General features: G+C 57.3%; 191 protein-coding genes, 8 tRNA genes, 3 pseudogenes and 3 riboswitches (1 of these 205 cut by a window edge). Of the genes and pseudogenes, 58 read left to right on the top strand and 144 right to left on the bottom strand.

The window, feature by feature from the left end; all coding sequences use genetic code 11:
- The first annotated feature begins 92 nt into the window (after nucleotides 1–92).
- From tpiA to HMPREF1494_RS08070, 4 genes are all read left to right on the top strand, one after another.
- Nucleotides 93–887, top strand: a complete 795-nt coding sequence (tpiA, locus tag HMPREF1494_RS08085) for a triose-phosphate isomerase (RefSeq protein ID WP_003841753.1) — start codon at nucleotides 93–95, stop codon at nucleotides 885–887.
- A 114-nt stretch (nucleotides 888–1,001) separates the two neighbouring features.
- On the top strand, nucleotides 1,002–1,250 hold the full coding sequence (secG, locus tag HMPREF1494_RS08080; RefSeq protein ID WP_003840168.1) for a preprotein translocase subunit SecG: 249 nt from the start codon (nucleotides 1,002–1,004) through the stop codon (nucleotides 1,248–1,250).
- Between the two features lie 90 nt (nucleotides 1,251–1,340).
- Nucleotides 1,341–2,192 carry an HAD family hydrolase gene (locus HMPREF1494_RS08075; RefSeq protein ID WP_012902143.1) on the top strand — a complete coding sequence of 284 codons (852 nt, stop codon included), beginning with the start codon at nucleotides 1,341–1,343 and terminating at the stop codon, nucleotides 2,190–2,192.
- 160 nt (nucleotides 2,193–2,352) lie between these two features.
- A complete protein-coding gene (locus HMPREF1494_RS08070) occupies nucleotides 2,353–3,894 on the top strand; it encodes an aminotransferase class I/II-fold pyridoxal phosphate-dependent enzyme (RefSeq protein ID WP_080822305.1) in 1,542 nt (513 codons plus the stop codon).
- Nucleotides 3,895–3,986: 92 nt separating this feature from the next.
- Here the strand turns inward: HMPREF1494_RS08070 and tal are convergent, their stop codons facing one another.
- Complete coding sequence (gene tal, locus HMPREF1494_RS08065) at nucleotides 3,987–5,090, bottom strand: transaldolase (protein ID WP_003840161.1); 1,104 nt, start codon at nucleotides 5,088–5,090, stop codon at nucleotides 3,987–3,989.
- A gap of 90 nt (nucleotides 5,091–5,180) precedes the next feature.
- Complete coding sequence (gene tkt / locus HMPREF1494_RS08060; RefSeq protein ID WP_034521838.1) at nucleotides 5,181–7,289, bottom strand: transketolase; 2,109 nt, start codon at nucleotides 7,287–7,289, stop codon at nucleotides 5,181–5,183.
- A 378-nt stretch (nucleotides 7,290–7,667) separates the two neighbouring features.
- Between tkt and hrcA the strand changes: the two genes are divergently transcribed.
- Together hrcA and dnaJ are read left to right on the top strand one after the other, a co-directional pair.
- The gene (gene hrcA, locus HMPREF1494_RS08055) at nucleotides 7,668–8,795 is read left to right on the top strand and encodes a heat-inducible transcriptional repressor HrcA (protein WP_171843643.1); all 1,128 of its coding nucleotides are present in this window, start codon (nucleotides 7,668–7,670) and stop codon (nucleotides 8,793–8,795) included.
- A gap of 52 nt (nucleotides 8,796–8,847) precedes the next feature.
- The gene (gene dnaJ / locus HMPREF1494_RS08050; RefSeq protein ID WP_034521831.1) at nucleotides 8,848–9,996 is read left to right on the top strand and encodes a molecular chaperone DnaJ; all 1,149 of its coding nucleotides are present in this window, start codon (nucleotides 8,848–8,850) and stop codon (nucleotides 9,994–9,996) included.
- A 91-nt stretch (nucleotides 9,997–10,087) separates the two neighbouring features.
- Here dnaJ and HMPREF1494_RS08045 read toward each other — a convergent pair whose 3' ends face one another.
- Nucleotides 10,088–10,924, bottom strand: coding sequence for a fructosamine kinase family protein (locus tag HMPREF1494_RS08045; protein ID WP_081724130.1), 837 nt, complete (start codon nucleotides 10,922–10,924; stop codon nucleotides 10,088–10,090).
- Nucleotides 10,925–11,025: 101 nt separating this feature from the next.
- On the opposite strand from HMPREF1494_RS08045, the gene HMPREF1494_RS08040 reads away from it, so the two are divergent.
- Nucleotides 11,026–11,907 (top strand): undecaprenyl-diphosphate phosphatase, encoded by an 882-nt coding sequence (locus HMPREF1494_RS08040; RefSeq protein ID WP_034521823.1) that lies wholly within the window; start codon nucleotides 11,026–11,028, stop codon nucleotides 11,905–11,907.
- A 101-nt stretch (nucleotides 11,908–12,008) separates the two neighbouring features.
- Here HMPREF1494_RS08040 and HMPREF1494_RS08035 read toward each other — a convergent pair whose 3' ends face one another.
- Nucleotides 12,009–12,830: a PAC2 family protein gene (locus tag HMPREF1494_RS08035; protein ID WP_003841745.1), complete on the bottom strand. Its 822-nt coding sequence runs from the start codon at nucleotides 12,828–12,830 to the stop codon at nucleotides 12,009–12,011.
- Between the two features lie 228 nt (nucleotides 12,831–13,058).
- Between HMPREF1494_RS08035 and HMPREF1494_RS08030 the strand changes: the two genes are divergently transcribed.
- The 9 genes from HMPREF1494_RS08030 (at nucleotide 13,059) to HMPREF1494_RS07995 (ending at nucleotide 16,090) form a co-directional block, all read left to right on the top strand.
- A tRNA-Gly gene (locus HMPREF1494_RS08030) sits at nucleotides 13,059–13,131 on the top strand.
- 30 nt (nucleotides 13,132–13,161) lie between these two features.
- Nucleotides 13,162–13,232, top strand: a tRNA-Cys gene (locus HMPREF1494_RS08025).
- 42 nt (nucleotides 13,233–13,274) lie between these two features.
- Nucleotides 13,275–13,346: transfer RNA gene (locus HMPREF1494_RS08020), tRNA-Val, on the top strand.
- A 29-nt stretch (nucleotides 13,347–13,375) separates the two neighbouring features.
- Nucleotides 13,376–13,451, top strand: a tRNA-Val gene (locus tag HMPREF1494_RS08015).
- 512 nt (nucleotides 13,452–13,963) lie between these two features.
- On the top strand, nucleotides 13,964–14,092 hold the full coding sequence (locus tag HMPREF1494_RS11895) for a hypothetical protein (protein ID WP_003840145.1): 129 nt from the start codon (nucleotides 13,964–13,966) through the stop codon (nucleotides 14,090–14,092).
- 104 nt (nucleotides 14,093–14,196) lie between these two features.
- A complete protein-coding gene (locus tag HMPREF1494_RS08010; protein WP_003840143.1) occupies nucleotides 14,197–14,385 on the top strand; it encodes a hypothetical protein in 189 nt (62 codons plus the stop codon).
- 74 nt (nucleotides 14,386–14,459) lie between these two features.
- Nucleotides 14,460–14,897: an FHA domain-containing protein gene (locus tag HMPREF1494_RS08005; protein WP_033488966.1), complete on the top strand. Its 438-nt coding sequence runs from the start codon at nucleotides 14,460–14,462 to the stop codon at nucleotides 14,895–14,897.
- Between the two features lie 96 nt (nucleotides 14,898–14,993).
- Entirely contained in the window at nucleotides 14,994–15,617 is a 624-nt protein-coding gene (locus HMPREF1494_RS08000) for a MerR family transcriptional regulator (RefSeq protein WP_012902150.1), read from the top strand.
- A gap of 89 nt (nucleotides 15,618–15,706) precedes the next feature.
- Nucleotides 15,707–16,090 carry a hypothetical protein gene (locus tag HMPREF1494_RS07995; protein WP_034521818.1) on the top strand — a complete coding sequence of 128 codons (384 nt, stop codon included), beginning with the start codon at nucleotides 15,707–15,709 and terminating at the stop codon, nucleotides 16,088–16,090.
- A 133-nt stretch (nucleotides 16,091–16,223) separates the two neighbouring features.
- Here the strand turns inward: HMPREF1494_RS07995 and HMPREF1494_RS07990 are convergent, their stop codons facing one another.
- The 6 genes from HMPREF1494_RS07990 to HMPREF1494_RS07965 form a co-directional block, all read right to left on the bottom strand.
- Nucleotides 16,224–16,949 (bottom strand): HAD hydrolase-like protein, encoded by a 726-nt coding sequence (locus HMPREF1494_RS07990; RefSeq protein ID WP_034521815.1) that lies wholly within the window; start codon nucleotides 16,947–16,949, stop codon nucleotides 16,224–16,226.
- A gap of 103 nt (nucleotides 16,950–17,052) precedes the next feature.
- On the bottom strand, nucleotides 17,053–17,400 hold the full coding sequence (locus tag HMPREF1494_RS07985) for an RNA polymerase-binding protein RbpA (RefSeq protein ID WP_003841738.1): 348 nt from the start codon (nucleotides 17,398–17,400) through the stop codon (nucleotides 17,053–17,055).
- Between the two features lie 91 nt (nucleotides 17,401–17,491).
- Entirely contained in the window at nucleotides 17,492–20,065 is a 2,574-nt protein-coding gene (locus tag HMPREF1494_RS07980; protein ID WP_396334918.1) for a DEAD/DEAH box helicase, read from the bottom strand.
- A gap of 52 nt (nucleotides 20,066–20,117) precedes the next feature.
- On the bottom strand, nucleotides 20,118–20,435 hold the full coding sequence (locus tag HMPREF1494_RS07975) for a hypothetical protein (RefSeq protein ID WP_003841735.1): 318 nt from the start codon (nucleotides 20,433–20,435) through the stop codon (nucleotides 20,118–20,120).
- Nucleotides 20,436–20,444: 9 nt separating this feature from the next.
- The gene (locus tag HMPREF1494_RS07970) at nucleotides 20,445–22,361 is read right to left on the bottom strand and encodes a helix-turn-helix transcriptional regulator (protein WP_034521807.1); all 1,917 of its coding nucleotides are present in this window, start codon (nucleotides 22,359–22,361) and stop codon (nucleotides 20,445–20,447) included.
- 138 nt (nucleotides 22,362–22,499) lie between these two features.
- Entirely contained in the window at nucleotides 22,500–23,948 is a 1,449-nt protein-coding gene (locus HMPREF1494_RS07965) for a UTP--glucose-1-phosphate uridylyltransferase (protein ID WP_034521804.1), read from the bottom strand.
- Between the two features lie 183 nt (nucleotides 23,949–24,131).
- Here HMPREF1494_RS07965 and HMPREF1494_RS07960 point away from each other — a divergent pair.
- Both HMPREF1494_RS07960 and HMPREF1494_RS07955 read left to right on the top strand, forming a co-directional pair.
- A tRNA-Pro gene (locus HMPREF1494_RS07960) sits at nucleotides 24,132–24,208 on the top strand.
- A gap of 211 nt (nucleotides 24,209–24,419) precedes the next feature.
- The gene (locus tag HMPREF1494_RS07955) at nucleotides 24,420–24,845 is read left to right on the top strand and encodes a hypothetical protein (RefSeq protein ID WP_003840123.1); all 426 of its coding nucleotides are present in this window, start codon (nucleotides 24,420–24,422) and stop codon (nucleotides 24,843–24,845) included.
- 79 nt (nucleotides 24,846–24,924) lie between these two features.
- On the opposite strand, the gene der is transcribed toward HMPREF1494_RS07955, so the two are convergent.
- Complete coding sequence (der, locus tag HMPREF1494_RS07950; RefSeq protein ID WP_034521800.1) at nucleotides 24,925–27,054, bottom strand: bifunctional cytidylate kinase/GTPase Der; 2,130 nt, start codon at nucleotides 27,052–27,054, stop codon at nucleotides 24,925–24,927.
- Nucleotides 27,051–27,824, bottom strand: a complete 774-nt coding sequence (locus tag HMPREF1494_RS07945) for a pseudouridine synthase (protein WP_003841727.1) — start codon at nucleotides 27,822–27,824, stop codon at nucleotides 27,051–27,053. The genes der and HMPREF1494_RS07945 overlap by 4 nt, the downstream gene beginning before the upstream one ends.
- A gap of 139 nt (nucleotides 27,825–27,963) precedes the next feature.
- Here HMPREF1494_RS07945 and HMPREF1494_RS07940 point away from each other — a divergent pair, with 139 nt between their 5' ends.
- Nucleotides 27,964–28,908 carry an MIP/aquaporin family protein gene (locus HMPREF1494_RS07940; protein ID WP_034521798.1) on the top strand — a complete coding sequence of 315 codons (945 nt, stop codon included), beginning with the start codon at nucleotides 27,964–27,966 and terminating at the stop codon, nucleotides 28,906–28,908.
- Here the strand turns inward: HMPREF1494_RS07940 and HMPREF1494_RS11790 are convergent.
- The 39 genes from HMPREF1494_RS11790 to HMPREF1494_RS07755 form a co-directional block, all read right to left on the bottom strand.
- Nucleotides 28,825–29,106: a hypothetical protein gene (locus HMPREF1494_RS11790; RefSeq protein WP_003841723.1), complete on the bottom strand. Its 282-nt coding sequence runs from the start codon at nucleotides 29,104–29,106 to the stop codon at nucleotides 28,825–28,827. The genes HMPREF1494_RS07940 and HMPREF1494_RS11790 overlap by 84 nt on opposite strands.
- A gap of 127 nt (nucleotides 29,107–29,233) precedes the next feature.
- Nucleotides 29,234–30,862, bottom strand: a complete 1,629-nt coding sequence (gene purH, locus HMPREF1494_RS07935) for a bifunctional phosphoribosylaminoimidazolecarboxamide formyltransferase/IMP cyclohydrolase (RefSeq protein ID WP_003840116.1) — start codon at nucleotides 30,860–30,862, stop codon at nucleotides 29,234–29,236.
- Nucleotides 30,810–32,192: a cell division protein PerM gene (locus tag HMPREF1494_RS07930; RefSeq protein ID WP_003840114.1), complete on the bottom strand. Its 1,383-nt coding sequence runs from the start codon at nucleotides 32,190–32,192 to the stop codon at nucleotides 30,810–30,812. Before HMPREF1494_RS07930 ends, purH begins: the two co-directional genes overlap by 53 nt.
- Nucleotides 32,189–33,112, bottom strand: coding sequence for a succinate--CoA ligase subunit alpha (gene sucD / locus HMPREF1494_RS07925; RefSeq protein ID WP_034521793.1), 924 nt, complete (start codon nucleotides 33,110–33,112; stop codon nucleotides 32,189–32,191). The genes HMPREF1494_RS07930 and sucD overlap by 4 nt, the downstream gene beginning before the upstream one ends.
- A gap of 2 nt (nucleotides 33,113–33,114) precedes the next feature.
- The gene (gene sucC / locus HMPREF1494_RS07920) at nucleotides 33,115–34,308 is read right to left on the bottom strand and encodes an ADP-forming succinate--CoA ligase subunit beta (protein ID WP_003840111.1); all 1,194 of its coding nucleotides are present in this window, start codon (nucleotides 34,306–34,308) and stop codon (nucleotides 33,115–33,117) included.
- A 47-nt stretch (nucleotides 34,309–34,355) separates the two neighbouring features.
- Nucleotides 34,356–34,937 carry an adenine phosphoribosyltransferase gene (locus HMPREF1494_RS07915; protein WP_003841714.1) on the bottom strand — a complete coding sequence of 194 codons (582 nt, stop codon included), beginning with the start codon at nucleotides 34,935–34,937 and terminating at the stop codon, nucleotides 34,356–34,358.
- Nucleotides 34,938–35,044: 107 nt separating this feature from the next.
- Nucleotides 35,045–35,452: a preprotein translocase subunit YajC gene (gene yajC, locus HMPREF1494_RS07910; RefSeq protein ID WP_003840108.1), complete on the bottom strand. Its 408-nt coding sequence runs from the start codon at nucleotides 35,450–35,452 to the stop codon at nucleotides 35,045–35,047.
- Nucleotides 35,453–35,509: 57 nt separating this feature from the next.
- A complete protein-coding gene (gene ruvB / locus HMPREF1494_RS07905; RefSeq protein WP_034255842.1) occupies nucleotides 35,510–36,583 on the bottom strand; it encodes a Holliday junction branch migration DNA helicase RuvB in 1,074 nt (357 codons plus the stop codon).
- An 11-nt stretch (nucleotides 36,584–36,594) separates the two neighbouring features.
- Nucleotides 36,595–37,212: a Holliday junction branch migration protein RuvA gene (gene ruvA, locus HMPREF1494_RS07900; RefSeq protein ID WP_034521788.1), complete on the bottom strand. Its 618-nt coding sequence runs from the start codon at nucleotides 37,210–37,212 to the stop codon at nucleotides 36,595–36,597.
- 44 nt (nucleotides 37,213–37,256) lie between these two features.
- Complete coding sequence (ruvC, locus tag HMPREF1494_RS07895) at nucleotides 37,257–37,838, bottom strand: crossover junction endodeoxyribonuclease RuvC (RefSeq protein WP_034521784.1); 582 nt, start codon at nucleotides 37,836–37,838, stop codon at nucleotides 37,257–37,259.
- A 6-nt stretch (nucleotides 37,839–37,844) separates the two neighbouring features.
- The gene (locus HMPREF1494_RS07890) at nucleotides 37,845–38,600 is read right to left on the bottom strand and encodes a YebC/PmpR family DNA-binding transcriptional regulator (protein WP_003840100.1); all 756 of its coding nucleotides are present in this window, start codon (nucleotides 38,598–38,600) and stop codon (nucleotides 37,845–37,847) included.
- A gap of 53 nt (nucleotides 38,601–38,653) precedes the next feature.
- Nucleotides 38,654–39,847, bottom strand: a complete 1,194-nt coding sequence (locus HMPREF1494_RS07885; protein WP_034521780.1) for a glycosyltransferase family 4 protein — start codon at nucleotides 39,845–39,847, stop codon at nucleotides 38,654–38,656.
- Between the two features lie 4 nt (nucleotides 39,848–39,851).
- The gene (locus HMPREF1494_RS07880; protein ID WP_034521778.1) at nucleotides 39,852–40,868 is read right to left on the bottom strand and encodes a phosphatidylinositol mannoside acyltransferase; all 1,017 of its coding nucleotides are present in this window, start codon (nucleotides 40,866–40,868) and stop codon (nucleotides 39,852–39,854) included.
- Nucleotides 40,861–41,526, bottom strand: a complete 666-nt coding sequence (gene pgsA, locus HMPREF1494_RS07875) for a phosphatidylinositol phosphate synthase (RefSeq protein ID WP_034521774.1) — start codon at nucleotides 41,524–41,526, stop codon at nucleotides 40,861–40,863. The genes HMPREF1494_RS07880 and pgsA overlap by 8 nt, the downstream gene beginning before the upstream one ends.
- Before the next feature lie 103 nt (nucleotides 41,527–41,629).
- Nucleotides 41,630–43,663 (bottom strand): threonine--tRNA ligase, encoded by a 2,034-nt coding sequence (gene thrS, locus HMPREF1494_RS07870; RefSeq protein ID WP_003843574.1) that lies wholly within the window; start codon nucleotides 43,661–43,663, stop codon nucleotides 41,630–41,632.
- Between the two features lie 143 nt (nucleotides 43,664–43,806).
- Nucleotides 43,807–44,637 carry a DUF881 domain-containing protein gene (locus HMPREF1494_RS07865; RefSeq protein WP_003840085.1) on the bottom strand — a complete coding sequence of 277 codons (831 nt, stop codon included), beginning with the start codon at nucleotides 44,635–44,637 and terminating at the stop codon, nucleotides 43,807–43,809.
- 6 nt (nucleotides 44,638–44,643) lie between these two features.
- The gene (locus tag HMPREF1494_RS07860) at nucleotides 44,644–44,976 is read right to left on the bottom strand and encodes a small basic family protein (protein ID WP_003840083.1); all 333 of its coding nucleotides are present in this window, start codon (nucleotides 44,974–44,976) and stop codon (nucleotides 44,644–44,646) included.
- On the bottom strand, nucleotides 44,977–45,951 hold the full coding sequence (locus HMPREF1494_RS07855; protein ID WP_033488940.1) for a DUF881 domain-containing protein: 975 nt from the start codon (nucleotides 45,949–45,951) through the stop codon (nucleotides 44,977–44,979).
- On the bottom strand, nucleotides 45,941–46,558 hold the full coding sequence (locus tag HMPREF1494_RS07850) for a CDP-alcohol phosphatidyltransferase family protein (RefSeq protein ID WP_003840080.1): 618 nt from the start codon (nucleotides 46,556–46,558) through the stop codon (nucleotides 45,941–45,943). Before HMPREF1494_RS07850 ends, HMPREF1494_RS07855 begins: the two co-directional genes overlap by 11 nt.
- Nucleotides 46,559–46,571: 13 nt before the next feature.
- The gene (gene hisG, locus HMPREF1494_RS07845) at nucleotides 46,572–47,423 is read right to left on the bottom strand and encodes an ATP phosphoribosyltransferase (protein WP_003841694.1); all 852 of its coding nucleotides are present in this window, start codon (nucleotides 47,421–47,423) and stop codon (nucleotides 46,572–46,574) included.
- A 48-nt stretch (nucleotides 47,424–47,471) separates the two neighbouring features.
- Nucleotides 47,472–47,735 (bottom strand): phosphoribosyl-ATP diphosphatase, encoded by a 264-nt coding sequence (locus HMPREF1494_RS07840; protein WP_003840073.1) that lies wholly within the window; start codon nucleotides 47,733–47,735, stop codon nucleotides 47,472–47,474.
- 35 nt (nucleotides 47,736–47,770) lie between these two features.
- The gene (gene rpe / locus HMPREF1494_RS07835; RefSeq protein WP_012902166.1) at nucleotides 47,771–48,436 is read right to left on the bottom strand and encodes a ribulose-phosphate 3-epimerase; all 666 of its coding nucleotides are present in this window, start codon (nucleotides 48,434–48,436) and stop codon (nucleotides 47,771–47,773) included.
- A 106-nt stretch (nucleotides 48,437–48,542) separates the two neighbouring features.
- Complete coding sequence (lgt, locus tag HMPREF1494_RS07830; RefSeq protein WP_034521754.1) at nucleotides 48,543–49,490, bottom strand: prolipoprotein diacylglyceryl transferase; 948 nt, start codon at nucleotides 49,488–49,490, stop codon at nucleotides 48,543–48,545.
- A 66-nt stretch (nucleotides 49,491–49,556) separates the two neighbouring features.
- Nucleotides 49,557–50,435, bottom strand: a complete 879-nt coding sequence (gene trpA, locus HMPREF1494_RS07825) for a tryptophan synthase subunit alpha (RefSeq protein ID WP_003843614.1) — start codon at nucleotides 50,433–50,435, stop codon at nucleotides 49,557–49,559.
- Between the two features lie 19 nt (nucleotides 50,436–50,454).
- On the bottom strand, nucleotides 50,455–52,548 hold the full coding sequence (locus HMPREF1494_RS07820) for a bifunctional indole-3-glycerol phosphate synthase/tryptophan synthase subunit beta (RefSeq protein ID WP_034521751.1): 2,094 nt from the start codon (nucleotides 52,546–52,548) through the stop codon (nucleotides 50,455–50,457).
- Nucleotides 52,549–52,593: 45 nt separating this feature from the next.
- Nucleotides 52,594–54,150 (bottom strand): anthranilate synthase component I, encoded by a 1,557-nt coding sequence (gene trpE, locus HMPREF1494_RS07815; protein WP_003840062.1) that lies wholly within the window; start codon nucleotides 54,148–54,150, stop codon nucleotides 52,594–52,596.
- Nucleotides 54,147–54,554, bottom strand: coding sequence for a phosphoribosyl-AMP cyclohydrolase (gene hisI / locus HMPREF1494_RS07810; RefSeq protein WP_003840060.1), 408 nt, complete (start codon nucleotides 54,552–54,554; stop codon nucleotides 54,147–54,149). The genes trpE and hisI overlap by 4 nt, the downstream gene beginning before the upstream one ends.
- 57 nt (nucleotides 54,555–54,611) lie before the next feature.
- On the bottom strand, nucleotides 54,612–55,382 hold the full coding sequence (hisF, locus tag HMPREF1494_RS07805; RefSeq protein WP_034521749.1) for an imidazole glycerol phosphate synthase subunit HisF: 771 nt from the start codon (nucleotides 55,380–55,382) through the stop codon (nucleotides 54,612–54,614).
- A gap of 93 nt (nucleotides 55,383–55,475) precedes the next feature.
- Nucleotides 55,476–56,657, bottom strand: coding sequence for a 23S rRNA (adenine(2503)-C(2))-methyltransferase RlmN (gene rlmN / locus HMPREF1494_RS07800; protein WP_129879345.1), 1,182 nt, complete (start codon nucleotides 56,655–56,657; stop codon nucleotides 55,476–55,478).
- Between the two features lie 25 nt (nucleotides 56,658–56,682).
- Nucleotides 56,683–57,669, bottom strand: a complete 987-nt coding sequence (locus tag HMPREF1494_RS07795; RefSeq protein ID WP_012902172.1) for a phosphatidate cytidylyltransferase — start codon at nucleotides 57,667–57,669, stop codon at nucleotides 56,683–56,685.
- Between the two features lie 56 nt (nucleotides 57,670–57,725).
- Entirely contained in the window at nucleotides 57,726–58,280 is a 555-nt protein-coding gene (frr, locus tag HMPREF1494_RS07790) for a ribosome recycling factor (RefSeq protein ID WP_003843546.1), read from the bottom strand.
- Between the two features lie 48 nt (nucleotides 58,281–58,328).
- Complete coding sequence (gene pyrH, locus HMPREF1494_RS07785; RefSeq protein ID WP_003840051.1) at nucleotides 58,329–59,078, bottom strand: UMP kinase; 750 nt, start codon at nucleotides 59,076–59,078, stop codon at nucleotides 58,329–58,331.
- Complete coding sequence (locus HMPREF1494_RS11500; RefSeq protein ID WP_003843583.1) at nucleotides 59,075–59,224, bottom strand: hypothetical protein; 150 nt, start codon at nucleotides 59,222–59,224, stop codon at nucleotides 59,075–59,077. The genes pyrH and HMPREF1494_RS11500 overlap by 4 nt, the downstream gene beginning before the upstream one ends.
- 31 nt (nucleotides 59,225–59,255) lie before the next feature.
- Complete coding sequence (gene tsf / locus HMPREF1494_RS07780; protein WP_003840049.1) at nucleotides 59,256–60,107, bottom strand: translation elongation factor Ts; 852 nt, start codon at nucleotides 60,105–60,107, stop codon at nucleotides 59,256–59,258.
- A gap of 73 nt (nucleotides 60,108–60,180) precedes the next feature.
- On the bottom strand, nucleotides 60,181–60,999 hold the full coding sequence (gene rpsB, locus HMPREF1494_RS07775; protein ID WP_003840047.1) for a 30S ribosomal protein S2: 819 nt from the start codon (nucleotides 60,997–60,999) through the stop codon (nucleotides 60,181–60,183).
- 281 nt (nucleotides 61,000–61,280) lie between these two features.
- A complete protein-coding gene (locus tag HMPREF1494_RS07770; RefSeq protein ID WP_033488936.1) occupies nucleotides 61,281–61,766 on the bottom strand; it encodes a peptide deformylase in 486 nt (161 codons plus the stop codon).
- 2 nt (nucleotides 61,767–61,768) lie between these two features.
- The gene (locus HMPREF1494_RS07765; protein ID WP_003840044.1) at nucleotides 61,769–63,817 is read right to left on the bottom strand and encodes an AMP-dependent synthetase/ligase; all 2,049 of its coding nucleotides are present in this window, start codon (nucleotides 63,815–63,817) and stop codon (nucleotides 61,769–61,771) included.
- A gap of 115 nt (nucleotides 63,818–63,932) precedes the next feature.
- The gene (locus HMPREF1494_RS07760; RefSeq protein WP_034521737.1) at nucleotides 63,933–64,562 is read right to left on the bottom strand and encodes a hypothetical protein; all 630 of its coding nucleotides are present in this window, start codon (nucleotides 64,560–64,562) and stop codon (nucleotides 63,933–63,935) included.
- 135 nt (nucleotides 64,563–64,697) lie between these two features.
- A complete protein-coding gene (locus HMPREF1494_RS07755; protein ID WP_034521734.1) occupies nucleotides 64,698–65,822 on the bottom strand; it encodes a GuaB3 family IMP dehydrogenase-related protein in 1,125 nt (374 codons plus the stop codon).
- A 136-nt stretch (nucleotides 65,823–65,958) separates the two neighbouring features.
- Here HMPREF1494_RS07755 and HMPREF1494_RS07750 point away from each other — a divergent pair, with 136 nt between their 5' ends.
- Both HMPREF1494_RS07750 and HMPREF1494_RS07745 read left to right on the top strand, forming a co-directional pair.
- The gene (locus HMPREF1494_RS07750; protein ID WP_034521727.1) at nucleotides 65,959–67,179 is read left to right on the top strand and encodes an NADP-dependent isocitrate dehydrogenase; all 1,221 of its coding nucleotides are present in this window, start codon (nucleotides 65,959–65,961) and stop codon (nucleotides 67,177–67,179) included.
- Between the two features lie 140 nt (nucleotides 67,180–67,319).
- Nucleotides 67,320–68,849, top strand: coding sequence for a substrate-binding domain-containing protein (locus HMPREF1494_RS07745; RefSeq protein ID WP_003841676.1), 1,530 nt, complete (start codon nucleotides 67,320–67,322; stop codon nucleotides 68,847–68,849).
- An 87-nt stretch (nucleotides 68,850–68,936) separates the two neighbouring features.
- Here the strand turns inward: HMPREF1494_RS07745 and HMPREF1494_RS07740 are convergent, their stop codons facing one another.
- Both HMPREF1494_RS07740 and HMPREF1494_RS07735 read right to left on the bottom strand, forming a co-directional pair.
- On the bottom strand, nucleotides 68,937–70,748 hold the full coding sequence (locus HMPREF1494_RS07740) for an AMP-dependent synthetase/ligase (protein WP_034521725.1): 1,812 nt from the start codon (nucleotides 70,746–70,748) through the stop codon (nucleotides 68,937–68,939).
- Nucleotides 70,749–70,849: 101 nt separating this feature from the next.
- Nucleotides 70,850–71,503, bottom strand: coding sequence for a M23 family metallopeptidase (locus HMPREF1494_RS07735; RefSeq protein WP_034521722.1), 654 nt, complete (start codon nucleotides 71,501–71,503; stop codon nucleotides 70,850–70,852).
- A 101-nt stretch (nucleotides 71,504–71,604) separates the two neighbouring features.
- Between HMPREF1494_RS07735 and HMPREF1494_RS07730 the strand changes: the two genes are divergently transcribed.
- On the top strand, nucleotides 71,605–71,982 hold the full coding sequence (locus HMPREF1494_RS07730) for a transcriptional regulator (protein WP_171843645.1): 378 nt from the start codon (nucleotides 71,605–71,607) through the stop codon (nucleotides 71,980–71,982).
- Between the two features lie 32 nt (nucleotides 71,983–72,014).
- On the opposite strand, the gene HMPREF1494_RS07725 is transcribed toward HMPREF1494_RS07730, so the two are convergent.
- From HMPREF1494_RS07725 to HMPREF1494_RS07655, 14 genes and pseudogenes are all read right to left on the bottom strand, one after another.
- Nucleotides 72,015–72,090 (bottom strand) — tRNA-Asn (locus HMPREF1494_RS07725).
- 62 nt (nucleotides 72,091–72,152) lie between these two features.
- Nucleotides 72,153–73,196 (bottom strand): tRNA (adenosine(37)-N6)-threonylcarbamoyltransferase complex transferase subunit TsaD, encoded by a 1,044-nt coding sequence (gene tsaD, locus HMPREF1494_RS07720; protein ID WP_034521719.1) that lies wholly within the window; start codon nucleotides 73,194–73,196, stop codon nucleotides 72,153–72,155.
- Nucleotides 73,197–73,211: 15 nt separating this feature from the next.
- Nucleotides 73,212–73,709, bottom strand: a complete 498-nt coding sequence (gene rimI / locus HMPREF1494_RS07715; RefSeq protein WP_003840032.1) for a ribosomal protein S18-alanine N-acetyltransferase — start codon at nucleotides 73,707–73,709, stop codon at nucleotides 73,212–73,214.
- A gap of 10 nt (nucleotides 73,710–73,719) precedes the next feature.
- Nucleotides 73,720–74,487, bottom strand: coding sequence for a tRNA (adenosine(37)-N6)-threonylcarbamoyltransferase complex dimerization subunit type 1 TsaB (gene tsaB, locus HMPREF1494_RS07710; RefSeq protein ID WP_012902180.1), 768 nt, complete (start codon nucleotides 74,485–74,487; stop codon nucleotides 73,720–73,722).
- A 69-nt stretch (nucleotides 74,488–74,556) separates the two neighbouring features.
- Nucleotides 74,557–75,132 (bottom strand): tRNA (adenosine(37)-N6)-threonylcarbamoyltransferase complex ATPase subunit type 1 TsaE, encoded by a 576-nt coding sequence (gene tsaE / locus HMPREF1494_RS07705; RefSeq protein WP_003840030.1) that lies wholly within the window; start codon nucleotides 75,130–75,132, stop codon nucleotides 74,557–74,559.
- Entirely contained in the window at nucleotides 75,129–76,115 is a 987-nt protein-coding gene (gene holA, locus HMPREF1494_RS07700) for a DNA polymerase III subunit delta (protein WP_167762421.1), read from the bottom strand. The genes tsaE and holA overlap by 4 nt, the downstream gene beginning before the upstream one ends.
- Before the next feature lie 41 nt (nucleotides 76,116–76,156).
- Nucleotides 76,157–77,764 carry a ComEC/Rec2 family competence protein gene (locus tag HMPREF1494_RS07695; protein ID WP_231495379.1) on the bottom strand — a complete coding sequence of 536 codons (1,608 nt, stop codon included), beginning with the start codon at nucleotides 77,762–77,764 and terminating at the stop codon, nucleotides 76,157–76,159.
- A gap of 110 nt (nucleotides 77,765–77,874) precedes the next feature.
- Entirely contained in the window at nucleotides 77,875–78,567 is a 693-nt protein-coding gene (locus HMPREF1494_RS12005; protein ID WP_428891033.1) for a ComEA family DNA-binding protein, read from the bottom strand.
- A 134-nt stretch (nucleotides 78,568–78,701) separates the two neighbouring features.
- Nucleotides 78,702–81,674: a leucine--tRNA ligase gene (gene leuS / locus HMPREF1494_RS07685; protein ID WP_034521714.1), complete on the bottom strand. Its 2,973-nt coding sequence runs from the start codon at nucleotides 81,672–81,674 to the stop codon at nucleotides 78,702–78,704.
- Nucleotides 81,675–81,746: 72 nt separating this feature from the next.
- The gene (locus tag HMPREF1494_RS07680) at nucleotides 81,747–82,592 is read right to left on the bottom strand and encodes a transporter substrate-binding domain-containing protein (RefSeq protein ID WP_034521710.1); all 846 of its coding nucleotides are present in this window, start codon (nucleotides 82,590–82,592) and stop codon (nucleotides 81,747–81,749) included.
- A gap of 63 nt (nucleotides 82,593–82,655) precedes the next feature.
- Complete coding sequence (locus HMPREF1494_RS07675) at nucleotides 82,656–83,606, bottom strand: magnesium transporter CorA family protein (protein WP_003840021.1); 951 nt, start codon at nucleotides 83,604–83,606, stop codon at nucleotides 82,656–82,658.
- 207 nt (nucleotides 83,607–83,813) lie between these two features.
- Entirely contained in the window at nucleotides 83,814–84,641 is an 828-nt protein-coding gene (locus HMPREF1494_RS11785) for a histidine phosphatase family protein (protein ID WP_034521705.1), read from the bottom strand.
- A gap of 211 nt (nucleotides 84,642–84,852) precedes the next feature.
- Nucleotides 84,853–85,449, bottom strand: a pseudogene (locus HMPREF1494_RS11780) (class C sortase); the annotation flags it as partial.
- A 96-nt stretch (nucleotides 85,450–85,545) separates the two neighbouring features.
- Complete coding sequence (locus tag HMPREF1494_RS07655; RefSeq protein ID WP_051404744.1) at nucleotides 85,546–87,216, bottom strand: isopeptide-forming domain-containing fimbrial protein; 1,671 nt, start codon at nucleotides 87,214–87,216, stop codon at nucleotides 85,546–85,548.
- A 235-nt stretch (nucleotides 87,217–87,451) separates the two neighbouring features.
- On the opposite strand from HMPREF1494_RS07655, the gene HMPREF1494_RS07650 reads away from it, so the two are divergent.
- Nucleotides 87,452–88,723: a sensor histidine kinase gene (locus HMPREF1494_RS07650; protein ID WP_034521689.1), complete on the top strand. Its 1,272-nt coding sequence runs from the start codon at nucleotides 87,452–87,454 to the stop codon at nucleotides 88,721–88,723.
- Entirely contained in the window at nucleotides 88,720–89,499 is a 780-nt protein-coding gene (locus tag HMPREF1494_RS07645; protein ID WP_003840011.1) for a response regulator, read from the top strand. The genes HMPREF1494_RS07650 and HMPREF1494_RS07645 overlap by 4 nt, the downstream gene beginning before the upstream one ends.
- 76 nt (nucleotides 89,500–89,575) lie before the next feature.
- Here HMPREF1494_RS07645 and HMPREF1494_RS07640 read toward each other — a convergent pair whose 3' ends face one another.
- The 6 genes from HMPREF1494_RS07640 to glmU all read right to left on the bottom strand — a co-directional run bounded on the left by HMPREF1494_RS07640 (nucleotide 89,576) and on the right by glmU (nucleotide 94,034).
- Nucleotides 89,576–89,980 carry a pyridoxamine 5'-phosphate oxidase family protein gene (locus tag HMPREF1494_RS07640; RefSeq protein WP_003840010.1) on the bottom strand — a complete coding sequence of 135 codons (405 nt, stop codon included), beginning with the start codon at nucleotides 89,978–89,980 and terminating at the stop codon, nucleotides 89,576–89,578.
- A gap of 227 nt (nucleotides 89,981–90,207) precedes the next feature.
- Nucleotides 90,208–90,280, bottom strand: a tRNA-Ala gene (locus tag HMPREF1494_RS07635).
- An 88-nt stretch (nucleotides 90,281–90,368) separates the two neighbouring features.
- On the bottom strand, nucleotides 90,369–91,412 hold the full coding sequence (locus HMPREF1494_RS07630; RefSeq protein ID WP_034521685.1) for a hypothetical protein: 1,044 nt from the start codon (nucleotides 91,410–91,412) through the stop codon (nucleotides 90,369–90,371).
- Nucleotides 91,413–91,477: 65 nt separating this feature from the next.
- Nucleotides 91,478–92,224, bottom strand: a complete 747-nt coding sequence (locus HMPREF1494_RS07625; RefSeq protein WP_003841648.1) for a histidine phosphatase family protein — start codon at nucleotides 92,222–92,224, stop codon at nucleotides 91,478–91,480.
- A gap of 20 nt (nucleotides 92,225–92,244) precedes the next feature.
- Nucleotides 92,245–92,649 carry a ribosome silencing factor gene (gene rsfS / locus HMPREF1494_RS07620; protein WP_012902188.1) on the bottom strand — a complete coding sequence of 135 codons (405 nt, stop codon included), beginning with the start codon at nucleotides 92,647–92,649 and terminating at the stop codon, nucleotides 92,245–92,247.
- A 2-nt stretch (nucleotides 92,650–92,651) separates the two neighbouring features.
- A complete protein-coding gene (gene glmU, locus HMPREF1494_RS07615; protein ID WP_034521681.1) occupies nucleotides 92,652–94,034 on the bottom strand; it encodes a bifunctional UDP-N-acetylglucosamine diphosphorylase/glucosamine-1-phosphate N-acetyltransferase GlmU in 1,383 nt (460 codons plus the stop codon).
- 598 nt (nucleotides 94,035–94,632) lie between these two features.
- Here glmU and HMPREF1494_RS07610 point away from each other — a divergent pair.
- From HMPREF1494_RS07610 to HMPREF1494_RS12000, 5 genes and pseudogenes are all read left to right on the top strand, one after another.
- A tRNA-Gln gene (locus tag HMPREF1494_RS07610) sits at nucleotides 94,633–94,703 on the top strand.
- A gap of 973 nt (nucleotides 94,704–95,676) precedes the next feature.
- Entirely contained in the window at nucleotides 95,677–97,218 is a 1,542-nt protein-coding gene (locus HMPREF1494_RS07605) for a hypothetical protein (protein ID WP_034521678.1), read from the top strand.
- Nucleotides 97,219–97,220: 2 nt separating this feature from the next.
- Complete coding sequence (locus HMPREF1494_RS07600; protein ID WP_034521675.1) at nucleotides 97,221–99,362, top strand: hypothetical protein; 2,142 nt, start codon at nucleotides 97,221–97,223, stop codon at nucleotides 99,360–99,362.
- Nucleotides 99,352–100,344: a hypothetical protein gene (locus HMPREF1494_RS07595; RefSeq protein WP_034521672.1), complete on the top strand. Its 993-nt coding sequence runs from the start codon at nucleotides 99,352–99,354 to the stop codon at nucleotides 100,342–100,344. The genes HMPREF1494_RS07600 and HMPREF1494_RS07595 overlap by 11 nt, the downstream gene beginning before the upstream one ends.
- Nucleotides 100,329–100,799 (top strand): annotated as a pseudogene (locus tag HMPREF1494_RS12000) (DEAD/DEAH box helicase); the annotation flags it as partial. The gene HMPREF1494_RS07595 and the pseudogene HMPREF1494_RS12000, both read left to right, overlap by 16 nt.
- Here HMPREF1494_RS12000 and HMPREF1494_RS11775 read toward each other — a convergent pair.
- Nucleotides 100,761–101,171, bottom strand: a complete 411-nt coding sequence (locus tag HMPREF1494_RS11775; protein WP_231495377.1) for a hypothetical protein — start codon at nucleotides 101,169–101,171, stop codon at nucleotides 100,761–100,763. The pseudogene HMPREF1494_RS12000 and the gene HMPREF1494_RS11775 overlap by 39 nt on opposite strands.
- 30 nt (nucleotides 101,172–101,201) lie before the next feature.
- Here HMPREF1494_RS11775 and HMPREF1494_RS07590 point away from each other — a divergent pair, with 30 nt between their 5' ends.
- Nucleotides 101,202–105,572, top strand: coding sequence for a Zn-binding domain-containing protein (locus tag HMPREF1494_RS07590; RefSeq protein ID WP_231495376.1), 4,371 nt, complete (start codon nucleotides 101,202–101,204; stop codon nucleotides 105,570–105,572).
- A 9-nt stretch (nucleotides 105,573–105,581) separates the two neighbouring features.
- Here the strand turns inward: HMPREF1494_RS07590 and HMPREF1494_RS07585 are convergent, their stop codons facing one another.
- The 8 genes and pseudogenes from HMPREF1494_RS07585 to glyA form a co-directional block, all read right to left on the bottom strand.
- Nucleotides 105,582–105,839 carry a hypothetical protein gene (locus HMPREF1494_RS07585; protein WP_155807178.1) on the bottom strand — a complete coding sequence of 86 codons (258 nt, stop codon included), beginning with the start codon at nucleotides 105,837–105,839 and terminating at the stop codon, nucleotides 105,582–105,584.
- A gap of 301 nt (nucleotides 105,840–106,140) precedes the next feature.
- Nucleotides 106,141–107,673 (bottom strand): DUF4839 domain-containing protein, encoded by a 1,533-nt coding sequence (locus tag HMPREF1494_RS11005; RefSeq protein ID WP_231495375.1) that lies wholly within the window; start codon nucleotides 107,671–107,673, stop codon nucleotides 106,141–106,143.
- 273 nt (nucleotides 107,674–107,946) lie between these two features.
- A pseudogene (locus tag HMPREF1494_RS11995) lies at nucleotides 107,947–108,147 on the bottom strand (DivIVA domain-containing protein); the annotation flags it as partial.
- Nucleotides 108,148–109,063: 916 nt separating this feature from the next.
- Nucleotides 109,064–110,086 (bottom strand): ribose-phosphate diphosphokinase, encoded by a 1,023-nt coding sequence (locus HMPREF1494_RS07575; protein ID WP_003839946.1) that lies wholly within the window; start codon nucleotides 110,084–110,086, stop codon nucleotides 109,064–109,066.
- A gap of 91 nt (nucleotides 110,087–110,177) precedes the next feature.
- A complete protein-coding gene (gene nadD, locus HMPREF1494_RS07570; protein WP_163191110.1) occupies nucleotides 110,178–110,906 on the bottom strand; it encodes a nicotinate-nucleotide adenylyltransferase in 729 nt (242 codons plus the stop codon).
- A 14-nt stretch (nucleotides 110,907–110,920) separates the two neighbouring features.
- On the bottom strand, nucleotides 110,921–111,472 hold the full coding sequence (locus HMPREF1494_RS07565) for a hypothetical protein (protein ID WP_034521656.1): 552 nt from the start codon (nucleotides 111,470–111,472) through the stop codon (nucleotides 110,921–110,923).
- Nucleotides 111,469–112,782 (bottom strand): glutamate-5-semialdehyde dehydrogenase, encoded by a 1,314-nt coding sequence (locus tag HMPREF1494_RS07560; RefSeq protein ID WP_034521653.1) that lies wholly within the window; start codon nucleotides 112,780–112,782, stop codon nucleotides 111,469–111,471. The genes HMPREF1494_RS07565 and HMPREF1494_RS07560 overlap by 4 nt, the downstream gene beginning before the upstream one ends.
- 115 nt (nucleotides 112,783–112,897) lie before the next feature.
- Nucleotides 112,898–114,205, bottom strand: coding sequence for a serine hydroxymethyltransferase (gene glyA / locus HMPREF1494_RS07555; protein ID WP_003841639.1), 1,308 nt, complete (start codon nucleotides 114,203–114,205; stop codon nucleotides 112,898–112,900).
- Nucleotides 114,206–114,413: 208 nt separating this feature from the next.
- Here glyA and thrC point away from each other — a divergent pair, with 208 nt between their 5' ends.
- Nucleotides 114,414–115,901 carry a threonine synthase gene (gene thrC, locus HMPREF1494_RS07550; protein WP_034521650.1) on the top strand — a complete coding sequence of 496 codons (1,488 nt, stop codon included), beginning with the start codon at nucleotides 114,414–114,416 and terminating at the stop codon, nucleotides 115,899–115,901.
- Between the two features lie 97 nt (nucleotides 115,902–115,998).
- A complete protein-coding gene (locus tag HMPREF1494_RS07545) occupies nucleotides 115,999–117,303 on the top strand; it encodes an MFS transporter (protein ID WP_034521645.1) in 1,305 nt (434 codons plus the stop codon).
- A gap of 89 nt (nucleotides 117,304–117,392) precedes the next feature.
- Here the strand turns inward: HMPREF1494_RS07545 and HMPREF1494_RS07540 are convergent, their stop codons facing one another.
- Nucleotides 117,393–117,953 carry a pyridoxamine 5'-phosphate oxidase family protein gene (locus HMPREF1494_RS07540; protein WP_033488920.1) on the bottom strand — a complete coding sequence of 187 codons (561 nt, stop codon included), beginning with the start codon at nucleotides 117,951–117,953 and terminating at the stop codon, nucleotides 117,393–117,395.
- A complete protein-coding gene (locus HMPREF1494_RS11000) occupies nucleotides 117,950–118,504 on the bottom strand; it encodes a hypothetical protein (protein ID WP_012902207.1) in 555 nt (184 codons plus the stop codon). Before HMPREF1494_RS11000 ends, HMPREF1494_RS07540 begins: the two co-directional genes overlap by 4 nt.
- 448 nt (nucleotides 118,505–118,952) lie before the next feature.
- Between HMPREF1494_RS11000 and HMPREF1494_RS07530 the strand changes: the two genes are divergently transcribed.
- Nucleotides 118,953–119,330 carry a GntR family transcriptional regulator gene (locus HMPREF1494_RS07530; RefSeq protein WP_034521640.1) on the top strand — a complete coding sequence of 126 codons (378 nt, stop codon included), beginning with the start codon at nucleotides 118,953–118,955 and terminating at the stop codon, nucleotides 119,328–119,330.
- Between the two features lie 73 nt (nucleotides 119,331–119,403).
- On the opposite strand, the gene HMPREF1494_RS07525 is transcribed toward HMPREF1494_RS07530, so the two are convergent.
- From HMPREF1494_RS07525 to HMPREF1494_RS07515, 3 genes are all read right to left on the bottom strand, one after another.
- Nucleotides 119,404–120,081: an HAD family hydrolase gene (locus HMPREF1494_RS07525; protein WP_034521636.1), complete on the bottom strand. Its 678-nt coding sequence runs from the start codon at nucleotides 120,079–120,081 to the stop codon at nucleotides 119,404–119,406.
- A 73-nt stretch (nucleotides 120,082–120,154) separates the two neighbouring features.
- On the bottom strand, nucleotides 120,155–121,885 hold the full coding sequence (gene recN / locus HMPREF1494_RS07520; RefSeq protein ID WP_034521621.1) for a DNA repair protein RecN: 1,731 nt from the start codon (nucleotides 121,883–121,885) through the stop codon (nucleotides 120,155–120,157).
- 9 nt (nucleotides 121,886–121,894) lie between these two features.
- A complete protein-coding gene (locus HMPREF1494_RS07515) occupies nucleotides 121,895–122,869 on the bottom strand; it encodes an NAD kinase (RefSeq protein ID WP_129879848.1) in 975 nt (324 codons plus the stop codon).
- Nucleotides 122,870–123,054: 185 nt separating this feature from the next.
- Here HMPREF1494_RS07515 and HMPREF1494_RS07510 point away from each other — a divergent pair, with 185 nt between their 5' ends.
- On the top strand, nucleotides 123,055–124,518 hold the full coding sequence (locus tag HMPREF1494_RS07510; protein ID WP_034521612.1) for a potassium transporter TrkG: 1,464 nt from the start codon (nucleotides 123,055–123,057) through the stop codon (nucleotides 124,516–124,518).
- A 63-nt stretch (nucleotides 124,519–124,581) separates the two neighbouring features.
- Complete coding sequence (locus tag HMPREF1494_RS07505) at nucleotides 124,582–125,235, top strand: potassium channel family protein (RefSeq protein ID WP_003839906.1); 654 nt, start codon at nucleotides 124,582–124,584, stop codon at nucleotides 125,233–125,235.
- 12 nt (nucleotides 125,236–125,247) lie between these two features.
- Here the strand turns inward: HMPREF1494_RS07505 and HMPREF1494_RS07500 are convergent, their stop codons facing one another.
- From HMPREF1494_RS07500 to tyrS, 4 genes are read right to left on the bottom strand one after another with little or no spacing between them, the layout of a single operon-like run.
- The gene (locus HMPREF1494_RS07500; protein WP_034521608.1) at nucleotides 125,248–126,006 is read right to left on the bottom strand and encodes a TlyA family RNA methyltransferase; all 759 of its coding nucleotides are present in this window, start codon (nucleotides 126,004–126,006) and stop codon (nucleotides 125,248–125,250) included.
- Between the two features lie 13 nt (nucleotides 126,007–126,019).
- A complete protein-coding gene (locus HMPREF1494_RS07495) occupies nucleotides 126,020–127,048 on the bottom strand; it encodes an HAD-IIA family hydrolase (protein ID WP_034521606.1) in 1,029 nt (342 codons plus the stop codon).
- Nucleotides 127,049–127,063: 15 nt separating this feature from the next.
- Nucleotides 127,064–128,845, bottom strand: a complete 1,782-nt coding sequence (locus HMPREF1494_RS07490; RefSeq protein ID WP_034521601.1) for a tetratricopeptide repeat protein — start codon at nucleotides 128,843–128,845, stop codon at nucleotides 127,064–127,066.
- Between the two features lie 55 nt (nucleotides 128,846–128,900).
- Nucleotides 128,901–130,223 carry a tyrosine--tRNA ligase gene (gene tyrS, locus HMPREF1494_RS07485; RefSeq protein WP_003839897.1) on the bottom strand — a complete coding sequence of 441 codons (1,323 nt, stop codon included), beginning with the start codon at nucleotides 130,221–130,223 and terminating at the stop codon, nucleotides 128,901–128,903.
- A 175-nt stretch (nucleotides 130,224–130,398) separates the two neighbouring features.
- On the opposite strand from tyrS, the gene HMPREF1494_RS07480 reads away from it, so the two are divergent.
- On the top strand, nucleotides 130,399–132,204 hold the full coding sequence (locus HMPREF1494_RS07480) for a DUF975 family protein (protein WP_231495373.1): 1,806 nt from the start codon (nucleotides 130,399–130,401) through the stop codon (nucleotides 132,202–132,204).
- A gap of 22 nt (nucleotides 132,205–132,226) precedes the next feature.
- On the opposite strand, the gene HMPREF1494_RS07475 is transcribed toward HMPREF1494_RS07480, so the two are convergent.
- The 14 genes from HMPREF1494_RS07475 to HMPREF1494_RS07410 form a co-directional block, all read right to left on the bottom strand.
- A complete protein-coding gene (locus tag HMPREF1494_RS07475) occupies nucleotides 132,227–133,009 on the bottom strand; it encodes a putative ABC transporter permease (RefSeq protein ID WP_003839895.1) in 783 nt (260 codons plus the stop codon).
- 7 nt (nucleotides 133,010–133,016) lie between these two features.
- Complete coding sequence (locus HMPREF1494_RS07470) at nucleotides 133,017–133,523, bottom strand: HD domain-containing protein (protein ID WP_003839894.1); 507 nt, start codon at nucleotides 133,521–133,523, stop codon at nucleotides 133,017–133,019.
- Nucleotides 133,523–135,004 (bottom strand): argininosuccinate lyase, encoded by a 1,482-nt coding sequence (gene argH / locus HMPREF1494_RS07465; RefSeq protein WP_034521596.1) that lies wholly within the window; start codon nucleotides 135,002–135,004, stop codon nucleotides 133,523–133,525. The genes HMPREF1494_RS07470 and argH overlap by 1 nt, the downstream gene beginning before the upstream one ends.
- A gap of 140 nt (nucleotides 135,005–135,144) precedes the next feature.
- The gene (locus tag HMPREF1494_RS07460) at nucleotides 135,145–136,401 is read right to left on the bottom strand and encodes an argininosuccinate synthase (RefSeq protein WP_003839890.1); all 1,257 of its coding nucleotides are present in this window, start codon (nucleotides 136,399–136,401) and stop codon (nucleotides 135,145–135,147) included.
- A 77-nt stretch (nucleotides 136,402–136,478) separates the two neighbouring features.
- Nucleotides 136,479–136,997: an arginine repressor gene (gene argR / locus HMPREF1494_RS07455; protein ID WP_003841604.1), complete on the bottom strand. Its 519-nt coding sequence runs from the start codon at nucleotides 136,995–136,997 to the stop codon at nucleotides 136,479–136,481.
- On the bottom strand, nucleotides 136,997–137,965 hold the full coding sequence (argF, locus tag HMPREF1494_RS07450; RefSeq protein ID WP_034521593.1) for an ornithine carbamoyltransferase: 969 nt from the start codon (nucleotides 137,963–137,965) through the stop codon (nucleotides 136,997–136,999). Before argF ends, argR begins: the two co-directional genes overlap by 1 nt.
- Nucleotides 137,966–137,983: 18 nt before the next feature.
- Nucleotides 137,984–139,279 (bottom strand): acetylornithine transaminase, encoded by a 1,296-nt coding sequence (locus HMPREF1494_RS07445; protein WP_003839885.1) that lies wholly within the window; start codon nucleotides 139,277–139,279, stop codon nucleotides 137,984–137,986.
- Entirely contained in the window at nucleotides 139,269–140,225 is a 957-nt protein-coding gene (argB, locus tag HMPREF1494_RS07440) for an acetylglutamate kinase (protein WP_003839883.1), read from the bottom strand. The genes HMPREF1494_RS07445 and argB overlap by 11 nt, the downstream gene beginning before the upstream one ends.
- A 9-nt stretch (nucleotides 140,226–140,234) precedes the next feature.
- Nucleotides 140,235–141,407, bottom strand: coding sequence for a bifunctional glutamate N-acetyltransferase/amino-acid acetyltransferase ArgJ (argJ, locus tag HMPREF1494_RS07435; protein WP_003839881.1), 1,173 nt, complete (start codon nucleotides 141,405–141,407; stop codon nucleotides 140,235–140,237).
- A complete protein-coding gene (gene argC / locus HMPREF1494_RS07430; protein ID WP_034521590.1) occupies nucleotides 141,404–142,498 on the bottom strand; it encodes an N-acetyl-gamma-glutamyl-phosphate reductase in 1,095 nt (364 codons plus the stop codon). Before argC ends, argJ begins: the two co-directional genes overlap by 4 nt.
- A gap of 133 nt (nucleotides 142,499–142,631) precedes the next feature.
- Complete coding sequence (locus HMPREF1494_RS07425) at nucleotides 142,632–143,369, bottom strand: hypothetical protein (protein WP_034521587.1); 738 nt, start codon at nucleotides 143,367–143,369, stop codon at nucleotides 142,632–142,634.
- Nucleotides 143,370–143,401: 32 nt separating this feature from the next.
- Nucleotides 143,402–146,011, bottom strand: a complete 2,610-nt coding sequence (pheT, locus tag HMPREF1494_RS07420) for a phenylalanine--tRNA ligase subunit beta (protein ID WP_129879844.1) — start codon at nucleotides 146,009–146,011, stop codon at nucleotides 143,402–143,404.
- Nucleotides 146,012–146,018: 7 nt separating this feature from the next.
- On the bottom strand, nucleotides 146,019–147,086 hold the full coding sequence (gene pheS, locus HMPREF1494_RS07415) for a phenylalanine--tRNA ligase subunit alpha (protein ID WP_034521581.1): 1,068 nt from the start codon (nucleotides 147,084–147,086) through the stop codon (nucleotides 146,019–146,021).
- A gap of 65 nt (nucleotides 147,087–147,151) precedes the next feature.
- A complete protein-coding gene (locus HMPREF1494_RS07410; protein WP_003839872.1) occupies nucleotides 147,152–148,024 on the bottom strand; it encodes a TrmH family RNA methyltransferase in 873 nt (290 codons plus the stop codon).
- Nucleotides 148,025–148,215: 191 nt separating this feature from the next.
- Here HMPREF1494_RS07410 and HMPREF1494_RS07405 point away from each other — a divergent pair, with 191 nt between their 5' ends.
- Both HMPREF1494_RS07405 and HMPREF1494_RS07400 read left to right on the top strand, forming a co-directional pair.
- A complete protein-coding gene (locus tag HMPREF1494_RS07405; protein WP_034521578.1) occupies nucleotides 148,216–149,937 on the top strand; it encodes an FtsX-like permease family protein in 1,722 nt (573 codons plus the stop codon).
- Nucleotides 149,938–149,948: 11 nt separating this feature from the next.
- Nucleotides 149,949–150,632, top strand: a complete 684-nt coding sequence (locus HMPREF1494_RS07400) for an ABC transporter ATP-binding protein (protein ID WP_003839868.1) — start codon at nucleotides 149,949–149,951, stop codon at nucleotides 150,630–150,632.
- A 6-nt stretch (nucleotides 150,633–150,638) separates the two neighbouring features.
- On the opposite strand, the gene HMPREF1494_RS07395 is transcribed toward HMPREF1494_RS07400, so the two are convergent.
- The gene (locus HMPREF1494_RS07395) at nucleotides 150,639–152,006 is read right to left on the bottom strand and encodes a dipeptidase (protein ID WP_034521575.1); all 1,368 of its coding nucleotides are present in this window, start codon (nucleotides 152,004–152,006) and stop codon (nucleotides 150,639–150,641) included.
- A 123-nt stretch (nucleotides 152,007–152,129) separates the two neighbouring features.
- On the opposite strand from HMPREF1494_RS07395, the gene HMPREF1494_RS07390 reads away from it, so the two are divergent.
- From HMPREF1494_RS07390 to glnA, 4 genes are all read left to right on the top strand, one after another.
- Nucleotides 152,130–152,729: a DUF3043 domain-containing protein gene (locus HMPREF1494_RS07390; protein WP_003839865.1), complete on the top strand. Its 600-nt coding sequence runs from the start codon at nucleotides 152,130–152,132 to the stop codon at nucleotides 152,727–152,729.
- A 105-nt stretch (nucleotides 152,730–152,834) separates the two neighbouring features.
- Complete coding sequence (locus tag HMPREF1494_RS07385; RefSeq protein WP_003839863.1) at nucleotides 152,835–154,316, top strand: dihydrolipoyl dehydrogenase family protein; 1,482 nt, start codon at nucleotides 152,835–152,837, stop codon at nucleotides 154,314–154,316.
- Nucleotides 154,317–154,424: 108 nt separating this feature from the next.
- Nucleotides 154,425–155,207 carry a DUF4191 domain-containing protein gene (locus HMPREF1494_RS07380; protein ID WP_034521572.1) on the top strand — a complete coding sequence of 261 codons (783 nt, stop codon included), beginning with the start codon at nucleotides 154,425–154,427 and terminating at the stop codon, nucleotides 155,205–155,207.
- Between the two features lie 286 nt (nucleotides 155,208–155,493).
- Nucleotides 155,494–156,930 (top strand): type I glutamate--ammonia ligase, encoded by a 1,437-nt coding sequence (gene glnA, locus HMPREF1494_RS07375; protein ID WP_003839859.1) that lies wholly within the window; start codon nucleotides 155,494–155,496, stop codon nucleotides 156,928–156,930.
- A gap of 166 nt (nucleotides 156,931–157,096) precedes the next feature.
- Here glnA and HMPREF1494_RS11765 read toward each other — a convergent pair whose 3' ends face one another.
- The 5 genes from HMPREF1494_RS11765 to HMPREF1494_RS07345 all read right to left on the bottom strand — a co-directional run bounded on the left by HMPREF1494_RS11765 (nucleotide 157,097) and on the right by HMPREF1494_RS07345 (nucleotide 161,087).
- Entirely contained in the window at nucleotides 157,097–157,333 is a 237-nt protein-coding gene (locus tag HMPREF1494_RS11765; protein WP_231495372.1) for a DNA-binding protein, read from the bottom strand.
- Nucleotides 157,334–157,460: 127 nt separating this feature from the next.
- A complete protein-coding gene (locus HMPREF1494_RS07365; protein ID WP_231495371.1) occupies nucleotides 157,461–158,606 on the bottom strand; it encodes an ATP-grasp domain-containing protein in 1,146 nt (381 codons plus the stop codon).
- A gap of 409 nt (nucleotides 158,607–159,015) precedes the next feature.
- Nucleotides 159,016–159,294, bottom strand: a complete 279-nt coding sequence (locus HMPREF1494_RS07355) for a hypothetical protein (protein ID WP_034521563.1) — start codon at nucleotides 159,292–159,294, stop codon at nucleotides 159,016–159,018.
- 12 nt (nucleotides 159,295–159,306) lie between these two features.
- Nucleotides 159,307–160,545, bottom strand: coding sequence for an MFS transporter (locus tag HMPREF1494_RS07350; protein WP_034521561.1), 1,239 nt, complete (start codon nucleotides 160,543–160,545; stop codon nucleotides 159,307–159,309).
- A 23-nt stretch (nucleotides 160,546–160,568) separates the two neighbouring features.
- Nucleotides 160,569–161,087 carry a hypothetical protein gene (locus tag HMPREF1494_RS07345; RefSeq protein ID WP_231495370.1) on the bottom strand — a complete coding sequence of 173 codons (519 nt, stop codon included), beginning with the start codon at nucleotides 161,085–161,087 and terminating at the stop codon, nucleotides 160,569–160,571.
- A gap of 141 nt (nucleotides 161,088–161,228) precedes the next feature.
- Between HMPREF1494_RS07345 and HMPREF1494_RS11890 the strand changes: the two genes are divergently transcribed.
- Nucleotides 161,229–161,630 carry a Fic family protein gene (locus HMPREF1494_RS11890; RefSeq protein ID WP_003839853.1) on the top strand — a complete coding sequence of 134 codons (402 nt, stop codon included), beginning with the start codon at nucleotides 161,229–161,231 and terminating at the stop codon, nucleotides 161,628–161,630.
- Nucleotides 161,631–162,158: 528 nt separating this feature from the next.
- Complete coding sequence (locus HMPREF1494_RS07335) at nucleotides 162,159–162,449, top strand: type II toxin-antitoxin system HicB family antitoxin (RefSeq protein WP_034521558.1); 291 nt, start codon at nucleotides 162,159–162,161, stop codon at nucleotides 162,447–162,449.
- A gap of 612 nt (nucleotides 162,450–163,061) precedes the next feature.
- On the opposite strand, the gene HMPREF1494_RS07330 is transcribed toward HMPREF1494_RS07335, so the two are convergent.
- The 4 genes from HMPREF1494_RS07330 to HMPREF1494_RS07320 all read right to left on the bottom strand — a co-directional run bounded on the left by HMPREF1494_RS07330 (nucleotide 163,062) and on the right by HMPREF1494_RS07320 (nucleotide 165,958).
- Nucleotides 163,062–163,277 carry a hypothetical protein gene (locus HMPREF1494_RS07330; protein WP_034521555.1) on the bottom strand — a complete coding sequence of 72 codons (216 nt, stop codon included), beginning with the start codon at nucleotides 163,275–163,277 and terminating at the stop codon, nucleotides 163,062–163,064.
- 197 nt (nucleotides 163,278–163,474) lie between these two features.
- Complete coding sequence (locus HMPREF1494_RS11760; protein WP_231495369.1) at nucleotides 163,475–163,717, bottom strand: alpha/beta hydrolase; 243 nt, start codon at nucleotides 163,715–163,717, stop codon at nucleotides 163,475–163,477.
- 14 nt (nucleotides 163,718–163,731) lie between these two features.
- Complete coding sequence (locus HMPREF1494_RS07325; RefSeq protein ID WP_231495368.1) at nucleotides 163,732–164,508, bottom strand: alpha/beta hydrolase; 777 nt, start codon at nucleotides 164,506–164,508, stop codon at nucleotides 163,732–163,734.
- Between the two features lies 1 nt (nucleotide 164,509).
- Nucleotides 164,510–165,958: a sugar porter family MFS transporter gene (locus HMPREF1494_RS07320; RefSeq protein WP_034521552.1), complete on the bottom strand. Its 1,449-nt coding sequence runs from the start codon at nucleotides 165,956–165,958 to the stop codon at nucleotides 164,510–164,512.
- Between the two features lie 200 nt (nucleotides 165,959–166,158).
- On the opposite strand from HMPREF1494_RS07320, the gene HMPREF1494_RS07315 reads away from it, so the two are divergent.
- Nucleotides 166,159–167,043: an AraC family transcriptional regulator gene (locus tag HMPREF1494_RS07315; protein WP_003839839.1), complete on the top strand. Its 885-nt coding sequence runs from the start codon at nucleotides 166,159–166,161 to the stop codon at nucleotides 167,041–167,043.
- Between the two features lie 76 nt (nucleotides 167,044–167,119).
- On the opposite strand, the gene HMPREF1494_RS07310 is transcribed toward HMPREF1494_RS07315, so the two are convergent.
- From HMPREF1494_RS07310 to HMPREF1494_RS07255, 11 genes are all read right to left on the bottom strand, one after another.
- The gene (locus HMPREF1494_RS07310; protein ID WP_231495367.1) at nucleotides 167,120–167,890 is read right to left on the bottom strand and encodes a type I restriction-modification enzyme R subunit C-terminal domain-containing protein; all 771 of its coding nucleotides are present in this window, start codon (nucleotides 167,888–167,890) and stop codon (nucleotides 167,120–167,122) included.
- A gap of 273 nt (nucleotides 167,891–168,163) precedes the next feature.
- Complete coding sequence (locus tag HMPREF1494_RS11885) at nucleotides 168,164–168,649, bottom strand: sortase (RefSeq protein WP_003839834.1); 486 nt, start codon at nucleotides 168,647–168,649, stop codon at nucleotides 168,164–168,166.
- Nucleotides 168,650–169,313: 664 nt separating this feature from the next.
- A complete protein-coding gene (locus HMPREF1494_RS11595; RefSeq protein WP_003841580.1) occupies nucleotides 169,314–169,475 on the bottom strand; it encodes a hypothetical protein in 162 nt (53 codons plus the stop codon).
- Nucleotides 169,476–169,662: 187 nt separating this feature from the next.
- Nucleotides 169,663–170,268, bottom strand: coding sequence for a hypothetical protein (locus HMPREF1494_RS07290; protein ID WP_003839827.1), 606 nt, complete (start codon nucleotides 170,266–170,268; stop codon nucleotides 169,663–169,665).
- A gap of 360 nt (nucleotides 170,269–170,628) precedes the next feature.
- Nucleotides 170,629–171,168: a TIGR00730 family Rossman fold protein gene (locus HMPREF1494_RS07285; protein WP_034521549.1), complete on the bottom strand. Its 540-nt coding sequence runs from the start codon at nucleotides 171,166–171,168 to the stop codon at nucleotides 170,629–170,631.
- Nucleotides 171,169–171,246: 78 nt separating this feature from the next.
- Nucleotides 171,247–172,071, bottom strand: a complete 825-nt coding sequence (locus HMPREF1494_RS07280) for an energy-coupling factor transporter transmembrane component T family protein (RefSeq protein ID WP_034521546.1) — start codon at nucleotides 172,069–172,071, stop codon at nucleotides 171,247–171,249.
- Nucleotides 172,068–173,561, bottom strand: a complete 1,494-nt coding sequence (locus HMPREF1494_RS07275) for an ABC transporter ATP-binding protein (RefSeq protein ID WP_034521544.1) — start codon at nucleotides 173,559–173,561, stop codon at nucleotides 172,068–172,070. Before HMPREF1494_RS07275 ends, HMPREF1494_RS07280 begins: the two co-directional genes overlap by 4 nt.
- A gap of 104 nt (nucleotides 173,562–173,665) precedes the next feature.
- Nucleotides 173,666–174,277: an ECF transporter S component gene (locus HMPREF1494_RS07270; RefSeq protein ID WP_003839821.1), complete on the bottom strand. Its 612-nt coding sequence runs from the start codon at nucleotides 174,275–174,277 to the stop codon at nucleotides 173,666–173,668.
- A 27-nt stretch (nucleotides 174,278–174,304) separates the two neighbouring features.
- A riboswitch (TPP riboswitch) is annotated at nucleotides 174,305–174,410 on the bottom strand.
- 35 nt (nucleotides 174,411–174,445) lie between these two features.
- Entirely contained in the window at nucleotides 174,446–175,570 is a 1,125-nt protein-coding gene (locus HMPREF1494_RS07265; protein ID WP_003839820.1) for an Mrp/NBP35 family ATP-binding protein, read from the bottom strand.
- An 85-nt stretch (nucleotides 175,571–175,655) separates the two neighbouring features.
- The gene (gene ligA, locus HMPREF1494_RS07260) at nucleotides 175,656–178,349 is read right to left on the bottom strand and encodes an NAD-dependent DNA ligase LigA (protein WP_034521541.1); all 2,694 of its coding nucleotides are present in this window, start codon (nucleotides 178,347–178,349) and stop codon (nucleotides 175,656–175,658) included.
- 15 nt (nucleotides 178,350–178,364) lie between these two features.
- A complete protein-coding gene (locus tag HMPREF1494_RS07255; RefSeq protein ID WP_034521855.1) occupies nucleotides 178,365–181,697 on the bottom strand; it encodes a tetratricopeptide repeat protein in 3,333 nt (1,110 codons plus the stop codon).
- 146 nt (nucleotides 181,698–181,843) lie between these two features.
- On the opposite strand from HMPREF1494_RS07255, the gene HMPREF1494_RS07250 reads away from it, so the two are divergent.
- The 3 genes from HMPREF1494_RS07250 (at nucleotide 181,844) to HMPREF1494_RS07240 (ending at nucleotide 186,718) form a co-directional block, all read left to right on the top strand.
- Entirely contained in the window at nucleotides 181,844–184,009 is a 2,166-nt protein-coding gene (locus tag HMPREF1494_RS07250) for a hypothetical protein (protein WP_034521851.1), read from the top strand.
- A 143-nt stretch (nucleotides 184,010–184,152) separates the two neighbouring features.
- Nucleotides 184,153–185,820, top strand: coding sequence for an aryl-sulfate sulfotransferase (locus HMPREF1494_RS07245; protein ID WP_003839813.1), 1,668 nt, complete (start codon nucleotides 184,153–184,155; stop codon nucleotides 185,818–185,820).
- Nucleotides 185,821–185,875: 55 nt separating this feature from the next.
- Entirely contained in the window at nucleotides 185,876–186,718 is an 843-nt protein-coding gene (locus HMPREF1494_RS07240; protein ID WP_051404745.1) for an ATP-binding cassette domain-containing protein, read from the top strand.
- A 6-nt stretch (nucleotides 186,719–186,724) separates the two neighbouring features.
- Here HMPREF1494_RS07240 and HMPREF1494_RS07235 read toward each other — a convergent pair whose 3' ends face one another.
- Both HMPREF1494_RS07235 and ppgK read right to left on the bottom strand, forming a co-directional pair.
- A complete protein-coding gene (locus HMPREF1494_RS07235; protein WP_003839809.1) occupies nucleotides 186,725–187,891 on the bottom strand; it encodes a pyridoxal phosphate-dependent aminotransferase in 1,167 nt (388 codons plus the stop codon).
- A 78-nt stretch (nucleotides 187,892–187,969) separates the two neighbouring features.
- Nucleotides 187,970–188,737, bottom strand: a complete 768-nt coding sequence (gene ppgK / locus HMPREF1494_RS07230; protein ID WP_003843557.1) for a polyphosphate--glucose phosphotransferase — start codon at nucleotides 188,735–188,737, stop codon at nucleotides 187,970–187,972.
- A 241-nt stretch (nucleotides 188,738–188,978) separates the two neighbouring features.
- Nucleotides 188,979–189,131: riboswitch (FMN riboswitch) on the top strand.
- A gap of 5 nt (nucleotides 189,132–189,136) precedes the next feature.
- Between ppgK and HMPREF1494_RS07225 the strand changes: the two genes are divergently transcribed.
- The 4 genes from HMPREF1494_RS07225 to HMPREF1494_RS07210 all read left to right on the top strand — a co-directional run bounded on the left by HMPREF1494_RS07225 (nucleotide 189,137) and on the right by HMPREF1494_RS07210 (nucleotide 193,855).
- Nucleotides 189,137–189,739: an ECF transporter S component gene (locus tag HMPREF1494_RS07225; RefSeq protein ID WP_012902234.1), complete on the top strand. Its 603-nt coding sequence runs from the start codon at nucleotides 189,137–189,139 to the stop codon at nucleotides 189,737–189,739.
- Nucleotides 189,739–192,042, top strand: a complete 2,304-nt coding sequence (locus HMPREF1494_RS07220) for an energy-coupling factor transporter ATPase (protein WP_034521536.1) — start codon at nucleotides 189,739–189,741, stop codon at nucleotides 192,040–192,042. The genes HMPREF1494_RS07225 and HMPREF1494_RS07220 overlap by 1 nt, the downstream gene beginning before the upstream one ends.
- A gap of 42 nt (nucleotides 192,043–192,084) precedes the next feature.
- A complete protein-coding gene (locus HMPREF1494_RS07215) occupies nucleotides 192,085–193,443 on the top strand; it encodes a metal-dependent hydrolase family protein (protein WP_034521533.1) in 1,359 nt (452 codons plus the stop codon).
- Nucleotides 193,444–193,549: 106 nt separating this feature from the next.
- Complete coding sequence (locus HMPREF1494_RS07210; RefSeq protein ID WP_003839799.1) at nucleotides 193,550–193,855, top strand: YhbY family RNA-binding protein; 306 nt, start codon at nucleotides 193,550–193,552, stop codon at nucleotides 193,853–193,855.
- A gap of 140 nt (nucleotides 193,856–193,995) precedes the next feature.
- Here HMPREF1494_RS07210 and tenA read toward each other — a convergent pair whose 3' ends face one another.
- From tenA to HMPREF1494_RS07190, 4 genes are all read right to left on the bottom strand, one after another.
- Nucleotides 193,996–194,748: a thiaminase II gene (tenA, locus tag HMPREF1494_RS07205; protein WP_003839798.1), complete on the bottom strand. Its 753-nt coding sequence runs from the start codon at nucleotides 194,746–194,748 to the stop codon at nucleotides 193,996–193,998.
- A riboswitch (TPP riboswitch) is annotated at nucleotides 194,749–194,854 on the bottom strand.
- Nucleotides 194,855–194,932: 78 nt separating this feature from the next.
- A complete protein-coding gene (locus HMPREF1494_RS07200; RefSeq protein ID WP_034521530.1) occupies nucleotides 194,933–198,793 on the bottom strand; it encodes a DEAD/DEAH box helicase in 3,861 nt (1,286 codons plus the stop codon).
- A gap of 22 nt (nucleotides 198,794–198,815) precedes the next feature.
- Nucleotides 198,816–200,252, bottom strand: a complete 1,437-nt coding sequence (locus tag HMPREF1494_RS07195) for an aminopeptidase C (RefSeq protein WP_034521847.1) — start codon at nucleotides 200,250–200,252, stop codon at nucleotides 198,816–198,818.
- Between the two features lie 162 nt (nucleotides 200,253–200,414).
- Nucleotides 200,415–201,251: a MazG nucleotide pyrophosphohydrolase domain-containing protein gene (locus HMPREF1494_RS07190; protein ID WP_034521527.1), complete on the bottom strand. Its 837-nt coding sequence runs from the start codon at nucleotides 201,249–201,251 to the stop codon at nucleotides 200,415–200,417.
- A 152-nt stretch (nucleotides 201,252–201,403) separates the two neighbouring features.
- Between HMPREF1494_RS07190 and HMPREF1494_RS07185 the strand changes: the two genes are divergently transcribed.
- On the top strand, nucleotides 201,404–202,303 hold the full coding sequence (locus HMPREF1494_RS07185; RefSeq protein WP_396334926.1) for a GmrSD restriction endonuclease domain-containing protein: 900 nt from the start codon (nucleotides 201,404–201,406) through the stop codon (nucleotides 202,301–202,303).
- A gap of 63 nt (nucleotides 202,304–202,366) precedes the next feature.
- Here the strand turns inward: HMPREF1494_RS07185 and HMPREF1494_RS07180 are convergent, their stop codons facing one another.
- The 3 genes from HMPREF1494_RS07180 to HMPREF1494_RS07170 form a co-directional block, all read right to left on the bottom strand.
- Complete coding sequence (locus tag HMPREF1494_RS07180) at nucleotides 202,367–203,089, bottom strand: potassium channel family protein (RefSeq protein ID WP_129879870.1); 723 nt, start codon at nucleotides 203,087–203,089, stop codon at nucleotides 202,367–202,369.
- 107 nt (nucleotides 203,090–203,196) lie between these two features.
- On the bottom strand, nucleotides 203,197–204,561 hold the full coding sequence (locus HMPREF1494_RS07175; protein WP_034521485.1) for an MATE family efflux transporter: 1,365 nt from the start codon (nucleotides 204,559–204,561) through the stop codon (nucleotides 203,197–203,199).
- A 181-nt stretch (nucleotides 204,562–204,742) separates the two neighbouring features.
- Nucleotides 204,743–205,735 carry a D-2-hydroxyacid dehydrogenase gene (locus tag HMPREF1494_RS07170; protein WP_034521483.1) on the bottom strand — a complete coding sequence of 331 codons (993 nt, stop codon included), beginning with the start codon at nucleotides 205,733–205,735 and terminating at the stop codon, nucleotides 204,743–204,745.
- Nucleotides 205,736–205,877: 142 nt separating this feature from the next.
- Between HMPREF1494_RS07170 and HMPREF1494_RS07165 the strand changes: the two genes are divergently transcribed.
- On the top strand, nucleotides 205,878–206,252 hold the full coding sequence (locus HMPREF1494_RS07165; protein WP_003839785.1) for a DUF488 domain-containing protein: 375 nt from the start codon (nucleotides 205,878–205,880) through the stop codon (nucleotides 206,250–206,252).
- A 23-nt stretch (nucleotides 206,253–206,275) separates the two neighbouring features.
- On the opposite strand, the gene dtd is transcribed toward HMPREF1494_RS07165, so the two are convergent.
- The 5 genes from dtd to HMPREF1494_RS07135 form a co-directional block, all read right to left on the bottom strand.
- Complete coding sequence (dtd, locus tag HMPREF1494_RS07160) at nucleotides 206,276–206,755, bottom strand: D-aminoacyl-tRNA deacylase (protein ID WP_003843589.1); 480 nt, start codon at nucleotides 206,753–206,755, stop codon at nucleotides 206,276–206,278.
- A 117-nt stretch (nucleotides 206,756–206,872) separates the two neighbouring features.
- Nucleotides 206,873–207,679 (bottom strand): SDR family oxidoreductase UcpA, encoded by an 807-nt coding sequence (gene ucpA, locus HMPREF1494_RS07155; protein ID WP_003839772.1) that lies wholly within the window; start codon nucleotides 207,677–207,679, stop codon nucleotides 206,873–206,875.
- Nucleotides 207,680–207,769: 90 nt separating this feature from the next.
- On the bottom strand, nucleotides 207,770–209,212 hold the full coding sequence (locus tag HMPREF1494_RS07150) for an APC family permease (RefSeq protein ID WP_231495366.1): 1,443 nt from the start codon (nucleotides 209,210–209,212) through the stop codon (nucleotides 207,770–207,772).
- 225 nt (nucleotides 209,213–209,437) lie between these two features.
- Complete coding sequence (locus HMPREF1494_RS07145; protein WP_034521475.1) at nucleotides 209,438–210,385, bottom strand: zinc-binding dehydrogenase; 948 nt, start codon at nucleotides 210,383–210,385, stop codon at nucleotides 209,438–209,440.
- 384 nt (nucleotides 210,386–210,769) lie between these two features.
- Nucleotides 210,770–211,138 (bottom strand): metallopeptidase family protein, encoded by a 369-nt coding sequence (locus HMPREF1494_RS07135; RefSeq protein ID WP_034521457.1) that lies wholly within the window; start codon nucleotides 211,136–211,138, stop codon nucleotides 210,770–210,772.
- A gap of 215 nt (nucleotides 211,139–211,353) precedes the next feature.
- Here HMPREF1494_RS07135 and HMPREF1494_RS07130 point away from each other — a divergent pair, with 215 nt between their 5' ends.
- The 3 genes from HMPREF1494_RS07130 to HMPREF1494_RS07120 all read left to right on the top strand — a co-directional run bounded on the left by HMPREF1494_RS07130 (nucleotide 211,354) and on the right by HMPREF1494_RS07120 (nucleotide 213,500).
- Complete coding sequence (locus HMPREF1494_RS07130; RefSeq protein ID WP_034521453.1) at nucleotides 211,354–211,821, top strand: D-aminoacyl-tRNA deacylase; 468 nt, start codon at nucleotides 211,354–211,356, stop codon at nucleotides 211,819–211,821.
- Between the two features lie 37 nt (nucleotides 211,822–211,858).
- Entirely contained in the window at nucleotides 211,859–212,884 is a 1,026-nt protein-coding gene (locus HMPREF1494_RS07125; RefSeq protein WP_034521450.1) for an adenosine deaminase, read from the top strand.
- A gap of 148 nt (nucleotides 212,885–213,032) precedes the next feature.
- Nucleotides 213,033–213,500, top strand: coding sequence for a macro domain-containing protein (locus HMPREF1494_RS07120; protein ID WP_034521447.1), 468 nt, complete (start codon nucleotides 213,033–213,035; stop codon nucleotides 213,498–213,500).
- Nucleotides 213,501–213,610: 110 nt separating this feature from the next.
- On the opposite strand, the gene HMPREF1494_RS07115 is transcribed toward HMPREF1494_RS07120, so the two are convergent.
- The 3 genes from HMPREF1494_RS07115 to HMPREF1494_RS07105 all read right to left on the bottom strand — a co-directional run bounded on the left by HMPREF1494_RS07115 (nucleotide 213,611) and on the right by HMPREF1494_RS07105 (nucleotide 215,764).
- Nucleotides 213,611–214,372, bottom strand: a complete 762-nt coding sequence (locus HMPREF1494_RS07115) for an alpha/beta fold hydrolase (protein ID WP_163190960.1) — start codon at nucleotides 214,370–214,372, stop codon at nucleotides 213,611–213,613.
- A gap of 237 nt (nucleotides 214,373–214,609) precedes the next feature.
- A complete protein-coding gene (locus HMPREF1494_RS07110; RefSeq protein ID WP_033488912.1) occupies nucleotides 214,610–215,221 on the bottom strand; it encodes a sugar O-acetyltransferase in 612 nt (203 codons plus the stop codon).
- A 162-nt stretch (nucleotides 215,222–215,383) separates the two neighbouring features.
- A complete protein-coding gene (locus tag HMPREF1494_RS07105; RefSeq protein ID WP_003841530.1) occupies nucleotides 215,384–215,764 on the bottom strand; it encodes a VOC family protein in 381 nt (126 codons plus the stop codon).
- Between the two features lie 117 nt (nucleotides 215,765–215,881).
- On the opposite strand from HMPREF1494_RS07105, the gene HMPREF1494_RS11275 reads away from it, so the two are divergent.
- On the top strand, nucleotides 215,882–216,775 hold the full coding sequence (locus tag HMPREF1494_RS11275) for an AraC family transcriptional regulator (protein ID WP_081724128.1): 894 nt from the start codon (nucleotides 215,882–215,884) through the stop codon (nucleotides 216,773–216,775).
- Between the two features lie 324 nt (nucleotides 216,776–217,099).
- Here the strand turns inward: HMPREF1494_RS11275 and HMPREF1494_RS07100 are convergent, their stop codons facing one another.
- Nucleotides 217,100–217,521, bottom strand: partial view of a DUF2075 domain-containing protein gene (locus tag HMPREF1494_RS07100; protein ID WP_192917620.1) — the final stretch only. Its footprint extends 1,702 nt past the window's final position; the window shows 422 of its 2,124 coding nt (coding positions 1,703–2,124); its start codon lies off the right edge, out of view; the stop codon is at nucleotides 217,100–217,102.

The following is a 217,521-nucleotide window of genomic DNA, read 5'->3' as shown; positions in this document are numbered from 1 at the left end:
CTTCCGGTGGGAGGGCACCTCTTATTTTGTTCATCGTTGCGCATATCTTGAACAATCGCTTCCACAATACAGGCAGGGAATAGGATAGTCATATGACATCACGGCGCATTCCGCTGGTCGCGGGCAATTGGAAAATGAACTTCGATCATCTCGAAGCCACCTATTTCGTACAGCAGTTGGCCTGGAAACTGCGCGACGTGCATTTCGACCATAAACGCTGTGAAATCGCCTTGATGCCATCCTTCACTTCATTGCGGAGCGTGCAGGTGCTGGTGGAATCCGACAACCTGAAGATTCGTTATGGGGCGCAGGCGGTGTCCGTTACGTCGCAGGGGGCATTCACCGGCGACGTCTCCGCGGATATGATTGCGCATCTTGGATGTTCGTATGTCATCGTCGGCCATTCCGAACGCCGCAAATACCATCCGGAGGATGATGCGAATATCGTCGATCAGGTGCGTGCGGTGCTGGCGGCCGGCATGCAGCCCATCCTGTGCGTGGGCGAAAGCTATGAGGAGCGGCGTAAGGGCATTGAACTCGATTTCGCCGTCGGGCAGGTACATGACGTTACGCGTGATCTTTCCGATGAGGAAGCCTCCCGACTGATTGTGGCCTATGAGCCGGTCTGGGCCATCGGTACCGGCATGGTTGCCACGCCGCAATCCGCGCAGGATGCGGCGAAGGCCATCCGGGATGATCTTACGGCGACGTTCAGTGCCGCGGTTGGCGATACGGTGCGCATTCTCTACGGCGGATCGGTGTCTTCCAAGAATGCGGTCGAGCTCATCGGAGAACCGGATGTCGACGGATTCCTCATCGGCGGCGCCGCATTGAAGGTGGATGAGCTTACCAAAATCTGCCGTTTGACTCTCGAAGCGACCGCCTAGAGAGGTGTATTCGCCTTCATGATCCAATAGGTGTGGTCAGTATTCGATTTTCTCAACACCATGCGGTATTGTTGGCAACAGTGTTTACGAACTGGAGGTTCACTCGTGTCCGCTATGGCCATCGTCAAGCTTGTGCTACAGATTGTTCTTGTTATTTTCAGCTTGTTGCTCACCCTGCTGATTCTCATGCACAAGGGTAAGGGTGGCGGCCTGTCCGATATGTTCGGCGGAGGCCTTACCCAGAATGCAGGTTCCTCCGGTGTGGCCGAAAAGAACCTGAATCGTTGGACCGTCATCATCGCGTTGCTGTGGGTGGCCATCATCATCGCCCTCGGTTTGATGACGAAGTTCAACCTCATCTGAAACGTTTGCATGGTTTCGGCCCATGATCGGCATACGGTCATGGGCCGAAATTCGTTCTGCCTCCCCACGATGGATAAAGGACTGACTGACATGGCCTCTTCGAAAACCGGACGCGCTCATGCGACTACCATGGTCGTGGCCGATCTTGACGGTACATTGCTGCATGATGGCGAGACCTTCGAGGAACGTTTTCTGACGCAACGTTCCATCGACAGCATCAACCGGCTGCATGACGCCGGCATGACGTTCGTGGTCGAAACGGCACGGCCCGTCAGTACCGGATTGCAATTCGTGGATAAGCTGCCGGTCGATGCCGTCGCCTATCTGAACGGCGCCCTGATCGACTTCAACCCCGCCGCTTCGGATTATGAGATGCTTACTTCCGGCATACCTCCGAAAGACGGCCATCTGATGAAAATCGGCTTCTCTTCGCGGCGCGCTTGCGAAGTGTGCAGGTATCTGCTTGAGGAGCTGCCCGGCATGGAAGTCGGCATCGTCATGGATGATGTTCGGTACACGAATTTCGATGTCACCAAATATTGGAAGACGCAGACCTGGAGGTATACCGACTTCAATGATGTGCCTGAAGGCATCGCCGACAAGCTGATACTGTTTCCGAATCCGGAACAATGGAATCGTGTGCGTGAACTCATTCCCGCGGATTTTGACGTGCATATTTCGGAGGGATCGCTGTGGATGCTCATGAGCCCGGACGCCAATAAGGAACATGCCTTGAACATTCTGGCCGATCATTTCTCCACGCCGTTGTCACAGACGGCTTCATTCGGTGACGATTTGGTCGACATTTCCATGTTGCAGCAGTCGGGCAGGGGAGTGGCCGTGGCTAACGCCAATCCCGATGTGCTGAGGATCGCCGATGAGATTTGCCCGTCAAATAACGATGACGGTGTGGCGCAGTGGATCGAGCGTCATCTTCTGTGAACCCTAGCGGATTGCACCGTCGGACGAGCTATAGATTGAACTTCCAGATGATCCGGTTATCAAGGAGACACATCGCAGATTGAACTTTGGAGGTTTTTCTTCTGACGTGGTGCTAGACTTTGAACCAGTGCTTGATTGAAATTGAACTGGAAGGATCGGCATGACGAATACATCATTTTCCGTCCGGCTGAGCAGCGCCATGGCGCTTCGCAGGGTGAAGCAAATTGATTTCGTACACGCAGCTGAAAAGTTCAATATCAAGCTCGGAAAAAGCCACATGAGCCAGTATGTGAGCGGAAAAACCGTGCCCCGTGCTGACATCGCCCACTTTCTTGCGGCGTTCCTGCAAGTGAACGAGCAATGGTTGATGGGAGAAGACGTGCCGATGGATCAAGATGTCACCGCTTTGCCTGAGCCGGTTCCTACCGGTACCCATCATGATGATGCCGTGCCAGCGCCAACGCAATCAGCAGAAGGAAGAACCATGCGTACCTTTACTAAATCCCACAAGCTTGACAATGTGCTCTACGATGTTCGTGGTCCGGTTGCTGACGAGGCCGCACGCATGGAAGCCGCTGGAACGCATATTCTGAAACTGAACATCGGCAATCCCGCTCCGTTCGGATTCCGCACGCCGGATGAGGTCGTCTACGATATGTCGCAGCAGCTGCCGGACACGGAAGGCTATTCGCCGTCGAAGGGTCTGTTCTCGGCGCGTAAGGCCATCATGCAGTATGCGCAGCTGAAAAGCATTCCAAACGTGTCCATCGATGACATCTATACCGGCAATGGCGTCAGCGAGCTGATCAATCTGTCATTGTCGGCCCTGCTTGACAATGGCGATGAAGTGCTGGTCCCTTCTCCAGACTATCCGTTGTGGACGGCCTGCGTAAATCTGGCCGGCGGCACAGCGGTACATTATACCTGTGATGAGGAATCCGAATGGTATCCGGATATTGAGGACATACGTTCCAAGATCACCGATCGAACGAAGGCCATCGTCATCATCAATCCCAATAATCCGACCGGCGCACTGTATCCGAAGGAAATTCTCGAACAGATCGTTGAAATAGCGCGTGAACATCAGTTGATGCTCTTCTCCGATGAGATTTACGATCGTTTGGTCATGGATGGTCTGGAGCATATCTCCATCGCATCGCTCGCGCCGGATTTGTTCTGCGTGACGTTTTCCGGCCTGTCGAAGTCTCATATGATCGCAGGTTGGCGTGTTGGCTGGATGATTCTCAGCGGCAACAAGCGCATCGCCAAGGACTATATCGAAGGTCTGAACATGCTGGCCAACATGCGTATGTGCTCAAACGTACCGGCACAGTCAATCGTGCAGACCGCCCTGGGCGGACATCAAAGCGTCAAGGACTATCTGGTTCCCGGAGGACGGGTCCATGATCAACGCGATCTCGTCTACAACATGCTCAATGAGATTCCGGGCATTACGGCAGTCAAGCCCAAGGCCGCGTTCTATATCTTCCCAAAGATCGATGTGAAGAAGTTCAACATTCATTCGGATGAGCAGTTCGCCCTTGATCTGTTGCATGACAAGCATATCCTGATCAGCCATGGTGGTGCGTTCAATTGGCAACAGCCGGACCACTTCCGCGTAGTCTATCTGCCTCGCATGGGCATGCTGAGGGAAACCATCGGTGAGCTTGCCGATTTCTTCGGTACATACTATCAGGACTGATATTGCAACGGTCCGAATAGCAATTGGCCCCCACCACAATGGATGGGGGCCAATTGCTATCTACCGGATGAACGGAGCGTCAGCGAATGAGTTCAGCCGTTGACGCGGTCGATGCCGGCCTGGACATCGGTGAGGACGGAATCCCAGGACTTGATGAAGGCGGCAACGCCATCGGCTTCCAGCTTGTCGGTGACGGCCTTGAAGTCGATACCCAGCTCGGCGAGCTTGGCCATGATGGCGTGGGACTCTTCGTAGGTGCCCTTGATGGTCGGAGCGCCGTTGCCGTGGTCGGCGAGAGCGTTCAGGGTCTTCTCCGGCATGGTGTTCACGATGAACGGAGCGACGAGCTCGTCAACGTAGACGCAATCGGAGTAAGCCGGGTTCTTGGTGCCGGTGGAAGCCCACAGCGGACGCTGCTTCTTGGCGCCCTTGGCCTCGAGGGCGGCCCAACGCGGATCGTTGGCGAACTTGTTCTCGAACAGTTCGTAAGCGAGACGAGCGTTGGCGATGGCGGCCTTGCCTTCGAGAGCCTTGGCCTCGTCGGAGCCGATCTCCTCGAGCTGCTTGTCGACGGCGGTATCCACACGGGAAACGAAGAAGGAGGCGACGGAACCGATGTGGTTCAGATCGTGGCCGTTGGCGTCAGCCTGGGCGATGCCCTCGATGAAGGCGTCGATGACCTGCTCGTAGCGCTCGAGCGAGAAGATCAGGGTGACGTTGACGGAGATGCCCTTGGCCAGGGTGGCGGTGATTGCCGGCAGGCCTTCGAGGGTTGCCGGAATCTTAATCATGGCGTTCGGACGGTTGACCTTCTCCCAGAGCTCGACAGCCTGCTTCTCGGTGGCTTCGGTCTCGTGAGCCAGACGCGGATCCACCTCGATGGAGACGCGGCCGTCAACGAAATCGGTGGCTTCGGCGACCTCACGGAAGATGTCGGTGGCGTTGCGCACGTCGGTGGTGGTGAGCTCGCGGATAGCGGTCTCAACGTCAACCTTGCCGAGTTCCTTAAGCTGGGCGTCGTACGGGCCGACCTGGCTCAGAGCCTTCTGGAAGATGGACGGGTTGGTGGTGACGCCAACGACGTTCTTGTCCTTGATGAGCTCCTGCAGGTTGCCGGACTCGATACGGGTGCGGGACAGGTCGTCCAGCCAGATCGAGACACCGGAGTCAGAGGTGCGCTGAGTTGCTTCAGTCATTGTTGTTTCTCCTTGATACCTATTTGGATCAAATCTTGTGTTGTTCGGTGAAAGGGGAGGGATACGGGCTTCGTATCCCTCCCCGATGCGTCACTTGGCGGCTTCGACTTCGGCGATGGAGGCCTTGGCGGCTTCCACCACATGCTCGGCGGTGATGCCCAGATCGATCATGTTCTGAGCGCCATCGCCCTGCAGGCCGAACTGCTCGATGGAAACGGGCTTGCCGTAGGAGCCAAGGTACTTGTACCACGGCATGGCAACGCCGGCTTCGACGGAGACGCGGGCCTTGACGGAGGCCGGCAGCACGGCTTCCTTGTACTCGGCGTCCTGCTCTTCGAACCACTCGAGGGACGGCACGGACACGACGCGGGCCTTGACGCCTTCACCGGCCAGAGTCTTGGCGGCGGCAACGGCCCACTGAACCTCGGAACCGGTGGCCATGATGATGACATCCGGAGTGCCTTCGGTGTCGATGAGCACGTAAGCGCCCTTCTTCACACCTTCCTTGGCCTTTGCCGCGGTCTCGGCGAGGACCGGGACACCCTGGCGGGTCAGGACCATGGCGGCCGGGAGGGTGTTCTTCTTCTCGAAGAATGCACGGTAGGCTTCGGCGGTCTCATAGGCATCGGCCGGACGAACGACCTCGAGCTGCGGGATGGCACGGAAGGATGCCAGATGCTCGATCGGCTGGTGGGTCGGGCCATCCTCGCCGACGGCGACGGAGTCGTGGGACCACACGTACAGGTTCGGGATCTCCATAAGGGCGGCCAGACGCACGGCCGGGCGCTCATAGTCGGAGAACATGAAGAAGGTGCCGCCGAACGGACGGGTGTGGGAGCCCAGCAGGATACCGTTGGTGATGGTGCCCATGGTGAACTCGCGCACGCCGAAGTGCAGCTGACGACCGTACTTGTTGCAGTTCGGCCACTGCTTGGTGGCGCACTCCTCCGGAGCGAAGGTGGCGGCACCCTTGAGGTCGGTCTTGTTGGAGCCACCGAGGTCGGCGGAGCCGCCCCAGAGTTCCGGCATGACGGCGGCGATGGCGTTCAGCACGGAGCCGGAAGCTCCACGGGTCGCGACACCCTTGCCAACTTCGAAGGTAGCCTCGAGGTCGTCGATGGCCTTATCGAAGCCTTCCGGAAGCTCGCCGGCCTTGATGCGGTCGTACAGGGCGGCCTTGTCCGGGTTGGCCTTGCGCCATGCGTCGTACTTTTCGTCCCATTCCTTATGGGCCTCGAGACCGCGCTCGGCGACCTTGCGGGCGTGAGCCAGGGCTTCTTCGTCGACGTGGAAGGATTCTTCCGGATCATAGCCGAGCAGCTTCTTGAGACCGGCGACGGCCTCGGCGCCCAGCTTGGAGCCGTGGGAGGACGGATCGTTGGTCTTGCCCGGGGTCGGCCATGCGATCAGGGTGTCGACCTTGATGAGCTTCGGCTGGTTCGGGGCGGCGGCCTGGGCCTTGGCGATGGTCTCGGCCAGACCGTCGACGTCCTCCTTGTAGGAGCCGTCGGGCTGGATGAAGCTGAACTCATCGGTGTACCAGCCGTAGGCCTGGAAGCGCTTGAGCACGTCTTCGGCCAGCACCAGGTTGGTGTCGCCTTCGATCTGGATGCGGTTGGCATCGAAGATCACGGTCAGGTTGCCCAGCTGCTGGTTGGCGGCGAGGGATGCGGCTTCGCCGGAGATGCCCTCTTCGATATCGCCTTCACCGCAGATGACCCAGATGTTGTGATCGAACGGGGATTCACCTTCCGGAGCCTGCGGATCAAGCAGACCGCGCTCGAAGCGCTGACCGTAGGCAAAGCCGATGGCGGAGGCGAAGCCCTGGCCCAGCGGACCGGTGGTCATTTCGATGCCGGGGGTCAGGCCGTATTCCGGGTGACCCGGGGTGCGGGTATCGGCGCCGCCGCGGAAGTTCTTCAGGTCGTCCAGGGTCAGGCCGTAGCCGGAGAAGTACAGCTGAACGTATTGGGTGAGGGAGGCATGGCCGCCGGAAAGGATGAAGCGGTCGCGACCTTCCCACTTGGGATCATTCGGATCGTGCTTGATGAAGTGCTGGTACAGGGTGTAGGCGATGGGCGCCAGGGAGACGGGGGAACCCGGGTGGCCGTGTCCCGCACGCTCAACCGCGTCGGCCGACAGGACCTTGGCCATCTTGATGGCGCGCTCGTCCAGCTCGGTCTCCTTGAATTCGGTCATAGGATTACTTTCCTTCCAATTGGTCGGGCCGCGTATCCGGCTTGTGCCGAGCGCTTGACGCCCTCACATTGCGTATCCCATAGTAGCGATGCGCGATGACGTAGCAGTGATATTTTGGCGTGTTTTGGTAAGTTGTGTTCTGTTAGCGTTCACAATGAACATTTCCGTGCATTTGCACTGTTCGCATTGGGAATGCGCCGGTTATTTGAGAAGAACGGCTGCGGAGACGCAGCGGGGCTGTACTCTCGAAGCGAACGATTAGCACTCCCGGCCGAGGAGTGCTAAAACAATAGGAGTGTCGTAATGATGAGGCGGTGCGTTTCGATCCCGTTCGGCCGTGCCGCGCACACTCATGTCTTATATACCAAGGGGGCGCGCATGACGCAGTCGAGACGCATGCTGGTGTTGCGTGCCGTAGTCGAGGACTATATTCGCTCGCAGGAACCCGTTGGATCGACCACGCTGACCAGAGATCATGATCTGGGCGTGAGTTCGGCGACGGTGCGAAACGATATGGCCGCACTGGAGGATGAGGGCTATCTGATTCAGCCACACACTTCGGCGGGCAGGATTCCGACGGAAAAGGGGTACCGTTATTTCGTGGATCGGCTGGCGACCGTCATGCCGCTATCCGAGGCGCAGCGTCGAGGCATCAACAGCTTTCTGTCGGGATCGGTCAACCTTCAGGACACGTTGCAGCGTGCCGCACGTCTGCTGGCACAGATCACCGGGCAGGTGGCCGTGGTCGCCGCGCCGTCGTTGTCCAAATCGATGCTACGGCATGTTGAAATCGTGCCGGTCTCCGTCAATACGTTGCTGGCGGTGGTCATCACCGACACCGGGCGCGTCGCCCAGCATATTCTAAACGTCGCCGAACTGCCGGATATGACCGTGCTCGCTCATCTGGTCAATGAGATCAATACGCAATGCGCAGGGGTCTCCCTGGCCCAGACCGCCGACTACGTACGCCGTATGGGGCCGCGTGATGCCTATCGTTCCATCAGCGCCTTGACGGAGACGCTGGCGCAGGCCTTCGACGGCATGGCGGATGATGAGCGTGCGGGTGAACTGTACATGGCTGGCACGTCGCGGCTGGCGCATCAGCATACCGTCGCCGATCTGGCGCCGCTGTTCGACGCACTGGAGGAACAGGTCGTGCTGATGAAATTGATGAGCTCGTTGAGCGAGACCGCGCAATCCGCCGGGGTGGGCGTGGCCATCGGTTCGGAGACTCATACGCCGGGACTGCTGCACGCTTCGGTGGTCACCAGTGGCTATGGCCGTACCTCCGCCGGCAATGCAGGTGGTATGGGCACTGACAATCGCAGTGAAATCAACGATTTCGGCGACGAAATTCAGACGGAACCCGTCACCGAACCGGTGGCATTCGTCGGATCCATCGGGCCGACGCACATGGATTACGTGACTACCATGGCGGCCGTCAGAGCGGTCGCCCGTTACCTGACGGCGTTTCTTGCGCACGATGAGCGCCATACCAACGACTGACCCCGCCTTATGGCACAATGGCACGCGGAACCAATAGGGAGAAAGAGCGACTGTGACGGATTACTACGAAGTACTGGGCGTTGACCGATCTGCCAGTGATGATGAGATCAAAAAGGCCTATCGCAAGATGAGCCGCAAATATCATCCCGATATCGCAGGTCCGGAATTTGAGGACAAATTCAAGGAAGTCAACAACGCGTACGAGGTGTTGTCCGACCCGCAGAAACGACAGATGTACGATGCCGGCGTGGACCCGAACGATCCGAACGGCGGCGCAGGAGGCTTCGGAGGCGCCGGTTTCGGGGATATGGGTGACTTCCTGAACATCTTCACCGGCGGTGCCTTCGGCGGTGGTGCCGGAGCCGGCCCGCGTCCGCGTACCCAACCTGGTCGAGATGCCTTGGCCAGTGTGACCATCGATTTGAAGACGGCCGTGTTCGGCGACACCGCGCATGTGAGAATCAACACCTTCGGCCTGTGTCAGGAATGCGCCGGTACGGGTTGCCAGAAAGGTACCCAGCCGACGCAATGCCCCGAATGCCATGGCAAGGGCTTTGCGCAGCGTGTAGTCAGGACCATGCTCGGCCAGATGATGACCACCGCCCCCTGCGAGCGTTGCGAGGGACACGGCACCGTCATCGAAAATCCCTGCCCCTCCTGCCTGGGCCATGGTCGTGTGCGCACCACGCGCAATGTCGGCGTCTCCATTCCCGCAGGCATCGGCAACAATACGCGTCTTCGACTCGCCAATCAGGGCGAGGTTGGCGAGAACGGCGGTGTCGCCGGCGACTTGTATGTCGATGTGCGCATCTCGTCGGATGATACGTTCACCCGTGACGGTGACGACCTGCATTGCTGGATTCAGGTGCCCATGAGCTGGGCCGTATTGGGGCATGACCTTGAAATCGACACGTTCGACGGACCGCAATCCGTCAGCGTTCCGGCCGGATGCCAGCCGGAGGATACCGTGACCCTGAAGAATCTCGGCATCACGCATATGAACGGCAACGGTGACCGTGGCGACCTTGTGGCGCATGTCGTGGTGCAGATTCCGACCAAGCTCAGCGACGACGAACGTTCCCTGATGGAACAGTTCGCAGCCAGCCACGATGCTGGCGCATCCCATGTGCCGCAGAGCTCTCGTCCGACCGTGGGCGCGAAGAAGGGCTTCTTCTCCAAGCTCAAGGATGCGTTGCGCTAGACGATCGCTCCGCTTGAGACCCACACATCGTCAGGGTGTTTCGAATCATATGCTTCGAAACACCCTTTTTCGTTAGTTCGTCATCGCACGGCTACCGCAGCAGGGCACGGCACATGGCGCGATATTGGCTGACATATCCGCCGCCGAAAAAGACGCAATGCCCGGCGATCGGATACAGCTGCCATAATGTGGTACGTTCCTGCCAACCCGCCTTGAGCGGGTGTACCGACTGGTAGCCGTCCAGAATTTCGGTGAGATAGGACATGCCGAAAAGATTGAGCATGGCGAGATCCTCTTCGCGATGGCCGCCATGCGCGGCGGGATCGATCAGCACGGCTTCGACGGAACCGGAATCGGCGGTCCACATCACGTTGCCACTCCACAGGTCACCATGTACGCGTGCGGGCTTATCCGCGGCCGCACGACCGAGAATCTCCGGGAGCGCCTGAATCACCTCCTCGGTCAGGTCCATATCGGCATCGGTGAGCTCTCGTCGACGAATGCCAAGTTCGACCATCGGGCGAAGACGGCCTTCCGCCAGATAAGTGGCCGGATCGGTCCACGTACCGCAATCCATAGGCACCGGATCCTGCAGCGGTCCGAAATAGCAGGTACCCATGTAACCGGCGGGAGCCGAACCGAAGAACTCCGCACCGGAATCATGCATGCGGGCCAGTGCGGCGCCGAAATCGTAAGCGGCCTTGGGAGTGGGGGAACAGGAGTTCACGCGTTCGATGTCAAGAAAGTCCCTGCCCCACTCATAGACCTCGACCACGCGGGGGCCACCCTGGGCGTGCGCTGCGCCAAGCCATTGAAGGCCACGACCTTCGCATTCGAAGAAGCCGTCCGGGCTGAATGCCCTGCTCTTGCGATATTTCTCCATGTCGTGCTCCTTGGTACCACATTGCTTGTGATTGACGGTTCCCATTGTGTGCGCGGATTGAGACAACCCTGTGAAATCGATGAGAAATTTAGGCACCATTCGCTACGCTGGTGCTCGGAAAACAGACGAACACATAAAGAGGGTTCATGAATTTCTTCCAAGCGATTTTCCTAGGACTGGTGCAGGCATTGACCGAATACCTGCCGGTTTCCTCCAGCGCGCATATCCGCATCGTCGGTGATCTGATGTTGGGGTCCGACCCCGGCGCGGCCTTCACCGCCATTATCCAGATCGGTACTGAACTGGCCGTAATCCTGTACTTCCGCCGCGACATCATTCGTATTCTTGGCGCCTGGTTTGGCTCCCTGTTCGGCAAAGAGGGCAAGGACTTCAAGAGCCGTATGGGCGCGCATAACCGTGACACCCAGATGGGCTGGTTCATCATCCTTGGCACCATGCCGATCCTCATCGCCGGCGTGTTGTTCAAACATGTCATTGAAACTTCACTGCGCAACCTGTGGATCACCGTGACCGTGCTGGCACTGTTCGGCGTGCTGCTGTGGGTGGTCGATGCCCGCGCCAAGCAGATCAAAACCATGGAGGAGATGACCTGGAAGGACGCACTGGTCTTCGGCATCGGTCAGATGCTCGCCCTGATTCCCGGCGTTTCCCGTTCCGGAGGCACCATCACCTTCGGCCGCGCCATGGGCTATACCCGTGAGGCCGCCGTGCGCGTGAGCTTCCTGATGGCCATTCCGGCCGTATTCGGTGCGGGTATTCTCGAAGCCGTCTCCGCAGTCAAGGATGTGGCTGCGGGTGATGCGGGCATGTTCCCCGGCTGGGGTGCCACCATTGCCGCCACCATCGTGGCCTTTGTCGTCGGCTATGTGGTGATCATCGGCTTCCTGAAGTTCGTGTCCACCTTCTCATACAAGGCCTTCGCCATCTACCGCATTGCGCTTGCCGTGGTTGTGGCGTTGCTGCTGATCTGCGGCGTCATCTCCCCGTTGGAGATGGCCGCAGCCTGATCGTACCGCGCTACGATTCTCGGATACGGGTGGGTCCCTGCCGTCCTAACGATGGCAGGGACCCACCCGTATCCGTATCCTTCGCCATTACGAATGGCGAATCAGTGTTCGGCGAAAGGCTGATTCCTGAGAAAAGCCTCGGCCTCCTGAATCAGCTGCTCGCATGCGGGAGTGCCGTTCGATGCGATTTCCCGGGCTTTGACGTTGAGATCGTATTCGCGTTCAAGTTGTCTGATGTAATCACCGGTATGCATGTTTTCGACCATGTCATCGGCTTCTTTGCGCCATTGCATGGCCTTATTGGCGAGTTCTCCCTCATTGAGGGGTTGTTTCAGCAGAATGGACAGCGCGTGAACCAGCTCCAACGTGCCCTGCATGCATTCGACGTTATTGAAATATTGCGGCACTGATACCCACATTGACGTGGTGGAGAAACCGTTGTCGGCGGCGATCGCGTCGAGGATGTTGGGAATGCCGATCGGGCCATTGTACTTCTTGTCGAGCTCGCATTCGCAGTCACCCTTGGAGATGTCCAACGGAAGAGGTCTGGTATGCGGACAGTCGGCGAACATGGAACCTAGGGTGACGATTTCGTTCACGTCATAATCCTCGGCTATGCGCAGCGTCTTCCGGCAATATTCCTCCCACCGGTAGTTCGGTTCCGGAGCTATTTGCGCGAGAAAGTGCGTCTCAGGGGAAATGGTGATGTCGTAAAAGGTGGTTTGCGGCCAGATGATACGCCTGCGACCTTGTACCGAACAGATCATCGGACGGGCGACCTGATAGTCGTAGAAACCTTCGTCGTTGATATGCCGGATTTCCTGCGAATCATATCGTGAGACCAGGTGTCGAATGACGTTCGTAGCCGCTTGGCATGCATCGTTCCATCCTTCGAATGCGGCAAGCATTACTGTCTTAGGCATTGTTGGCTCCTTCACACATAGCATTAATGTAGCGCGAAATCGTGGGGTGACGAAATGCTTATGCCATCGGTGAATAGCCTGAAATGCAAGGATTTGCGATTCTTGATCATGCCGTGAAGGGTGGTATTAGGGATAGCGGGTTTCGGCATACGACACGCTGACTTGCAAATCACACGGATGTGGTTATAGTAGATACTCGTGCTCAGGCAGTGATACTGCCGGTATCATGCGGACATAGCTTAGTTGGTAAAGCGCAACCTTGCCAAGGTTGAGACCGCGGGTTCGAGTCCCGTTGTCCGCTCGAAGGTTCCGAATTGATGTCAACCTTTATGGTGGGTTAGCCAAGCGGTTAGGCAGCGGCCTGCAAAGCCGTATAGACGAGTTCGACTCTCGTACCCACCTCTCATGAAACAGAATCGTATGTTCTGCGGAATGGTATGACCCGGGCGGTTGGCGCAGAGGTAGCGCACTTCCCTGACACGGAAGGGGTCACAAGTTCGAATCTTGTATCGCCCACTGGAGTTTGACTCCATATAAACCAACATGGGTGATTGGCGCAGCGGCTAGCGCACTTCCTTCACACGGAAGGGGTCATAGGTTCGATTCCTATATCACCCACCATGAAGCCGTCCGTATGGACGGCTTTTTTGTTATTGGATTGCCCGAGGCCCGTGACGGGGCGTGACCATACGGCAGCGGCGATGCCGACGCAGGCCTCCACGTCGCCGCGAGTCTGTGGAACATGGCGGTCAACTGATATCTGGATAACGAGCCAGTTTTGCGCAATCTCAAGAATAACCGATGAAAATACAAGAAATCGAACGAGGAGACCATGACTTTCACTGAGCGGGCCTCTATAGTGGACAACGTACACAACAGAAGATAGCAGGACGCAGGGTGCGTCACAGAATAACAGCAAGTAAGGAAACAACATGAACGACAACAAGATTTTCTCCGCCATCAAGCGCGGCTTCGAAATCAACGGTCTGATGGCGGTCAACACTCCGTCCGCAGGCAAGGCTCTGCACGAGCTGCTCAACAACCGCTGATCAGGCCCCGCGAGCAAAGCTTTGCGACGCAATCGCTATCGTTAATCGCAAACAACAGTCTTTATAGGAATTGAGGAATACAACATGAATAAGAACAAGATTTTCTCCGCCATCAAGCGCGGCTTCGAAATCAACGGCATCAACACCCTGTCCATGGCCGCGGGCTCTCCGTCGGTCAACAAGGCTCTGCAGGAGATGCTGGATCAGCGCTGAAACTAAGCGCACCACCTGTTAACAAACGCCTGGCGGCATATTTTCCATGTCGTCAGGCGTTTTTTCATGGTTTGCCATGGTTGGTGACATTAGAATGGACGATTATGAACGAATCGTTGAATCTCAACCAGCCTGTCAACGCCATGGGGCCGAATGAATTGGAGGCCTATGCCGCATTGGGAGACAGACAGCATGATGAGGCGAACAAGGAGCTGGAACGCCGTTGGCGTAGCTATGACGATATGCTGCCACATGACGAATTCGTGTCGATCATAGACAAAGCCCACGCATGAAAGCAGTGTATGATTCGTGACCATGGCCAAGACAATACCGGCTATATGCAAAGGGAATGTATAGAATGGCGAATATGACTGATCCGATTCCAAGCGCAGGCGAAACGACCATCATCGGTCTTCCTGCAATTACTGTACCGGTAACCTCCACCGGAGACCGTCCTTTGACGAAGGAGGACCTCGATACGATCATGCGTCTGTCCGATGGCACGGCGCTGTTGATCTCGACTAGGGGAGCGGTTTCCGGTTCGCGTTATCTGCTCGACGAAGATGAGATTACCGTGGGACGTGATCCGCGTGCGGACATTCTGTTGGATGACTCCACGGTTTCGCGTTCCCATGCCGTGTTCCGCAGGGTCAATGGTGCATATTCCGTCATTGACGCCGGTAGTCTGAATGGCACATACGTAAATCGTCAACGTGTCGATCAGAAGCAGCTGAACAATGGCGACGAGATTATGATCGGCAAGTTCCGTCTGGTCTATTTCACCAACTCCGCCGTCATTGCCTGATATTCCGCATGATGCGGGATAGACTGTGAACAGCGGCATCGCGCCCATGGGCTTCGTATGAATCTCATGGGCGTAGCAGTTCATAGGGAGAATACGATGAGTGATGCGGAGTCAACAATGCAGTTGCATCTGCGCGCGCCCCAAGCGGTGCAGGGGGAGTTGTTTCCTGCAACCGACACGCAGAACGTTACACGAGGCTATCGCGGTACCGTGGCGTCGAAAGTTGCCGGCATCACCTATAGACAGCTTGATTATTGGGCTCGTAAGCAGATCGTAGAACCATCGATCACGCCTTCGCATGGATCCGGTTCACGGCGTCTGTATTCATTCAAGGATGTGGTGATTCTGGCGGTCTCCAAAAAACTGTTGGATGCCGGCATCAATCTGCAGAACGTGACCACGGCCATTGGATTCCTGACACAGCGTACGATCGAGCAGCTGGAAGGCATCACCATCATGTGTGACGGTCAGGAAGTGCATGAATGCACCACCAGCGAACAGATGATCGAACTGTTGCAAAGCGGCAAGGCGATATTCGGTGTGTCCGTAGGCTCGTTATGGCGTCAAATCAAGAATGCGCTGGATCATGAGGAATATGTCGACCTGACGAAACTGCAGACCAGTACGGATGGCAAGCGACCGATTGATGACATCGCGGCCATGCGGATGCGGAAAAAACTTGAAGCGCAGCGTAAGGCCAGGGCCGCCAGTGGCAGATAGGAATTGCCGGGAGTCGTGTAAGACCGCGTGTGTAGGATGGCATCCTAGGCGATCGAAAGTTAATGGAATAATCATCAGGGGAGTGACGCATGCTCGATATTCTGCCGGTCTTGCTTTGGGTCATCGCCGCCGTCATTGCAGTGAACATATGTTCGATCTGTTCGATTCGTGGAGGCTTTTTTTCGCATAAGGAACGTCCGGTATATCCGGTGCGATGGTCGATCATCGGATTGCACTTCGCGTCATTGGTGCTCGGAGCATTGCCGTATCCGCTGTATTCCTTGTTCGAGGAAAGTATGTCGATGCGATTCCGGCGTTTCTACGAGCATATGGGATGGCCGTCGGCGGTGGTCATGATCGTGCTGATAGCCGCCGAGCTGGTGTTCATGTACCTACAGGCCAGAAAAGGCATGGCGAGCGAAATGGAACGCAAACTCAACCGGATCGGCGAGTCTGACAACGAGTCCGAATGATGATGACTACGACCGTGAGGCCGAAATCGAAAAACGCCCGGTTATGCCAGGCGAAGCCCAAAAGGGGCGGGCCGATATAACCGGGCGGCGTTATGTCAGGGCAGACGGAAATTATTTTCTGACATAACGTACATTATCGGGAGTATGAGTTGAAGTATTCCTCAACGGCCTGCGCCAACTCGTCCACGGTATCGATGATGCGATACACGCCATGCTCCTGCAGTTCTCCGGATTCAGCGTAACCCCAACCGCATCCCAAGCAATCCAAACCGCATGCCTTGGCGCCGTCGGCATCGGTCCAGCGATCGCCGACCATCAAGGCTTTGTCTCCGGCGGATTCGTCGTACCCGATATGCTCGAACGCCCAACGGATTACCTGATCCTTGTCGAGACGCGAATTGTCCTTGCTGGCTCCATAAATGCCATCGACCATGGTGTCGAGATGGAAATGCTCGCAAATCGGAATGCACTGGTACTGCGGCTTGCAGCTGGCGATAATCAGACGATATCCGTCCGCACGTAGCCTGGCAAGCTGTTCGGGAATGCCTTTGTAGATGGTGTTGTTGAGACGTCCCGGCACTTTCTGCCCTGGGTTGTTGGGATCATCGAATACGGCTTCGTCAGCGTAGTATTTGCGATAGACGGTAACGGCCTTATCGAGTTCGTCGTCCGGAACGCCGTTACGTTGCATGGATTCGCTGATGGCCGGGCCGATGAAACGTTGCAGCTCGTCGGCATCGGGAACTGGATATCCCATTTCTTGGAAGGCCTTGACCACGCATCCGATAATGCCCGGATCGGATTTGGTCAACGTGCCGTCGAGATCGAGCAGTACGACTTTTTTCGGATGTTCAGACATGAGGTTTGTTCTCCTCTGATTCCTTGATTTCATGTGATACCGGAAATAATTATGCCCGGTCGTTATGACCGGGCAAGGTGTTCATGTGTTGTTCAGCTTCAGGTCACTCGTAATCCGGGAACCAGCCGTCACGATGCATCTGCAGCCGCTTCTCCAACAGGGTCTTGAGCTCGTCCTCGCTACGACGTTCCAACAGCATATCCCAGTGGGTACGGGTCGGTTTGCTGATTTCATCGGCCTGACGATCCTCATCGCCTTCACGGTGCGCCACAGCACCGCAACGGCACTCCCATTCGTCAGGCACTTCGGCGCCTTCGGCGAATGGCAGAATGGTTCGGTGACCTTTCGGACATACGTATGCGATGTCGTTGCGTGCCGCGAAATCCACGTTGTCATCGGATTCCAGCGATTTTGCGCCGATGCTCATGCCTCGCAGACTGCGTTCTGCCATTTGCCTTTGCCTCCTTGGATTGTTGCTCTGTCTACGCTACAGAACAGTTCGGACGTGTCGATTATTCCAACAACCGGTATGCAAACGGGCGTCAGTCGACCCCTGAATACGCGACGACGCCACGATTTACGGCTTCCATCGCCTGTTTGGCCACCAGCGCCAACGTTCCGGCACGTTTCGTCAGATATGGTTCGGCGACGGCGATTTGCTGAAGTACATCGGCCAAGCGCTTGCAATTACGCACGAAATCGCCTCCGGTCAGATCGGTGCCGTACAACACGCGCGACAGACTTTCACCCTGAGCCCATTCGTAAACGATGTCAGCGATGCCGAAATCAAGCTGCCGGGGCTCTTCAAGGGCATGGTCCTCGCACATCATGGCGATCTTCGCGTGTACGCCGCGCAACTGTGCCGCGCAGACGGCAACGTTGCCTTGGATGCCACCGGGGTAACGGCGGGGCTCTCCCCCGCTTCCCCCACGCGCTTCATAGATGAGCGACGACAGGACGCTGGCCAGTTCCGGCGCGTCAAGCCCGTCGAAGGCTCCTTCGTCGATCGCTTGCGCCAACACCAGATCAAGTTCGCTGTACAGATGACGCAACAGTTGGCCGCGCTCGGTCAGTAGGTAATCCGCATGCCGTGATTTGTCCGAATCACGTTCCAAATAACCGAGTTCCTCCAATACGGTGCAAATATGGTCGAACTGCCGTGCCACCGATCCGGTGCGCGATTCATAACGATGCCGCACCCGTTCCAGTTCGCGCATTTCACGCGACCAACGATGCCCCCATTTGAGATGCTGCTGCAGATCAGGGCATTTACGGCATGGATGATTGCGATCCAATTCACGCATTGCCGCGATTTTTTCGTCAAGATCCATGAACGCCTGGCTGCGTTCGCTCTGCGTGCGGAAAACCTCATGCTTGAGTCGGCGCCGTTCATTCTTTTCCAGCTCGCTTAGCCGCATACGCAGACGCATGAAATCAGCAAAATCGCCGAATTCACAGGTAAAGGCATGTTCGTACCCCTCAAGAGCCTTCTTCAACGTATCCATCTGGGCTTCGAGTTGCCATGCCGATTCATTGGCCTCCCATTGCGCGAATGAATGGTCAAGGGTGATGCGGGCCGTTTCATAGTCACTGGAATTCAGCAGGTTGACGGCCATGTTGAAAGTCGGACGGAAGCTGGAATGCAACGGGTACACACGTTTGCTGGACAATGCGGCGGCGGTGGCCGGCACGAAACCGCGATGGTCGACAACCACGGCATGGCCGATGGTGTCGATGCCACGACGTCCCGCACGTCCGGTCAGCTGGGTGAACTCCCCCGGCGTAAGCCCGACGTGCCCGGTGCCGTCGTATTTCTCAAGTTTCTCGACCACTACGCAACGCGCCGGCATATTGATTCCCAAAGCCAGTGTCTCCGTGGCGAACACCACTTTGACAAGACCTTCCTCGAACAAACGTTCGACAATCTGACGGAACAAGGCGATCATGCCGGCATGATGCGGTGCAAATCCTTCCTCCAAGGCAAAGCGGAACTGCGAAAAATGCAGAGCCTTCAAATCCTCTTGGCTGAGCTGTCCATCGATCATCTCATCGACAATGCGCCGAATGCGGCGCACCTCACCGTTGCTGGTCAGCTCCAGACCGGCGTTGATGCACTGTTCGACGGCCTGGTCACAGCCATTACGGGAGAAGATGAAATAGATGCCGGGCAGCATATCGAGAAAGTTCAGCTCGTCCACTACGGCCCAGCGTTTGGGAGTATGCCGCTCCACCTTATGTGAGGATTCCCGGTCATGCCACGGGCCCTTCCCCTTGCCCTTACGTCTCTCCGGACGTTGCGCCCCTTGCCTGCGTGCTGCCTGACGATCGAGCTGATCAAGGCGGTTCAGCAGTTGCGCATTGAGCTTGACTGTCTGATCACCATGCGCATCACGACGGTACAGATCAATGAGCTCCGGTTCGGTCCGGTCATCCGCCTGCACAAGTACATGTTGCTCCAACGGAACAGGACGCTTTTCCGAAACGATCAGTTTGGTGTCCCCTCGCACCGAGACGATCCAATTGGAGAAGTCCTCCACATTCGACACCGTGGCGGAAAGACCGATGATTTTCACGCTTTGCGGCAGATGGATGATCACTTCTTCCCATACCGGTCCACGGAATCGGTCCGCAAGATAGTGCACCTCATCGAGAATCACGTAACGCAACGCTTCAAGCGTCATGGAGTGTTCGTACAACATGTTGCGCAGCACTTCGGTGGTCATGACCACGATATCGGCCTCGGAATTGATGGACGTATCGCCGGTAAGCAGGCCCACCCGATCCTGCCCATACTGATTCACCAAATCATGATATTTCTGGTTGCTCAGTGCTTTGATCGGCGTGGTGTAGAACGCCTTGACATTACGTTCCTGCGCCAGATAGATGGCGAAATCGGCAACGACGGTCTTGCCCGCACCCGTCGGGGCGGCAACCAGCACATTGCTGTCGGCTTCCAGCGCCTCATTGGCTTCCATCTGGAAATCGTCAAGCTCGAATGGCATGGATTGCGCAAATCGCGTAGCGGCCATACCCTGCTTGCGCTGGGTCTGCTTGAACATGGCGTAGCGCTGTGACGGTGACGGTTCCACGGTCGCATTGGTGCTGGTGACATCCATGGAACCGTTACGCCGGTGACGATGATGAGTCATGATTCCTTAAGAGTATTGTTCAGTCGTTGAAATGCTTCCAGCGTCTCCACTGAGCGGCATGACGCTCGCGTTTCGCCTCACGACGTTCGATGACCTGGGCATGGGCGTCTACATAGCGATCGGCGGCGTCTCGCAACGGTCTGGTGAAGAACGGTGCCGAATTCGCCTGTTCAACGGGCAACGTGTCCCCCATGGCTGCGAAACGTTCTCCGGCGCGGCTTCCCACTTGCGCAATGTCCTTGAACGCATGATAGCCGTGCAACACCACGTAGATGCAGCCGGCGACAATCATCGACAACATGAACAGGGCGAGCAGAAGCCAAATCCACCAAGGCATGTCGCTCTCCTATCGGTCTTCGCTCTCATGATCGCTGACGCTAAGCTCATGCTGGGCTCGCGCGATGATCATCGTACGCAGGGTTTCCGGCGCGACCGCGGTGATATGGCGAGCGTGTGAAATGCAGAAAGCGACATACCAGGAGTCGGAAGAGACAATCAGATGCACCTTCTTGCCATCGCCACATTGCTCGACGGTGGCACCGGGAAGCCGATCGATGAACGGCAGATCGGCTTGGTTGGTGATGAACACGGCCGCGGTGCCATTATCAAAGCTCCACTTGCGCAACTCGGACACCGGCACGTCGGGAATGTCGATCTTTTCGACCGGCTCCACCAGTTCGGCCTTCTCGATACGGGAGATGCGCAACACCTGCCAGATACGAGGTTTGCCGTTGGCCTTGTTGATCGTAGTGTCTTTCTTGACGAATCGCTGCCTGTCCTTCGGTGCGGCATTGGCCACGTCGGTCCATACCGCAACGAAGTACACTCCTTCATCGACGAAGATCTTATCGGGTGCGACAAGCTTACGACGAGTGTTCCCCGCGCCATCGGTGTACTCCATGTCAAGAAGGGCTCCCTTTGAGATGGCGCTCTTGACGATGGAGAAGTTACGCGGTTCCATCTCATAGCCGGTCAGACTGAGCCAAGGCATCTGACCGGGTTCAACATGCTGACGCAGGCGATGATACAGGGATTCAGCTTGGCCGCGCTGCTTATCCGGCAACAGCGGCGAATGGGCCAGATAGCTTACCGAAGCGGTCAGCATGCTCAGATATTGCTGGGAGATGCCGGCGAGACGCTCCAGACCGAGCGAGTTCGTGGCGGACACGATGCCTTCAGCGTCCAGCAGCGACCAGTCGATGTCGAAGAATTGGCTACCCGCCATCTCGCCATCGTCCGAAACCGTGGTAAGAGTATTGATGTCCTTATGGATGACGTTGACGTACTTCTTCATCTCATCGTCGGACTTCGGCTTGCCGATGAAACGTTCGGCCAGCTCCTCCAACGAATACTCCTCGCCAAGATGCGCCGAAAGGAACAGCATCAGACGCAGTCTGCGATCGACCTCGCTACCGGTCTGGAACGAGGAATTCTTCTTTGGGCGCCCCTTGCCCTCTTCGGAATCGTCATCATCCGTGTTGTTACGATTGATTTCCGGTGAGATGACGGCGGAACGGTTGTTGCCAGCGGATTCATCGGCCGGTTGGAACTGTGTCGCGGCGTTCAGACGCCGATTGAACGCGTCAACGGCCTCTTGAGGGCTGATGATGCATGCGCCCGGATGGCTGAGCACGAACATGGCCAAATCGTCCGAATCGGTGTAGGCGACATTGAGATGTTCACCGTCGACATCCACGGTTGCGGCGAAGCGACGCTGATCGACCACCTTGACGAGTTCGTCGGGAATGGACTGAGTGCCAAGGCCCGGCGCGATGGAATCCAGTCCAAGACCAGGAATCGGGGTCTGAGGCACACGCGGCGCCGTACGGGAGGTATGTTGCACCTGTTGCACGGGGGCCGAGGAGATCGACATGGAACGAGCCAGATAATTCGCTGCGGCGAGAACGGGAAGATCCTCCTGCGCAAAGCGCAGTCGAACACGGGGCTCATCGCCCAGTTGCAGACGATATGAGGCGAAATCCTGGCCCTCAGACTTCGAAGAATACTCCGGTTGGCGGGATTCGATGGCGATGCCCATGGCTGCCAGCTTGGCGCGATCGCGCTGGAATTGCTTGGCAAACGCCGCCTTCGCCGCCTGATCGGCCAGTTCGCCATAGGAATCGGCGTACGCCTTCACGCGCTGGGCGATCTGGCGGGAGGTAAGCCATTGCGGGAAAGCTGAAGACAGCACAGCCAATACATCGAGCTCGTGCTTGCCCCACTTGTCGGAAAAACGCCGCCTTCCGTTACTGCCCTCTGCCATTAGTCCTCACGTCTCGTTAACGTTTCGTTGTAAGTGTGCGGCTTAATGCCACACCTCATTCCATGATAGAGGGTTTTCGCGAGTAGCGCGTTCAATTTACGAAAAAACGGTGTTTTTCGTGTTGGGCATAGCTTCGTTTCAGACCCAATCATCCGGCTCGACGCCTTGCGGCCCAACGTATTCACCGTTTGGCACATAACTTGGCTCATCCTGATCGGGAAGCCGCGCGTCGCCGAACATCATGACATCCCTGCCGAACGTCCAGTCCCCCTCGATGGTTACCGAATTGGCGGCGGCAAGCGACGGCACGGAATACGGGAACCGCGTGTCGAAATCATGGATGTTCTTGTAATAGCGTGCGTCGAGATGCACCGTGGGGAAAATGTAGTTGCCATCCTCCATCTCATACTGATCGGTCAGATGGAAACGATCGGAACGCATGATGAACAGATCATCCGTGGTCTTGACCGGCAGGAAGCGCATACGGTCCACGCATACGCAGGTTGCACCGTCGAATAGCGTGACGGCCGCACCCATGGCCGTTTCCAGCTGAATGACCGGCTCGCTGGTCGAATCGGTGGGATCAACGGTCTTCTTGTTGCGAATCACCGGCAGAGGCAATACGCCATCGTACGCGGCAAGCTTGGCTTTCAACGCATCGATGCGCACCCAGATGCTGTTGGTGTTGAAGTACGGATGCTTGTCGATGTTCTGGGCGTCATCCTTGTCTTCAGGATGCACTTGGCTCATCTCGCGCAACATGAGACGTCCGGTCACCTTATCGCGTACGATATGGCCGCCCTTGCGGTCAGCCGGCGTGCGTTTGGCGACCTCGATCATGAATGGTGCGCCCGTGTTCTCGAAGTGCTGGGCGAGCGTACGGGACGGTCGCGCACCCAGATTGTCGGAGTTGGAAATGAACAGATACTTGAAGCCCCGCTCCTCAAGCCTGTCAAGCAGGCCGGACTCCCAAATGGTGGAGAACAGGTCTCCATGCCCCGGCGGGCACCACTCGAGTTCGGGATTCGAGGGGAAGGAAACCGGAAGTCCGGTTTTGGCACTGATCTTCGGCTCCTGATGTTGGATGATTTCCATCGGAATCTCGTCCTGATGGAATTTTTTGTTGGAACGCAGCACCTTCATGGTGTCGTCGGACGTACGGAAGGAATTCATCAGGGTGAGCGGAAGTTCTACGCCCAGACGAGTGCGGGCGGTAAGCACCTGACCGATGATGATGTCGATGAAACGCATCTGGCGCGCCTTATGGCGGCGTACGGGCAACAACGACTTGGCGCAATCCAGGCCCATGGAGGTGCCAAGACCGCCGTTCAGCTTCAGGAAAGCGGTCTGTGCGAAGGCGTCGACCGCCTTGTCATGGTTGATGGTCTCGTACACATCATGGAAACTTGGCACGCCGGTAAGTGGCTCGACCTCTTCCTCACGAATCCAACTGCTGGCCTCCTCGTTCCGCCAGACCTCGTATAGGCGTTTGAACTGGGCAACGGCCATATCTGTCATTCCGTGCTCACGCATCTTTGCGGCGGACTGTTCGAATATGTCCTCAGTCAATGTGGCTCCCTTTCGCATCGGGCATCGGTCTAGTAACAACAGTGTAGTCATCTTACGACATTCTCGGTTCATGATGCCGGTTGAACATGCAACGGGGGGCGAATTCATCACAAATGCCACACGACGACATCAGCGCGACACGTTGCGTTTGAAAATCATCATGAGATATGCTAGATTTCTCATTCGGTGCCTCGCACCGTTCGGACCATAGCGCAGTTTGGTAGCGCACTTGACTGGGGGTCAAGGGGTCGCGGGTTCAAATCCCGCTGGTCCGACCAAAAAACCCGGAATCTCAACGGTTTCGGGGTTCTTTCATGCGCAAACTTCCGTACACATACGTAACCGTTTACGGGTGTTTTTCAGAGTCCTTTCGTGTTCGTAGACAACGGCATCGGCAACATAATCCATGTCCATGAATCGTTCCTGATAGAATAAAATCCGAAAACTTCGGGTTTTTCCGTGCCCGGAAGAGAATATCTGCAATGAGAGGTGATTGATTTGGGGCCGAAGGAGAGGCAGCCGCAATTCGATGACATCGACGATCTGGCACATGTTTTCGACGAACACGTCCAACAGGAAGACGAATGGAAGATTCGATTGCCCAAGGAGCTTGGCATCGAGGCTCGCGAACGGGCGAGGCATGACGGCATCACGCTCACCGAACTGACCCGCAGAGCCTTGGAACGGGATGATCTCAATGCGGGTGACGACAAAGTACGTTTGGGACGTATGCCGAAGAACGGCGATGATCGCGAGCAACTGGGCGATGAGTGGAAGATCCGACTCCCCTATGATCTGGGGCTGCGTGCGCGACGTCGCGCCGAACGGGATGCCATCTCATTGAGTTCGTTGGCGCGTCGTGCCGTGAGCGGATACTTGGAATCTCGCGATGAGGAGGAAACGCCGTTGTTCTGACCGGAGAACAGCATGACGGTATGAGGAAGTTCGCATACAACATGGTTGCCCGCCTCACATGAGACGGGCAACCATTCGTTTACTTGCGCTTTTTCTTTTCGCGAATGTTCACCGAAATCTGGACGGGTGAGCCATCGAAACCGAACTCCTCACGCAGACAGCGTTCGATATATCGACGATAGCCATGCTCCAAGAAGCCGGTGGCAAAAATCACGAAGCGAGGCGGGCGCGTCGAAGCCTGCGTGGCGAACAGGATGCGCGGCTGCTTGCCACCACGCAACGGATGTGGATGCGCGGCTTGAATCTTGCCCAAAAACGCGTTGAGCTTACCGGTCGGAATACGCTTGTCCCAAGATTCCAACGCACCGCGCATGGCATTGGCAAGACGGTTGGTATGCCAACCGGTCTTGGCCGACAGGTTTACGCGTTGCGCCCAAGTCACACGGTCGAATTCGGTCTTCCACAGGCGTTCCATGCGCTGACGGTCGAATTCATCCATAAGATCCCACTTGTTGAACACGAGCACGATGGCGCGGCCCGCATCCACAGCCTGACTCATGACCTTCAGATCCTGATCGGAAATCGGTTGCGAAGCATCGAACAATACCAACGCGAGTTCGGATCGTTCGATGGCGGCCTGCGTGCGCAGTGACGAGAAATACTCGGCACCGGACAGCTTGTGCAGACGGCGCTTGATGCCGGCGGTATCGATGAACAGCCAATCCTCGCCATCCACGGTCACGACTTCATCAACCGGGTCACGGGTGGTTCCGGCCAAATCATTGACCACGGAACGTTCCTCATGTGCCAACTGGTTGAGCAGCGAAGATTTGCCGACGTTCGGGCGACCGACCAAAGCCACCCGACGCAAATGCGACGGCGTAAGGAATCCGGAGGTCTTTTTCGCCTTCTTCAACGACTCCAATGCGACATCGAGCAATTCGCCGATACCGCGCCCATGCATGGCGGAGATGCCATACGGCTCGCCCAGACCCATCTTCCAGAATTCGGCGGTCAGATATTCGCTTTCGCGATCGTCCACCTTATTCACCGCCAATGTCACCGGTTTGCCGGAGGCACGTAGCATCTTCACGATACGTTCGTCAGTGGAGGTGAGTCCCACCTGCCCGTCGACAACGAGCACTACGGCGTCGGCCAACTGCACGGCCATCTGCGCCTGCGAGGCGATGGCGGATTCGATGCCTTCAACGTCAGCTTCCCAGCCGCCGGTATCGACCAATTTGAAATCGGTGCCAGACCATTCCGCATCGTAGCTTACGCGATCGCGGGTCACGCCCGGCGTGTCCTCCACCACTGCCGCACGACGACCGAGAATACGGTTCACCAGTGTGGATTTGCCCACGTTCGGACGGCCGACCACTGCCAGCACACCTACAGGCTTCGGACCGGCCTGAAGATCGCCTCCAACGAACGAAGAGCCGTCAATCAGACCTTCGTCGCCCTCATCCAGCTCATAATCGTCCAGGTTGGCAACATATTGGCGGTATTCCTGCTCCTCGATGGCATCGTCAACAATGCGCACGAGCACGTCCAACGTCTCGCTGAACTCCAAGTCGGAATTGTCTACGGTGAGCACGCCTTCAGCCGCGGAAGTGAAATTAGTGACCTTGGAATCGGCCTTGTCCCGTGCCGCGACGTTTTCGTTGCCAACTCCGGAAGCGGACTGTCCTGCGCGACGGGCTTGACGCACCTCTTCACGAGCGGTGAGCAGGATTCTCACTTCTGCGTCGGGGGCCACCACGGTGGTGATGTCACGGCCTTCGGCGACCACGCCGAGTCCTCTCGAGAAGGAGTCCGCCGAAGCTTCACGTGCGATATAGGCACGTTGCGCCGCAATCAGCACATGGCGCACCGGAATAACATTGGACACCTTGGAAACATGGGATGATACCTCAGAGGAACGAATTTCGGCACTGATATCAACGCCATCCGCCGTGACCTTCGGATTATCCGGGTCGACACTGATGTCGAAATGCCCTTCAGTAAAGAACTCCCCTACGGTTTCGGTGATGACCTGTTCGTCCACGATGTCGGCATCCAGATCAATGCCCTTATGCAGACACCACCAAGTGCAGGCACGGTACATGGCGCCGGTGTCGAGATATGCGAAGCCGTAATATTTGGCCAAGGCTTTGGAAGTAGAGGATTTGCCCACTCCCGCAGGACCATCGATAGCTACACGGATCACAGTCCCACCGCCTTCGACAGGGAACGCACCTCGACCTGCGAAAGCACCCGGTACGTACCGGACTTCAAATCGCCAAGCTTGATCGGACCGATCTGCGTACGGACCAAACGCCTGACCGGGAAGCCGATTGAGCCGAAGATACGACGTACGATGCGGTTCTTGCCGGAATGCAGCACCACTTTCACCAATGTGCTGTCACGGCTGGAATCGAGAATGGCGCAACGATCGAGTTTGATCCACCCGTCGTCGAGCTGCACGCCGGTAGTGACCAGACGGCGGCAGACCGTGCCGCTGATACGACCGTCGAGGGTAGCGATGTAGGTCTTCTCGACCTCATACTTGGGGTGCATGACATGCTGACTGAGTTCGCCGTCGTTCGTCATGAGAATCAGACCCTCGGAGTCGTAATCCAGACGCCCCATGTGGAAGATGCGCTCGTACTTGTCGCCGACGATATCGCGCAGGGTGTAACGTCCCTTCGGGTCATCCATGGCGCTCAGCACACGCTTCGGCTTGTTCAGGGCGAGTGTGACATGATTGGGATTCACGCGAACGCGGGAACCATCCACTCGAACCTCTTGGTGCTTCGGATCGACTCGGGTGCCGAGCTCGGTGATGAGTTCACCGTCGATCTCGACGCGTCCGTCGGTGATGATTTCCTCGCATTTGCGGCGGGATCCGAAACCTGCCTGTGCGAGCAGCTTCTGCAGGCGGATACCTTCATTGTTGTTATCGTGCGCCTTGGCGGCGCGGGAATATGCGTTTGGCATCGTTCTCCCAACGTGGCCGGATAATAATCGGATTTCGGTGCCATGCACCGCTCTTGCAGGAGCTGCTGGTACTATGGCAGTCGTTTGGTAGGACCTTTGCGTGCCTACAACCAATTAACTATATGACAGAGGAAAGACTATGACAGCTGCTGAGGCAATGCCAGTACCCGAGGAATCCAAAAAACAACCGTTGGCCGTACGCGTGGGCGCCGAGCTGGTGGGAAGCTTCTTCATCTGCTTCGCCATCTATACGATCTGCACGCTCGATGCCATTGTTTCCAACCTGAACATGGCGTTCATCGCATTGATGACCGGTGCGGCATACGCCGTGATGACCTTGGTTTTCGGCAAGATTTCCGGTGGACAATTCAATCCCGCCGTTTCCATTGCCGCGATGCTGACTGGCAAAACGCACGTGCTTGACGGCATCCTCTATATCATTGCCCAGTTGCTGGGCGGTATCGGTGCCGGCGCGGCCCTCCGTTTTCTGCTGCCGACATCCGAACAGGTTCCTTTTAAAAGCTGGCTGTCGTTGGCCGTCAACGGTTTCGACAAAGCCTCCATATCCTACTCCACCCTGTCCAGTCTCGGTCTGAGTTTCGGCATCACCCTGGCCGTCGTCGTCGAGCTGATCGCCGGCTTGATCATTGTCGCCACCGCCATGCGTAGCATGGGTGAGCGTGGTGAATCCAACACCAAGCATGCCATTGCCATGGGCTTGGCCTATGCGGTGGGAACCACCATCACCTATCCGGTGACGGGAGCCGCTTTGAATCCGGCACGAGCCACCGGCATTGCGATCTTCGCTCAAAATCAAGGTCTTAACGAGGAACCGCTGCAGCAGCTGTGGGTGTTCTGGATCTGTCCGGTTCTCGCTGCAGCCGTCGTGGCTCTGGTAATCATCGTCTTTACCATGATGCTCTCCCCGAACAAGAAGAACGCCAAGGCCGATGAAGGCGATGACGCTCAGGGAGAGGAATCATCCGAAACCGAGGAAGACCTACATGCCGACGGGGAACAGGATGAGCAGGACAAGCAGTCCGATTCCCAGAGCGATGCCGATGAAGGCATCGAAAACAACTGACCGCACTTTCCACGGACTGCGTTCGCGTAATACCAGCCGAACCAGTCCCGTGATCAGAGCCGTCACCGCGATAACCACGGTGGCGGCTTTTGTGTACCCGAGAAACGCAGACAATGCGGCAACCGCCACACTGGCCGCCACCAGCCACTCGAACCAAGGCTTGCCCTCGTGATCTTCGGAAACGTAAGGATGCTTCATCGACCGGTGCACCTTCCTCGATGTTCATAAACGTAGCGCAGCAATCATAACAAAGTGTGGCGTCCGTCGTCTTCATGACCACGGACGCCACACTTTGTCTTCATCAGAGAGTCCTGAGAGGTTCCTATCAGTGGAAGAAATGGCGGGTGCCGGTCACATACATGGTGACATTGGCCTTACGAGCCGCTTCGAACACCTCTTCGTCACGGATGGATCCTCCTGGCTGCACGATGGCCTTGACCCCTGCATTGATCAGGATCTCGGCACCATCGGCGAACGGGAAGAACGCATCGGATGCGGCTACTGCGCCCTTGGTGCGATTGGCCCCATCAGCCAGCGTGTTGGCGCGTTCGACCGACAGGTTGGCGGAATCCACACGATTGACCTGTCCCATGCCGATGCCGACGGTCGCCTGGTCGTGGGCAATCAGAATGGCGTTCGACTTGACGCAACGAATGGCTCGCCATGCGAAGACCAGATCCTTGACGGTTTCGGCGTCGGCCGGTTCGCCCGACACCAGCTTCCAAGCATCCGGATCGTCGCCAGAGGCGTCGATGAGATCCGTGGACTGCACCAGCAGACCTCCGTCGATCTGGCGGAACTGGGTCTTGGACTTCGGCGGCTCGGCGACCTTGAGGATACGCAGGTTCTTCTTCTTGGTCTGCAGCAGTTCAAGCGCCTGCGGATCGTAATCCGGAGCGACGATGACTTCGGTGAAGATCGGACGGACGCTTTCGGCCATTTCGAGGGTGACCTTGCTATTTGCCGCGATGACACCGCCATAGGCACTCATCGGATCGCATGCATGGGCCTTCTTATGGGCCTGTGCAACGGTGGCGCCGACGGCCAGACCGCACGGGTTGTTGTGCTTGACCACGGCGACGGCAATCTGTGGGGCGAAATCCCAAACGGCACGCCAGGCGGCGTCGGCATCGACGTAGTTGTTGTAGCTCATCGGCTTGCCACCGAGCTGTTCGGCATGTGCGAAGCCATTCTGGTTCAACGGATCAAGATACAGAGCTGCTTGCTGATGAGGATTCTCACCATAACGCAGCACATGGGCCCGATCCCAGGTACGAGTGAAGGCTGCCGGGAACTTGAGCTCATCCACCGGAGTCTCATCCTCTGCGACCGGCTGTTCGACGGAAGTCGGCTTCGGCCAATGCTTGGAGGTCCATTCGTTGATGGTCGCATCATAAGCGGCGGTATGTGCAAACGCCTTGCCGGCAAGCCAACGACGCTCTTCAAGCGAGAAGCCCTCGCCGTTTGCGATGCGAGCGGCTACCAGAGCGTAATCCTTCGGATCGGTGACAATGGCGACGGTGGCGCTGTTTTTGGCGGCGCCGCGCACCATGGAGGGGCCGCCGATATCGATTTTCTCGATGGTGGCGGCTTCATCGGCTCCGGAGCGCACGGTGTCGGCGAACGGATACAGGTTCACCACCACCAGATCGAAGGGCTTGATGCCGAACCGTTCCAGCTGGGCCGCATGGTCGGCATTGGTCATGTCCGCGAGGATGCCGGCATGAATATGCGGATCGAGGGTCTTGACACGACCGTCGAGGCATTCCGGAAAACCGGTGATCTCGGATACCTCGGTCACCTTGACACCCAGCTCGGCAAGACGCTTGGCGGTGGAACCGGTGGAGACCACCTCGGTACCTGCCTTGATGAACGCCTCGGCGAGTACCTCGATGCCTTCCTTATGGAAGACGGATACCAGAGCCCGTCGTATCGGTCGATTCGTTGTTGTCACCCTGCTCCTCCTTGTTGTTGATGGTCGAATTCACCGTGCGGGGAACGACGGTGGATTCACGCTTGATGGTATTCGGCTCAGAGGACGCGCCTCTTGCCTCACGGACACGCCTTATGAGCCAGCGTATCCCGAAAACAGCAGCCATACCAACCAATATGATGAGCCATGCCGAGAACAGACCCAATGCGGTTGGCTGACCGACCTTGCGAGTGGATGCAATCACCTGCACGCCGATGTGCGCGAGATGCTTCGTTCCCAAGGCTCCGTTTGAAAGTGCGAATAGCATGCTGGACAATACGGCGACCAAGGCGCTGGCAATACAGAATGCGCCTGCAGGGTAGGCGAATCCGGCAATCAGGCGGCTGACGTCAATTGGCTGATCCGGTTTGTTGATCCGTACGGCAAAGCCGCGATCGAACAGCATGACTGCCAATCCTGCAAGCAGTCCCGTCACGAATGGAATGCATAGCAGGGCGATACGGATCCACGGCGTGGATACGGCCTGTGGAAGTATGCCGAATGCCGGCAAACCGGGCAACGCACTCCCCTGGCCACTCCACATGGTGAAGGATGCGAGGTCGCCTATGGCGAAACCGGAACCGAATAGCCATGATACGGCCCAAATCATGACATTGGGCAGCCAGGCGATGACCGCGACGGTCGTGAGTATGCGTGAACCGGTTTGCATGCCGGAAAGCTCATAGAGTTTCACCACCGCGGATTGGTTCGCGAAGCACCAGTACAGCACGGCGACCAATCCCGCAATAAGATAGATGCCCGTCAACAGCATGCCCAGGCCCGTGCCAATTGACAGGGTCCTGCGTACCGGTGCGGAGACATGCGTCCGCACCTTCTCCAATAACGTACTCGTCAGTTTGCTTCGTGGGATTGCGGCGACGGCATATCCCACGATGAACACCAGCGCCGATTTCCACATCACACCGGGCAACTGGTCCAGTAACGTCACTTCCACGCTATGGGCGAAGAAGACGTTCATCAGCTCCCAGAACACCAATCCGGAAACAAACCCTCTGATATCGGTACCGAATCGTGTAGCGAAAGAGGCGATCAGCGCAATCAACAGCACTGTCAGCAGCAGAGGAAGTATTGTCAGCGTAATCGCACCGGCTTGGAAGCCGATGCCCTGGCTGAGCAGGACAACCGCCTCAGTCAGAGGTACAGAGAGGGCGGAAAGGTTATCTCCGCCCTCCTCCATGGAGATGACCAGAAGCATCAGCGCAATGTAGCAACCGAGGGCAACGGCATAGACAATCATGGACGTTGCGGCGACGGCAAGCCCTTTCAACCAATACTTCAGGTGAGTCATCATAACGAGTTGGCCGCAAGCACCTCTCGCATGATTTCCGCAGTTTGTCCTGGAGTACGACCGACACGGATACCGACGGCTTCCAGCGCATTCTTCTTATCCTGCGCGGTGCCTTTGCCCCCGGAGACGATGGCGCCCGCATGGCCCATCTGCTTGCCTTCCGGTGCGGTGAAACCCGCGATGTAAGCGACAACCGGCTTGGTCATGTGTTCGGATGCCCACTTGGCGGCATCCTGTTCGGCGCTGCCTCCGATTTCGCCGATCATGACGACTGCCTTGGTGGCCTCGTCATTCTCGAAGGCTTCCAAAGCCTCCTGCAAGGTGGTGCCGACAATCGGATCGCCACCTGCACCAAGGCAGGCGGTAAACCCGATATCGGACAGTTCACCCATCAGTTGGTAGGTCAGTGTGCCGGACTTGGAGACCAGACCGAGTGGCCCACGAGAGACGATGCCGTCCGGAATGATGCCGAGATTGCAACCGTTGGCATCTTCGTTCGACGGCAGCGTGAGCAGACCCGGGCAGTTCGGGCCTACGATGCGTACGCCCTTGCGCAAGGCAAGCTCGACGAAGTAGGCGCTGTCAGCGACCGGAATGCCTTCGGTAATGACCACGATCAGCTCGATGCCGGCTTCGATGGCCTCGACCACGGCATCCTTGGCGAAACGAGGCGGAACAAAGACCACGCTGGCCTTGGCGCCGGTGGCTTCCTTGGCTTCGGCGCAGTTGGTATACACGTGAATGGTCGCGTCCTCGCCGCTACGGGCATCGGGGAATACGACATCAATCCCGGCTTTGCGTGCATTGACGCCACCGACGATATTGGTGCCCGCTTTGAGCATACGGGCCGTGTGGGTCATGCCCTGATGTCCCGTCATGCCTTGTACGATGACCGGCGCACCATCTTCAATGAACAGCGTCATATTCAGCGAACCTCCCTGCCGTTGGCCGCAAGATGTGCGGCCTGCTGCGCGGCTTCTTCCATGGTCTGGGCGACATGCAGATTGGCGCGATCGGCCCGTGCCAGGATGCTCAGGCCTTCAGCTGCGGCATTGCCATCAAACCGAACGACGAGCGGCTTGGAACTGCCCAGTTTGTCAAGTGCTTCGAGAATGCCCTCGGCCACCTGTTCGCAGGAGGTGATACCGCCATATACGTTGACGAGCACGGATTCAACCTGTGGGTCGGACAATACGATCTCCAGACTGTCACACATGACCTGCGCAGATGCGCCGCCGCCGATATCGAGGAAGTTGGCGGGCTTGACATTCGTGCCCTGATCCTCGCCGGCGCCGGACACTGCGTCCAAGGAACTCATGACCAGGCCTGCGCCGTTGCCGATTACACCGACGGATCCATTGAGATGCACATAGTGCAGACCATGCTCACGAGCCTTCTGCTCAAATGGATCGACATGCACCGGATCGGCAAAACGCTTCCAACCATCATGGCGGAAGGCCGCATTGTCGTCGAGTGAGATCTTGGCATCGAGCGCGCACAACGTCTTTGAGGATTCATCGTCGGGATCGCCGATCTTGGCGAGCGGATTGATTTCCACAAGGGTGGCGTCGTTCTCCTTGAAGCAACGCCACATCTTCAGCAGAATCTGTGCCGCCTGATCGACGTCGGCATGGTAGAAACCGATGCTTTCGGCCATTTTGGTGGCGGCTTCGATATCGAAGTCCTCCAAGGCGTCGATATGCAGACGCTTGACGGATTCGGGATGCTCCCGAGCGATTTCCTCGACCTCGGTGCCACCGTTTGCCGTGGCAAGGACGTCGAAATCACGTGAACTACGGTCCACGGAAATGGACACATAATACTCGTGCAGAATGTTTTTGGCTTCCGCCACGAGCACGCCGCTGACCTTGTGCTTGTGAATGGTCATCGGCAGAATGTCTTCGGATGCCAGAATGGCTTCGTCGCGCGTCTTGGCCAGTCTCACGCCACCAGCCTGACCGCGATGTCCGATCTTCACCTGGGCCTTGACCACGCAAGGATAGCCGATTCCCTCGGCAGCTTGGGCCACCTCATGAGAATTCTGAGCGAATACGGCCTTCGGGGTCGCAATGCCCTGCTCTTCGAGCAGTTCCCTTGCCTGATATTCATAGAGATCCATGAACTTCTTCCCTTTGTGACTGTTGATTGTTGGTAATGATGGTAATGTCAGGCGGGCATGGTGACCAGCGAACTGGTCGGATAGTTTCCTAAGGCTTCGATGCCGTGAATGCCCAATAGTTCCATGACAAAGCTGAAGCCGACCACTTTGCCGCCGCATTTTTCGACAAGCTTTCGTGCCGCGTTGGCGGTGCCACCGGTCGCGATCAGATCGTCCACGATCAGGACCCGGGCTCCATCCGGAATGGAACCGGTTTCGATTTCCACGGTGGCCTGACCGTATTCCAGGTCATAGTTCTGTTTTACGGTTTCCGGAGGGAGCTTGCCGGCCTTGCGTACGGCGACGAATCCCTTGCCCAAGCGTGCTGCAAGAGCGGGCCCGAACAGGAAACCGCGCGCTTCAAGTCCTGCTACAAGGTCAAAGGATCCTGCATCGACGGGAAGCGCGGCCTCAAGTGCGTTCATGAGAATGCCGAACGCGCGTGCATCAGCGAGAACAGGCATGAAATCACGAAAAATGATGCCCTCTTTGGGAAAGCCTGGAATCGAACGAATCAGCGAGACGAGGTACTTGGCATCGGTTTCACCCACTTTGGCCAAGCCTGCGATTTCGATATCCGATTGTGCCATAACGGTGGTTTTCCTTCTCCCTAGGTTTGTGGCAATTATATGATTGCCCCTGAACGCAAACGGCGAAAATCCCAAAATCGAGATTTTCGCCGTTCATGATACTGCTATCAGGCGTTCTTCGACTCCGCTTCAACCTCTTCGACGACCTGTGCAGGTTCGCCATCCTCGGCCTCGATCGGCTCCTGAGCGACCTGATCGGTCTCCTGCGGCAGCGGGTTGCCATCCTCGTCAACCTCATCGTCGTGCACATACGCCGGGCGGACGTACTCACGGCTGATGGCATTGAAAGCGAAACGCAGCTGGGAACCGTCGGAATCGATGACGATCTCTTCATACTCGGTATCGACGGAGACGACCTTGCCGATAACGCCGCCGATGGTGATGATTTCGGTGCCCGGTTGCAGATTCGCGCGGAAATCCTGGCGTTCGGCCTGCTGCTGCTTGGCCTTGCGAGACTGCAGGAACATCATGCCGAACATCATGACGACGATAACGATTAGAATTGCGTATTCCAAAGCAAAACTCCTTGAAGGTGGGGCACTCTATGGGACCGTTCGTCCAGAACACAGAGTCTATGCCAGCTTACTGACATCAAGCTGAGAATCATCAGGTCTGAGACCGAGATGTTCCCAAGCTTTGCGCGTCGCCACCCGGCCCTTGGGAGTTCTGATGAGGAATCCTTCACGTACCAGATACGGTTCGCAGACGGTTTCCACGGTCTCCGATTCCTCGCCGACCATGGCGGATAGGTTGTTCAGACCCACCGGACCGCCACTGAAGTTGGTGACGATGGCCTTCAGCACGGCAATGTCGAGCCGATCAAGTCCTTCGGTGTCGATCTGGTACAGTGCGAGGGCCTGCTTAACATCTTCGGGATGCACCGACTCAAGATCATGCACGATGGCCCAATCCCTGACACGACGTAGCAGTCTGTTAGCGATACGCGGCGTGCCGCGGGAGCGCATGGCCAACTGGTGGGCCGATCCCTCCTCAAGCAGGACACCCAGTACGGCCGATGACCGCTCGATCAGTTTTTCAAGCTCGTCATGCGGGTAAAAATCAAGATGGGCGGTGAAACCGAAGCGCGCGCGCAACGGTGAAGGTAGCATGCCCTCACGCGTGGTCGCCCCGATGACCGTGAATCGAGGCAAGGTCAGCGGAATGGATGAGGCTCCCGGTCCCTTACCCACCATCACGTCGACGCGGAAATCCTCCATGGCGATATACAGCAGCTCTTCGGCCGCACGAGGTAGACGGTGGATTTCGTCGATGAACAACACCTCTCCGGCATCCAGAGAACTGAGAATCGAGGCGAGATCGCCGGCATGCTGGATGGCTGGTCCGGAGGTGACGCGAATCGGTACGCCAAGTTCGTTGGCCACGATCATCGCCAATGTGGTTTTGCCCAGGCCAGGAGGACCCGCAAGCAGAATATGGTCCGGCGGGACTTCACGCTTGCGTGCTGCGTCCAGGAACAGTTGAAGCTGGGCCTTGAGGCGTGGCTGTCCGATGAAGCCATCGAGTATGTGTGGACGCAGCTCCTCGTCACTGACCGGCTCATTGCCGACAGGTGAGGCCGACACCATACGCAAGGATTCCTCATTGGCACCGGTATTCGACTGCTCGAATGCGGAGTCGTTCGTCATGATGATTTCGTTCACCTACCTCGATCCAGCGACGTCAATGCGAGCTTCAACACACGTGGTACATCTTCATTGCTCAGGGGTGTTGCGATGTCGTTGCTCCTGCATACCTCCTGCACGGCATGCAGGGCGTCTTGCTGACGCCAGCCCAATGAAATCAGCCCCTCGACCACCTGTTCGGAACCAGTGTCCTCCGGCCGACTGATAACGGACGCCGCCGTCTCGATCTGGCTGAGATCGATGGAACCCTTAAGCTCGAGAATGATCTTCTGTGCGCCTTTCTTGCCGAGTCCCGGCGCCTTGGCAAGCGCGGTGGCATCGCCGTCGGCGACGGCATGGGCCAAACGATCCGGAGGCAGCGTGGACAGCAGGGAAAGCGCCACTTTGGGGCCGATGCCGCTGACCTTCTGCAGCTGTAGAAACATGCGTTTCGAAGCGGGAGTCAGAAAGCCGAACAGGGTGATGGCATCCTGCGAAACGTTTAACGAAGTATAGACCTTGACTTCCTGCCCCGCGTGCATGGACGCCAAATCCGCGGAAGGCATCCTGGTCTCGTATCCGACTCCACCGACTTCAATCAACGCCGAGGATATATCGACGGATTCGACCCGGCCGTGTAACATGCCTATCACTGTGGTGTCTCCTTCGTCAGCGTATAGAACATCTGTTCGATAGTCTACATGCCTCTACGGACGCCTTGCCTATGGGCGGCCTTCTGGGCGGCCTTGGCCCACTGTCGTTGCGCGTCAGTCAGGTGTTGCTCGCGTTCACCGCCTTGCAAGGCGCCTGCCGGGCGTAGTGCGTGGCAAATGGCAATGGCCAACGCATCCGCGGCGTCAGCCGGCTTGGGCAGGGTATTCAGTCCCAACATGCGTGCGACCATGCGTTCCATCTGAATTTTCTCGGCTTTGCCGTTGCCGGTGATGGCCATCTTCGATTCGGTTGGCGTATGCAATGCCACGGGAATGCCCCGCTGTGCGGCTGCCAACATTGCGAGGCCTGCCACCTGTGCCGTGCCGAGCACGGTATTGCGGTTCTCCTGCGCGAACACACGTTCGATGGATACCGTATCCGGGGCGAAGCGTTCGATCTTCTCGACCAGACCATTGTAAATGGCCAACAGACGCAGATCCTGTGACATCTTCGGGTCGGAACGTACGACATCCACGTGAATAAACGAAAGCCGGCGGTACGCGCCGGCTTCGATCACGCCGACCCCGCACCGTGTCAGTCCGGGGTCGACGCCAAGAATAATCACGTTCGACTACTCCGCATCAAGCTGGGCCATCACTTCATCGGAAGCGGTCCAGTTCGAATAGATATTCTGAACGTCATCCAGATCGTCGAGGTTGTCGATGAGCTTGGAGACCTTCTGGGCATCCTCGAGGCTCAGCTCGACCTCGTTCTTCGGCATCATGACCAGATCGGCGGAATCATAGTCGAAGCCGGCATCCTGCAGGGCCTTGCGTACGTCGATCATCTCAGAAGGACCGGTGACGACGGTGTAGACTTCTCCGTCTTCGGTCACGTCTTCCGCTCCCGCTTCGGCGGCCTTTTCAAACAGATCATCGAAATCGACGCCTTCGGCGGGAACGATAATCTGGCCCTTGCGCTCGAAATTGAAGCTCACGGAACCGGTGGTGGCCAGGGATCCGTTGCCCTTGGTCAGGGTGGAACGGACTTCGGCGGCCGCACGGTTACGGTTGTCAGTAAGACACTCGATGATCAGGCCAACGCCCGCGGGAGCATAGCCCTCATACACGATGTCTTCGTAGTTGGCGCCACCGGCCTCTTCACCGGAGCCACGCTTGACGGCGCGCTTGATGTTGTCAGCCGGCATGGAGGCCTTCTTGGCCTTGTAGATGGCGTCATACAGCGACGGATTACCGTCGGGATCGCCGCCGCCCATACGTGCTGCGATTTCGATGTTCTTAATCAGCTTGGCGAAGAGCTTGCCGCGCTTCGCGTCGATGGCGGCCTTCTTGTGCTTGGTGGTCGCCCACTTGGAATGACCTGACATAATGCTCCTAGGCAGGTTGCGGATGTTTCAAACGAAATGATTCTAAAGCGGTTCTACGACAATGCGCGGGCATAGACATGCAGAACACGGTTCACCACGGCATTCCAGTCGAAATCCTTCGACCTTCGCTCCCCTGCGATGGCAAGATCGGAGCGTTCCCCGTCATCGGACAACAGACGGCAGATGACATCGGCGCAGGATGTCGCATCCCCGTTGGTGAACAGCGCCGCGCTTCGTCCGTCCTGGCTCACGGCGCGAAACGCGGCCAGATCCGAAGACACCACAGGGCATGAGGCGCTCATGGCCTCAGCCAAGACCATGCCGAAGCTTTCGCCACCGGTCTGGGGCGCGACATACAGGCTGAGGGAACGATAGAAGCGAGCCTTGTCGTTGTCCGAAATACGGCCCAGAAATTCGAAATGCGTCAGCAGATCCTCCGAAGGGTCCAGTCGCTTGACCATGGCTTCGCCGTCATTGTCGCCATCTCCGGCGCACAGGAAACGTGCATGGGGATATCGCCTCAGCACCTGCCTCGCCGCGGCAGCGAACACGGCGAAACCTTTGCGCTCCTCCCCCATACGTCCCAGAAATCCGATGGTCGGGGCTTGCGTGGTGCCGGTCCACCGTGGGTCGGGCACGGCATGGGCGAATCGATCATGATGGATGCCGTTAGGTATCACCGTGCGCCTGACGGATTCCGGCAGATAATGTTCGGCCGTTTGCCGAGCCGCGTCACTGACGAAAATGGCTTCGTCAAGGGGCTTGAGATATCGATGCAGGTAGCGTTCGAACACTTTCAGGCCGAAAGGATATGGATCGATCGCAGTGTGGAAGGTTCCGACCAACGGCGGATGACGGTGCATGGTGAACGGCTTATGGCTCAGCGATGGCGCCTCAGGCTCATGCAGATGCAGCAGATCGAAATGACCTTGGCGAATCCAACGTCGCGTCTGCAGTCCTGCGATGAGGAAATAACTCAGGTGCGCTACGGAACCGTTGTATGGAACGGCGAATGACGAACCGTTGGTATGCACCCACAGCGGCATGTCCTTGGTTCGTCTTCCCGGGGCGAACACTTGCACGTCATGTCCCTGGCAGATCAGTTCGTTCGCGAAATCCCTGATATGGGATTGCACACCCCCCGGCGTTTCAAACGCATATGGCGAGATGATGCCGATGCGGAGCCTGCGTCCGTGCAGGAAATCGTCAACATGTTCATCTTCATCAGATTCAGCCATACCCTGCATTCTCTCATTGTCCAGGGGAATTGTCAGCCATCCGCGAACACGGCTCATCGGCATCCTGCAGACGTGAATGGTCGAGATCCTCCCAGAACAGCGGCTGGAGCATGTGCCAATCCTGCGGATGGGCTGCGATCCCCTGTGCCCACAGATCGACCCATGCCTGCGAAATCGCATGCAGTGCCTCTTGACGAGGCATGTCATGAAACGCATGGACATCGATGGGGCCGCTGATCTCACATACATATCCGTATGGCACGCCCGCCTGCTCTTCACGCCGTCCGCTGAGTTTTTCGCGATACAGATTCACCACGTACAGAGGGTTTCCGGTATCGTATGCCAACGCTGCCGGCCCACGGGCTACACGAATCACGGAATCGAAGGCATGCACGAAGACGCCGTGTCTGCTCAGGTCCCGGTCGGCCAGCAGAGGAACGACAACCGTGGAATCAAGCAGGACGTTGCGTAATCGGCCGGTAAGATCATGCTGACCGGTGAGCAGGATACGCATGCCAAGACGTTCGCGAATATCAACGAAGGTGTGGAGCAATTCGTCGTTGGCGAGTCTTTCGGCGACCGTCACCACCGGGGCGACCTCGAGTCGCGCCCAATACCCCGCGTAATCCCAATTGCCTTGATGCCCCATCGCGATGAGCGACGATACGCCTTGCCTTGCATCGCGAACGATGGAATCGAATCCGCTGCCCGTCCCCCGGATGCGTGCCCGAAGCTGTTGTTCGCTCCTTGCACCAACGGTCATCGCCTCGCAAAAATACGCGAAGTACGAGCGCATGCCCTGACGTGAACAGTGACGGACACGACGTCGTAGTTCACGATTATCGACCGATCCATGCGATCGGCGCATTTCACTGGCGAACACATGCGTAAGATTACGTTCCAGTTGTCGGACCCCTCCCACGCGGAACACCCATGCAATGTCGGCCGCGCACGTGAAAAACCCTCTCAAAACGGCCTCCGGGATTCGGTCGGACCTTTTGGCCGCGGCGAGAAGAAACCGGTCAGACACGATATGTCTTCTTGCCTACGCGCATTTGTCTTTTCGCCTCGAAAATACGCTGGAAAACGGTGATGATACCGAGCGCCGCGAGTAATGCCATCGCAATGGCCAGCCATAGTCCTTGGTGGGTCAGACCGGTAATGGCCATACCCACCAGAATGATGACCAGCCGATCGGCCCGCGTAGCGACGCCGTTCTTCACTTCGAAGCCGACGGATTCCGCTCGTGCGCGGGCATAGGAGGTGACGAAAGAGGTCATGACGGAGACCATTGCGGCGATTACGCCGACTCGGCTCGTGTAATCGGGGAAACTGGTGTTTGTGCTGTCATACCACCAGTCGCTATGCGTCAGGAAGAAGATGATCACACCGGTGAGCACCGCCCAATCGGCGATGCGATCCAGTGTGGAATCAAGGAAAGCGCCGAATTCGGTGCCGCCGGTGGTGAGCTTGGCAATGGAACCGTCCAATGAGTCGGCCAACACCAGAATCGTCAGGACCACCGAGCCGGCGAACAGGTGGCCGGTGACGCCGGTGGCGATGGCAGCCACGATGGTGCCGATAGCGCCGATTATCGTCACCGCATTGGCGGTGAGCCCCATGGCAATCAACGCCTTGGCGATAGGTTCGATCAGTTTTTTGAATGGGTCGCGAAGATGCTCAAGCATTACGATTCCTGTTCGATCTATGGGAAAGCGGCATACGGAACGGCGGAATCGCTCCGCTGCTTCGTATGCCGCTCCCAGTCATGACTATGGCGTCCGTCTACCTTCAATCGGCGATGGCGGACTTGAAATCATCGGCGCTGTTGACCTGAACGCGCTTCCTGAGCACCGTCATGATCTGGTTCTTGGCCTCGTCGACTGGTACGCCGTTGAGCTGGCTGCCGTCACGGAAACGGAAGCTCACGGCATTGTTGTTCATGTCTTCCTCGCCGACGATGAGGATGAACGGCACCTTGGATTTGGATGCGTTACGGATTTTCTTGCCGAAACGATCGTCGGACATGTCAATCTCGCAACGGACGGTCTCCTCTTCCAGACTTGCGATGAACCGCTGCAGATGCGGGGCGAATTCGTCCGCGACCGGCACACCGAGTACCTGTACCGGGGCAAGCCATGCCGGGAAGGCGCCGGCATAATGCTCAAGCAACACGGCGAAGAAACGTTCGATGGAGCCGAACAGTGCGCGGTGAATCATCACCGGACGCTGATGGGTACCATCGGCGGCGATGTATTCAAGCTTGAAACGTTCCGGCAGATTGAAGTCGAGCTGAATGGTGGACACCTGCCAGGTACGGCCGATGGCATCACGGGCCTGCACGGAGATCTTCGGACCATAGAAGGCGGCTCCGCACGGGTCGTCGACCAGTTCCAGACCGGATTCCTTGGCGACTTCGGCCAGCGTGTTGGTAGCCTCTTCCCAGATTTCGTCGGAGCCGACGTACTTGTGAGGATCCTTGGTGGACAGCTCCAGGTAGAAGTCGTCCAGACCGAAGTCCTTCAGTAGTCCAAGCACGAAGGTCAGCAGGTTCTTGAGCTCATCCTTCATCTGCTCACGGGTGCAGTAGATGTGAGAATCATCCTGGGTCAGGCCGCGCACGCGGGTCAGACCATGCACTTCGCCGGACTTCTCGTAGCGGTACACGGTACCGAACTCGAACAGTCGCAACGGCAACTCACGGTAGGAGCGCTGACGGGACTTGAAGATCAGATTGTGCATCGGGCAGTTCATCGGCTTGAGGTAGTAATCGAAGCCCTGCTTGATGATGTTGCCGTTCTCGTCCTTCTCCTCATCCAGGCGCATTGCCGGATACATGCCATCCTTGTACCAATGCAGATGACCGGAAGTCTCATACAGGCCACCCTTGGTGATGTGCGGGGTCTGCACGAAGCTGTAGTGATGCTTGCGGTGCATTTCACGGGAATAGTCCTCCATGGCGTTGATGACCGCGGCACCCTTGGGATGGAACACGGCCAGACCCGGGCCGATCTCATCCGGGAAAGAGAACAGATCCATCTCGGCGCCAAGTTTGCGATGATCACGCTTGGCGGCTTCCTCCAGACGGGTCTGATACGCCTTCAGATCCTCCTTGGTGGCGAAGGCCGCGCCATAGATACGCTGCAGCATGGGGTTCGCTTCGTTGCCACGCCAGTAGGCGGCGGCGGAACGTTCGATCTTGAACGCCTTGATGTAACGGGTGTTCGGCAGATGCGGTCCACGGCACAGATCCTTCCAGACCACATTGCCATCACGGTCGACGTTGTCGTAGAAGCTCAGCTCCTTCTCACTGATCTCAGTGGCGGCTTCCGGGTCGAGATGCGCTTCCTTGTCTTTGATGAGTTCGAGCTTGTACGGCTGGTCGGCCTCTTCCGCCAAGGCCTCCTGCTCGCTCACCACACGGCGACGGAAGGATTGGGAGGATTTGATGATGCGCTGCATGCGCTTTTCGATGTCCTTGAGATCCTCCGGGGTGAACGGCTCGACAACATCGAAATCGTAGTAGAAGCCGTCTTTGATGACCGGGCCGACGCCAAGCTTGGCATCCGGACGGATTTCCTGCACGGCCTGGGCCATGACATGGGTCGCGGAATGGCGCATGATGGCCACGCCGTCCTCGCTGTCGAGTGCAATCGGCTCCACGACGTCACCGTCATGCAGTTCGGTATAAAGATCACGGGGTTCGCCGTTCAGGCGCACCGCAATGATGTTCTTGTCGTCCGCGAAGAGCTGGACACCGGTCTGATCCGCAGCCACCTCCTTCGATTCGCCGTTGAGTGTTATGGAGATGGTCTGTTCAGCCATGGGTTGTCCTTTGCTATCGGGGTCCGCGTTACCAATGTGCAGGCCTGGACTTTCTGTATCAACGATGAACAAGATAGGAACGAGTGCAGACATCGACGCGCGGCGACGGTGAATTCCATGCCAACGGCGGGTGACCGTTCATCCTACTGCTCGATGACATGCGCGTACGTGTACTGTGGTGCGGAACGGGTTGCAGTGATTTCCACGTCCTGAGAGGATTTGACCGAGACCGTTGCTCCGTATTTCACTTCCAGACGCGATCCGACGCCTCCGGCGAGATTCACCGCATTCTGTAGGTTGTCGCTGTCCCCTATCGCCTTGATGACGAAAGGGGCCTTCAATATGGTTCCATCACAGTCAAGTCCGTCACTGGCATTGCTGATATAGGTGCTGGTAATTACACGCACATCGTTGATTTCAATGACTTCGGCACCACTGTTGCGCAACTCTTCAAGCAAGGTGAACAATATGGACGCATCGATATCTTGCTTTTGCCCTTGGGAGATACGGATGACGACTCCTTCGCCGGAAGCTGGCAGACGGCCGGAAAGGATGCCATTGGATTCGGCGTTCTGCTTGGCGATTTCAGCGGCTTTGGCGTTCTTGTCGGCGGTATCCTTCAAAGAGTTGAGCTGGCTGGTCAACTCGCTTTTTCGTTGCTCCAGTTTCTGCACCTGCGAACTGGTTTCGCTGATAAGCCGGGTCAGTTCATCCTCGCTCATCGTCTCATACGTGGAATTCGTATTGTTGAGCTGAATGACGTAGCCGAATCCCAGCAACGCGCACAGCATGGTGACCAACACACTCGAATACAGCCGTGCCCGTGTCGATTTCGCATTCAACGACACACGTTTCGGCTTGCGCCGAATCACCGGAAACGAGCCGGTTTCAGTGCTGTCATTATCCTTGTCCTTGGCGATCTGGCCGTGCAGCTTGGCCAACACATCAGGCGATTCGTCGGTATGCCGTGTCATCGTGCATCAACCCTTGAAGATGAAGCGGCGAAGAGACGACACATTGGTGAAGATGCGGATGCCGAGCACGACGATGACGGCCGTCTGCAATTGGGATCCGACACCAAGCTGGTTGCCGAGGAATACGAGCAAGGTCGCGGTGATCACATTCGAGAAGAAGGAAATCACGAATACCTTATCGGAAAAGCTACGTTGGAAATACGCCCGGGCGGCGCCAAGCAACGCGTCCAATGCGGCTACGACCATGATCGGCAGATATGGCTGCAGTTCAACGGGGATGTCCGGCTGCACGAACACGCCTATGACCACGCCGATGATAAGGCCCAAAACAGCTGCCATCTACCTGTCCCTTCTCGCGTACGTCACCTCACCGGTCACCGCCGCTTCCAGTGTAAGCGATGTGCTTTTGCTGACCTGCGGGTAGATGCCGGCTTCCTTGAATGCACTGTACAACGACTTCTGTGTTTTTTCACCCACCGCGTCGGCAAGTGCGTTCCTGTTGCCAATGGCTTCGATTTTATAGGGGCTTTGCACGGAGCTGACACCAATCAGAATCGTGGATCCCGCAGTACGTATCGAGGTCTGGACCCCGAGGCGATTCCCGTTGATGGCAATCGCCTCGGCGCCTGCCTGCCACAGCAGGGAGACGAGTGTCTGCAGGTCGGAATCGGTGACGACCCGAATCTGATTGCCGCTTTTTTCATGGGACAATGAGGAATCGGTGTTATCGTCACCGACCGATAGAGGATTTGCGATAGTGAGCGTGATGCCCTCTCCCTGGACCGGAAGCACGCCATTGATCATTTCATCGTCCCGCGTGGTCTGGCTCAACGACCAGTTCGATATCGATTTCGATTCGCTTTCGACCTGGGAACGCAGGGAGTTCACCTCTTTGGTCAGGGACTTGACCTTATCGGTCTGGTCGGCAAGCTGGGATGAGAGCTGCTTGCGCACTTCCTTGCGCGGATCGGTGCTGAGCTGACGCACGAATACGCTTCCCGCCACACCGACGGCGATGCAGATGAGGAACACCATGATCCGCGTGGACCACACCGAAATAAGCGACGGCGATTTGGTGGCCAATCTCGAATCGGTGTACAGCACATCCATGGGACGGTTGGTCAGGTCATCGATCAAGCGTAGCGAATCATCTTCCGAATGACGCCTTCTGGCATGGCCGATCGGTTGCGAATCAGGTTGCACGTGATGTGATTCAAGACCCGCAAAGGAGGCTGAGAACACGGCACGATGCTTCATCGGCGTGTTCTCGGGCGACACTGGGAATGACGCGTATTCGGAAGCATCATGCGGCATGGAAGGTGTCCCCGTCATTCCTCAACAGCCCGATGCCTTGGCGAACGTAGATATATCCGGCCAACCAGTACAGGCCCACACCCCAAATGCCGGTGGCAAGGCCGCACAAGTGCAATACATCAGTGGCTGAGTTCGACCAGATGTCGGCGAAAATCAGCGCAACGATGGCGATCAACAGCATGGCCGTTCCCGCCTTGCCGACGAAATGCACCGGTAGCGGCCCATAATCGTGCTGCGCCAGAACCAGCACGAGAACCGCCATGATCAGGTCGCGCAAACCCACGACGATCAACATCCACCACGGGATGATGCCTGCGATGCCGAGCGCGAGAATACTGCAGAAAATTAGCAGACGATCCGCGATCGGGTCGAGAATCTGTCCTATTTTGCTTACTTGGTTGAACGAACGTGCGATCAGTCCATCAAGACCGTCGGATACTGCGGACAACGCCAAGACCACAAGTGCGCTCACCATCTCATGCCGGGCCACCAACATGGCGATAAGTGGAATCGAAATGATGCGCAGTAGGCTGATGAAGTTCGGAACCGTGAAATAGATATCCCGCGGTTCCGGACTGTACTGTTTCTTGATGATCAGTTTGCTCATACTGCGAGCAATACTACATTCTCGAGGCCTGCAATGCGGTGACGATTATGCCACGAGCACCAATTCCGTACAACTGGTCCATCAGCTGGTTCACCTTGGCCTTCGGAACCACTACGCGTACGGCGGCCCACTGCTTGTTATGCAACGGCGAAATCGTCGGGCTCTCGAATCCCGGGGTGACGGACACCGCGGCGGAGACCTTCTCCACGGGAATGTCGTAATCCATGAGAACATAACGTTGTGCGGTGAGCACGCCCTGAAGGCGACGGCTCAGAATCGTCAGTCGGTCATCATCCTCGTTGAGACGCGGAGAGCGGATAAGCACCGCCTCGGAGTGCAGCAGCGGATCGGCGAAGATACGCAGGCCGGCATTGCGCAGCGTGGTACCGGTGGAAACGACATCGGCGATCAGATCGGCGACACCGAGCTGTACCGAGGATTCCACCGCACCATCAAGATGCACCGTTTCTGCATTGATGCCATGCTCGACCAGATAGTCATGCACGAGCTTGTCAAAGGACGTTGCCACACGTTTGCCTTCAATGTCCTCGAGCGTGCTGATCGGGGATTCATTCGGTGCGGCGAATCGGAACGTGGAGGCACCAAAACCGAGCTGCATGTGCTCTTTGGCATCGGTGCCGGAATTCAGCAGCAAATCATGACCGGTGATACCGACATCGATGGTGCCACGGCCGACGTAGACCGCGATATCGAGTGGACGCAGATAGAACAGTTCCACATCGTTATCAGGATCCTCAACGACAAGCTGGCGAGGATTGCTGCGCAGACGGTAGCCGGCTTCGGCCAACATGTTCCAAGCAGGCTCGGATAGCATGCCCTTGTTGGGCACGGCGATTCTTAGCATTGTTCCTCCTCAGGGGCCGTACGACTCAACGGTACGGCCCGGGAAATATCACAGGTTCCTATAGATGTCTTCGAGAGTGATGCCGCGATCGATCATCATGACCTGCAGATGGTAGATAAGCTGGCTCATCTCTTCGGCGGTGCGATCCGCTCCTTCGTATTCGGCGGCGATCCAGGTCTCGCTGGCCTCCTCCACGATCTTCTTGCCGATGAAATGGGTGCCCTTGTTCAGCTCATCAACGGTCAGGGAGCCAGCCTGCTTGGTGTCCGCCTTCTCGCTCAGCTCGGCAAACAGTGATTCGAAAGTCTTCATGTTTCCTTATCTGTTCCTTTTGGATTTCGCGTTGTTCAGGCCCTGAACGCGGCTTCGGCCTTGTCACGGATGGAGTCGATGGCTTCGGCGGGGCTTTCGGCGCCATACACGGCGGAACCTGCGACCAATACATCCGCTCCGGCTTCGGCTACGATGTGCGCAGTCTTCGGACTGACGCCACCATCGACCTGAATCTTGGTCTTAAGGCCACGGCGGGTGATTTCGTCACGCAGACGACGCACCTTGGCCATTTGGTTGTCGAGGAATTTCTGGCCACCGAAGCCTGGTTCGACGGTCATGATCAGAATCATGTCGAACTCGTCGAGAATGTCGAAGATCGGCTCCACCGGCTCGGCCGGACGTACGGCGAAGCAGGCCTTGCATCCCATATCGCGCAACTGGCGCGCCAGACGTACCGGGGCATGGGTGGCACCCATGTGGAAGCTGACGGAGGCGGCACCAAGCTTGGCGTATTCCGGTGCCCAGCGGTCCGGATCCTCAATCATCAGATGCACGTCGACCGGCAGGTCGGTGACCTGGCAGATACGTGCCACGATCGGCTCACCCAGAGTCAGGTTCGGGACGAAATGATGATCCATCACGTCGACATGAACAAGATCCGCATTGGAGATGGCCTTGAGGTCACGCTCAAGGTTGCAGAAATCGGCGGACAGAATGCTTGGTGCGATTTGAATAGTCATGGTTCCCATTCTATGGAGGGTAAGCGACTTGACGCTATTGGATATGGGGCTGGCCATCGGCATTTGAGACGGTGGCGCCTTCATTGCCTGATTGTTCATCCGTCGTTCATGCGGCGGTCGCACTGACCGGCGAAGACTTGGAGGAGCCGGCTTCGTCTCTGACTGCCAATCGCAGTTCGATTTCAGTGACGGTACGAAGCTTCTCGGCAAGCAATTCGGTGGATCGGCCCATCTGCTGCACGATAATGAAGGAAATCACGCCAAGCACGAAGACGGCAAGGGACACCCACACGTTGATGCGTACGCCGAGGAATTCGTGGGCGTAGTCGATGCGCAGGGATTCGATCCAGGTACGTCCGGCGGTGTACCACATGATGTAGATGGAGAACAGGGAACCTGCCTTGAGCCTTTTCATGACTGTGGAGCCGATCCACACGATGATGGCGGCACCGATGAGATTCCATATCAGCTCATATAGGAAGGTCGGATGGAATAACGTGCCGCTTGGACAGGTCGCCCCGTCGTAGCACTGTTCGCTTTGACCGATGGCGGTGCCCGTATCATTGAGCTTGAGGCCCCAAGGCAATGTGGTGGGAGCCCCATAGAGTTCCTGGTTGAACCAATTGCCTAGGCGTCCGACGGCTTGCGCGACCAACAGGCCCGGAGCGATGGCATCGGCAAGCAACGCCATCGGATAGTGCTTATGACGGCACCACGCCCATGCGGCCAATGCACCGAGGGCGACACCTCCCCAAATGCCAAGGCCTCCGTTCCAGATACGGAACATCTCCACCCAATCGCCGTTCGCGCCGAAGAAGCGTTCCGGTGTGGTGATGATGTGATACAGACGCGCACCGACGATGCCAGATGGCACGGCGACCAACGTGATGTCGAGAATCTGGTCGAAGTTGCCTCCCAGTCTTTTCCATCGGTTGCTGGTGATCCATACGGCAAGCACGATGCCCATCAGGATGCACAAGGCGTAGATATGAATCGTCACCGGCCCGATGGAGAACTGCGAAATCGTCGGCGATGGAATGTATGCAAGTGTCATGGTTCCCTGATGGTAGTCCGCGCAGCCGATATGTGCGAGCTGCGCGGACCCCTTGTACGGTGTCTTTCAGTGGCGGGCGTTGTGGATGCCTTCGGCAAGTTCCTCGGCCTTGGCTGCAAGGGCCTTGAGGCCCGTCGTCTCGTCGACGGCGACCTTGCCGGATTCGTCGAGCATGGTGTGCACCAAGGCGGAACCGACGATGACGCCATCTGCATAGGAGCCGACACACGCCCCCTGTTCGGCGGTGGAAACGCCGATGCCGACGCACACGTTCTTCGCGCCCGCTTCACGAGTGCGTGCCACCAATTCCTGAGGTGAGGCATCGATGGTGGCACGTTCGCCGGTCACACCCATGCGGGCTGCGGCATAGACGAATCCACGGGCGTTGTCGGCCACGACCTTCAGACGGTCGGCGGTCGAGTCCGGGGATACCAGGAAGACGCGGTCAAGACCGTGGCGATCGGAGGCCTCGATCCATTCGCCGGCTTCATCGGGGATGAGGTCCGGTGTGATCAATCCGGCACCGCCGGCGTTTTCAAAATCGCGTGCAAAGCGTTCGACGCCGTAGTGGAAGATCAGGTTCCAATAGCTCATGACCAGAGGTACTCCCCCGGCATTGGCTACGGTCTCCACAGCCTTGAACACGTTGGCGATTGTTTCGCCGTTGTCGATGGCGATCTGGGAGGCGGCCTGGATGACTGGGCCATCCATCACGGGATCGGAATACGGCAAACCGATTTCCACGGCATCGACGCCATGCTCGACCATGGTCTTGAATGCCTTAAGCGAGTAATCCGGGTTCGGGAATCCATATGGAAGGTAACCGATGAACGCCGGTTCGTCGCTGGCCTTGAACGCATCGAACATGGCTTCGGTCGGGCTTGGCCTGTGGCTGATGCCCAACGGCTGGCCGGACGGGGTGGTTGCGGCGGTTGCATTCGTCATGATGATCGCTCTCCTTCTTTCACTCGCCGTCTGCATTGTTGCCTTGAGCGCCATTGGCTTCCAGCGCCTTGGCCTGCTCATCGGTCAGATAACCGAACCACTTGCCTGCGGTATTCATGTCCTTGTCGCCTCGACCGGAGATGTTGATGATCATCACCGGATGCTCATATCCCTTGGCTTTGAGATCCTCGGCGGCCTTGTACGCGCCGGCGACGGCATGAGAGCTTTCGATGGCGGGGATGATGCCCTCGGTCTCGCACAGATCCTTGAAACCGCTCATGGCTTCCTCATCGGTGGCCCACGAATAGTTGACGCGGCCGATATCCTTGAGCCATGCATGTTCCGGTCCCACGGACGCGTAATCGAGGCCCGCGGAAATAGAGTAGGTATCGAGCGTCTGGCCTTCGGCGTTTTCAAGCAGGTAGCTCTTTGCACCCTGGAACATGCCCAGCTCACCGGTTCCGGGAGCGAAACGAATGGCGTGGCGTCCGGATTCGGGACCGTTACCGCCAGCTTCATAACCGTATAGGTTCACACGTTCGTCATCGAGGAAGGCATTCATGATGCCGATGGCATTGGAACCGCCACCGACGCAGGCGCAGATGGCGTCCGGATGATCGATGCCGTACCAATCCTGCAACTGCTGCTTGGCCTCTTCGCCGATGATCTTCTGGAAATCACGCACCATGGCGGGGAAGGGGTGTGGTCCTGCAACGGTGCCGAGCAGATAATGCGTGTCCTTGACGTTGGTGACCCAGTCGCGCAGCGCCTCATTGATGGCATCCTTGAGAATACGGTCGCCCAACGTGACTTCCACGACTTCGGCTCCGAGCATGCGCATGCGGGCCACATTCAAAGCCTGACGGCGGGCATCGATCTGACCCATGTAGATACGGCACTTCAGACCGAGCATGGCACATACGGTGGCAGTGGCCACACCATGCTGACCCGCACCGGTTTCGGCGATGACGCGGGTCTTGCCCATGCGCTTGACCAGCAGTGCCTGTCCGAGGGCATTGTTGATCTTGTGTGCGCCGGTGTGGTTCAGATCCTCGCGCTTGAGGAAGACCCGGGCGTCCAGACCGGTTTTCTCCCTAAGACGCTCGGCAAAACGAGGAGCTTCGGTCAGTGGCGACGGACGGCCCACGTACTGCTGGTTGAGCCGGGCAAGTTCCTTATGGAATTCCGGATCGGCCTTGGCCTGTGCGTAGACGCGTTCGAGCTCGTCAAGCGCCGTAATCAGCGCCTCCGGCACGTAGCGTCCACCGAATTGGCCGAAATATGGACCTTCATGTGTGCTCAACGGGGTTTGTTCGGATGCTTTCACTCTTGCTCCTGCCTTTACTAGACGTTCGACGGCCTGTTCATGATTGGCTGCGGTGGCGACGCCCTCACCTACAAGCACCGCATCGGCTCCGGCGCGGGCATAGTCTTCAAGCTCGACGGCTCCGAATACACCTGATTCGGCAACCCTGATGACATCGTCGGGTAGGTCGGCTGCGAGCTCGTCGTATTTATTGACGTCCACTTTCAGATCCTTGAGGTTACGTGCATTGATGCCGATCACACGTGCACCTGCGGCAATGGCGCGTTGAATCTCCTCGCGCGTGTGCGTCTCGACCAGCACCGTCATATCGAGGGTGTGGGCCAGATCGAGCAACGACCTGAGCTTGGCATCATCCAATGCCGCGACGATGAGCAACACCAGATCGGCGCCATGGGCGCGTGCCTCCCAGATTTGATATTCGGTGACGATGAAATCCTTACGGAGCACCGGAATATGCACGGCAGCGCGGACCTTGTCCAAATCATCAAGCGAGCCAAGGAAACGACGTCCCTCGGTAAGTACGGAAATCGCGCTTGCCCCACCGCGCTCATACTCCCGGGCCAACGCCGACGGATCGGGGATATCGCTGAGGTGGCCCTTGGAAGGCGAGGCCCTCTTGATTTCGGCAATGACCGGAATGCCATCCGCTTTCTTCAACCATCGGCGCGCATCGATCGGCGCAGGAGCCTGAGCCACCTGCCGCTTCAATTCGTCGAGCGACACGCTCTTCTCACGTGCCTGTTGGTCTTCGACGGCTCCTGCCACCAATTCATCGAGTACAGACATGGCGTTCCTTTCAGTGATTTACTCGATTGGTAAGCTTCTCGGCTTCTACAACTGGCGAAGTTGCGAAGCGATCTGCACCGCCTCGACGCTGGCCTCCGCCTTGTTGCGTGTTTCCTGCCACTCACTGGCCGGCACGGAATCAAGCACGATTCCGGCTCCGGCCTGCACGCTCGCTTCATGATCTCGGATGAATGCGGTTCGAATGGCGATGGCCATGTCGAGATTGCCAGAAAAATCGAAATAGCCGACGGTACCACCGTAGATGCCACGATCGGCGGGTTCAAGCTCGTCGATGATCTCGATGGCGCGAGGCTTGGGCGCACCGGAAAGCGTTCCCGCGGGGAATGCGGAGGTGAACACGTCGAACGAGGTCATATCGGGATTGACACGACCGGTTACCGTCGAACAGATGTGCATGATGTGACTGAATCGCTTGATATCCATCAGCGAGACGACTTCTACGCTTTCCGGCTGGCATACACGGCTCAGATCGTTGCGGGCGAGGTCCACCAACATGATATGTTCGCTACGCTCCTTCGGATCGGCAAGCAGATCCTTTGCCAACTGCTCGTCCTCCTCCACGGTGGCGCCGCGCGGTCTGGAGCCGGCAATCGGGAAGGTCATGGCATGGCCGTTGTCGACCTTGATCAATGTTTCCGGACTGGAGCCGATAACGTTGAAATCGCGGCCCTGGGCATCGGTCAGCGCCATGAAATACATGTACGGGCTCGGATTGAGCGTGCGCAACACGCGATAGACATCGAACGGATCGGCCGGTGAATCAATATCAAGACGCTGGGATATGACCACCTGGAACACATCACCGTCGATGATGTGCCGCTTGGCGACTTCGACGGCATGCTCATAATCGGCCTTCTCCGTACGGAAGCGAAGCTCAGGCTGACTGATGGTCTCATCCAGCACGTTGACACGTGCCTCTCCCCCGACCGGTGTCGCGGCCTTGCGCTGCATGGTGTCAAGTCTTGCGATGGCTTCATCGTATGCAGCATCCGCACGAGTCGGACGGTCATCGACGTTAACTGCGTTGGCGATCATCCATACCGAGCCCGACACGTGGTCGACCACGGCGATGTCGGTGGCCAATGCCAACACGGTCTCAGGCTGTCCGGTTTCGTTCGGGGCTTCGGCACGCAGGGTCGGTTCCCAATGACGAATGGAATCCCAACCGACAGTACCTACCAGACCGCTGGTAAGGTTCGGCAGACCGTCGACATGAGGAGCTTTCAGAGTCTTCAATGTGGCATGCGCCACCTCGACCACGTCGCCTTCCACGGGGATTCCCGCCGGGACCTTGCCCAGCCAGTCGGCCTTGCCGCCGTTGGAACGCAATTGAGCCATGGAGTTGACGCCAATGAAGCTATAACGGCTCCAGGTCCCTCCGAATTCAGCAGATTCGAGGATGAAGGTGCCGGAACGGCCTCCCGCCAAACGCTCATAGAAGCCAACCGGAGTCAGTGAATCGGCAAGCAGCCTGCGCACGATGGGGATAACACGATAGCCTTCGTCGGCGAGTTCATGAAACTGTTCACGGCTTGGCCAGGTGGCGCCCCACTTAAGGTTGCGTACGCTGCATCCGCTCATCGCTGTTCCTCCTGTTCCTTGGTTCGGTAGCCTACGACCACCGGCAATCGGCCACCTTCTTCGAAGCAGGAACGCTTGCCGGTATGGCAGGCGGCTCCGACCTGGTCGACTTCGACCAGGATGGCGTCTCCGTCGCAGTCCAAGGCGAATGACTTGACGTACTGCGCATGACCGGAAGTATCGCCTTTACGCCAGTATTCCTGCCTGGATCGGGACCAGAACGTCACTCGGCCAGTAGTTAGGGTGCGGCGGACGGCTTCATCGTCCATGTAGCCGACCATCAACACTTCCTTGGTGTCGAACTGTTGAATTACCGCCGCAACCAGCCCTTTCTCGTCACGCTTAAGACGTGCTGCGATGCGGGGGTCGAGATTGACGCTGTTATCGTATGCTTCGTTGGTCATGATGTTGGTGATGTCGTTCTTTTCGATTATAGGAACAGTTGATGGATTGACGTCATTTCATCGTACGGTATAGCCGGCGGCCTTGATGGCGTCCTTGACCTCACCGATGGAGACCTTGCCGTAGTGAAAGATCGACGCGGCGAGCACAGCATCGGCACCAGCTTCGATTGCCGGAGGAAAATCGGAGGCTTTGCCGGCACCGCCGGAGGCGATGATGGGAATTTTGACCTCCTTGCGCACGGCCTTGATCATCTCGATGTCAAACCCCTGCTGGGTACCATCGGCATCCATTGAGTTCAGCAGGATTTCGCCGGCGCCAAGTTCCTGCGCACGTTTGACCCACCAGATGGCATCGATGCCCGTGGACTTACGCCCTCCCATGGTGGTCACCTCGAAGCCGGACTGGGTATGGCGCTCCCCTTGCTCGCGACGGGCGTCGACGGAAAGCACCAGCACCTGGTTGCCGAAACGTTCGGCCACACGACTGATCAGTGTCGGATCGTTGATGGCCGCCGTATTGACGCCGACCTTGTCGGCACCGCAACGCAGAAGGGAATCCACGTCCTCCGGGGTGCGCACGCCACCGCCTACGGTCAGCGGGATGAAAATCTGCTCCGCGGTTCGGCTGACCACATCCACCATGGTCTGACGGTGGGAGCTGGAGGCGGTGACATCAAGGAAGGTCAGCTCATCGGCCCCCTGACGATAGTATTCGGCGGCGAGCTCAACCGGATCTCCTGCATCGCGCAGATTCTCAAAATGCACGCCCTTGACCACTCGCCCCGCGTCGACATCAAGACATGGGATGACTCGGACTGCCAATGACATGCTGTTTCTCCTCGCTCGCAGTTTCATGCAACGATTGCAAGAGTAACCGTTACGCGTTACGCATATTCGTATGAAGTCCGAGTAGCGGACAGACTATTGCCGTTCTTTTGCCGCAAGCTGCCCGCAGGCACCATCGATATCCTGCCCGCGGGTGTCGCGCAAGGTGGCGGTGACCCCCGCCTGATGCAGGATGTCAAGGAACCGCCGCTCATCTTCCGGCTTGGATGCCGTCCATTTGGAGCCTTCGATGGGATTGAGCGGAATGGGGTTGACGTGGGCCCAGTTATCCCCGTAATGGTTGAGGCGCTTCGCCAGCAGACGGGCATGCTCGGCTTGGTCGTTGATGCCGCGCATCAACGCATACTCAATGCTGACGCGGCGCTTGGAAGCCAGATAGTAGTCGTGAGCCGCATCCAACACCTGAGTGGTGTCGAAACGCTTGTTCATCGGCACCAGCTCGTCACGCAATTCGTCGCTGGGAGCGTGAAGAGATACCGCCAGACGCACCGGAATGCCTTCTGCGGTGAGCTTTTTGATTCCTGGAACCACACCGACCGTGGATACGGTGATATTACGTGCGGAGATGCCGAAACCTTCAGGTGGCATGGCACTGATCTGCCGGACCGCGCTCAATACGGACCTGTAGTTGCCCATTGGTTCGCCCATGCCCATGAACACGATATTGCTCAGACGTCCGGGACCGCCGGCAACCTCGCCGTCGCGCATGGCCTTCGCCGCTACACGCACCTGCTCGACGATCTCCCCCGCGGACATGTTACGTGTCAGTCCAAGCTTGCCGGTGGCGCAGAACGGACAGCCCATACCGCAACCCACCTGGCTGGAAATGCAGAGCGTGGTGCGTGTCGGATAACGCATCAGCACGGATTCGATCAACGAGCCGTCGAACAGGCGCCACAACGTCTTTATGGTAGTGCCTTCATCGGCTACCTGCCGGGTGACCTCGGTGATCAGCGTCGGGAAAAACGCTTCCGCCGCTTCGGCACGCTTGTTCGCGGGAAAATCGGAGAATTCCTCGGCATCCACATCGAAATGCCCATAGTAATGGTTGGCAAGCTGCTTGACCCGAAACCTCGGCAGACCAAGCTCCTTGGCCTTGGCGATCCGTTCGTCTTCGGACATATCGGCGAAATGCAGCGGCGGCTTGCCTCGACGGGCATGGTCCTTGGAAAGCACGTCACGGAACGCACTGGTGGTGCCTCCCGGCGTAATACCGGTTTCAGGCAGATCCTTCACGGTGTCCATGGAATCATTCATTGCGGTCAATCAATCCTCTTGCTCATCACATGCCGGTGGCCCACAGCAGTACGCACACGAACGGCGCGCACAGCAGTATGGAGTCGACGCGATCCATTACGCCACCATGCCCCTTGAGCAGATGGCCCATATCCTTGATGCCGATGTCACGCTTAAGCATGGATGCGCACAGGTCGCCGAACGTGCCGGCGATGCCGATCATGATGCCGGCGATGACGGGCACCCACCAGCGGGACATCCAAACGGAAGCGTCATAGGTGCAGAACATCACCACGAACGCGCCCACCATGGCGAACACGATGGAGCCGGCCAGGCCCTCCCAGGACTTCTTCGGTGAAATACGGGGACTGAGCTTGTGCTTGCCCAGCCAGGCTCCGGCGAAGAGACCGCCGGTATCGCTCAGGGCCGGCATGAACACCAGCATGATGGCATGCGCCACCGGATGATCGTTGAACGTCAACGGCATGATCAGACAGGAGGCGAGCAGTGGAATATACAGTACGGTGAACATGGAGACCGCCACATGGCTCAGACGGCTGTGGCTGATTTCGCCTTGCTCATGGTTGAATGATGATTCGAGTCTTGCACCGGCATCGGTGTGGGACAGCTTGTTGGCGACGGCCAACGAGATTCTGCTGCCGAACGTCACTTTGGCGCTTGCCGCCATGGCGACCAGCAGCAGGGACACCAGCACGCAGATCGTCATGGCGACGATGTGCCGATCACTGTAGAAGGTGGCCAGCAAGGTCGCCGTGGAGCAGATCCATAACATCACCACCGGGATATGCAATCCGGCGGTGGCGAAATCGACGCGCAGCTCCCACAAGGCAAGTAGCATGAACAGCACGACAAGATAGACGAACAGGTCTATGCTGATCAGCAGGCAGGCCAGAATAAGTATGACCAGCACGGCCGCGGTGGCGATGGCCTGCGGCATATTGCGCCCGGTTCTCTTATTGATGGCGTTGATGGCCTCTTCGGCTTCCTTCTCGCGCTGTTCCTGATGCTCCATCATGGTTCCTTGAGTGTCTTCGCTGACGTCGATCGTCGATTATGAATGTCTGTGAATCAGACCTCCATAATCTCCTTCTGCTTGGCTTCAAGCAGGGTGTCGAGTTCGTCGGTAGTCTGCTTGGTGACCTTGTCGAGCTCCTTCAGGAGACGATCGCCCTCATCTTCGCCCATGTCGCCATCCTTGATGGCCTTATCGATGGACTCCTTGGTCTTGCGGCGGATGTTGCGCACGGCGACCTTGCCGTCTTCCGCCTTGCCCTTGGCGAGTTTGACGTATTCCTTGCGACGCTCTTCGGTAAGTTCCGGCATGGTCAGTCGAATGACGTTGCCGTCACGGCGCGGGCTAGCACCAAGATCGGAATCACGCAGGGCCTTTTCCACGGCATTGGCCTGCGAGGCATCGAACGGGGTGACGGACAGGGTGCGTGGTTCCGGAACGCCGATGGTGGCGACGGCCTTCAGCGGCGTCGGCGCACCGTAGTAATCGACGGTGATGCCGTTGAGCAGGGCCGGATTGGCGCGACCGGTACGGATGCCGGAGAAGTTCTCCTTGGTGGATTCGACGGACTTGGCCATCTGGGCCTTGGCCTGATCGACGATGTTTGCCATATTCATACTCCTTGTTTGTGATTGATCGATATTCGACGTTGAATGTCGTTACTCGGCCAACGAGGATTCCGCAGTGGAAACCATGGTACCAATTTCCTCACCGAGCAAAGCGCGGGTGACGTTGCCCTCGCCTTCAAGACCGAACACGCGAATGAGCTGCTTGTTGTCGCGCGCCATGGAAAGTGCCGAGGCGTCCATGACGGCCAGGTTGTCGACAAGCGCGCGGTTATAGCTCAAGGTCGCGAAACGCCTGGCGTTCTCGTCCTTGCGTGGGTCGGCGGTATAGACGCCGTCCACACCGTTCTTGCCCATAAGCACCTCGTCGCAATGAATTTCCAGAGAACGCTGAATGGACACGGTATCGGTGGAGAAATACGGCATGCCCGCACCGGCACCGAAGATTACGACACGGCCCTTTTCGAGGTGACGAATGGCCTTGAGAGGAATGTACGGTTCGGCGACCTGTCCCATGGTGATGGCGGTCTGCACTCGGGTGGCCTGGCCTTCCTGTTCCAGGAAATCCTGCAATGCCAAGCAATTCATCACGGTGCCAAGCATGCCCATGTAGTCGCCGCGGGAGCGGTCGATGCCAGCCTGCTGCAGTTCCGCCCCACGGAAGAAGTTACCGCCGCCGACCACGATCGCTACCTGCACGCCCTGCTGGACAGCGGGAACGATTTCACCTGCGATGCGTCGGATCACGGTCGTATCGATGCCGACCTTGCCGCCACCGAATGCCTCGCCGGAGAGCTTGAGTAGCACCCTACGCGGATTGTCACCAGTGTTTTCGCCAGTCATGAAAAGCCTTTCTTGCCCGAAAACTCACGAAATTTACCGCTCTCCAGACTATCGGCAAACAACGACACCGCACTTGAACGACACAGCCCATAAAACAAAAAGCGGCCATCATGTACGATGATGGCCGCTTCGGGATACATCGTCATGCGATGCGTCCCGGCTTTACCGTAAGCGAGTTCACTCGGCTTCGCCCTTGCCGACCTCCACGCGAGCGAAGGCCAGAGCGGCGCCACCGACTTCCTTGAACAGGTCGCCGACGGTCTTGGACGGATCCTTGACGTAGGACTGCTCAAGCAGGACGTTCTCCTTGTAGAAGGCATTCAGACGGCCTTCCACGATCTTCGGAACGATTTTCTCCGGCTTGCCTTCGGCCAGGGACTTCTCGGTGGCCACGCGACGCTCGGACTCGACCACATCGGACGGAACGTCCTCACGGGTCAGCCACTGAGCGCCCATAGCGGAGATCTGCAGAGCGGCCTCGTGAGCCACGGCGGCACCTGCCTCGTCGGTGGCGATCATGGCCACGATGCTCGGCGGCATCTCAGCGGACTTCTTGTGGGCATAGATTTCGACGTGCGGACCGGCAACCTTGGCGAACTGGCCGACCTTGACGTGCTCGCCGAACAGGGCCGCAGCCTCTTCGACGGCTTCCTTCACGGTGGCGTCGCCGGAGGCGGCAGCCAGGACCTCATCCACGGAGGATGCCTCGGCCTTGACGGCGTCTTCGAGAACGCTGTCCGCGAATTCCACGAACTTCGGGGTCTTGGCCACGAAGTCGGTCTCGGAGTTAAGCTCGACGGCATAACCGGTCTGGCCATCGGCGGATTCCACGACCTTGGAGGCGATGGTGCCTTCCTGGGCCTTACGGCCTTCGCGCTTGCCTGCGGCCTGGATACCCTTGGCGCGGATGATCTCCTTGGCGCGAGCCACGTCACCCTCGGCCTCGGTCAGGGCCTTCTTAACGTCCATCATGCCGGCGCCGGTTTCCTCGCGCACCTGCTTGATCAGAGCTGCAGTGATTGCTGCCATTGATTTGTCTCCTCTGAAAAAATAATGTCCCATATGATGGGAGGCATTGCACCTCCCATCATAGAGGATGTGTTCACTCAGCCTTGGCTTCGCCTTCAGCTTCAGCCGGAGCTTCGGAGGCCGGAGCGCCCTCGGTCAGGAGCTCCTTCTCCCAAGCGGCCATCGGCTGCTCGGTCTCACCCTCGGCCTTGGCGGCCTTGCCGGAACGCTCCAGCAGACCTTCGGCCACTGCATCGGCCATGAGGCTGGTCAGCAGCTCGATGCCGCGGATGGCGTCGTCATTGGCGGCGATCGGGTATTCGACGGACTCCGGATCGGCGTTGGTGTCGACGATGGCGACGACCGGGATGCCCAGCTTGTGAGCTTCCTCGACGGCCAGCGCTTCCTTGTTGACGTCAACGACGAACATGGCGGACGGGGTACGGTTCATGTTACGGATACCGCCCAGCTGCTTGGCCAGCTTGTCCTTCTCGCGCTCGAGAAGCAGCAGTTCCTTCTTGGTCAGGCCGGAGCCATGCACGTCGGTGAAGTCCATCTCTTCGAGTTCCTTGAGACGGGAGACGCGCTTGGACACGGTCTGGAAGTTGGTCAGCATGCCGCCGAGCCAGCGCTCGGAGACATACGGCATGTTCACGCGGGTGGCCTGGGAGGACACTGCTTCCTGAGCCTGCTTCTTGGTGCCGACGAACAGCACGGTGCCGTTATGAGCGACGGTGGCCTTGATGAAGTCATAGGCGGCGTCGATCATATCGAGCGACTTGAACAGGTTGATGATGTGAATGCCGTTGCGCTGGGTGAGGATGAACTGCTTCATCTTCGGGTTCCAACGACGGGTCTGGTGGCCGAAGTGCAGACCTGCCTTCAGCATATCGCTCATAGTGATCTGAGCCATGGTATCGCTACCTCTTTCTTGTCGGTTCTTGCCTGGTCATGCGTCCCTGCGTGCAACCTCGCCTTGGAGGCGGGGCCGACCGACACAGGTCGTCGCGAACATGACGCGAATTTGCTGCATGCCGGTTGACGATAATGGTTGGTTCGAAGCGCTTGCGACTGCACTTCTCACCGGGTGGCATACGAAGTATGAAGATACCACAGGGTCCCGTCTTTTTCGGACGGGACCCTGCCAAACCCTGTCAACAGGTGTAATTCCAAGCTCTTTGCCGGAACGGAAACCTACTGACGGTGATTGCGCATGTATCGCATCGCTTCGCGGCGTTCTTCCTTCTCGAGACGGTCAAGATAGACATGGCCATCCAGATGATCGGTCTCATGCTGCAACATGCGGCCCATGATGCCATGCCCTTCCAGTACGACCGGGTTTCCGTCCAGATCAATGCCTCGTACCCGGGCGTAATCGGCACGGCGGGTCTTGTACCACAGGCCCGGTACCGACAGGCAACCCTCATCGCCGTACTGTTCGCCGCTGGTCTCTTCGAGCACGGGATTCAGGACATAGCCGATCTTGCCATCGATGTTGTAGGAGAACGCACGTAGGTTCACTCCGATCTGGTTGGCCGACAGGCCGGCACGGCCAGGATCGTCAACGGTGTCCAGCAGATCCTGCACCAAGTGGCGCACGGCCGGAGTGATTTCCTTGATGGGGTCGCATGGGGTACGTAGCACCGGGTCTGGCACGACTCGAATCTCACGAATTGCCAAGATTATTTCTCCTCGTCTGTAATCGTTGCCTCAGATGCTGCGGAATCGTCCGGCGTCTCAGCTTCGCCATGCGATTCCTCAGTCTGTCTCTTGATTTTCTCCTGCATGGTATCAAATGCCTGCCGAACCTTCGGACTCACGGATTCCGATGCCTGACGGACGCTTTCGGATGCCTGCTTGACGGTTTCCGTAGTGCGGTCGAGAATCTGCACGGTCTTCGGCAATGGTTTCCCGGAAGGCTTCGGCGCGTACAGCACGTTTTCGATCGTTTCGGCGTACCGTTGCAGCACCTTCGGGCGGACCACCTTCAGACTGGCGGTCAACGTGCCGTTGTCCTGGCTGAATTCCTCGTCCAGCACCTCGAACTTGCGCACCGATTCCGCACGGGACACGTTGGAATTGGCTTTTTCGACGTACTGCTGGATAAAGGCGCGCACCGCATCATTGTCCGCAATCTGCGACAACGGCATATCGGCATCAAGGCCCTGCTGGGAGAGCCAGGAGCGCACCATATCCGGGTCGAGTTCGATCAATGCGCCGATGAACGGCTTGCCGTCCCCCACGACCACGCTGTGCGAAACGATCGGGCAGGTATTGATGATGTCCTCCATCGGGGCGGGGCTCACGTTCTTGCCGCCGGCGGTGATGATGATGTCCTTCTTACGACCCGTAATGTACACGAAGCCGTCATCGTCGATGGTGCCGAGATCTCCGGTGCGCAGCCATCCATCGGGCAGCTTGACCTCAGCGGTAAGCTCGGGCTTCTTGTAATAGCCGAGGAACACATTCGGCCCCTCGACGAGCAGCTCGCCGTCATCGTCGACGCGCACCCCCATGCCGGGACCGGGCTTGCCTACTGATCCTACGCGATTGGCATCCTGCCAGTTGACGATCATCGGGGCCGCGGTCTCGGTCATGCCATACCCCTGAATGAACGTAATGTCATCCATGCCATTGAAGAAATGGGCCAGATCGACGTTCAACGGTGCGCCGCCGCACGCCAGATAGCGCATGTTCGGGCCAAGCGCCGAACGAATGGACTTGCCTACGGTGGACATGAAGAACGAATGCTCGGCACGCGAGGTGAGCGAATGACGACCGGTCTCCTGCTCATCCTTGGACCAGCGCACGAAATGTTCGAAGGCCTTGGCGAACAGACGGCCGCGGATGCCGGCACCGGCCTTCTGCGAGGCCGCGTTGTACACCTTTTCGAATACGCGCGGCACGCCGAGCAGATAGGTGGGCTTGAAACTGCGCAAATCGGCCAGCAAATGCTTGGCCCCGGGCAGGTAACCGACCACGCCTTGGCCGCCGATGGCCACGTACTGAATGTACCTGGCAAAACAGTGCGCCAACGGCAGGAACAGCATCAGTCGATTCGGCTGGTAGAGCATCTCGTCGAGAATGATGTAGCCGTTGAGCACGATATGAGTGAAATTGCGATGCGATAGCATCGCGCCTTTTGGCTTGCCCGTGGAACCCGATGTATAGACGATGGTCAGCATGTCATCGGCCTTGACCCGCGCGATGGCCCTGTCAAGCGTATTGCCGTCGACCGCCTGGCCGAAATCGGCGACGGCATCGAGGCCATCCGCCTCGAAATTGAACACGTACTTCAAGCCATCGTGGCTGTCGCGAATCTGTTCCAGTGTCTGTGTATGCGCGAAATCACCGGCAAAGGCGATAACCGGGTTCACCTCTTCGATAATGGAGGCTGCCTGCCTGGCTGAATCCGTTTCGTACACGGGTACGCTCACCGCGCCGATCGCGGCGCATGCGAAATCGACGACGCCCCATTCGTAGCAGGTCGGTGAATAGATGACCACCATGCTACCGGCCTTGACTCCGAGTCCGAGCAGACCTTTGGCCACGCCGTTCACTCGATCGAGCATCTGTCCGGCGGTCACATCATGCCAGTGCCGGGTCTCATCATCCTGCCACTGGGCGATCAGATCGTCGGGATTCCGCTCCGCCCGTTTGGAGAGCAACGAATACACGGTGTCCTCATCAGTGGTGCTGTACGCAGGTTCCGGTATAAATTCACGCAACATGAGTCCCTATAGTAGTTGCCACTTTCTCAAGGCACGCTGAAAACCCTTGAAAATGGCTATTTTTCGCCGTTTTCAAGGGTTTTGCCTGTTTTTCTTCCAGCGATGGTGGGAAACGTCAGCCGATATCAGAATATGCGCATTTCCAAGCTGTTCCCATTCGTTCGAACACCATGTTGCAACACATTCGTTCGGCACCGATGCGCAACATGACCACGCAGTCGAATTTTTGAGGATTGACCAACCATCCGTTGATGGATCCCATGATGACCGGCAAGATTCCGATTCTGGCGTGCAATCTCGCATCTCTGCGCATGTGTTCGACCAACAGTTGGGAAGCGTTTTCCAAACGTTTCAGGCATGTCGGAGTCATCCTGCGTTCAATGCGCGCCGGTTTCGTCCTGCCACGGAAGATATCGGCGGAATCACAGGCGATACGTGCCGAGTTCATTGCCATGGCATGAGCCTGCTGAGGATCCCATTCCATGGCATCAGTGCGCACGAAGTGAAATGGAATGGGCTCGGCGGAGAGTTCGGCGGCGATGAATCCGTCGAAGACGGGCAATGGCGTTTTCTGCTTGGTGAGATACTCTTGCCACATCATATTGGTATCGCCATTCGGATTCAGTACGGCATCCAACCCGGAGGACGGAATATCCTCCGAAATTTCATCGTCCTCCTGTTCGTCCTCCTCCTGCTCCTGCAGATCATCATCGGGAGGGGGGACGTCTTCTTCGGGATCCTTCATGGGGCTCCCCTTTCTTGTACGTTCATATTCACCATTGAATATGGGGGTACCCCTATTACAGCGTTAAAAATCCCTTCCGTCAAATCGGCGGAAGGGATTTGTGAATATGTGGATAACCCCTATCAGGGGTGGATGTCAGCGGGTGCTACGTAGGGCGACCGTCACCGAGCAACGCTGGAAGCTCTTGAGATCGACATAACCCGTAGTAGCCATGGCACGTCGCAGGGCGCCGATGAAGTTGGTGGTGCCATCGGCCTGATGGCTTGGGCCGAACAGGACGCTCTCCAAAGACCCTACCGTACCGACGTTCGTACGGAAGCCACGTGGCAGCGTCTGATGACGGGCTTCGGTACCCCAATGCATACCCTGACCCGGAGCCTCCTCGGCTCGAGCCAACGGCGAACCGAGCATCACGGCATCGGCACCAAGTGCAAACGCCTTGACGAAACTGCCGGAGTCCCCCATGCTGCCATCGGCAATCACCTGCACATAGCGGCCGCCGGATTCATCCATATAGTCACGACGGGCTTCGGCCACGTCGGCGATGGCGGTGGCCATCGGGGCATGAACTCCGATGGTGTTGCGATTGGCGGAGACCGCACCGCCTCCGAACCCGACCAGCACACCGGCCGCACCGGTACGCATCAGGTGCAGCGCTGCGGTGTAGTTGGCCGCACCGCCGACGATGACCGGCACATCCAGATCGTAGATGAACTTCTTGAGATTCAACGGCTCATGGTTCTTCGACACATGTTCGGCGGACACCACGGTGCCGCGAATGACGAACAGGTCGACACCGGCATCGAGCACAGTCGAATAATAGTCTTGGGTGCGCTGCGGAGACAAGGCTCCGGCTACGGTGACTCCGGCGTCACGGATTTCATGCAGACGTTGCACGATGAGCTCCGGCTTGATCGGCTCGGCGTAGATCTGCTGGATGCGTCCGGTGGCCTGATCCGCAGGCAACTGTGCGATTTCGTCAAGCAACGGCTGCGGATCGTCATATCGGGTCCACAGGCCTTCCAAATCCAGCACACCCAGCGCGCCCATCTTGCCCATGGCGATGGCGGTGGCCGGGCTGGTCACCGAATCCATCGGCGCACCGATGACCGGAACATCGAATTCATAGGCATCGACCTGCCATGAGGTCGATACATCCTGCGGATCGCGAGTACGACGGGAGGGAACGATAGCGACATCGTCCAACGAATAGGCCAGACGGCCCTTCTTGCCCAAACCGATTTCAATTTCCTGAGACATGACTTCAAGGCTAATGCTCAGCAATGACAGTGGGCGCACCGTGTCCACCTGTCGAATTTGGACATCGCCACACGGAATTAACACACTTCCGCTATGACGGAACACATAACCTTCAATCCCGACAGGAGGGCAACACATGGCCAAAATCAAGGTCGAAGGCAAGGTCGTCGAACTCGACGGCGACGAGATGACCCGCGTCATCTGGAAGGACATCAAGAATCGTCTGATTCTGCCGTATCTCGATGTGGATCTCGACTATTACGATCTGGGTATCGAGAACCGCGATGCCACCGACGATCAGGTGACCATCGACGCGGCCAAGGCGATCCAGCGCGAGCATGTCGGCGTCAAATGCGCCACCATCACACCGGACGAGGCCCGCGTCAAGGAGTTTGGCCTCAAGAAGATGTGGAAGTCCCCCAACGGCACCATCCGTAATATCCTTGGTGGCACCATCTTCCGCGAGCCGATCGTCATGAGCAACGTGCCGCGTCTGGTTCCAAGCTGGACCAAGCCGATCGTCGTGGCCCGCCATGCCTTTGGCGACCAGTACAAAGCCACCGATTTCAAGGTGCCAGGGGCCGGTACGCTCACCGTCACCTTCACTCCGGAAGACGGTTCCGAGCCGATTGAGCATGTGGTCTACAACTATGGTGCCGACGGCGGCGTGGCCCAGGTGCAGTACAACGTCAACGATTCGATCCGCGGTTTCGCACGTGCCTGCTTCAACTATGGCCTGATGCGCGGCTATCCGGTGTACCTATCCACCAAGAACACGATTCTCAAGGCATACGATGGTCAGTTCAAGGACATCTTCGCCGAGGTCTTCGAAACGGAGTACAAGGGTAAGTACGAAGCGGCCGGTCTGACTTATGAGCATCGTCTGATCGACGATATGGTGGCCAGCTCCCTCAAGTGGCACGGTGGCTATATCTGGGCCTGCAAGAACTATGACGGCGACGTGCAATCCGATTCCGTGGCACAGGGCTTCGGTTCACTCGGTCTGATGACCTCCGTGCTCATGACCCCCGATGGCCAGACCGTCGAAGCCGAGGCCGCACACGGCACCGTGACCCGTCACTATCGCCGTTGGCAGAAGGGTGAAAAGACCTCCACCAATCCGATCGCATCCATCTTCGCGTGGACCGGTGGCCTCAAGCACCGTGCGGAGCTCGACAATACGCCAGAAGTCAAGCATTTCGCCGAAACGCTGGAGAAAGTCATCGTCGACACCGTGGAAGGTGGCAAGATGACCAAGGATCTGGCCATGCTGATCGGCCCGGATCAGCCTTGGCTTGACACCGAAGGCTTCATGGACGCCCTTGACGAGGCACTTGCCGCGGCTCTGACGGCATAGGAGCCCCTCCTTCCCCGTTTCATATGTTTACGGCCTGAATATGTGCGCATTCACGCATATGTTCGGGCCTTTTCGATGACCGGATATTACAATCATGGTCAGCATAGGAATATCAGAGACACCAGCGAAGGAACGACGGCATGACATTGCACTGCACGGCTATGGCGAAACGACTGCTCGCATTGACGGCATCGGCGGGGCTGCTCCTGACCATGACCGCCTGTTCGACATCGGGCGACGACGTCTCGTCGACAACGTCATCCTCCACCAGCGCATCCAGCACGACGGAGGATGGCAATGTCGTGATCTTCGCCCCCTCGGACGGCATCACCATCTCGCAGCAAACTCCCTTGAGCAAATGGGAAAAACTGGTGCCGGAGATTGTATCCTCCTTGAAATCCAAAGGCGTAAGCGGCGGGAACATCACCGTCAAAACCGCTTCGAGCCTAGATAAGCAAAGCCAGAACGTACAGGATTACGTGGTGAATCATGTAACGGGCTCCGCCAAGAAAACGAAGACCACGCTAGTTGTGGCCCCGGTGGCGAATACCACCGAATCAGACAGGCAATACGGCGATTATGTGAGCCGCGCCATCACCTGGAACGAGGATTCCTCTGATGAGGACGAGCAGGATTACGCGCAATCCGCGGAACGAATGGTCGCGGCACTGCGACTCGCCCAGGATGAGGGAATGAAGGTGGTACTGATCTCCAACAGCCTACAGGGGTACGTTCCGGATGCCTTCGTGAAGATGTCCGACGCCGAACAAATCGGTATGCTGCAGGCTCAGAAGCTGGTGAACAAGCTGGCTTTGGATAAGACGAGTTCGGATAATCCAAAGCATATCGAGGTGTTGCTTCCCTACGATACGACCGATGAGAACGGTCAGAATGCCGATGCGACTTTCGCGCAATCGGTGTTCAAAGGCATCTGGAAGGTGCTGAGCCCGTACTTCAAAGACGGCAAAGCCATAAGTCCATCCGGCAAACTGACTGCTTCCAGCACCGATGACGACTGGCGGGAAGTGGCGTTCGAAGCCACCAAAAGCGATCAGGTCAAGCAGGCGCTGGCCGAACGCCTCGGCATGGATAAGGACAAATCTCGCCATACGCGTATCGACGGCATCATCGCCTGCAACGACTTCGTGGCGGACTCGGTCATCGCCGAGCTGACGGATTTGGCGTATACCGGTTCGGCGGCGGATGTCAATCCTTCGATCACGATTTCCGGGATCATGGACAACATCGCCGGCAAACATGATTTGAAGAAAAAAGCCGTCCCCGATCCCGTCAAGGCCCCGGAGTCAGATGACGATGATGAGTCCACCGACGATTCCGGCAAGGACGAATCCATCGACAAGAAGAATGCGCAATGGCCGATCGTCACTGGCTATGGAGCCTATGCGAGTTCCATGCCGAGCATCGTGAACGGTCAGCAATGGATGACCGCACTGGAGAATCGCAAGGCTTTTGCACAGGATATCGCCGAGGTGTGCGTACGCTTCAACGCGGCGCGGAAGATCAGCGGATTGCGGTTCGTCGATACCACCACCGTCGGCGGCCAGAAGACGCCCACCATCCAGGAAGACACCTTGGCGGTCAGCGCCTATAATCTGAAAAACACGCTCATCGAACCGGGATACATCTCACTTGCCGATGCCGGCATGTGACCGATTCCATCGAATTCGTAAGTGGCGCAAGGGCCCGCACCGCAATCTCCGGTACGGGCCCTTGCGCCACTTACGGATGATAGGAGCCTACTTTTTCGGCACGTAGATCACGGTGTCAATCAGCGATCTATAGTGTTCGACGACTGCTTGACGACGTGCCTTCATGCTCGGTGTGACCAAGCCGTTCCCCTCGGTGAACTCATCGGGCACAATCTCGAACTTTCGGATGGATTCGGCACGAGATACCAGTTCGTTGGCTTTATTGACGGCACGTTCCACCTCAGCCCGCACGATCGGGTTCTTCGTGGCCTCCTCAAGATTCTCCACACGTTCAGCGCCTTGCGATTCAAGCCACAGATTCGTCTCCGCCAGATCAAGGGAGATAATGGATGCAATGAACGGCTTACGGTCACCTATCACCACACACTGACTCACCACTGGAGAAGTCATGATGGAAGCTTCCATCTCGCTTGGGGAGACGTTCTTGCCGCCTGCGGTGATGATGAGATCCTTTTTGCGTCCGACAATGGACACGAACCCGTCATCGTCGATGGATCCGAGGTCACCGGTGTGCAGCCACCCATCGACGATCTGCTGCTCGGTAACGTCCGGATGGTTATGGTATCCCACGCATACGGCCGGGCTCTTGATGCGGAGTTCGCCCGTCTCGTCGACGCCCATGGTCACGCCTTGCAATGGCAGACCGATGGTGCCGATCTTATAGCCGACCGTTGGATTCACGCTGGAGGGAGCGCAGGTTTCGGTCATGCCGTATCCTTCGAGCAAAGGCAGTCCCACGCCATTGAAGAAGTGCGCGATGGAGGAGTCGAGCGGCGCGCCGCCGGAAACCGCGTATTCCACATGTCCACCGAACACATCCATGATCGACGAATAGACAAGCTTGTCGTACAGCGCATGCTTCATACCAAGCGCCAACGGAATGCCCTCGCCTGACTGCTGGGCGTAGGACCAGTCGCGCGCCACTTGAGTGGCGCCTGCGAATACACGGCCCTTAAGGCCGGAACCGGCCTTTTGCGAGGCCGCATTGTAGATTTTTTCGAAGATCCGTGGCACGGCTAGGATGAATGTCGGTTTGAATGCCTGGAAATCGGCCAAGATGGTTTTGAGATTGCCAGACAGGCCCAGTGAAACATTGCCGGCGAAGCAGAAGAACTGCATATAGCGAGCGAACACGTGGGCCAACGGCAGGAACAGCAGCAGTCGACGATTTGGCTTCATGGCGATGTCAGGCATGGAATTGACACCGGAATAGGTGATGAACACGAAGTTCGCGTGGGAGAGCTCGATGCCTTTGGGCGTTCCCGTGGAGCCGGAAGTATATACGATGGTCGCCAGGTCGGAACCTTTGACGGCATGTTCGCGTTCATAGAATTCCGCATCGGATACGGAGCGGCCGTATTCGATGATGGTATCGATCGCACCGAACCGAATCACATAAACGTCGCCCAGATCAGGACATTGCGCACGAACCGATTCGATTTTGTCCCGCTGGCCGTCATCTTCGGCAAAGGCCATCTTGACCTTCGAATCGTTGAAAATCATCGTGACCTGTGCCGGTGAATTCGTCTCATATACAGGCACGGTAAGCGCGCCAATGGACATGATGGCCAAATCGAGCGCCGTCCATTGCCAGCAGGTATGCGCAGTGATGGATACCGAGTCGCCTGGCATGATGCCGCGTGCGATCAGGCCTTTTGCAATGGCTATGACCTTGGCTTGGAATTCGACCGCGCTGAAGGACGACCACTCCCCTGCCTCGTTCTTATATTCGATCAGAGAATCGTTCGGCGCGCGCCTTACACGCTCCTCGAGAACCGAAAAGACGTTCTTGTCGGCATCGATCGACTGTTCCAAAGGACGCGTGTATTCCTTATACATGACGCTATTCTCCTCAATGCATGAACCTACAAATATGCATCATAGTCGAGCCGATCATATTACTCGGAATTCGCCACACTCCTTCAGCTTCTTCACCGGTGTCACCCATCTGGTTTCAGCGCGATCGTCACTGCCCTAACTTTCCCCTCCGGATCGGTATAACCGTGATCCGCACCCTTGAGCCCCCAGTGCAGGCAGACATCCGCGCAATGGTCGGAAGAACCTTCGACGTGCGCAAAGATACGCCCGCCTTTGACCATTGTTCCGACGGGGAGATCGGTGGTGGCCGGCTCGAAGGTGGAAGTCAGCTCCCCGTGCAGCGTGCCGTGACGTATGGTGACCACCGATTTGCCTGCCACGCTTCCCGCAAAGGCAATCATGCCGTCCGCTGGCGCAAGGAGTTCTTCGCCTTCCTCCACGTTGAGATCGATTCCCCGATGCCCTGAAAGCCATTGTTTTTCAGGTGCTTGGTATCGCTTCATTATGCTGGCGTCCGACACGGGCCAACGCATGAGTGCGCTGCACTCGCCGCTCGAATATGATGTCGTGTTCGATGTCGAAGCCTGCGATGGCCGTACCATCATGCAGCAGATGATCAGCGCCGCGATCGTGGTGATCAGGCAGGAGATGATCGCCCGTCTGCCTTGCCGCTCGCAATCGTTGCGCTCAGTGTCGCATTGGTATCGGTATCGTCGGATTCTACGCTGGTATTCCCGTTCGTTCACCATGGCTCCTTTGCCGTTTTCTGCCAGCATGAGGACCCTTTATCTTCCCCGTCAAGTCGAAACGGAGGTTGTGGTCGGAGGACGGTGGTTATCCACAGGCTCCGGGCGTGTCGCAACCTACGATGGAAGGCATGAGCGACAATACCACGCAACGTAAGGCACTACGGCAGCTGGAAGACGAACCGGCCGATGAACGGATCGCCTACTATCGCAAACCGTTCATGGTGCTATGGGCCGCCGTGCAGGAGGCCTCGAGCGAATTGCAGGACGATTATTCGCTCTCCCCTGAACTATCACAGCTATGGGTCGCCGAACGCATCCGCCAGGTGGCGGATTCACTGGTGGACCGCTTGGCTGAAACGGCGATTGCCCACGGGGAATCCAAATCGAACGTGGCGCGCGCGGCGGGCGCCAGCCCCGCGAACGCATTGCGTCGTTTCCCCCGCCTTCGTGAAGGCGAAGGGCGTGAGCGTACGCTTATCGATGAGGTATTGGATTCACTGGAATGACAAAAGCCCTCGGTATTTCGAGGGCTTTCCTATGGCTCCTGCGACTGGGCTTGAACCAGTGACCGTCCGATTAACAGTCGGATGCTCTGCCAACTGAGCTACGCAGGAATGCGCTGTGCACAAGATGAAGATGATACTCCGGAATGGTGCTACTGCAAAACCTCAGCGTGTCACATGGAAATTCTGGTTAAAGGCATGGCGGAGTCGATCGGAAAATCCGGAGTGGACGGCTTGACTCCCGCTTCGACCAGATTGACACCCAACATGGCCACCATCGCACCATTGTCGGTACATAGTTTGATACGGGGAACACGAACCTCGACCCCCCGTTCCTTGCCGACTTCCAACAGTTTGGCACGCAACTGGGAGTTCGCGGAAAAACCACCGCCGACAATCAGTGTGCCGGAATCATACTGTTCACAGCCTCGCATGGCTTTTTCGGCAAGCACGGTGGCAACGGAGTCGGCCAGCGAAGCGCACACGTCGTCGACGGGAATCTCAAGACCTGCGGTCTGACGCTGTTCAATCCAACGTGCGACGGCGGTCTTGACCCCGGAGAAACTGAAATCGTATGGGTGTTGCCTTCCGGCTTTGCCCTGGGTGAGTCCCTGCGGCACCTTGATGGCATGTGGGTCGCCCGACTGGGCGTGACGGTCGATATGCGGGCCTCCCGGATAGGGGAAACCGAGCAGTCGTGCCACTTTGTCGAAGCATTCGCCGGCGGCATCGTCAAGGGTGGTACCGACCACATCGATGTGCCGGGCCACATCTTCAACGTGCAGCAGCGAAGTGTGGCCGCCGGACACGATCAGCGCAAGCGTGTCCTTGGGAAACGGGCCGAACTGCAGTTGGGTGACGGCGATGTGCCCAATGACATGATTGATGCCATAGATCGGCTTGTTCGCGGCCCAAGCCAGCGCTTTCGCCCCGGAAACGCCGACGGCGAGGCAACCGGCAAGACCAGGGCCCGCGGATACGGCGATGGCGTCGATGTCGGACAGCGTCATATCGGCGTCGGCCAGAGCCTTCGACACGCATGGTACGAAAGCTTCGGCATGCGCCCGTGAGGCGATTTCCGGAATCACACCGCCGTAGCGCGCATGGTCGTCCATGGATGAGGCCACGACGTTGGAAATCAGCGTTCTGCCCTGCACTACGGCCGCAGCGGTTTCATCGCAAGTGGATTCGATACCGAGTACGATTGGTTCGCTCATTGGTTGGACACTCCGTTAGTTCTGTGGTTGGAAGCCGATGGTTCGTGGCTCAAGATCGAGGCTCATGGTGTAGGCATCGATTCCTTCGGGCTGGTAATACCGTTTGCGCAGACCCATCCTGATGAAACCGAAACGTTCATATAATCCCAATGCCGGCACATTGTCGACGCGCACCTCCAAGAGCATGCGTTTCGCGCCCTGCCGTTTGGCCGATTCGATCAAGGATTGCAGGAGCATCGCCGCAATTCCCCTGCGCTGAAACGACCTGCCGACGCCGATGGTCATGATCTCCGCATCATCACCGTCATACCAGAAGCCGGCATAGCCGCGAACGATCGGAATCCCATCGTCATCTGACGGTTCAATATCCAACAGGTAAGTACGTGCCGGCGCATTGAGTTCCTGCCGGACCGAATGTTCGCTCCAGGCGCCGTGACCGAACAGATCAGCCTCCAGTGCGACGATCTGTCTGATGGCCGCATCTTGTTCAACCTGCGTATGATCGACAATCATATTCGCTGCATCACTCCGTTTTATCGGCACCGGCATGGTTGAGCACATGCTTGAGCGGATTCGGTACGGATACGTCAGGACGTCGAAGATACAGCGGTTCAACGGGAACGGGACGGGCCAGCGACTCGTCGGATGTGGCGAATGAGGCGAACCGTTCCAATCCGTAGGCTCCTTTATCAAGCAGCGTATCGTCGGACACGGAGCCGAGCGCAGCCAGCGAATCCCATGTCATAGCGTATTTCGAAGCGCCATGGCCTACAACGTCGACCACATACCGTACGTTCGGACGATCCGCTCGCAGCAGTTCAACCGCGGCATCGACCCGTCGCACGATGGATTGCGGATAGTCGATGTCCATGCCGACCAATGTTCGGGGCATGGCGCTCCCCCGTGCCGAATCCATCAGCATGAAGTACAGTTGCCGACGACGGGCATCGTTGATTGCAAGCGTCAGATGGCACGCGTCATCACTGGCGTATTCATCGACCAGTTGCGTTTGCGGTGAAAGCGCATCCTGTCCCACCAGTTCGGCTCCGGTGGCGAATGCCAGCGCCTTGGCTGCTACGATGCCCGCTCGGAGTCCCGTGAACGGCGCCGGGCCAATGCCTACCACGATGCGCTCGATATCCGTGGGTCTGAGTCCCGCCTGTTCGACGGCATGGGCGATGTTCACCTGCAGTTTCTCGACATGCGTACGTGAATCGGTCTCCACTATGGGCTCATGCCCGACCACGCCGACCGTGGAACCGTACGAGGTGTCAATCACCAGTGTCTGCATTTTCAAGAACTCCTTGTGCCAAACCTCTAGATACTGTACAACCGACGCTAGAAGCGGCCAAAACAACGATCAGCGGGATCCGTTTGCGAAATCGAAGCCACTCCAGGCCGCGCCGATCGGAATCATGGTGATGATGCGCACGCCGTCGCCGGTCAGTTCCCTGTCATCCCCCGCCGTGTCGACATCGATCGGTCTGTCGATATGGATTTCCAACCGTTCCGGCGCAAGGGCCGCAGCCATCTGCTCGCCCCACTCCATAAGAATTACCGTATTATCGCTTGGATCCTCCAACTCCTCATCCAGTCCCAGAGATTCGAGCTCATCCAGCAGCCGGCCCACGGCATCCTGTCCGGGAGCGTAGGCATTGCCTCCAAGACGATAGGCGTCAACGTGCACCAGATGTGCAGAAGACCCATCGGAGAAGCGTCCCTCAAGCTCGCGTGCAATGGTGAATGTCGGAGACACGATGGGCTCCGTGATGCCGAGCCCCGCGCCGAAACCTTGCGCGAATGTGGTTTTGCCGGCACCAAGCGGCCCGGAAAGCAGCACCACATCCCCTCCGTGGGTCAGTTTTGACAATCGTTCGCCGATTGCGCGCATATCGTCGCCGGTCTCGACCATCATAGTGATGCCGTTACTGTTCATGACCTGTTGATCCGTCCTTTTTGACTAATGAGTTCGATGGAGCGTTCCAGCGCATAGACCGGGTCTCCTCCACTGGTTTTGCTTTGCTCGTCCGCCCATGCAAGCATCTGGATGCATCGGCCCAGACCTGCCGAAGTCCATCCGGGAAGTTGCCGTGTGGCATTCTTGAGTGCCCACGGGTTCGTTTTCGCCTCTGCTTGAGAAATGGTACCGGCACGCACAGCCGACGCTTTGGCGAGCGTACGCAGCTTCATGGCAAGGGCTCCGATCAGCGCAATCGGATCGATGCCCTGCTCCACCGCTGATCGCATGGCGATGATGGCATCGGCGGAACGACCGGCCATGGCCTGATCGGCTACGACAAAACCAGTGACCTGCGGGTTGGAATCAAGATACTGGTTCACACGATTCAATCCCATTGGATCGTCATCGAAATCAAAACACAGCTGGGCGACCATCGCAGCAAGCTCACCGGTTTTCTCGCCGAGTACGGCCACAAGCTGCTGTGCTGCCATCGGGTCCACACGACGGTTTCTACGATCGAAGCATTGCATGACGAAGTTGAGCTTGGCGTCGGCCTTTTTCAGATCGGGCACGACTTGTTTGTCGGCTCCGGCCTTCGTGAGCTGATCCACCAGTCGTTTGCCTTTGACTCCGCCTTCATGCTGGCAGATGACAATGCTGCAGTCCGTGGGATCCTTGCATGCCTGCCTGCAATATTCGACCATGGCATCACCAAGCTTTTCGTCGGCGCCTTGCAGGTTGACGATTTTCACGATCGCCCGATCGCTGAGCAACGAAGGACTCACCGCTTCGTCGAAAGCATAATGATCCGCGCCCATTGCATCCAATTCGATCAGTTCCGCATCAGGATACTTGCGTTGCGCGGCAACACACTGATCGCGCACCGTCTGTTCATTCAGATACGAATCCCCGCCAAAGACGATGTGAAATGGCGTATTCGTTGCGGATGTTTTCGGCATAGTATTCAATCTCGCCGCATCGGTGGACAAGCGTGCCATCATCAGCCGGCATCCCAATGCATGTTTTTCAACGCGGCGAACGTGAGCGTACCCCACAGGCGCAATCGATCCATGGGATTGATCAGCATACGACGACCGGGCATGCCCTGTTCCGGCGTTCCCGCGCGTCTTGCGATGCGACGCATCAACCATACCGAACAAGCGCAGACCGACTCGACAGCCAGAACCAACATCGCGCCTGGTATGCCGCCGGCCCATGGGATGGTGGCGTGATTGCCCGATCCCAAATGCAACGATACGATTTCCATGATTGCGGTGCCGCAACCGGATAGCCACGCCAGCACGAACCCGATATCGGGCAGTATCCAAGACAAGGCCAATGACGCCAGTCCAGCCAACGTGGAAAAACCGACGACAGGTGAGACCACAAGATTCGCCAGAATCGAAAATACCGGCAGCTCCGGTTCGATCAGCACCTGTAACGGCAAGGTGAACAGTTGTGCGGCGATGGTCATGCCTGCAGCCTGTGCCACGAATAGCGGCAACATCGCTTTCAGCCAATCGGTCATACGGTCCGCGAACAGCACTATGCCCAGCACCGCGGCACACGAAAGTGCAAACCCGAAGCTATATGACATGTACGGCTGGATAAGCAACACGCCCATAGCGGTCCAGCATAAGGTACTTAGCGCCTGCCCACGCCGTCCTACAAACAGACAGGTCGCGCCGGCCAGTCCCATCAGTAACGCACGGAAGACGGAATCCGAAGGAAACATGCAACAGGACAATGCAATGTAGGAAAGACCGATCAGTATTGCCGTAATTCTTCGTGGTATTACGAAAAACGCGCAAATCGTACGGACCAGCGTGGCGACCACGGCAAGATGGCCGCCGCTGACCGCCATCAGATGCAGAATTCCCGATTTCCGGAAATCATCCTCCAATCGGCCGGCATAGGTGGCATCGATGCCGGATCCATCGGTCGAGTCTTCCGTCGGCACGTAATCCTGTCCGAGAATGCCCAATGTCAGCCCGGGAACCAGCACCTTGCCCTGATCCGAAAGCCTGCCGGTCTGTATGAAAAAGGAACGTTGCATCACATCGACAAGACGGAAGACGGCATTCGGCGCGCGAATCATCCGAATGTCGTCCACGTCGGTCAGCCATATCGGCATGCTGCCATAGTCGGATGGCATCAGCATGCCGTCCAACTGGTATGTGCCGTCCTGCCGCAACATGGCGCAGTCGGGCTGATCGGCGTATACCCGTATACGACTGGCCGATGCCCGAACGAGTTGGCCTTCGGTCACGGTTTGCAATACGGCATCCGCTTGGCAGTCATTGGCGCGCCTGTTCGAGGCAACCGTCGGCGAAACGACATGCAGCCGCACCGTAACCGGCGTTGTTCCCTTCCTCGCCAGCGACGAGGACACGTCATTCCATTGCACAAGATCATAGGTCAGTGCGGTGCAGGAGCATGCCAGCATGGCGGCGATGCATGCCACGGCACCACTGTGCCAAGCCATCAGCTTGGCGGCGTTCGGGCCGCGCAGTCTCAACGACGCCAATCCCACACCGGCCACCACAGCCATCAGCAATATGATGGCGATTAGTGCCGGGCCTGCGTGTGTTCCGTTCGCCGTCATCATTGAGAACGCAGCATGCGTGAGGAGACTCGCCGACCAACTCAGCACCGTCACGGGCAACAGGCGCCAGTCCCTGCTGCCTCGCTCACGTTCGGACCACCGACCTTTCCCGTTCATCGCACGCATACCTGATCACGGAATTTGGCCAACGTCTTACTTCCGATGCCTTTGACCTCCATCAGCTGATCCACATTGTCGAAACGACCGAACTGCATGCGGTAATCAAGTATGCGTTGCGCGGTAACCGGACCGATTCCCTTCAGCGTCTGCAGTTCCTCCAAGCCTGCGGTATTGAGGTCAAGAAGGTCGGAAGTGGGATCGGTATCGGTCGATTCGGATCGTGCCGTATCCGGCTGTGCGGATGAGGCGGATGTCGACGGCGATGTGCCGGATGAAGGATGTGCGGTTTGCCGTACCGTGGGTTGCGTGGATTGCAGTTGTGCATAGTGGGTCGCCTGTTGGATAAGCATGGTCAGGCTTGCGCATAACGCGCAGGTCAGGGTCAGCATCGCAATGACCGCATGAATCGGCTGAAATATGATGCGTGGCTTATCTCTTCGGCTGCGATTGAGCGGCTCTTCGGAGTCTGATGGCTGGACACCCGCCAAATCGGCCAGTGATGGTTTGGCTGCAACGGCACGCCGCACTTGCGATGATGCCCGGGCGTACGATCGTGCGGGTTGAGGACAGTACGCAGACGGATGAGGCTCAGGCCTTGACGTTGTTTCGGGAGCATTCAACCGTTGCAGCCGCGTCATCGGTGCGGCTGCGCCCATATGCTTCTTTCTGATAACGAAAACGCCCATGACTCCACGCTGATGGAATCATGGGCGTTTGTCCAGTCGAAACGGCCCTTGTGGTCGAAGGACGTCAGTTATCCACAGGCTCGGCGTGTCGCCAAGCGGGAGAACGATTCAGTCCTTTCGAAGGCCTTCGGTCGTCATTCCGCGGGGACGATCGAAACGATCTTCGGCGCTTTGACGATCACCTTGCGTGGCTCCTTGCCGCCAAGACGGTCGGCGACCGCTTCGAGGGCCATCTGCTCAAGCTCCTTCGGATCGATATCCGGAGTGACCTCGAGTTTGGCACGCACCTTGCCTTTGATCTGCACCACTGCGGTAACGGTGTCCTGGCCGACATAACGTTCATCGGCCTTAGGCCAGTCGGCATGGGCCAGCGATTCGTCATGGCCGAGCCTGTTCCACAGTTCTTCGCAGATGTGCGGTGCAATCGGCGAAAGCATCAGAATCAGCGGTTCGATGGCGGCACGCGGCACGTCATCAAGGCCAGTCAGATGATTGTTGAGCACAATGAGCTTGGCGATGGCGGTGTTGGGGCGCATGGCCTCCATTTCCACGGTCACGTCGGCAATCGTGTTGTTCAGGAGTTTCAGGGTCTTGGAGTCGAGGTCACCCTCGCTGACGCGAACCTCACCGGTGGTCTCGTCGATGACGTTACGCCACAGACGCTGCAGGAAACGCATGGAGCCGACCACGTTGCGGGTGTTCCACGGACGGGATTCGGCCAGCGGTCCCATGCCCATCTCGTATAGGCGGAAGGTATCCGCGCCGTAGTTCTCGTACATGTCATCCGGGGTGATGATGTTCTTCAGGCTCTTGCCCATCTTGCCGAACTCGCGGTTGGCGTGTTCGCCGTTCCAGGTGAAGGTCGGTTCGCCATTGGCATCGGCAGGACCTTCCACCACTTCGGCGGCCGGCACGTACTGGCCACGGTCGTCGGTGTAGGCATAGGCCTGGATCATGCCCTGATTGAACAGCTTATGGAACGGTTCGGCGGAGTCGACGAAGCCGAGGTCGAAGAGCACCTTGTGCCAGAAACGCGAATACAGCAGATGCAGTACGGCATGCTCCACGCCACCGATGTACAGGTCCACGCCACCGGCCTTGCCGGTGGTCTCGTTATGGTTCGGACCCATCCAGTAATCGTATTCGTCCTTCTCCACCATGTGTTCGGTGTCGGTCGGATCGAGGTATCGCATGTAATACCAGCAGGAGCCGGCCCAGTTCGGCATGGTGTTGGTGTCACGGTAGTAGGTCTTCTTGCCGTCGCCCAGATCAAGCTCGACCTTGACCCAATCCTCATTGCGGCTCAACGGTGCTTCCGGGTTGGATTCGGCATCTTCGGGGTCGAAGGTCTTCGGGCTGTAGTCCGGCACATCCGGCAGGTTGATCGGCAGCTGTTCGTCGGGCAGCAGATGCGGGGTGCCGTCCTCACCGTAGACGATCGGGAACGGCTCGCCCCAATAGCGCTGGCGGCTGAAAAGCCAATCGCGCAGACGGTAGCTGACGGTGCCCTTGCCGACACCTGCGGATTCAAGCCATGCATTGACCTTGTCAATGGCCTCGTCGACGCGCAGACCGTCGAGACTCAGGGCATCGCCCTTGATCTTGGTGGACGCTACGGAAGAGTTGATCACGATGCCGTCGTGGGAGACGAACGGAGCCTTGCCCTCGTAGTCGGCCAGGTCATCGCCGGATTCCGGCAGCGGCTTGACGGTATATATGACCGGCAGACCGAACTTGACGGCGAAATCATAGTCACGCTGATCGCCACCCGGCACAGCCATGATGGCACCAGTGCCATAATCCATGAGCACGTAATCGGCGGTGAACAGCGGCAGCTTGGCTCCGGTAATCGGGTTGATGGCATACAGGCCAGTGAACAGACCCGTCTTTTCGCCCGCCTCGTCGACACGGTCCTTGGCGGTCTTGGCTTCGGCGGCCAGACGGTAGGATTGCACGGCTTCGACCGGAGTGGCATAGCCACCCTTCCAGTTCTCCGGGGTTTCGGCAGGCCACTCGTCGGGGACATCGGCGAGCAGGTGGTGCTCCGGAGACACGACGGCGAATGTGGTGCCGAACAGGGTGTCGGGACGAGTGGTGTAGATCTCCATGTCCCTGATACCGTTCGGGGTTTCGACGGTGAAATGCACGGAGGCGCCATGGGACTCGCCAATCCAGTTACGCTGCATCAGCTTGACTTTTTCCGGCCAATCGATGCCGTCGAGATCCTCGATCAGACGGTGACCGTAGGCGGTAATGCGCATGGACCATTGGCGTAGCTCGCGCTGGAACACCGGGAAATTGCCTCGTTCGGACTTGCCTTCGGCGGTGACCTCCTCGTTGGCGAGCACGGTACCCAGTCCCGGACACCAGTTGACCGGGGACTTAGAGATGTATGCCAGACGGAAGTCGTTGAGCACATCCGCCCGTTCGGCTTCATTCAAGTCGGCCCAGGACCTGCCCTCACAACCCGGAATGGCGCGCGCACCGGATTCGAACTGTTCGACCAGCTCGCTGATCGGTCTTGCGCAGCCTTTGGAACCGCTCGGATTGACGGCTTCCTCGTCATACCAAGCGTCATAGACGCGTGAGAAGATCCACTGGGTCCAACGCACATAACCCGGATCGATGGTGGCGAAGGAGCGACGGTTATCAAAGCTCAGACCCATGCGATGCAACTGGCGGCGCATGTTGGCGATGTTCTGTTCGGTGGTGATGCGTGGATGCTGGCCGGTCTGTACGGCGTACTGCTCGGCGGGAAGGCCAAAGGCGTCATAGCCCATGGCATGCAACACGTTCTCACCCTTCATGCGGTGATAACGGCTGACCACATCGGTGGCGAGATATCCCAGCGGGTGGCCCACGTGCAGGCCCTTGCCCGATGGATATGGGAACATGTCCATGGCGAAGTAGGATGGACGGCCTTCCGCGTTGTGGCCCTTGCCATCCTTCAGCTCGCCGTTGACGTTGGCCGCCCAGAACGTACCCTCGTCATCCCAGATCTTCTGCCATTTCTCCTCAACGCCTTGAGCCAGCTTCGCATTGTAGCGAAACGACGGCTCGGCGGATTCGTTCGACTGCGCCTGTGCGCTTTTCTCGGTGTCATTCATAATGCATGAAACTAGCCGCGCAACTGGACACTTGGCAAGGCGATAATCATTATCCAAGAAGCGGCATGCAGATTAGTTTTTCCGCCGCACCGTAGGCGGGTTCGACGAAACGTCGACGGTGTATCCGATATCCTGCTTCAGGGCTTGCACCGCACTCGACCATGAACCGTCCGCGACCATGGCTTTGAGTGCCGCGTCAATCTGTCCGACCAGCTCGCTCTTACCATTCCTGACGGCGATGCCATAGGATTGTTCGCCGAACGGTTCGCCGACCACCTTCAGGTAGCCGCCTCCCCTGTCGGCCGCAAGTCCCGTAAGAATGACGTCATCGGAGATGATGGCGTCGGCTTCGCCTATCATCAGCGCCGTGACGCACTGCGGATAGGTGTCACGTTCCTCGACCGTCATCTTGTCGGTCAGGTTCCGCATATCGGAGCCGGAGATGGATCCCTTGGCCGTGCATACGGTTTTGCCGTCCAGATCATCGACACTCAGGATCCCATCCTTATCATCGGCACGAATCAGCAAATCCCGACGTACCGTAAGATACGGTCCGGCAAAGGTCACTTCGTCGTCATGGTCGGTGTTCGTCGCGAAGGAATCCACGACCATATCGACATCCCCCGAAGTCAATGCCGAAACGCGAGTCGAGGGAATCACCTTTGCGAACACGACCTGCTTGTCGGCAAATCCTAGGTATTGTGCGACGTATCGGGCTACGGTGATGTCGAACCCGGAATAATCCTTACCGTGCAGCAAGCCGAGTCCCGGCTGATCGGTGGCTACGCCGATGGTGATGGTCGGCCCCTGCGCCTGGCCGTTGGTCACCACGGAGATGGAGGTGCCGCATGCGCTCACGCCAACCACAATCGACGCGGCACACAGCATCGCCGCAATGTTCCGTATCCCGTGCGTCATGTAACCGCCTTCCGAACACCCATCATGCGCCGGCGGCGGGACCACCGGCCGGTGACGCACAATCTACTTGAACATGCGTGAACGAGTAAGGAACCAAGTGACGATTCCCGAAAGCACCAGTGAGATCAGGATGATCACCACGAAGCCCCACGGCTTGTCGGACAACGGCATGCCCAACATGCCTTGCTGGAAGTTCATGCCGTACATGGAGAAGATCAACGTCGGTATCGACAGCGTGATGGAGATGATGGTGAAGATGCGCATCACGTTGTTCAGGTTGTTCGACACGATCGACGCGAAGGCGTCGGTCATGTTCGCAAGAACGCCGCTGTAGATGTTGGCCATCTCGATTGCCTGCTTGTTTTCCGTGATGACGTCGTCGAGCAGATCCTCATCCTCCGGGTACTGCTTGATACGGGGCAGGGTCGTTAGCTTCTCCATCACGATTTCATTCGATTTGAGTGACGTGGTGAAGTAGACCAAGGTCTTGCTCAGTTCAAGTAGCATGAGGATCTCACGATTCTGCATGGAATGGCGCAGTTTCAGTTCGAGCTTGTCGCTCTCGCGGTCGATGATGCGTAGGTAACGCAGATACATGGTGGCGTTGCGGTAGAGGATCTGCAGGATGAAACGCGTTTTCATGTACGTGTTGAAACCGCGGATGGTACCTTCCATGAACGGATGCAGCACCGGGGTGTCCTGCATGCAGACGGTGATGATCATCGACTGCGTGATGATGATCGACAACGGGATGGTCTCGTACCAGTCACGACCGCCGCGTTCCTCGACGGTCGGGATGTCAACGATGATCATCGTGTAATCATCCTCGACATCGACTCGCGAGCGCTCTTCGTCATCCAGCGGGGCGCGCAGGTCGGCCAGGTCGATGCCGGTTTCTTGGGCGACGCTGGCGAGCTCCACGTCGGTTGGTTCGGACAGGCACAGCCAGGAGCCGTTCTCAGGTTTTTGAATCTGTTCCACCTGGCCGTTAATCGTTCTGAACATTCTCAACATGTCTCTCACCCGCCTTTCGCGCTTTCTGACGTTCTATCGCTGTACGGTAGCCCGAGATCCGCGGCAGGAAACCGTGTGACCGGGCATACAACCTCATTAAGGATAGTCCTATGCGCAGAATTTGCGATGCGCAGGGTGAAACGTTAACCGACTGTTCATGTTCCGGCTGTGGAATCGGGGTTTCTCGGGGTGTGTCCGTGAGCCCCTTTACTGCATGATCGGTTTCCATTGCGGCATGTTCGGTCCTCTGAGGTCGTCGGGTCCGTTCTCCCAGTCGGTGAATGCTGCAATGGCCGGACCTTGGTTGAATTCGTCAAGTGTCCATCGGGGTCGTTCCGCATCGCCGGCAGGCGTCATGCGTGACCAGAAGGCGTTGCGCATGGAGCCAAGGTTGCTGAGACTGTCGGGGTCCATGCCGAGCAGTGTTTCGATGGTGGCGACGATCCAGGATCCGTGGCCGACGATAAGCAGTGTGGTCGGCACGATGTTTTCGCGGTGTCGGTCAAGAATGTCGAGCACCGCCCGGCTTCCTCGTTGTCCGGTGTGGGTGCGGCTTTCCACGCCATGGTTGAGTTCTCCGCCGGTATGTGAGCGCCATGAGTCGTAGTCCGGGGCGTTGGCTTCTCGTATTTCCTCACGGGTCATGCCTTCCCACTCGCCGAAACTGCGTTCGCGTAGCCTGGAGTCGTATTCGACGGGCAGGCCGAGCAGGTTGGCGAAGGCGCGCGCGGTCTGTTGTGCGCGGAACAGGTCGGAGGAGATGATGGTCATCTGGCGTTTCGATGCCGGCGCTTGTGTGATTTCGTTCGGGTCGGCGAGATGCGCGTCCGGTCCGGTTGGTTGTTGCAGGGCTTCGGGATGCTGTGCCTGATTGGTGATTTTCGCCCAGTAGTATCGGCGGGCAAGTTCGTAGGCGCTTTGGTCCACCTGCCATCGGCCGACGATGTCGAGGGGGATGTCGATTTGGCCTTGCAGTCTTCTGCCAAGGTTGTAGGCGGTTCTTCCGTGGCGTAGGAACAGTACTTCGTCGATCATGATGCTCATTGTATCCGTGGGGGCGTCTGCGCCAGATGCGTCGGTAGTGGCGGATGATGGCGATGGTGCCGCTCCAGATGATGGCAAGTATCGCTCCCGTCGAGGCAAGGACGTTGGCTGTGGCGCATCCGGGGTCTTGGGATCGTTCATCGTGGTTGGGTATGCGGGTGCCGGTGACGAGCAGTCTATGCGTGTTGATGCCGTATGGCGTGCAGGTGAGCAGTGTGACCTTGTCTTGCCCGGTTTCCGGTTTGACCCAGCTTATGTCGTCAGGGGTGACGGTGCGTATGGATTCCACTCGGTAGGTAAGCGTTTCGTCTAGTGTCGTGAGGGTGAATTCATCGCCTTTCCTGGCTTGGTCGAGCTTGGTGAACATGAGTTTGTCGGCCAATCCCCTATGTGCGGTGATTACGGCATGGGTGCCTTTGCCGCCTATGGGCAGCGATGTTCCTTGCCAGTGTCCTGCGCCGGCCGCAAGCGAGTTCTCGTCGGCACCGTGACGAATCGGCAGATTGATGCCCAACTTCGGGTATGCGATCGTGGACATGATATCGCTGGGCGGTATGACGAGCTGTTGGGCGTATTCCGGTATGGTTTCGGTTTGCCGTACCGTTTCGGACTCGAGGTCATTGCCGCTGGCGAGCCGTTCATTGTATCGGCGCGCGTCGGTTTTCGTCTGCGTGATGATTGCGAGCGCCGTATCGTTCACGGCGCTCGCATACGCACGCGTGTCGAACATTTGTTCGATATTGTCGGTGGTGCGCAGGGTGAGCGGAAGGCTGACGAGCAGGGCCGTGGCCAGCAGCATTGCCGTTCCCGCAAGCCAGCGTATGCGTAGCCGCAAGGGTGGTTCATACTTGTGCCGTGCCTTGCCTGTCCGCCTGTCCATCATTGCGAATTCCGTCTATCGGTCGGCGGATTCTCGTGTGATGCGCAGCAATGCGAGGCCTCCGGATAGCAGTGCCGCGGCCAGTAGGAGGATTGCGGTCAGTCCGGCCGCACCGGTCAATGGCATTTGCACTATCGATCGCACGTTGGTGACGGTCACGGTTTGCGTTCCGTCAAGTTTGATCAGCTTGTTGGGGTCGGATTTCACTTCCACGCCGTACGTCCCCTGTTGCTGGTTGACGTGTACGTTGATGACGGCGCTTGGCAGCATCAGTGATGAGAAACCTTCCGGGGCCTTCTTTTCGCTGATGGTGTATTCGCCGTTCAATCCTCTGATGCTTACATTGCCGGCCAGGATCGTCGTGGTGGTCAGTTTCGCCTCATCCTTGTCCGTGGCGAGACGGTAAGTGCCGTCGTCGATGCGGATCAGTTTCAGGGGCTCTCCTCCATTCGCACCTTCGGCAATGGTGAATTCGGCACCGCTGAGGTCTTTGCCGTCGGAGTCCACTTTCTTCAGGTTCACGGCGCCTGTGCAGACGTTGACTTCGTTGCCGGGCACATCGTTATGGTCGTTCCACGAATTCGGGTTGTGCGAGTATTCGAGGCTGATGGAATTGGGGTTGCATTGTGGCGCGATGGCGGCGTCTCCGTTGAGTCGCGCGGTGTAGGTGACGACGATTGTCGCCCCGACCGGCAGGGCTTGCTTGGAAGCGTCGGAGACGAGCACGTCGCCTTGTGCGTCGCCGAACAGCCAACTGACCGTATTCGAGGCTATGGTCTCATGGTAGAAGTCGGTCGGCAGGCTTTTGCCGTCAACGGTGATGGACTGTAATCCCGCATAGTCGATGCCCTTGCCGAAGGTATCGTTCAGTGCGAGGTAGTAGTGTTCGTATCCGGTCCAATTCGGGATTTTCTGCGTGATGCGGTAGGTCAGGTTCTTACCGATGGCTTCGGTGGCTCCCTCTTTCCATGCGTCGCCCTCCTTGACCCGTTTGTCGGGTGTTTCCACTTCGGAAAGCTTGTAGATGACCTGTCCGAGTTCGACGGTGCTGCCATCCGCCGTAATCAGTTGGTCTGCGCCGCTGACGCCGGTACCGTTCATCATCATGATTGACGCGGACTCGGATTGCTGCTCAACGGTGGCTGGAGTGCGGTCCACGACGGCGTAGATGCCCGGGGTCAGCACTGCTCCGGTTGAAATGGCGTCTCCGGCAGCATTGAGTTGCGTGAACTTCGTGCCTTGCTGTTGCTTGAACGCGTCCTGTTTGGCGAGGCTGTCGCAGAAATCACGCAGTCGGCCGCCCCATGGATGGGTGTTCGCATCGGTGAGGGTCCTGACGACCCAGACCATGGGATCGAGTGTGCCGTTGACGTTCAGGTCTTTCTGCGTGGCGCCGATATCCTTGGCCGCCGACGCGATGGCATCGCGCAACGCGGGTATGGTGGTCAGGTCATATCCGACCATCTTGCCGTCGGTCACGTTGGCCGCGGTGTAGGAAGCCAACGGTATGGCCGTCAATGTCTTGCCTTTAAGACTCACCTGCGTGCCGGCCTGAACGCTCATGGATTGTTTGACTTTCAGGTCGGCCAATTGCGGTGTGGCCTGAGCCGCCGGCTGCAGGATCATCGCCGCGAGCGTCGCCATTGCCAGGCCCGCCCATCGACGTCGTGTCGTTCGAGATGTCATGGTTCACCTTCTTTGGTCTATATGTCCTCGAATGGTCGTCATCGTCCACCCGTGCAGCCCAGCATGGCAGAACCTGTCCGCCCATGCCACCGGCTCGACGGATTCTGTGGATATGTGGATGAATCATGGTTATCCACCGCAATCCACACGCTCTTATGCCCCGTCTTGCACCCTCTTCTATACTGGTTCGTCAGGGGGGTGCGCAAGCGTGCCCCATTCGGGCAGAAGGGGCCTTATGGCTTGCAATACGATTAATTCCAGCATCGGAATCTTCACACTGGCGATACTTGCGGTGCTGATTGTCGCCGTGGCGCTCGGCGATGATACGCGTCGGAGTCGTATGGCATTCGCGGCGGTGCTGACACTGCACGCCGTCAACACGTTCGGAGGTCTGCTGGCCCAGAGGTTCACCGGTCTTGACGACACTTTCTCCATCATGATGACGTACATCGGCAACTATGGTACGTACATGGTGGGGCCTGTGGCCGTCACCGGCTTCATTCTGCTGGCATGTGCCAATCTGCCGACGGATCTTTCCCCGAAAGCGAGGCGTACGACCACCGGTCTCATCGTCACGCCGGGCGTTTTAAACATGCTGCTGATCATCCTCAACCCTTGGACCGGCTGGGTGTTCCGCATCGGGGAAGGCAATGCGTTCGTGTGGGGGCCTCTGCACATGCTGCCGGATGACATGGCCGCACTGCAGATGCTGGTCTCCTTGCTGGTGGTGCCACTCGCGAATGCCGGAGGAGCCAAGCACGTCCTGCTGCAATGGCTGGCCCTGTTCATGCTACCGATCGCCGCTGGAATCGTGGAGAATCGCCATGATTCGTTGACGTTGATGTACCCGGCCATCGCGTTCTCCCTGATGATACTGTTCATTCTGCGGCGGCAAAGCAACGAAGAACGGCGAATCCTCGCCGAACATGAATTGGCGGAGAGCAAGGCGAAGCTGTTTACCGAGCAATTGCACCCACATTTCATCTTCAATTCGCTGACCGCCATCCAGGAGTTGTGCATGGAGGATTCCACCAGGGCGAGAAAGGCCGTGCAGGAGCTGTCCGTGTACCTGCGCGGCAACATCGATGCTGTCGGAGAATCCCAACTGGTGCCCGTACGCAAGGAAATCCAGCATGTCAAGGCATACCTCGGCCTGGTGCAGACCGACACCCCGCACAGCATCAAAATATCCTGGAACATACGCACATTGGATTTCCGTCTTCCGCCACTCAGCATGCAGCCTTTGGTGGAGCATGCCGTCAAATTCCATCTTCCATACGCGTATGATCCGGCACTCGTCATCAAGGTATGGCACGATGACGTGGCTGACTACATCAGCGTGCATGACGATGTCGAATCCGAATGCCCCGAAGAAGCCGACCATCACACGGCCAGCTTGGATCGCGTGGCCAAACGGTTGGGTATCATCTGCAATGGTTCCCTCACATACGCCAGTGATCACGGAACGACCCTGACCATCGCCATTCCCAAAGGCGGTAATGCATGAACATCCTCATCGTCGATGACAAGCAGCTTGCGATCAATGCATTATGCCGTATTCTGCGCGATGTCGAGCCTGACAGCACCTGCATGAAGGCGCTGTCGGCGCAACAGGCGTTGGACGAGGCTTCCCGAACCCATTTCGACGTGGTGTTTCTCGATATCGAAATGCCCGGCATGAATGGCATCGAATTGGCGCAAAAGCTCAAGGCCGGCAACGAGAGCATTAACATCATCTTCGTTACCGCCCATGCCGAGCACGCGCTCGAGGCACACGGCATGTACGTCAGTGGATTCCTGCTGAAACCCGCCAGCGAGGATGATGTGCGCACCGCATTGTCCAATCTGCGCAACCCCATCGAGTCGGAGAACGAGGAACGTATCACAGTACGCTGTTTCGGGGATTTCGATGTGTTTCATCACGGCGAACCGTTGAAGTTCGATCGCAACAAATCCAAGGAATTATTCGCGTATCTTGTGCATCGTAAAGGTGCACGCTGCTCCATCAGCGAACTCATCACCGCATTATGGGAGGATGCTTCCAACTCGGCGTCACGCCGCACCCAAGTACGCAATCTCATCCACGATCTGAAAACGACGTTGGAGCCGATCGGCCAAGATGACATCATCGTGCGCGGCCGTGACAGCGTGGCAATCAAGACGGAAGCGCTCAACTGCGACCTGTTCCGTTTCCTGAAGGGAGAGCCCGGCGCCGTGAATCTGTATCATGGCGAATACATGGCCCAATATGACTGGGCCGATATGACGGAAAGCATGCTGTAAAGCGTTCAATCCGCCATATCGGACCGGGTCCATCGGTCCACCATCCCGTACGGGTTTGGTGAACCGACCATGATCGTCAATCCTTGACGATGGTCTTTCCGGCCGTCGCTCCCGGTGTCAAATCCTGGATTTCCGTGATCTGCAACACCGGAATGGTCATGGGCTTCTTCGTGCCGCGTTCCTCGGCGATTTTGACCTGTTCCTCGTAAATCGCGTCGTTGTCGTGCAGTACGACATTGCCACGGAAACGGTAGCCTTTCCTCTGTTCGAGGTTCGCAACGGCAACGACCAATTCGCTGCCATCAAGCAGATTACGGTACATTTGTCCGGCGGTACGCTCGTGATAGCCGATGTGATTGTCGTCGATGATGAACATGCTCATCTTCGGTCCGAGATCCACATGGCCGTCCTTGCCGATGGTCGCGACCCATGCCAGATTGCCGTTGAGGAATTCCTTCATCTCCGCAGTGAGATTTGCCATGATTGCGGTCCTTTCCAACTCGTGCGTCTGTGGTGTAAGACGTGTTTCCAGACTACGGCAGCAAGGCTTTCGACACATGTTCACTCTGCGTGAATACCGTCACATTGACTGTGCTGCGCCAATGGCCTGTTGCGGTTGGTTCATATCGGCTCAGTTCATGCCACCGGTTCGGCAGCGGTTCACCATACGAAAAAAGGGCTTCCGACTTTCATCGGAAACCCTGTTCGTGGAGCTAAGGGGATTCGAACCCCTGACCCTCTCCATGCCATGGAGATGCGCTACCAGCTGCGCCATAGCCCCGTGTCTGCTCTGCAAACCTTGTATAAGATACATCGCAGACTTGAATCATGCAATCCCGGCGTGTCGCTCAAGGATTGGATGCATGACCTCAGTTCGTCGTACCGGTCGTCCCGCTTGAATTCGTGCTGGTTCCGGAATCGGACGATTCGCCTGTCGAAGTGCCGGAAGTCGAATCGTTTGTGGTGGAACCGGAGGAATTGGAACCGGAACTGGTACCGGAATCGGTACTTGAGGAGTCCGAACCATCGGTCGACGACGAGCCGCCATCGGTGGTGCCGGTGCTGGAATCGGACGAGCCGCTGGTCCCTGACGTACTGTCGGAAGTGCTGCCGGAGGTCTTGTCACTGCCACTGGTGGTCGGCTGATCGGTCGCCCCGTCGGTAGTGTCGGTTCCACTCGTCGTGGTACCGGAACCTGAGGTAGGGGTACCGGAGACGGTACTGCTCGTATCACTCGAGCTCGTCGAAGGTGTGACCTTCTCGTACACCACGTCATGCACTACGGTGTCCGTGCCTTTGCCATGGGTAAAGAAAAGGATGAGGCCCGCACTCAGTCCTACGCCGACCAGCGCGCCGACGAATGCGATGATGGCCGGTGCGTATTTGCCATGCAACCACGCCATGACACGGGTCTCCCCCGTGTGGTGCATGGTCCGGGACCCGCCGGCGGACGAGCTTCCAGCTTTGACGCTCCGCTTGGTTTTCGTATTGCGTTCAGGGTTGGCCAATATGCTTGTGGCTTCCGTACCGTCCTTACCGGAGGCGATGACCCTTGGCGAGTCGGACATCACCGCAGTCTGGTCAGACGTAATGACCGCGGTATCGCTTCCGCCATGCCGGACTTCGCCGATGACCTGCGTGGCTTCCGTACCGTTATCGGTTTTGGCATCGCTTTCAGGGGTTTCCCCGTCCGAGTTCGAACCGAACGGCACCGCATTCTGAATCTTTTCGCCCGATGCCTTCAATACGTTCTTATAGATTTGCGTCGAAACGGCGGAGACGATGGATCCGGCCGCCACACCGATCACCGAACCCGCTATGCCGATTTTCGCGGAAAGGAGGAAGGACGTCACTGCGGCAAGCGCACCTGCCGAGATTGATGAAAATGAAATTCCCTTGAAAAAATTCTTCACAGCACACGACGATAGCGAGTATCGCTTCAAAAGGACTGGCGATTATGTGAAAATTCGTGGAATCCTTAAAAGTCAAGGCCTTGGCGGCGTGGATGTTCCCACTGTTCGGTATCGGCGATTGCCGGACCGTGATTGTAATCTAGCAATCTCCATCGCAGTGTGTCCCCTATTTCGATCGGTACAAGACGCACCCAATGTGCGTTGCGCATCGAAAGAATGGAGGCGAAATCGGGCTGCACTTCGTTCAGTCCCAACAACGTCTGCAGTGTCTGTGAGATCCAGGCGCCGTGGGAGAACACGAATAGGTCGGTGTCGGTTCCGGCTCGCATGGCCCAATCATTGAGGGCTTCCACGCCACGTTTGCCGACGTGTTCCTTGCTTTCCGCGCCATATTTGAGTTCTCCGCCACGGAACTCGGCCCAGGAACGATAATCCTCCGGGTAACGTTCGGCGAGCTCTTCCACGGCGACGCCCTCCCAATCACCGAAGCTGCGTTCGCGCACACGCTCATCGGCATGCACCGTAAGTCCCAGCGGATCGGCAAAGGCATGTGCGGTGGCGGCCGCACGGTCGAGATCGGAGCAGACCACCAGTCGATTGGGAATATCCGGACGATGATCCACATAAAGCTCACGTAAGGCCCTTGCGGTCTGCCTCACCTGCCACTCGCCCACTTCGTCAAGGGGAATGTTGATCTGCCCCTGCAGGCGATGCTGCGCATTGAATGCGGTACGTCCATGACGTACCAGCGTGATGGCGTGCACATGCTGTGGCACATTGCCCCGTGATTCAATCGTTACGTTGCGCGGCATGCTTCTCCTCACGTCCTGGATTATTCCGCTTCGACGGCTTCCTCCGTCGTGTCCTGCGCGTGGTCGAGCTGGAGGTCGATGTTCGGGCAATCCTTCCACAGTCGTTCCAAGCGATAGAAGTCGCGTGACTCCTGATGCATGACGTGAATCACGAAGTCACCGTAGTCGAGTAGCACCCACTGTCCCTCGGTCAGGCCTTCGCGTGAACGTGGCTGACGCTTGCCGTCTTTCAGATAAAGGTCCTTTTCGATTTCCTCGGCCACAGCCAGTACCTGACGCTCGTTCGAGGCGCCGGCGATCATCATGAGGTCGGTGATGGCCAATGGTTCGGTGACATCGAAAGCCACGATGTCAGTGGCCTTCATGCGATCGGCCGCGGCTGCGGCGATGCGGATGGCGTCGATGGAATCTTGTACTGCCGGCATAATCAGCGCTCCCATTCGGGCTTCCAGCCCTCTACTACATGTTGCGTGTTTTCGGAATAGACCATGGAATCGGCCGGCACATCATGCCGGACCACGGAGCCTGCGCCCGTGGTCACGCCGTCTCCGACTTCGACCGGGGCGACGAACAGGTTACCCGCGCCCACGTGCACGTTCGATCCGATGGTGGTGTGGTGCTTGTGCACACCGTCATAGTTGGCGGTGATGGTACCGCCACCGATGTTGGTGCGCTCGCCCAGGTCGGCGTCGCCGACATAGCTCAGATGCGGTACCTTGGTGCCGTTGCCGATGTGGGCTTTCTTCATCTCCACGAAGGCACCGGCCTTGGATTCCTCACCGAGGTCGTTGCCTGGGCGCAGGTAGGTCCATGGACCGATGTTGGCGGCACGTCCGATATGGGTTTCCTGCACGCGGGAACGTTCCACATGGGCTTCGGCGTCGATGGTGGCGCTGATCAGCGTGGTGTACGGGCCGATTTCGGCGGCCTCGCCGATCACGGTATGGCTCTGAAGGAAGCAGCCGGGTAGGATCACGGCGTCACGAGCAATCCGAACATCGTCTTCGATCCATGTGGTTTCCGGATCAAGAATGGTCACACCTTCGCGCATCCAATGCTCGCACACGCGCGCGTTGTGGGCTTTGGCCAGTGCGGCAAGCTGCACGCGGTCATTCACGCCTTCCACGCTCAACGGATCGGAAGCTGCGAACGCGCCGACCGCGCCATGCGCCTTGGCGGTCTCGAGCGCATCGGTCAGGTAGAACTCGCCCTGGGCGTTGTCTGAATTCAGGTTGGCGATGGCCTCGGCCAGCAACTTGGCGTCGAACACATATACGGAGGTGTTCACCTCATGCACGGCCAGTTCACTGCTGTTGGCATCCTTCTGCTCCACGATGCGCAGCACATTGCCTTCGCTGTCGCGGATGATTCGACCGTAGCCGGTCGGATCATCAAGGACGGTGGTGAGCACGGTCGCTCCGTTGCCGCTCTGCTCATGGAAGGCAAGCAGTTGCTTCAGCGTGCCGGCGTCAAGCAGCGGCATGTCGGAAGCGGCGATCAATACGACGCCGTCAAGCGCCCCATCTTCCTGTAATTGGGACATGGCGCACTGCACGGCCCGACCCGTGCCCGGAATGTCGTCCTGGTTGACGATGGTGACACGCTCATCGTAGGAGCGCGCCGCGGCCGCGACACGCTCGGCCTGGTAGTGCACCACCACGGCGAGCGTGTCGGGATTGAGTGCCGATACGGAATTCATCACACGGTTCAGAAAAGTCTTTCCCGCCAAGGTGTGCAGCACCTTCGGCTTGCTGGAACGCATACGGGTGCCCTCACCCGCGGCGAGGATGATTGCAGCGCTAAGCGTCATGTTCCGCCTTCCATTTTGATTCTCGCCAACAGAGGATGTTCGGCCGTGCAATCAGTAAGTGCGCCGGATATCCGTACTGTCCCCCAAGGTCCCGGGAAGCCATTCACGCCACTGTTCCTGCCGCATTCGCATAGCAAGGTTGTACAGCGGTGCCGGTTTCCTTGAATCTTGCGGGGAAAGGCCTTTTTCTGTTCGAGGATTATAACCGTTGGGGCCGGACAGGGCAACGGGCTGGCAACGCGGCGTTCGGCGCGGCGGTAGTCTCGGAGACTCCCCCGCTGCCAGATTCTCCGCACACAGCGACTCCAATATGCAGCAGTGTGTAAGGGGTAAGCGTTTCGGATCCTTCTCCCATGCGGATAACCATCTTGTCTCCGCAACAACATATAGGGAACAGATCGAACGGAGCACAGATGAAGAATACAGCCCCGTTCGAGCAGCATTCCAGGAACTGTTATTCATCGTACGGGCTTGACGAATAAGCATTTCGCATAGTTTGGCATCGCATGTTTTCAGATGCGTGACACTTTCGACACGCTGTGTTGGAGACATATGGCATAATGAATACTCGGTGAAAAACTTTTAGGATTTTTGCCGTTCCCCCATGGTGTAATGGCAGCACACGGGTCTTTGGAACCCTTTGTCTTGGTTCGAGTCCAGGTGGGGGAGCATGGAAACGGGTCCTCTCGGAAAAGTCGGAGGGCCCGAGTTCTCCGACAATTGTCATCTCGAAGAATTGATTTTCTTAAACGCATGGTGGGTAATCGGCATCAAAGTGACTCAATCTTCCGGACATGATTCCCGTTCGCCGTTGTCGCGCCCAGTCTGAGACGGCCTGTCTCTTCGGACTGCACGGTGAGAACGGCAGTTGACTCTTCTCCCCCGCCTCTTCCAGGGTCTCCGGCAGTTCTTTGTCGGCACGTCTCATGTATTTGAGGCAACATGTAAGCACTTTGGGCAGCTTCTTCGGGCTGGTCTTTTTGGTGTTATCGTCGTCCGAACCGTCATCGGGCGTGCCATCGTCGTGGATGCCGCGTCTGACTGACCAACCCTTACCTCGAGTCTGCTCATCCAGACTCTTCTGGGCGTGCGGAACAATACGCACCATTGGAGAATCGCCCGAGATTTACGCCGCTAAAATCTGGGGGACTCCGTAGCGGAGGAACACGCATTCTTGTATGCACCGGTCGCGTAGTGCATGACTCCCTTTTCCCGTTCTGAAAATAGATAATTATATAGTTATACCTTACGTATATGGGAACACTTTAATTCTTTATATATAAGAGATACCGGCATCAATCATTCCATTTGATATTTATCAAAACGCCTTTCGTTCCAGAACCTCACCCTCAGTCACAAACACAGTCAAAGTCAAAACCATTTACTGAAACGGCAAGTTTCCCATTACGACGTAACCTTAAATTGGGAATAAAGCATATCATAATTCCTAGGGCATAATAAGCCAGTTCATTATCCTCCAACAAGAGCATTTCCAACGCCAACCAATCAGCAACGGACAGTAACACACCCTTCTAAATCGGCTCATGCACTTTCTCCACTTCGTAGAATAGGAAAAGTCATAGGCGACGGATAATCAATATCTGTCTCCGACATCGGAGGTTGAGCTATGGATTGTGCGAAAATGATGAAAGATAGTAGAGAGATAATCGTCTTCGCACATGAAATCGATGACAGAAGCAAAAAACATGTTCCTTGGGGAGCGCGTTTCAAATGTCCCTATTGTGATCGTCCAGTCGACCTTGCCGCCTTGGACTCCAAGAAGGTCAGAACGTATTTCAAACATCATCGGAATGATGATCTTGCGAAGTTCTGCGATGAATATGTCAGCGGTAGCGGATCCGAAAGTCTCCTTGCGCGAAATCCGGTCATTCCCATCTTCCTCGAACGAGAAGGCGGATCCGCGAATCGTTACGTACTGAAAGCAGGCCTGTGCGGAATCGGACAAAGATTGCGTGATGATCTGAGGAAAACCGTAGAAGCTTATATGTCGGTCAATGGACGAGCGTATTCGCTATGGCAAATGGCGGCGGAATCCCTGAAGGCCCCCATCCGGAAACTGTTAACGCTGGAACTCAGCAAGGTGGTAACGGTAACAGCTTCCGAATCCATACTCAGCAGAATCGGGACAGTCGAAGACTGCAGAACCGGCATGGTATTCACCAGCAACTACGACGGCATCCCAACGGATCATGCTGTTCATATCGGAGTCAGGATTCGGCACGGAAACGACGTATACGCAGGACGGCACTATTGCCTTGTCCTTGATTCGGGAGAGCCGAAACTGACCCAGTCAGTCGTGAAATCCTTCGATACCGCGAAAAAGATAGGAAGTCTCGCGGCCAACAACCGTTTTACCGTTTGGCTGGTTTCTGTCTCCACGTCATCCTCCAAAAGAGACGATGCTGCGAATATGTTTGCCTCTTTCGGCTGCCGTCTTACCGATGAGGAGAAAACGGTTGACCTGCTTTGGCCTCCGTCCCTCACTTCCAACGGAATGGATCAGCCACTGTTCGAAAGCACACCTGTCATATACCATGAGCCGGAGGGGAACGCTCGTCCCGAAGACGCTGGGATGGTTCGGATCATGCACCCTGCGGCGACCTATGGGCTGGGAGACGACTACATATCCCCGTTCGGATATATCGGAACGGGCAAGAACGAGTATATTTACGAATTGGATACCGGTTTTCTGGTATCCCGGCCAGATGAATTCCACACATGGCGGACAATAATCCGAGACAGAATCGACTGGTCGGCATTCGCGACATCGGGATACGACGAGTCATCCGTGAGTTTGACATCGGGTGACAAGCCGATTCTTACCGGCTCATTCCCCGTGGACGTAGAGATACGGTCAAGGACGGGAAAAATCTGGAGTGAAAGTCTGTTTAAAAGCGAGAGAACGCTCCCGGCGCGGCGGAAAGACTTGGTTCTAATCAGAGCCGCGAAAGGAGCTTTCCCAAAGACGTTCCTGTTGCGTTTTAATGATGTCGGCAAGGCAGAAGAGTCTGCCGCACGATCAACCGCCAAAACCGATACGAGGTTGCTGTTGCGAAAGACAAATCTTGGCACGTCAATCGCAATGAAACGTACTGGAATCAAGGTTGGAAAGACGAATACGTCGAGAAGCGAAACGGTAGTCCGAGCGAGAAGAGGAGAATGAAAATGTTTTGGGGACAGGAATATGCAAGGGAATCGATTTGCATGGTCCGGTATAACCACGATGGCACGGTCAACAACTATCTTCGTCTTGCCGACTGCGATTCCCAATCTCAGGAGAACCCTTTCATATGGCTGAATCTTAACCGCTGGATCGATAAAGATAATCCGGATGATCCGAGAACCTTATACTCGCGAAGCATCACCAGCAACAGTAAACGTTTTGCTGGTGATTTCGTACGTCTGAGATGGAAGCCGAATTCCGCAAGACCGGATAGGCCGACCATAGTCGATCCTTTTGATTCTAAGTATCCATCATACGATACCAATCCGCGAGATCTCATCGAGGTAATCTACCTGACTGGGAATGATGCCAAACTATCTGAAATGCTTTCCATCGGATTCGAATACCAAGGTCGACCTACAGAACGAATCCTCATTGCATACAAGCGCTGCAGGAGGAACATGCTGGAAGCGGCCCTACTTCAAAGCAGCAAACTTGAATTCCACGATGGAAAAGCGAAACTGCAAAAATACATGCACGACGGGAAGTTCACAGCACTTTGTTTCCTTATCAACGAGAATGATGTGCAGGAAATGCCCAGGCAGTTTGGGGAAGAGACCGTAAGAATGCTCTACTCCAAGGCTGTCCTTCCAAGTCCCAAAGGCAGTGTGCCAATCAGGCCTTTTGAGGACTACGCCGATGATTACCTGAAATGGTATTGTGACCAGTCCAGTTTTGATTACTCCAAGGAAGATCGCCAAAGAATCGGAACCTTGTTCAAGGAGACTATCAGTTCACCAATCTCGCTGGAGGATTATTCGGGAAAACCTTTTGACACCTATGACGAAAAACTATATGCCCATGCAATACAAAGGTTGATGCACGCCGATGATGATTTGATGAATCGAATCATCACCCGTGTACTGGCGACGGACAAGGATTTTCATCGACAATGTCTCAACACGGTCCTTGCAGGCAAGGACAAGGAGATAGAGGAGAGAAATAAGACATTCCGAGATGTTGAACAGCGGGTTCAACAGGGGAACAATGAGCTGTCCATTCTGGACCAGCTCAAAAAAGAAGACGAGGCTCAACGTGAAGAGCTAAGCACGACGCTTTCCGCCCTTGAAGGAAAAATAAAGGAGGCAAACCAGCGTCAGAACGAAGTACTGAAGGAGATGGAGGACAATATCGCCTTGAAGTTGGGATTGCGGAGCCTTGCTAGAGCTATTCCATCCGGCGGTAGTTCCTTCCCCACGCTTCCGTCTCCCCAACCCTTGGCCGATATGTCACGTAAAAAGACTATCGACGATGAGGAACTCTCCATGATTCTCGAAGATAATCTCGATGGATCCATTTTTGCGCTTGGTGGGAATGATATCGAAGGATTGGCAGCTGGACTACTAGCGACGTTGGCCGCGACGAGGTTCCTTGCGGTGGATTCGGCCTTCTGTAATGACATCGCAAACTCATTGGCGTTCACCTTGAGCGGCAAACCCGCCTACCATTTTCCAGTGCCATCCGATTGGAGCGATATAGATACAACGTTGGAGAAGCTGGATGAGGCCGATTGTTCCGTTCTGGTTATGGATAATGTTTTCGACACTATGAACGAGACATTTTTGTTCTCGCTGCTTCGGGCGAGAACAAAAAAAGTCTTCATCCTGCCCATTGGCGCGCATGGTAATCTCAAACTTCTCGCGCCAGAGCTATGGGGACAAATTTTCTATGTGTGTTCAAATGATTTTGCTCGGGATCCATCCTATGAGATAGAGAATTACTATGCGCCAAGCAAGCTGGCGAACATCGAGTATGTCGAGTTCAAGGTGGACGATTTACGGTCATTGCCTGAAACGCTCAACAAGACCGTTCCAGGCAATACCCTTATACTGCCTTGTAAGATACTCAAGGCATTCCGCAAAATGGTCCGACATGGCAGTAATGAGACTGGAGAAGAGACGCGGCGGAAGGAGAAGAAGGCCATGGACGAATTCAGCAGGTGGACAGCCGACCATCAGCTCATTCTGACATACGCCTTCGCCGGACCGGAGGGAATGATGATGGTCGCCGACTCTTTGGATGACCGGAACAGGGCTGAACGGCTCCTGCGGAGAATCGACAGGGATGCAGCCAATGAAGTATGACAATCTGCTCAGCATTATGGCTACGGACCTTGGCGTCAGGCGATACCTGAATGAGACGGACGAATCATTTGGCATTAGAACGGTTTATTCCGCATCACGGTTCTGGATCGAAGCCTTTTGTCTGGATGACGGACGAATGGGGGCTGACGGATGCCGGCCTGGCACTATCTCGAGAAGGCTGAACCTTTGGCTCAGGCGAATCTCCCTCATATATCCGTTCATTGAGCAATGGTTCGGGGACCCGCCGGCCTCCAAACTCCTTTACGACAAGCTCATCATGGTCGGAGACATCATCTCTGAAAACAGCGGCGGAACGTACAGGTGTCCTTCCCGCCATACGATTCAAATCAGCGATGACTTGAAAGCACTCCTGGGCGTCTACGACATGACAGGTAACGTCATGTCTCTGCCGATTTCGGGAATGATGCTTTCAGCACGTGAACATGGGAAACCACAGGTTGAACGCAACCCAGCATGGTGGAATCTACCGCGGGAGTACCATGTCTGGTCATCCTGCACGGACGAACGGGTCTACGAATACGCCGACCCGTTCCGACAAAACGTCAGGGACTGTTGGGCGGCGAATCCCATCCTATTGAATGGGATTGGAATCGGAAGAAGAGAGGAAGCCTATAGGCGCAGCACGTATTTTCTGCTACGCGACCGACGAGGCGACATCGAGGCGAGAATCATCGACGGCTCCCAGTGGAAGCCGCTGTACACCCATCTAAGGAGCGTCGCGGGGAATCCTTACTGGGCGGAGCTGGAACCGCTGGGAGAATCCCACACCAGGATCAAGACACCTTTTGGCATGCTTCCAACGGAAATATCCAGATGGCTGGATTTCATGACCTGGCCTGAAAAAGCCCCCGACGACGAAAACATGCGGATAATCCGCAACGAACTGTTAGAAACTGCTGTGGATATGCTTGAATCCTGCGGAATCAAAGTGAGGAGCAACCGAATATGCCAGTCCAACTGAGTATCGCCGATACCGAGAAAGCCATTTCGAACAGACTCGTCAAATACATCGAGACCGAATACTTCGGCAAAACGCCCGAGCTCCTCTCCAGATGCGAGAAAACACTCGCTGCTCCTGGAACGCTGTTTCAGAAACCGTATCTGGAAGCCACGAAAGCCTATCAGCTTGCCGATGGAGGTATCGGAAACGCTGCGGTTCCGGAACGAATCAAGACTTTTCTTCAGAGTATGGCGGAAAAGGACAAGGGAGTGTTCGCCAAACCATACAGCCATCAGGTCGAATCCCTCGAGTCGTTCTGGAACGGTTGCGACGTCTTGGTCTCCACAGGAACAGGTTCCGGAAAGACGGAGTGCTTTATGTGGCCGCTCGTATCCAAAATGGCGGGAGAGGCCATGGGATTGACCGATAGACGGTCCTCATGGGAGGAAAGCCATGCGGTCAGAGCACTGGTCCTGTATCCGATGAACGCGCTCGTGTCCGACCAGGTCGGTCGTCTGCGCAGGATGATCGGCGACAAGCAAGGCAGTTTCCTTGACATATGGGAGGGCGTCGTCGGAAACGCGCGGCGCCCCCAGTTCGGCATGTATACCGGCAGGACCCCTTATGCCGGCGATACAAGGAGCACGCGACGTGACAAGGAATACGCCGAAACGTTGCGGCATGATTTCGGCGAGCTTGGCGAGGAGGACAGGTTTCATCTGTCGGAAACGGGCCGTTTCCCGGAGAAGAAAGACATCCTCTCCTATGCCGATATAGTCACGGAGGGCGAAGACGGGTGGAGTCCCCTGGACGCGGAGATGCTGATGCGTTTTGAGATGCAGCGACATACGCCGGATATCCTCGTGACCAACTATTCCATGCTGCAGTACATGCTCATCCGGGCCACGGAAAACGGTATCTGGGAGAACACCGCGAAATGGCTGGAACGGAATCCGAAAGAACGGATTCTACTCGTACTCGACGAGGCACACATGTACAAAGGTGCCGCCGGAGGCGAGGTCGCACTACTTCTGAAACGTCTCGCGGCAAGACTCGGAGTCGGAATGGATCGGTTCCAGTTCATCATGACTTCCGCTTCCATTCCAGAGGACCACGAGCCGGTTGAACGCTTCTTCGAGGACATGGCAGGCAGACCAGCCTCGAACCTGCGCATCATCACGGGTAAGGAGCAGAAGGTCGTCCACGGGTCCCGGATTCTTTCCGCGAAGGACATAGTGGCCGCCGTCGGAACCGGTGATGATTCGAACACGTCGATGATGCGTATGAGGCGGTTCCTGTCGGGAATCGGCCAACCAATACCGGACAACATGGCTGAACGGGCGATCCGTGAGCGGGCCGGGGAAGAACTCCAGAAAATAGAACGGTTCGGAGCGGTGGAGGAGATTCTCCGTCGAAAAACACTGACATTGGAGGAGGCCGCGAAGGAAATCTTCAAAGACGATTCTGAAGCCGTCAGAGCGACCGATATCCTGTTGAATCTCGCCGCATTGGCCTTGGACGGAGGACGGCCGCTCCTACCGACACGCATGCATCTGTTCATCAGGGGAATCCAATCGTTCATGGTCTGCGCCGACCCTAAATGTCCTCATGCGGAAGAAAAGGATGGTCTTTCCCTCGGCAAAACGCTTATTAACGGCTCGGCCGGACGCTGCTCCTGCGGCGCAAAGACCTACGAATTGGCCACTGACCGCACCTGCGGAGCATTGTTCCTTAAAGGCTATGCCAATCCCAAAGAGGATGATTTCTTCTTCTGGAACGAAGAACCGGCAGGAAACAGCGAAATCAAAGAACTCATCGTCATGCCAATAGCGGAGGACTCCCGCCCGGACGACGTCAAAACAGGATGGCTCAACACGATATCCGGCAAGATATACCGTGACGACCATCACGGACAAGCCCATTTCTCGCACGTGGCATTCTCCTTCGACCAACCCAAAGACATGGACGGCAAAAAGATGCAGTTCATCACCTGTCCGAAATGCAATGGCCGTCTTTCAGTCAGCGACTTCACGACCAAAGGCAACGAGCCTTTCTACAACGTCGTCGCCGAACAGTTTTCGCTGCAAGAACCCTCAAACGACCCGGAGAAACTGCGGAGGAACCCAAACGCCGGAAAAAAGGTGATCCTCTTCTCCGACAGCAGGCAGACCGCCGCCAGGATAGCGCTCGACCTGACCGAATCCTCCGACAAAGACTTGATGCGCAAACTACTGTGCCGGGCGGCATACGACCTATACCGACAGCACAGCAATGACGCAACGGTCAGTGCAATCTATCCGATGTTCCTGAAAACCGTATCGGAACATGGGTCGCATATTTTTTACGGTGCCGATCGCACAGCCATTATGGAGAAAATCGAGAAGAGTCAGAGAAAATTCGAAGACCCTCGACGTTTCGCCAAATTCCTAGGTGAAGGTGACGAAGGCGCACCGCAGGAATACCATTACCTTCTTTTGTCACTCATCTGTGATCGCTATCGTTCTCTCAGTGATATGACAGTCGGATGGATCGAGCCGTTTGATGACGACATGTGCGATATCCATGATGATCTCGATGAGATGGGAATTTCCGAGGACGAATTCAAGTCGGTTTTCTATGCATGGAGCGAGTATTTGCTCATTCACAACGCTGCTTTGAACCCAAACATCGAATGGTCCACTCGTGACAGGGCAATGCCTTTCTCCGCGGAATATGGGGTAGACCACGACAACATCTTCAAAGGGCAGACTCAGGGGAAACGATCGCTGTACGAGTTTCTGAAGAAACGTTTCAATGCGGATGAAATGGCACATCTTGAGAACGCACTGGACCATTTCCTCGGAACATCAGCAAAATATGTCCGGTACAAGTACCTGAATCCGCGTAGCGTCACGCTGAGAATCGAACCAGATGCGCGGTGGAAAGCCTGCGACCGGTGTGGCAAGAACGCCCCGTATGATTTGTGGGGGAAATGCCCTCATTGCCGGCAAGGCAATATGCGGGAGCTTACGGATTTCAGTTCCGTCGCCTTCTGGCGAGATCCGATAGTGAGGATTCTTCAAGGTGATGATGATTCCCTGCGCGCGAGGATCAATACCGAGGAGCATACAGCTCAGCTGTCTCATAAGGATGGACAGAACGAAAGCTGGTCCACCACCGAGGAATATGAGATGCGGTTCCAGGACATCTACACGTTCGACGACGAGGATCCCGTGGACGTCCTTTCCTGCACGACGACAATGGAGGTCGGCATCGATATCGGCTCCCTCACAGCGGTGGCACTCCGTAACATTCCGCCGATGCGTGAAAACTACCAGCAGAGGGCCGGACGCGCGGGACGTCGCGGCTCGTCGATATCCACCATCGTGACATATGTCGATGCCAGACCGTTCGACAACCATTACTTCGAGCATCCGGACAGTATAGTTCGCGGCGAATTGAGGGAGCCACACGTTGACGTGGACAACGAGAAGCTAATCAGACGGCATCTAGCAACCATACTGCTCACCAACTTCAGCGCCGAGCAAGACTTCTCCATGGAAAACATCAGCATCGAGGATTTCTTCGAAATGTATTGGAAGAAATGGAATTCCTTCCTTAAAGCATATGACTTTGGCACCATCATCCACCAACAGCTGATTCCACGGGACTGGAAGTTGGACACCGATAGATTCCGCCGCATCCTGTCCAAAGAACTGGCTGACCTTAAAGAGGATTTCAGGGAATACAGGGAGAACTACCTATCCACCGACAATAAAAACTGCAAAAGCCTTTTGGATAGTCTCCTCGAAGCGGCCATACTCCCGACGTACTCATTCCCCCGCAACGTCACCGGATTCGACATTGAAGATCCATCCGAGGTCAAGAAGCTCGAGCAGCGGCCGGAACGGTCCCTCGATATGGCCATCAGCGAATATGCTCCAGGGCGAGAACTCATCGTGAACAAAAAAAGGTACATTTCTGGTGGAATCTACGCGCATTCGTCGAGATTCGCCAAAGGGCAGGGTACCTCATTCGAGCCAGCGAAGAAGTACTTCGATAACAAGGATTACCACAACGAAGTGTTCCTCTGCACGAACCCGACTTGTGGATGGTTCGGATTCGAAAAGGAGCTACGTAAACCCGGCCGTTGCCCGTTCTGTAAAGAACCCGGACTGGAACACAAACCGTTCCTTAAGCCATGGGGCTTCTCTCCAAAGGACGGAAGACCGTCCCCGTCGGCGAGCGAGCGCTCCGAATTGTCCTTTGCGGAACCGCCCTTTTACTCTGCGACACCTTCCGAGAAGATGACGGATGCCGGTTACGCACATGTCGAGTACAGTGAGAGACACGACTGTTCCCTCATGGTGATCAACAAAGGGCCGAACGGTGAAGGATTCACGGTCTGCTCCCGGTGCGGAGCCGCCTTCCCGACGACGGATTCGGCAGGAATCGCCAAACGTATCAAAGCACCTTACACGAAGACTCCGCAGAACCGGCAGCCCGACTGCGCACATGACTTCGCTAACAGTTCCGGGCTATATATCGGAGACGTGTTCAACACGGACATGATCATATTCGCCCTCCATCTTAATCCGAACGAGGTGAGCGTCAGCCAGTCGAACAAATGGCTTAAACGGGCACGCGTATCGCTCGCCGAGGCGATGCGGCTTGCCGCCGTTAATCTATTGGACATCGATTTCAACGAATTATGCGTCGGCAGCCGCACACGTCTTGACGGAAGCGGCGAATCTGCCTTCGCCGACGTGTTCCTTTTCGATTCCCTCTCCAGTGGAGCTGGGTATTCGTCCGCTCTGTCCAAGAGGCATAATCTCAAAAAACTCTTCAACAAGACCAGAAGCATCCTCAACGGCTGCGATTGTGAAGAGGCTTGTTTCTCCTGCCTGAAGCACTACTATAACAAGCAATTCCATAACCAGCTCGACCGTCACGCAGCGCTCGATCTGCTTGACTATGCAATGAGCGGAACAGTAAAGGGCCGTGTGTCCGACGAGGACGCACGGATTGCCTTCACGGCCCTTGCAGAGGTGATTCAGAATGATACACGGTCCATGTGTTCGTTCAAAGGTGACAAGATGACCTTCATGTTTGACGGGAAGGAAACAGTTCTTACCTGTCTTCCGGATATGAAGCCCAAATCATCCGCTTCCGCGGTGAATGAATGCTGGCAATATCAGCTAAAGCATAACGTCCCAGGAATCGTTGATGCACTTGCAAAAGAACGGACAGGGAACCTCACATTGTTTTAATTCCTCAGATTAACGTTCTTTCCTCGTCTTTCTTGACGATTGCATCATGACAAACATGATGCAATCGTCAAGAAAGACGGTGGTGCCACTGGCCATCGTCGGATTGGCGGAGAGACTGCGACTGGCGACGAATGTACGAAGCCACTTGTCAATCTCTTCCGCAGCAACAAAAGAAATCATGTCAGAGAGACGTCTGTTGGCCGAAAAGTCTTCCGCGGCGTCGCGGTGGATCTCATTGACGTCGTCGTCATCCAAGCTCTCCGCCACTTGGTCGCCGTGCTTCGCGCAGAGCGCGTGTCGTATGCCCATTCAGGGTCGAAGAGCTTATCCATGAGGTCGGATAGCGAGTCCAGATTCACTGCTCCCTACGGTACCGTTCAAGTTCGTCGTTACTCTCTGACGTCGTCCAGCCGGGAGGAAAGAATTTCGGCGTGCACGGTAACTTGCCTGAACTCCTCGCTAGGATGGAGGCTGGTCATCACCGGACAAGGGAATACAAATGTTGTCCGATGTTTCGACGGCATACGAACTCATAGAAGTGGCGGACGTATCGCATAGCGCCGACTTCTCAGCGTGCGGTCATTTCGACAAGTTCCAATTTGAAAAGACCGTTGTCTGGGTTGTATTTGTCTACCGTCGCCTTGATATGGACGTTCTGTCCCTCATGGACGAAAGCGGGTAGTCCGACCGAACCGTCATGGAAATCGCTCCATGTGATTCCCTCGAATCCGAAATTCGGCCCACTGACACTGTCCGTGTTGTAATCGCCGCCATATACCAACGTGTAATCCAGCAAGAAGCGGGGATGCTCGTCGTTGGGTATAACGTTTGCGATGTTGCCATCGAATTCGATGGTGCGGCCCTTGTATTTCTCCGCGAACACGGCGACGGATGAATCGTCAGGATCTTTCAGCGCGAGCAACGCCGCGAACTCCGGATTGTTGGCGGTCGTGATGACGCCGTCGCTGTCGGGCTGCTGCTGGGATTCCTGCTGCTGTGACTCCTTCGACGTGGTCTCATTCTTCCGGACGGTCAACGTGACCTTGCCGTCCGTGGTGGATTGCCTCGCCTTAGTAACGGTCCATTCCTCGCCGTTCCGTACGTACATCTTCACCGTTGAAGTCTGGTCGCTGCCGTCGCCTCCGTCAATCACGAAATTATAAGCCAAATTTTCCCCGTCGAGTTCCTCCATCACATCCTTCGTAGAATGACCCTTCAACGCGTTCGTGTCGATCGTCGTGAACGAGGGTGCGGACAGCTCATCCTTATCTCCAGAGTCAGGAGTGCCTGAATACGATGGAGTCAGTGCTGAATCATTCTTTCCCGAATCGCCGGATGGCTGGCTGGCACAGTACGCGATGCCGACGAGCAGGAGAAGCGCTGCCACACAGCCGATAAGAATTGTGAGTCCCCGCTTGTCCTTCAGCAATGCCGCGAAAACGTCGGACGTCGCATTCCCTTCGTTCTTGTGCCGGCTGGATTGTTCGCCGGACTGGTTCTGTTTCTCGTCGGAAGGCCAACGCAACGCAGGTGTCATATCGGACTTCGCAAGCGTATCGTATGTGGGATCCGGTCGTTCCAGTGGGTTTTCATCCGCCTCGTCCGGTAGGTTCGCATCGCCGTCGGGCTCCACAGCCGAAGCGACATCGATCGGCGCCATCACGTCCGTCGGTTCGGAGCCGGCTCCACCCGGAACCGTAGGAAGTGCGACCGTCGGGGCCTGTTCCTCCAGAACAATTTCCACGGTGGCGGTCGGCTCCGCGTCTTCAGCCTTGATTCCCGCCCGGTCGTGTGGGGCGGTGTGTTCCTCGGCATTCCACTTGCGCAGCTGTTTCCTTTCCTCATACACTGAACGTGCCTCATCGATGGAATCTCCGATAATCTGAGCGGCATCCTGCATGCGTGCGGTCGCCTTCCTCACCGTCTCATTGGATTGGATTCCGTTCCATGCACGGGCCGACTGCTCGCGCATCACATTGATCCTATCCTCGAGGCTATCTTCTGCCGCAATACGGTCTGCTTCGCTTTTGGCTTTGGAAAGCACCTCCTTCGCCTTGGTCCTGCCAGCTTCGAGTTTCCCTTCCAGATCATTGTCCTTCACGAATTTTTCGGCGCTTTTCCTGGCTTTAGAGAGGAGACCACCTAAAACCGTCGGCTGCGAAGCCGGACGCGGTTCCGGTTGGGATGATGCAGAGGCCAGAGACCGCGGAACGGATGGATACTGCTGCTGCGCCGGATACTGACTCGGCACCGGTTGGGCATATTGGGCATATTGGTCCTCGGGCTGGCCCATAGGCATGGCGTGACTTCCGGACGGACGGCTCCTCAGCGTCTGAACTATCCGATCGAGCACCAGATCCACATCATTCACGGCATACCCGCCCGTATACGTGGTGGTGAACGGGTGCTGTTCAACGTCATCGGCGGACAGTCCATATCCGTTACGCAGGGTCTCGACGCATTCCCGGAAGAATACATCCACTTCATCCGTCCTGTATCCTTCCGCGAAATTCGCCACCGGGAGCTTGATGGACTGAAGTTCTTCAGCGGTAATAAATCTGGCTGGGCAGCTCATTTCGACATCCTCGTCTTCTCGCTGGGAAACAATACCAACATACTAATATCGCAAGAAAAAAGGCAATTCAGTTGAGGTGTTGCGGGCGTTACCCTCCATTCGATTCCATGTTGCCTGCCGTGCATTCCCCTCATGGGTGGTTCGCCATTCCTAGAGGTGTGGATCAGCGAGACTGGTTTCGTTTCCATTTCCCTGAGGTATTTGACCGGCCACGGCAGGACACTTGGCAGGAATGTACTTCCTACCCGCCAGACGTTGCACATGCCGATGACCGCGTTATCGAAACGATCGCCTTCCGCGGTGGTGAGTCCGCTGCTACTTCCTGTTTGATTTTCAGTTCAGCCAACGACGACGCCATGACCAATTTTACGCATGGAGTCGCTTCGCTTCCCATCCGCCATCATCCATGTCTCAGCGGTAACGCATGGATTGCGATTGCTTCTGTCGATTCCCTGATACGGATTTTCATGTTTTTACTCACGCCTTCCTAACGAGCTTTCGTATTGTAGCATTCGACGTCGTGGATGATCATAATTCTGGTTTCGGCACTGTCGTCCGAAGGAATTCTCATGTCTCGCAGCATTTGCCGCCGCACGTCTTCGACCTCACATTCGCAGCCCAGTGACATTCAGAACATTTCCCTCCAATCAAGAGACCAACGGGTTCTCAATGCGTTATATGTCCGTGATTTATATGTCCATGGCTATCGAGCAGCGGAATCCCTGTGTGGTCCCGCATGGGCTCCGTCGATTCGGAGTACAGCGTACAGCCTATTCCCGGTCACGCACGCCGGATACGCTTTATCACGTTCCATGGCCAACATCCTCACGAAGGTAATCGTGACCAGCAAAAATACGGGTTCCAAACAAGTTGGAACCCGTATAAGCACAAAATGCGCTAACGAAAACCCAAAGAATCAGGCGAACAGGAAACCCTGCCCGTGGTGTTCCGGATACGTGTCGAACAGCTCGGCGACCGAACCGTCCTCGAACACGGCGCGAATGGCGCTGGCCAGCAGCGGCGCGATGGACAGGACCGTCAGGCCATCCCAACGCTTCTCCTCCGGAATCGGCACGGTATCGGTGAGCACGACCTCGCGGGCGCCGCTACCCTTCAGACGTTCGATGGCCGGACCGGACAGCACGCCATGCGTGGCGACGACGGTCACCGACTTGGCACCGGCGTCCTTGAGCACGCTGCATGCGCCGGCGATGGTGCCGGCGGTGTCGATCAGGTCGTCGACAAGCACGCAGTCCTTGCCTTCGACGTCACCGACTACACGGTTGGCGACGGCCTGGTTCGGACGGGTAATGTCACGGGTCTTGTGCACGAAGGCCAGAGGGCCGCCGCCAAGACGCTGAGCCCACTGTTCGGCCACACGGATGCGACCGGCATCCGGGGAGACCACGGCGACATTGTCGAGCTGGTTGGCGAAACGGTCGCGGATGTAATCGACCAGCACCGGCATGGCGATGAGATGATCCACCGGACCGTCGAAGAAACCCTGCGACTGGGCGGCATGCAGGTCGACGCTCATGATGCGGTCGGCACCAGCCGTCTTCAGCAGGTCGAACATCAGACGGCAGGAGATGGGTTCGCGACCGCGATGCTTCTTATCCTGCCTGGAGTAGCCCAACAGCGGGCAGACCGCGGTGATGGAACGTGCGGAAGCGCGCTTGAGGGCATCGATCATGATGAGCTGTTCCATGATTGACTGATTGATCGGGTTGCAATGGCTTTGCAGTACGAACACATCCGCGCCACGCACGGATTCGGTGTAGCGTACGTACATCTCGCCATTGGCGAAATCATATGCCGTGGTTTCCAGAACATCGATGCCGAGCTGTTCCGCGACTTCCGCCGCCAGCTTCGGATGCGTCCTGCCTGTGACAAGGATAAGGTTTTTATCCGGCTTTCCTTCGAGGATTGCGCTCACCATGTCTCCAAACGTCTGTTTTCGCGTCAATTGGACGTGACCAATACTAACCGTTTACACAGACCATACGAGCCTCGCGTGTTCATGTGGAAAATCAACGGTACAGGCCGTGTTTGCCGATATATTGCACCACCCCGTCGGGCACCAGATACCAGACCGGTTCACCATGTTCGGCGCGTCGGCGCACGTCGGTGGACGAAATCGCCAATGCGGGAATCTCCAACGTGTCGACTTTGCCTTCCGGAAGTTTCACGCCTTCCGGAGACGAGTATCCGGGTCGTGTCACGGCCACGAAGTGGGCCAGCTCCCACATCTTGTCGGCATCCTTCCACTGCATGATCTCGGCGACCGCATCGGCACCGGTGATGAAGAACAGTTCCGCCTCCGGATGCTGCGCCCTGATGTCGCGCAACGTATCGATGGTATACGTGATGCCGGGACGGTCGATATCCACACGCGATACCGTGAATTTCGGGTTTGATGCGGTGGCGATCACCGTCATCAGATAACGGTCTTCGGCATTGGTGACCCTCTTGTCGAGTTTGAACACCGGTCGCCCTGTCGGTACGAAAATCACCTCGTCGAGATCGTAGACCCACGAGACTTCGGATGCCGCCACCAAGTGGCCATTGTGAATCGGATCGAAAGTGCCGCCCATGATGCCGATGCGAGGTCGACTGTGCCAGTTGCCGCGCGCCGACCTACGCCCGGAGGCCACTGCCGAACCGGAAATGTCGACGGACAGGTCCGCCATACGCCTTTCCGGTTCGATCACATAGCTGACGGCAAGCTCGGAATCGGCTTCGGCCGATTCCGGACGCATGCGTCGAGGCCCGGTCATGCGGTCTCCTCATCCTGTAGCTTGTCGGCGTCGGCGGTTTCACGCTCGATCTCATCCGCGGTGGGCGCGCCCTCCTGCGGGTCGATCTTGCCCATATCCTCATCCCATTCATCCTGCACGACGCGACGAATTTCGGCGAAGGTCGGCAAGGGAAAGTCAGGCTGGTACAAGCGCCGTACCTCGGCCACCCGTTCGGTAACGCGAATCAGGGTATCGGTCATGCCATCGATGTCACCCTCACGTTCCATTGCGCTGAATCTGGCAATGTACTGCTCCATCAGGTGCATCTGCTCGTCAATGTTCCTCAACTGGTCATCGTCAAGGTCGACTACATCTCCCGCATCGGTTTCCGGCCAGCCGATCAGCACCGCATCGGCGTATTCGAGTGAGGCGCGTTGGGCGGCGGAGGCTATGCCGTCCTCGATCTGCACGAGGAACACGTACCGTACGATGCTCAGACGTTCCGAGGCGAGGCGCAACCCGAGCCGAGGATCCTCACGATCGGCGTACCAAGGATTATCCATATCCTCCATGATCTGCTTGCTCATGCTCGCACCTGCCCCGTTCCATATCCGATCCACTTGGTCGTAGTCATTTCACGAAGTCCCATCGGACCTCGCGCATGCATCTTCTGCGTGGAGATGCCGAGTTCCGCTCCGAAACCGAACACTCCGCCATCGGTGAATCGCGTCGAGGCGTTCACCATTACCACCGCCGAATCTATCCGGGAAGTGAATTCCTCGATGGCCGAGTAATCCTCGGCGATGATGGATTCGGTGTGCCCCGTGGAATGCCGGTTGATGTGTTCGATGGCCTCGTCCAGCGAATCGACGATTCTGATGCCGATCTTCAATGCCAGGTATTCGGTATCCCAATCCTCATCGATGGCCTGCACGAAGTTCGCGCCATCGATGCCGGCCTTGTCGATCAGGCTGTAGGCCCGTTCGTCGGCATGCATCTCGACCTGCGCCTCGGCGAGCGCCCGTGCGGCCAGTGGAATGAATCGTTCGGCCACGTCGCGGTGTACGAGCAGCTTTTCGGTGGCGTTGCATACGCCGACGCGTTGCGTTTTGGCGTTGAGGAGGATCGGGATGGCCTTGTCGAGGTTTCCGGAACGGTCCACGTAGATGTGTACGTTGCCGGCGCCGGTTTCGATGACTGGCACTTTGGAATTGCGTACGACGGCTTGGATGAGTCCTGCTCCCCCTCGTGGGATGAGCACGTCGATGTGGCCGCGCGCCTCCATCATGGCTGTGGCGCCCGCGCGTCCGAATTCGTCGACGGAGGCGACCAGCGCCGGGGCGAACTCGTGTTCGGCGAGCACGTCGGAGATGATGTTCAGCGTTGCCGCATTCGTGCGTTCGGCGGCGTGTCCGCCACGCAGGAGTACTGCGTTGCCGGATTTGATGCATAGGGAGGCCACGTCGACGGTGACGTTGGGTCGGGCTTCGTAGATCATGCCGAGTACGCCGATCGGCACGCGTACCTGTTCGAGGCGCAGGCCGTTTTCCAGATGGTATCCGCGTACGATTTCGCCGACCGGGTCGGGTAGTGAGGCCACATGACGCACGCCTTGCGCGGCGGCGGCCACTCGCGGCACATCGAATTTGAGCCTGTCGAGTTTACCTGCGCTCATGCCGGATTCGAAGGATTCCTGCATGTCGAGCGTGTTGGCCCCTGCGATTTCGTCGGCGCGTGCGTCGAGTGCGTCGGCGATGGCGAGCAGCAGTTCGTTCTTGGCTTCCGTGTTGGATTGCGCCAGCAGGCCCTGCGCGCGTCGTGCGGCGTCGCCCTTTGCGCAGACCGCCGCGAACGCGTCGGCACCGACTGCGCCTTGTTCCGTCTGTGGATTCGTCATAGTCTCCTACCATAGCGCGAAATCGCGCCATTCCCGGTTCATGGCCCATTTTCGCCGATGAACCGGGAAAGACGCGATTCGTGAATCATATTGGGTTGCGTCGCATGCCTGTCGATCAGTGGATCTGATCGAGGCCCGGGTACAGCGGGAAGTCTTCGGCAAGCTTGTCGACACGGGCCTTCAGTGCGTCTACGTTCGCATCCTTGCCGGCTGCGAGCGCGGTGCCGATGATGTCGGCGACCTCTTCGTATTCCTTGGATCCGAAGCCTCGGGTGGCGAGGGCGCTGGTGCCGATGCGCAGGCCGGATGCCACGGATGCCGGGCGTGGGTCGAACGGCACGGTGTTGCGGTTGATGGTGATGCCGCATTGTGCGAGCAGGTCTTCGCCTTGCTGTCCGTCCATTTCGCTGTTACGCAGGTCGACCATGACTAGGTGTACGTCGGTGCCGCCCGTCAGGACGCTGATGCCATTGTTTTTGACGTCGTCGGCAGTGAGGCGTTCGGCGAGGATCTTGGCGCCGTCGAGGGTACGCTGCATGCGGTCCTTGAATTCTTCGGAGGCCGCGACTTTGAAGGCGACGGCCTTGCCTGCGATCACATGCATGAGTGGGCCGCCCTGCTGTCCGGGGAATACGGCGGAGTTGAGCTTCTTGGCATAGTCCTGCTTGGCGAGGATGAAGCCGGAACGTGGTCCGCCGAGGGTTTTGTGCGCGGTGGAGGAAACGACGTCGGCGTATGGGACCGGGCTTGGGTGCAGCCCGGCGGCGACAAGGCCGGCGAAGTGGGCCATATCAACCCAGAATTTGGCGCCGACCTCGTCGGCGATTTCCTTCATGGCTTTGAAGTCTTCGATGCGCGGGTAGGCGCTCCAGCCGCCGATGATCATGGCGGGGTGGGTTTCGAGTGCGCGCTGACGGATGATTTCCGGATCGATGCGGAAGGTTTCAGGGTTCACACCATAGGCTTCGGCATGGTAGAAACGGCCGGAGAAATTGATTTTCATGCCGTGGGTGAGATGTCCGCCGTGATCGAGGGCCAGACCGAGTACCGTGTCTCCGGGCTTGACGAGCGCCTGGTAGACGGCCGCATTGGCTTGGGCGCCGGAATGGGGCTGGACGTTGACGTATTCGGCACCAAACAGGCTCTTGGCGCGTTCACGTGCGATGGTCTCGATCTTATCGACCTGTTCGCAGCCGCCATAGTAACGACGTCCTGGATAGCCTTCGGCATACTTGTTGGTAAGCACGGAGCCCTGAGCCTGCAGAACCGCACGTGGCACGAAGTTTTCGGAGGCGATCATCTCCAAGCCGTCTTGCTGACGGGACAGTTCGGCGTCGAGCACGGCGGCGATTTCGGGATCGGCCTGGGCGATGGGGGCATTGAACATGTCGTTCGGGGTCTGGGCGAGAGGTGATGCGGTCATGGGCTCTCCTTGGCTGGTACTGGTAGTCCGCGAGGAATGCGGCTTAAGGAAGCAGTCTACGACCCGCAATCGCTTTTGACGAGAGACGTTTCGAAACATGGAGGAAATCATCGTTCCATTTCACGGACTCAAGGCCCCTCGTTGCCCACCTTTACCACTACACTGGTGGTGTATTTACCTCTATCCGCCTTATTGCTAAGGATGTCCAGTGACCACGTTCCACAGCACACGCAGTACCACCGACTCGCTCACCTCCAAGCAGGCCATTCGCAAGGGCATAGCCGATGACGGCGGCCTGTTCGTCACCGACTCCCTGGGCGAAACCCATGTGGACATCGCGTCCCTGGCCGGCAAGTCCTACCAGCAGATCGCGTTTGACGTGTTGTCCGTACTGTTGCCGGATTTCACCGAGGACGAATTGAAGGAATGCATTACGGAGGCGTACGGGCCGCAGTGGTCCGATGAGAGAATCACTCCGGTCAAGCCGCTCGGCGACGATTTCGTGATGGAGCTGTTCAACGGACCGACCTCCGCGTTCAAGGATGTGGCCCTGCAGATCCTGCCGCGCTTCATGGCACGCACCACTCCGGCCGACGATGATAGCCACGAGAAGATCATGATCGTCACCGCCACCTCCGGAGACACCGGCAAGGCGGCCCTCGCCGGCTTCGCCGATGCGGCGGGCACTGGCATCACCGTGTTCTATCCGGAAGGCAAAGTCAGCCAGGTGCAGGAGCTGCAGATGACCACGCAGACCGGTTCCAACGTGAACGTGTGTGCGGTCAAGGGCAATTTCGATGATGCGCAGTCCGCAGTCAAACGCATCTTCGGAGACAAGGAGCTTGCGGAACGTCTGGCCGACGATTCCCATGTGGCGCTCTCCTCCGCGAACTCCATCAACGTGGGTCGTCTGGTGCCGCAGGTCGTCTATTACTTCTCCGCTTATGCGCAGTTGCTGGAGCAGCAGGTGATCAATGTGGGCGACGAAGTCGAGTTCGTGGTACCGACCGGCAACTTCGGTGACATTCTCGCCGGCTACTACGCCAAACTGCTGGGCTTGCCGGTCAAGCATCTGGTAGTCGCCTCAGACAGGAACAACGTGTTGTTCGACTTCCTGACCTCCGGCACATACAATCGTCAGCGTCCGTTCTTCCAGACCATCTCCCCCTCGATGGACATCCTCATCTCCTCGAATCTGGAACGCATGCTGTACTACATGTCCGACAAGGACACCCGTCTGATCGCCATGCTGATGAACGATCTCAACCAGTGGGGAGCCTATGAGGTCCCCGAACCGATGCTCGCCAAGATTCGTTCGATTTTCGGCACCGGTTGGGCCGACGAAGACCAGGTGCGCGAGATGATCGCCGACTGCTGGAACAAGAACCACTACGTGATTGACCCGCACACCGCCTGCGGCTATTACGTGATGCAGCAGATGCCGCGCGATCCGCTCACCCCGCGTGTACTGCTTTCCACGGCCAGCCCGTATAAGTTCCCGCGCGTAGTCAACGAATCCCTCGGCTTGGATGCGTCCGGCACCGATTTCGAATGCATGGACGTGCTCGCCAAGGCCACCGGCACCACTGCTCCAGCCGCACTGCGCGGCCTTGAACACGCTGATGTACGTTTCGATGATGTCGTCGAGATTGACGGTATGGAGCATTTCGTCGAGCAGGCCGCCAAATCGTTGTAAGGTCGCCGTCAATCACGATATCCTATAATCGGCTGTCCGCTTAGGTGGGCAGCCGTTTTTCATATGTTTCGCTAAAGTATCAACACCGGAGGCGAAAATGACGCGATCTACTGCAAGCGATGCAAACGGATCGACCGGCTCCCCGGCCAATCCGTCCGTAACATCCGGAAATTTCAACATGCCGGGCAAGCCGAAGAAGGACCGGCTGATCACCCGTGACGTGGCATTGGTCATGCTGGCGACGTTCTTCTTCATGACCAGCAACATGATCATCACGCCGATCATCGCCGGTTATGGCGAATCCATGGGTGCGGCCGGCACGATGATGGGCATCATCGCCGGCGTGATGAGTTTTGTCTCCCTGTTCTGCAGACCGATTGCGGGCAATCTGTCCGATCTGGTGAGCAAACGTCTGCTGGTGGCCGTCGGCACAAGCCTGTACATCATCGCCGGCATCATGTACTGCCTGGCGAATTCCACGGGGATGCTGATTGCGGCGCGCGTGGTCAACGGTCTGGGATTCGCCTGCGGTTCGGTGTGTCTGGCGACCTGGGTGTCGCTGCTGCTGCCGATCCGCCATATGGGCGCCGGCATGGGATTGTACGGCATCGTCAACGCGCTTGCGATCGCCGTCGGACCGGCACTTGGCATTCGCCTGCAGGCCGTGGTCGGCTACCATCTGACGTTCGTGTCGTCATTGGTGCTGAATGTGTTTACGCTGGTCGTCGTCATGTTGGTCAACAACGGCGGCAATCCGGCTCGAAAGACCGTGATGCCGTCACGGAACAACGCCGGATGGCGCAATATCGCACGTCATCTCCGTTTCAGCAATCTGGTGGAGCCGCGCGCGATTCCGTTGACGATGGTGTTCATGATGTTCGCCATCCCCTATTTCGCGAACCAATCGTTCATCGTGGACTATATTGCAGCACGTCATCTGGCGGTTTCTTCCGACCTGTTCTTCGTGTTCTATGCGGCCGCCCTACTGACTATGCGCATCACCATGAAGGATCTGTTCGATTCCAAAGGATTCAAGTTCTGGCTGACGATCTGCTCGATCGCAATGCTCTCCATGCTGACATTCCTGGCGTTCATGACGAACGACTGGTACCTGTTCGGCGCAGGAGTGGCGATGGCGGCCAGCTACGGTCTGATGAGCTCGGTCACTCAGGCGCAGGCTGTGGTGATTGCCGGCCGAGAGCGCAGCGGACTGGCCAACAGCACGTATTACATGGGTCTCGACCTAGGTATGGCATTGGGCCCGATTCTGGCGGGCATCTTCTATGGACACATGCCGATCAGCTGGTTCTATCCGGCGTTCATGTTGACGATGCCGCTCGCGTGGATCATCTATCTGGTGTTTGCACGCATCATCCATTCCACCGCTCGCACGGATGCTTGATGGCGACATGATGCCCGTCTCTCTTGGACGGCGTTCCAGAATGGCAAAACGTCGTTTCGAATCCGGATATGCCAGCATGACGGGGAAGACTACCGACGCGGCTGCGGTCTTTCACGCACCTTTGCCGTGACATAGTCCGACTCGACCTTCCAGACGGTAACACTGCGGACCTGCTGGTCGGTGAATTCGACATGCTCCATGCCCGCCTGCTGCCTCATCAGCATCTCAAGCGCGAGACGAGATTCGTCCAGATCGCTGACGATGGAGGCGACACCGGTACCGACCACCGATTTGAAGGCCTCACCCCAATTGCACGGCACACGTCCCGCCACCACTTCACAATCGGTTTCCATCTCGAAGGCGACGGACAGCTTGTTGCCGGCGGCCTTGATGGCATCGATCTTACGACCGATCGGCGCACTGTGGAAATAGAATGTCGGTCTGGTCGCATTTCCGATGCCTTCGGAGACATAGCCGAAGTTCATCGGCACTATGGTCAGCCCTTCTGCGTCCATGTAGGCGATGCGAATGATTTTGCAGGACGCGACGATTGCCGCAACCTGTGCCGGATCGGATACTTCGCGATCGGCGCGGCGCATCATTCGGTGCGCTCCCGCGGTTGTCCGCTCATCGTTACGTCGCGCCGTCATGCCGCAATCCTTTCGACTTGATGTTTCATTCCGTCTTGCCCACGTGTTCTTGTTCGGAGCCTGTCGTCAATGTTATCCCAATCGTCATGAAGACCCATGAAGACCTCGGCAGGCTCGTGTGGCGCATGGGAAAGTTCCGGGAATTCACCACGTGCCATGCCGGTGATCAACGTGGAAATGTCGGAGACCGGCAGATTGTCCTGTGCGAAGCGGCGCAGCACATCGCTGTCGGACACGAAACCGACCACGGCACCCGTTTCGTTGACGATCGGCACGACCATGAGGAACTTGACGGTGATGCCCTTCCACACGGCGCGGTCGGTCTGTGCACAGAAGCGATTCATGATGGCGCGTGAGCTTGGCGTGCAGATGCATAGGTCACAGATCATACCGATCACGTAGGCCAGCGGCCAGTTGAAGAATGCGTAGCTCCATGCGGCGGTTCCAACGTCGCCGGTGCGTACGCCGTAGTTGAGTGCCGCCATCACGTAGATCATGATGGCCGACATGATGAAGCTGAAGAGAATGCCTTCCTTGCCGTTGCGGGGCATGACGAGGTTCCTTTCGTTATGTTGTGCGGTTGCGATTGCATCCGGCCCCACTTGTCTGTCCGTTAACTCGGACGGCGAGGGGGCGCATAACGAATGGTTCGAGATGGCGACTTCCTGGCAGGCGGATCGACGTTGTTCACATTGCATCCGTACGTCGGGGGCCACTTGCAGGTTCCGTATTGTTCGCTGGGGGTTGGACAAGATCGACGTGTCAAAACCGCACGGAATGGAAGCATGAGCGCATCACACATGTCCGAACGAGACCATCCCGTCATACCGGCAACCGCTCATAATCGTTGCAAATATTACTATTAAGCGGTTAATCACCATGAATTACAACTGTTATACTACGCACTTCAACAGTTATCATGAGTTGTGATACTGTTATATATAACAGCAGAACGGCAATCCGGTCGTTTGACCCTGTCACCAACAAAAGAGGCGCAGATTGAAACTGATCATCTCATCCACGTCAGGGGAACCGATTTACGAACAAATCAAGAATCAGATCCGCTCGGCGATTCTGTCGGGCGAACTCACGGACGGAGAGACACTCCCCTCCCTGCGCACACTTGCTAGGGAACTGCATGTCAGTGTGCTCACTATCACCAGGTCGTATGGCGAATTGGCCGACGAGGGGCTTGTGGAGAACGTGCAGGGCAAAGGCACTTTTGTAAAGGCCCATGGCAACGAGTTGATCAAGGAACGCGCCCGGGAACGTATCATGCAAGTGCTCCGGCAGACCGTCACCGCCGCCAAAGCCGCGGATATCGAACTGATCGACCTTCTTGGCATGTTCGAGAAGGCTTACAGGGAACAGTCATGAATGACGCCTTGCCTCTAGTCTGGCGCGGACTTCGGATGTTCGGTCCGAGAGGAAGGAACCGCACCTTTTCCGTTCAAAGCCGCCGCGGGGCGTCATGAAAGTCGAACATGACGCCGTCCGCGAGCTCGCAGATCTCGGACCAGTCGAGGTCGGAGGAATCGTCATGCATGGCCCACACCTTCATACCGACCGATTTGGCGGATCGCATGCCGACGAGCAGGTCTTCGAACACCGTGCAGTCCTTCGGCATGATACCAAGACGCGAGGCAGCCAACAGGTAGACGTCCGGCCGATCTTTGCCGACGTCGCCGGCATCGTCCACGCTGACGATCTCATTGAAATAGTCGAAGATTCCAACGTGCCGCATGGCCGGTTCACGCAATGCTGGCGGAAGCGAAGTGGCAACGGCCAGTCGAGCACCGCTATCGCGCAACTGCCGTAGGTATTCGCAGGCGAACGGCTTGGCCTCGACCACGGTGGAATACATGACACGTGCCATGTCATCCCATTCCTGCATCAACTCTTCGGGAGTATCCTGCAGGCCGAAGCGTGCAATGGTGTATTCGGCGATCTGACGAAACTGCATGGCGGCGACTTTGGTCATGTAGTCATCGGGGACTTCAATGCCACGGCGTGACAGGAAGTCGATATCGACCTGATCCCACACACCCATGGAGTCAAGCAACGTGCCGTCAAGATCGAAAATCGCCGCCTTGCCCCGATTGATGCCAGTTTCATCAGTTGCCACCATGTCCGTTCTCCCCTCGATTTCAGTTCCCTACGCGAATTACGATTGCCCGTCTTGCCGCGATGCCGCATGCCTTTTACAGCACCGATGCCCGCAACAGCTCCTCGGCATGGTCGAGCGACGCTTCACTTTCGCTGCCCGACAGCATGCGTGCGATTTCATGCACCCGCTCGTCTCCGCTGACCTGCTTGATGGTGGTGACGACACCGCTCTCCCCTGCCGGCATGCCTTTGGAAACGACGTATTGCTCATCAGCCCAGGATGCCACCTGCGGCAGATGCGTGACGACGATGACCTGCGCGGACTGTGCGAGCTTGGCGAGACGAGCGCCCAGCTCAACGGCCGCCTTGCCGCCGACGCCCGCATCGACTTCGTCGAAGATGAAGGTCATGGGAGGTACGGTCCCGCCAGCCACCACATGTCGTTCGGCGGCAACCAGTTCAAGTGCGAGCATGAGACGGCTCAGCTCACCGCCGGATGCGCTCTTGCCCATCGGCAGCCGCGGGGAACCCGGGAACGGGGTGAACAGGAATTCGATGTCGTCGCAACCGTTGGCATCCAATACGTCCGTCGAATCGGACCCGCCGTCGGCGCGGGAATGCACACAGATTTCCAGCTTCGCGCCTCCCATGGCCAACGACGACAGTTCCTTCGTGACCTTGCCGGCCAGGTTCTCGGCGGCTGCCGCACGCAGTTTCGACAATGTCCGCGCCGCCTTCAACGCCTTACGGAACAGTTGGGCTCGTTCCGTCTGTAGCTGCTCGACTTTTTCAGGAGATGCGTCAAGATCCTCCAAGTCGAATACGGCCTTGTCACGCCATGCGATGACGTCGGCAAGCGTCGGGCCCCAACGGCGAGTCAACTCGTCAAGTTCGTGAATGCGACCGTTGATGGAGTCAAGATCATCCACACTGCTTTCGTTGTCCACCTCACCGGAGAGCGTGAACACCACATCAGACAGGTCGGCGCCGATCGAATCCAACCGTTCGGCCAGATCGGAGAACACACCCTCCACATGAATGGATCGCAATGCCTGCGCCGCACGATCGATCAGTTCGGCGGCACTTGCGGCGTCGACGTCGTCACCGACCTGAGATGCATCCAACGCCGCCAACGCCGTGGCGGCACCCTGTGCGATTTCGGCTGCGTTTTCGATGCGGTCGCGTCGAGCGTGCAGTTCCTCACTTTCCCCCGGTTGTGGGTCGATGCGATTGATGCGTTCGATGGACTCACGAAGATAATCGGCCTGCTGCCTCATTGATGATTCCTGACTGGACAGTCGTTCCAGTCGCTCATCCATGGCGCGCAAGGCCTCCCACGCCCTGCCATAGGCGGCCATCGCCTCGTCGTTACCGGCGTAACGGTCCAAGAATTCACGCTGTCGGGCGGGAGAAGCGATACGCAACTGGTCCGCCTGCCCATGGATGGTCACCAATTCGGACGCGACCGAGTCAAGCACGGACCGTGGTACGCTCCGGCCCGACAGCATGCTGCGGGAGCGTCCGGAAGCCGGCACCTTGCGTGACAGGAACAGTTCACCGTCTTCCGGTTCGAATCCGGCCTCGCGAGCGGCGGCCACGGCCGCAACCGACGCGCCGACCTCGAACACGCCCTGCGCCCACGCCTCCTCGGCACCCACCGACACACGGCCTCCATCGGAAGGGCCGCCGGAAATCAGGCGAATCGCACTGAGCAGCATGGATTTGCCGGCTCCCGTCTCGCCGGTGATGGCCGTCATGCCGCCGGTCGGGGCGATCAATGCGGAGCGGATAGGGCCAAGGTTGCGAATCTCAAGTTCTTCAAGCATGATCCGGTCTCACTCGCCGCCCGTCATATCCGCCATATCGTCAGCATGCTCCGTGCAGGCCGAGCCTTTCGGGAATACATGTCCATGATGAACGTCGCCGGTCTTACGGGCCTGTTCACGCCAGCCGACCACCGGCAGATCGAATTTCGTGACCAGACGGTTGGTAAAAGGCACTCCGGAAAGCCGGGCCAGCCTTAGCGTGCCCTTCGATTCACGCACTTCGATTCGGGTGCCCTTCGGCAGGGCCCGCTGCCGACGGCCGTCACAGCAGATCCAACCGTCCGACATGGAGTCGTCGAGAATGTCAATGGCGAATGTGGAGCCCGAACCGATGATCAAGGGTCTGGCGAACAACGCGTGGGCCGCCAGCGGAATCAACTGCAGTGCCTTGACGTTCGGCCACATCACCGGCCCGCCCGCCGAAAACGCGTAGGCGGTCGACCCCGTCGGTGTGGACACGATCACGCCATCACAGCCGAAAGAGCTCATCTCCACGCCATCCACCCGAATCGACAGCTCCACCATTTTGCCGCGATCGGCACGTTCCAGCGTAATGTCATTCAGCGCCCAGTCCTCGATGGGCGCATCCGATCCCGGCAGCCACACGTCGGCATGCGCGATCATGCGCTCGTCGATGGAATAATCATGATCGGCGATTCTGCGGATCGCCTCACTCATCTGGAAGCTCTCGAATTCCGCGAGAAAACCGACATGTCCCAGATTGACGCCGAGAATCGGCACATCGGTGCAGTGCACCAGTTCGGCCGCACGCAAAATCGTGCCATCGCCACCCAGCACCACCACGATCTCCGTATCATCGGGCACTGCGGGAGGTTGACTACCGAAATCAGGCGCTTCCACGTTGTCGATGATCGACACCCGAAAACCGGCCCGTGCAAGCTGCTCCACCGCCTCCTGCACCACCGTGCCGCTTTCGCGCAGACGACTATGCGTCACCACCACCGCATGCCGGGCATCGACCATCACAGACCCTTTCGACCAGAAGACGTCACCGACTCCAATACTAATCGAACAAATGAACGAAAACGAACGATCCGTGCCTGAAATTCGTGCGAGACCGGTCAGCGGGTCGCCCATTCGTCGCACATATGCCTACAATAGCTGATGAAAAGACGATTCCATATACATGCCGAAGGAGAGAGGAATACATGTCGAACCTCGTCTTTGACGAGTCCTCCTCCAACCGTGAGGCCTCGCATGGCTACGCCTGGTGGTTCTCGGGAGACACCTTCGAGAAAGCCATGGCAGAAGACCGCAAGCCCCGCAAACGCGGTCTCATGCACCGGCTGACCGCGCTTCCGGGACGGTTGACCATCATCTACTTCCTGCTACTGGTGGCAATCTCCACCAGTCTGCTCCTGACTCCGATCTCCACGCCACGGGGCGATACCACCGACTTCACCACCGCATTTTTCACCGCCGTTTCCGCAATCTCCACCTGCGGCATCTCCATCGTCAACTCCACTACGCATTGGACCACCTTCGGCCAGGCGGTGCTGATCTTCTCGGTGCAGATGGGCGGCCTGGGCGTCATGACCTTCGCCTCGCTCATCGCACTGGCGGTGAACCATCATCTCAAGGCTACGCAGCGACTGCTCACCGCCAACGAACTCGGCACCACGAAACTCGGCGAAATCAAGGGCGTACTCACCGTGGTCATCACCACCGCATTCGTCATCGAAGGCATCACGTTCATCGCACTGTTCCCCGGCTTGTACAAAATCAACCATGGCAATGTCCGTCACACATTGTGGGAATCGCTGTTCTTCGCCGTCATGGCATATAACAACGCCGGTTTCACGCCGGACGGCGCCGGTCTGCATGTCAACAACTGGGCCGTGGGACTGCCGATTCTCGCCAGCGCATTCTGCGGTACGCTCGGCTTCCCCGTCTTGCTCAATCTCATGCGTTCCTGGCGCATGCACAGGCCACCCAAGCGCTGGAGCCTGCACACCAAGCTCACCCTGATCACCACCTTCTGCATCGTAACCGCCTCACTCACCTGGTTCCTCATCGTGGAATGGAACAACAAGTCGCTGTTCCCCGGCAACAGTGTGGAACCCCGCTTGTGGCATGCCATGGTGGCGGCCGTCATGCCGCGAAGTTCCGGCTTCGACCTGTCGTGGATGCCACAAGTGAGCGATGCCACGAAAGTGTTCCTGAGCATCGTCATGTTCATCGGAGGTGGCAGTACCTCCACCGCAGGCGGCATCCGCGTAACCACCCTTGCCGTGATTCTGCTGGTATGCCGTGCCGCATTCACCGGCCGGAGGGAAATCAACGCCTTCCACCGCCGTATCCATACCCAGGCCGTCATGACCGCGGTCAGCGTCAGCACCGCCTGCCTCACCTTGGTGACCGTGGTATCAATGACGCTGATGATCATTACCGACTGCTCGCTATGCGACGCGTTATTCGACACATGCTCCGCTTTCGGTCTCGGCGGGTATTCCGTAGGTGTGGCCGACGCCGGCAATCCGGCGGCACTCTATGTGCTCGCCGCCACCATGTTCATCGGCAGACTCGGTCCGATGACCATCGCCTATGCCGTGTCGCGTCCACGCAATTTGGAGGCGGTACGCTACCCCACCGAGCAGATAGTGGTCGGCTGACGCAGACCATCCATATACTTGGACTTTGCAGAACACACAGTGGAAAGGGACACACGAAGAATCATGGCGAACAGCACCAGAAGCGTACTCGTGGTCGGATTGGGCCGTTTCGGCAGCTCCGTGGCCACCACGCTGGACATGATGGGTCAGGATGTGCTTGCCGTCGACAAGGATGGCGAACTGGTGAACCGCTGGTCATCGCAGATTCCCACCGTGCAGGCCGATATGACCGATGTGATGGCGTTGGAACAGATCAACGCCTCAGATTTCGACACGGCAGTCGTGGCCATCGGCGATAGCGTTGAGGCTTCCGTCATCACCGCCGGAAACCTGCTGGATGCCGGCATCTCCGATATCTGGGCGAAGTCCGTGTCGAAGGAGCATGCGCGTATTCTGCAGCGCATCGGCGCACGGCATATCATCAATGCGGAAACCGATGCCGGCAAGCGTGTCGGACATCTGGTCTCCGGCAATTATCTGGATTACATCGAGTTGGAAGGCGCCTACAACGTCGTCAAGATCCATACTCCCCCGCACGTGGTCGGCTATACCATCGGGGACGCACGCGTGCATGAACGTTTCGGCATCACCGTGGTCGGCATCAAATCGCCAGGCAAGGAATTCGAATACGGTTCGAAGGAACTGATCATGCATCGTAACGACGAGCTCATCATCATGGGCAAGCAGGATCAGATCGACCGATTCGCTCGCGGATAGTCTATGCCCGACTTATTTCACGGCATATAGCAGGTATTCGACGTTGCCGTGCATACCTTCGATCGGCGAAGGTCCGGTCGCGCGCACGTCAAGTCCGTTGGATTTCGCACAGGCAATGACATTTCGCAACGCCTGTTCGCGTAGTTCTTCGCTTTCGACGATGCCGTTCTTGCCGAGATTGCCTTTGCCGACCTCGAATTGCGGTTTGACGAGCAGTACGATCTGCGCATCATCGGCCGCGATTCGTGCAATCACCGGAATGACATAGGTCAGTGAGATGAAGGATACGTCGGAAACGATCATTTCCGGACGAAACGGCAGATCACCGACTTCGACGTCCCGTATGTTGACGCCACTCATTTCGATGATTCGGCCGTCGTTCGCGATTTTCGGATCAAGTTGCCCATGCCCGACATCCAATGCGATGACCTGTGCCGCACCATGACGGAGCAGCACGTCGCAGAATCCTCCGGTGGAGGCGCCGATATCAAGGCAACGTAAGCCTTTGGGAGGACGCAGCCCATCCTTGAAAAACAGATCGAAAGCGCCTACCAGCTTGTAGGCGCCACGCGAAACGTAGTCATCTCCCCTATCGGCGGCAATCACATCGTCGTCCGAGACCTTTGCCGATGCCTTGGAAACGACAACGCCGTTCACACTGACCTTGCCCTGGACGATCAGACGCTGAGCTTTCGACCTGCTGTCGGAGAGCCCTCGGTCCAGCAGGGCAAGGTCAAGGCGGACGGCATGTTGCGAATCGTTATGCTGCACTTGCTGCCAATCGTCAGTCGATGTGAAATTCCGGTACGGTGACGGCATTCAAGTCACGGCCATTGTCGGCAGCTTCCCACATGGCGTTGCAGGCTGCACGAAGGCCGTCCACACTGGTGACATCGTCGACTTCAAGTGCATTGCCGGCACATCCGGCCCGTACGCCACCACAAACCCAGGTACCGTCGGCGTTACGTTCCACAGCGGGCGCCGGCTCATTCAGTCCACGCAGGTCCTTGGCGATGAACGTCGGGCGCAGCTGCGCCGGGGCGAACATAAGTTCATGCGGATTGGTGACGCCGGTAAGCACCGCCAATGAATCGTAACCACCCCGATTACCGGCTTCGATATCGGTGTCGAGACGGTCGCCGATGGCGAGGCATAGTTCCTTGGCCACCGGTTCGGCGTCGTCATGCGCGGCGAGCAATCGTGCCTCGTCGTACATGGCGGATTCCGGTTTGCCCGCCGATGACACCGGTTCGATGCCGGTGGCGTTGATCACGGCCCTGATCATGGATCCGCACCCCGGGGCGATGCCGAGCTCACGCGGAATGGTGAGATCACGGTTGGTCACGAAATAGGTGGCGCCGTGTTCGACCGCATATGCGATCTGGGCCATCTCGTTCCATGACATATCCGGATACCAACCCTGAATGGCCGCGACCGGCTTGTCTTCGGCGGAATCGACCACGACAAGACCCTGTTTGGCCACCTCCTCACGCAAGTGCCGTGCGCCGAGCACGAACACTTTGGCACCTGCAGGCACCTCACGGGCCACCATGCGGGCAGCCACCACGGAAGAGGTGATGACCTGCCATGGTTCGACGTCCAAGTCGAACCCTTTGAGCTGGTCGGCTACGACGGACTGCAGTCTGGACGAGTTGTTGGTGGTGTACTCCACCGTCATGCCCAGACGTTCCGCTTTGCGAATGTTCGCCGCCGCGTGCTCCACCGGGTTCTTGCCCCGATACACCACGCCATCAAGGTCAAGCAACGCCAGCTTGTACGCTTCGCTTAGAGGCCGATTCGTGGACTTCAGCATGTGATCAACGTCACCTCACTCGTTGTCGGAGGATTCGTCGGAATCCTCCACATCGGGTTCGTCCGATGCGTCGGAATCCTCGTCGGCTTCCTGCTCACGGGCCGGTTCGATATCCGATTCGGCGCCCTCTACGGCTTCCTGGGCCGGCAGCTCAGTCTCGTCATCGGTTTCACCGTTGGCGTCGATGGCATCATCGGACGCTTCGTCGGAATCCTCATCCTCCGGAGCGTACTGGGCGTCCTCTTCGGTGATGCCCAGTACATCCATAAGTTCGTCGTTCAACTCCTGCATGTCATATTCGATGACCAAATCATCCGAAGTCTCATCCATATCGGATTCGGCATACTGCAGTTCAAGTTTGTCGAGTAGCTGATCCAGCGCGATGGCTTCGTCGGTGCGTCCGGACTCTTCGAGGAAATACTGTTCGGCCTGCACCGCACGCATGCGGTATTCACCCGCCAGACCCTTGGAACGACCCAGCTTGTGAACGATCTCAATGGCCTTGTCCCACATCTTGAGATCACCCAAAGCTCCCGCATACACGAGGAACATCTCAGCCTTGGCTTCGCCGCGCAGATACCTGGCATCATCGCTCATGGCGATTTCGATGGCCTTCTTCGGGTTGCCGAGGCCGCGCTCACAATCGGCGATGAACGGCAGATAATCCAAGAATCCATTCATACGGTAGGCCGTGCGGAACTCTTTCAACGCCAGCTTGTAATTGCCTTGACGGTAGGAGATGAAGGCCAGTGTCTCACGTGCGAAGTCGATACGGGATGCCTGACGGGCCACCCACTTGGCGTGCTCAAGGGCACCTTCCGGATTGCTCTCCTCCAACGTGTAGGCGGCAAGGATGTGCAGACCGATATTCTCCGCGTGCTCCTTGGACAAACCGCGCAGACGTTCACGATCTTCGGCGCTCAGCATGCGCCATTCGATGCTCTTCGGCATCTTGGGCTCATTGGGGCGACGATGCGTGTACGGATTCTGCGAGGGGAAGCTCATCGTGCCGTCGGAGTTACGACGCGGCTTCGACAGGTATTCACCGCGCTTGGCCTCGCGGTATTCCATCTTTTCTTCGCGGGTGAACTGCTTGGGATCTTCACCTGCGTTCCGCTGATCACGGTCCTTGCGGAAGTCTCGATGCTGGTCGTTGCGACGGAAGTCACGACGGCCGCCATCACGACGGTCATCGCGGTGGAAATCACGACGGCCACCGTTGCCGCGACGATCATCACGACGGTCACCATCACGACGGAAGCCACGATCGTTGCGACGCTCACCATCGTCACGACGGAAATCACGACGGTCATCGCGGTGGAAATCACGACGCTCACCATCACGACGATCATCACGACGGAAATCACGACGCTCACCATCACGCTTGCGGAAATCGTGACGCTCACCGTCGCGACGATCATCACGACGGAAGCCACGATGCTCGCCATCACGCTGATAGCGCGGGCCGTCGTTGCCGCGACCGCCGCGGTAACCGCCGGAACGTTCACCGCCATTGCCGAACTTGCGAGGACCGCCGCGGAAGGAGCGACGCTCCTGACCTTCGCCATCACCATCGCGATGGAAGTCACGGTCACGACGGAATCCGCCGCCATTGCCCTTGCGGTAACCACCCTTATGGTCATCGTTACGGAAGCCGCCGGACCTATGCCCATAGGACTTGCCGCCATCGCCACGCGGCTTGAACCCCTTGCCGCTACGGTTACCGGGCCGGCCCGAGCCGTAGGATTTGTGGTTGCCGTAGGACTTGCCGCGATTTGCGCGCTGTTCTTCTGCCATTCTTATCCTTAAATATTGATCTGTGTCGTTGGTTATGTACGTTTGTTTCGACGGATCAGGCGCTTTCGACGGCACCCAACGCCTTCTTGCCGCGGCGAATCAACGCGAAACGGCCATGCAGGAAATCCTCTTCGCCAAGCGTTTGCTCCTGATCATCCACACGCACGTTGTTGAGATATACGCCACCGGATTTGATGGTCTTGCGTGCCTCGGAAATCGACTTGAACAAACCTGCCTTCATACCGGCTTCCGCCACTCGATCGCCCACTGCCGCCGGTGCGAAAATTTTCTCGCCATGCCCGTCTTCGACCTTGAGCCCCTCGATTGCGGCTTCAAGCGTAGCCTCATCGATGCTCGACAAATCCCCGCCGCGCCCGAACAACGCGCCTGCTGCCTCGATGGCCTGATTGGTCGCTTCTTCGCCATGCACAAGGCTGGTGACTTCCCATGCCAAGGTACGCTGCGCCTCACGCGCGCCCGGATTGGTTTCGCTCTCCTTGACCAGTCGCTCGATTTCGGTCTTCGGCAGGAACGTGAACGCCTTAAGCAGGCTTTCCATCTCCACGTCGGGTCGATTGAACCAGAACTGGTAGAACTTGTATGGGCTGAGCATGGTCGCGTCAAGCCATACGGCGTTGCCTTCGGACTTGCCGAACTTCTTGCCTTGCGCATCGGTGATAATCGGGCTGGTGAACACGTTCACATCCACGCCACGCACCTTATGAATCAGGTCAAGGCCGGAAGTGAGGTTACCCCACTGGTCGGAACCACCGATCTCCAGTACGCAATGATATTCGTCGAACAGGTGCAGGAAGTCGTTGCCCTGCAGCACCTGATAGCTGAATTCGGTGAAGGAGATGCCTTCCTCGGAGTTCAGTCGACGGGCCACGGTGTCCTTGGCGAGCATCGTGCCGAGACGGAAATTCTTGCCGACGTCACGCAGGAAGTCGATGACGGTCATGGAAGCGGTCCAATCGTAATTGGACACGAACCGCACCGGATTGTCGCCATCGGTTTCCAGAATGCCGCCGATCTGCTTCTTGAGGCGTTCGGCCCAACCGGCCACGACATCCTTCGGATTAAGCGTACGCTCGCCGGATTGGCGCGGGTCGCCGATTAGACCGGTGGCGCCGCCGACCAACGCGATCGGATGATGACCCGCAGCCTGCAGATGACGCATGTTGATGAGCTGTACCAGATTGCCAATGTGCAGGGAGGCCGCGGTCGGATCGAAACCGCAATAATAGGAAACCGGCTCCCCGTTCAACGCTTCGGCGAGTCGATCCCGGTCGGTGGACTGGGAAATCAACCCGCGCCATTCCAGTTCATCGAGGACGGAATCGAAGCCGGCCTCCTTGAAATCGATGACGTGAGCCATGACTGTTTTTCTCCCTATCGAATTGTGGGTCATTACCGCGCGTTTTGCGCACCCTACAGTTTCGCAGAAGACGACGACAGCCGAATGTGCCGTTTCCACCGGTCATCCCGGCGATTCCCATCCAACCCGCTACAGTGGGTACCAGCCACTCACCGCCGAGAGAGGAGGCCAGTTCATGAACCGTAGGGAAATGAAGGCGCAGGCCAGGCATCAGCTGCGCAGGCAGTATTGGATGATCGTCATAATCTGCCTGTTCGCCGCGTTTTTCGAAGTCGAATACTCTTCATCGATGTGGGGCATCAACTTCGATCTCTCGTCCTTCACCGTCACCCAGCCCGGTAAGGGCTGGACCGATTCGAATCTGTCCGATGTGTTTCGGGATTTCCTGCTCGGCAAGGAGGACGTCGCCCGCAAACGAGTCGAATTCAATCAGGAACAAATCGTCCGCACCGACACCAACGCCATGTTCGGCAGGTCCCGAGGGCTCTTCGCCTCCCTACTCAATTCGTTCTCATCGGGTGCGGTAATCGTATCCATCGCCGACGCGACGCGTTCCATCGTTCATGATGCCAGAATCGCAGTCATCGTACCGGTCATGGTTTCGATGGCCGTATTCTTATTCGTCTGGCTGTTCATCCAACAGACATACCGCATCGTGATGCGTCGCATGCTGCTTGAGGGACGCATCTATGGCAAAATTCCGGCGAGCCGGTTCCTTTACCCTCTGCATACACGACAATGGCCGCGCATGGCGTGGACCATGTTCGTGAAGAATACCGCTCTGCTGTTATGGTCGCTGACCATCATCGGCGGCATCGTCAAATACTATTCGTATTTTCTGGTGCCTTACATAGTCGCCGAAAACCCGACCATCGGCGCGCGCAAGGCCATCGACCTGTCCCGCCGCATGATGAGGGGACATAAGTGGGAATGCTTCGTGGCGCAGCTGACGTTCCTGGGCTGGTATCTGCTTGACATCGCGACCGTCGGTGTGAGCGGCATATTCTATTCCAACGGATATAGCGCGTCGTTCTTCACCGAATATTATGCATACCTGCGCGCACTCTCCAAGGAGCAAGGCATCGAGGGGACCGAACTGCTATGCGACATTCATCTGTTCGCCAAGGCCGATTCCGAGGAGATTCGGTCGTCTTATGCGGACGTGGCCGAAGCCGTCGACCAAGTACGTTCCACCATGGTCGCTGCCGATAAGCCGTGTGGCTTCACAGGCTTTCTTTCCCAGTGGTTGGGTATTCGCATCATGCATTCCGATCAGGTGGCGCGCTATGAGGAATATCGGGAAGATTCCCGCCAGGTCCGCATCGGTCAGGAAATCCTTGACGGCATAGTCTATCCTGGGCGGCTCGCGCCGGCACCGATGCCGTTTACCTTCCGCGAATCACGTACCATCAGCGCCGATCGCAGCTATTCGTTGGTGAATCTGGCCATGATGTTCTTCATCTTCTGTTTCGTTGGCTGGGTGTGGGAGGTAAGTCTCGCGTTCATTACCGAAGGTGCCTTCGTGAACCGAGGCACCCTGCATGGCCCCTGGCTGCCGATTTATGGCACCGGCGGCATCCTCATCCTGACACTGCTCAAGAGACTGCGTGACAGGCCCATGTTCGAATTCACCACCACCGTGGTGCTGTGCGGTGGTCTGGAGTATTTCTCGTCATGGTATCTGGAGATGATGCACGGCGGCCGGCGCTGGTGGGACTATACCGGCTACTTCCTTAATCTCAATGGCAGGATCTGCGCCGAAGGACTGCTCACATTCGGCCTCGGAGGCTTGGCCATCGTATATCTGCTGGCACCGATGCTTGATAATCTGCTCAACCGGGTTGATGCGAAACGACTTGGGGTCATCGCCGTGCTGCTGTTGATCATCTATTGCGCGGACCAGTTGTACTCCGTAGAACATCCGAACATCGGCGCAGGCATCACCGATTATAAGGATTCCTTGACGGCGCAGGTTTCATGACCGGACGCTACGGATGGGACGTTCATTGGCGTCGCCGCAGCATCTCACGCACGGTTTCCATGATTTTGCTGTATTTCGTGGATTCCGTCGATTTCATATGGGGGAAGGCGCTGATCATGCGTCGTTGCTGTCTGTTGAGCATGGACATGGCGCTATTCTGCATCTTGGAGATGACCTCCTGCGATGATTCCGACCAGCCACGTACCTTATCGACGAAGGCGTCCCTACCCCACTGCCAGGAATCACCGGCTTTCTCCGCATAGCTTTGGATGGCATCGCCGAATGCGGACAGACTTTCGCCCAGATCAACGATGCCCATCACGGTGACGCTGGTGTCGATGATGATCAGGATGGTGAATATCGAGCATAGCCAATGTACGACGGGCAACGGAATCATCATCGTCCAAATGGCGACCTGAGGCTGGATGATGTCGATGATGGCCACGCCGGCAATGCCGAATACCAGCGCTCCCGGCAAACAGATACGTCCCTGCAGATTGAAACGGTAGTCACTGTAATCCCACCATCTCGCGTGGAACATCTTCTCCATGGCCCAGGAAGTGACGTATTCGAGTACGCTCGCTCCGATTGCGGAGATCAGGAAAATCATGATCGGATTATGCATATTGTGCAACAATGCGATCGCCAGTGCCGCGCCGGCTCCGTAAATCGGGCACAACGGGCCATTGAGGAAGCCGCGATTCACCAGCCGGCGTTCCATGACGGACACCAGAATCGATTCGTAGATCCAGCCGATGAAACTGTACAGTACGAACCAAAGGAAGAGATGCTCCAGCGCTAACATGCAAAGGTCATTCCCTGCAGTCCGGTTTCCCGGACTTCGGCTTGTTGAATCGTTCCATGGAGAAAGTCTCCCTAGTGGCACTGATCTTGTCGGCCATGGTGACCAGATATCCTTCGATGTATCGTGGCGGCCTCGGGGTCAAGGGGAACATGTGGTTCGCGATGCTGTCGCGTTCGACATGATTGAGACGGAAGTCACGAACGGCGTTGCGTACGGCGGTGTTGCCGTGGGTGAAGCCATGCAGACGATGCTCGCCATTGTCCCAATCATGCCAATCGTAAAGGAAGTAGTCGTGCAGCAGCGCGGCACGGATGAGCGAATGCAGATCGACCCTGTACCACAGGTGCAACCGGTCCGCCATCCACACGGCGAGGCAGGCTACGCGCACCGAATGCGCGAACGTGGTCACCACGCCGTGCTGATAGCAGCTCCTTTCGATCTGCATATGCTCATGTTCGAAAATCTCCCGGCCGTGTCTGTGGACCAGCCGTTGGATCTGTATGCGAGTCAGCATTATTTCAGCAAGGATTCCGGGGTCTTATAAGCCGGGCCATCGCTGACGGAGTTGGCGAAGGCGCGCAGGGATTCCACCGCGGTCTTGGCTGCGACGATCTGCTCGCGTACACGCAACGGAGATGTGCCTCCCTTGCCGTTGCGGGCGGATACGGAACCTTCCGTGGAGAGCACCTCGCGCACCTGCGGTGCCTTGTCTGCCGGCAGGAAATCCTTGAACACCTCAATGAAGTCCTCGTCCGTCAGATCCCATAGTTCCTGACCGCGGTCTTCGGCGATCTTCACACAGGCACCGGAAAGTTCATGCGCGTGGCGGAATGGCACACCGTTCTTGACCAGCCACTCGGCGATGTCGGTGGCAAGGGCGAAACCGGTAGGAGCCTCGGCCTCCAAGCGCTCTGTATTGAAGGTCATGGTACCGATCATGCCGGTGAAGGCAGGTAGCAACACCTCAAGTGTGTCAACCTGGTCGAGCACGGCTTCCTTGTCTTCCTGCAGGTCACGGGCGTAGGCCGTCGGCAGACCTTTCAGGGTGGCAAGCAGACCGGTCAGGTCGCCGATAAGTCGTCCGGACTTACCTCGTGCGAGTTCCGCGATATCAGGATTCTTCTTCTGGGGCATAATCGAGGAACCGGTGGAATAGGCGTCGTCAAGACGGACGAAGGCGAATTCCTGGGTATTCCAGATGATGATTTCTTCGGACAGTCGGCTGATATCGACGCCGGTCATGGCCGCGATGAAAGCGAACTCCGCGACGAGGTCACGACTGGCGGTGCCGTCGATGGAGTTGGCGGTCACCTTGGAGAAACCGAGCTCACGGGCCACCGCCACCGGTTCGAGACCAAGGGTGTTGCCGGCAAGGGCACCGGAACCGTACGGACTGGCATCGATGCGCCCATCCCAATCGGCAAGACGCTCGACATCACGCAGCAACGGCCATACATGCGCCATGAGCTGATGGGCCAGTAGCACCGGCTGGGCATGCTGCATGTGGGTGCGTCCCGGCATGACGGTGCGACCTGCTTTTTCGGACTGCTCGATCAGCGTCGCGGCAAGCCCGAGCAACATCTTGGCGATGACGCGGCTCTGTCGGCGCAGCCACATGCGAATCAGGGCGGCGATCTGGTCGTTCCGCGAACGGCCGGCGCGCAGTTTGCCGCCAAGTTCGTCGCCTGCGATTTCCAGCAGACCGCGCTCCAGTGCGGTGGCCTCGTCCTCGTCATCCTCGATCGGGGCAAAGGCACCGGAGTCGACACGACGCTGCAGCTCATCAAGGGAATCCTCCATGCGCTGCAATTCGTCGGCCGTCAGCAAACCGGCACGGCCGAGGGCACGGGCATGGGCACGCGATCCCGCAATGTCGTCATCGGCCAGACGCCAATCGAACTGCGTGGACTTGCTCAGTCGAGCCAATTCCGGAGATGGGCCGGATGTGAAACGGCCTCCCCACAATGCAAGATGCTCAGTATTGTTTTCAGTCATAGCTACATACCTTACACATAAGGCTCCCACCGATGGAGCTGTCGGCCACAACCGACCGGAGATGACCGCCTTTCGAGGCATTCAGCCATCCTCAGCCACATTGTGCATGACAGCTCCATCGGTGGGAGCCTGAAACCCGATTACTCGACGGTGTTGTCCGGAACTTCGATGCCGTTGCCGAACTTGACATCACGGGCCGCGGCCACACGGCTCGGCAGTCCGTAGATATCGATGAAGCCGTTGGAGGACTTCTGGTCGAAGCTATCGCCGGAATCATAGGTGGCCAGATTGTAGTCATACAGCGAGGTGTCGGAGCGACGACCGGTCACCACTGCACGACCACCATGCAGAATCATGCGAATCTCACCGGAAACGTACTTCTGGGTGTCTTCGATGAAGGCGTTCAGGGACTGCGTCGCCGGGGAGAACCACTGTGCGTCATAGACCAGTTCGGCCCAGCGCTTGTCGATATCGCGCTTGATGCGGTGCTGTTCGCGCTCGAGGCAGCAGTTCTCCAGCTCCTGATGGGCGGTGATCAAGGCCACGGCACCCGGAGCCTCGTATAGCTCGCGGGACTTGATGCCGACCAGACGATCCTCAATCAGGTCGATTCGTCCGATGCCCTGGGCGCCTGCGCGGCGGTTCATCTCTTCGATGGCCTGCAACGGGGTCACATCGTGGCCGTCGATCTTGACCGGCACGCCCTGCTTGAATTCGATGACGACCTCATCCTCGACCGGCGGGAATGCCGGATCGTCGGTGTAGGAGTAGCAATCCTTGGTCGGACCGTTCCACGGATCCTCGAGGAAGCCGGTCTCGATGGCGCGGCCCCATACGTTCTGATCGATGGAGAACGGGCTCTTCTCGGTCTGCACGATAGGCAGCTGGTGCTCCTTGGCGAATGCGATCTCGACATCACGGGTCAGGGACAGATCACGAATCGGGCTGATGGCCTTCAGGGTCGGGTCGATGGAAGCGATGGACACCTCAAAACGCACCTGATCGTTGCCCTTGCCGGTGCAACCATGGGAGATCGTATCGGCTCCGAACTGGTGGGCGGCACGCACAAGATGCTTGGAGATGAGCGGACGGGAGATGGCGGAGACCAGCGGGTACACGCCTTCGTACATGGCGTTGGCCTTCAGGGCCTTCATGCAGTATTCGTCGGCAAACTCGTCACGGGCATCAACCACATAGGCTTCGACGGCGCCACAGGCCAGAGCACGTTGCTTGATGGTTTCAAGGCTTTCGCCGCCCTGACCGACGTCAAGGGACACGGCCACGACATCCTTGCCGGTACGTTCCTTCAGGTATGAAATGGCGACGGAGGTATCCAGACCACCGGAGTACGCCAGTACAAGACGATTCTGATCGCTCATGGTTTCCCTTTCTTGCATCAAATGTTATTCAGCAGTATATGCATTGCTCTGTATATTTATGCATATATGGTGAGTCGTGTCCACTATATGGTTATTCACCCCTTCGACACGACGTCAAGCAGCCATTGCGCACGTTGCTTCGCACCGTGATCATCGGCGCAGATCACCATAACGGTGTCATCTCCGGCGATGGTGCCAAGCACCCCTTCTATCGGTTGCCTGTCGATGACGCTGGCCACATATTGCGCCGCTCCAGAAGGTGTGTGCACTACGACAAGGTTACGTGCGGCCGCCACCGAAGTGACCAAGCCGGATAGCACCCGGCTGATCTGCTGTTCGGCCTTGGCATCCGGATTGGCCGCGGATCCCTCATCGGGCTGCTTCACACCGATGGCATAGGCTACGGTCCCATCGGACAGCCTGGTTTTCGTCGCATGGATCTCGTCCAGATCTCGGCTCAAGGTCGCTTGCGTCACCGCAATCCCCTGATTCGCGAGAATGTCGGACAGTTGGGATTGCGAAGTGACGATACGCGTGAGTAGCGCCTGCTCGATGGCACTCAGTCGAGCGGCACGAGTGGCAGGACGCTGCAACGCGGGGGTGTGATCAGTCATCAGACCAGCAGGCTTTCATCGCCACGGGCCTTGCCGGCCAGCCAAGTCAGCAGCGCCTTCTGCGCGTGCAAACGGTTTCCGGCCTCATCCCAAACCACGGACTGAGCGCCATCGATGACCTCAGCGGTGACTTCCTTGCCTCGGTAAGCCGGCAGGCAGTGCTGGAAGATCGCATCCGGCTTGGCGAAGGCCATGAGCTCAGCGTTCACCTGATAATCCCAGAAGGGCTTGGAACGAATGGCATACTCGGCTTCCTCACCCATGGAAACCCAGGTATCGGTGAACACGCAGTCGGCATCGGCCACGGCTTCCTTCGGATCGGTGGTCACGAGGATGGATCCGCCGGTTTCGGAGGCAATGGCCTGCGCGTCGGCCACGATTCGCGAATCGGGCAGGTACCCATTCGGACCGGCCACGCGCACGTTCATACCCGCCACGGCACCGCCAAGCAGGTAGGAGTTCGCCATGTTGTTGGCGGCATCTCCCAAGTAGGCAATGGTCTGGTTCTTCAGATTGTCAACGCCGCCACGATGTTCGGCGATGGTTTGGAAATCCGCGAGAATCTGGCATGGGTGGAACTCGTCGGTCAGAGCGTTGACCACCGGATGGGTGGAGTATTCGGCCATCTCCTCGACCCTATCCTGCCCAAACGTGCGCCAGACCACGCCATAGGCCATGCGGTCGAGCACGCGTGCGGTATCGGCGACGGGCTCACCTCGGCCCAGCTGGGAACCGGACTTATCGATGACCAGCGGATAACCACCAAGCTCGGCGACGCCGATGGAGAAGCTGGAACGGGTACGCGTGCTGGGTTTATCGAACAGTACGGCGATGCCCTGCGGACCGGCGAACGGCTGGTGGTAGAAACGATTCTTGTGGAACTTGATGGCCAGTTCCAGCACCTGCTTCTGTTCTTCGTGGTTCAAGTCGTCGTCACGTAGCATGTGGCGCAGTTCCGGGGTTGCCATATGGCCTCCTTTCAAATATTAATCGTTGGGTAGATCGGCGGGAATCCGGGCGAGGATGGATATGGCCCGGTCGACGTCCCGTTCGGTGACGACCAGCGGCGGAGCGAAGCGCAGTGCATTCGGAGCCACGGCATTCACGATGAGACCGTGCTCAAGCGCCCAGTTCATGGCGGCATGGGAACATGGGTGAGACAGTTCCGCCGCATCCAGCAGGCCACGGCCACGCACCGATACGAACAGCGGATTACCGCAGGACATGATGCCGTTGCGCAACTGCTCACCTCGCGCTTCGGCATTCGCCACCAAATGTTCTTGTTCAATGACGTCCAATGTGGCTAAGGCCGCGGAGGCGCCCAAGGGATTGCCCGCAAATGTGGAGCCATGCGAACCGGGGGTGAACAATGCCGAAAGCTTGGCGCCGAAGGCGATCATGCCACCCATCGGGAAGCCGCCGCCCACGCCCTTGGCGAAGGTGACGATATCAGGAATAACTCCGCCGGAAAGATCCTCACGTTGGAAGGCGAACCAGGAGCCGGTACGGCCGATGCCGGTCTGCACCTCATCGATGATGAGCAGGGCACCGTGGTCATCGCACAGTTGGCGTGCCCTCTTCACATAATCGGATCCGACCGGACGCACGCCGGCCTCACCTTGGATTAGTTCCATGATGACCGCCGCGACCGGGCCCTTGCCATGGTGTCCCTGTCCTGTTTCGGCGAAGGCATCCTGCAATGCGCAGGGATCGCCGGCCTCAACGAATTCGATATTCGGGATAAGCGGCTCAAAAGGGGTACGAATGGCCGGTTTCCAGGTTGCGGAAAGCGCGCCCAAAGTACGGCCGTGGAAACCATGGGTCAGGGCGATGATACGTGCCGGCTTTCCTCCGATCGACGGCGATGCGCCCGGCAGGGTGCGACCATACAGTTTGGCAAGCTTCAAAGCCGCCTCATTGCCTTCGGCTCCGGAATTTCCGAAGTACACGTGGGAGCCATCCGGGGCTCCGGCCAGCTCAACGAGCTTGGCCGCAAGCCTGATCTGCGGTTCGGTGGCGAAGTAGTTGCTCACATGCGCGGCCTTGGCCGCCTGTTCGCTGACTGCCTTGACCCACTTCGGGTGGGCGTAGCCGAGCGCATTCACGGCGATGCCCGCCAGAAAATCGAGATACTCATTGCCGTCGACGTCCCAGATGCGGGCGCCTTCGCCATGATCCATCACGCGTAACGGAGTACCGAACACGTTCATATGCACCTGGGAGTATTCCCCCAGCCATTTCGCGTCTTCACTTCCCAACGCTTCCAGTTGTTCAGTTGCCATAAGAGCTCCTCATTTCGACGCCGTCCTCGGGGACGACCATGGTTCCGATGCCGGCGGAGGTAAAAATCTCATTCAGTATAGAATGCGGCTTACGACCATCGATGATGTGGGCACGTGGGACGCCACCATCGAGGGCACGCACGCAGGCCTCCATCTTCGGACGCATACCGCTTTCCAAATCGGGCAGCATATCGCGCAGGTTCTCCACACCGATGCGCCCGATCAGGGAATCACGATCGGGCCAGTCGGCATACAGTCCATCAACATCGGTGAGAATCACCAGCTTGCTGGCACCCAATGCCGCGGCCAACGCGGCTGCTGCGGAATCGGCATTCACATTCAGCACTTCAGTGGCATCATCCTCATTCGGGGCCACCGAGGAAACCACCGGAATGCGTCCGGCGTTGATCAGATCCTCCACGGCGGAGGCATCGACGCTCACCACATCGCCGACCAGCCCGATATCGGTAGGTTCACCGTCGATCATGGGCTTACGTTGCATGGCGGAGAACAAGGCACCATCCTCACCGGACAGGCCAACCGCGAACGGACCGTGCGAGTTGATCAGTCCGACGAGATCGCGGGAAACCTTGCCCGTCAACACCATGCGTACCACATCCATGGCTTCCGGAGTGGTGACGCGCAGACCACCCTTGAATTCCGATTTGATGCCCAACGCCTTGAGCATCTGGGAAATCTGCGGACCGCCTCCATGCACCACGATCGGATGTAATCCCACCTGACGCAGGAATACCATGTCCTCTGCGAAACACTGTTTGAGGTGGTCATCGATCATTGCGTTGCCGCCATACTTGACGACGATGCGCTGTCCGGCGAATTCCTCGAGCCACGGCAACGCTTCGATCAGCACTTCGGCCTTCTGGTCGGCGCGCAAATCGGTATGCACATCGAAATGGAAACCGGGTCCCTTGAGTTCTGTTGTCATTGCCTGTGTTCAGCTTTCATAGTCAGCATTGATATGCACGTATTCGTGGGTCAGATCGTCGGTCCAGACGCTCGCTTCGGCATCGCCCTCGTTGAGGTCAATGTCAATATGCACCTCACGCGGCGTCATATCGACCTCGGAACGATCACGTCCGGCCCCACCGTTTTCGCAAATACGTACGCCATTGACGTCCACCGTGACCTTTTCGGCATCAAATGGCGCATCCTCCGGGGAAACCGTGCCCAGAGAACTCAGGATTCGTCCCCAGTTCGGATCGTTGCCCGCGATGGCGCACTTCAGCAGATTGGAGGCCGCTACGGCACGGCCGCATGCCAATGCCGCGTCCTCGGTGGTGGCTCCGGTGACCTTGACGCGAATGTCATGGCTCGCACCTTCACCGTCGCCGACGATCTGGCGCGCCAACGATGCGGTGGCCTTGGCCACGAGATCGTTGAACTCGTCCGGATCCGGCTCCACGCCGGAAGCACCAGAGGCCAGCAGCAGCACGGTGTCATTGGTGGACATGCAGCCATCCACGTCAATACGGTTGAACGACATCTCCACGCCTGCGTTCAGTGCAGCCTGAAGCTGACCTGCATTCACCACGGCATCGGTGGTGATGACGCACAGCATCGTGGCCAGCTGCGGAGCGATCATGCCCGATCCTTTGACCATGCCTCCGACGCGAAAACCGGTGGAGCCTTCCAGCTCGACGGTCTTCGGCTTGGTGTCGGTGGTCATGATCGCATAAGAGGCGTTCTCTCCGGCCTCGACGCTATCGGACAGTGCGGCGAATGCGGCCTCCGTACCGGAAAGTACGTGGTCGAGAGGCAACAGTTCGCCGATAAGGCCGGTGGAGCATACCGCGACATCGTTTGCGGATGCGCCCAGCAGCTCGGCGACCTTTTCAGCAGTGGCTTGGGACTGCTCATAGCCCGGCTTGCCGGTGCAGGCATTGGCTCCGCCCGAATTGAGAATCACCGCTTTGACATGGCCATCGGCAACGACCTTGCGGGACCACTGCACCGGAGCCGCACAGAAACGGTTCGTCGTGAATACGGCAGCCGCCGCATCCAACGGACCGTTGTTGACCACCAAGGCCATATCCTTCTTACCCTCGACGGCGGAAATGCCAGCAGCCACACCGGCCGCGGAGAATCCTTGTGCAAACGTTACACTCATGGTGCCACTCCAATCTTCGTAAGTCCTGCGTCTTCAGGAAGTCCCAATGCCACATTCAACGACTGCACGGCCTGTCCGGCAGTGCCTCGGTTGAGGTTGTCAATGGCCGCAAACGCCAGCAGACGACCGGCATTATGATCGACGGCCACTTGGATGTGGGCCGCATTCGAGCCAATGATGTTGGCAGTGGCCGGCATCACGCCTTCCGGCAACACCACCATGAAATCCTGCCCTGCATAGGCGTCGAGCCATACCTGTCGGATTTCGGCATCGCTCATGCCCAACGCCTTGTCGGTGAGCCTGGCGGAAACGGATGCGAGGATGCCTCGTGCCATCGGCACCAGAATCGGCGTGAATCCAAGCGTGAACCCTTCAGCCGCGGAAGCTTGCTTACCGGCAGCATGAGCAAAGTTCTGCAGAATCTCGGGAATGTGACGATGCGTGCCGCCCACGGAATACGGCAGAGCCGATCCGAACGCCTCGGCGGCCAGCAGATTGGTGCGCTTGAGATTCTTGCCGGCACCGGAGTAGCCGACCACCAGATCGGCCACGATGTCTTTCGGCTCGATCAGGCCCTGGGCCACGCCCGGCTGCAGAGCCAATGTGGTGGCGGTCACGTTACAACCCGGCCCCGCGATGCGTTTGGATCCCGGGAGGGCCTCGCGCTGACGAACGTACGAGCCATCGGCCGAAGTACCGGTGATGAGTTCCGGCATGCCATAGGTCCAATGCTCGTAGAAATCACCGCCATAGAACTCGTCCCACGCCGAGTGCTCCTCGAGTCGGTGATCGGCGCCCAGATCCACCACCACGGCATTCGCGTCAAGCTTGGAGGCCAATGCCCCGGAAGCGCCATGCGGCAATGCGAGAATGATTACATCATGCCCATTAAGCACTTCGGGGGTGGTGTCCTCCACCACCAGATCGGCCAATTGCGGAATATGGGGCATGTGCTTGCCGAGCTTGTCCCCCACCGAGGAATGTCCGGCGACGCATGTCACCTCGAAATTCGGATGGGCGGCGAGTATACGGAGCGCCTCACCCCCCGCATACCCGGTCGCACCGGCCACGGCTACCGTATATTTGGCCATGTCACGTCTCTTTTCCTTGACTCACTGAAACACCCCCAGCATACACTTTATGCAGTACATTGCATAATTATGCATCCGAAATGTGTCGGATAGTGGTCATCGTGATGTGCCAGCATGGACGGCACGGCAACGGTCAGGCAGACAGCGAACCGGATTCCGACGAGCCTGAACCGCCGCCAAGCATATGCTGCAGCAGCTGATCATAAAGCTCGGTGGAAGAGATGCCGTGCACAGCCATCCAGATCACGCCGATGGTGTAGAGCACGTTGATTACCAATGCGGCTACGCCCAGCCAGAATCCTTTCATGTGGAAGGTCTTGGTACGCCACATGGCCACGCCGCCCATCAGTGCGGGCACCACCGGTACCGGCAGAAGGATGGTGAACACCAGCGAAAGAATCGCATAGGAATCCCAATGCCCATACAGCGGGTTCTGATTGGGATCGTTCAGATCGATGTTGCCCCGCATTCGCGGCTGCCGTCCGCTCGGCGCCTGTTGATCGTACTGCTGCTGCGGGTTACCGTTCCAGCCATAGGGATTGTTCTGATACGGATTCTGGTTCTGGTACGGATTGCCCGGCTGGCCGCCATACTGCTGCGAATACGGATAGCCTGCGGGAGTAGGTTGTTGAGGCTGCCGAGCCTCGGCGCCCTGCTGGTTGGAGGAATTCGTCTCGATTTCCGGCGCACCATAGACGTAGGGATTGTATCCGGAAGGGTATTGGTTGGCCATTGCACCATATTCCGGCTGGGCATACTGTCCGTATTGAGGCGTGTTCGAACCTTCGGAAGACGACGAAACCGGAGCGGCACCGGCCGTCCCCTGACGTTCATCGGGATTGTTCGGCTGATATTGCTCCGGTTCGTTCATCGTTATCCTCTTATCTATCGTTGCTCGAAACGTCAGGCGCGCAACTGTGCGCCCAATTTGCTTGCCTCGTCAACAATACGCTTGCGAATCGCCTCACTGTCTTCGGAAGTCAGCGTCTTATCCGGAGCGCGGAATGTGACTGCATAGGCCAGGGACTTCACGCCTTCGCCCAGTTGGTCGCCGGTAAACACGTCGAACAGCTTGATGTCTTCAAGACTATCGCCTGCGGCCTCGGCGATGACCTGCTGCAACGCGGCGGCGGTGACATCGTTCGGCACGGTGAAGGCCAGATCCTGCTTGACCGGAGGGAAGGTGGAAATCGGCTTGGCCTGCACCGGCTTGCCACTTAGGGTGGCGAACAACGCAGTCAGGTCAAGTTCGAAAGCCGCGGAATGCGCAGGCAAGCCCAGCGCTTCGTTCACATGCGGATGCAGTTCGCCGACCATACCGACAAAAGCATCGCCGGCCATCACGCGAGCGGCACGGCCCGGATGCCATTGCGCCGGAACATCCTCGGCCTTCGGCTGATCCAACGTAAGGCCAGCGCCAATACGATCGGAAATACGGTGCACGGCTTCAACGGCATCGCTCCAATCCACCGCACGACGTTCACCCAACCAACCGGCGTCGACGGCATTGCCGGTCAGGATGCCCGCGACATGCATCGGCTGATCCGGTAGGCCTGCATCGAGCGCCGCCAACTGTTCGTCGGTCGGACGCACCGCGCCGGGCAACGCCGGGATGGCCGGCGCGTTCGGATCCCACAGATACACATGGCCGATTTCATACAGCGACACGTTCTCCACACCACGACGCAGATTGCGCTGTACGGTCTGGGCCAAAGTCGGCATGATGGCGCGGCGCAGGAACGGGCGGTCGCCGGCAAGCGGATTGGCGATCTCGACGCTGACCTTCTTGATCTCATCCTTGTCGTAGGCGAAGTACTTGTAGTCTTCGTCGCCCACGAACGGGTAGCTCAACGTCTCGACCATGCCGTATTCCGCAAGCTCGTCGGCAATCTGGCGCTTACGCAGCTGTTCGGCAGTCAGTCCGACCTTACCTTCGACGGGAGCCGGCGGCACGGTGACAGGAATTTCATCGTAGCCAACCAGACGCGCCACTTCCTCCACCAGGTCGCACGGCTCATTGAGATCCGGACGCCAACTCGGCGCGGTTACGGAAAATTCGCCATTGCCGCCACCTGCGACGGAGCAGCCAATGTCGGTCAGAATGCCGCTGATGGTGTTCACGTCAGTGTCGAGACCCGCCACGCGAGCCACCTCGGTGGCTTTGAAATGGATGGTGCGCGCAGGGGTGACGGTGTTGACATCGGTGGGATGTTCGCTCGGCTCACCATTGCCGTACTTGACCATGAGCTCGGCGGCCATCTGTGCGGCTGCCGGTTGCAGCTGATCGTCCACGCCACGTTCAAAACGGCGGGACGCCTCGGATGGAATCTTGTGGCGACGTGCGGAACGTGCGATCGACACCTGATCGAAATGCGCGGATTCAAGCAGGATGTTCTTGGTCTCGGCGGTCACCTCACCGTATAGGCCACCCATCACGCCGGCGATGCCGAGGATGCGTGAGCCATGCTCGCCATTGGGCGAATCGGTGATAAGCAGATCTTCCACGCTCAGGTCATGCTTCTTGCCGTCCAGCGTGGTCAGGGTCTCACCCTCGACAGCACGCCGAACCACGATCGGGCCTTCGATTTTGTCGAGATCGTAGGCGTGCATCGGCTGACCGAGGTCGAGCATCACGTAGTTGGTGACGTCCACAGCCAAGGAGATGGAGCGCATGCCCGCACGGGTCAGGCGACGGCGCATCCAATTCGGAGTGTGGCTTGCAGGGTCGAAGCCATGCACCGCACGAGCGTAGTATCGGTCGCAACCAATTACGCCGTGAATCGGGTTGTTGTCTTCGACGATCACCTCGATGTCGGTCTTCGTGCCCTCCGGCAGGCCTTGGGTGACCGGCGCCTTTCCGTTCAATGCCACTGCCGGATCGACATAGGCCGCTCCGGTGGAGTGGTGATATTCACGGGCCACGCCGCGGTAGGAGAACGCATAACCGCGATCCGGGGTGATGTTGATCTCCAGCAACGGCTCGTCCAAGTGCAGCAGGTGCATGGCGTCGTCGCCCGGCTTGAGTGCCTCGTACTCCTCCGGGGTGAAGCCGTACTTGCGAAGCAGGATGATACCGTCATGATTGTCGCCGAGGCCCAGTTCTCGCTCGGAGGCGCACATGCCGTTGGAGATGTGGCCGTAAGTCTTGCGCGGTTCGATCTTGAAATCGCCCGGCAGCACTGCACCCGGCAGAGTCACGACGACCTTCTCGCCCGCGGCCATGTTCGGCGCACCGCAGATGATGCCGCGCGGCACTTTGTTGCCGTTCTCGTCGGTCTCGTTATATTCGTCGCCGACGTCGACGTGGCACCAGTTGATGATCTTGCCGTTCTTCTGTGGTTCCGGAGTGGCGTCAACCACGTAGCCGACCACGATGGGCCCGACGAGCTGGGATGTATGAATCTCCTCCTCTTCGAGACCGACCTTCACCAGATCCTTGGCAAGCTGTTCATAGGTAAGGCCTTCCGGAACCTCGACGTGGTCCTTAAGCCAATCAATATCTACCATTGGCATGGGTCAATCACTCCCCCATCACAAACTGTTCGCTGAATCGCACGTCACCTTCGACCAGGTCGTGCATGTCATTGATGTCATGGCGCAGCAGCAACGTACGCTCCACGCCGACGCCGAAGGCAAAGCCCGTATAGACTTCCGGGTCGAAGCCGGCGGACTTGAGCACGTTCGGGTTGACCATACCGCAGCCACCCCATTCGAGCCAGCCCGCGCCACCCTTCTTGTCGGGGAACCACAGGTCGAGTTCGGCGCTCGGCTCGGTGAATGGGAAGTAGCTCGGACGCAGGCGGGTCTTGGCTTCGGGACCGAACATGGCCACGGCAAGCTTGTCAAGCACGCCCTTCAAATCAGCCATCGTCAGATGCTTGTCAACGGCGAGGGCCTCGACCTGATGGAACACAGGGGTGTGGGTGGCGTCAAGCTCATCGGTGCGGAACACACGGCCCGGGCAAGCGATGTACAGCGGCACGCCGCGGGTGAGAAGACCTCGTACCTGGTCGGAGGAGGTCTGAGTGCGCAGCACCATGTTGGAACCGACGAATCCAGCGGCATCCTTGGCCTGGTTGCCCTTGACATAGAAGGTATCCTGCATCTGGCGCGCCGGATGGTCCGGACCAAAATTCAGGGCGTCGAAGTCATACCACTCGGTCTCAACCTCCGGACCGTCGGAAATCTGCCAGCCCATGGAGATGAAGAAGTCCTCGACGTCTTCCATCAGCTTCGGCAACGGATGACGCGCGCCAAGCGGCTTGCGGTTGACGGGCAGGGTCATATCCACGGTTTCGGAAGCCAGCGCACGGGCCTCCTCCTCGGCCTTGACCTGCTGCTCCTTGGTGCCGTACGCACGACCGAAGTCAGCGCGCAGTTTACCCATGACCTTGCCGGCTTCCTTCTTCTGATCCTTCGGTAGCGCACCGATGGCCTTGCTGGCCTGCGTCATCGCGGAATCCGCGCCGGCGTATTGCGTCTTGATGGCTTTCAATTCCTCCATACTGGAGGCGTTTTCGATTTTCGCGATGCCCTCGGCAACCGCATCGGTCACCGCTTGGGCGTCGAACACCGCACCTTCTGCCACGAGATACCTTTCTAATTTCCCGTTTGTTTTACGCGAAAAACGCGCAATTTCAACGTTTTCCGACTTCACATTCTTTCAACATGACTCGACATAGCCAAGCTCAGCAGCATCACCGCCGCGCTGGTGCCGAGGTTCAGGGACTCCGCCTTGCCGTAAATCGGAATCGACACGATTCGGTCGGTCCGATCCAGCACTTCGCGAGTAAGTCCTCGCGCCTCATTGCCGAAGATCATCGTCTTGGCACCGGCCAGCGTGGATGGCTCGGCAAGCACATCGGTCAGCGGTTCCGGGGGCCTGGAGTCCGTGCCGTACACATCCGCCGCGTATATGGCGAGATTCCGCTCGTCGCACCAAGCGAAAAACGCCTCCGTACCCATGGTGAGTACCGGCAGATGGAACAATGAGCCCGCAGTGGAGCGAATCACCTTCGGGTTGAAGATGTCCACGCATTCGTCGACGAACACCACGGCCGCACAGCCGGCGGCATCCGCAGAACGGATCACGGTTCCTGCGTTGCCCGGATCGCGAACCTGCCAGAACGCAGCGACCATGGCATTGTCGCCAAAGGATTCCACGTTTCCGGCGGCGTCCAGAAATCCTTGCATGTCGGCCACGGCGAGCACGCCTTGCGCATCGGAGCTCATATGCCGCATCACCGCATGCGTCACCTTGTGGACATAGGCACCGGCCTGCATGGCCTTGCCTGCCATCTGCGCCACCGTATCGGTCAGGAACGGAGCGTCGGGTTCGGTGCCGATCGCCTCCACATACAGATCCCGCACGATGTCGGGATGCCAGGTCAGCAGCTCGCGTACCGATTGAGGCCCCTCCACCAGGAAGCGGCCGGCACGTTTTCGCCCCTTGCGCTCCGCAAGTTCGGCGACGCGTCGGATGCGTTCCGCCTTGGGATTCGCGATGACTTCGGTTTTAATAGGCATACGCGTTAGCCTAACACCATTGTTCCGCCGTACACCCCGTCATGTCGTATTGAGATTCAGTAAACATTCAGATTCGTTTCAGATTGCACCAAGTGTTCTTTACGCCATACGCCAAGATACGGTTTTTATCATCGGTTCATCGCCGATCGCGACGGCGTATCGTACAGCATCTTCGGCATCAAGGGATCATCATGTTCGTCGTAAAGAACGCATGGCAAAGCGTGACCAGAAACAAAGGCCGCAACATACTGATCATTGTGATCGTAACCATCATCGCCGCCGCGGCGACCATCGGCCTGTCCATTCGGCAGGCGGCGACGACCGCCCGCAACAGCGGGTTGGAGAACACGACCATCACCGCACAGATCAGTCTTGACCGCAATAAGCTCATCAGTGAATCGAAGTCCGACTCCAGCAGTTCCGACGGCAAGCCGGACTTTGACGCGATGCGTAGCGCATTGGCCGACAAGCAACTCTCGCTCAGCGACTATCAGAAATACGCCAAGGCCTCATCTTCCGTGAAATCCACGTACTATACCGAAACCGTGGGGCTTGCCGCAACCGATGATTTCCAGCCGGTCACCGATTCGACCAGTTCATCGAATTCCTCCGATTCGAGCGATTCCAGCTCATCTTCCAGCGATAGCAGCCAACCCCAAGGCAACGGCGGCCCCGGTGGAGGTGACCAGCCGGGTGGCGGAGACAGCAACGGCACCACTGCCGTCAGCGGCGATTTCTCGCTGGTCGGCTTCTCCTCCGACGAAGCGGTCTCCAATGCGTCGAACGGTAGTTTCACCATGGTTGACGGTAAGGTCTTCGGTTACGACGAAAGCAGCGACGGGAACGTGATCATCTCCAAGTCGTTCGCGGATTTCAACAATCTTTCCGTGGGCGATACCATCAGCGTGACCAACCCCAACGATTCGAGCACCACCTACAAGCTGACCATCGTCGGCATCTACAAGAACTCCACCGATTCCAATCAGGCCATGGGCGGTCCGATGGCCTCCACCGCCTCCGATCCGGCGAACGCCATCTACACTTCGGTCTCCACGCTCAAGTCGCTCGGCCTCGATGCGGATTCCAACGCGTCGAGTGATTCCGATACGTCCACGTCCACGACCCAGCTGAACTATACCTACGTCTTCGCCAGCAAATCCGATTACGAGACCTTTGCCAAGGATGCGAAGAAGGCCGGGCTGAGCAGTGACTACACCGTATCGTCCGCCGACGTGGAGAACTATGAATCCAGCTTGGTACCGCTCGACAACCTATCGAAGTTCGCACTGACGTTGCTCATCGTGGTGCTTGCCGTCGGTGGTGTGGTACTGGTGGTCATCACCTTGCTGAACGTCCGTGAACGCAAATATGAGATCGGCGTGCTGACGGCCATCGGCGTGAACAAGGTCAAAGTGGCCGCACAGTTCACCTTGGAGCTGCTGATCGTCACGATGATCGGTCTTGCCTTGGGCGCTGGCATCGGCGCGGCAGCCTCCGTACCGGTCTCCAACCAGCTGCTGTCGAGTCAGATCGCGCAACAGCAGTCGCAGCAGGCCAGCCAACGTGAGCAGTTCGGACGCGACATGCAGGGTACGGACCCCAACGGCGCCGGATCCTCCTCGGATTCCACGGACGGGAATTCCTCCGCCTCGACCGATTCCTCCAGCAAGTCGGGCTCTGGCGACACCAGTTCCTCCGGTGCCACCAATGACGCCAAACAACCGCAGGGCGGTCCGGGCGGCATGATGAACCAGGCCGCGAACTACGTCTCCTCCATCAACGCCACCGCCAATCTGGCCGTGGTCGGGCAATTGCTGTTGGTCGGCATCGGCCTGACATTGGTCGCCGCGCTCGTGGCAGTCATCTTCGTCCTGCGCTACGAACCGCTGCAGATCCTCGCCGACCGTTCCTGAAAGGACCCATCATGACTGACAATACGACGACCACGGCAATCCTCAAGCTCGATGACGTCAGCTACGCCTATACCAAAGGCGGCAAAAAGGTGCTGAAGAACATCAGCCACGAGTTTCGTGCAGGTACGGTGCACGCCATCACCGGGCCATCCGGCGCCGGCAAGACCACGATGCTGTCGTTGATCTCGGGACTGACCAATCCCACGGAGGGCCAGGTCCTCTACAACGGTAACGACCTGGCGAAACAGGACCGTTACCGCTACCGCAGCCACGACATCGGCGTGATTTTCCAAAGCTTCAATCTGCTGCCGAATCTCACCGTCGCCGAGAACATCATCCTGTCATTGGACGCTTCCGGCAAAACCTTCGACAAATCAAAGAAGGAGATGGTGCTTGATTTGCTTAAGCAGGTGCATCTGCCTAAGGAGTACGCGAACGAACGGATTCTGCACCTGTCGGGTGGCGAACAACAGCGCGTCGCCATCGCTAGGGCGCTAAGCTACAATCCCTCCATCATCGTGGCGGATGAGCCGACCGGTAATCTCGACCTCGCCACGCAGGATGACATCATGGGCATCTTCCGCGCACTGGCCCATGACGATGGCCGTTGCGTGATCATCGTGACGCACAGCCCTGAAGTGTCCACGGCCTCCGACGAGGTTTTCGAACTCGCCCCGATTCGTCGGAGGCCGTGACCGTCGCTATCTGGAGAGTTTGTCGAGCAGCAGGGCCTCGGTGATCACGTTGTTCTTCAGACCCGGCAGGCTGATGGACTCGTTCGGGCTGTGCGCATTGGCCTTCGGATCCTCCGGTCCGGTGACGAGCACCTGGGCGTTCGGGAAGATGCGCTGCAATTCCGGAATGAACGGGATGGAACCGCCCTCGCCCTTGTTGACCGGCGCCACACCGAAGGCCTGTTCCATGGCTTCCATGGCATCCTTGGTGGCTTCGGCATCGGGGTCCATGGCCCATCCCATGCCGTTGTCAAGTCTGTCGACCCACACTTCGGCACCGAACGGGGCATGTTCGACCATGAATTCGGCAAGTGCCTCCTGGGCCTCCTGAGGACGCTGGTTCGGTGCGGTGCGCAGACTCAGACGGAACGTGGTCTCCGGGGAAATCACATTGAAGGACCCTTCGACCGGGTGAGCGTCGAAGCCAATCACGGTGACGCTCGGCTTGGTCCACAGACGTGCCGCAAGCGAACCGGTTCCGGCCAGACGGTAGGAATCGACGATACCGGCATCCGCGCGTACGGTGGTCTCGTCAAGGTCGCGCTGCAAGCCTCCGATCGGCTCTTCCGCGGCGACGCCCGGCACCGCGAGATCGCCATGTTCGTCATACATGGAGGCGATCAGCATGGCCGCAAGCGTGTTCGCATCCAGAATCGGTCCACCATACTGGCCGGAGTGCACCGGATGCTCAAGGGCCTTGACGTGCACGTCGATATCGGTGTTGCCACGCAACGAGGTGGTCAGCGACGGGATTTCGGCGGACCAGTTGCCTGAATCGGCCACGATGATCACATCGGACCTGAATTCGTCACGATGCTCTTCGATGAATGGGATGAAACTCGGCGAGCCCATCTCCTCCTCGCCTTCGATGAACACCTTGACATTGACCTTCAGATCGTCGCCGAGCGCCTTGAGCGCACCGGAATGAATGGCTATGCCACCGCCATCATCGGCGGCTCCACGGCCATACAGTCGCGTACCAATCTGCGTGCCGACGAATGGATCGGTATCCCAAGCACCTTCGTCGGGCACCGGTTGTACGTCATGATGTGCATACAGCAACACGGTCGGAGCATGCTCGTCAACGATCTTCGAGCCGATGACCTCCCACGCACCTGGTGTGCCATCGGGATTATGGGACTGCACCACCTTTGCGTCAACGCCGACCTTTTTCAGCTCCTCGGCCACGAATTCGGCGGAACGCCTCATATGTTCGGCGGTGATGCCTTTCGCGGAGATCGACTGCAATGCGATCTTCCGATTGAGCACGTCGACGATGCGATCCCAATCACCCTCCACACGTGCACGGATGTCATCGGCAAGTAATGCTGCCATGATTCTCCTTAATATTGATCGAGTACGGCCAATGCAAGCCATTGTATCCACAATCCCATTCGGCGTTCCGCGGCTTCGAGGCATACCGCCGAGGCGTCGATACGTCACCCTACCCTCATAGACATGAGTTTGTTTAAGAAGGAAGACAAGGCCCAAGAGCCTGTCGAACAGAAGGCGCAGGAGCCTACCGCCGGCAAAGGCCGCCCGACTCCGAAACGCAAGGATGCCCAGGCGCAGAATCTCCGCCCGCTGGTTCCCAAGGATCGCGATGCCAGCCGCAAGGCCGCAAAGGCACGTATGCGCGAACGTGAGAACGCCGAATACGAGGCCATGCAGACCGGTGACGTGAATCACATGCCGAAGGCCGAGCGTCTGCCATGGCGTATCTACATTCGCGATTATGTCGACGCCCGATTCAACCTCGGCGAGTTCTTCATCCCGGTCGCCTTCGTTATTCTGGTCGTCTCCATCTTCGTGACCTACAAGTGGCCTACCCTAGCTTTGCCGCTGATGGTGCTGATGTACGTGTATCTGTTCGCCGTAATCATCGACATTGCGATCATGTGGCGCAAGCTCAAGAAGAAACTCATCGAAAAGTACGGTGAGAAATCCGTGGCCAGGGGCATGCGTTCCGCCTCCTATGCGTGGAGCCGTGCCATCCAGATACGTCGTTGGCGTCTGCCGAAGCCGCGTTATGCCAAGCGTGGCCATTGGCCGGAATGATGCCTCACATGCATATGTATTGCCGTCAGCTAAGCTGACGGCTTTTTATTAGCATAGGATCAGTTGTTTTTCCACGGCTTTCGAGCCATGACATCAAGGATTGATATGGCACAGGAACATTTCGATATCGCGATTATCGGCGGCGGTCCGGGCGGCTATTCCACGGCGTTACGTGCCGCGGAGCTCGGCAAATCGGTGGTGCTGATCGAACGCGACGCCACACTGGGCGGCACCTGCCTGAATCGAGGTTGCATTCCTTCGAAGACGCTACTCACCGCCACGCATGCCGTGGAGAATATGCGTCACGCCAAGGCGATGGGTATCAACGTGTCAGTGGAGAGCATTGATTTCGGCAAACTGCGCACGTTCCGCACGCAGACCGTGGACACCATGACCAAGGGATTGGCGGGATTGCTGGCACATCGCGGCGTCACCATCGTACGCGGAGAGGCCGTAATGCAGCCTTGCGGAAGCGTACATGTCACGCCGGTCGAAGGTCTTGGCCACATATTGCGATTCGTGAAGGCAGGCGTCGGCGAACCTATCGATGGCGAACTGGAGATCGTTGCCGAAGACATCGTGATCGCCACCGGTTCACGGCCGTCGCCGCTGCCGGACAATCCATTCGCCGGCGCATTGATAGATTCCACACAGGCATTGGAACTGGATACCTTCCCCTCAAGCGCTGTGATCATCGGTGCCGGAGCCGTGGCGCTGGAATTCGCCTCCATGTGGCGTACGGCCGGCTGCGACGTGACGTTGCTGATTCGCAAAGACCGGGTGCTCTCCGCATGGGAGCGCCGCACATCGGCGACGTTGACTCGCGAGCTGAAGCGGCGTGGCGTGAACATCATCACGCACAGCCATGTGACCCATGTGGAAACCGGTGCCAATCTGGGCGCGACCGTGCACTATACGAGGGAAGGATCCGAAGCGGACATGAGCGCCTACGGCGAGGTCGTACTCGCCGCCATTGGACGCATACCGAATACCGACGCAGACTGGTTCGAGGCCTGCAAGCTGGAACGTGACGCCCGGGGATTTATCGGCATCGATGCATTTGGCCGCACCAATCTCGACCATGTGTGGGCTTTGGGTGACATCACCTCCGGCCATTCCTTAGCGCACCGTGCCTTTGAGCAGGGCATCGTCATCGCGGAGAAGATCGCCGGGCTCGATCCGAAACCGGTTGACGACGACACGATTCCGCAAGTCGTATTCTCCTTCCCCGAAGCGGCATGCGTGGGCTTGAGCCTTGATGAGGCACGGGCACGGAAGGACGTGGTCAATGCCCAGGAAACCGTGTATCCGATGCTGTCGAATTCACGTATGCTGATGAGCGGCTCGGGCGGGTCGCTATCCATTGTCAGCGGTGCCTATGCGGACAATCCCGAGGTGCCGCTGGTGCTGGGCGCACATATCGTAAGTCCCATCGCCAGCGATCTGATCGCGGAGGCCGAGCAGTTGGTGGGCAATCATGTGCCATTGCATGATGCGGCCCGCCTGATTCACCCTCATCCGACATTCAGCGAAACGTTTGGCGAAGCGTTGCTCAAGGCGGATGGCAGGCCTCTTCATACCCGTTGACCGGCGTGGGAGGGCCGGCGGCCCCGCAGCCGATGCTTACACTACGGCATAGCACCTGATAGACTACTGTTCCAGTGTGTTCAACCACGTAACCAAGTGAGGAAATTGATGGCAGACAAAGAAGAGCCAAAGAAGAAGCAGAACACAATCAAACAGATCATTCAGATCTTCAAATACACCTACTCGGAAGACAAGACACTCCCCTGGCTGTGCGGAAGCGTGTTCGTGGCACCGGTCATCGTGTTCATCGTGCTTGGCATCGTGTTCAAATGGTCGGTTATCGGCTGGATCACCTCAATGATCCTTGCCATCATGATCGGCCTGCTGTTCGCCACCATGATGCTCACCAATCGTGCCGACAAGGTCGGCTATGCCAAGCTCGAAGGGCGTCCCGGCGCCGCCATCAGCGTTCTCGGCAACGTCAGCAAGGCGGGTTTCAACTTCCCGCAGGAGCCGGTGTGGGTCGATCCGAAGACCAAGGATGCCATTTGGCGTGGCACCGGCTATAACGGCATCTACCTGCTTGGCGAAGGCGATTACGGCCGTGTGACGCGCGCCATGGATCGCCAGGAGCACAACATCAAGGGCGTGACCGCCGGTTCCGAAATCCCGGTCTATCGAATCTGCGTAGGCAAGGGGCCGAAGCAGGTCAGCCTGAAGAATCTGCGCAAGACCGTGCTCAAGTGCAAGTCCTATGAGCCGACGCATCACAAGAACAAGCTGATTGCGGCCATCCATCCGAGGCGTCGCTTCATGCTCACCAGGACCGAATTGAATGTTCTGAACGAACGTCTGCGTACTTTGCAGATGAAGAACGGCATGAACATCCCGAAGGGCATCGATCCGACGCGCCCACAGAGGATCAGCCGTCGCGCCATGCGTGGCCGCTGACGGTACATGCATGCGAACGCACTAGGAATCCCCGATCTGATTCGTCAGATCGGGGATTTTCAATTGTTGCGTCGATTCATCGTCCCAGACGTTCGATCCGTCCATAACATGAACGGATCCCCACCGTTGCATTTCGTCCCGCGAAACGTCGCAACCCCTATTTTTCGCGCAATCATGGAGGGAATACGTCATCTCGAAACATTCTCGTAACCCAAGTGGCGAGTGTGTGAAACGCGTTTTTCTAGACTAATAGCCTGTAAGTTACTTATTCGAAAGGAGCGGTCCCGTGACTGCACTCGAAACCAAGGCTGATGCTGAGGCCCTTATCAATAAGGAAGGCGTTGAATACGTCTCCGTTCGCTTCACCGATCTGATCGGCGTTCAGCAGCACTTCACTGTGCCGGCAAGCGAGTTCCTGAAGGATGCCTTCACCGACGGCATGCCGTTCGATGGTTCCTCCGTGGAAGGCTTCCAGGCCATCAACGAGTCCGACATGAAGCTGGTGCCGGATGTTTCCACCGCATTCATCGACCCGTTCCGCAAGCACAAGACCCTCGACGTGGCCTTCTCCATCGTCGATCCGCTGACCGATGAGCCGTACTCCCGCGACCCGCGTCAGGTCGCCGGCAAGGCCGAGGCTTACCTGAAGTCCACCGGCATCGCCGATACCGCCTCCTTCGCTCCGGAAGCCGAGTTCTTCATCTTCGACAAGGTGCGCTTCGAGAACAGCATGCAGCGCTCCTTCTACGAGGTGGACTCCGTTGAGGCTCCGTGGAACACCGGTGTTGACACCGAAGACGACGGCACCCCGAACATTGCGTTCAAGAACCGCGTCAAGCGCGGCTACTTCCCGGTTCCGCCGATCGACCACACCCAGGATCTGCGCGACGACATGGTCGCCAACCTGCAGAAGGTCGGTCTGATCCTCGAGCGTTCCCATCACGAGGTCGCCGGCGCAGGCCAGCAGGAGATCAACTACCGCTTCAACTCCCTGCAGCACGCAGGCGATGACCTGATGAAGTACAAGTACGTCGTTCACGAGACCGCCGCTCTGGCAGGCAAGGCCGCAACCTTCATGCCGAAGCCGATCGCAGGCGACAACGGTACCGGCATGCACTGCCACCAGTCCCTGTGGAAGGACGGCAAGCCGCTGTTCTACGATGAGAAGAACTATGGTGGCCTGTCTGACATCGCCCGCTGGTACATCGGCGGCCTGATCAAGCACTCCTCCTCCGTGCTGGCCTTCACCAACCCGTCCCTGAACTCCTACCACCGTCTGGTGCCGGGCTTCGAGGCGCCGGTCAACCTGGTGTACTCCGCTCGTAACCGTTCCGCCGCCATCCGTATCCCGCTGGCCGGCACCTCCCCGGCTGCGAAGCGTATCGAGTTCCGCGCTCCGGATCCGTCCTGCAACCCGTTCCTCGCCTTCTCCGCTCAGCTGATGGCAGGCCTGGACGGCATCCTGAACCACATCGAGCCGCCGGAGCCGGTCGACAAGGATCTGTACGAGCTGCCGCCGGAAGAGCACGCTGGCATCAAGCAGGTGCCGAGCTCCCTGGCCGAGGCCATGGACGCTCTGGAAGAGGATCACGACTTCCTCACCGCCGGCGACGTCTTCACCGATGATCTGATCGAGACCTGGCTGGGCATCAAGCGTGGCGAGATCGATCAGGCTCGTCTGGCCCCGACTCCGCTGGAGTACGAGCTGTACTTCCACATCTGATAGTCATTAGGGCAAAACGTAGTCGGCAGTAGGCTTTTCGCACTGTTCAGAGTGACCTACTGCACCTATACTGCACCTATCGGAACACGAGAAACCCCACTTCGTTCACAATTGGACGCGAGTGGGGTTTTCTCATGCCTGCCATGCAGGCAGCGAGATGAGCCATTCATCCAAATCCGCGCCGTCGGATGCGCACGGTCGGCGTGTAGGCGTAGCAGGCGATGAGGTCGCCGCGGCGCACGGCCTGACGGATGGTCTTCTCCGTCAAACCGCACAAGGCGGCCGCCTCCGGCATCCCCAACGATACCAGTGTCACTATTGCATGGAAGAATTTAGATTCAACAGAATCATCAATTCTGAATAACAGTTCATCACCTCGAGAAGCTGTCACAAAATTAGTCACAATCGTTCCCTTGCAAAAAGCAAATTCTCAATCGTCGTATCAGCCGTTTATAAGATGATTGGAACGTTGAATGATTTCGGCTTCACTATTACCAGAAATGAGGAATTTCCTGTCAGAATCAACAGAATTATGAGCGATACCTTTTTTCCTCCCCACAGATTCTAAAACTGCCCAATCCGGAATTTCTTTTGGCCTTTGGCCAGTTCAATCCAGCAGTTTCTAGTAGCATGCCATATTGGGATGATCGTGTAATATTTGTATTCGCATCGACAAGGCCAAGTTCCAATAAAAAGTTAGCTTTACTCTGATCTACGCCATAGGCGGCTATCAGCTCTTGCTTAATTAGCCCTCCTCCCCTACGTGCCGCCATTTCCCCAAATATGAAATCACCAGTTTCATTCTTATAGAATTCAATATGCATCACATTTGGGACCGTCTGATCTTTGAAAGATTTAATTAATTGCTTTGTCAGTCGGAGCAGTTCAGAATAGTCAGCGCTGTTCTCGTCTAACATTACGGAACCAGTATTTTGTTTCTCGAAATCTAGCGGTGGGACAAAATATCGTGATGGCGAAATCAGGATCAGACCAGAATTGATATAGACCACATCCACATGGTAGACAGAACCAGAGCAGTATTCTTCTAGATAATACTGGTTTGAATGTACGCTTCTGACAATTTCCGGCTTAGCGGCTAAAGCAGATAAGTCGTCTTTCGAATGCAGTATCGTAATGCCTGCAGATCCTGCACCCCATCGAGGCTTGAGAACAACCGTCTCCCAACGATCGAACGCCGAAATAATATCTCCAAAGCATTTGCAAGAGGTATAGGGAATAATCTTTAACCCAGCGTTAAGGGCTGACTGCTTCATCGTAACTTTATCTCGACAGCTCAACGCTAATTCATACTTTAAACCGGGAATTTCAAATAAACTTCTCGCCTCCGCAACCCTCAGCACATCTTCTTCCGAGCCAGAAATTATCCTATCTGGTCTAAATTTCTTAACAACATCAAAGAATTCTGCAGTAGCGCTATCAGAGGAATAATTAGAAACTTCAATTTCTTTGATGACGGAATTCGGCCAACTATGGCGTATGGCTCGATCGTTCGATGTTAAGACTATAACTTCTAAACAATCAAAGCATTCTTGGACTTCTTCAATCCATTTTGGATAATTCGAGAAAGATTTGGGTTGTTGTAACAATAGTACTTTCATATCATTTCCCCCTGTTGTATTCGCCAAAGCATGAGACATTAACTTTGACCTCATCATTAAAATATTGCGCCTTCACTTCAATTGGACAGCCATATGAATACGGATACGTGCTTCCCTCGGGTTAAATCCGCTAAAAGTGAAGACACTTCATTCCTATGGGAAGAACGAGTTGCATTCAGAAAGTATGCGGGACAAGCTTCTGGACATGCATGCGGAGAGTTTGCTCGAAATGAGTTCCAAACGGTCTCTTGCCGTAACATTTTTTCATATTCCGCACTAATAGCAAGTAATTCTTCATCAACTGCATTAAATCTGCCGTGATAGTGGAAAGCGGAATCGAACTGCTAATCCAACCCGTCATTGAAGAGAAAAACAAGGCAGCCAACTTGTTCGCGTCCATTTCGAGTTACATCGATAACAATGTTGTCAAGGTTGAGGCATTTCGAAGCTGCTTTAGTCAACGCCGCTAAGGAAAGTTTATCCAATAGGCCATATTGTCCTCCATCCCTTTCTTGCAGCGAACAGATGGAGTTATCGCTGATACCACATAGCGGTGATGAAACTGCGGAGTCACTTCCACCGCTTTCAGAACACCAGGAAGCAGAGAGAGACTGTCATTTCTCTTAATATCGGGAAGCCGCTCTACCGCTTTTCTTCCTTTTTTATCCTTAGCAGCCCCGCTATTGGGATGTTCGAGGGCATTTGTCAATATCTTCTCAAGTATGAATATTTTTTGTGGGTGCATGTGACTCCTCTTTCAGTGGCAGATAGCCCTTTTTCCATGTTTGTCAATTTGGTTAGCAGCGATTGCCGGCATTATTCCCACCAACGCTAATGTGCACCAGTACCAAGGTGTCATTCCTGCAGGGCGTAGTGCCGGAACAATCCAACCGCCAAGGAATGAACCTACTGATTCACCAATAGCTGCAATTATCAGCCGATAATTCAGAATGTCCACCAAAGGTTTATCTGGCTGTACTTCTACTAGAGCAATATTGATTAATGGTGCGTAGATACATTCTGCAATGGAAATAACAATCAATGATACAATGCATATCCACCAGTAGGACGAAACTCCACAGGCAAATATCGCAAAGGAAATGCCATAGATCCCCAAGCTTTTGATTATGAATGAGGTAGCATTATGCCCATTAGTCATACCTCGTGAAATAAATTTACTTACTGGCATTTGCAGTGCTATGACTGACAAGGCATCAATAGAATAGAACAATCCTCTTATGACCGGGCTATCGGATAACGAATAGAATTCCAATGCCATTCCTGCAAAAAGCTGACCGTTCATTATACTGCCCACAAACACCGCCAGGATAGCAAGAATAGTGCCAGAACTTTTCACTGAGTCTTTAATGGTCTTCACGATAGAAGAGGTATTTTGCTTACTACTTTCTTCACTGCGTATAAAGACATGATGAGCTAGCACAATCGGAGCTAGTAAAGCAGAAAAAACATAGAGTCCAATAATGACTATAAAAAAGAGTGTCTGCCCGAAAGATTTATATATATAATTCGAGGCCAGAGGACCAATTGCGGATCCAAGATTGGCAGTCATTGTCACTAAAGAAAATAAAGTAGCCTGAGATTTTTTATCCTTTACCGTAGCAAGTATATGCCCTCTTAGGGCAAAATTAACCAGTGAGAGTCCAAGTCCCAGCAAAGCTAAATCCAGAAAAAGGAAGCCGACAAAACTCTTCATTGCCGACTGTAGTAGCAAAAGCGAAAAAACTATGAATCCGAAACCAGTCTCAGTGAGGGATAAGGTTGATGAGCGTTCAATCAAATTGCCTATAAAAATAGTACTACCTCTAGAAAAAAGAGATAAAATTCCAAGTGCTAATCCAACATATAGTGATGACGTTGCAGAAACCTGACCAGTAAGGATAACCGAAAAGAGGGAAAAAAGCCCGCTATATGCAGCACTATTTAAAAAATAATTAACTGATATGGAGTCATTCTTGATATTGCTCAGCTTTTCCACATGAACAGACTTTCTTTTATGCTTTACAAATAATGTTCTTTCATGCTAGTCGTTATATGGAAATCGTTCGTTATTGCGTCCAGATATGGTAGTGAGTGCCCGGTTTCTTGCACACTTGGGGTTTTGCCTGTTTGTGACACGGTTGTCAGTTCACTGTGTCCCATGATGGCTGTGCTGGTCACGTCGTCCAGTCGGCCACAGTCCATGCGTAGTTCGTCCCAGATGCGGGACTTGAGCTTCGACTTGCAGATGTCATCCAGCCAATGATCGAGCCATTCGGCCACGGTGGGCGGCTTCACGTAGCCGACGCGGTGGGTGCAGTCGAACTCGGCGAGCTTGTCCTTCAACCGGTTTTCGGCCAATGTGCGTGTGCGTCCGAAACCGGATACGCGGTGGTCCCCGCCGGTCAGCGGGTCGGTTACCGTCGCATATGCCCGGAATCCCTTTGGCGTGGCCGATATGCTATCCGTGCCGCGCGGTCGGCGTCCATGAGTATCGATAGTTTCATGTCGCCGGCCGAGTCGACCAGTGTGAGTGTGCATCTGGGCATGCGTTCCGTTTCGTTCATGCCCATGGGACTATGCCAGCCGAACGTAGGTGTACTTATCTCTGCCTTTCATAGCCGAAAATAGTCAAAAATGGCAATCTATCCAACAACATGAAACGGAATCTAAAACGTTGAAATGCAGCCATCTTCGGCATTTCCCCAACGTTTTTCTGCGGTACCTAGGAGGTATTTCGACTTCGTTTCTGGATTATGGCAGATCCATCCGTTCCGCGAGGGGAACACCAGAACGACCGCGGTGTTCACAATCATATATCTCAGACGTCTCGGATTCACGGTCGTCAACAAGCCGTTCGCCTCGAACGCCCGGCTTTTCCGCGACGCCCTCGCGTTGGACAACACCTCCGACCCCGATTTCAAGGATCCGGCACCTTTGAACCGGTTCATAGAGAAGACGCTTTTCGACTCGTCCATTACGTTGGAAAGACTGAGGGACTCCGCCCCACCCAATCAGACACGGACGGCTCTCCCCTGTTTTGATCCGAACCAGTCGGAGGACAACGGCCGGTGTCAGATATGAACAGGTAGTCGATAACGCCCTGAACCTCTCATTCAGTCCGTCGATGATTTCGTCTACCCAAAGCAGCCGCCAATCGTTGTTGTGCGTGTTGATGCCCTGCTCGATTTCAGCCAGATCGGACACGAAATAGATACCCTGCCGACGTTCGGCCATGGAAAAGCCGACTCGACCATGCGTTGCAGGAACATTTTCATATCGTCGTAGAAACCGTTGAGACTATAGAAAACGCATGGCCCTTTCAACTGATTAAGACAGATTTTCGACACCACCTCGCTGATTTCCTACAGCGTGCCTGTGCCACCTGTTGGCATGAAATAAATGCGCTAAAGTCTTATATTCCATACCTATGAGGACTTTAAACTATCTGTTGACTGCATCTGTGTTAGAGATAGTATCAAAATATGAAAGCAATCAAAGACTAACTCTAAGTACCATTGAAGATGCACTTACCTTCTGCGGAGACGGGCTCAGCCCCAGAATAGCGAAACCCATATAAAGTCAAGACGACCTCATCAAAAGGAACACCAAATGAAGCTTACGTATCCGATAGTTCTCATCCCATTCAGAGACGGCAGTGGCGGCTATACTGTCGAGATTCCGGATCTTCCCGGGTGCGTCACCGAAGGACGCGACATGGCCGAAGCGTTGTTCATGGCCCAGGACGCAGCCAGCGGATGGGTACTCACGGAACTCAAAGACGGCAAACCAATCCCGACAACCAGCAACCTGACTGAGATCAAACCCGATAATCCGGACGCGATGGTGTGCATCGTCACGCTCGACATGGACGCATACGCAGCCAAATACGGCAGGGAATAATCCACTTGATAGTGGATCCACAAAGACATCGCCGAAACTCGCCATCATAGTGTTTCCTCAAGTTTCCTTACATGCGAAAGGCCTATACTGTCCGTCAAGCGCAATGCGATGAACGATTCGGTAACTACGGAACAGCGATTCCCGTAGCGCGAGTAATCAAGCCGACCACATGCGGCATAAGTCCACGAAAGCAGACAGTCGCTCCCGTCCAGCCATGGAAGTAATCGAACCGGGAGCACTGCGAGACGACCGAGCCTCAGCCCCGACACACTCGCATGCAAGTCCCACCGGCAAGGATGGGAGCGTGATTTCATCTCCAACCGCAACAGATGACGCCACGGACGAAGCCCAGTCGAATAACGCGCATGATGGCGAGACACACGCTGCATAAAGAAGCGTTCCGATAATGCGTGCCATAGCGATGAAGTCGAGTCGCTCCGCAGCATATGCGTATTCATAACTAGCATAGAGATATGTGACGCATTCCGAGGAATCCCAGTCGGGCTCGTAGGCATCGAACAGCCTTTGCATGGAATCATCGTCAGCCGACTGCGCGATGAACAGACGTGGACACGAGGAATCTGGGTCGGAGGTGATGAGTCAAGAAGAAACTCACCGGTACACGGTGTGCACTTTGTCCGGTGGGAGGTTCTTGTGCAACATGGTTTTGCTACCGGCCATGGTTTCAACGTCATGCGAAACCGCATTGCCATGAAAGTCGCTGTGATTCACCCTTGTGATGAAACCCGCACCATCGCATTCGACTACCACACGCGCAAACCTGCGAAATTCCGGATTGTCAACATCTTCAATATCGATCTCGCTCACACCACCATGATTGCATCCCCATCACAAATCTTCCCAATAAACAGCTCAATGAGTAGAAACTCTTGCGATACGAAAAGTGGCGTGGGATTCCATTCGTCAGAATCTCACGCCACATTATTCGAGCCGTCAATCCAGCCGTTGCAAAGCGGTCATGAATCAACGGATCACAGGAAGCCATTGCTCTCCGTCCACTTGATTCAGATCCGCGCGTATGCGAAGTCGTGGATCATGCGGAGCGTTTCGCGGCTTTCGTCGAGCCAGGACATGCACACCGGGAATACGTGTCCGAGTGATTGGCCTTTGTGGGTATACCAGTCATGCAGTTCCACATCGTGCCCTGCGGCAACGAGCGCGGTAGCCAGTTTCAATGATTCGACGTGGATGAAGTCGTCACTGCTGGTGTTGATGAGGATCGGCGGGAATTCCACTTCCTCAGCCATGGTCGCAAGATTCGTCAGCTCTGTTTTTTGGCGTGTAACTTCGCGAAGAACGTTGGCGCGATATGTTCGACGATTGAAGTTTCCTTGGATTCTTCAATAGTCTTTCGCGTCCCCGGCTCGCACAGCGCCAGATAGGGCGTCAGATCAGCCAATGGCGAAACGAACGCGCTACCAGCAACGGTAAGCCCCGACTGGCCGACACCCATTGCTTTGGCAAATTTGCCGGATCGTTCGATTGCCGTCATATAGAGCGCGAGCGTGCCGCCCGCCGAATCTCCCGTCAGGAACACGTTGTTCTGGTCGATGGGATATTCGTGTCGATGTATCCGGATCCAACGAAATGCCGCCGCGACGTCCTCCAATTGTCCGAGAAAATCGGTTTCCGGTGCGGGCCGGTAGTTCACGGAGAACACTGCGAATCCCAGTTTGGCGAGGTTTGTGCAGAAATTGCGGTTGAGCTCCTTGTATGCGTAGACGAATCCGCCTCCGTGGATGTCGATGTACACAGGAGTGGTCTTGCCTCCCCTGACTACACTGTCGTGGGGCAGGTACAGGTCAAGTCTGTGTGCACGGGTTCCGTCATCAACGTATGGCACGTCTTCGAAGACGTCGATTCCTTCGGGATCATGCCAGTAGTCGGTTCGCGATAGGTCCCCCCTGGCAAAGTCGAGACGTGAACGCAATACTGCTTCGGCAAGGTCGGGCTCGACTTCGGCAAGGTCCTCGTCGAGCGCGGTCCAGCTGAGGAACAGCTTACGCTCCTCGTCGGTGATCACAATGTTGTTGAGCACGTCATTCCGCCTTCATGTCTTCGAGCGCTACGCCAGCGGTCTCCGGCAGACCTTTGGTGACGAACAGGAAACTGATGGCCGCGAACACGCCGTACATCAAATACGCGCCGCTGAGTCCGACGCCGTGCTGCAGGGATGGGAACGAAGTGGATACGATGAAGTTGCCGATCCAGTTGAATGCGGTAGCCACCGCCATACCCATGGCACGGATGCTGTTCGGGAAGATCTCTCCAAGCACGACCCACATGGCGGGCCCCCATGTACCGCAGAACGTCAGGTAGAACAGGTAGACGGCAATGAGCGTGATCGGAGCCCACGCATCGTTGAGATGCAGGCCGGAGGCATCCATCGTGGCGTGGGCGAAGCCGAATGCTGCGACGAACAGGAATATTGCCATTCCTGCAGAACCGAAGGCGAGAAGCTTACGGCGTCCGATACGGTCGATGAGAACCATGGAGATGACCATCGGAATGAACGCTGCGAACGTGCGGATCATGGCGATGTCAAGCGCCTGCTGTTCCGAGAATCCCATGGAACGCCACAGGCTGGAATCGTAGTAGAGAATCACGTTGACGCCGCAGAATTGCTGGAAGAGAGCCACGAGGACGCCAATCCAGACAACCTTCTTCAAACCGAAAGTGCGTCCGAGCAGATCGGAAAGCTTCGGAGAGGTCTCGTTGCCGATGGATTCGCGGATCTGACGTACCTTATCTTGCGGATTCTGCGTGCCATTGATGCGCTTGAGTAGTTCGGCGGCCTCGTCGTAATGGCCTTTCATGACCATGTAGCGCGGGGTTTCCGGCAGTCGGAGTGCAGCCACCAGCATGATGATGGCGGGAACGAACATGACCATCAGCATCCAACGCCATGTGGAGAGGCCGAACCAGAGCGTATTGTCGGCGCCGCCTGAGCTTTTGGCGAGCAGGTTGTTGGCGATGGTGGATCCCAACATGCCGATACCGACCGCGAACTGCTGGAAGCTGGCAAGGAAACCGCGCATCTTGGTTGGCGATACTTCCGCGATGTAGGTAGGGCTGACGACCGATGCGAGGCCCACACCGAGACCGCCAATGAGTCGGAAGGCTATGAAGGGCCAGACGGCAGGGGCCAGAGCGGAACCGAGGGAGCTGATAATGAACAGGATAGCCGCTGTGAGCAGCGCTTTGACACGACCGTAGCGGTCAGCGAATTTTCCGGCGAACCATGCACCCAATACGCATCCGGCCAATGCACCGGAAACGGATAGGCCGCTCATGAAATCGTTGAGGCCGAATCCGGACTTGCTGCCTGCGATGGAATCGACCGCGCCGTTGATTACGGACGTGTCGTAGCCGAACAGCAGTCCGCCCGTAGCTCCTGCGAGGCATACGAGGATGATACGGCGTTTAATGGTCGGGGCGATGACTTCAACTGCTCCGCCTGCCTGCTCTGGCAGATTCGAAGATGACATGTTGACTCCTTCGTCTTATCTTGTAAGCGATGACAACATCAACGATATGGCCACACGAATCTAATGATCACACAATATGTGATATTTAGTCATATAATTGTGACCTACTGTCAATCCCTGTATAATTAAACATCACATTTTGCCATACTGAAGTCACAGGCCGCCGGCAAATATCCGTTGACGATGAAGTGGAGGGACTCATGGCCGTCGCATCTATGCCAATGACGTACAACACCCTGATAGGCCCTGATTACCGTGAGGAGAATGTCTATCCGGAAGGATTTCCCGGATTGGTGATCGTCCATGATTCGTTGGACGAAAGAGCGAAGCCTCACTGGCATCCGGGAATGGAATTCGTCTACTCGGCCCATGGCAGTTGCCCATTCATCGTGGACGGGCGGGAAATGGCACTCAACACCGGAGATCTTCTGCTCATCAACCCGTATTCGATTCACTATGGCATACCGGAGAGTACGGATGGAACATCTCCAGTGATACTGTCCGTAACGTTCAACGACGAGGTTCTAGAGCGTCTCTATCCCTTCGCCGACAGATACGAATTCTCCCTGCACTCCCCTCGCGTCACCAGGGACGATCAAGCCCGACTCATGCAACTAGCGGAAAACATCATCCGCTGGCAACGATCCGACGAAAGCATCCGAGGATTCAAACTCAACATGCTGCTGTATGAGCTGTTGTCCCTGCTGTATTCGAAATTCGTTTCCGGAACACGCAGTCCGGAACTGACACGCTCTGGACGCAATATCACCATGCAGATCATCGGATATGTAACCTCGCATCACAGGCAAAGAATTGACGCGGCCGACGTAGCCCGGGAATTCGGCTACAGCAGGGAGCATTTCTGCCGCATGTTCCGTAAGGCGACCGGAACGACATTCAAGGAGTTCCTGACCGAATTGAGGCTGGACGACGCCTGCAGAAAACTGTTGAATTCATCATCTTCCGTGGCCGCCATCGCAAAGGAATGTGGATTTCCCGACACCAGAGCCTTGCAGAACACCATGCAACGCAAGCGCGCGATGAGCGCGCAGGAATACCGTAACCGGAACAATGAACGGGACTGACGTGCGACGGACAGAATAACCCAATTTCGCCGCCGCGTTGAAAACTCAGCTTCCCGAACGCATTCCCTTCGAGACATTACGCGGTAGGAACCAATGCATTATGGTTCAATCGATCGATACCTACCTTCAGGTCCTTCAATCCCTTGCCAAACACCAAAATCAAGGATTTCAGCCCATCAAATGGCGGCTGAGTCAGCTGCTCGAACTGAATATATCCGTTCTGTTCAACATAACTAATGATCCTGTTCAGCGTGGCATTCTGCGACGGACTGAGCGAATGGTTGTTGATGAACTCGCCAAACGCATCCATGGTATCTTGATGGTCAAGCTTAACGATGCGTCGCACCAACAATCCGAGCGGAACGTCGTCAAACGCGTTCTGATATTCCTCCTCGGAACCGAGTTCATAAATCAGAGTGTTCTCCAGATTCGAGAAGTCCTCGCCGAATAGAGGCTCGTTGTAGGGAAGCTTTCGGATATCATCATCGTCGCTATGCTCATTGATGTACCGATTGACTTTCTGTTTGCAATCCTCGTAATGTTCGGTGATGTCGAAATCCTGCCCCTCCACTCGAGCAATGATTGGATCCTTCAAATCCGTGATAATCGTCCTTCTAGTGTTGGAATCCGCGATGAAACGAATCAGCCCACGCAACGTAACTCGAATCCGTTCCAACTCTTCAAGTGAAGCACCATCGAGGTATTCCGAATCATCGGCAATCCGTTTAACCATCCTCTCCTGTGCCTTGACCTGAAGAATGGTCTTGCCGATTTGTTCGCCGCCCTTGGTCTTGATGCCGCGCTCCATGAGTTCTTGCAACACTATGTCCACTGTGTCGGAGTTCATGATAAATCCGTTCAACAATTCAGCATTGATATGGTCAGGTACCTCGATGCTTCCTCTCCATCATCCTTACCGAAATCGTTCTCATAGCGTTCCTTGTCGGCTTCAGACAGATCATCGTATGTGATTGCCTTCGTTTGCGAACTTGGTCTTGGTCTCGATATTGTAGAACGGTACGAGGTAGCGGTCCGGCTCCACAACCGTCTTGTACTCGTAAAGGTGCGTCTGCCCGTTTTATGTGGTGGCGAATCTCATCATCGATGGATTCATAAACAATCATGCGGCATCATTCGGATTGGAATCTGTCTGAACCTTTATGGATTTTCTGTTCGTCAGTTTCCTTGCGGATACTCCTTGCTTTTCGCGAAGGTTCTTGACAGCTGGCTCCCGCGAGCGGTCCCGTTTCGCCGTGGACCTTCGGATTGCCGCGACGACGCCCGGGACCACTAGAAACGCCGCCCGGATGCCGATGGACTTCGCGTAATCGGATATCCAGGTCCCCGCGACCACGGTCTTCTTGGCTGTGCTCTTCTCTCGTTCGGCAACGTATTTCGTTCGAGTTTCCCTTACCAGCAGTCTGTAGTCGTTGATTCCGTAGGGCGTGTAGGTGGCCAAGGTCACGTAGTCCTTGTCACGTTCGATGGACAGCGATGAAACGTCTTCGGGAAGCACGGTGCGAACGTCGTCCACCTTGTAGGCGAGCGTCTTGTTCGACACGCGAATATAGAACTCGTCGGACGTCAATTCGACGGTCTTCACCACAGCACCGGTCTGCTTGTTCTTGATACCGACAGTGAGCCTAGGAGCGCTTGCCCTCGCACCCCGCGTCTCCCTGCCATTTCTTGTTGATCGTTATGGAAACGGTCTGGCCAGTATCGGAAGATGAGTTCCATCCACGGCTTGAGCGACCGAAGACGCCAGTAGTATGGATGCGCACAAGGCAATCACCGGCACGATCCCCAGCAGATGCCGCATGCGCCCTCCGAATTTTGCTTTCATTTCTCTCCTCGCCACGGTATGCGTGTCTAGGCTTCTTTCATAATCCAGAACCTCCACAAGATCGCGCAAATCCTTTTCGAGAACTCGGACTAACATGATGAAACCGTTGAAGTTTCAACGATCTTTGACTTATCCACTTTGTTACCGGAGGTAAAAGTGAGATTTGTTGGAAACCTACCCCACCTTCACCTCCACCCTTGCAACCGTCTTCCGACACGCCGATATGATGTGGACTGCAGCACAGCGGAGGAAGAACAAAGCGTTTGGAGACACTTCGGACGCTCCGCCATAGCAGTCATTCGAAACATGATGTCAACCGGAGCCAACGGCAACCCGGGCGCACAAAAAGCCGGTCCTTCCCTGCTGATTTGCGATTGCCTCGAATCAGTCGGAAAGGACCGGCTTGATGACGGATCGCCCGCGCCGGCTACTGACTCACGTTAGAGAAGGCCCAATGCCGGTAACCGGTGAAGTACGCCGTGGAAAGCGCTACCCCAGCATGAGCACGCAACTCGTGGCGATCCATACCGGCCATGTTTTGCGCGATACGATCCACCGTGATGGTTTCCAACCGTTTCTCCATCGTCATTCTCCCCCTCTTACGTTGATGCTTCGTGCGTCGAGCGCCTTCACCAACGCCTCGTCGTGAGTGACCATGATCACCGCGGAACCCTCGTCGCGCGCCATGACGATCAGTTTCACCATCTGGATTCGTACCGATCAGTTCCGGATTCGAGAGGCACCGACACACGCCAAGCATAACGGGCAGTGCGCCGTCACAAATCCTCAAGGTCGTCCGGAATCGGACTGTCGTCAAGATTGATGGTGAAGAGACGGTATTTGCCGGCATACAGACCGGCCTCGTACTCGGTGGTGAAGCCCATTTTGCGGAACAATTCGACTGTTCGTTCGTCGCGATAGTCGGAATACGCCGTCACCAACGGACTACGCTTGTTCCGCAAGGCGTTACTCTTGATACATATCAGCGCATCACGCAATGCGAAAAACCCCATTCGGATTCCCCTGCAGTCCACCGAGCGGGCGAGTGCCGAAATATGGTAGTGTCCCCTGTCATTGAACCACGTACCGCCATCCACGAGACGAATCCAGCAAACGGACGTCACCTCATCCGTTTTCCAATCCACCATGCGCATGGAAAGCCGGACTCGGTCCTTCTCGCCGCTCACCGTATATGGAAGCGCCGAGATCATGCATTCGACCTCGTACTCCCACGGTTGAAGGAACCGATCGCCGACCTTGATGGCTGTCGCCATTGCCCCTGACCCTCTTTCCACCGGAATGGCGCATCGCATGGGGGCGATGTCATCCCAATGATCCAGGCTCAGGTCAACCCATCGTAATTCGCGTGCGACGTTCAGCATCAAGACGTTCCATATAGCAGCGGAGAGCCATGCATGACATGCGCTCGTCTCGTTCCACCCAGCGACGGTACTCCTTCCGTATTATTCTCAGCTCCTCCTCAGTGGGTCTTCCCCGCATGTCGGATTATCCTTTCTTACGGTTTCATATACCTACAGCCTAGGCCATTCGTCATACAAAACAGGATTCTGCGCAAAACATTTTACAGCCATATCCCAATATTAGAAGTAATTCTTCCCGTAAGAATCGGTTTAAATCGTGCTTTCTGCATTTCTCCGTGATTAGCAAAACAGCCGCCCCACCTAATGGCGGGACGGCTGCATGTCATGCGCCGCGGCATTCCTCATGCCATCGGCATCGACTTATGGACGCTCCTCGATGATGCGCCGGATTTCCTTGAGATCATCGGCGAAATAGATGCCGCGCTGACGTTCGGGAGTGGAGAATCCTGCAGTGATCATGCGATCGAGCAGCGACTTCATATCGTCATAGAAACCATTGAGATTGTAGAAGATGCAAGGTTGGGTCAGTTGGTTGAGGCAGATCTTCGAAACGACCTCGCTAACCTCCTCAAGCGTACCGGTGCCGCCGGGAAAGGCGATGAACACGTCGCCAAGTTCGATCATCTTGGTGCGACGTTCCGTGATATTCGATACGACATGCAATTCGGTGAGACCGTTATGTTCAACGCCTCGGTCCACGAACATCTGCGCCTCGATGCCGGTCACTTCGCCACCGGTCGCCATGACCGTATCGGCGAGCACACCCATCAGCCCCTCATCGGAACCGCCGTAAACCAGCCTGTTGCCGCTTTCGGATATCCACGTCGCCAGTTCCACGACGGCTTCCTTGAACGCAGGGTCATTGCCTTCGTGTGCCCCCAGGTACACCGTAATGTTCATGCATGTCTCGCTTTCCGTCCGCCGACCAGTCTACAAGAAGGGGTGTCTTCCATGCGGGCCGACCAAACCGTTTCGGCATCAATTACGGAAGGACCAATGCCAGTATCCGGTACGGTATGCGAGCAGCAACGCCGCGGTCGGTATCGCCATGCAGATCAGATAGAACAGCCAGTCGACCCCATGCAAGCGCGACGTACGCGCCTGACTGCGCGGAACGTCGCCGCCGAATCCACGTGCCTCCATGGCGGTGGCAAGCTTGGTTCCGCGACGAATCGACACGACCAGCAGGCTAAAGGCCTGCAGGAACACGCGTCTGATGGCGCTTCCGTCGCCCAGACCTCGCGAACGGCGGGACAGACCCAACGCACGCCAGTCATCCTGCAACAATGTAACCATGCGCATGCCGGCCAGACCGCCGTACACGAATCTCGACGGCAAATGCAGAATCTGCACCAGACCATCCGCCAGATCGGTCGGATCGAGCCCAAGCGCGAAAATCACGCCGGGCACCGCGATGGCGGCGACACGCAGGAACGTCGCAGCACCCGCATACAACGAGCCTTCCGACACCGCCATAAGACCGAATGTGAACAGCGTCGCCCCGGAAGCGGTGCCATACAGGGTCACGGAAACGAAACTTCCTACCGCGGCAATCCATACCATCCAGGTTTTCCGCAGTACCGTCAATGGATTCACGCCACCGATCCACAGCAGCATGAGGTCGATCAGCAGTGCCGCAGAGGCGGAGACGACGTCCAATGATAGGAACATCGGCACGCATAGCAGAATGGCTCCGATGAAACGACTGACCGGATTCAGTTTCGCGATGAACCATGACGGCGACGTCGCCTGCGGCTCATCATGACGTTCCTCATGGGCCACAACGCCAATGGTTTCCATCATCGTCCCTCCTCACTTACCACGATGCGGCGCGCATCCAACGCTTTGACCAAGGGCTCGTCATGCGTGACCATGATGACCGCGGAACCCGCGTCACGCGCACCGGCGATAAGACGTACCATTTCCATCCATGTGGTGAAATCCTGTCCGAACGTCGGTTCGTCCATGATGATCACCTTCGGCGCCGCCGCCAGCATGGACGCCACCGAAAGCCGCCTCTTCTCACCCCCCGACAACGTGAACGGATTGGCCGGTGCGAACCGTTTGAGATTCATGCGTTCCAGCATCTCGTCGGCGATGGCATAGGCCTCCTCATCGGATTTGCCCATGGATTTCGGCCCGATCGCCACTTCATCCCGTACGCTGGATGCCACGAACTGATGCTCCGGCTCCTGGAACACCATGCCAATACGCCCAAGCAGATCGCGGCTTTTCCATGTGAACGGATCATTCTCACGATGCGCGGGCATCATGGAATCAGCCACGCGCACATGGCCGGCAATCGGCTTGAGCAGACCGGCCAAGGTCAGGGCCAAGGTGGACTTGCCCACGCCGTTCCTGCCGGTAAGCGCGGTGACCTCCCCCGCATGGAAACGCACATCGATGTGCTTTCCCAAAGGAAAGCTGCGACCGAAACTCAAATCATCGGTATACAGCACCACATCACGATCATGCCCGGTTTGAGTCGGAGCATAGCTTGCGATGTCACGTCCCGGCACCCACGCCCCGCCTTCGGCGAGGACATCGCCCATGGCGTTGAACACCTCTGCAGGCGAGCCATCCGCAATGACGCCGCCCTCATACGAATCATCATTCGGCCTGCCCAGTACGATCACACGGTCCACAAGGTCAAGCCACACATCGATATGGTGCTCCACCACCACCATCGTCTCATGGCCGCGCTCAAGCACCTGTCTGACCGCGTCATGCACCTCCTGCACGCCTTCCGGATCCAGGTTCGCAGTCGGTTCGTCGAGCAACAGCAGTCCGGGATGCATGGCAAGCACGCCAGCCAATGCCAACCGCTGACGCTGGCCGCCGGACAGCCGACGTGTGGAATGATCCGTGCGCATGTAGTCCAGGCCCACGATGTCAAGGGCCTCACGCACCCGCTTCCAGATGGTGTCTCGTCCGAGGCCGAGATTCTCGCAGCCGAAAGCGGTATCGTCACCTGCACGTTCAAGAATCGTCTGGGCGTCCGGATCCTGCATCACCAGGCCGCTCCTGCCGCGTGCCGTACGTGAATCGATGCCGTCGATCAGCAGGCTGCCTTCCTGTTCGCCCTCATCATCGCCGCCGAGCACGCCGGCCAATCCAGCCATCAACGTACTTTTGCCGGCACCGGATGCGCCAAGCAGCAGTACGCGCTCCCCCGGCTTGATTTCAAAATCGACATGTCGCAACGCGAAATCCTTACGCGAAGCATGTCTCCATCCCCAGTCAACCGCCTTCACACCGGCTGCGACCACGGTTCCGACTTCATCCGTCGTCATCTATAGGTTCTCCAATCCGCGGTATCCCCGACCATATGAAGAGGGTTTGCGGCGTACGCGGCATGTACGTCGCAAACCCTCGCCCGTCTTGAGCGCGACGGCGCTCAGACCAGTTCCTGCATACGTCCGGATTCGAAGCGGTCAAGCACGCCGGTCTTCGCCAAAGCGAACTGCACCACCCACATGAAGGCACCTCCCATCACCGCGCCGGAAATCACGCAGCAGATGGTGAACGTGCTACCCTGCAACACGGTCCAGCCGGAATGGGTGAGCCAATCATAGCCGCCGTTGAACAGGCCGGTCAGCGCGCCGGCCAGGGTGACGGAGGCAATGTTCCACTTCTTGTAGGCGAACACGGCGAAGCCGATTTCCGCACCGAGACCTTGGAACATGCCTATGATCAGGGAGCCTCCGATGCCGAACGGATTACCCATGAGCGCCTCGATGAGCGCTGCCACGGTCTCCGCGAAGAACGCGGCGCCAGGCTTGCGCACGATGATGGCCGCCAGAGGACCTGCGAACAGCCACATGAAGTTGAACAGACCGCCCAAGCCAGGTGTCAGACTGTCGAAAGCGCCGATCGGAACGGCGTAGATGATATCCCAAGCCCAGAAGATCACGCCGGACGCGACGGCGATGATGGCCGCCACGACGATATCGACCACGCGCCACTTGTTGGAGTGCTTCTTTACTGCGGAAGACTGAATGCCAGTCATGAATTGTGCCTTTCTATTCCATCAAGGCACGGGAAAAGAGAGACGTCCGTGCGCCGGCATTACCCGGTATACGTTCATACGGTCGAAGCGCGTTCGCTTCCTCTCAGCCTTAACGGCCCCCGTGTCTGTGACAGATACTACACAAGGCACACGATTTTCGCCACCGCCTTACCGTAGCGGGACACGCATCAGCGATTCCGCGAGTTGCCTGAAGGTCGCGCCGAGACCGTCGGTACGCAATGCGCCTTCTTCGGTCAGCACCGCAGGACGTCCCGCCTCGCCGGTCTCGCGCAGTTCAGGTTCCAGCGGCAACTGTGCGAGCAATGGCACCTCGTATCCCAGATTCTGGGATAGCTGGAGGGAGACACGTTCGCCTCCGCCTTCTCCGAAGATCTTCAGCCGTTCGCCCTTATGCTCGAAATAGCTCATGTTTTCGACCACGCCCCGCACCTTCATCGGCACCTGCAGCGCCACCAGACCGGAGCGAACCGCAATGTCGGAGGCGGATGGCTGCGGAGTGGTGACTACCACGAGTTCGGCGTTCGGCAGGGCTTGCGCCACGGAAATCGCCATGTCTCCGGTGCCTGGCGCCAAGTCGAGCAGCAGCACGTCGGGCTCCCCCCACCACACGTCCGACAGGAATTGTTCCAGTGAACGCTGCAAGCGTGGGCCACGCCAGAGAATCGCACGGTCGGCTCCGGCGAACATGCCGATGGAGATCATCTTCACGCCCCAGGCGGTCACCGGCATAAGCATGCCGTTGAGGTTGGTGGGTTGCGTATGCACGCCGAACAATCGCGGCAGCGAGAAGCCGTAGATGTCGGCGTCGATGGCCGCGGTGTCGTAGCCCAATGCGGCAAAGGTCGCGGCAAGGTTGGCGGTGACCGACGATTTGCCGACGCCTCCTTTGCCCGATGCGATAGCGAAGATACGGGTCTTGATGCCTGGCTTGTTGAACGGGTTCTGTTTGCGTTCCGCCTTGAGACCAGCCACCAGTTGGGTGAGCTTGTCATGGCTCATGGAACCGACCTCGATATGAGGCTGCAACGTGGCATCCGGATATGAGGCCACTGCACCATTGATCTGATTCGTGATGGTCTGCGAAAGCGGACAACCTTCCACGGTGAGTTCGACGGCGACGGTCACGTCGTATGTGTTGTCCTCCCCTGTGACCGGCGTCGCGTCGATGGAAGCGATCATGCCCAAGTCGGTTACGGAACGACCCAATTCCGGGTCGATCACCTTGCTGAGACGTTCGTAGATTTGCGCTTCGATCATGCGCTCGTCTGTCATGGTTCCTCCTTGTTGCCGCGTACCAGCCTAGCGGTCATGCATGCGGCATGCCAGAGCTTCGTAGGTTTTGCTCACGAGAACTGCATCACACCGTACCGCTGCTCAGCAGTTGTTTGAACTGGTCCTCATTGAGCATGGGAATGCCCAATTCCTCGGCTTTTGCGGCTTTGGATCCGGCGTTCTCTCCGACCACCACCCAGTCGGTTTTCCTGCTGACCGAGCCGGCCGCCTTTCCGCCATGGGAGATAATGGCTTCTTTGGCGGAGTCGCGGGAGAAATCGACCAATGACCCGGTGACCACCACCGTTTTGCCTGCCAAGGTCTGCGGCAGATCGTTGGTTTCGGCCACCACACCCACGCCGGCGGTCTTCCACGCATCCAACACCGTGCCACGCCAGTTGCCTGGTTCGTGTGCGGCAGTGAACCATGTGACCACGGATTCGGCGATTTCCGGTCCGATACCGTCGATTGCCGAAAGTTCCTCGACGCTCGCGTGTTCGATTGCGTCGAGTGAGCCAAAGGCCGTGGCGATGGTGCGCGCGGTCGGCGGACCGAGGCGGCGGATCGACAGTGCCACGAGCACACGCCATAAATCCACGTGCCTCGCCTTTTCCATTTCGTCGAGCATCTTGCGCGTATTCTCAGCAGGGCGAACGTACACCGGCTGCACGCTGGTCACGCCGGTGCGCGACACCTTGGTATCCTCACGGATCACTACGGCGTCGGCCGGCACATTGTACTCTGGGTATTCCGAAACGGCGGCGCCGTTCACCTCCAGTTCGGCAAGTTTCTTGGCGGAGAGTTTCCTGGCCGAGGTCGGAGCGGTCCAGAATGCAGGCACCTGATGCCACAGTCCGGATCCTCCCACACGCTTGCGCGTCTTCTTGGTCTTGCCTGTATTGACGTCGACGGTTTCATGGATTTCGATGATCGGTGCCTCGCGCCATACGCGCACATCCTTCAGATCGGCGGCGGTCAGTGAGAACAGGCCCGCCTCGCTGGAGAGCACCGGCGTCTGCGCATCCGGCAACCGCAGTCCGGCAACCGGCTCGTAGGGTTCGGGCTCTTCGCCGGGTTGGACGAGTATTTCAGTGATCTCCGGCGCATACGTGTCAACGGAATCGGGGCGGTCCTCCTCCGGATTGGTCAGCGCGATCGCCGATTGATCGCCCAAATGTTCGATATCGAACGCCTTGCGGGAAGCCAAGTTGATGATGCGCTCGGTCAACTGCGCAGGGCATGATTCCACATTCGGGCAGCGAATGTCCTTGTCGCCCTTTTTGGCCGGAGCCAGTTCGGCACCGCAGCTCGGGCAGTGCGTTGGCATGACGAACGCGTGCAGACTCTCCTCCCGCCCCTTGCGGCGCTCGAGCACCGGGCCCACGAGCTCGGGGATCACGTCACCGGCCTTGCGTACCACCACGGTGTCGCCAATGAGCACGCCCTTGCGCTCCACTTCGAAAGGATTATGCAACGTGGTACGTGACACGGTGGAACCGGCCACATATACGGGCTTCAGGATGGCGACCGGGGTTACGCGGCCGGTTCGGCCGACCTGCACGGTGATGTCGAGCAGATCGGTGTTGACCTCTTCCGGCGGGTATTTGTAGGCGATGGCCCAGCGCGGCGCACGTGAGGTGGCACCGAGCGCGCGCTGCAATCCAAGATCGTCGACCTTCACGACGATGCCGTCGAGCGCGTGTTCGATATCGCCGCGATGTTCGCCGTAGTAGTCGATCATGTCAAGAATGTCGGTGAACGACGTGATTTCGCGATTATGCGGCGAAACCGGCACGCCCCACTTTTCATACAGCGCATATGCCTCGGATTGATGGTTGATCACGTCATGTCTGTCGGCACGTCCCGCGCCCCAGCGTAGTGAGCCGATGCCGTGCGCGTAGAAGCTCAGACGGCGCGTGGCGGTGATGCGCGGGTCCTTCTGTCTGAGGCTTCCGGCGGCGGCATTGCGCGGATTGGCGAATGGGGCTCGGCCGGCGTCCTCGTTCTCGCCGTTCAATGCGGCGAAGTCGTCCCAGCGCATGAACACCTCGCCGCGGATTTCCACGAATTCGGGAATATCGTCTTCCGGGCCGGCCAGATTCTGCGGAATGGTCGAAATCGTCCGCACGTTGAGCGTGATATCCTCGCCGGTCACGCCGTCGCCTCGCGTCAGTCCCTGTTCGAGCACGCCGTTACGGTACACGAGATTCAATGCCAGACCGTCGATCTTGACTTCACAGGTCATCGGCAGCGGTTTGGATTCCGGCCAGTCGAGATCGCGGATCACACTGTCGTACCAGTCACGCAGCTCTTCGATGGAAAACACGTCATCGAGGCTCATCATGCGCGAAGGGTGACGTACGGAGGCAAAATCGTTGGAAAAGGTACCGCCTACGCGATGGGTCGGCGATTGCGGGGTGTCCAAGGACGGGAATTGCGATTCCAATGCCTGTAGGCAGCGAAGCCGCGCATCATAGGCCGCATCGGACGATATGGGGGCATCGTCGATATAGTAGGCGATCTGATCGGATTCCACCCAGGCCGCGACCTTCGCCCACAGCCGGGCCGCCGCTTCGGCACTCAGCGAAGAGACGTCAAGCCGGTCGAGTCGCATGGCATCGGCGTCAGTGGACTGCAATGCCGCAATCCACCGTTCGGAACCGGGGACCAGTCGGGAGGCGTCGCCGTCGGCATCCACCGTAATCTCGGGTTCGGCGGTGCCATCGACCGAAACGTCGAAATCCCAAGCAAGCTGTTCGGAATCGTCATGCTGTGTCATGAATGTTATTCTCCGCTAATTGTTGAGCGAACGCAGGAACTGCATCTGTACCACGTCGGCACCGTCGCGCTCGGCGTCATCCATGCGCGAGGCAGCCACGGACAGCGTGCGTGCAGGTACGAACATGCCCTCATCCACGCATACGCGCGCCGCCCTGCGTACCAGCGAGGCGACCTCGGTTTTCGGCCATACCGGCAGACCGGCCTGTTCCAACACCTGCATGGCTTCCGGCACGGTGGTCGGCACGGGAATGCATTGCGATTGCGCTCGTGCGATCAGTTCCCGCAGTTCGCCTTCCAACGAGCCGATGCGGCCCGAGGCGATGTCATCGCTCATAATATAGGCTGCCGCCGCGATGTCGAAACGGTCGCACATCCATTCGGCATAGGCCAGCCGATAGTAGGCGAATGAGGCGTCGTCACGGTCCAAGGCCACATGCAAGGCGTTGAGGCAAGCCGCACGGGCCGGATCCCAATCCTCTTCGCGAGCCAGCTGGACGGCGAGTTTCAGATGCGACAACGGATAGGCGGGCGCGTACCGCACCATGGCGTTCAGATGAGGCAGTGCGGCCTTCGCGCCCTTGATCTGGGCAAGTATGTCGGCCAGTTCCATGTGGGCGTAGAACAGATTGTCGGGAATCAGCACGGTGCGCTCACCCTCGGTGGCGAACATGCGGTTGTAGATCACCCGTTCCGCATAGGAGTTGAAGTAGCGAGACACGCCCGGATTGGACTCGAACAGCTGGTCCATGCGACGCAATGCCGCTTCGATCATCTCTACGGCCTGATCGATCTGGCCGCTGAACAGCAGATCACGGGCCTTCATACGTTCGGCGTCAAGATCGTCGGCCAAAGTGAACGAGAAGTCCGGTGTATCGTTGCCGTCGATCAGCGCACTGGTCACCTGTGTGGCGAGTCCCGTCAGTTCCGGGTCGCCTATGGCGTTGATGATGTCCATCGCACGCTGTGCCTTGGCCACGGAGGGCATGCCATCGTCGGCGGCCAACTGGTGGAACTCCCCCACGGCGCGCTGCAGCAGATCGACGCGTTGGATCGACAGTCCGGATACGTCCCCGCAACCAAACAGTTCGGCGCTTTCCCTGCCGAATCTTTTGTCGGAAAGCTCCGGCTCTTCCTGCGATCCGGTCGGGGAGAATCGACTGTCGCGCAGGTCGAACGTGGCATCGACCGGTTTCAGCGCGCCCATGCCGTCCACATCCATTTCCGCATCGAACATGCGATACGTGGGCACGGGGTTGGCCAATCCGTCCGTATGCAGACGTTTCAGGAATTCTTCACGTGTGAAGGTGACCGTCACCAGATTGCGCACGGTCGGGTTCTTACGCAGCTGGCTCATCGGATCGTCATCATCGCCGTTGCCGTCGATATCCGCATCCGTGAAGGCGATCATGCCTGCGTCGCCGATGTCGCCCGTACCTTGCACATCATCCTCGCTGTCGGATTGCGGCATGCTGAAGGTCATGTCATCGAAGTCGATGTCCTTCATCAGGTCTTCGAACTGGTCATCGAGCGCCGCATCATGGTCATCGGAGGAAGAAGTCGAATCCGCGGAGGTTTCGGAAGGGCGTGTGGGAGCCGTCCTGGCCGGATCCCCGTGGAAGTCGCCGTCCTTCGGAGCCGCCTTGGAACGCGATGGGCCCATTTCACCGGTACGGATGCGTTCGAAGGCGCTCAATGCTTCGCTCATCAGCTCGCTGATGGCGGAGTCCTGCTCGGCGACGGCTTCTTCCAGACCGATGGAGTCGATGTGCATCGATACACGTCGCACATGCGGATCGGCACCGAAGCTCAATGCCGCCATGAGCAGACCGATGCGCAGATTGTAGTCGGCGCTCATGCGGGCGCGCTCCGCATCCCCCAGTTTCACCCATGCATGATGTTCCGGGTCGTATCGGGTGGAAGGCATCATGGACACTCCGGCCGAAGTGAAGCCGATTGCCACGTTGCCGTCTTCGAGGCTGCAACGGAATTCCACGTCGAAACGGTATGGCAGGCGCAGGCTTCGCAGCAGACGCGCCATGGCTTGGCGATACACCCATTCCGAGCCGCCTTCGGTGAGACATGCTTCGCTCGGCGATTCATCCTTGGTGTCTTCGGCAATGTGTCGTCGGGTCTCGTCGGCGATGTCGACGAGTCTGGCGACGGCCTGGATGCCGCTATCCTGATGTGAATCGAGGATGGCCCCGAATTCATCGTCGGGTTTCAAAGCGATCAATGCTGGATTCTCCAGCAATGCCAGATCGATCTGCGCGGCTTCGGCACGAGTGACCGTGTCTTCCGTGGGCAGGCATCCGATGCGCGCATTGCGTTCCAGCCAGGAGCTTACGGCGGCGAAACGGTTGAGATTGCCTTCGATGTTGAGCGCACGCAGGGCGGCACCGAACGGCAGGGTGGAATCCCATGCGAAGAAATAGCAGTTCGAATAGCTGGACGTATACAGGTGCAACGGTTCGGCACCATGTACCGCCTCCAGCATCTGGTTCTGCTCAAGCGCACCGGCCTCACGCATCAGATCGGCGAAATAGTCCTCCAAGCCGGAAGCGCGCATGCCATGTGAACGGGCGCTCATCGTATCGCGTATGGAACGTCGAATGGCCCCCATCGGGGCTTCGCGGTTGAGGCGGCGGAAGATGTTGCCCGAGCCGAAACCGATCAGCAGGCCATTCATCTGCGGCAGCATGTATGCGGCGAAGAATGCGATGGTCAGCGCATCGCGGAACTCCAGATCGTAACGCATCGCCTCCGGCAGTTTGGCACGTAGTTGTTCCAACGTGTACCGATTGCCGACCTTCAGCCATGAGGCGAGCCACATCATGCGCCCTCCTTCGGCTCGACCGACCACACCGCCCTGCGAAGCCTTCACCATTTTCGGCGGATTGGACGGCGCATGGCCGAAACGCATGCCGTCGGGCAGGGTCAGCTCCTCCTCTTTGACGAAGACGAACCGGGGCTCCATGCCCTGAACGTCCATGGACGGATCGGTTCCTGCGAATACACGCGCCTTGCTGTCGGCCAGAGCGATCTGCGCGAAATGGTCCTTATCGGTGAACAGGCCGATGGAGAACGCCTGTCCCTTGGTCTGAGGCAGCTGAGCCCAGCCCAGCCTCAATCGTCCGGGAACGCCTTCAAAACCGTCGAACACGCGCCTTTTGGTCAGAGGCCCCAATCGAACGGCATTGCGGGTCAGCTCGCCGACCACATCCTGCGGGGCGTTCAGGGCCGCGCCGAACGGATTGCCGAAGGTGGTATCGGACGCGCCGGCGTCAACGTGATCGCCCCGCAAACGTCCCAAGGTTTTGTGCACCCCGCGCATAAGGCGATCCAGCATATCCCGGTTCGCGCCCGGCTCATCCGCTGAAGGCGATGATGATGTGAGGTGAGACATGGTAGCCATTCTTTCAATCCAACCCGACATGCAGCCATTAGAATAATGACGTGATCTCTTCGAAGCAGCGTATTCAGACACGTCACCGCATGTGCGCAGCCATTCTATCCGCTCTTGCCATCATGGTGCTGATTGAGTGCGTGTTGTGCAACCTGCCGTTCTGGAGAACGCTTGCCGCCAGCGGTGATTCCGCCGCCGCAAGCAACACGTTGGGGCCGGGTCTGGAACGCACCGCCGACGGCATGCTCACCGTCACCGACCCCACGCAGGCCTATCTGCAAGTGGTCGCCGACGGTACGTCAGCCTACATACGCATCGATCCCGTATCGGGACGGACGATCGACAAAGCGCGCCAGGATGCCGAAAACAAGGGCAGCGAACCACCGCTCACCACCATTCGGGTACGGCCGGACGCCGATCGGGTCGCCTGCACGATTCGCTCCGTGTCACTGTCCCTGCCCCGCTCGCTGTATGTGAAGGCGGAGGCCGGCAGAACGGTGCGCGTGCAGATTCTGGAACCGAAGGGTTCACGGATTCCGATTCAAGCCGTACGCGCCAATGTGCGCGTGCCTTTCGAAATCAGTCCGCTTCGTATCGGCCTTATGGTCATCGTGTTCGCCTTGCTGCTGCTATGGAGACCGAATTCGCGTCTGTGGAAGGTGCCGCTTGATACGTCCGCCGTTCGCCAGCGCACGGCCTTCGCCCTGCTCATGGCCATTCCCGCCATCATCACCATCTGGAACGTCGTATGGCAGATTCGTTCCGCCGTCCCCCTGCAGTTCCATGCCGACGGCATGTACACCTACGATTTCGACCAGTACGACCATATGGCGCAGGCGCTGCGCAACGGCCACACCTGGCTTGACCTGGAAGTGCCGGACGAGCTCCGCGACGCCGACAATCCGTACAGCGCCGAAACCCGGCAGCGTCTTCTTGACGACGGTGTCAGTCCGATCTATTGGGATTACGCCTACTATCAGGGTCATTGGTACTCCTATTTCGGCGTGCTTCCGGCGATCATGCTGTTCCTGCCGTTTCGTGCGGTCACATCGCTATGGGTCGAAGGCGGGCTCATGTTGCCTTCCAGCGCGGCGGTGCTTCTGCTCATGTTCGGTTTTCTGGTGTTTGCCTGCCTGCTTACGGTGCGGCTGATCGAACGCATCCGCCCCGGTTCCTCCCTCGCGGCGGCCAGTCTGCTGTGCGTGTTCATGTTGTTGGCATCCAACAGCGTCTATCTGTGGTATCGCACGAATTTCTATTCGGTGCCGATCGCCGCCTCCCTGTTCCTGAGCACACTGGGGTTGTGGCTATGGTTGGGAGCCGCGAAGCCATTGCCTTCCGCATCCCATGATGACATGCCTGCGGTGGAGGATCCGCCGGCGTTGTCACTGCCGCACTTGGCGGCCGGCTCGGTATGCATCGCCGCGAACCTCGGCTGTCGGCCCACGTTCACGGTGGTGGCACTGCTGGCGTTCGCGATTTTCCGGCCGCAGATTCATGCCATCATCCGTCAATGCAAAGTGCGGCGTGACGGTGGATCCGTCAGCCACGGTACGGGCGTATTGCGGCTGCTACGCGCACCATTCGCCGTGCTGGTTCCCGCACTGGTCGTGGTCGTTCCACTGCTTGCCTACAATGTGGCACGATTCGGATCCGTCCTTGATTTCGGCAGCAGCTATCAGATGACCGTCACCGATATGACGAATTACCATCAGCCATTTGCCAACTTTCTGCTTACCTGCGGATATTATCTGTTTCTGCCGTTACGATTCACCGATCAGTTCCCGTTCCTAGCGGTCTCTCCGACGCCTTTGCCGTCGTGGGGCTTCACCGAGGCGATGCCCGGTGGCTTGTTCACAACGGTGCCGCTTGCCATCGCCGCACTCGCGCAGCCATTCCTGCGGCGTCGCATGCACCGATCTGGCCGAGCGAATATGTGGGGTATGCTGACGGCATGTTTGATTCTGGGACTGCTGACCATAGCGCTTGACTCGCGCCTCGGAGGTCTCGGATGGCGATACATCGCCGATTTCGGCTGGTTGTTCGCGTTGGCCGCCCTGCCGGCATGGCTGTTCGCGCTCGATTGTTCCCGTCCACGACTGAGATGGCTGATGCGCGCGGGTGTTCTCGCGCTGCTGATGTTCTCGATTACGATCACCGTGCTGTCGCTGTTCATGCCGGGGCGCGAGGATGAGTTGATTCGCGCCAATTCGGTATTGTTCCTTGAAGTACAGTCATGGTTCGCACTGCCCTGATTCGTTGCGCATATGCCATTTACAGCGAATATTCAGCCTATTCTCATGATTCAACGAGCGAATTTACCTGTTGTCTTTGAGGTACGGCGATAATAGTGGCGGATATCCCCCTTTCGCCTTGAGATGAATATCGTCGGAGTCATATGTTTATGAAAAAGCTCGCCATATTGCCGAACCACCCTCGGGCCAGACGCTGGTCCGCCGCACTCATCGCCTCCGCCATCGCGCTGGGCGCATGCCTGTTGAGCTACGACAATGTAGAGGCGCAGATACGTCAAAACCGTATCGAACGGCTCAACGCCCGAATAGAAAACGTATACACCGCCGACTATCAGGACATGGCCGACGACAATCTCAAGGCCGAGAAAAGCCAGGCCGCGGCCACGGAAGACGACATCTTCGTCAAAGAGAACCCTTACGGCACCAACACCACGTCGCTGTACGTGTATTTCACCACCGATGACGCCGTCTCCGTCAGCTATACCGTGCACGCGGACGGATATGCCGACTTCACACGCACCGCATATCAGGAATCGCAATACCAGCGCACGCACGAATTCCAACTGCTGGGACTCATACCCGGCAAGACCAACACCATCACCCTCACACTGACCAACGCAGACGGCGACGCACGTACGCATACGATCACCCATAGGGGCGCCTCACTGCTCGGCAACGAGGAAGTGCAGCTCGAATCGACCAAGACCGCGGAAACCGGGGAGAATCTCGGTGATGGCCTGTATGCGATTCTCGGCAACGACAGCGACGAGCAGGACTTCATGTTCTACTACGACACGAACGGCGTGCTGCGCGGCGAGATCCCCGTGCTCTACTACCGTTCGCACCGTCTGCTGTTCGATGACGACGGACTCATGTGGTTCTCCGCCTCCACCAAGCACATGGTCGGCATGAACCGGCTCGGCAAGCTGGAGAAAATCTACAATCTGGGATCCGACTACATCCTGCACCACGACTACGCCCTGGACGATGATGGCAACATCGTGATGCTCGCCACCGAGCTGAACCGCAGCGACAACGCCGTACAGGATCAGGTCATCAAACTCGACACCACCACCGGCGAAGTGACCGGCCTGCTCGATTTCGGCGAGATGTTCGCCGACTACAAGGCCTCCTCCACGCATGCGGGCACCGACGAATCGGATTCCAACGCGAAGAACCGCTGGGACTGGCTGCACTGCAATACCATCCAACTGCTGGAAGACGGCTCCGCCCTGTTCTCCGCACGAGAGACGTCGACCATCATCAAAGTGAACGACTTGGAATCGAAACCGACGCTCGCCTACATGATCGGCGAAGCATCCGTGTGGGCCGGTACCGACGAAGCCGACTCGTTCCTCACCAAATCCGGCTCGTTCCCCGACACCGGCGGACAGCATTCGATCACCTACGTAACCGATGATTCACTGTCGGACGGCCAGTACTATCTGTACATGTTCAACAACAACTTCGGCACCGCCCTGACCCGACCCGAGTTCGACTGGTCCGTGATCGACGGCATTTCGACGGAGTTCTCCTCCGACACGGCGCGCTCGCAGTACCGCAAGTATCTGGTCGATGAGAACGCCGGCACGTACAGTGAAGTGTCGTCGTTTGACGTGCCCTATTCGCCGTACGTCTCCTCCGCGCAGGAGCTCGACAACGGCAACATCCTCATCGATTCGGGCATGAAGGGCCTGTTCGGGCAATACTCGTCCGATGGCACGCTGCTGTCCGAGTTCAGGATGACGCTCAACACCAGCTATATCTACCGCGTCTACTCCTACGATTTCCAAGGTTTCTATTTCGCCTGACCACACCCACCGACGACTCACGCCGATTGAGGATGGTCACTATACAATGATTCCCATGGGATTCTTCGATACGCTCTTCACCGCCAAACACGACACCCCCATCTCGACCGTGACCTTCACGCTCGACAACGCCGCACATACCTATGAGGACGGCAATATCGGCCTGGATGCCACAACGCTGACCATCACGCCCTCCGATAGGCGGGTGGCGGTGATCGGCCTGAATGGTTCCGGCAAGACCACGTTGCTGAAACTGCTTGACGGGGCATTGCCAGCCACCGCAGGCTCGGTCCGGATCACGGCCGACGGCACGGATTACGATCCATCCGTAAAGCGTGACCTGAAGCATGTCGAGGATTGTATCGGACGCGTACGCCGCGAGGAGATTCCGAACGGCTATTACCAGGCCTCCTCGATACGCGAGGCGATCGACCAGCCGTTGAAAAAACATAAGGTTCCGGAAAGCGAACGTCAGGCGATCATCGGCAATCTGTTCGCTCATTTCGACCTGGCATCGGTCGCGAAGGAACCCGCTTCCGCCTTGGATGGCGAGAAACGGCATCTGCTGGCGATCGCTTCCGCGCTGAGCTTCTCCCCTGCCGCAATCGTAGCCGATGAACCGACCAAGGGATTGGATGAGGTCGCTTCGGCCAACGTGGCCAAGGCGCTGTTCAGCTATGACAGGCAGGTGATCTTCGCCACGCACGACACGGCACTCATCACCCGCCCCGAATATGCCATCGACCGTACGCTCGTGGTCGACGAGCACAACGTGGTCTTCGATGGCACGCCCCATGACGCCGTCGCCTTCTACACCGACCTCATCCGAGCCAAGTATGAGGCATCCAGATTCCCTCAATCTGCCGACGCTGACGGCCGCTCAGCGTCGGCAGATTGAGAAGGACTAGCCGATCAGTTCGTTGACGGTGTCAAGCACGATTTGAACGTTACGCCGAAAATCCTCCGGCTCCGGCAGCAGGGAAATCGCCAGATAGCCGTTTGACGTCATGTCGAAGAAGTAACCGGGCTGTCCGGAAACGCCATGCCGCTCGATCATGGCAAGCACCAGCTCGTTTTCGTCAAGCACGCTTGGCACGCGCAGAAGCACATTCCAGCCGCCTTCCGCCCGCAGCACGCTGACCAGACCATTCGGGTCCGTCTTCAGCATGGCGTGCAATGTCTGGAGATTGCTGCGCACACGCGCCCGTACACGTGTGGTTTGCTCCGGTGCGGCCTGAAGCATCGACGGAATCCGTTGGGCGATGATCTCACTCATCGGCAGATAGTCGTCGGCGATCACGTCCAGCCTGCGTTTGGCCTCGGCCACGTCCTCGACGGGTCCGGAGACCTGGATCCAACCGACTTTGGCGTGCGGTGCGGCGAGCATCTTCGAAAACCCGTCCAGCGCGAACGTAAGCACGCCATGCTCACCCGCCAATCGTGCGTTGCCTTCGAACGGTTCGAGATCGTAATCATAGAACACTTCGTCGGCGATGATGGCCACCCCATGCTCACGGCACAGTTGCACTATCGCCTCGCGTTCCGGCGTCTTGACATACGAGCCGGTGGGATTGTTGGGGTTGATGAGTATCAGCGCACGGATACGTCCACCATGTTCACCTTCCAATGCCTCGCGGAGCTCGGCGACATCAATGTACCAGGAGCCGTCGAATCGTTGCTGGTATTCAATCGTATCGACGCATTCGAGACGTGCGATGGATTCGATGAGCGGATAGCCCGGCTTCGGCGCGAGCACGGCATCGCCGGCATCGCATAGCAGCTTGATCAGCCAGGAATACGCTTCCGACGTGGAGCTCAGGATATAGAGGTCATCCGCTTCGCAGCGTCCGTTCCCCCGCCCGTTAAGGAACGTCGCCAATGCCTCGCGCGCATACCGTTGTCCTTTCGGTTCGGCGGAATAGACCTCCGGCACCGATGCCGGGGCAAGACCATGTCGGGTCGGATTGGAATCGTTCAGTTTGCCGAGGGTCACGCCTTGGCGTTTGGCCGCGGCCTCCTCCACCGCGATCGGATTGGGCTCACTGATATCGACTCGAGAAGAAAAACGCATGACTCCACCCTACTCCCCGGACGTACGGAAAAGGCCGCCTGACGAATCAGACGGCCTTGAACGATCGATGCTACGGAATCACTTCATCTTGGTGCTTGCATAGTACGCAGCGCCGATGATGCCGGCCTCGTTGTGCAGCTTGGCCGCGACGATCGGGGTCTTGATGTCGATGTACGGCAGGAACTTCTCGGACACGCGGGACACACCGCCGCCGACGACGAACAGCTGCGGATCCAGATAGAACTCCATGAGGGAGTAGTACTTGGTCAGACGCTTGGCCCACTTCTTGTAGCCCATGTCGAGCTTCTCACGGACGGATGAGGCGGCGTACTTCTCGGCATCGCCCTTGCCCTTGAGCAGTTCCAGATGGCCGAGCTCCGTGTTCGGGATGAGTTCACCGTTGAAAATCAGGGCGGTGCCGATGCCGGTACCCAAAGTGGTGGCCACGACCAGGCCGTTCTGCCCCTTGGCGGCGCCGAACTGCTGTTCGGCAAGGCCCGCGGCGTCGGCGTCGTTCACCACGGTGACCGGACGACCGCATGCCTCGGAGAATACCTCGGTGACGTCCACGCCAACCCAAGACTGATCCAGATTGGCCATGTAGCCGAGCTTCTCTCCCACATGAATCGGAGCCGGGAAAGCGATGCCGACCGGAGCGGTCTCCGGAACCTCAAAATGCTCGAGCTGCTGGCGAACGATTTCACCGACGGCCTTCGGAGTGGACACCTCCGGAGTAAGAATCTTCAGACGAGGCTCAGCAAATTCGCCCTTCTCCAGGTTAACCGGGGCGGCCTTAATGCCGGAGCCGCCGATGTCAACGCCGAAGGCTTGTGCAGTCTCAATCATCTCTGACCTCTCTATGCAGGTAATGGTGGGTGTAATCGAACCGGTATCCGCCATAGTAACTCGTGCCATACCCACTACACGCGCGGAACGCACAAATAGTGAATACGATTGCATGATTTGCCATACTTAACCGACTCAACATTCCGCTCCCCCGAGATGGATAACGATTGCGCCCCCGACCGGCCGCCTGAAACCGTAACCGGACCTCACCTATATCCATACCGGCGCGTATATATGGTTCCGCAAGTTTCAGGGAAGGTGAAAACCCTTACTGGCGGTAACGGTGAAACCGATGACCATAACGGCCCACCACCGAAGCCCGCGACCCGCGAATGCGGCTGATCCGGTGAGAATCCGGGGCCAACGGTCAAAGTCCGGATGGAAGAAACGGAGCTCACCATGAGTGTATCTTCGCATAGCGCGCAGCAGTCCAACAACCAGTCCCGACCGGACAACGAGCATTCCACGGGAGTGGCCGATTCCGGTCGCTGGTCCACCAAACGCATCGCCATGTACGCGTTGTTCGTGGCATTGGCCATGGCCGTCAGTCTCATAGAATTCCCGATCATCCCGGGCGTGCAGTGGCTCAAGTACGATCCGTCGGGCATCGTCTGCCTCGTGGCGGGCTTCGCATTCGGCCCTTCGGCGGCCGTGATCGTGAGCGTACTCGGCTTCGTCCCTCATCTGTTTACCAATCCGTGGGGTACGCTGATGGCGGTGCTCGTGGCGTTGGCGCTATCGGTGCCGGCCTCGCTCATCTACCGCAGGAACAAGACCCGCAAAGGCGCGTTGCTCGGCATCGTCGTCGGCGCGATCATCGCGCTCGCGGCGGCGATCGTAGGTAACATCATCGTCACGCCGTTCTATGCGCACATGACCACCGCGCAGGTCGTGGCACTGATCATTCCGGCACTCCTGCCGTTCAACGCATTGAAGTTCACGATCCACGGCGTAGTCACTTTCCTGGTCTACAAGCCGATTTCCAACCTGCTGAACCATTGATGTCGAACACTCCCGTCATCGAGCTGCATGACGTTCGCTTCAGCTATGACCACGGCGCCACCTGGGCGTTGGATGGCATCGACCTGACCATCCTGCAAGGCGAACGCATCTGTCTGACCGGCGCGAACGGTTCCGGCAAATCCACGTTGTCCCGTGTGATCGCCGGGCTGGTCGCGCCCGATTCGGGAACCGTCACGCTGCTCGGCAATGTCGCCTTCGATGATTCCGGCGCCCATGCCGACGCATACCGCACGGCCCGTCACGGCATCGGCGCCGTCTTCCAGCATCCGGAAGATCAGATCGTCACCACGATCACCGAGGATGATGTCGCCTTCGGTCCGGAGAATCTTGCAATCGCACATGATGATATCGGGACCAGGATCACCGCTTCTCTGAAAGCCGTCGGCATGCAGAACTACCGCAAGGCCGATCCGACCAGGCTGAGTGGCGGCCAACAACAACGCGTCGCGATTGCAGGCATGCTCGCTATGGATTCGCAAGTGCTGGTATTGGACGAGCCGACCGCCATGCTCGACCCGCAGGCACGCGCCGACATCATGCGGGTGCTCGACGATCTGCAGGAACGCGGCACCACCATCATCCTGGTCACGCATCACATGGACGAGCTCGTGCACGCCGATCGTGTGGTCCGGCTGGAGCGGGGACGCGTGACGGACACCGGTTCCAAGGGAAACCGTCCTACACCCCCGTCGCTTTCGACCGGCACTCGCCGACGGATTGGGAATCCGGCCGAAAGCGCTTCGTCGCAATCCGCTCCCATCATCAAGGTACGTGATCTCGCCTATCGTTATCCGAACGCCGACCCATCCGTCTTCGAGCATCTTTCGCTGACCATCAACCGGGGCGAGACGATAGCGCTTATGGGGCGCAACGGTGCAGGCAAAACCACCTTGGCCCGCATGCTTTGCGCATTGGAGACCCCACAATCCGGCTCCATCATCATCGACGGCATCACCGTTGCGCAAGCCGTCGACTCCGGCGCATCGAAGCCGCTCAACCGCAAAGCCCGCGAAAAGCTCCGTGCCACCGTTGGCTTCGTCATGCAGCATCCGGAACGGCAGCTATTCGCCGAAACCGTTGCCGATGACATCGCCTACGGCCCACGCAATCAGCACCTGAGCGAGGCACAGGTTCAGGAGCGGGTCGAGCAGTCCCTGCGGCTCTTGCATATCGAACATCTGAAGGATCGCTCCCCGTTCGATCTGTCCGGAGGCCAGCAGCGTCTCGTGGCCATCGCCGGTGTGATCGCCCGCAATCCACGCATACTCATCATGGACGAGCCAACCGCCGGACTCGACGAACAGGCGACCGCACGCGTGCACGAACTCATCCGCACGTTGCACGACGATGGCGTGACCACGCTCATCATCTCGCATTCGCAAGCGGAGGTCGACGCCATCGCCGATCGCACCATCACGCTTGAACCACAAGCGTCATCGACGACGCGGTCTGATGACGGCGAGCAGGATCCGTCCGCGGCCGCACCCATGAAATCGGGGCGGAGCGACGGCCGCAAGCCGTCCTTCATCGACGGTCTCGACCCACGTGTGAAGATGATATCCGCACTCGCACTGATGTTCTCCGCCTTCGCCATCAACTCCGGCCGGCAGTTGCTACTGTCCGCAATCTTCACCGGCATGATTATCGGCGCCGCCCGACTCAATCCATGGCGATTGCTCAGATCCGTGCACATGTTCCTGATGTTGTTTGCATGCTGTGGCCTGCTCAATGTCTTCTTCGTACGTTCCGGTACGACTGTGGCTCAGCTGGGACCGATCCCGATCACCGACGACGGCATCACCATCGCGCTGTTGTACGCCTGCCGGTTCGCCGTAGTCATCGTGCTGGGAGCGACATTCCTGAACACGACCACACCGACGGCAATGACCGACGCCTTCGAATCGTTACTGTCGCCTTGGAAGCGTTTCGGTATGCATACGCAGGAGACTGCGCTCGTCATGAGCCTGGCTCTACGCTTCCTGCCGACGCTCGGCACCGAGGCGAAATCCATTGTCGACGCTCAGGCGGCGCGTGGCGGCGTCATAGAGACCGGTTCGCCCGCACAACGCATCAAGGCGATGACGGCCATCATCATACCGGTGTTCGCGGGCACGATCCGGCACGCCGACAATCTGAGTCTCGCTCTTGATGCACGCTGCTATGAGGAAGGCGTGGAACGCACTCACTGGCGCGTCATGCGCGTCACCGCACGTGACATCGCTGCGGCCGCCGCAGTCATCGCCTATCTTGCGGCGTTGATCGCCTTGCCGGCGTTATGCTAGTGATTGTTCCGTCTGCGGTATCGCGACGATTAAGGAGCAGTGATGACGATGAAGTCAGGAATATCGAAGATTATCGAGCCGTTCGCCCTGGCTCACGTACGTCTGATTGTTGGAGATGCCAAGGGAACCGTATTGCCCGATATGACGGTTCTGGTCGGTGCGCATGGCCGGATCGAACGGGTCTCGCCAAGCTTCGACACCCCCGTTCCGGACGAATACCATTATCTTGACGGTACCGGAAAATATGCGATGCCAGGCCTGATTAACGCGCATACGCACCTGTTCTCGCAAGGACGCCCGTTGAATCCGAAGATGGCCACGCCGAAAGGCCAGCGCATCATCGCGGCCATGGTGCATTCGCCGTTCGGCAGACCATATGTCAACGCCATGGCGAAGGCGAGCATACGTACGCTGCTGGAGTCGGGCGTCACTACGATCCGTACGCTGGGCGATATCGGTTATGAGGCCGTGACGTTGCGCGATGAGATCGCCGCAAACGAAATGGTAGGCCCTCGTGTTCTGGCATCGGGACCGTTGCTGGCGATTCCTGACGGCCATGGCGCTCCCCTGATCGCGTTGGAAAGCGAAACCCCGCAAGAGGCACGTCTGCATACGCGCATGAACATCGAACATGGCGTCAATGCCATCAAGATCGCCGCAACCGGTGGCGTCACCGACTCCCAGGTGCTCGGAGAGGCCGGTTCCCCTCAGATGACCATCGAACAGATGCGCGCCATCTGCGACGAGGCCCACAACGCAGGCATCATCGTCGCCGCGCATGCGCAAGGCGCGGAGGGGGTTCGCAGAGCGTTGCAGGCTGGCGTGGATACCATCGAACATGGCAGCCGCCTTGATGATGAACTGATCGAACTGTTCACGCACAATCCGAATGCGTTGCGCGGCCATTCCGCACTGGTGCCGACGCTTTCCGCAGGATTCCCGCTGTGCGCATTCGGCCGCGACGTAACCGGCATCACCGAGATTCAGGCCGAGAATTCGAAACTCGTGGTCGACGGCATGATCGCCGGCGCCCGGGCCGCACATGACGTGGGCATTCCGGTCGGCGTCGGCACCGACACCGCCATGACTTTCGTAACGCAATACAATACGTGGCGCGAACTGGCGCTACTGGTGAAATTCGCCGGATTCACACCGGCCGAGGCCATCCATGCGGCCACCGCCGTGAATGCACGGATTCTCAACGTGTGCGCATCCACCGGTTCATTGGAGGATGGCAAGGTCTCCGACATGGTGGTGCTGGATGCCAATCCGCTGGAGTCTCTCGCCGCACTTGCCCGTCCGGCGCTGGTGATCGCCGCCGGTCATCCCGTATGGCATCCGCATGCCAAGCGGTTCGATGACATCGACCGCCTGCTTGATGAGGCGATGGAACGTACATGATATGCAGGGTTTTACCGACCTCACGCTATGGTAGAGCGAGCGTTATCGAAAGACTTTGATGCCGCGGACAGCACGCGGAAAGTTACCCAGAGAAAGCGAAACATATATGGCACTTACCAAAAAGCAGATCAAGCAGTTGCGAGGCATGGCCAACAAGCTCAACCCGATCGTTCAGGTCGGCAAGAATGATTTGAGCGAGAACGCCATCAAGCAGGCGGATGACATCATCGAACGACGCGAGCTCATCAAGGGCTCCGTGCTCGACGGTTCCGGTCTGACCGCAAAGGAGGCCGGCGAAGGCTTGGCCGAGCAGCTCGATGCGGAGCTTGTGCAGGTGATCGGCAACCGGTTCGTGATCTACCGCCGTTCCCAACGCGATGACGTGGAGCATATCCGGCTCGTTCGCGAGTAAGCGACTTCTCCTGATGGAGATCCGCGGGAAGGAAACTCCCGAGAAGACAAAGGTGGGTTGGCATCCGGGAATGGATGCCAACCCACCTTTGCAATGAAAACAAACAATCGAAAGTCAGCGGGCCCTGCACCGCAGCGGCGTCAGCGCCCCCGATCCCATTCGGGCTTCCACGTGTACTGCATGTCGTAGGCGCTGGACCAGAACATGTACTCGTTTTCGACACCGGTTACGAAAATGTCGATTAGTTCCCGTTTGCGTTTTTCGGACAGCCCTTCGGCCAACCGTTCGATATGTTCGATCAACCATGCGGAGCCTTCCCAGAACTCCTCGGTCTTATACATGTCGACCCAGCTCTTGTAAGGGTTGGCGTCCAGCGTGTCCGCGAATTCACGGGCGAGACGCTGGCCATAGTCGGCATATACCCACGCACACGGCAGCACGGCCACAAGAATGTCGACCAATTCCTTGCCATAGGCGATGGAAAGAATGTTCGACGTGTATGCGCGTGCGAATGCGGATTGCCGCACGCCGGCCATCTCCTCCTCACTCACGCCGTAGCCGGCCATATACTTGCGATGCACGTTGGTCTCCACGTTGAAGATCGCGCTTTGCACGCCGACCATGAACTGCATGACCTCGGTATCGTCGGTCTTGGTCAGGGCCAACGCGTGCACCTTGGCGTAATCGGAGAGATAGCGGTAATCCTGCAGCAAATAGAAGGCGAACTTCTCACGTTGCAGCGTACCCTCGCCAAGCTCACGCAGGAATGGCTGACGGTAGCCTTGCTCCCATACCAGATCGGCCGCCTCGCGCATGCGCTGCGCGAATGGGGGAAGATTGTCGAGCCGAACACCGCGTGCCGGATCATATGGTTTGTTGATTGCAGACATCATATCGCTCAAAGATATGCCTCCCTACGCTGGTATTAACCATCAGGTTCAAAGGGTCAGGCCTTACGCCTATCTCAACCCGGTTGTACGGGTTCCCCTGCATTACGCCGTTCATTATGGCAATACCGGCAGACACCCCATCTCGCTCCCGTGACGTGCCGCCGAACGCGGAACGTCGCCTCCTATGTCAGCTCAGCAGATCAAGCAGATCGTCCTTGGTGAGCGAGCCGACGCCGCCCGAAGCGCCACCGTCGGTGAATTGCCGTGCCAGCCGGCTCTTGTCCCGCTGTAACTTCAGCATGCGCTCCTCAATGGTGTCTTTCGCCACAATCCGGTACACGTTCACGTCCTGTGTCTGCCCGATGCGGTGTGCGCGGTCAGTGGCTTGGTTCTGCGCAGCCTCATTCCACCAAGGATCGGCATGAATCACCACGGATGCACCGACCAAGTTCAGGCCGGTATTGCCGGCTTTGAGCGAGATCAGGAACACAGGCGCATCATCGCCATTGAACTCATCCACCAACTCCACGCGCTTCCTCTTCGGCGTCTCACCGGTAATCACATGGAACGCAACGCCGTGTTCGGCGAGTCGCACGCCAATCAGGTCAAGGAACGACGTGAACTGCGAGAAGATGAGCACCTTCTTGCCCTCATCCATGCAGTTGGCCACCAAATCGTCGATGGCTTCAAGCTTGGCCGAGCCGTTTTTCGCGTCCGCATACACCAACCGAGGATCGCAGCAAAGCTCGCGCAGCAACGTGAATTCCGCAAGAATGCGAACCCTGCTCGTGTTGAAATCGGCATCCCGTGTTTTGGTGAGTGCGGCGCGCAGCCGCTGTTCGTGCGCCGCATACAGTTTGCGTTGCTCCCCCGCCAGCTTCACGGTCACGACGTTCTCGAACTTGTCGGGCAGATCGGTAAGCACGTCCTTTTTCAACCGTCGTTTGATGAACAGGCCGACCAACGCCCGCAACTTGTCAGCCATGACGGACTGTTCCGGACCGGGCGCCAGAATCGGCTGCTCGTACCGTTCGCGAAATCGCGTATAAGTGCCCAGCAGCCCCGGCATAAGAAAATCGAAGATGCTCCACAGTTCGCTCAGACGGTTCTCGATTGGCGTGCCGGTCAATGCGAAGCGATGCGCGGCGTTCACCTGCTTGACCACTTTCGCTACCTTGGTGGCGTGGTTCTTGATGTATTGCGCCTCGTCGAGCACCATGCATGCGAACCTGCAGCCGGCGTATTCGTCGATATCGCGACGCAACAAATCGTAGGATGTAATGAGTATGTCCGGACCGTCCTCGCTTTCGGAGGATGCCTCGGAAACGGAGGATGACGAGGACTCCGATTTCGCCATTGCCCGTAGCCGCCGCAGCACGTTGCGGCGTTCCGTCTTGGTGCCAGCCACGACCTCCACGGTAAGATCGGCAGTGAATTTCTCGCATTCCGCGGCCCAGTTGTAGACGAGCGATGCCGGGCAGACGATGAGCGTCGGGCCATTCCCCTTACGTGCCTCGACAAGGGCAAGCAGTTGCACGGATTTGCCCAGGCCCATCTCATCGGCGAGAATGCCACCGAATCCCTTGTCCCATAATGTGGAAAGCCAACGGAATCCCTCCGCCTGATATGGCCGCAGCACGTTGCGCAACGCTTGCGGTACCTCATAGCGACTCGGATCGATGATCTTCACATCGTTGACATACGAGGTGAAGGATGCGTTTTTGCGTTCATCCGGCACCTGTGCGTCCAGTAGAAACGCCTGATAGCCCGGAATGGCGATGGTTCCGCCGTCAAGTTGCGTTCCGGTCAGGTCAAGATCCGAGGCAATACGATCGAGTTCACCCAAATCGGCATCCCGCAGATCCACGAAGGTGCCGTCGTGCAGCCGATGGTAGCGACGTCTGCGCCGATAACTGTCAAGCAGTGCACCGACCTCGTTCATCGGTACTTCGTCGGCGATCGGCGAAATCTCGACAAGGTTCGATTCGACCGACAACCCGACCTTGACGCTCGGCTTCGACGGAGACATCAAGCCGTCGAAGGCGGCAGTGGAGAACACCTGACCCATCGATTTGAGAATCTCCACACCTTCGGTGATCAGCAGCAGAATGGCGTCTTCATCCTCTTCCCTGACACGCGCCGGATTGGTAGCGCTCCATGTCGGAAACAGCTGACGCGCCACTTGCACAGCGAGCGTCTCACATTCCTGATCGCGCTTGACCAGCGAAGCCTTGGATGTGGAATCGGGGTTGACGACGCCACGCAACTCCTTGGCTGCGGGGACCAGCTGAAATACGAAGTCCCCATATCGTGCCACGACTTCACAGGTCACTCCGTACAGGTCACGGTCCAGATAATATTCAATCCGGCATTCCGCACCGATCGCATAGGCGACTTCCTGCGGCACATGCAAGCCGATGCCGGCGTCGGCGAGCGCGGGAAGTATGGTGCGTGCGAACATGGGCCAGTCCTCTTCGGCGATGAATACGCCGTCCGGATCGCCTACGCATAGTGAGGAGAGCGGGCCGAATGCCGGTTCCATTGCGGCGGAGCAACGGTAGAGTGCGGTATCTGCGTAGCCATTGGTCTGGGCGCAGATCATATAACGGCTGTGTTGGCCCGTTACCGTGCCCATGATCACCTTGTCGGCGATGATGCGTATGCCGCGATCTTCACCGTGACGTTCGTACGATACGTTGAAGCCGAACGCCGGATTTCCTTCGATGATGTTGAGTTCGCCGGCATGGCTCAGTCCGGAGGCGACCATGATGGACGTGGGCTTGTGTTGCGCCAGCCCGGCGATGTCGTCAGTCTCCATGGCATGCGTGTTCTCCGATGCCTCTCCGTTTGGGAGGGGTAATGGCAATGCGTCATGCAGGTCGAGCAGGTCACAGACCTCCCAATCGGTGAGGAGCAGGTCTCTTTGCACGGTTACGGCATCACCGTAGGAGTATCGGTTTTGCATCTGTGAGATGGCACGTGTAGCGAGTACTCGGTTGAGCGATGTCAGGACGCTTTGCGAGAACTGGTCGAGCATATCCGGCGTATGGGTGAAGGCCAGCTTACGCCCATATGATTCATAGGCTCCCGTTCGCATGTTGGATACGAATCTCGAGATGTTTTTCAGAACGTACGAGGTGTTGTCGTGGCCGATGCGCAGGCTCAGCGACCAGGTCGTTCCTTCGGTGAGCGTGATCGTCGGTTCAAGATGCACGCTGCCCGGCAGCACGATGGCCGGGCCGTCGTTGTGGGAGCCGCCCGCTTTGCCATGGTGGTCGGGCGCCAGCCATCCTTGTTCTTCGCCCAATCGCTGTTTCGCATTGGCGATGCGTTTAAGCAGGCTGAGCTGGGAGTCCTTGTTCGACGTATGTCGTTCGGCATCGATTCGCCTCATGTAGTCGGCGATGTATCGTGGGGTGGCATTGCCCGGCTGGTAGCCGTGGAAACGTTCCGGGGTTTGCACGAACAGCATGATCATTGCGGCGAGGTGCTTGCACATGCCGGTATAGCGGAATCCGGTTCCGGCGGAACGTCCGTCGGTGCTTCGACGGGATCTCCGGCCGAAGCCGTGTGGGCTTTGGTAGGCGTTGGCATCATCGTTGCCCTCATCCACGTGACCGAATGCGGGTTCCCTGCCAAAATCGTCGTAATCGTCGTAATCGGCATCCTCGTAATCGTAGATTTCGTCGTCATCGGAGAAACTACGATAGCCGAAGCTGTCGCGGTATCCTCTGTCGTGAGCGGAATCGGCGCCTGCGAAGGCAGGGCAGCTGCAGTAGCGTGCGAGCAGTAGCTGGTCGCCCATATCGACGGTGGCTTGCACCGTATAGTTGCTGGAAGGCGAAGTGGTGCCACGTACGGAGGCGCTCAGTGTGATACGGTCCGCTTCGGGGTCGTTCAGACAGTACAGATCCCGCATCTTGGCGCGCCATTGGTTGGTGATGCCGCGGGCACGCTGAAGCACCGCCGTGTTGCATTCGCTATGCAGTTCGTCGGAAAGCCACGTGAGTTTGCCTGGCACTTTTCGCCTTTCGCCTCGCTCTGCCATTATGTTGTCGACGGTGCTGCCGTTATCTGGAGCGCTTGGTCAGCGGCTCCCATGGGTCAAGTTCCACCGGCTCCGCGGTAAGCAGCGAACGGGTGGCTTCATCGAGGTATTCCTTGCAGATGATGATCTCAGTCACATAGCGGTCGAACCATGCGTCGGACGCCACGTAGTATCCGTCGTCGCCGTTGTCTTTGCCCCAGCTGTTTTCGACCTTCCAACGGTTCGGTCTGCCGTCGCCGTCAAGGTTCACGCCGGTGAAGGTCATGGCGTGGTTGCTCGGAGAATCGCCGTATTCAAGGCCTTGCGCCTTATCGAAGGTGAATTCGGTGCCGAACAGTTGGTCCACGCGCACACTGTCGCGGTCGAAGTATCCCGCGGAACGCAGGGAAAACTGCATGCAGTCGCAGGCGAACCAGATCGGATGCCCGGCGCTGATCTGATCGATGGCCGCCTTCTTGAACGCGTCGAGCGGCACGTTGATGAATTCCATGTCACCCGCCTCAGCGACGTTCGCGGTGAAACGGATGCGGTAGCGCGTATTGAATGGGCGGGATTCCATCGGAACGTTGCATAGGGTGACCAAGTCGTTCACGTCGAGCGGCACGTACTTCCTATAGAATTCGATCGGAGTGATGCCGAATTCGCGAATCTGCCTGCGCTCGTCCTTGCCGGATTTCGGTTTGTCAGCCTTCTTGTCGGAACCTATCCCGTCGGAACCGGCGTCCTTCTTATCGTCGTCACTGGTGCGCACCAGAAAATCGAATGTCTCCGGCGGCTCGCCCAACGCAATCGCGCACATGCGGTATACGGTCGACATGTCCTCGTTTTTCAGCGTACGAAGCTCGTCGATCGGCGTACCGGCCGCATGCCTATCACGCAGATCGGCCGCGAACTCACGTAGCTTGGAGTTGAGATACTGTTTGAAGGCATCGGAATCCTTGGAATTCGCGGACTCCGGGTATGCGCTCTTCGGAACGAGCCCGTACTTGTTCACCAAGGCGGCGAACATTTGCCACCAGCCGCCATCATCGGCCGGACCATCGTTGATCTCCTGAAAGATACGGCTATCGGTCGGCTCATCGAGTGTGGCGAGCACGTTTTCCAGATACGTGTTGGATTTCTCCATCGCATCCCAGAAGAACAGGTATGTTTCCGAGAATTCGAAGTCGTCGAGGTTCCACGTATGCATGAGCTCGTAGCGCAGCGTGTTGAGCGAGGCGAACATCCAGCAACGGCCGGAACGACGCTGGTTGGTGATTGACCCCTGTTTCAGCTCGATGGAAAAGTCACACGGCAGCGAGCGCTGTCCCTTGTAGTCGGTGGCCGCTTCGAGTACGCCGGCGGAGACGGCCGCATTGGCGGCCACGAGGTTGGCCCGATCGGAGTTGAAGTCTTCGGCGTACCGTTTGAGCAGTTGTCTGTCGATTGCCTTTTCGTTGGTGTCATTGGATTCGATCATGCCGTTGATTGTCGTCGTATGCCCCGACTTGCGGCGGGCGGCGGCCACATGAATGTGACCTTCGCACCTGTAGTCGTCGGAGGAGCTCAGGATTCTCCGCTGGTAGGCAGTCGCGGAACGTGCCACGGAATTTCAGGTCATGCCAGACTGCGGGGTCTGCGGTCATCGATTTTCGCTTTCGATTCGTTCGATGGCGCATTCCAGATCGCGCAATCTGCAGCGTAGCTCTGATTCCACGTCGACGCCATTGCGCTGGGCGTCACGCAGTATCGCGATGATCCGATCGGCGTACTGGTGGTCGTGGCCGGTATCGGACGGCTGCGACTCGGCGGTGTATGCCTGTTCGAGTTGGGCCCGGTTCGCTGATTTGGCGACGCGTGAAACGACTTTGGCGGCTCTTGGCAGTGCGCCTTGGGCGTGTGAGATACCTTCGAGCACCGACTTGCGTTGCTTCTCCTTCTGTTTCATCCTCTCCCATAATTGCAGCGTCTCTTCAGCGGACTTCGGAGCATCCGATTCCGTTGCAACCGCATCATCGGGCATGAATACGTGCGGATGGCGGGTGATGAGCTTGTCGACCAAGCGGTCGCATACCTCATCGATGCCGAATGGATCGGTCTCGTCATGCGCGCACACCTGTGCCTGGAACACGGATTGCAGGAGCATATCGCCCAGTTCCTCGCGCATGTTCTCGCGGTCGTCGGTTTCGACCGCGTCGATGTACTCATAGGTTTCCTCGAGCAGAGGTTTGAGCAGGGATCGGTTCGTCTGCGAACCGTCCCACGGGCAGCCGCCCGGCTCGTGCAGTATTCGCACCACGGCCTTGACACGATCCAAGGCGGAGACCGCTTCGATTACCGGATTCAGCTTTGAGCAATACTCGAATCCTTCGGGAAGTTCGTACGCGTCACATGCAGCTTGAGTCATAACGCCGATTCTTGCCGCACGTCCCGACCGAATCATCACTGCCGCCGCTTTCATGCCGATGCGTGCCTTCATGCGGAATCAGTCTACGATGACTTCAGGGACCATGAGATGAGAAAGAGGAACCCGTGCGTTATCACAATGCAGTAATACGTCGTCTGATTGCCGTGAGCATGGCTTGTCTGCTGTCGATCGGCTTCGCCGCAGGCTATCATGCCGACTACTCCATGGCCGCAGAGGCTACCGATGATACCGGCGCCGGCGAGCTCGCCACCGATGTACTTGACACACTTACCGTCAAGGGTCGTGCGCCGAAGACCGGGTACAAGCGGGCACAGTTCGGTGACGCCTGGAAGGATGTCGACCATAACGGATGCGATACACGCAATGACATTCTTAACCGTGATTTGACGAACGTAAAGCATAAATCGCATACGCAGGATTGCGTGGTCAAATCCGGCAAGCTGCAGGACCCGTATACCGGTAAGGAAATCAAGTTTAAGAAAGGCGCGAAAACCTCTACCGCCGTGCAAATCGACCATGTGGTTTCCTTAAGCGACGCCTGGCAGAAGGGCGCACAAAAGCTTAGTAAGAGCAAGCGAACCGAACTCGCCAACGACCCGTATAATCTGCTAGCTGTAGACGGATCCGCCAATCAGAAAAAATCCGATGGTGATGCGGCTACGTGGCTGCCCTCCAACACAAGCTTCCGCTGCGAGTACGTGGCACGCCAGATCGGCGTGAAGCATAAGTATTCATTGTGGGTCACTCAGGCGGAGAAGGAAGCGATGAATAAGGTGCTGGGCTCCTGTCCGACGCAGGCCGTTCCCGACTATACCGGTACGAACGCCGGTGAACAGCCTCAGACCGCAACCGCCGAACCGACTCAGGAACCTTCCTCCGAGCCTACTCAAACCGAGCAGCCCTCCACCGAGCAGACGGAGCAGTCTCAGACGCAAACCGAACAACCCGCTCCGGCTCCTCAAGTACAGCAAAACGACAGTTCCAATGTCTACTACCAGAATTGCTCCGCCGCGCGTGCCGCCGGGGCGGCACCGATCTATCAAGGTCAGCCGGGCTATCGTTCCGCATTGGACCGTGACCATGATGGGGTTGCCTGCGAATAGCGAACAACCGATTCACTCGTAAGTGATGCCGGACGGAAGTTGGACTCCGTCCGGCATCACTTGTTATCGCCTGTCATCTGCTGTTGGGGATTCGCGCAGTTTCGCGATATCGTCACGCAGTCGGTTGACGGCGTCGGTCAGTTCGGCGACGTTGCTGCTCAGCCGCGTGGTTTCCGATTCCGTCTCATTGGCACGCTTATCGGCTTCATCGCTCACCCGGTCGACGATCCATGACGCGAGCGTTGCGGTGATGACGCTGATCAGGGCGATGCCGGCGATCATAAGACCCACGGCGATGCACTTGCCTTGCCATGTCACCGGAGACATGTCGCCATAGCCGACCGTCGTGGTGGTGACGAACGCCCACCATATGGCCTTGCCGAAATCGGTGATGGTAGTGCCCGGAGCATTACGTTCCACATCCAATTCCGCAAGCGAACCGACGTAGATCAGCAATATCACGCTGGAACATACGTAGAGTGTGATGCGACCACGTACCGCCATGCCGCTGGTGCGATTGAGCACATTCAACACAGCCACCAGTCGCAGCAGTCTCAGCGGTCTGAAAATCGGCAGCATGATCGAGATGAGCAACAGCAGGTTGTTCTTGAACCAGGTCTTCCTATCGTGCGCCAGCGAAATCGAAACGACGTAGTCGACGATGAACACGATCCAGATGACGTTGATCGTGGTTTCGCACAGGGAGACATGCGTCCGTGCCAGCACCTCCCATGAATACGCGAGCAGGAACACCAATGCCAGTACGGTCAGCGGCCATTCGGTCATTCGTTGCCATTTGTTCAACGTCACAGCTCCCGCCTTTCCTCCCTAATGCCATCATACGGGCATTCTTTCGGCGTCGAGCCCGGCCTGAGCCTTACGCATGGCTGGCATCATTCATCGACGAGGGCGATCTTCCGGCTTTCGGCCTTTCGGCCACGCAACTCAGGCAGAAGAATCACAGCCAATACGACGGCAAGGACCGCAGTGAGCAGGTCGGCGAAGGCCTGCGCGGCAATGACCCCATGATATCCGGCGAGTCCGCTGCCTGCGAACAAGGTGATGGCGAGCATCACGCCCTGACGGCTGACGGACAGTAGCAGTGCGCCCAGGGCCTTGCCCGCGGATTGGAACGTACAGGTGGTCACGAGCACCACCGACACGCATACGGTGCTCAGCAGCTGCACACGTAGCATGCCGGTGTCGGTGCTGAAGAATCCCATCAACGGGCGAGCGCAGGCGATCAGCACCGCGGTCATGACCAATGCGAGCATGCCGAGGAACGAGTATGCGAATTTCAGCAATGCCTTCAACCGACTCATGTTTCCGGCACCATAGTTATAGCCGATGAGCGGCTGGCCGCCGAAGGCGAACGCCACGAGAATCATCACGGCGATCATCACGATCTTCAATGCGATGCCCATGGCCGCCACCGCATCGTTGCCGTATGGCAGCAGGAAGAGGTTGACCATGACAATGCCAAGGCTTTGCATGAGATTGGTAACGGATGCCGGAATGCCGATGGCGAAGATGCCGCTTGCCTCCTGCCTGCTGATATCGAGATGTCCGCTTCGTAACATGAGCCGTGGATCGATGGATAGGTTGCGGCTGCGTTTGAGCAGGAACCACACGAAGTAGAGGTCGGTGCAGATGTTGGCGATGACGGTCGCGCCTGCGGAACCGGCCGCGCCCCAGCCGAACACGTGGATGAACAGCGGGTTCAGGCAGATGTTGATGGCGGTTCCGGCGACCGAACCGACCGCGGAGGGGCCTGCGAAGCCTTCGGTGCGCAGTAGATTGCTTGGCGTCATCGACACGATGATGAACGGCGATCCGAGAATGATCAGCGAATAGAACTGCGAGGCATACCGCCATGTGGAATCGTCGGCCCCAAGCATCGTGAGGATCGGATCGTGGAACGTCAGGCCCAATATGATGACGATGATGCCGGTGAGCACGGCTCCCCAAAAGCAGAACACGCTCAGTCGCCGGCCGTCATCGAAACGACCTTTGCCGTAGAGGCGCGAGATCACGGAGCTTCCGCCGAGTCCGAAGATGTCGCCAAGCGCAATCATCACGGTGAATACCGGTGTCGCGATGGACACGCCGGCCACCATGTCGGTGTTGCCGGTGTGCGCGATGAAGTAGGTGTCCACGGTGTTGTAGACGAGGGTGACCATCATACTCAGCACGACGGGTATGGCCAGGGTCATGTATGCGCGCGGAATCGGCGCCTTCTCAAACAGTTCGTTATCCATATCAGGTGTAGAGGGTACAACCCTAAGCGGGACATTCGTCAATCGACGAGACGAAATCGTCCACGGAGCGAGTCAGGGATACATCAGGGAATTTCCCAATCCGCGGCGACATGGGTTCATCAGGATTGTCCGTATGGATCTTTTGGGTAATATTCTATGGCTGATTTCCAGCGGCGAATCCTCAGCCTTTCAAAGGCATGCGATTGTCGAGCGACTGACCGTTGGCGTAGCAGCGCACGTTGCCCAATGCGATGGCGATGATGCGCCGTTCCGTCACTTCCAGATGGTTGCCGCCCGCCACATGCGGGGTGATGAGACAGCGCGGTTCATGCCACAATGGCGAGTCGGCCGGCAACGGTTCAGGTTCGGTCACGTCGAGGCCGGCACCCCGTAGCTCGTTGCCCGTGAGCGCCGCTGCAAGGGCTTCGGAATCGATGGCATCGCCTCGGCCCGCGTTCAGTACCAGCGCTTCGGGTTTGAGCAGTGCCAGTCGATCGGCATTCAGCAGATGGTGCGTGGCCGGTGTGGACGGCACGCTCATGGCGACGACGTCGGCGTATGGCAATGCCTGTTCGAGTGATTCGAAGCCTATCGTGTGGTCGATGCCTTCCGCTTCGACGGATGGGTTACGTCGTACGCCGATGGTTTCCATGCCGACGCTCTTGCACAGTCTGGCGAAGTGCGAGCCGATGTCGCCGGTGCCGATCACCAATGCGGTCATGCCCGATGGGCTTAATGCACGGCCCGCGTCAGTCCAGTCTGCGTTGGCTTGATTGCCGGCATAGACGTGTAGGTTCTTCATGAGCGCCCACATCATGGCGAACATGTGCTCGGATACGCTCTGCCCGTATGCGCTGGAAGCGTTGGTGAGCATGGATCCGGGTTGCAGTACGTCGGGCCGCTGGTATTTGTCGACGCCGGCGCTCCAGGTTTGCAGCCATTCGAGTCTGGGGCATTGCGAGCATTCCTCCGGCGGTACGTTTCCGATGATCGCAGTCACCGATGCACGGAATTCCTTCGGGATGCGGGCGCTCCAGTTCATACTCCCCCGCTGCGTCGAGTCGCCTACGAATTCCTGCGGCACTCCCCTGGCCGCACGCGTGAATTGCGCCTTCTCCGACTCCGTCAACGGCAGACAGTTGACGATGAGCTTGTGATTGTTCTCAATTCCCATGGTCCTAACCCTAGAGTGAGCACCAGATAACCGTCTCAAATGCAGTCTCATTTTTCGGTCTTGTGCGGCTCTCTGACGACTGTGGTTCGCAGCCAGAGAAATTGTCTCGATCCCATCATTCGGGACATCTAGCATGGGTTGCATGGCGCAGTCGCATGTTCTTCAGATCAAACGCATATATGATTCCGCGCAGCCGACCGACGGTTACCGTGTTCTGGTGGATCGGGTGTGGCCGCGCGGCGTTTCCAAGGAGCGTGCGGATCTTGACCGTTGGGCTAAAACGGAGGTGACGCCCACCACGGACCTGCGCAAGTGGTTCGCTCATGACCCCGCTAAATTCGACGAGTTCAAGGCACGGTACATCGAGCAGCTTGACGGGCGCGATGAGGCCGCCGAATTCGTGTCGGACGTGCGCGACCATCTGCGAACAGGAAACGTCACCCTGCTCTATGCCGCCAAGGATCCCGCTTGCAACCACGCCGTCATCCTACGTGACTGGATCGCCGAGCATCTGTGACCCACCGTTGCCGGTGAACGGTGTCAGACTCCCAGTTCGTCCGTATCGAAGATGATGGTCACGGGACCGTCGTTAGTCAAGTTCACGCGCATGTGGGCTCCGAAACGGCCTTCTTTCACTGCAAGGCCTTCGGCCCGCAGTGTTTCGTTGAACTGCCGCCACACCTTGTCGGCATGGTCCGGCGACCCTGCCTTCACGAAGCTTGGGCGATTGCCTTTGCGCACGTCCGCATACAACGTGAATTGCGAGATGGAAAGGATCGAGCCGTTCACATCGTGAATGGAACGGTTCATTTTGCCGTTGTCGTCTTCGAACACACGCAGATTCGAGATCTTGTGCGCCAGCCACGCGATCTGCTTGGCGCCGTCCGAATCCTCTACGCCGACAAGCAGCACATATCCGACGCCGATCCGCTGTGGTTCGAAGGTGGGATCCCGTTCGCCGGTGAGTTCATCAATCACATCCACGGACCCGTCGCTGACTTTCTGAAGCACAATACGCATGCCTCTTTCATACCCCCACCCCGGCATAACCACAGCCGGATGACGGTGCGGACGTAGGCTCCACCCCTGAAGATCAGGGAACGCTCCGCCTATCCCGCACCGTCATTATGCGGCGATTCAGTTGGTGCCGATGCTCATGGTCTCCGGCAGTGTGCTGCCGCCGTCGATGACCACTTGTGCGCCGGTGATGTAGCTGGCCTCGTCGGAGCCTAGGAAGGCGAACAGTTCGCCCACTTCGGTCGGCTTGGCCAGTCGTTTCATCGGCACGCCGACCGCAATGTCGTTGATGGCGGATTCCGGATTGTCCGGATTGGATTCGACCGCCATCTTCTCCACCATCGGGGTGCGCGCATAGCCCAACTGCGAGCAGTTGACGCGGATGTTGCGGTCGGCGTATTCCACTGCCAGGCATTTGGTCAGCCCCACGAGTGCGGCCTTGGTCATGGCGTAGGCCGCTTCACCGGCATCGGCCACGATGTCGCCCGTCACGGAAGAGGCGATCACGATCGCGCCGCCACCGTTCTCCAACATGTACGGCACTACCGCCTGGCAGGTGTTCCATACGCCTTTGATGTTCACGTCGATGTGGAAATCACGCATCTCGTCAGGCATCTGCTCGAATGGCGCAAGCCGACATACGCCGGCATTGCAGCAGGCGATGTCGATCGGACCGAAAGCGTCCACCGTTGTTCTGGCGGCCGCAATCATCTGATCCTTATCGGCCACATTGGCCATGACGGTCACGATGTCGGCATCCGGATACATCTCACGGATCTTGTCCGCAGTCCTGTCGACATCGGCCGACAGGTCGACCATGCAGATCTTCGCACCGTACTTGGCATACACTTGCGCGATTCCCTCGCCCAAGCCTGCCGCGGCTCCGGTGATGATGGCGACTTTGCCTTCGAGTTTCGGTTGAACCATGATTGCTCCTTTGTTTGCTTGGTTCGGTTTCACGACGGATTGTTCTTCAGTTGCCTTTTGGCCGTTACGGCCGTGATGCGCAGAGCCGGTTCAGAACTCGACCTCGCCGTCCAACGTTTCGATGACGACCTTGGAATTCCTCCACCGGACCAGCACCATCCACAGCCAGATGGCCACGCCGATGCCAAGATATACGGCGAAGGAAATCCATGATCCTACGCCCTGTCCGAGTGTGCAGAAGAACGCGATGCACACCATGATCACCATGGCGAGCACACGGAACAGGTCACCGCCTGGCACCACGTTCCTGTTGTTCGCATACCATTCGGGATGCCTATGGTGAATACGCACGGCCGAGATCATCGTCAGAGCATAGGCGCAGGCGCAGCCGAACGACATGAGGTTGAAGAAGTCGTTCATGAAGCTGCCCGCATTCTGCAGGAGAATGAAGGTCAGGCTGATGGCCAGCAGGAAGATGTTCGGCAAAATCGGCTGCTGATGCTTGTTGACCTTGGTGAACACTTCCGGCAGAAAGTTTTTCTTGCCCATCGAATAGAGCATGCGTACGGTGGACATCCAGAATCCCAGAATCGAAGCGGTCATCCCCAACAGGATGGAAATGCAGCCGTACACGATCGGCCAGAATTTCCATCCCAGCAGATTCTGCATGGCGGTGATGGTCATGAAACCGTTCGCGGCATCGCCGGCAAGCAGATCCTTGACCGGTGCGAGACCGGCCACGCAGAAGAAGAAGATCGTGTAGATCGCACCGCAGGTGAGCACGGATCCGCAGATGGCCTTCTTCGTGTTATTGATGGGGAAGTCACCCTCTTCCACCATCTGGGGCACGGTTTCGAAACCGAAATAGGGCGTGATGAGCAATGCCATGCCGATGATCCACGCCGGAATGCCAAGCGTCGAAGCCTTCGAACTGAACGAGAACATGTCCGCCAGATTGGCGATGCTCCAATGACCGGAAGTCAGGATCAGCGCTGCGGTGATAAGCGTGGTGGCGATATTGGCGAACAGGCAGAACGCCTGTGCTTTGACCAGGAACTGCACGTCCTGCAGACTCATGATGAAGATGAGCAACAGGAACACGACGCCGATGATCACGGTGGTCTGGAAATTCAGATTCAGGTTGAAGAGTTTGCTGATGAACGTCGCCACGGCCATGACCACGGCCGGCGGCACGGAAATCCAAGCCGCCATGATAAGCCAGGATGCCAGAAAGCCGACATGCTTGTTAAAGCCGACCGTATTGTAGATGAGCTCGCCGCCCGCCGTTTTGAACAACGGTGAGATTTCACTGTAGACGAGTGCCGTCGGAAGAATCGCAACCGTCATCAGCGCGAAGGCGAGGAACGTTCCCGCCCCGCAATAGCTGAAAAATACGGAATCCCAATAGCTTACGTAGGTGAAAATCGAGCCGGTCGCCACCGTGTAGACGAAGATGAGTTTCAGACTTTTCTGCAGGCCGTTGCCTTCTGCGGATGGAGGTCTCTCCTTTTGTTTCATGCGATTGTCCGCCATACTTTCTCCTTTGAAAATATCAGCCGAAAAATATCCGGTGAAGACGGAACCATGCGGCATCATTGCCGGTTATCGTCCATCATCACTTAAGTAATGTTAGGGCTCTTTATGCATCGGGTCCAGTCGCCGACGGGCCGGCCAGCCCGTCGGCCCGGCTAGCCCGTCGAAGCAAGGAACCGACGAGCCGAAGCGTCAACCGGTTCCATCGGCGGGCAGACGGTGCTCTTACTCGTATCTGATGACGAGCCGGCCCTTCACATCGCCCGCTTCGAGCCGTTCGATAGCCTGCGGAACCTCGTCGAAACCGATGCAGGTGGTGACGGGCGACAGTTTTCCGGTACGCATCAGCTCGTAAACGCCGCGAATATCGTCGGGAGTGCCTCCGTTCGAGCCACGCAGATCACACTGATTGACGATAAGCGACTTTGAATCGATGGTGGTCTCCAGCTTGCCCATGCCGACGAGCACGACCACGCCACCCAGTCCGATGACATCCACCGCATCCGCCGTAGTGGTGCCAAAGCCCGCGAAATCGATGATGACATCGAACTTTACGTCGTTGAAGTCCTTGATGGATCTACGTACGTCCACCGCGCCGAGTTCCTTGGCAAGCGGCCAGATGTCCTCCTTGATTTCAGCCACATACACTTCCGCACCAAGCAGATGCGCCACCCTCGCGCCAATTTGGCCAAGCCCGCCAAGTCCGATGATGCCGACCTTGTCTCCCGCCTTGACGCCACCTCGGCGGACCACCGCCGCATAGGATGTCATGCCCGCATCGGTTGCGGCGGCGCCGTTCACAAAATCGACTTCATCCGGGATGCGCACCAATGCTTCGGTCCCTATGACGATTTTCGGCCCGAAACCGCCATCAAACGATGAGCCAGGGCATCCTGCCGACGTGGTCGGGCAGATTGCTACACGGTCACCGACCTTGAAGTCGGTGACACCGTCGCCGACCGCGCTGATGACACCGGCATCCTCATGGCCAAGCGTCACCGGCACCTGGCCGAGCATGGTCATCCAACCGGGATCAGTCAGAATGCCGACATCGGTATGGCAAATGCCAGCCGCCTTCACATCGATGACGACCTTGCCCGGCCCGGCACTCGGTTCCGGCAGTTCTTCCAATCTCAATGGTTCGTTCGTTCCAGTGAATCTCCAAGACTTCATATTCGCTCCTTTGCATTGCCGACGCTATCGTGCGTCCGTGCATTCACGAACCGCCCCATTGCGATTCAGGTTCTACGCTACTCGCCAACCCTCGGAAAACCAAAGAGAACACAGTCATGTCACTCCCCTGGCTCATGTCAGCGACTCAGCCATCCCGCTACAGAATGCGCGTAAGCGCCTCGCGCCTGAAAATCCGTTGATGCGTAGGACCACGTGGCGCTGCGGCTCGGGAGCGCCCTGCTGCTTTCCCACTGCCACTTGAATCATGGGGAACAGATCCGGCACGTATTGCGCCTCGTCGACAATGAGACGTTCCGAACGATTCCGGATGAATCCTATTCCGTGCCGAAACACGGCCTTGCGTGCGTCTTCTTGTAGCGGCCTCTAATAGCCATGCGCGTGCAGGTAGGCGTCGTCGAAGCCGAAGTAGTGGCCGATCTCGTGCAGCACGGTCTTGCGGATCTGCTCGACCATTTGCGCACGGGTGGCGCATACCCGCTCGTGCGGGCCCTTGAAAATAGTGATCACGTCCGGCATCACACCGCTGTAGGCCGTGGTTCGCCGCGTGATGGCGATTCCTTCGTACAGTCCCAGCAGTTCGCCGCCCGCGTCGCACATCGTGCCCAACTCCCGCTCGTTCGGCTCCTGCGCCATGGCGATCCCCACATTCTCCAGCACCTGCTTGAACCTGTCAGGAATACCCGCGAGCGCGTCTTCGATGGCCCGCTCGAACTCGTCGTCGCTCATCTTCATGTCGCCGACTTTAGCAGCTGTCTTACAGGCTTGCACCTCTCTTTGCGTCCGATTTTCTCCAGTCACTGGAGGAATCCCCTCCCCGACGAGAGCGCGACAGCAGGGCAGCACCATGAATCCCCATCGTCCGGCCCGCCCCGCAACCCGCAATCCCGCGACCACAATTCGCTGATCACAGTCCGTGTAAAGCACTGCCGACAACCTATACTGGAACAATGAGAATTTCCGTGCAACGCGTGAATGAAGCGAGCATCGCCGTTTTGAACGACCTCGGTACGCTCGATCCGACGTTCGACGTGCAGCAAATCGGTCTTGGCCTACTGTTGACCGTCGAAATCGAACCCGACGATGACGAACCCACGATTGACATGATGGCGAACCGCGTCCTCACACTGCGTTGCTTCGACGGACCGCAAGGTTCGCTTCCTCAATCCGTGCAGGAAATCCGAGGAGAGATCCTATCCATTCCACAACCGCTCACCTCTTTGCACAGCCCCGCCACGGGACGTCCCCAACTCGTTGCCGAAGATACCGACGACGAGCATGCCAATCTCACATGGATCCGCTTCAACGAAGCTCTCCGCTCGGGCAACGTTCCCGTATATGAAGGCCGATATGGCGCTCGCATGCGCATTGGCTCCATCGTCGACGGTCCATTTCAGTTCACGCTCATTTCCGATTAGCCGACGGACCGCCATCGCACCACATGAAAGGATTCGCATGACTCACATCAGCCCGGCCACCGAACAGGCACTGCGTAAGCTGCCGAAGGCGGAGCTTCATCTGCATATCGAAGGCACCCTCGAGCCGGAACTGGCCCTGAAACTGGCCGAACGTAACAACATCAGCCTGCCGTTCGCTGATCTTGACGATCTCAAGGCACACTATGAGTTTGAGAATCTTCAGTCGTTTCTGGACCTGTACTACCAGCTCATGTCCGTGCTGCGCACCAAGCAGGATTTCACCGACCTCATGCTCGCCTATCTGGCACGGGCGAATGCCGATGGCGTTCGGCGGGCGGAGATTTTCTTCGATCCTCAGGTACACATGAATAACGGTCTCGATTTTGACGTGGTGCTCGATGGCCTGCTTGAGGGTCTTCGCATCGGTCATGAACGTTTCGGCATCGATGGCGGGCTCATCATGTGCATCATCCGGGATATGCCCGTCGATTCAGCCGAGGCGTTGCTTGATACCGCGGCTTCACGGGCCGGGGACCTGCTCGGTATCGGTTTGGATTCCGCCGAAGTCGGATATCCGCCGGAACTGTTCACTCATATATATGAGCGTGCGACGCGACTTGGCCTGCATCTCGTCGCGCACGCCGGCGAGGAGGGCCCGGCCGATTATGTCCGTCAGGCGTTGGACCTCCTGCATGTCGAACGCATCGATCATGGCGTTCGCACCGCCACCGATGGCGATTTAGTGGCACGAATTGCCCGTGATGGAATCGCGTTGACGGTGTGCCCGTTGTCAAACCATCGTCTGCAGGTAGTGCGGGACGTGGCCGATCTTCCGGTACGTCAACTGTTCGACGCTGGTGTGAAGGTGACGCTCAATTCCGATGATCCCGCCTACTTCGGCGGATATATCGGCGACAATTACATCGCCATGGCACGGACCGGCATGAGCTTGGATGAGTTGGCCACCATCGCGGAATACTCTCTGGAGTCCTCATTCGCAACCCCTGAGCAGAAAACCACTTACGCCAACGCTCTGGCCGACTGGAAGCGCATCCATCTTTAGCTCTTGAGCCGAAGTCCAGAAGACCATCATCTGGCTTCGCACGCACAAAGGCCGGACTCGCGCACATGTCGGCCGGCGGTTTCGATGATCATGAAAAGGCAAGTCAGCAACGTACAGTTGCACGCATCCGAGTAAGAGAGGAATGATTATGCCATTTTCCGTGACGCATCAGGACATCACCGGCATGCACGTGGACGCCATCGTCAATGCGGCGAATACGGACCTCGTGATGGGCGGAGGGGTATGCGGCGCGATTTTCCGCGCGGCGGGAGCGAACCGCATGCAGACCGCATGCAATCGCCTCTCCCCCATCCGTACCGGTGAGGCGGTGATCACGCCGGGATTCGATCTGCCGGCCAAGTACGTCATCCACACAGCCGGACCGGTTTGGCATGGCGGTGACCATGATGAGGAGCAGCTGTTGCGCGCCTGCTACCGCAATTGCCTAGCGATCGCCTCCGTGCACGGCTGCAAAAGCATCGCGTTCCCGCTGATTTCCGCCGGCATCTATGGCTATCCGAAAACCGAGGCCCAGGATGTGGCCGAAGATGAGATTCAGATCTGGCTGGCCGACACCGGCATGGACCTGGACGTTTGGCTCGTTCTGTGGCCATAGTCTTACAACGACCGTAACCCACAAGGCTGAACGTATGTGCGTCACATTTGACCAATACTCCAGTCGGATTCGACTCACTTAACAGAAGACACGAGCCACGACGGAAAGATTCAGGCCGAAACCCCCAGCAGAAAATCCAGGCACCGCCGCCTGTAATCGGCGGCCTCATCGTATACGCCGTGACCATGGCTGCCATCGTAAAGATAGCTTTCGCAGCCAAGCGCCTCGGCGATCTGCTTCGACCCTTCCGCAGTCACGACACGGTCTCCCTCCGCACCGATCACCAAGACCGGGCACTGGATGGAGGAAAGCTCTCCGTAGCAGTCGAAGGTCTTGCAGGCTTCGGCCAGAATAATGAAGCGCCGATATTCCTCATCGCTGATACCCAGATTGGAGGAGATCAACGTTTCCCGATAGGCCTTCAGGGTGGACTCGGAATACACGTTGTCCGCGAAACTCTCGAGAAGCCCCAGCTCATCCTTCGCCCTGGCCAGCCGTATCCATTCGTCGATGACATGATTGAACGTGCCGTTGGGTTTTGCCAGCGTCGAGCCTAGAATCAGCCTGTTCACCATTTGCGGGTGATCGATGGCGAGATACATGGCGATCATGCCGCCTTGGGATGCGCCGAACACGTCGGCGTTCTTAATATTCAGCTCCCGCATCGCCGCCGCGGTGTCTTCCGCCATGTTTCTGACCGTGTAACCCTCGTGTATGTTCTCGGCCCTGTCGAAAACATACACGGTGTATTCCTCGCAGAAATCCTTGTACGCCTCCGCAATCGCGTCGGCCAAGCCCATCACGCTGTGCACCGACAGTCCTGGCAGTATCACGAAGTTCTTGGTTCCGCTGCCGAATACGATGTGCTTCATCTTCCGCACCTCCTGATGGGACTGTTCCATATTAGCCACACGGCCATACGCGTTATTGAAAGAAGCCGACCAAATGACACGGTGAGACAAGATGAACAGTGTCAGAAACTTGACAATGGAAATCGCGACACAGATACTATTTACGAGTAAAACACCAGCAAGCAAAGGATGAAGCACACTGCTTTATCCTTTGCTATTTACAAGCATAATCACATGATTATGAACTATTTACCTTTTCTATAGATCCTGCGGTATCTTTTTATTCTTGAAATAATACTCTTTATCACGCTCATCTACTTCCCGTAATATCTTGCACGGATTACCAACCGCCACAACGCAAGACGGCAAATCCTTTGTCACTATGCTTCCGGCACCGATCACAACGTTATCACCAATCGTAATACCGGGGAGTATAATCACCCCTGCACCAATCCAGCAGTTTTTTCCGATGCGAACGGGCGCATTATACTGATACCCTTTCTTCCGCAGCTCCGGAAGAATCGGATGTCCTGCGGTAGCAACGGTGACATTCGGGCCGAACATTGTGTAATCCCCCACATAAATGTGCGTATCATCTACACAAGTCAAGTTAAAGTTCGCATAAATGTTTTTCCCGAAATGCACATGGCCTCCGCCAAAATTAGAATGAAAAGGCGGTTCAACGTAACAGCCTTCACCGATTTCCGCAAACATCTCTTTCATTAGAGTCTGCCTCTTTTTGAATTCGGTTGGCCGGGTCTGATTGAACTCATAAAGACGGTCAAGACATTTTGTCTGCCATTCCATAATCTCGTGATCACCGGGAAGATACAATTCTCCCGTGTGCATTCTTTCTTTCATCGCACTCATTTGCATCCTCCTTTATAGACCCATCAATATCTTTCGCAACCTTTCACTACCTCCATAGGGAAAGCAATAGGACCCGAATAAAACCACTATCTTCGAACTCCCTATATTTTCGGAAAGGATTACAGTGCGCTTTTCCGTTTCACCCTCATATCCGAACTTCTGCTATTCCGTAATTTCTATAGCATTGCCGTTAGCATCGTATATGCTGCTTTCGTAATATCCGTCTCCGGTGGTCCTCGGATAACTTTTGACTACGTAGCCGTCTTTTTCGAGCCTGGCGGTCAATCTATCGACCTCATCTTTTGAACCGACCTGAAAAGCAATATGCGCATATCCGAGTTGCGGGTCACCATTCGGCTCCGAAATAACCGGTATATTCATGAGCTCCAGTCTTGTCGAGTCATCAAAAGACAGGAAATAAGATGAAAAACCAGTATTCGGATTTACATAAAGCTCGTTTCGCTTTCCCTGAAAATAGGTCTCAAAGAAGCGAGCGCTTTCTTCCAAGTCTTTTACATAGATCGCTACATGTCCTATATTCATTTCGTCATACCTTCCTAGACAGAAACAATTTCATTCTATACAATTAGATTGTTAAATCCGTTTAATAGCTATCATTATTATGTTTGATTCAATAACAATCCTGCGAGGTTGCCAATTATGTTGTCTTTAGAGATGAGAGACGATCGCTCCGAAAAGGTGCGTTATGACTATACGGACTATCCCATTTACATTCGGAGAGCTTTGCTTTCCTCTTATCCCGGCTATGCCGCACCCACCCATTGGCACGATGATATTGAATTTATTGCCGTCTTATCTGGAGAAATGCAATACAATGTCAACGGTGAAATCGTTACTCTGGCTGAGAACGAGGGAATATTCGTAAACGCAAGACAAATGCATTTCGGCTTCTCACCAGGGAAAAAAGAGTGCGATTTTATTTGCATTCTTATTCATCCACTTATATTATGTGCAACTTATGCCTATGAACGCGATTTTGTACTACCAGTCATAAATAACAAGAATGCCTCTTATATTAAATTAAACTCTGACACTCCGTGGCATAGAACAATATTTAAAAACATTAAAATGATGTATTCTACAAGGAATGAAAAATCTGCTGTATTAAAAATACAGAATCTATTTTTAAATACATGGATACAACTTTACGAAAATATCCCCTCTGAAAGTCAACACAAAAATCAAAATGCCGATCTCTCCATTCTAAGAAATATGATAGGCTTTATACAACAAAATTACACAAACAAAATTACCCTTGCCGATATAGCCTCTTCAGGAGCAGTAGGACAGAGTAAATGTTGTAAACTGTTCGCAAAATACATCAAGCAAACACCCAATATATATTTAACACGATATCGACTCGATAAAAGTACAGTTCTTCTTAGCAATACAGATAGAACTGTAACGGAGATCGCTACAGCCGTCGGGTTTAACGGGAGCAGCTATTATGCAGAGGCATTTCGCAAATGGTACGGGAAAAGTCCCACCGAGTACAGAGCCACCTCAAACATACAACGACCGCGTTCGAGGTAGTTCAGGGCTATCGCCTTACCTATACGGGACTAACCCAACAGAGAAAGTCCATGCGCCGCTACCCGCATCGAATGAAAGAAACAATAAACCTCGTGAATCGTAACCCTAGTAAATGAAGCAACCCTCAACGCAACTTTCGGCGGGCACACATCATCATTCCCATCGGCAGCGATCGCGTGGCCGAATCCCGAACCCTTGATTCAATGCATGGTTACGATTCTGATGCCTTCCCTTTGACGGTTCCCTGTATCTCCATTCGGCTGATATACGCCGTACGATAGGCTTCATTGCACGCTATCCGTAAGCCCTGTGCATAAACACAAATTATTCCCCAATGGCTTTCTTGAGCACAGCCTGTAGTTCGGGATCGACCGCGAACAAATACAGTCCGTGCACGCCACGCTTAAGCAACACATTAAGCTCATTGCGCAGATTCTTTTGAGAATAATCCTCTTTCTCACGCAGGTTGGTTGCGTTGGCGTTGCAACTCTTGGACTTGTCGAAGACGATCTGACCGTCCCGGTATGCGACAGATGGACCGATAATCACGCCAACATAGTTCAAATCAAAACCCTGTATGGAAAATGTGGAGCCGACTTCATTAATAGTATGCGAAGCTTCAGCCCATACTTGATCGGATGAAAGGCTCTTTTCCTTTCCTTGCGGCTTGATTTGATAGTTCCATGGATGGCAGAAGTAATTAGGGTCATCATCCGAGGTCTTTTCATTGTATCCGCGATTGGCCT

It is taken from the genome of Bifidobacterium sp. MSTE12 (genome assembly GCF_000513015.1).
Taxonomy (GTDB): Bacteria; Actinomycetota; Actinomycetes; order Actinomycetales; family Bifidobacteriaceae; genus Bifidobacterium; species Bifidobacterium dentium.
Note: the sequence above shows the minus strand (reverse complement) of the source record. Positions and strands in the feature narration are given on the sequence as shown.

What these genes read in the sequence shown, in the direction of transcription:
- tpiA (WP_003841753.1), top strand. Translation starts at nt 93, where the DNA reads ATGACATCACGGCGCATTCCGCTGGTCGCGGGCAATTGGAAAATGAAC.
- secG (WP_003840168.1), top strand. Translation starts at nt 1,002, where the DNA reads ATGGCCATCGTCAAGCTTGTGCTACAGATTGTTCTTGTTATTTTCAGC.
- HMPREF1494_RS08075 (WP_012902143.1), top strand. Translation starts at nt 1,341, where the DNA reads ATGGCCTCTTCGAAAACCGGACGCGCTCATGCGACTACCATGGTCGTG.
- HMPREF1494_RS08070 (WP_080822305.1), top strand. Translation starts at nt 2,353, where the DNA reads ATGACGAATACATCATTTTCCGTCCGGCTGAGCAGCGCCATGGCGCTT.
- tal (WP_003840161.1), bottom strand. Translation starts at nt 5,090, where the DNA reads ATGACTGAAGCAACTCAGCGCACCTCTGACTCCGGTGTCTCGATCTGG.
- tkt (WP_034521838.1), bottom strand. Translation starts at nt 7,289, where the DNA reads ATGACCGAATTCAAGGAGACCGAGCTGGACGAGCGCGCCATCAAGATG.
- hrcA (WP_171843643.1), top strand. Translation starts at nt 7,668, where the DNA reads ATGACGCAGTCGAGACGCATGCTGGTGTTGCGTGCCGTAGTCGAGGAC.
- HMPREF1494_RS08045 (WP_081724130.1), bottom strand. Translation starts at nt 10,924, where the DNA reads ATGGGAACCGTCAATCACAAGCAATGTGGTACCAAGGAGCACGACATG.
- HMPREF1494_RS08040 (WP_034521823.1), top strand. Translation starts at nt 11,026, where the DNA reads ATGAATTTCTTCCAAGCGATTTTCCTAGGACTGGTGCAGGCATTGACC.
- HMPREF1494_RS08035 (WP_003841745.1), bottom strand. Translation starts at nt 12,830, where the DNA reads ATGCCTAAGACAGTAATGCTTGCCGCATTCGAAGGATGGAACGATGCA.
- HMPREF1494_RS11895 (WP_003840145.1), top strand. Translation starts at nt 13,964, where the DNA reads ATGAATAAGAACAAGATTTTCTCCGCCATCAAGCGCGGCTTCGAAATC.
- HMPREF1494_RS08010 (WP_003840143.1), top strand. Translation starts at nt 14,197, where the DNA reads ATGAACGAATCGTTGAATCTCAACCAGCCTGTCAACGCCATGGGGCCG.
- HMPREF1494_RS08005 (WP_033488966.1), top strand. Translation starts at nt 14,460, where the DNA reads ATGACTGATCCGATTCCAAGCGCAGGCGAAACGACCATCATCGGTCTT.
- HMPREF1494_RS08000 (WP_012902150.1), top strand. Translation starts at nt 14,994, where the DNA reads ATGAGTGATGCGGAGTCAACAATGCAGTTGCATCTGCGCGCGCCCCAA.
- HMPREF1494_RS07995 (WP_034521818.1), top strand. Translation starts at nt 15,707, where the DNA reads ATGCTCGATATTCTGCCGGTCTTGCTTTGGGTCATCGCCGCCGTCATT.
- HMPREF1494_RS07990 (WP_034521815.1), bottom strand. Translation starts at nt 16,949, where the DNA reads ATGTCTGAACATCCGAAAAAAGTCGTACTGCTCGATCTCGACGGCACG.
- HMPREF1494_RS07985 (WP_003841738.1), bottom strand. Translation starts at nt 17,400, where the DNA reads ATGGCAGAACGCAGTCTGCGAGGCATGAGCATCGGCGCAAAATCGCTG.
- HMPREF1494_RS07980 (WP_396334918.1), bottom strand. Translation starts at nt 20,065, where the DNA reads ATGGATGTCACCAGCACCAATGCGACCGTGGAACCGTCACCGTCACAG.
- HMPREF1494_RS07975 (WP_003841735.1), bottom strand. Translation starts at nt 20,435, where the DNA reads ATGCCTTGGTGGATTTGGCTTCTGCTCGCCCTGTTCATGTTGTCGATG.
- HMPREF1494_RS07970 (WP_034521807.1), bottom strand. Translation starts at nt 22,361, where the DNA reads ATGGCAGAGGGCAGTAACGGAAGGCGGCGTTTTTCCGACAAGTGGGGC.
- HMPREF1494_RS07965 (WP_034521804.1), bottom strand. Translation starts at nt 23,948, where the DNA reads ATGCGAAAGGGAGCCACATTGACTGAGGACATATTCGAACAGTCCGCC.
- HMPREF1494_RS07945 (WP_003841727.1), bottom strand. Translation starts at nt 27,824, where the DNA reads ATGCCAAACGCATATTCCCGCGCCGCCAAGGCGCACGATAACAACAAT.
- HMPREF1494_RS07940 (WP_034521798.1), top strand. Translation starts at nt 27,964, where the DNA reads ATGACAGCTGCTGAGGCAATGCCAGTACCCGAGGAATCCAAAAAACAA.
- HMPREF1494_RS11790 (WP_003841723.1), bottom strand. Translation starts at nt 29,106, where the DNA reads ATGAAGCATCCTTACGTTTCCGAAGATCACGAGGGCAAGCCTTGGTTC.
- HMPREF1494_RS07930 (WP_003840114.1), bottom strand. Translation starts at nt 32,192, where the DNA reads ATGATGACTCACCTGAAGTATTGGTTGAAAGGGCTTGCCGTCGCCGCA.
- sucD (WP_034521793.1), bottom strand. Translation starts at nt 33,112, where the DNA reads ATGACGCTGTTCATTGAAGATGGTGCGCCGGTCATCGTACAAGGCATG.
- sucC (WP_003840111.1), bottom strand. Translation starts at nt 34,308, where the DNA reads ATGGATCTCTATGAATATCAGGCAAGGGAACTGCTCGAAGAGCAGGGC.
- HMPREF1494_RS07915 (WP_003841714.1), bottom strand. Translation starts at nt 34,937, where the DNA reads ATGGCACAATCGGATATCGAAATCGCAGGCTTGGCCAAAGTGGGTGAA.
- ruvB (WP_034255842.1), bottom strand. Translation starts at nt 36,583, where the DNA reads ATGACGAACGACTCCGCATTCGAGCAGTCGAATACCGGTGCCAATGAG.
- HMPREF1494_RS07890 (WP_003840100.1), bottom strand. Translation starts at nt 38,600, where the DNA reads ATGTCAGGTCATTCCAAGTGGGCGACCACCAAGCACAAGAAGGCCGCC.
- HMPREF1494_RS07885 (WP_034521780.1), bottom strand. Translation starts at nt 39,847, where the DNA reads ATGCAGGGTATGGCTGAATCTGATGAAGATGAACATGTTGACGATTTC.
- pgsA (WP_034521774.1), bottom strand. Translation starts at nt 41,526, where the DNA reads ATGCTTGAGCATCTTCGCGACCCATTCAAAAAACTGATCGAACCTATC.
- thrS (WP_003843574.1), bottom strand. Translation starts at nt 43,663, where the DNA reads ATGGCTGAACAGACCATCTCCATAACACTCAACGGCGAATCGAAGGAG.
- HMPREF1494_RS07865 (WP_003840085.1), bottom strand. Translation starts at nt 44,637, where the DNA reads ATGACACGGCATACCGACGAATCGCCTGATGTGTTGGCCAAGCTGCAC.
- HMPREF1494_RS07860 (WP_003840083.1), bottom strand. Translation starts at nt 44,976, where the DNA reads ATGGCAGCTGTTTTGGGCCTTATCATCGGCGTGGTCATAGGCGTGTTC.
- HMPREF1494_RS07855 (WP_033488940.1), bottom strand. Translation starts at nt 45,951, where the DNA reads ATGCCGCATGATGCTTCCGAATACGCGTCATTCCCAGTGTCGCCCGAG.
- HMPREF1494_RS07850 (WP_003840080.1), bottom strand. Translation starts at nt 46,558, where the DNA reads ATGAGCAAACTGATCATCAAGAAACAGTACAGTCCGGAACCGCGGGAT.
- hisG (WP_003841694.1), bottom strand. Translation starts at nt 47,423, where the DNA reads ATGCTAAGAATCGCCGTGCCCAACAAGGGCATGCTATCCGAGCCTGCT.
- HMPREF1494_RS07840 (WP_003840073.1), bottom strand. Translation starts at nt 47,735, where the DNA reads ATGAAGACTTTCGAATCACTGTTTGCCGAGCTGAGCGAGAAGGCGGAC.
- rpe (WP_012902166.1), bottom strand. Translation starts at nt 48,436, where the DNA reads ATGACTATTCAAATCGCACCAAGCATTCTGTCCGCCGATTTCTGCAAC.
- lgt (WP_034521754.1), bottom strand. Translation starts at nt 49,490, where the DNA reads ATGACACTTGCATACATTCCATCGCCGACGATTTCGCAGTTCTCCATC.
- trpA (WP_003843614.1), bottom strand. Translation starts at nt 50,435, where the DNA reads ATGACGAATGCAACCGCCGCAACCACCCCGTCCGGCCAGCCGTTGGGC.
- HMPREF1494_RS07820 (WP_034521751.1), bottom strand. Translation starts at nt 52,548, where the DNA reads ATGTCTGTACTCGATGAATTGGTGGCAGGAGCCGTCGAAGACCAACAG.
- trpE (WP_003840062.1), bottom strand. Translation starts at nt 54,150, where the DNA reads ATGAGCGGATGCAGCGTACGCAACCTTAAGTGGGGCGCCACCTGGCCA.
- hisI (WP_003840060.1), bottom strand. Translation starts at nt 54,554, where the DNA reads ATGACCAACGAAGCATACGATAACAGCGTCAATCTCGACCCCCGCATC.
- hisF (WP_034521749.1), bottom strand. Translation starts at nt 55,382, where the DNA reads ATGTCATTGGCAGTCCGAGTCATCCCATGTCTTGATGTCGACGCGGGG.
- rlmN (WP_129879345.1), bottom strand. Translation starts at nt 56,657, where the DNA reads ATGAATGATTCCATGGACACCGTGAAGGATCTGCCTGAAACCGGTATT.
- HMPREF1494_RS07795 (WP_012902172.1), bottom strand. Translation starts at nt 57,669, where the DNA reads ATGGAGCATCAGGAACAGCGCGAGAAGGAAGCCGAAGAGGCCATCAAC.
- frr (WP_003843546.1), bottom strand. Translation starts at nt 58,280, where the DNA reads ATGGCAAACATCGTCGATCAGGCCAAGGCCCAGATGGCCAAGTCCGTC.
- pyrH (WP_003840051.1), bottom strand. Translation starts at nt 59,078, where the DNA reads ATGACTGGCGAAAACACTGGTGACAATCCGCGTAGGGTGCTACTCAAG.
- HMPREF1494_RS11500 (WP_003843583.1), bottom strand. Translation starts at nt 59,224, where the DNA reads ATGACGATGTATCCCGAAGCGGCCATCATCGTACATGATGGCCGCTTT.
- tsf (WP_003840049.1), bottom strand. Translation starts at nt 60,107, where the DNA reads ATGGCAGCAATCACTGCAGCTCTGATCAAGCAGGTGCGCGAGGAAACC.
- rpsB (WP_003840047.1), bottom strand. Translation starts at nt 60,999, where the DNA reads ATGGCTCAGATCACTATGAGCGATATGCTGAAGGCAGGTCTGCACTTC.
- HMPREF1494_RS07765 (WP_003840044.1), bottom strand. Translation starts at nt 63,817, where the DNA reads ATGTTGCGTGAATTTATACCGGAACCTGCGTACAGCACCACTGATGAG.
- HMPREF1494_RS07760 (WP_034521737.1), bottom strand. Translation starts at nt 64,562, where the DNA reads ATGAAGGATCCCGAAGAAGACGTCCCCCCTCCCGATGATGATCTGCAG.
- HMPREF1494_RS07755 (WP_034521734.1), bottom strand. Translation starts at nt 65,822, where the DNA reads ATGTCTCAGGAAATTGAAATCGGTTTGGGCAAGAAGGGCCGTCTGGCC.
- HMPREF1494_RS07750 (WP_034521727.1), top strand. Translation starts at nt 65,959, where the DNA reads ATGGCCAAAATCAAGGTCGAAGGCAAGGTCGTCGAACTCGACGGCGAC.
- HMPREF1494_RS07745 (WP_003841676.1), top strand. Translation starts at nt 67,320, where the DNA reads ATGACATTGCACTGCACGGCTATGGCGAAACGACTGCTCGCATTGACG.
- HMPREF1494_RS07740 (WP_034521725.1), bottom strand. Translation starts at nt 70,748, where the DNA reads ATGTATAAGGAATACACGCGTCCTTTGGAACAGTCGATCGATGCCGAC.
- HMPREF1494_RS07735 (WP_034521722.1), bottom strand. Translation starts at nt 71,503, where the DNA reads ATGCTGGCAGAAAACGGCAAAGGAGCCATGGTGAACGAACGGGAATAC.
- HMPREF1494_RS07730 (WP_171843645.1), top strand. Translation starts at nt 71,605, where the DNA reads ATGAGCGACAATACCACGCAACGTAAGGCACTACGGCAGCTGGAAGAC.
- tsaD (WP_034521719.1), bottom strand. Translation starts at nt 73,196, where the DNA reads ATGAGCGAACCAATCGTACTCGGTATCGAATCCACTTGCGATGAAACC.
- rimI (WP_003840032.1), bottom strand. Translation starts at nt 73,709, where the DNA reads ATGATTGTCGATCATACGCAGGTTGAACAAGATGCGGCCATCAGACAG.
- tsaB (WP_012902180.1), bottom strand. Translation starts at nt 74,487, where the DNA reads ATGCAGACACTGGTGATTGACACCTCGTACGGTTCCACGGTCGGCGTG.
- tsaE (WP_003840030.1), bottom strand. Translation starts at nt 75,132, where the DNA reads ATGAACAGTAACGGCATCACTATGATGGTCGAGACCGGCGACGATATG.
- holA (WP_167762421.1), bottom strand. Translation starts at nt 76,115, where the DNA reads ATGCCGAAAACATCCGCAACGAATACGCCATTTCACATCGTCTTTGGC.
- HMPREF1494_RS07695 (WP_231495379.1), bottom strand. Translation starts at nt 77,764, where the DNA reads ATGATGACGGCGAACGGAACACACGCAGGCCCGGCACTAATCGCCATC.
- HMPREF1494_RS12005 (WP_428891033.1), bottom strand. Translation starts at nt 78,567, where the DNA reads ATGGGCGTTTTCGTTATCAGAAAGAAGCATATGGGCGCAGCCGCACCG.
- leuS (WP_034521714.1), bottom strand. Translation starts at nt 81,674, where the DNA reads ATGAATGACACCGAGAAAAGCGCACAGGCGCAGTCGAACGAATCCGCC.
- HMPREF1494_RS07680 (WP_034521710.1), bottom strand. Translation starts at nt 82,592, where the DNA reads ATGACGCACGGGATACGGAACATTGCGGCGATGCTGTGTGCCGCGTCG.
- HMPREF1494_RS07675 (WP_003840021.1), bottom strand. Translation starts at nt 83,606, where the DNA reads ATGTTGAGAATGTTCAGAACGATTAACGGCCAGGTGGAACAGATTCAA.
- HMPREF1494_RS11785 (WP_034521705.1), bottom strand. Translation starts at nt 84,641, where the DNA reads ATGATCGACGAAGTACTGTTCCTACGCCACGGAAGAACCGCCTACAAC.
- HMPREF1494_RS07655 (WP_051404744.1), bottom strand. Translation starts at nt 87,216, where the DNA reads ATGACATCTCGAACGACACGACGTCGATGGGCGGGCCTGGCAATGGCG.
- HMPREF1494_RS07650 (WP_034521689.1), top strand. Translation starts at nt 87,452, where the DNA reads ATGGCTTGCAATACGATTAATTCCAGCATCGGAATCTTCACACTGGCG.
- HMPREF1494_RS07645 (WP_003840011.1), top strand. Translation starts at nt 88,720, where the DNA reads ATGAACATCCTCATCGTCGATGACAAGCAGCTTGCGATCAATGCATTA.
- HMPREF1494_RS07640 (WP_003840010.1), bottom strand. Translation starts at nt 89,980, where the DNA reads ATGGCAAATCTCACTGCGGAGATGAAGGAATTCCTCAACGGCAATCTG.
- HMPREF1494_RS07625 (WP_003841648.1), bottom strand. Translation starts at nt 92,224, where the DNA reads ATGCCGCGCAACGTAACGATTGAATCACGGGGCAATGTGCCACAGCAT.
- rsfS (WP_012902188.1), bottom strand. Translation starts at nt 92,649, where the DNA reads ATGCCGGCAGTACAAGATTCCATCGACGCCATCCGCATCGCCGCAGCC.
- glmU (WP_034521681.1), bottom strand. Translation starts at nt 94,034, where the DNA reads ATGACGCTTAGCGCTGCAATCATCCTCGCCGCGGGTGAGGGCACCCGT.
- HMPREF1494_RS07605 (WP_034521678.1), top strand. Translation starts at nt 95,677, where the DNA reads ATGATGAAAGATAGTAGAGAGATAATCGTCTTCGCACATGAAATCGAT.
- HMPREF1494_RS07600 (WP_034521675.1), top strand. Translation starts at nt 97,221, where the DNA reads ATGTTTTGGGGACAGGAATATGCAAGGGAATCGATTTGCATGGTCCGG.
- HMPREF1494_RS07595 (WP_034521672.1), top strand. Translation starts at nt 99,352, where the DNA reads ATGAAGTATGACAATCTGCTCAGCATTATGGCTACGGACCTTGGCGTC.
- HMPREF1494_RS11775 (WP_231495377.1), bottom strand. Translation starts at nt 101,171, where the DNA reads ATGTCGCTGCATCTCAAAACGCATCAGCATCTCCGCGTCCAGGGGACT.
- HMPREF1494_RS07590 (WP_231495376.1), top strand. Translation starts at nt 101,202, where the DNA reads ATGCTGCAGTACATGCTCATCCGGGCCACGGAAAACGGTATCTGGGAG.
- HMPREF1494_RS07575 (WP_003839946.1), bottom strand. Translation starts at nt 110,086, where the DNA reads ATGGTGAGCGCAATCCTCGAAGGAAAGCCGGATAAAAACCTTATCCTT.
- nadD (WP_163191110.1), bottom strand. Translation starts at nt 110,906, where the DNA reads ATGCGTCCGGAATCGGCCGAAGCCGATTCCGAGCTTGCCGTCAGCTAT.
- HMPREF1494_RS07565 (WP_034521656.1), bottom strand. Translation starts at nt 111,472, where the DNA reads ATGAGCAAGCAGATCATGGAGGATATGGATAATCCTTGGTACGCCGAT.
- HMPREF1494_RS07560 (WP_034521653.1), bottom strand. Translation starts at nt 112,782, where the DNA reads ATGACGAATCCACAGACGGAACAAGGCGCAGTCGGTGCCGACGCGTTC.
- glyA (WP_003841639.1), bottom strand. Translation starts at nt 114,205, where the DNA reads ATGACCGCATCACCTCTCGCCCAGACCCCGAACGACATGTTCAATGCC.
- HMPREF1494_RS07545 (WP_034521645.1), top strand. Translation starts at nt 115,999, where the DNA reads ATGACGCGATCTACTGCAAGCGATGCAAACGGATCGACCGGCTCCCCG.
- HMPREF1494_RS07540 (WP_033488920.1), bottom strand. Translation starts at nt 117,953, where the DNA reads ATGACGGCGCGACGTAACGATGAGCGGACAACCGCGGGAGCGCACCGA.
- HMPREF1494_RS11000 (WP_012902207.1), bottom strand. Translation starts at nt 118,504, where the DNA reads ATGCCCCGCAACGGCAAGGAAGGCATTCTCTTCAGCTTCATCATGTCG.
- HMPREF1494_RS07525 (WP_034521636.1), bottom strand. Translation starts at nt 120,081, where the DNA reads ATGGTGGCAACTGATGAAACTGGCATCAATCGGGGCAAGGCGGCGATT.
- recN (WP_034521621.1), bottom strand. Translation starts at nt 121,885, where the DNA reads ATGCTTGAAGAACTTGAGATTCGCAACCTTGGCCCTATCCGCTCCGCA.
- HMPREF1494_RS07515 (WP_129879848.1), bottom strand. Translation starts at nt 122,869, where the DNA reads ATGGTCGATGCCCGGCATGCGGTGGTGGTGACGCATAGTCGTCTGCGC.
- HMPREF1494_RS07510 (WP_034521612.1), top strand. Translation starts at nt 123,055, where the DNA reads ATGTCGAACCTCGTCTTTGACGAGTCCTCCTCCAACCGTGAGGCCTCG.
- HMPREF1494_RS07505 (WP_003839906.1), top strand. Translation starts at nt 124,582, where the DNA reads ATGGCGAACAGCACCAGAAGCGTACTCGTGGTCGGATTGGGCCGTTTC.
- HMPREF1494_RS07495 (WP_034521606.1), bottom strand. Translation starts at nt 127,048, where the DNA reads ATGCTGAAGTCCACGAATCGGCCTCTAAGCGAAGCGTACAAGCTGGCG.
- HMPREF1494_RS07490 (WP_034521601.1), bottom strand. Translation starts at nt 128,845, where the DNA reads ATGGCAGAAGAACAGCGCGCAAATCGCGGCAAGTCCTACGGCAACCAC.
- tyrS (WP_003839897.1), bottom strand. Translation starts at nt 130,223, where the DNA reads ATGGCTCACGTCATCGATTTCAAGGAGGCCGGCTTCGATTCCGTCCTC.
- HMPREF1494_RS07480 (WP_231495373.1), top strand. Translation starts at nt 130,399, where the DNA reads ATGAACCGTAGGGAAATGAAGGCGCAGGCCAGGCATCAGCTGCGCAGG.
- HMPREF1494_RS07475 (WP_003839895.1), bottom strand. Translation starts at nt 133,009, where the DNA reads ATGTTAGCGCTGGAGCATCTCTTCCTTTGGTTCGTACTGTACAGTTTC.
- HMPREF1494_RS07470 (WP_003839894.1), bottom strand. Translation starts at nt 133,523, where the DNA reads ATGCTGACTCGCATACAGATCCAACGGCTGGTCCACAGACACGGCCGG.
- argH (WP_034521596.1), bottom strand. Translation starts at nt 135,004, where the DNA reads ATGACTGAAAACAATACTGAGCATCTTGCATTGTGGGGAGGCCGTTTC.
- HMPREF1494_RS07460 (WP_003839890.1), bottom strand. Translation starts at nt 136,401, where the DNA reads ATGCAAGAAAGGGAAACCATGAGCGATCAGAATCGTCTTGTACTGGCG.
- argR (WP_003841604.1), bottom strand. Translation starts at nt 136,997, where the DNA reads ATGACTGATCACACCCCCGCGTTGCAGCGTCCTGCCACTCGTGCCGCT.
- argF (WP_034521593.1), bottom strand. Translation starts at nt 137,965, where the DNA reads ATGGCAACCCCGGAACTGCGCCACATGCTACGTGACGACGACTTGAAC.
- HMPREF1494_RS07445 (WP_003839885.1), bottom strand. Translation starts at nt 139,279, where the DNA reads ATGGCAACTGAACAACTGGAAGCGTTGGGAAGTGAAGACGCGAAATGG.
- argB (WP_003839883.1), bottom strand. Translation starts at nt 140,225, where the DNA reads ATGACAACAGAACTCAAGGGACCCGGTTTCCATTTCGATGTGCATACC.
- argJ (WP_003839881.1), bottom strand. Translation starts at nt 141,407, where the DNA reads ATGAGTGTAACGTTTGCACAAGGATTCTCCGCGGCCGGTGTGGCTGCT.
- argC (WP_034521590.1), bottom strand. Translation starts at nt 142,498, where the DNA reads ATGGCCAAATATACGGTAGCCGTGGCCGGTGCGACCGGGTATGCGGGG.
- HMPREF1494_RS07425 (WP_034521587.1), bottom strand. Translation starts at nt 143,369, where the DNA reads ATGAACGAACCGGAGCAATATCAGCCGAACAATCCCGATGAACGTCAG.
- pheT (WP_129879844.1), bottom strand. Translation starts at nt 146,011, where the DNA reads ATGCCAATGGTAGATATTGATTGGCTTAAGGACCACGTCGAGGTTCCG.
- HMPREF1494_RS07410 (WP_003839872.1), bottom strand. Translation starts at nt 148,024, where the DNA reads ATGCCTATTAAAACCGAAGTCATCGCGAATCCCAAGGCGGAACGCATC.
- HMPREF1494_RS07405 (WP_034521578.1), top strand. Translation starts at nt 148,216, where the DNA reads ATGTTCGTCGTAAAGAACGCATGGCAAAGCGTGACCAGAAACAAAGGC.
- HMPREF1494_RS07400 (WP_003839868.1), top strand. Translation starts at nt 149,949, where the DNA reads ATGACTGACAATACGACGACCACGGCAATCCTCAAGCTCGATGACGTC.
- HMPREF1494_RS07395 (WP_034521575.1), bottom strand. Translation starts at nt 152,006, where the DNA reads ATGGCAGCATTACTTGCCGATGACATCCGTGCACGTGTGGAGGGTGAT.
- HMPREF1494_RS07390 (WP_003839865.1), top strand. Translation starts at nt 152,130, where the DNA reads ATGAGTTTGTTTAAGAAGGAAGACAAGGCCCAAGAGCCTGTCGAACAG.
- HMPREF1494_RS07385 (WP_003839863.1), top strand. Translation starts at nt 152,835, where the DNA reads ATGGCACAGGAACATTTCGATATCGCGATTATCGGCGGCGGTCCGGGC.
- HMPREF1494_RS07380 (WP_034521572.1), top strand. Translation starts at nt 154,425, where the DNA reads ATGGCAGACAAAGAAGAGCCAAAGAAGAAGCAGAACACAATCAAACAG.
- HMPREF1494_RS07365 (WP_231495371.1), bottom strand. Translation starts at nt 158,606, where the DNA reads ATGATGAGGTCAAAGTTAATGTCTCATGCTTTGGCGAATACAACAGGG.
- HMPREF1494_RS07355 (WP_034521563.1), bottom strand. Translation starts at nt 159,294, where the DNA reads ATGCACCCACAAAAAATATTCATACTTGAGAAGATATTGACAAATGCC.
- HMPREF1494_RS07345 (WP_231495370.1), bottom strand. Translation starts at nt 161,087, where the DNA reads ATGCACACTCACACTGGTCGACTCGGCCGGCGACATGAAACTATCGAT.
- HMPREF1494_RS11890 (WP_003839853.1), top strand. Translation starts at nt 161,229, where the DNA reads ATGCAGCCATCTTCGGCATTTCCCCAACGTTTTTCTGCGGTACCTAGG.
- HMPREF1494_RS07335 (WP_034521558.1), top strand. Translation starts at nt 162,159, where the DNA reads ATGAAGCTTACGTATCCGATAGTTCTCATCCCATTCAGAGACGGCAGT.
- HMPREF1494_RS11760 (WP_231495369.1), bottom strand. Translation starts at nt 163,717, where the DNA reads ATGGCTGAGGAAGTGGAATTCCCGCCGATCCTCATCAACACCAGCAGT.
- HMPREF1494_RS07320 (WP_034521552.1), bottom strand. Translation starts at nt 165,958, where the DNA reads ATGTCATCTTCGAATCTGCCAGAGCAGGCAGGCGGAGCAGTTGAAGTC.
- HMPREF1494_RS07315 (WP_003839839.1), top strand. Translation starts at nt 166,159, where the DNA reads ATGGCCGTCGCATCTATGCCAATGACGTACAACACCCTGATAGGCCCT.
- HMPREF1494_RS07310 (WP_231495367.1), bottom strand. Translation starts at nt 167,890, where the DNA reads ATGAACTCCGACACAGTGGACATAGTGTTGCAAGAACTCATGGAGCGC.
- HMPREF1494_RS11595 (WP_003841580.1), bottom strand. Translation starts at nt 169,475, where the DNA reads ATGACGATGGAGAAACGGTTGGAAACCATCACGGTGGATCGTATCGCG.
- HMPREF1494_RS07290 (WP_003839827.1), bottom strand. Translation starts at nt 170,268, where the DNA reads ATGCTGAACGTCGCACGCGAATTACGATGGGTTGACCTGAGCCTGGAT.
- HMPREF1494_RS07285 (WP_034521549.1), bottom strand. Translation starts at nt 171,168, where the DNA reads ATGAACATTACGGTGTACCTGGGGGCACACGAAGGCAATGACCCTGCG.
- HMPREF1494_RS07280 (WP_034521546.1), bottom strand. Translation starts at nt 172,071, where the DNA reads ATGATGGAAACCATTGGCGTTGTGGCCCATGAGGAACGTCATGATGAG.
- HMPREF1494_RS07275 (WP_034521544.1), bottom strand. Translation starts at nt 173,561, where the DNA reads ATGACGACGGATGAAGTCGGAACCGTGGTCGCAGCCGGTGTGAAGGCG.
- HMPREF1494_RS07270 (WP_003839821.1), bottom strand. Translation starts at nt 174,277, where the DNA reads ATGACTGGCATTCAGTCTTCCGCAGTAAAGAAGCACTCCAACAAGTGG.
- HMPREF1494_RS07265 (WP_003839820.1), bottom strand. Translation starts at nt 175,570, where the DNA reads ATGACAGACGAGCGCATGATCGAAGCGCAAATCTACGAACGTCTCAGC.
- ligA (WP_034521541.1), bottom strand. Translation starts at nt 178,349, where the DNA reads ATGACACAGCATGACGATTCCGAACAGCTTGCTTGGGATTTCGACGTT.
- HMPREF1494_RS07255 (WP_034521855.1), bottom strand. Translation starts at nt 181,697, where the DNA reads ATGCTGGATCGCCTTATGCGCGGGGTGCACAAAACCTTGGGACGTTTG.
- HMPREF1494_RS07250 (WP_034521851.1), top strand. Translation starts at nt 181,844, where the DNA reads ATGTGCGCAGCCATTCTATCCGCTCTTGCCATCATGGTGCTGATTGAG.
- HMPREF1494_RS07245 (WP_003839813.1), top strand. Translation starts at nt 184,153, where the DNA reads ATGTTTATGAAAAAGCTCGCCATATTGCCGAACCACCCTCGGGCCAGA.
- HMPREF1494_RS07240 (WP_051404745.1), top strand. Translation starts at nt 185,876, where the DNA reads ATGGGATTCTTCGATACGCTCTTCACCGCCAAACACGACACCCCCATC.
- HMPREF1494_RS07235 (WP_003839809.1), bottom strand. Translation starts at nt 187,891, where the DNA reads ATGCGTTTTTCTTCTCGAGTCGATATCAGTGAGCCCAATCCGATCGCG.
- ppgK (WP_003843557.1), bottom strand. Translation starts at nt 188,737, where the DNA reads ATGATTGAGACTGCACAAGCCTTCGGCGTTGACATCGGCGGCTCCGGC.
- HMPREF1494_RS07225 (WP_012902234.1), top strand. Translation starts at nt 189,137, where the DNA reads ATGAGTGTATCTTCGCATAGCGCGCAGCAGTCCAACAACCAGTCCCGA.
- HMPREF1494_RS07220 (WP_034521536.1), top strand. Translation starts at nt 189,739, where the DNA reads ATGTCGAACACTCCCGTCATCGAGCTGCATGACGTTCGCTTCAGCTAT.
- HMPREF1494_RS07215 (WP_034521533.1), top strand. Translation starts at nt 192,085, where the DNA reads ATGACGATGAAGTCAGGAATATCGAAGATTATCGAGCCGTTCGCCCTG.
- HMPREF1494_RS07210 (WP_003839799.1), top strand. Translation starts at nt 193,550, where the DNA reads ATGGCACTTACCAAAAAGCAGATCAAGCAGTTGCGAGGCATGGCCAAC.
- tenA (WP_003839798.1), bottom strand. Translation starts at nt 194,748, where the DNA reads ATGATGTCTGCAATCAACAAACCATATGATCCGGCACGCGGTGTTCGG.
- HMPREF1494_RS07200 (WP_034521530.1), bottom strand. Translation starts at nt 198,793, where the DNA reads ATGGCAGAGCGAGGCGAAAGGCGAAAAGTGCCAGGCAAACTCACGTGG.
- HMPREF1494_RS07195 (WP_034521847.1), bottom strand. Translation starts at nt 200,252, where the DNA reads ATGATCGAATCCAATGACACCAACGAAAAGGCAATCGACAGACAACTG.
- HMPREF1494_RS07190 (WP_034521527.1), bottom strand. Translation starts at nt 201,251, where the DNA reads ATGAAGGCACGCATCGGCATGAAAGCGGCGGCAGTGATGATTCGGTCG.
- HMPREF1494_RS07185 (WP_396334926.1), top strand. Translation starts at nt 201,404, where the DNA reads ATGGCCGCAGAGGCTACCGATGATACCGGCGCCGGCGAGCTCGCCACC.
- HMPREF1494_RS07180 (WP_129879870.1), bottom strand. Translation starts at nt 203,089, where the DNA reads ATGACCGAATGGCCGCTGACCGTACTGGCATTGGTGTTCCTGCTCGCG.
- HMPREF1494_RS07175 (WP_034521485.1), bottom strand. Translation starts at nt 204,561, where the DNA reads ATGGATAACGAACTGTTTGAGAAGGCGCCGATTCCGCGCGCATACATG.
- HMPREF1494_RS07170 (WP_034521483.1), bottom strand. Translation starts at nt 205,735, where the DNA reads ATGGGAATTGAGAACAATCACAAGCTCATCGTCAACTGTCTGCCGTTG.
- HMPREF1494_RS07165 (WP_003839785.1), top strand. Translation starts at nt 205,878, where the DNA reads ATGGCGCAGTCGCATGTTCTTCAGATCAAACGCATATATGATTCCGCG.
- dtd (WP_003843589.1), bottom strand. Translation starts at nt 206,755, where the DNA reads ATGCGTATTGTGCTTCAGAAAGTCAGCGACGGGTCCGTGGATGTGATT.
- ucpA (WP_003839772.1), bottom strand. Translation starts at nt 207,679, where the DNA reads ATGGTTCAACCGAAACTCGAAGGCAAAGTCGCCATCATCACCGGAGCC.
- HMPREF1494_RS07150 (WP_231495366.1), bottom strand. Translation starts at nt 209,212, where the DNA reads ATGGCGGACAATCGCATGAAACAAAAGGAGAGACCTCCATCCGCAGAA.
- HMPREF1494_RS07145 (WP_034521475.1), bottom strand. Translation starts at nt 210,385, where the DNA reads ATGAAGTCTTGGAGATTCACTGGAACGAACGAACCATTGAGATTGGAA.
- HMPREF1494_RS07135 (WP_034521457.1), bottom strand. Translation starts at nt 211,138, where the DNA reads ATGAAGATGAGCGACGACGAGTTCGAGCGGGCCATCGAAGACGCGCTC.
- HMPREF1494_RS07130 (WP_034521453.1), top strand. Translation starts at nt 211,354, where the DNA reads ATGAGAATTTCCGTGCAACGCGTGAATGAAGCGAGCATCGCCGTTTTG.
- HMPREF1494_RS07125 (WP_034521450.1), top strand. Translation starts at nt 211,859, where the DNA reads ATGACTCACATCAGCCCGGCCACCGAACAGGCACTGCGTAAGCTGCCG.
- HMPREF1494_RS07120 (WP_034521447.1), top strand. Translation starts at nt 213,033, where the DNA reads ATGCCATTTTCCGTGACGCATCAGGACATCACCGGCATGCACGTGGAC.
- HMPREF1494_RS07115 (WP_163190960.1), bottom strand. Translation starts at nt 214,372, where the DNA reads ATGAAGCACATCGTATTCGGCAGCGGAACCAAGAACTTCGTGATACTG.
- HMPREF1494_RS07110 (WP_033488912.1), bottom strand. Translation starts at nt 215,221, where the DNA reads ATGAGTGCGATGAAAGAAAGAATGCACACGGGAGAATTGTATCTTCCC.
- HMPREF1494_RS07105 (WP_003841530.1), bottom strand. Translation starts at nt 215,764, where the DNA reads ATGAATATAGGACATGTAGCGATCTATGTAAAAGACTTGGAAGAAAGC.
- HMPREF1494_RS11275 (WP_081724128.1), top strand. Translation starts at nt 215,882, where the DNA reads ATGTTGTCTTTAGAGATGAGAGACGATCGCTCCGAAAAGGTGCGTTAT.